Source organism: Paracoccus alkenifer (genome assembly GCF_900108405.1).
Classification (GTDB): domain Bacteria; phylum Pseudomonadota; class Alphaproteobacteria; order Rhodobacterales; family Rhodobacteraceae; genus Paracoccus; species Paracoccus alkenifer.
The window spans coordinates 557,476-782,776 of record NZ_FNXG01000001.1; the positions used below are offsets into that span (position 1 = coordinate 557,476).

General features: G+C 67.8%; 211 protein-coding genes, 2 tRNA genes, 1 other RNA gene, 2 pseudogenes and 1 riboswitch (2 of these 217 running past the window's edge). Of the genes and pseudogenes, 95 read left to right on the forward strand and 121 right to left on the reverse strand.

Annotation, left to right across the window (positions count from 1 at the left end):
• Positions 1-118, forward strand: the 3' end of a protein-coding gene (gene hemE / locus BLW83_RS02650; RefSeq protein ID WP_090845240.1) for a uroporphyrinogen decarboxylase. 935 nt of this gene lie to the left of the window's left edge; 118 of the gene's 1,053 nt are visible here — the last part of the coding sequence; the start codon falls outside the window, past its left edge; it ends in the stop codon at positions 116-118.
• 9 nt (positions 119-127) lie between these two features.
• The gene (locus BLW83_RS02655; RefSeq protein ID WP_245728590.1) at positions 128-955 is read left to right on the forward strand and encodes an EamA family transporter; all 828 of its coding nucleotides are present in this window, start codon (positions 128-130) and stop codon (positions 953-955) included.
• 139 nt (positions 956-1,094) lie between these two features.
• Here BLW83_RS02655 and hemF read toward each other — a convergent pair whose 3' ends face one another.
• Positions 1,095-1,952, reverse strand: a complete 858-nt coding sequence (gene hemF, locus BLW83_RS02660) for an oxygen-dependent coproporphyrinogen oxidase (RefSeq protein ID WP_090845242.1) — start codon at positions 1,950-1,952, stop codon at positions 1,095-1,097.
• A gap of 79 nt (positions 1,953-2,031) precedes the next feature.
• On the opposite strand from hemF, the gene BLW83_RS02665 reads away from it, so the two are divergent.
• On the forward strand, positions 2,032-2,442 hold the full coding sequence (locus BLW83_RS02665; protein WP_090845244.1) for a hypothetical protein: 411 nt from the start codon (positions 2,032-2,034) through the stop codon (positions 2,440-2,442).
• On the opposite strand, the gene BLW83_RS02670 is transcribed toward BLW83_RS02665, so the two are convergent.
• Together BLW83_RS02670 and clpS are read right to left on the reverse strand one after the other, a co-directional pair.
• On the reverse strand, positions 2,439-3,461 hold the full coding sequence (locus BLW83_RS02670; protein ID WP_090845246.1) for a class I SAM-dependent methyltransferase: 1,023 nt from the start codon (positions 3,459-3,461) through the stop codon (positions 2,439-2,441). The two genes, BLW83_RS02665 and BLW83_RS02670, sit on opposite strands and share 4 nt — an antisense overlap.
• Entirely contained in the window at positions 3,462-3,794 is a 333-nt protein-coding gene (gene clpS, locus BLW83_RS02675) for an ATP-dependent Clp protease adapter ClpS (protein ID WP_090845247.1), read from the reverse strand.
• Positions 3,795-4,051: 257 nt separating this feature from the next.
• On the opposite strand from clpS, the gene BLW83_RS02680 reads away from it, so the two are divergent.
• From BLW83_RS02680 to BLW83_RS02695, 4 genes are all read left to right on the forward strand, one after another.
• Positions 4,052-5,692 carry a D-alanyl-D-alanine carboxypeptidase family protein gene (locus BLW83_RS02680; protein WP_342707488.1) on the forward strand — a complete coding sequence of 547 codons (1,641 nt, stop codon included), beginning with the start codon at positions 4,052-4,054 and terminating at the stop codon, positions 5,690-5,692.
• A 218-nt stretch (positions 5,693-5,910) separates the two neighbouring features.
• Positions 5,911-6,405, forward strand: coding sequence for a DsrE family protein (locus BLW83_RS02685; RefSeq protein WP_090845248.1), 495 nt, complete (start codon positions 5,911-5,913; stop codon positions 6,403-6,405).
• Between the two features lie 4 nt (positions 6,406-6,409).
• Positions 6,410-6,764: a transfer-messenger RNA gene (gene ssrA / locus BLW83_RS02690) on the forward strand.
• Between the two features lie 181 nt (positions 6,765-6,945).
• Positions 6,946-8,328, forward strand: coding sequence for an SLC13 family permease (locus BLW83_RS02695; protein WP_090845250.1), 1,383 nt, complete (start codon positions 6,946-6,948; stop codon positions 8,326-8,328).
• 15 nt (positions 8,329-8,343) lie between these two features.
• Here BLW83_RS02695 and BLW83_RS02700 read toward each other — a convergent pair whose 3' ends face one another.
• On the reverse strand, positions 8,344-9,039 hold the full coding sequence (locus tag BLW83_RS02700; protein ID WP_425433924.1) for a DUF2270 domain-containing protein: 696 nt from the start codon (positions 9,037-9,039) through the stop codon (positions 8,344-8,346).
• A 159-nt stretch (positions 9,040-9,198) separates the two neighbouring features.
• Between BLW83_RS02700 and BLW83_RS02705 the strand changes: the two genes are divergently transcribed.
• Positions 9,199-10,470: a glutamate-5-semialdehyde dehydrogenase gene (locus BLW83_RS02705; protein WP_090845252.1), complete on the forward strand. Its 1,272-nt coding sequence runs from the start codon at positions 9,199-9,201 to the stop codon at positions 10,468-10,470.
• A gap of 87 nt (positions 10,471-10,557) precedes the next feature.
• Here the strand turns inward: BLW83_RS02705 and BLW83_RS02710 are convergent, their stop codons facing one another.
• Positions 10,558-11,250, reverse strand: coding sequence for a histidine phosphotransferase family protein (locus BLW83_RS02710; RefSeq protein WP_090845254.1), 693 nt, complete (start codon positions 11,248-11,250; stop codon positions 10,558-10,560).
• Positions 11,251-11,605: 355 nt separating this feature from the next.
• Between BLW83_RS02710 and olsB the strand changes: the two genes are divergently transcribed.
• Both olsB and olsA read left to right on the forward strand, forming a co-directional pair.
• Positions 11,606-12,388 (forward strand): L-ornithine N(alpha)-acyltransferase, encoded by a 783-nt coding sequence (gene olsB / locus BLW83_RS02715; protein ID WP_090845257.1) that lies wholly within the window; start codon positions 11,606-11,608, stop codon positions 12,386-12,388.
• On the forward strand, positions 12,385-13,278 hold the full coding sequence (olsA, locus tag BLW83_RS02720; protein WP_090845259.1) for a lyso-ornithine lipid O-acyltransferase: 894 nt from the start codon (positions 12,385-12,387) through the stop codon (positions 13,276-13,278). Before olsB ends, olsA begins: the two co-directional genes overlap by 4 nt.
• A 3-nt stretch (positions 13,279-13,281) precedes the next feature.
• Here olsA and BLW83_RS02725 read toward each other — a convergent pair whose 3' ends face one another.
• Positions 13,282-15,060 carry an SLC13 family permease gene (locus BLW83_RS02725; protein ID WP_090845261.1) on the reverse strand — a complete coding sequence of 593 codons (1,779 nt, stop codon included), beginning with the start codon at positions 15,058-15,060 and terminating at the stop codon, positions 13,282-13,284.
• Positions 15,061-15,168: 108 nt separating this feature from the next.
• A complete protein-coding gene (locus tag BLW83_RS02730; RefSeq protein ID WP_090845263.1) occupies positions 15,169-16,011 on the reverse strand; it encodes a TIGR00282 family metallophosphoesterase in 843 nt (280 codons plus the stop codon).
• Between the two features lie 117 nt (positions 16,012-16,128).
• On the opposite strand from BLW83_RS02730, the gene rarD reads away from it, so the two are divergent.
• Positions 16,129-17,013, forward strand: coding sequence for an EamA family transporter RarD (rarD, locus tag BLW83_RS02735; protein ID WP_090845265.1), 885 nt, complete (start codon positions 16,129-16,131; stop codon positions 17,011-17,013).
• A gap of 162 nt (positions 17,014-17,175) precedes the next feature.
• Here the strand turns inward: rarD and glmS are convergent, their stop codons facing one another.
• Together glmS and glmU are read right to left on the reverse strand one after the other, a co-directional pair.
• Positions 17,176-18,993, reverse strand: a complete 1,818-nt coding sequence (gene glmS, locus BLW83_RS02740) for a glutamine--fructose-6-phosphate transaminase (isomerizing) (protein WP_090845267.1) — start codon at positions 18,991-18,993, stop codon at positions 17,176-17,178.
• A 1-nt stretch (position 18,994) separates the two neighbouring features.
• Positions 18,995-20,338 carry a bifunctional UDP-N-acetylglucosamine diphosphorylase/glucosamine-1-phosphate N-acetyltransferase GlmU gene (glmU, locus tag BLW83_RS02745; protein WP_090845269.1) on the reverse strand — a complete coding sequence of 448 codons (1,344 nt, stop codon included), beginning with the start codon at positions 20,336-20,338 and terminating at the stop codon, positions 18,995-18,997.
• Between the two features lie 102 nt (positions 20,339-20,440).
• Here glmU and BLW83_RS02750 point away from each other — a divergent pair, with 102 nt between their 5' ends.
• Complete coding sequence (locus BLW83_RS02750) at positions 20,441-21,130, forward strand: HAD-IA family hydrolase (RefSeq protein ID WP_090845271.1); 690 nt, start codon at positions 20,441-20,443, stop codon at positions 21,128-21,130.
• Positions 21,131-21,179: 49 nt separating this feature from the next.
• Here BLW83_RS02750 and nagZ read toward each other — a convergent pair whose 3' ends face one another.
• From nagZ to argS, 3 genes are all read right to left on the reverse strand, one after another.
• A complete protein-coding gene (gene nagZ, locus BLW83_RS02755; RefSeq protein ID WP_090845273.1) occupies positions 21,180-22,220 on the reverse strand; it encodes a beta-N-acetylhexosaminidase in 1,041 nt (346 codons plus the stop codon).
• Positions 22,217-23,392 (reverse strand): SPOR domain-containing protein, encoded by a 1,176-nt coding sequence (locus tag BLW83_RS02760; RefSeq protein ID WP_090845275.1) that lies wholly within the window; start codon positions 23,390-23,392, stop codon positions 22,217-22,219. Before BLW83_RS02760 ends, nagZ begins: the two co-directional genes overlap by 4 nt.
• 81 nt (positions 23,393-23,473) lie before the next feature.
• Entirely contained in the window at positions 23,474-25,213 is a 1,740-nt protein-coding gene (argS, locus tag BLW83_RS02765) for an arginine--tRNA ligase (RefSeq protein WP_090845277.1), read from the reverse strand.
• A gap of 290 nt (positions 25,214-25,503) precedes the next feature.
• On the opposite strand from argS, the pseudogene BLW83_RS15870 reads away from it, so the two are divergent.
• The 3 genes and pseudogenes from BLW83_RS15870 to metK form a co-directional block, all read left to right on the forward strand.
• Positions 25,504-27,045: pseudogene (locus tag BLW83_RS15870) on the forward strand (DEAD/DEAH box helicase); the annotation flags it as partial.
• A 1,004-nt stretch (positions 27,046-28,049) separates the two neighbouring features.
• A complete protein-coding gene (lnt, locus tag BLW83_RS02775; protein ID WP_245728592.1) occupies positions 28,050-29,537 on the forward strand; it encodes an apolipoprotein N-acyltransferase in 1,488 nt (495 codons plus the stop codon).
• A gap of 33 nt (positions 29,538-29,570) precedes the next feature.
• Positions 29,571-29,621: riboswitch (SAM-SAH riboswitch) on the forward strand.
• 3 nt (positions 29,622-29,624) lie between these two features.
• Positions 29,625-30,791, forward strand: a complete 1,167-nt coding sequence (gene metK / locus BLW83_RS02780) for a methionine adenosyltransferase (protein ID WP_090845284.1) — start codon at positions 29,625-29,627, stop codon at positions 30,789-30,791.
• 102 nt (positions 30,792-30,893) lie between these two features.
• On the opposite strand, the gene BLW83_RS02785 is transcribed toward metK, so the two are convergent.
• Positions 30,894-33,356 carry a penicillin acylase family protein gene (locus BLW83_RS02785; RefSeq protein ID WP_090845286.1) on the reverse strand — a complete coding sequence of 821 codons (2,463 nt, stop codon included), beginning with the start codon at positions 33,354-33,356 and terminating at the stop codon, positions 30,894-30,896.
• 121 nt (positions 33,357-33,477) lie between these two features.
• On the opposite strand from BLW83_RS02785, the gene BLW83_RS02790 reads away from it, so the two are divergent.
• Positions 33,478-34,344 (forward strand): NAD(P)-dependent oxidoreductase, encoded by an 867-nt coding sequence (locus BLW83_RS02790; protein ID WP_090845288.1) that lies wholly within the window; start codon positions 33,478-33,480, stop codon positions 34,342-34,344.
• A gap of 82 nt (positions 34,345-34,426) precedes the next feature.
• Here the strand turns inward: BLW83_RS02790 and cls are convergent, their stop codons facing one another.
• From cls to BLW83_RS02810, 4 genes are all read right to left on the reverse strand, one after another.
• On the reverse strand, positions 34,427-35,884 hold the full coding sequence (gene cls, locus BLW83_RS02795) for a cardiolipin synthase (RefSeq protein WP_090845290.1): 1,458 nt from the start codon (positions 35,882-35,884) through the stop codon (positions 34,427-34,429).
• A gap of 224 nt (positions 35,885-36,108) precedes the next feature.
• Positions 36,109-39,258, reverse strand: a complete 3,150-nt coding sequence (locus BLW83_RS02800; RefSeq protein ID WP_090845292.1) for an efflux RND transporter permease subunit — start codon at positions 39,256-39,258, stop codon at positions 36,109-36,111.
• A 3-nt stretch (positions 39,259-39,261) separates the two neighbouring features.
• Complete coding sequence (locus BLW83_RS02805) at positions 39,262-40,476, reverse strand: efflux RND transporter periplasmic adaptor subunit (protein ID WP_090845294.1); 1,215 nt, start codon at positions 40,474-40,476, stop codon at positions 39,262-39,264.
• An 86-nt stretch (positions 40,477-40,562) separates the two neighbouring features.
• The gene (locus BLW83_RS02810; RefSeq protein WP_090845296.1) at positions 40,563-41,273 is read right to left on the reverse strand and encodes a TetR family transcriptional regulator; all 711 of its coding nucleotides are present in this window, start codon (positions 41,271-41,273) and stop codon (positions 40,563-40,565) included.
• Between the two features lie 452 nt (positions 41,274-41,725).
• On the opposite strand from BLW83_RS02810, the gene typA reads away from it, so the two are divergent.
• Together typA and BLW83_RS02820 are read left to right on the forward strand one after the other, a co-directional pair.
• Complete coding sequence (gene typA / locus BLW83_RS02815; RefSeq protein ID WP_090845298.1) at positions 41,726-43,546, forward strand: translational GTPase TypA; 1,821 nt, start codon at positions 41,726-41,728, stop codon at positions 43,544-43,546.
• A 103-nt stretch (positions 43,547-43,649) separates the two neighbouring features.
• Positions 43,650-44,267, forward strand: a complete 618-nt coding sequence (locus BLW83_RS02820) for a TetR/AcrR family transcriptional regulator (RefSeq protein ID WP_143042719.1) — start codon at positions 43,650-43,652, stop codon at positions 44,265-44,267.
• Between the two features lie 27 nt (positions 44,268-44,294).
• Here the strand turns inward: BLW83_RS02820 and BLW83_RS02825 are convergent, their stop codons facing one another.
• The 4 genes from BLW83_RS02825 to BLW83_RS02840 all read right to left on the reverse strand — a co-directional run bounded on the left by BLW83_RS02825 (position 44,295) and on the right by BLW83_RS02840 (position 48,018).
• Positions 44,295-44,618, reverse strand: a complete 324-nt coding sequence (locus BLW83_RS02825) for a 2Fe-2S iron-sulfur cluster-binding protein (protein WP_090845302.1) — start codon at positions 44,616-44,618, stop codon at positions 44,295-44,297.
• A gap of 349 nt (positions 44,619-44,967) precedes the next feature.
• Positions 44,968-45,240 carry an acyl carrier protein gene (locus tag BLW83_RS02830; RefSeq protein ID WP_090845304.1) on the reverse strand — a complete coding sequence of 91 codons (273 nt, stop codon included), beginning with the start codon at positions 45,238-45,240 and terminating at the stop codon, positions 44,968-44,970.
• A gap of 15 nt (positions 45,241-45,255) precedes the next feature.
• Positions 45,256-46,356 carry a UDP-3-O-(3-hydroxymyristoyl)glucosamine N-acyltransferase gene (gene lpxD / locus BLW83_RS02835; RefSeq protein WP_090845306.1) on the reverse strand — a complete coding sequence of 367 codons (1,101 nt, stop codon included), beginning with the start codon at positions 46,354-46,356 and terminating at the stop codon, positions 45,256-45,258.
• Between the two features lie 21 nt (positions 46,357-46,377).
• Entirely contained in the window at positions 46,378-48,018 is a 1,641-nt protein-coding gene (locus tag BLW83_RS02840) for a L,D-transpeptidase family protein (protein ID WP_245728593.1), read from the reverse strand.
• A gap of 291 nt (positions 48,019-48,309) precedes the next feature.
• Between BLW83_RS02840 and mepK the strand changes: the two genes are divergently transcribed.
• The 3 genes from mepK (at position 48,310) to aptA (ending at position 51,853) form a co-directional block, all read left to right on the forward strand.
• Positions 48,310-48,867 (forward strand): peptidoglycan L,D-endopeptidase MepK, encoded by a 558-nt coding sequence (gene mepK, locus BLW83_RS02845; protein ID WP_090845308.1) that lies wholly within the window; start codon positions 48,310-48,312, stop codon positions 48,865-48,867.
• Positions 48,868-48,994: 127 nt separating this feature from the next.
• Positions 48,995-50,422 (forward strand): mannose-1-phosphate guanylyltransferase/mannose-6-phosphate isomerase, encoded by a 1,428-nt coding sequence (locus BLW83_RS02850; protein WP_090845309.1) that lies wholly within the window; start codon positions 48,995-48,997, stop codon positions 50,420-50,422.
• Between the two features lie 108 nt (positions 50,423-50,530).
• Positions 50,531-51,853, forward strand: coding sequence for an omega-aminotransferase AptA (gene aptA, locus BLW83_RS02855; protein WP_090845311.1), 1,323 nt, complete (start codon positions 50,531-50,533; stop codon positions 51,851-51,853).
• A 172-nt stretch (positions 51,854-52,025) separates the two neighbouring features.
• On the opposite strand, the gene BLW83_RS15985 is transcribed toward aptA, so the two are convergent.
• The 3 genes from BLW83_RS15985 to BLW83_RS02870 are packed head-to-tail and all read right to left on the reverse strand — an operon-like array spanning position 52,026 to position 53,921.
• Positions 52,026-53,024, reverse strand: coding sequence for a GGDEF domain-containing protein (locus BLW83_RS15985; RefSeq protein ID WP_090845313.1), 999 nt, complete (start codon positions 53,022-53,024; stop codon positions 52,026-52,028).
• Positions 53,021-53,587 carry a heme NO-binding domain-containing protein gene (locus tag BLW83_RS02865; RefSeq protein WP_177172466.1) on the reverse strand — a complete coding sequence of 189 codons (567 nt, stop codon included), beginning with the start codon at positions 53,585-53,587 and terminating at the stop codon, positions 53,021-53,023. Before BLW83_RS02865 ends, BLW83_RS15985 begins: the two co-directional genes overlap by 4 nt.
• Positions 53,588-53,642: 55 nt before the next feature.
• Positions 53,643-53,921 (reverse strand): DUF3572 family protein, encoded by a 279-nt coding sequence (locus tag BLW83_RS02870; protein WP_090845317.1) that lies wholly within the window; start codon positions 53,919-53,921, stop codon positions 53,643-53,645.
• Positions 53,922-54,010: 89 nt separating this feature from the next.
• On the opposite strand from BLW83_RS02870, the gene BLW83_RS02875 reads away from it, so the two are divergent.
• The 5 genes from BLW83_RS02875 to BLW83_RS02895 all read left to right on the forward strand — a co-directional run bounded on the left by BLW83_RS02875 (position 54,011) and on the right by BLW83_RS02895 (position 59,681).
• Positions 54,011-55,501, forward strand: coding sequence for a diguanylate cyclase domain-containing protein (locus tag BLW83_RS02875; RefSeq protein ID WP_245728594.1), 1,491 nt, complete (start codon positions 54,011-54,013; stop codon positions 55,499-55,501).
• A gap of 175 nt (positions 55,502-55,676) precedes the next feature.
• Entirely contained in the window at positions 55,677-57,125 is a 1,449-nt protein-coding gene (gene cysS / locus BLW83_RS02880; protein WP_090845319.1) for a cysteine--tRNA ligase, read from the forward strand.
• A 29-nt stretch (positions 57,126-57,154) separates the two neighbouring features.
• Positions 57,155-58,771, forward strand: coding sequence for a citramalate synthase (gene cimA, locus BLW83_RS02885; protein WP_090845321.1), 1,617 nt, complete (start codon positions 57,155-57,157; stop codon positions 58,769-58,771).
• A complete protein-coding gene (locus BLW83_RS02890) occupies positions 58,755-59,519 on the forward strand; it encodes a squalene/phytoene synthase family protein (RefSeq protein WP_090845323.1) in 765 nt (254 codons plus the stop codon). The genes cimA and BLW83_RS02890 overlap by 17 nt, the downstream gene beginning before the upstream one ends.
• Before the next feature lie 72 nt (positions 59,520-59,591).
• Positions 59,592-59,681 (forward strand) — tRNA-Ser (locus BLW83_RS02895).
• Positions 59,682-59,917: 236 nt separating this feature from the next.
• On the opposite strand, the gene BLW83_RS02900 is transcribed toward BLW83_RS02895, so the two are convergent.
• From BLW83_RS02900 to rnd, 3 genes are all read right to left on the reverse strand, one after another.
• Entirely contained in the window at positions 59,918-60,292 is a 375-nt protein-coding gene (locus BLW83_RS02900; RefSeq protein ID WP_090845325.1) for an outer membrane beta-barrel protein, read from the reverse strand.
• On the reverse strand, positions 60,293-60,532 hold the full coding sequence (locus BLW83_RS02905; RefSeq protein ID WP_090845326.1) for a hypothetical protein: 240 nt from the start codon (positions 60,530-60,532) through the stop codon (positions 60,293-60,295).
• Positions 60,533-60,742: 210 nt separating this feature from the next.
• The gene (gene rnd, locus BLW83_RS02910; RefSeq protein ID WP_090845327.1) at positions 60,743-61,924 is read right to left on the reverse strand and encodes a ribonuclease D; all 1,182 of its coding nucleotides are present in this window, start codon (positions 61,922-61,924) and stop codon (positions 60,743-60,745) included.
• Between the two features lie 223 nt (positions 61,925-62,147).
• On the opposite strand from rnd, the gene BLW83_RS02915 reads away from it, so the two are divergent.
• The 3 genes from BLW83_RS02915 (at position 62,148) to parE (ending at position 64,836) form a co-directional block, all read left to right on the forward strand.
• Entirely contained in the window at positions 62,148-62,396 is a 249-nt protein-coding gene (locus tag BLW83_RS02915; RefSeq protein ID WP_090845329.1) for a type II toxin-antitoxin system Phd/YefM family antitoxin, read from the forward strand.
• Between the two features lie 7 nt (positions 62,397-62,403).
• Positions 62,404-62,781 carry a type II toxin-antitoxin system death-on-curing family toxin gene (locus BLW83_RS02920; protein WP_090845331.1) on the forward strand — a complete coding sequence of 126 codons (378 nt, stop codon included), beginning with the start codon at positions 62,404-62,406 and terminating at the stop codon, positions 62,779-62,781.
• 90 nt (positions 62,782-62,871) lie between these two features.
• Positions 62,872-64,836 (forward strand): DNA topoisomerase IV subunit B, encoded by a 1,965-nt coding sequence (gene parE / locus BLW83_RS02925; RefSeq protein WP_090845333.1) that lies wholly within the window; start codon positions 62,872-62,874, stop codon positions 64,834-64,836.
• Positions 64,837-64,950: 114 nt separating this feature from the next.
• On the opposite strand, the gene BLW83_RS02930 is transcribed toward parE, so the two are convergent.
• The gene (locus BLW83_RS02930; RefSeq protein ID WP_245728595.1) at positions 64,951-65,340 is read right to left on the reverse strand and encodes a hypothetical protein; all 390 of its coding nucleotides are present in this window, start codon (positions 65,338-65,340) and stop codon (positions 64,951-64,953) included.
• A 206-nt stretch (positions 65,341-65,546) separates the two neighbouring features.
• Here BLW83_RS02930 and BLW83_RS02935 point away from each other — a divergent pair, with 206 nt between their 5' ends.
• Positions 65,547-66,248 (forward strand): gamma-glutamylcyclotransferase, encoded by a 702-nt coding sequence (locus tag BLW83_RS02935; RefSeq protein ID WP_090845335.1) that lies wholly within the window; start codon positions 65,547-65,549, stop codon positions 66,246-66,248.
• 4 nt (positions 66,249-66,252) lie between these two features.
• On the opposite strand, the gene BLW83_RS02940 is transcribed toward BLW83_RS02935, so the two are convergent.
• The 3 genes from BLW83_RS02940 to BLW83_RS02950 form a co-directional block, all read right to left on the reverse strand.
• The gene (locus BLW83_RS02940) at positions 66,253-66,657 is read right to left on the reverse strand and encodes a c-type cytochrome (RefSeq protein WP_090845916.1); all 405 of its coding nucleotides are present in this window, start codon (positions 66,655-66,657) and stop codon (positions 66,253-66,255) included.
• 83 nt (positions 66,658-66,740) lie between these two features.
• Positions 66,741-67,400 (reverse strand): ABC transporter ATP-binding protein, encoded by a 660-nt coding sequence (locus tag BLW83_RS02945; protein ID WP_090845336.1) that lies wholly within the window; start codon positions 67,398-67,400, stop codon positions 66,741-66,743.
• Positions 67,393-68,655, reverse strand: a complete 1,263-nt coding sequence (locus tag BLW83_RS02950) for an ABC transporter permease (RefSeq protein ID WP_245728625.1) — start codon at positions 68,653-68,655, stop codon at positions 67,393-67,395. The genes BLW83_RS02945 and BLW83_RS02950 overlap by 8 nt, the downstream gene beginning before the upstream one ends.
• A 197-nt stretch (positions 68,656-68,852) precedes the next feature.
• Here BLW83_RS02950 and radA point away from each other — a divergent pair, with 197 nt between their 5' ends.
• The 3 genes and pseudogenes from radA to purF form a co-directional block, all read left to right on the forward strand.
• On the forward strand, positions 68,853-70,217 hold the full coding sequence (radA, locus tag BLW83_RS02955) for a DNA repair protein RadA (RefSeq protein ID WP_090845340.1): 1,365 nt from the start codon (positions 68,853-68,855) through the stop codon (positions 70,215-70,217).
• A 73-nt stretch (positions 70,218-70,290) separates the two neighbouring features.
• Positions 70,291-70,908, forward strand: a complete 618-nt coding sequence (locus BLW83_RS02960; protein ID WP_090845342.1) for a CvpA family protein — start codon at positions 70,291-70,293, stop codon at positions 70,906-70,908.
• A 127-nt stretch (positions 70,909-71,035) separates the two neighbouring features.
• Positions 71,036-72,484, forward strand: a pseudogene (purF, locus tag BLW83_RS02965) (amidophosphoribosyltransferase); the annotation flags it as partial.
• A 101-nt stretch (positions 72,485-72,585) separates the two neighbouring features.
• On the opposite strand, the gene BLW83_RS02970 reads toward purF, so the two are convergent.
• Entirely contained in the window at positions 72,586-73,587 is a 1,002-nt protein-coding gene (locus BLW83_RS02970) for a glycosyltransferase family 2 protein (RefSeq protein WP_090845345.1), read from the reverse strand.
• 31 nt (positions 73,588-73,618) lie between these two features.
• A complete protein-coding gene (locus BLW83_RS02975; protein WP_218139062.1) occupies positions 73,619-73,798 on the reverse strand; it encodes a hypothetical protein in 180 nt (59 codons plus the stop codon).
• A 296-nt stretch (positions 73,799-74,094) separates the two neighbouring features.
• Between BLW83_RS02975 and BLW83_RS02980 the strand changes: the two genes are divergently transcribed.
• Positions 74,095-74,577, forward strand: a complete 483-nt coding sequence (locus BLW83_RS02980; RefSeq protein ID WP_090845349.1) for a pyridoxamine 5'-phosphate oxidase family protein — start codon at positions 74,095-74,097, stop codon at positions 74,575-74,577.
• A gap of 69 nt (positions 74,578-74,646) precedes the next feature.
• Here the strand turns inward: BLW83_RS02980 and BLW83_RS02985 are convergent, their stop codons facing one another.
• Positions 74,647-76,647, reverse strand: a complete 2,001-nt coding sequence (locus BLW83_RS02985; protein WP_090845350.1) for a DUF4139 domain-containing protein — start codon at positions 76,645-76,647, stop codon at positions 74,647-74,649.
• A gap of 272 nt (positions 76,648-76,919) precedes the next feature.
• The gene (locus BLW83_RS02990; RefSeq protein ID WP_090845351.1) at positions 76,920-77,921 is read right to left on the reverse strand and encodes a 2-hydroxyacid dehydrogenase; all 1,002 of its coding nucleotides are present in this window, start codon (positions 77,919-77,921) and stop codon (positions 76,920-76,922) included.
• A gap of 137 nt (positions 77,922-78,058) precedes the next feature.
• On the opposite strand from BLW83_RS02990, the gene BLW83_RS02995 reads away from it, so the two are divergent.
• Entirely contained in the window at positions 78,059-78,715 is a 657-nt protein-coding gene (locus BLW83_RS02995; protein WP_425433925.1) for an SH3 domain-containing protein, read from the forward strand.
• Positions 78,716-78,741: 26 nt separating this feature from the next.
• On the opposite strand, the gene BLW83_RS15645 is transcribed toward BLW83_RS02995, so the two are convergent.
• A complete protein-coding gene (locus BLW83_RS15645) occupies positions 78,742-78,900 on the reverse strand; it encodes a hypothetical protein (protein ID WP_177172467.1) in 159 nt (52 codons plus the stop codon).
• A 232-nt stretch (positions 78,901-79,132) separates the two neighbouring features.
• Here BLW83_RS15645 and BLW83_RS03000 point away from each other — a divergent pair, with 232 nt between their 5' ends.
• Positions 79,133-81,067 carry a DEAD/DEAH box helicase gene (locus BLW83_RS03000; RefSeq protein ID WP_090845355.1) on the forward strand — a complete coding sequence of 645 codons (1,935 nt, stop codon included), beginning with the start codon at positions 79,133-79,135 and terminating at the stop codon, positions 81,065-81,067.
• Positions 81,068-81,074: 7 nt separating this feature from the next.
• Here the strand turns inward: BLW83_RS03000 and BLW83_RS03005 are convergent, their stop codons facing one another.
• Entirely contained in the window at positions 81,075-81,827 is a 753-nt protein-coding gene (locus tag BLW83_RS03005) for an SDR family NAD(P)-dependent oxidoreductase (protein ID WP_090845358.1), read from the reverse strand.
• A 231-nt stretch (positions 81,828-82,058) separates the two neighbouring features.
• Here BLW83_RS03005 and BLW83_RS03010 point away from each other — a divergent pair, with 231 nt between their 5' ends.
• The 6 genes from BLW83_RS03010 (at position 82,059) to BLW83_RS03035 (ending at position 90,837) form a co-directional block, all read left to right on the forward strand.
• Positions 82,059-83,900 (forward strand): sigma-54-dependent Fis family transcriptional regulator, encoded by a 1,842-nt coding sequence (locus BLW83_RS03010; RefSeq protein WP_245728596.1) that lies wholly within the window; start codon positions 82,059-82,061, stop codon positions 83,898-83,900.
• 121 nt (positions 83,901-84,021) lie between these two features.
• Positions 84,022-86,175, forward strand: coding sequence for a hydantoinase/oxoprolinase family protein (locus BLW83_RS03015; protein ID WP_090845360.1), 2,154 nt, complete (start codon positions 84,022-84,024; stop codon positions 86,173-86,175).
• Positions 86,176-86,191: 16 nt separating this feature from the next.
• On the forward strand, positions 86,192-88,501 hold the full coding sequence (locus BLW83_RS03020; protein WP_090845362.1) for a hydantoinase B/oxoprolinase family protein: 2,310 nt from the start codon (positions 86,192-86,194) through the stop codon (positions 88,499-88,501).
• 60 nt (positions 88,502-88,561) lie between these two features.
• Complete coding sequence (locus BLW83_RS03025; RefSeq protein WP_090845364.1) at positions 88,562-89,065, forward strand: acetone carboxylase subunit gamma; 504 nt, start codon at positions 88,562-88,564, stop codon at positions 89,063-89,065.
• A 128-nt stretch (positions 89,066-89,193) separates the two neighbouring features.
• Positions 89,194-89,613, forward strand: a complete 420-nt coding sequence (locus BLW83_RS03030) for a hypothetical protein (protein WP_143042721.1) — start codon at positions 89,194-89,196, stop codon at positions 89,611-89,613.
• 120 nt (positions 89,614-89,733) lie between these two features.
• Positions 89,734-90,837, forward strand: a complete 1,104-nt coding sequence (locus tag BLW83_RS03035; protein WP_090845368.1) for an NADH:flavin oxidoreductase/NADH oxidase — start codon at positions 89,734-89,736, stop codon at positions 90,835-90,837.
• A gap of 8 nt (positions 90,838-90,845) precedes the next feature.
• On the opposite strand, the gene BLW83_RS03040 is transcribed toward BLW83_RS03035, so the two are convergent.
• The 16 genes from BLW83_RS03040 to BLW83_RS15650 all read right to left on the reverse strand — a co-directional run bounded on the left by BLW83_RS03040 (position 90,846) and on the right by BLW83_RS15650 (position 105,211).
• Positions 90,846-91,529 carry a class I SAM-dependent methyltransferase gene (locus BLW83_RS03040; protein ID WP_090845370.1) on the reverse strand — a complete coding sequence of 228 codons (684 nt, stop codon included), beginning with the start codon at positions 91,527-91,529 and terminating at the stop codon, positions 90,846-90,848.
• Between the two features lies 1 nt (position 91,530).
• Positions 91,531-92,337 carry an HpcH/HpaI aldolase/citrate lyase family protein gene (locus BLW83_RS03045; RefSeq protein ID WP_090845372.1) on the reverse strand — a complete coding sequence of 269 codons (807 nt, stop codon included), beginning with the start codon at positions 92,335-92,337 and terminating at the stop codon, positions 91,531-91,533.
• Between the two features lie 9 nt (positions 92,338-92,346).
• Entirely contained in the window at positions 92,347-93,522 is a 1,176-nt protein-coding gene (locus BLW83_RS03050; RefSeq protein WP_218139063.1) for an MFS transporter, read from the reverse strand.
• A 23-nt stretch (positions 93,523-93,545) separates the two neighbouring features.
• Positions 93,546-94,313, reverse strand: coding sequence for a GntR family transcriptional regulator (locus BLW83_RS03055; protein ID WP_090845376.1), 768 nt, complete (start codon positions 94,311-94,313; stop codon positions 93,546-93,548).
• 15 nt (positions 94,314-94,328) lie between these two features.
• Positions 94,329-95,504: a CaiB/BaiF CoA transferase family protein gene (locus BLW83_RS03060; protein WP_090845378.1), complete on the reverse strand. Its 1,176-nt coding sequence runs from the start codon at positions 95,502-95,504 to the stop codon at positions 94,329-94,331.
• The gene (locus BLW83_RS03065) at positions 95,501-96,670 is read right to left on the reverse strand and encodes an acyl-CoA dehydrogenase family protein (protein WP_090845380.1); all 1,170 of its coding nucleotides are present in this window, start codon (positions 96,668-96,670) and stop codon (positions 95,501-95,503) included. The genes BLW83_RS03060 and BLW83_RS03065 overlap by 4 nt, the downstream gene beginning before the upstream one ends.
• 1 nt (position 96,671) lies before the next feature.
• Positions 96,672-98,075: an MmgE/PrpD family protein gene (locus BLW83_RS03070; RefSeq protein WP_090845381.1), complete on the reverse strand. Its 1,404-nt coding sequence runs from the start codon at positions 98,073-98,075 to the stop codon at positions 96,672-96,674.
• Positions 98,076-98,084: 9 nt separating this feature from the next.
• Complete coding sequence (locus tag BLW83_RS03075) at positions 98,085-99,353, reverse strand: TRAP transporter large permease (RefSeq protein WP_090845383.1); 1,269 nt, start codon at positions 99,351-99,353, stop codon at positions 98,085-98,087.
• On the reverse strand, positions 99,350-99,955 hold the full coding sequence (locus BLW83_RS03080; RefSeq protein ID WP_218139064.1) for a TRAP transporter small permease: 606 nt from the start codon (positions 99,953-99,955) through the stop codon (positions 99,350-99,352). Before BLW83_RS03080 ends, BLW83_RS03075 begins: the two co-directional genes overlap by 4 nt.
• Entirely contained in the window at positions 99,939-100,943 is a 1,005-nt protein-coding gene (gene dctP, locus BLW83_RS03085; RefSeq protein ID WP_218139065.1) for a TRAP transporter substrate-binding protein DctP, read from the reverse strand. Before dctP (BLW83_RS03085) ends, BLW83_RS03080 begins: the two co-directional genes overlap by 17 nt.
• A 61-nt stretch (positions 100,944-101,004) precedes the next feature.
• The gene (locus BLW83_RS03090; protein WP_090845387.1) at positions 101,005-101,511 is read right to left on the reverse strand and encodes a MaoC family dehydratase; all 507 of its coding nucleotides are present in this window, start codon (positions 101,509-101,511) and stop codon (positions 101,005-101,007) included.
• An 88-nt stretch (positions 101,512-101,599) separates the two neighbouring features.
• Positions 101,600-102,970, reverse strand: a complete 1,371-nt coding sequence (locus tag BLW83_RS03095) for an amidase (protein WP_218139066.1) — start codon at positions 102,968-102,970, stop codon at positions 101,600-101,602.
• On the reverse strand, positions 102,967-103,164 hold the full coding sequence (locus BLW83_RS03100; RefSeq protein ID WP_143042722.1) for a hypothetical protein: 198 nt from the start codon (positions 103,162-103,164) through the stop codon (positions 102,967-102,969). The genes BLW83_RS03095 and BLW83_RS03100 overlap by 4 nt, the downstream gene beginning before the upstream one ends.
• 32 nt (positions 103,165-103,196) lie before the next feature.
• On the reverse strand, positions 103,197-104,216 hold the full coding sequence (gene dctP, locus BLW83_RS03105) for a TRAP transporter substrate-binding protein DctP (RefSeq protein WP_177172468.1): 1,020 nt from the start codon (positions 104,214-104,216) through the stop codon (positions 103,197-103,199).
• A gap of 216 nt (positions 104,217-104,432) precedes the next feature.
• Positions 104,433-104,912 (reverse strand): sigma-70 family RNA polymerase sigma factor, encoded by a 480-nt coding sequence (locus tag BLW83_RS03110; RefSeq protein WP_090845393.1) that lies wholly within the window; start codon positions 104,910-104,912, stop codon positions 104,433-104,435.
• Between the two features lie 122 nt (positions 104,913-105,034).
• Positions 105,035-105,211 carry a hypothetical protein gene (locus tag BLW83_RS15650; protein ID WP_177172469.1) on the reverse strand — a complete coding sequence of 59 codons (177 nt, stop codon included), beginning with the start codon at positions 105,209-105,211 and terminating at the stop codon, positions 105,035-105,037.
• Between the two features lie 247 nt (positions 105,212-105,458).
• On the opposite strand from BLW83_RS15650, the gene BLW83_RS15800 reads away from it, so the two are divergent.
• Both BLW83_RS15800 and BLW83_RS03125 read left to right on the forward strand, forming a co-directional pair.
• Entirely contained in the window at positions 105,459-105,974 is a 516-nt protein-coding gene (locus BLW83_RS15800) for an SWFGD domain-containing protein (protein ID WP_090845397.1), read from the forward strand.
• 202 nt (positions 105,975-106,176) lie between these two features.
• Positions 106,177-107,547, forward strand: coding sequence for a hypothetical protein (locus BLW83_RS03125; protein ID WP_090845399.1), 1,371 nt, complete (start codon positions 106,177-106,179; stop codon positions 107,545-107,547).
• A 71-nt stretch (positions 107,548-107,618) separates the two neighbouring features.
• On the opposite strand, the gene BLW83_RS03130 is transcribed toward BLW83_RS03125, so the two are convergent.
• Positions 107,619-108,359, reverse strand: coding sequence for a hypothetical protein (locus tag BLW83_RS03130; RefSeq protein WP_090845401.1), 741 nt, complete (start codon positions 108,357-108,359; stop codon positions 107,619-107,621).
• Between the two features lie 106 nt (positions 108,360-108,465).
• Positions 108,466-109,074 (reverse strand): cysteine hydrolase family protein, encoded by a 609-nt coding sequence (locus BLW83_RS03135; RefSeq protein WP_090845403.1) that lies wholly within the window; start codon positions 109,072-109,074, stop codon positions 108,466-108,468.
• A gap of 239 nt (positions 109,075-109,313) precedes the next feature.
• Here BLW83_RS03135 and BLW83_RS03140 point away from each other — a divergent pair, with 239 nt between their 5' ends.
• Positions 109,314-110,393, forward strand: a complete 1,080-nt coding sequence (locus tag BLW83_RS03140) for a PAS domain-containing sensor histidine kinase (RefSeq protein WP_090845922.1) — start codon at positions 109,314-109,316, stop codon at positions 110,391-110,393.
• A 68-nt stretch (positions 110,394-110,461) separates the two neighbouring features.
• On the opposite strand, the gene BLW83_RS03145 is transcribed toward BLW83_RS03140, so the two are convergent.
• The 6 genes from BLW83_RS03145 to BLW83_RS03170 all read right to left on the reverse strand — a co-directional run bounded on the left by BLW83_RS03145 (position 110,462) and on the right by BLW83_RS03170 (position 116,384).
• A complete protein-coding gene (locus BLW83_RS03145) occupies positions 110,462-110,959 on the reverse strand; it encodes a YciE/YciF ferroxidase family protein (RefSeq protein ID WP_090845405.1) in 498 nt (165 codons plus the stop codon).
• Between the two features lie 299 nt (positions 110,960-111,258).
• The gene (locus BLW83_RS03150; RefSeq protein ID WP_090845407.1) at positions 111,259-111,996 is read right to left on the reverse strand and encodes an ABC transporter ATP-binding protein; all 738 of its coding nucleotides are present in this window, start codon (positions 111,994-111,996) and stop codon (positions 111,259-111,261) included.
• Positions 111,993-112,769: an ABC transporter ATP-binding protein gene (locus tag BLW83_RS03155; RefSeq protein ID WP_090845409.1), complete on the reverse strand. Its 777-nt coding sequence runs from the start codon at positions 112,767-112,769 to the stop codon at positions 111,993-111,995. The genes BLW83_RS03150 and BLW83_RS03155 overlap by 4 nt, the downstream gene beginning before the upstream one ends.
• Positions 112,766-113,899, reverse strand: coding sequence for a branched-chain amino acid ABC transporter permease (locus BLW83_RS03160; protein WP_090845411.1), 1,134 nt, complete (start codon positions 113,897-113,899; stop codon positions 112,766-112,768). The genes BLW83_RS03155 and BLW83_RS03160 overlap by 4 nt, the downstream gene beginning before the upstream one ends.
• 4 nt (positions 113,900-113,903) lie before the next feature.
• Entirely contained in the window at positions 113,904-114,932 is a 1,029-nt protein-coding gene (locus BLW83_RS03165; protein ID WP_090845413.1) for a branched-chain amino acid ABC transporter permease, read from the reverse strand.
• A gap of 102 nt (positions 114,933-115,034) precedes the next feature.
• On the reverse strand, positions 115,035-116,384 hold the full coding sequence (locus BLW83_RS03170) for a substrate-binding protein (RefSeq protein WP_218139067.1): 1,350 nt from the start codon (positions 116,382-116,384) through the stop codon (positions 115,035-115,037).
• A 168-nt stretch (positions 116,385-116,552) separates the two neighbouring features.
• Between BLW83_RS03170 and BLW83_RS03175 the strand changes: the two genes are divergently transcribed.
• On the forward strand, positions 116,553-118,094 hold the full coding sequence (locus BLW83_RS03175; RefSeq protein WP_090845415.1) for a helix-turn-helix domain-containing protein: 1,542 nt from the start codon (positions 116,553-116,555) through the stop codon (positions 118,092-118,094).
• Here BLW83_RS03175 and BLW83_RS03180 read toward each other — a convergent pair.
• From BLW83_RS03180 to BLW83_RS03190, 3 genes are read right to left on the reverse strand one after another with little or no spacing between them, the layout of a single operon-like run.
• On the reverse strand, positions 118,073-120,856 hold the full coding sequence (locus BLW83_RS03180; protein ID WP_177172470.1) for a sensor histidine kinase: 2,784 nt from the start codon (positions 120,854-120,856) through the stop codon (positions 118,073-118,075). The two genes, BLW83_RS03175 and BLW83_RS03180, sit on opposite strands and share 22 nt — an antisense overlap.
• Positions 120,856-121,110: a hypothetical protein gene (locus BLW83_RS03185; protein ID WP_090845417.1), complete on the reverse strand. Its 255-nt coding sequence runs from the start codon at positions 121,108-121,110 to the stop codon at positions 120,856-120,858. Before BLW83_RS03185 ends, BLW83_RS03180 begins: the two co-directional genes overlap by 1 nt.
• An 8-nt stretch (positions 121,111-121,118) precedes the next feature.
• Positions 121,119-121,511 carry a response regulator transcription factor gene (locus tag BLW83_RS03190; protein WP_090845419.1) on the reverse strand — a complete coding sequence of 131 codons (393 nt, stop codon included), beginning with the start codon at positions 121,509-121,511 and terminating at the stop codon, positions 121,119-121,121.
• A 228-nt stretch (positions 121,512-121,739) separates the two neighbouring features.
• Between BLW83_RS03190 and BLW83_RS03195 the strand changes: the two genes are divergently transcribed.
• From BLW83_RS03195 to BLW83_RS03225, 7 genes are all read left to right on the forward strand, one after another.
• Positions 121,740-122,018, forward strand: a complete 279-nt coding sequence (locus BLW83_RS03195; RefSeq protein WP_218139068.1) for a c-type cytochrome — start codon at positions 121,740-121,742, stop codon at positions 122,016-122,018.
• Positions 122,015-123,292, forward strand: coding sequence for an NAD(P)/FAD-dependent oxidoreductase (locus BLW83_RS03200; RefSeq protein WP_090845423.1), 1,278 nt, complete (start codon positions 122,015-122,017; stop codon positions 123,290-123,292). Before BLW83_RS03195 ends, BLW83_RS03200 begins: the two co-directional genes overlap by 4 nt.
• A complete protein-coding gene (locus BLW83_RS03205; protein WP_218139069.1) occupies positions 123,289-124,296 on the forward strand; it encodes a YeeE/YedE family protein in 1,008 nt (335 codons plus the stop codon). Before BLW83_RS03200 ends, BLW83_RS03205 begins: the two co-directional genes overlap by 4 nt.
• A 20-nt stretch (positions 124,297-124,316) precedes the next feature.
• Positions 124,317-125,651, forward strand: coding sequence for an FAD-dependent oxidoreductase (locus BLW83_RS03210; protein ID WP_218139070.1), 1,335 nt, complete (start codon positions 124,317-124,319; stop codon positions 125,649-125,651).
• Positions 125,635-126,132: a thiosulfate oxidation carrier protein SoxY gene (locus tag BLW83_RS03215; protein WP_218139071.1), complete on the forward strand. Its 498-nt coding sequence runs from the start codon at positions 125,635-125,637 to the stop codon at positions 126,130-126,132. The genes BLW83_RS03210 and BLW83_RS03215 overlap by 17 nt, the downstream gene beginning before the upstream one ends.
• A 10-nt stretch (positions 126,133-126,142) precedes the next feature.
• On the forward strand, positions 126,143-126,475 hold the full coding sequence (locus BLW83_RS03220) for a thiosulfate oxidation carrier complex protein SoxZ (RefSeq protein ID WP_090845427.1): 333 nt from the start codon (positions 126,143-126,145) through the stop codon (positions 126,473-126,475).
• A 163-nt stretch (positions 126,476-126,638) separates the two neighbouring features.
• The gene (locus tag BLW83_RS03225) at positions 126,639-127,223 is read left to right on the forward strand and encodes a DedA family protein (RefSeq protein ID WP_090845430.1); all 585 of its coding nucleotides are present in this window, start codon (positions 126,639-126,641) and stop codon (positions 127,221-127,223) included.
• On the opposite strand, the gene BLW83_RS03230 is transcribed toward BLW83_RS03225, so the two are convergent.
• From BLW83_RS03230 to BLW83_RS03280, 11 genes are all read right to left on the reverse strand, one after another.
• Complete coding sequence (locus tag BLW83_RS03230; RefSeq protein ID WP_090845432.1) at positions 127,172-128,140, reverse strand: alpha/beta fold hydrolase; 969 nt, start codon at positions 128,138-128,140, stop codon at positions 127,172-127,174. The two genes, BLW83_RS03225 and BLW83_RS03230, sit on opposite strands and share 52 nt — an antisense overlap.
• A gap of 73 nt (positions 128,141-128,213) precedes the next feature.
• On the reverse strand, positions 128,214-129,308 hold the full coding sequence (locus tag BLW83_RS03235) for a hypothetical protein (RefSeq protein WP_090845933.1): 1,095 nt from the start codon (positions 129,306-129,308) through the stop codon (positions 128,214-128,216).
• Between the two features lie 231 nt (positions 129,309-129,539).
• On the reverse strand, positions 129,540-130,679 hold the full coding sequence (locus tag BLW83_RS03240; RefSeq protein WP_090845434.1) for an alpha-D-ribose 1-methylphosphonate 5-triphosphate diphosphatase: 1,140 nt from the start codon (positions 130,677-130,679) through the stop codon (positions 129,540-129,542).
• Positions 130,680-130,692: 13 nt separating this feature from the next.
• Complete coding sequence (phnN, locus tag BLW83_RS03245; RefSeq protein WP_090845436.1) at positions 130,693-131,238, reverse strand: phosphonate metabolism protein/1,5-bisphosphokinase (PRPP-forming) PhnN; 546 nt, start codon at positions 131,236-131,238, stop codon at positions 130,693-130,695.
• Between the two features lie 126 nt (positions 131,239-131,364).
• Positions 131,365-132,393, reverse strand: a complete 1,029-nt coding sequence (proX, locus tag BLW83_RS03250) for a glycine betaine/L-proline ABC transporter substrate-binding protein ProX (RefSeq protein ID WP_090845438.1) — start codon at positions 132,391-132,393, stop codon at positions 131,365-131,367.
• A gap of 267 nt (positions 132,394-132,660) precedes the next feature.
• Positions 132,661-133,683, reverse strand: a complete 1,023-nt coding sequence (gene proX / locus BLW83_RS03255; RefSeq protein WP_090845440.1) for a glycine betaine/L-proline ABC transporter substrate-binding protein ProX — start codon at positions 133,681-133,683, stop codon at positions 132,661-132,663.
• A gap of 80 nt (positions 133,684-133,763) precedes the next feature.
• On the reverse strand, positions 133,764-134,696 hold the full coding sequence (locus BLW83_RS03260; RefSeq protein WP_090845442.1) for an ABC transporter permease: 933 nt from the start codon (positions 134,694-134,696) through the stop codon (positions 133,764-133,766).
• A complete protein-coding gene (locus BLW83_RS03265) occupies positions 134,680-135,951 on the reverse strand; it encodes a quaternary amine ABC transporter ATP-binding protein (RefSeq protein WP_090845443.1) in 1,272 nt (423 codons plus the stop codon). Before BLW83_RS03265 ends, BLW83_RS03260 begins: the two co-directional genes overlap by 17 nt.
• 238 nt (positions 135,952-136,189) lie before the next feature.
• Positions 136,190-137,248 carry a YeeE/YedE family protein gene (locus tag BLW83_RS03270; protein ID WP_090845445.1) on the reverse strand — a complete coding sequence of 353 codons (1,059 nt, stop codon included), beginning with the start codon at positions 137,246-137,248 and terminating at the stop codon, positions 136,190-136,192.
• The gene (locus BLW83_RS03275) at positions 137,245-137,571 is read right to left on the reverse strand and encodes an ArsR/SmtB family transcription factor (protein ID WP_245728626.1); all 327 of its coding nucleotides are present in this window, start codon (positions 137,569-137,571) and stop codon (positions 137,245-137,247) included. The genes BLW83_RS03270 and BLW83_RS03275 overlap by 4 nt, the downstream gene beginning before the upstream one ends.
• A gap of 104 nt (positions 137,572-137,675) precedes the next feature.
• Positions 137,676-138,026 (reverse strand): hypothetical protein, encoded by a 351-nt coding sequence (locus BLW83_RS03280; RefSeq protein WP_090845449.1) that lies wholly within the window; start codon positions 138,024-138,026, stop codon positions 137,676-137,678.
• A 189-nt stretch (positions 138,027-138,215) separates the two neighbouring features.
• On the opposite strand from BLW83_RS03280, the gene BLW83_RS03285 reads away from it, so the two are divergent.
• The 9 genes from BLW83_RS03285 (at position 138,216) to BLW83_RS03325 (ending at position 146,251) form a co-directional block, all read left to right on the forward strand.
• Entirely contained in the window at positions 138,216-138,953 is a 738-nt protein-coding gene (locus BLW83_RS03285; protein WP_090845450.1) for a cytochrome c biogenesis CcdA family protein, read from the forward strand.
• 276 nt (positions 138,954-139,229) lie between these two features.
• Complete coding sequence (gene soxX, locus BLW83_RS03290; protein ID WP_090845452.1) at positions 139,230-139,706, forward strand: sulfur oxidation c-type cytochrome SoxX; 477 nt, start codon at positions 139,230-139,232, stop codon at positions 139,704-139,706.
• 23 nt (positions 139,707-139,729) lie between these two features.
• The gene (soxY, locus tag BLW83_RS03295) at positions 139,730-140,149 is read left to right on the forward strand and encodes a thiosulfate oxidation carrier protein SoxY (protein ID WP_090845454.1); all 420 of its coding nucleotides are present in this window, start codon (positions 139,730-139,732) and stop codon (positions 140,147-140,149) included.
• An 18-nt stretch (positions 140,150-140,167) separates the two neighbouring features.
• Positions 140,168-140,497, forward strand: coding sequence for a thiosulfate oxidation carrier complex protein SoxZ (gene soxZ, locus BLW83_RS03300; protein ID WP_090845456.1), 330 nt, complete (start codon positions 140,168-140,170; stop codon positions 140,495-140,497).
• A 38-nt stretch (positions 140,498-140,535) separates the two neighbouring features.
• Positions 140,536-141,393 (forward strand): sulfur oxidation c-type cytochrome SoxA, encoded by an 858-nt coding sequence (soxA, locus tag BLW83_RS03305; protein WP_425433930.1) that lies wholly within the window; start codon positions 140,536-140,538, stop codon positions 141,391-141,393.
• Between the two features lie 118 nt (positions 141,394-141,511).
• Positions 141,512-143,200 carry a thiosulfohydrolase SoxB gene (soxB, locus tag BLW83_RS03310; protein ID WP_090845460.1) on the forward strand — a complete coding sequence of 563 codons (1,689 nt, stop codon included), beginning with the start codon at positions 141,512-141,514 and terminating at the stop codon, positions 143,198-143,200.
• 16 nt (positions 143,201-143,216) lie between these two features.
• On the forward strand, positions 143,217-144,497 hold the full coding sequence (soxC, locus tag BLW83_RS03315) for a sulfite dehydrogenase (RefSeq protein WP_090845462.1): 1,281 nt from the start codon (positions 143,217-143,219) through the stop codon (positions 144,495-144,497).
• On the forward strand, positions 144,481-145,188 hold the full coding sequence (locus BLW83_RS03320) for a c-type cytochrome (protein ID WP_143042725.1): 708 nt from the start codon (positions 144,481-144,483) through the stop codon (positions 145,186-145,188). Before soxC ends, BLW83_RS03320 begins: the two co-directional genes overlap by 17 nt.
• Before the next feature lie 148 nt (positions 145,189-145,336).
• Positions 145,337-146,251 carry an MBL fold metallo-hydrolase gene (locus tag BLW83_RS03325; RefSeq protein ID WP_090845464.1) on the forward strand — a complete coding sequence of 305 codons (915 nt, stop codon included), beginning with the start codon at positions 145,337-145,339 and terminating at the stop codon, positions 146,249-146,251.
• Between the two features lie 93 nt (positions 146,252-146,344).
• Here BLW83_RS03325 and BLW83_RS03330 read toward each other — a convergent pair whose 3' ends face one another.
• Positions 146,345-147,412, reverse strand: a complete 1,068-nt coding sequence (locus BLW83_RS03330) for a YeeE/YedE family protein (RefSeq protein ID WP_090845466.1) — start codon at positions 147,410-147,412, stop codon at positions 146,345-146,347.
• A gap of 262 nt (positions 147,413-147,674) precedes the next feature.
• Between BLW83_RS03330 and BLW83_RS03335 the strand changes: the two genes are divergently transcribed.
• Positions 147,675-149,372: a patatin-like phospholipase family protein gene (locus tag BLW83_RS03335; protein ID WP_177172471.1), complete on the forward strand. Its 1,698-nt coding sequence runs from the start codon at positions 147,675-147,677 to the stop codon at positions 149,370-149,372.
• Between the two features lie 54 nt (positions 149,373-149,426).
• Here the strand turns inward: BLW83_RS03335 and BLW83_RS03340 are convergent, their stop codons facing one another.
• The 6 genes from BLW83_RS03340 to BLW83_RS03360 form a co-directional block, all read right to left on the reverse strand.
• Positions 149,427-149,696: a DUF6522 family protein gene (locus tag BLW83_RS03340; RefSeq protein WP_245728597.1), complete on the reverse strand. Its 270-nt coding sequence runs from the start codon at positions 149,694-149,696 to the stop codon at positions 149,427-149,429.
• Positions 149,693-149,926 (reverse strand): hexameric tyrosine-coordinated heme protein, encoded by a 234-nt coding sequence (locus BLW83_RS03345; RefSeq protein ID WP_090845470.1) that lies wholly within the window; start codon positions 149,924-149,926, stop codon positions 149,693-149,695. Before BLW83_RS03345 ends, BLW83_RS03340 begins: the two co-directional genes overlap by 4 nt.
• A gap of 62 nt (positions 149,927-149,988) precedes the next feature.
• Complete coding sequence (gene pdxY, locus BLW83_RS03350; RefSeq protein WP_177172472.1) at positions 149,989-150,885, reverse strand: pyridoxal kinase; 897 nt, start codon at positions 150,883-150,885, stop codon at positions 149,989-149,991.
• A gap of 110 nt (positions 150,886-150,995) precedes the next feature.
• A complete protein-coding gene (locus tag BLW83_RS15660; RefSeq protein WP_177172473.1) occupies positions 150,996-151,277 on the reverse strand; it encodes a hypothetical protein in 282 nt (93 codons plus the stop codon).
• Between the two features lie 131 nt (positions 151,278-151,408).
• Positions 151,409-153,493, reverse strand: coding sequence for a TRAP transporter permease (locus BLW83_RS03355; protein WP_090845474.1), 2,085 nt, complete (start codon positions 153,491-153,493; stop codon positions 151,409-151,411).
• A 102-nt stretch (positions 153,494-153,595) separates the two neighbouring features.
• Positions 153,596-154,612: a TAXI family TRAP transporter solute-binding subunit gene (locus BLW83_RS03360; protein WP_245728598.1), complete on the reverse strand. Its 1,017-nt coding sequence runs from the start codon at positions 154,610-154,612 to the stop codon at positions 153,596-153,598.
• A 420-nt stretch (positions 154,613-155,032) separates the two neighbouring features.
• Between BLW83_RS03360 and BLW83_RS03365 the strand changes: the two genes are divergently transcribed.
• The 3 genes from BLW83_RS03365 to BLW83_RS03375 are packed head-to-tail and all read left to right on the forward strand — an operon-like array spanning position 155,033 to position 157,662.
• Positions 155,033-156,220: an isochorismate synthase gene (locus BLW83_RS03365; protein ID WP_090845476.1), complete on the forward strand. Its 1,188-nt coding sequence runs from the start codon at positions 155,033-155,035 to the stop codon at positions 156,218-156,220.
• Between the two features lie 34 nt (positions 156,221-156,254).
• Positions 156,255-156,884, forward strand: coding sequence for an isochorismatase family protein (locus BLW83_RS03370; protein WP_090845477.1), 630 nt, complete (start codon positions 156,255-156,257; stop codon positions 156,882-156,884).
• Between the two features lie 4 nt (positions 156,885-156,888).
• Positions 156,889-157,662 (forward strand): SDR family oxidoreductase, encoded by a 774-nt coding sequence (locus BLW83_RS03375; protein ID WP_090845479.1) that lies wholly within the window; start codon positions 156,889-156,891, stop codon positions 157,660-157,662.
• Here the strand turns inward: BLW83_RS03375 and BLW83_RS03380 are convergent.
• Positions 157,629-158,234 carry a cytochrome b gene (locus tag BLW83_RS03380; protein WP_090845481.1) on the reverse strand — a complete coding sequence of 202 codons (606 nt, stop codon included), beginning with the start codon at positions 158,232-158,234 and terminating at the stop codon, positions 157,629-157,631. The two genes, BLW83_RS03375 and BLW83_RS03380, sit on opposite strands and share 34 nt — an antisense overlap.
• A 164-nt stretch (positions 158,235-158,398) precedes the next feature.
• Here BLW83_RS03380 and BLW83_RS03385 point away from each other — a divergent pair, with 164 nt between their 5' ends.
• Genes BLW83_RS03385 through BLW83_RS03395 form a run of 3 tightly spaced genes read left to right on the forward strand, consistent with a single transcriptional unit; the run spans position 158,399 to position 164,143 of the window.
• Positions 158,399-160,039 carry a (2,3-dihydroxybenzoyl)adenylate synthase gene (locus BLW83_RS03385; RefSeq protein ID WP_245728599.1) on the forward strand — a complete coding sequence of 547 codons (1,641 nt, stop codon included), beginning with the start codon at positions 158,399-158,401 and terminating at the stop codon, positions 160,037-160,039.
• On the forward strand, positions 160,036-160,272 hold the full coding sequence (locus BLW83_RS03390; protein WP_090845483.1) for a phosphopantetheine-binding protein: 237 nt from the start codon (positions 160,036-160,038) through the stop codon (positions 160,270-160,272). Before BLW83_RS03385 ends, BLW83_RS03390 begins: the two co-directional genes overlap by 4 nt.
• Position 160,273: 1 nt before the next feature.
• Entirely contained in the window at positions 160,274-164,143 is a 3,870-nt protein-coding gene (locus tag BLW83_RS03395; RefSeq protein WP_090845485.1) for a non-ribosomal peptide synthetase, read from the forward strand.
• 102 nt (positions 164,144-164,245) lie between these two features.
• Here BLW83_RS03395 and BLW83_RS03400 read toward each other — a convergent pair whose 3' ends face one another.
• On the reverse strand, positions 164,246-165,082 hold the full coding sequence (locus BLW83_RS03400) for an alpha/beta hydrolase (RefSeq protein ID WP_090845487.1): 837 nt from the start codon (positions 165,080-165,082) through the stop codon (positions 164,246-164,248).
• A 150-nt stretch (positions 165,083-165,232) separates the two neighbouring features.
• On the opposite strand from BLW83_RS03400, the gene BLW83_RS03405 reads away from it, so the two are divergent.
• From BLW83_RS03405 to BLW83_RS03420, 4 genes are all read left to right on the forward strand, one after another.
• On the forward strand, positions 165,233-166,642 hold the full coding sequence (locus BLW83_RS03405) for a YncE family protein (RefSeq protein WP_090845489.1): 1,410 nt from the start codon (positions 165,233-165,235) through the stop codon (positions 166,640-166,642).
• Between the two features lie 67 nt (positions 166,643-166,709).
• Positions 166,710-167,810: an ABC transporter substrate-binding protein gene (locus tag BLW83_RS03410; protein ID WP_090845491.1), complete on the forward strand. Its 1,101-nt coding sequence runs from the start codon at positions 166,710-166,712 to the stop codon at positions 167,808-167,810.
• Positions 167,807-168,847, forward strand: a complete 1,041-nt coding sequence (locus BLW83_RS03415) for a FecCD family ABC transporter permease (RefSeq protein WP_090845493.1) — start codon at positions 167,807-167,809, stop codon at positions 168,845-168,847. Before BLW83_RS03410 ends, BLW83_RS03415 begins: the two co-directional genes overlap by 4 nt.
• Positions 168,844-169,641, forward strand: coding sequence for an ABC transporter ATP-binding protein (locus BLW83_RS03420; protein ID WP_090845495.1), 798 nt, complete (start codon positions 168,844-168,846; stop codon positions 169,639-169,641). Before BLW83_RS03415 ends, BLW83_RS03420 begins: the two co-directional genes overlap by 4 nt.
• Positions 169,642-169,698: 57 nt before the next feature.
• Here the strand turns inward: BLW83_RS03420 and BLW83_RS03425 are convergent, their stop codons facing one another.
• On the reverse strand, positions 169,699-169,899 hold the full coding sequence (locus tag BLW83_RS03425; RefSeq protein WP_090845941.1) for a tautomerase family protein: 201 nt from the start codon (positions 169,897-169,899) through the stop codon (positions 169,699-169,701).
• A gap of 203 nt (positions 169,900-170,102) precedes the next feature.
• On the opposite strand from BLW83_RS03425, the gene BLW83_RS03430 reads away from it, so the two are divergent.
• Both BLW83_RS03430 and BLW83_RS03435 read left to right on the forward strand, forming a co-directional pair.
• Positions 170,103-171,992, forward strand: coding sequence for a PHA/PHB synthase family protein (locus BLW83_RS03430; protein WP_090845943.1), 1,890 nt, complete (start codon positions 170,103-170,105; stop codon positions 171,990-171,992).
• 97 nt (positions 171,993-172,089) lie between these two features.
• Positions 172,090-172,419: an ArsR/SmtB family transcription factor gene (locus tag BLW83_RS03435; protein WP_177172474.1), complete on the forward strand. Its 330-nt coding sequence runs from the start codon at positions 172,090-172,092 to the stop codon at positions 172,417-172,419.
• On the opposite strand, the gene BLW83_RS03440 is transcribed toward BLW83_RS03435, so the two are convergent.
• The 7 genes from BLW83_RS03440 to BLW83_RS03470 all read right to left on the reverse strand — a co-directional run bounded on the left by BLW83_RS03440 (position 172,392) and on the right by BLW83_RS03470 (position 178,444).
• Positions 172,392-174,128 carry a SulP family inorganic anion transporter gene (locus BLW83_RS03440; RefSeq protein WP_090845497.1) on the reverse strand — a complete coding sequence of 579 codons (1,737 nt, stop codon included), beginning with the start codon at positions 174,126-174,128 and terminating at the stop codon, positions 172,392-172,394. The two genes, BLW83_RS03435 and BLW83_RS03440, sit on opposite strands and share 28 nt — an antisense overlap.
• 75 nt (positions 174,129-174,203) lie before the next feature.
• On the reverse strand, positions 174,204-174,647 hold the full coding sequence (locus BLW83_RS03445; RefSeq protein ID WP_090845499.1) for a YeeE/YedE family protein: 444 nt from the start codon (positions 174,645-174,647) through the stop codon (positions 174,204-174,206).
• Position 174,648: 1 nt separating this feature from the next.
• Positions 174,649-175,074: a YeeE/YedE family protein gene (locus BLW83_RS03450; protein ID WP_090845501.1), complete on the reverse strand. Its 426-nt coding sequence runs from the start codon at positions 175,072-175,074 to the stop codon at positions 174,649-174,651.
• The gene (locus tag BLW83_RS03455) at positions 175,071-175,277 is read right to left on the reverse strand and encodes a YgaP family membrane protein (RefSeq protein ID WP_090845503.1); all 207 of its coding nucleotides are present in this window, start codon (positions 175,275-175,277) and stop codon (positions 175,071-175,073) included. The genes BLW83_RS03450 and BLW83_RS03455 overlap by 4 nt, the downstream gene beginning before the upstream one ends.
• Before the next feature lie 14 nt (positions 175,278-175,291).
• Entirely contained in the window at positions 175,292-176,170 is an 879-nt protein-coding gene (locus tag BLW83_RS03460) for an MBL fold metallo-hydrolase (RefSeq protein ID WP_090845505.1), read from the reverse strand.
• Between the two features lie 163 nt (positions 176,171-176,333).
• Positions 176,334-176,909, reverse strand: coding sequence for a UbiX family flavin prenyltransferase (locus BLW83_RS03465; RefSeq protein WP_090845508.1), 576 nt, complete (start codon positions 176,907-176,909; stop codon positions 176,334-176,336).
• Positions 176,906-178,444, reverse strand: coding sequence for a UbiD family decarboxylase (locus BLW83_RS03470; protein ID WP_090845947.1), 1,539 nt, complete (start codon positions 178,442-178,444; stop codon positions 176,906-176,908). Before BLW83_RS03470 ends, BLW83_RS03465 begins: the two co-directional genes overlap by 4 nt.
• A 119-nt stretch (positions 178,445-178,563) precedes the next feature.
• Here BLW83_RS03470 and ubiT point away from each other — a divergent pair, with 119 nt between their 5' ends.
• From ubiT to ubiV, 3 genes are read left to right on the forward strand one after another with little or no spacing between them, the layout of a single operon-like run.
• On the forward strand, positions 178,564-179,112 hold the full coding sequence (gene ubiT / locus BLW83_RS03475) for a ubiquinone anaerobic biosynthesis accessory factor UbiT (protein WP_090845510.1): 549 nt from the start codon (positions 178,564-178,566) through the stop codon (positions 179,110-179,112).
• Complete coding sequence (ubiU, locus tag BLW83_RS03480; protein WP_090845949.1) at positions 179,112-180,089, forward strand: ubiquinone anaerobic biosynthesis protein UbiU; 978 nt, start codon at positions 179,112-179,114, stop codon at positions 180,087-180,089. The genes ubiT and ubiU overlap by 1 nt, the downstream gene beginning before the upstream one ends.
• A 4-nt stretch (positions 180,090-180,093) precedes the next feature.
• Positions 180,094-180,996, forward strand: a complete 903-nt coding sequence (gene ubiV, locus BLW83_RS03485; RefSeq protein WP_090845512.1) for a ubiquinone anaerobic biosynthesis protein UbiV — start codon at positions 180,094-180,096, stop codon at positions 180,994-180,996.
• Positions 180,997-181,399: 403 nt separating this feature from the next.
• Here ubiV and BLW83_RS03490 read toward each other — a convergent pair whose 3' ends face one another.
• Entirely contained in the window at positions 181,400-182,686 is a 1,287-nt protein-coding gene (locus BLW83_RS03490) for a DNA cytosine methyltransferase (protein WP_218139072.1), read from the reverse strand.
• A 144-nt stretch (positions 182,687-182,830) separates the two neighbouring features.
• Between BLW83_RS03490 and BLW83_RS15395 the strand changes: the two genes are divergently transcribed.
• The 6 genes from BLW83_RS15395 to BLW83_RS03515 all read left to right on the forward strand — a co-directional run bounded on the left by BLW83_RS15395 (position 182,831) and on the right by BLW83_RS03515 (position 188,005).
• A complete protein-coding gene (locus BLW83_RS15395) occupies positions 182,831-183,778 on the forward strand; it encodes a PDDEXK family nuclease (protein ID WP_143042726.1) in 948 nt (315 codons plus the stop codon).
• A gap of 104 nt (positions 183,779-183,882) precedes the next feature.
• Positions 183,883-185,124 (forward strand): tyrosine-type recombinase/integrase, encoded by a 1,242-nt coding sequence (locus BLW83_RS03495; RefSeq protein ID WP_245728600.1) that lies wholly within the window; start codon positions 183,883-183,885, stop codon positions 185,122-185,124.
• Positions 185,084-185,623, forward strand: a complete 540-nt coding sequence (locus tag BLW83_RS03500; protein ID WP_143042728.1) for a hypothetical protein — start codon at positions 185,084-185,086, stop codon at positions 185,621-185,623. Before BLW83_RS03495 ends, BLW83_RS03500 begins: the two co-directional genes overlap by 41 nt.
• 94 nt (positions 185,624-185,717) lie before the next feature.
• Entirely contained in the window at positions 185,718-185,942 is a 225-nt protein-coding gene (locus BLW83_RS03505; protein WP_090845516.1) for a helix-turn-helix transcriptional regulator, read from the forward strand.
• Positions 185,943-186,026: 84 nt separating this feature from the next.
• Positions 186,027-186,983: a DNA-primase RepB domain-containing protein gene (locus BLW83_RS03510; protein WP_177172475.1), complete on the forward strand. Its 957-nt coding sequence runs from the start codon at positions 186,027-186,029 to the stop codon at positions 186,981-186,983.
• On the forward strand, positions 186,980-188,005 hold the full coding sequence (locus BLW83_RS03515) for an AAA family ATPase (protein ID WP_090845520.1): 1,026 nt from the start codon (positions 186,980-186,982) through the stop codon (positions 188,003-188,005). Before BLW83_RS03510 ends, BLW83_RS03515 begins: the two co-directional genes overlap by 4 nt.
• Before the next feature lie 895 nt (positions 188,006-188,900).
• Here the strand turns inward: BLW83_RS03515 and BLW83_RS03525 are convergent.
• On the reverse strand, positions 188,901-189,281 hold the full coding sequence (locus BLW83_RS03525) for a hypothetical protein (RefSeq protein ID WP_143042730.1): 381 nt from the start codon (positions 189,279-189,281) through the stop codon (positions 188,901-188,903).
• 314 nt (positions 189,282-189,595) lie between these two features.
• Between BLW83_RS03525 and BLW83_RS03530 the strand changes: the two genes are divergently transcribed.
• Entirely contained in the window at positions 189,596-189,808 is a 213-nt protein-coding gene (locus BLW83_RS03530; protein WP_090845524.1) for a hypothetical protein, read from the forward strand.
• Positions 189,809-189,917: 109 nt separating this feature from the next.
• On the opposite strand, the gene BLW83_RS03535 is transcribed toward BLW83_RS03530, so the two are convergent.
• The 6 genes from BLW83_RS03535 to infA all read right to left on the reverse strand — a co-directional run bounded on the left by BLW83_RS03535 (position 189,918) and on the right by infA (position 194,118).
• Complete coding sequence (locus tag BLW83_RS03535; protein ID WP_090845526.1) at positions 189,918-191,411, reverse strand: reverse transcriptase domain-containing protein; 1,494 nt, start codon at positions 191,409-191,411, stop codon at positions 189,918-189,920.
• Positions 191,412-191,882: 471 nt separating this feature from the next.
• Positions 191,883-191,958 (reverse strand) — tRNA-Phe (locus BLW83_RS03545).
• Positions 191,959-192,033: 75 nt separating this feature from the next.
• Positions 192,034-192,219, reverse strand: a complete 186-nt coding sequence (locus BLW83_RS03550; RefSeq protein ID WP_090845530.1) for a DNA gyrase inhibitor YacG — start codon at positions 192,217-192,219, stop codon at positions 192,034-192,036.
• Positions 192,216-193,292 carry a ribonuclease E/G gene (locus BLW83_RS03555; protein ID WP_090845532.1) on the reverse strand — a complete coding sequence of 359 codons (1,077 nt, stop codon included), beginning with the start codon at positions 193,290-193,292 and terminating at the stop codon, positions 192,216-192,218. The genes BLW83_RS03550 and BLW83_RS03555 overlap by 4 nt, the downstream gene beginning before the upstream one ends.
• Complete coding sequence (locus BLW83_RS03560) at positions 193,289-193,879, reverse strand: Maf family protein (protein WP_177172487.1); 591 nt, start codon at positions 193,877-193,879, stop codon at positions 193,289-193,291. The genes BLW83_RS03555 and BLW83_RS03560 overlap by 4 nt, the downstream gene beginning before the upstream one ends.
• Positions 193,880-193,899: 20 nt before the next feature.
• A complete protein-coding gene (gene infA / locus BLW83_RS03565; RefSeq protein WP_090845536.1) occupies positions 193,900-194,118 on the reverse strand; it encodes a translation initiation factor IF-1 in 219 nt (72 codons plus the stop codon).
• Positions 194,119-194,356: 238 nt separating this feature from the next.
• On the opposite strand from infA, the gene BLW83_RS03570 reads away from it, so the two are divergent.
• Positions 194,357-196,273 (forward strand): OmpA family protein, encoded by a 1,917-nt coding sequence (locus tag BLW83_RS03570; protein WP_090845538.1) that lies wholly within the window; start codon positions 194,357-194,359, stop codon positions 196,271-196,273.
• A 106-nt stretch (positions 196,274-196,379) separates the two neighbouring features.
• Here the strand turns inward: BLW83_RS03570 and BLW83_RS03575 are convergent, their stop codons facing one another.
• Genes BLW83_RS03575 through dapE form a run of 3 tightly spaced genes read right to left on the reverse strand, consistent with a single transcriptional unit; the run spans position 196,380 to position 198,432 of the window.
• Positions 196,380-196,886: a hypothetical protein gene (locus BLW83_RS03575; protein WP_245728601.1), complete on the reverse strand. Its 507-nt coding sequence runs from the start codon at positions 196,884-196,886 to the stop codon at positions 196,380-196,382.
• Positions 196,883-197,296: a GNAT family N-acetyltransferase gene (locus BLW83_RS03580; protein ID WP_090845540.1), complete on the reverse strand. Its 414-nt coding sequence runs from the start codon at positions 197,294-197,296 to the stop codon at positions 196,883-196,885. Before BLW83_RS03580 ends, BLW83_RS03575 begins: the two co-directional genes overlap by 4 nt.
• Positions 197,293-198,432 carry a succinyl-diaminopimelate desuccinylase gene (dapE, locus tag BLW83_RS03585; protein ID WP_090845543.1) on the reverse strand — a complete coding sequence of 380 codons (1,140 nt, stop codon included), beginning with the start codon at positions 198,430-198,432 and terminating at the stop codon, positions 197,293-197,295. Before dapE ends, BLW83_RS03580 begins: the two co-directional genes overlap by 4 nt.
• A 270-nt stretch (positions 198,433-198,702) precedes the next feature.
• Here dapE and BLW83_RS03590 point away from each other — a divergent pair, with 270 nt between their 5' ends.
• Positions 198,703-200,334, forward strand: coding sequence for an acyl-CoA dehydrogenase family protein (locus BLW83_RS03590; RefSeq protein WP_090845545.1), 1,632 nt, complete (start codon positions 198,703-198,705; stop codon positions 200,332-200,334).
• Positions 200,335-200,474: 140 nt separating this feature from the next.
• On the forward strand, positions 200,475-200,900 hold the full coding sequence (locus BLW83_RS03595; RefSeq protein WP_090845547.1) for an META domain-containing protein: 426 nt from the start codon (positions 200,475-200,477) through the stop codon (positions 200,898-200,900).
• Positions 200,901-200,918: 18 nt separating this feature from the next.
• On the opposite strand, the gene BLW83_RS03600 is transcribed toward BLW83_RS03595, so the two are convergent.
• The 11 genes from BLW83_RS03600 to coxB form a co-directional block, all read right to left on the reverse strand.
• Positions 200,919-201,362, reverse strand: coding sequence for a PACE efflux transporter (locus tag BLW83_RS03600; protein ID WP_090845549.1), 444 nt, complete (start codon positions 201,360-201,362; stop codon positions 200,919-200,921).
• Between the two features lie 61 nt (positions 201,363-201,423).
• Positions 201,424-202,821, reverse strand: a complete 1,398-nt coding sequence (locus tag BLW83_RS03605; RefSeq protein ID WP_090845957.1) for an FAD-binding oxidoreductase — start codon at positions 202,819-202,821, stop codon at positions 201,424-201,426.
• Between the two features lie 149 nt (positions 202,822-202,970).
• Complete coding sequence (locus tag BLW83_RS03610; protein ID WP_090845551.1) at positions 202,971-203,552, reverse strand: GNAT family N-acetyltransferase; 582 nt, start codon at positions 203,550-203,552, stop codon at positions 202,971-202,973.
• The gene (locus tag BLW83_RS03615; protein WP_090845553.1) at positions 203,552-204,817 is read right to left on the reverse strand and encodes a M16 family metallopeptidase; all 1,266 of its coding nucleotides are present in this window, start codon (positions 204,815-204,817) and stop codon (positions 203,552-203,554) included. The genes BLW83_RS03610 and BLW83_RS03615 overlap by 1 nt, the downstream gene beginning before the upstream one ends.
• Complete coding sequence (thrC, locus tag BLW83_RS03620; RefSeq protein WP_090845555.1) at positions 204,814-206,202, reverse strand: threonine synthase; 1,389 nt, start codon at positions 206,200-206,202, stop codon at positions 204,814-204,816. The genes BLW83_RS03615 and thrC overlap by 4 nt, the downstream gene beginning before the upstream one ends.
• A 10-nt stretch (positions 206,203-206,212) precedes the next feature.
• Positions 206,213-206,887, reverse strand: coding sequence for an SURF1 family protein (locus tag BLW83_RS03625; RefSeq protein ID WP_090845557.1), 675 nt, complete (start codon positions 206,885-206,887; stop codon positions 206,213-206,215).
• A gap of 91 nt (positions 206,888-206,978) precedes the next feature.
• Positions 206,979-207,797 carry a cytochrome c oxidase subunit 3 gene (locus tag BLW83_RS03630; RefSeq protein ID WP_090845559.1) on the reverse strand — a complete coding sequence of 273 codons (819 nt, stop codon included), beginning with the start codon at positions 207,795-207,797 and terminating at the stop codon, positions 206,979-206,981.
• 24 nt (positions 207,798-207,821) lie between these two features.
• Positions 207,822-208,412 (reverse strand): cytochrome c oxidase assembly protein, encoded by a 591-nt coding sequence (locus BLW83_RS03635; protein WP_090845561.1) that lies wholly within the window; start codon positions 208,410-208,412, stop codon positions 207,822-207,824.
• Entirely contained in the window at positions 208,409-208,690 is a 282-nt protein-coding gene (locus tag BLW83_RS03640; protein ID WP_090845563.1) for a hypothetical protein, read from the reverse strand. The genes BLW83_RS03635 and BLW83_RS03640 overlap by 4 nt, the downstream gene beginning before the upstream one ends.
• Positions 208,690-209,625: a heme o synthase gene (gene cyoE, locus BLW83_RS03645; RefSeq protein ID WP_090845565.1), complete on the reverse strand. Its 936-nt coding sequence runs from the start codon at positions 209,623-209,625 to the stop codon at positions 208,690-208,692. Before cyoE ends, BLW83_RS03640 begins: the two co-directional genes overlap by 1 nt.
• 6 nt (positions 209,626-209,631) lie before the next feature.
• Positions 209,632-210,474 carry a cytochrome c oxidase subunit II gene (gene coxB / locus BLW83_RS03650; RefSeq protein ID WP_090845959.1) on the reverse strand — a complete coding sequence of 281 codons (843 nt, stop codon included), beginning with the start codon at positions 210,472-210,474 and terminating at the stop codon, positions 209,632-209,634.
• Positions 210,475-210,689: 215 nt separating this feature from the next.
• Between coxB and tldD the strand changes: the two genes are divergently transcribed.
• Entirely contained in the window at positions 210,690-212,108 is a 1,419-nt protein-coding gene (tldD, locus tag BLW83_RS03655; RefSeq protein WP_090845568.1) for a metalloprotease TldD, read from the forward strand.
• Positions 212,109-212,288: 180 nt separating this feature from the next.
• Positions 212,289-213,497 (forward strand): DNA-processing protein DprA, encoded by a 1,209-nt coding sequence (dprA, locus tag BLW83_RS03660; protein WP_245728602.1) that lies wholly within the window; start codon positions 212,289-212,291, stop codon positions 213,495-213,497.
• Positions 213,498-213,617: 120 nt separating this feature from the next.
• Here dprA and BLW83_RS03665 read toward each other — a convergent pair whose 3' ends face one another.
• From BLW83_RS03665 to BLW83_RS03685, 5 genes are all read right to left on the reverse strand, one after another.
• Entirely contained in the window at positions 213,618-214,748 is a 1,131-nt protein-coding gene (locus BLW83_RS03665) for a FliM/FliN family flagellar motor switch protein (RefSeq protein ID WP_090845569.1), read from the reverse strand.
• 67 nt (positions 214,749-214,815) lie between these two features.
• Positions 214,816-215,655: an ATP-binding protein gene (locus BLW83_RS03670; protein WP_090845571.1), complete on the reverse strand. Its 840-nt coding sequence runs from the start codon at positions 215,653-215,655 to the stop codon at positions 214,816-214,818.
• Entirely contained in the window at positions 215,648-216,496 is an 849-nt protein-coding gene (gene tatC / locus BLW83_RS03675) for a twin-arginine translocase subunit TatC (protein WP_090845572.1), read from the reverse strand. Before tatC ends, BLW83_RS03670 begins: the two co-directional genes overlap by 8 nt.
• Before the next feature lie 3 nt (positions 216,497-216,499).
• Positions 216,500-217,036, reverse strand: a complete 537-nt coding sequence (gene tatB / locus BLW83_RS03680) for a Sec-independent protein translocase protein TatB (protein WP_090845575.1) — start codon at positions 217,034-217,036, stop codon at positions 216,500-216,502.
• 24 nt (positions 217,037-217,060) lie between these two features.
• Positions 217,061-217,381, reverse strand: coding sequence for a twin-arginine translocase TatA/TatE family subunit (locus BLW83_RS03685; RefSeq protein WP_090845577.1), 321 nt, complete (start codon positions 217,379-217,381; stop codon positions 217,061-217,063).
• 217 nt (positions 217,382-217,598) lie between these two features.
• Between BLW83_RS03685 and BLW83_RS03690 the strand changes: the two genes are divergently transcribed.
• Positions 217,599-218,174 (forward strand): retropepsin-like aspartic protease family protein, encoded by a 576-nt coding sequence (locus BLW83_RS03690; protein ID WP_090845578.1) that lies wholly within the window; start codon positions 217,599-217,601, stop codon positions 218,172-218,174.
• A gap of 168 nt (positions 218,175-218,342) precedes the next feature.
• Here BLW83_RS03690 and BLW83_RS03695 read toward each other — a convergent pair whose 3' ends face one another.
• Positions 218,343-218,798, reverse strand: a complete 456-nt coding sequence (locus tag BLW83_RS03695) for a DNA polymerase III subunit chi (RefSeq protein WP_090845579.1) — start codon at positions 218,796-218,798, stop codon at positions 218,343-218,345.
• Between the two features lie 9 nt (positions 218,799-218,807).
• Positions 218,808-220,424: a leucyl aminopeptidase gene (locus BLW83_RS03700; RefSeq protein WP_090845581.1), complete on the reverse strand. Its 1,617-nt coding sequence runs from the start codon at positions 220,422-220,424 to the stop codon at positions 218,808-218,810.
• 158 nt (positions 220,425-220,582) lie between these two features.
• Between BLW83_RS03700 and lptF the strand changes: the two genes are divergently transcribed.
• The 4 genes in view from lptF to BLW83_RS03720 are tightly spaced (at most 28 nt apart) and all read left to right on the forward strand, a layout consistent with a single transcriptional unit that may run on beyond the window.
• Positions 220,583-221,719, forward strand: a complete 1,137-nt coding sequence (gene lptF / locus BLW83_RS03705) for an LPS export ABC transporter permease LptF (RefSeq protein ID WP_090845583.1) — start codon at positions 220,583-220,585, stop codon at positions 221,717-221,719.
• Entirely contained in the window at positions 221,716-222,840 is a 1,125-nt protein-coding gene (gene lptG, locus BLW83_RS03710; protein WP_090845963.1) for an LPS export ABC transporter permease LptG, read from the forward strand. Before lptF ends, lptG begins: the two co-directional genes overlap by 4 nt.
• Positions 222,837-225,245, forward strand: coding sequence for an LPS-assembly protein LptD (locus BLW83_RS03715; protein ID WP_090845586.1), 2,409 nt, complete (start codon positions 222,837-222,839; stop codon positions 225,243-225,245). The genes lptG and BLW83_RS03715 overlap by 4 nt, the downstream gene beginning before the upstream one ends.
• Positions 225,246-225,273: 28 nt before the next feature.
• Positions 225,274-225,301, forward strand: the start of a protein-coding gene (locus tag BLW83_RS03720) for a peptidylprolyl isomerase (RefSeq protein WP_245728603.1). Its footprint extends 1,322 nt past the window's final position; the window shows 28 of its 1,350 coding nt (coding positions 1-28); it begins with the start codon at positions 225,274-225,276; the stop codon falls past the right edge of the window.

Genomic DNA, 225,301 nt, shown 5'->3' on the forward strand with positions numbered 1-225,301 from the left:
GCGGATCGTCGCAGCGTTCTCCGATGGGCCGCATATCTTCAACCTCGGCCATGGCATCACCCCGGATGCGGACCCCGACAACGTGGCGCTGATGATCCAGACGGTGCGCGGCGGCTGACACCCAGCCATGTGGATCGCGGCAACCCTGATTGCCTCGCTGGCGCAGACCGGGCGCAATGCCGCGCAGATGGGGCTGACGGCGCGTATCGGCACCATGGGCGCGACCGGCGTGCGCTTTGTCTTTGGGCTGCCCTTTGCGCTGCTGTTTCTGGCAGTGGCGGCGCTGGCCGGGCCGGTCCCGACCCCGGGGACCGCCGTTTTCGGCTATGCCGCGATGGGGGCCGTGGCGCAGGTCGCGGCGACGGCCCTGATGCTGACGGCGATGCGGCACAAGGGATTTGCCGTCGCCACCGCCCTGATCAAGACCGAGCCGGTGACCCTGGCGATGCTGGGCTGGGCGATGCTGGGCGACGCGCTGTCGCCGCAGCGCACGCTGGCGATCCTGTTGGCGACGCTCGGGGTGCTCATGGCCTCGGGTCGGGGGTGGAGGCGCGCTGCCCCCGGCCCGGCGCTGCTTGCGATCGGAGCGGGCGCGCTGTTCGGCCTGTCGGCGATCGGTTTTCGCGGCGCGATCCTCGCCCTGCCCGAAGGGGACGAGATCGTCCGCGCCACCACCGTGCTTGCCATCACCCTGGCGCTGCAAACCGTGATGGTGGGCGCATGGCTGGCCATTGCCGACCGCGCGGCGCTGCGCGGCATGGTCACGGCATGGCGGGAATCGCTGGGCGCGGGGTTTCTGGGGGCGCTGGCCTCTCAGTTCTGGTTCATCGCCTTTGCACTGACCCCGGCCGCCAATGTCCGCACACTGGCGCTGGTCGAGATCGCATTCGCCGCCGCCGTCAGCCGCCACCGGCGCGAAACGATGTCCCCGGCCAGCTTGCGGGCATGGCGCTGATCCTGGTCGGCGTCGCCTGGCTGATCCTCGCCGGCTGACCCGGCCGTGGTTCAGTCGCCCCGGCCCATCTTTGGTCGGCCCTTCTTTGGTGTAAAAATATCCCGGGGTCCGGGGCAGAGCCCCGGTCCGGCGCCCCCGCCTACACCCACTTTGCCAGCGGCGGCAGGCTCATCAGCACCGCATCGGGGTCATGCCCGGTTTCCAGCCCGAATTTGGTGCCGCGGTCATAGACGAGGTTGTATTCCGCATAAAGCCCACGGTGGACCAGCTGCGCGTCCTTGTGGCCCTCGTCCCATTCCCGCGCCATGCGGTGGCGGACCAGCGGGACAAAGGCGGGCAGGAACGCCTCGCCCACCGCGCGGGTAAAGGCGAAATCCGCCGCCCAGTCGCCGCTGTTCAGATCATCATAGAAGATGCCGCCGACACCCCGGGCGCGGCCGCGATGGGGGACAAAGAAATATTCGTCCGCCCATGCCTTGAAACGGTCATAGTAATCCGCGCCGTGGGGCGTGCAGGCGTCGCGCAGCGTATCGTGGAAATGCGCGGTATCCTCGGGGTATTCCAGGCAGGGATTCAGGTCGGCGCCGCCCCCGAACCACCAGGCGTTCGGCGTCCAGAACATCCGCGTGTTCATGTGCACCGCCGGCACATGCGGGTTCTGCATATGTGCGACCAGGCTGATGCCGCTGGCCCAGAACCGCGGGTCGCTGTCCATCCCCGGCACGCCGCGCGCGGCCATTGCCGCCTGCGCTCGCGGGGCCAGCGTGCCATGCACCTCGGACCAGTTCACGCCGACCTTTTCGAACACGCAGCCGCCGCGCATCACCGACATGATCCCGCCGCCGCCGTCGTTCGCCCGCTGCGTGGGGGTCACCTCGAACCGCCCGGGGGTGCCGCCGGCGGCCTCATCCTCAAGCGCCTCGAACGCCTCTACGATCCGGTCGCGAAGATTTCGGAACCACAGCGCCGCCTCGCGCCGTTCGTCGATCATATCCATGCCGAAGGCCCTTTCGTGATTTGCAGCACAGCCGATAGCGCGCTACCCTGCCGATCCCTCCTGACTAAGGCGAGTGCCGATGACCCGCAACCTGACCCTTGCCGCACTTGGCTGCCTGATGCTCGTGTCCTGCGGGACTCCGCAGGAACAATGCATCACTCGCAACACCCGCGAATACCGCACCGTCGCCAACCTGCTGACCGAGGTCGAGGGCAACCTGGCCCGCGGCTATGCGTGGGAAGAACGCACCGTCTGGCGACCTGAATTCGGCCAATGCCGCTATGTGGTGCGCGACAAGGACGGCAACCCCCATGTCGCCTATCGCGGCTGCTGGCGCGATGCCCCCGAGACCGAGCGCTACCGCGTCCCCATCGACCCCTCGGTCGAAACCCGCAAGGCCGAAAGCCTGCGCGAACGGCTCAAGGCGCTGACCCCGGGCGCCGAGGCCGCCGTGCGCGCCTGCCGCGCGGCGCACCCCGAACAGGGCTAGCGCCGCCGCCTGCGGGTCGCCGCCGGCTTTGCGGCGGGTTTGCGCCCCGCCCCGGTGGCGGTGATGATCTTGAAGCGGTTGTCGCCGCCGATTTCCTGCACTTCGGCGAAATGCTCGGCCAGCGCGGCCTCATAGGGCAGGTGCCGGTTGGCGACCAGCCACAGCCGCCCCGCCCCGGTCAGCAGCCCCGCCGCCGCCCGGATGAACCGCGCACCCAGATGCGGGTCGGCAGCGCGGGTTTCGTGGAACGGCGGGTTCATGATGACCCCGTTCACCGGCTCGGGCAGGCGAAAGCTGGTGGCATCTTCCCAGTGGAACTGCGCCCGCGGGCCGGTGACGTTGCGCCGCGCGCAGTCCAGCGCGGCGTGATCTGCCTCGACCAGATGCAGCTGCTCGACGCCCTTGTGGGTCAGGATCTGCGCGGCCAGCCAGCCCCAGCCCGCGCCCAGCTCGACGATGCGGGTCGGCAGGCGCTCGGGCAGCGCCGCGGCCAGCGCCTGCGAGGCCGGGTCCGGGCCATCCGCCGAAAACACCCCCGGAGCGGTGACAAAGCCGCCCCCGATCTCGCGCTGCCCGCCGGCCCAATCCGCCGGCAGCCAGTCGCCCGCCGGCCGCGTCACCCGAAAGATCTTGCCATGCGCGCGCGAATGGACCTGATCGACCTCTGCCAGCCCGCGCATCTCGCGCAGCACGGAATCGATGCCGTCGGTCTTTTGCCCGTCGATCCACAGCGCCCCGCCCACCGGCAGCGCCGCCGCGGCCGCCGCGATATGCGCCCGCGCCTCTGCCCGCGCCCGCGGCAGGAACAGGATTGCGGCATCGGCGCGACCTTCGGGGCCGGTGTCCGGCGCCGCCAGCACCCGAAACCCCTGCGCCGCCACCGCGTCGTGCAGCGGCCGGAACCCCTGCACCACCAGCGTCCGCGCGGGATCAAAGGGCGCAAGATCCCCCGGCCCCGCCCCGATCAGCAGCACCGTTCCCGCCGGCGGGTCGATCAGTTCAAGCCGCGATCCTGCCATCTATTCCTTTTCCATGGTGCATTGCAGCGGGTGCTGCTGGCGGCGCGCCAGCTCCATCACCTGCGCCACCTTGGTTTCCGCGATTTCGTGCGAAAACACCCCCACCACCGCGACCCCCTTGCGGTGGACGGTCAGCATGATCTCGATCGCCTGCGCATGGGTCATGCCGAACAGGCGTTCGAGAATATGGACCACGAATTCCATCGGCGTGAAATCGTCGTTCAGCAACAGCACCTTGTATAGCGGAGGGCGCTGGGTCCGCGGCTTGGTCTTGACCGCGATCCCGGCTTCACCGCCATCGTCTGGGGGCGAAGGCGTGGTCGGGTCGGTCATGCACGGAATCCTGGTCAAAGACAGCGTCACGGTTGCTGATCCTGGCTCGTCGCGATCGGGGCGGTTCGCCGTCCGAATATAAGGATCGCAGCGGGCAAGGAAAGCCCGCGCGGTCCCGCAGGCCCGGCGGAACACGGCCCAAGGTTGAATTTAGTGAAGATTGTATGGTTCCCGGCCGCGATTCCCCGTGCTATTATCCATTTATAAACGAATGGCGTGCGACAAGAACACGCCCAACAGGCAGAGAGAGCAGGACAGTGCAGATTCTCTATCGGACCCTCATCGCAGGGCTGATCGCTCTTATCGGCGTGCTCGCGCCGCTGACGGCGTCGGCCGCGCCCTTTGCCGCATTCGTCATGGATGGGCGAACCGGCAAGGAAATCCACTCGCAGAACGCGAATGCACGGCTGCACCCGGCCTCGCTGACCAAGATGATGACGCTTTACATGGCCTTTACCGCCATCGAGCGGGGGCAGGTCCGGCTGGATTCCCGCTTTACCATTTCGTCCCACGCCGCGTCGCAGCCGCCTTCGCGGCTGGGGCTGCGCGCGGGCCAGCAGATCGAACTGCGCTATCTGATTCGCGCCGCGGCGATCAAGTCGGCCAACGACGCGGCCACCGCGATCGGCGAGGGGCTGGCGGGGTCCGAGCCGCGCTTTGGCCAGCAGATGACCGCCATGGCGCGGGCGTTGGGCATGAACAACAGCAACTTTCTGAATGCCAACGGGCTGACGCAGCAGGGGCATTATTCCACTGCCCGCGACATGACGCTGATGGGGCGGCGCCTGTTCTACGATTTCCCGCAGTATTACTCGATCTTTTCGCGCCGCTCGGCAGATGCCGGGATCGCCACTGTCGCCAGCACCAACAAGCGGTTCCTGGACAGCTATTCGGGCGCCGACGGGATCAAGACCGGATACACGCGGGCGGCGGGGTTCAACCTGACCGCTTCGGCACAGCGTGGCTCCAAACGGATCATCGCCACGGTGATGGGCGGTCAGTCCACCGCCCAGCGCAACGAGATCATGGCCCAGCTGCTGGATACCGGCTTTGGCAAGGCACCGACGCGGGTGCGCGAGGAACGCCCCGATCCGCCGGCCTATATCGCCGAGCGCAAGCGCAGCGTGCAGATGGCGCGCAGCGCGCCGCCGGTTCCTGCGCCCGCGGCTGCCCGGCCGGTGCGCGGCTCGACCGTGGCGCTCGAACAATCCCCGCCGCAGCAGGTCGCGGCCGCGGCCACCCCGCAGGCTGCCCGCAAGGTCGGCTCGACCCGCCCGGTGCGCCGGCCGGGTGCGGCGGTGGCGCTGGCTGCGGCAACGCCAGCCGCACCGCCAGCGGCGGCCGAGGCATCGCCAACCCCGACCACCACCGCCGTCCGGCTGGCCATGGTGGGTTCATCCCGCCCCGTCCCGGCCCCCCGGGCTGCGGCAGCGCCTGCTGCGACGGCGACCGTGGCGGCAGCCCCCGCCGCACAGGCCAAGGCGCCGCGCACCCCCGGCTCGACCTTTGACGGCGCGCCTGCGGCGGCGACCAGCACAAGGCTGCTGGCCTCGTCCAAGCCGGTGCGAAAGTCCGAGACGGTGATTCTGGCCGCGATGGAGGAAGAGGGCGACCGCTCGGACCCCGAAGCGACCGAGTTCGTTTCGCGCCCGGCCACCAAGGGACGCGGCAACTACGGCATCACGCTGGGCCGCTACAAGACCAAGGCCGAGGCCGAACAGCTGCTGCTGCGCATCGCCTTGCAGGAAAGCGCGGTGCTCAGCAACGCCGTCCGCCGCGTCGGCGACACCCCCCGCGGGTGGGAGGCGAATTTCTCGGGGCTGACCCGCGACGCCGCGCAACTGGCCTGCGACAAGCTTGCCGCCACCGCCCAACGCTGCACGGTGCTGGGGAACTGACCGGCGGCAAGGTCCGGGAACGCGCGGTCAGGGACGGCGCAAGCTTTCCCTTTGCAACGAACACCCCAAGCCCGCGCGATTCGCGGGAAAACCGGGCGCTGCTGCGGCTGCCCGACTGGCAACGCAGCTGATCTGCCCGAACCCCGCGCGCCGGAACGGGGTTGCATAATCGGCACCCTCCCCCGACCCTGCCCGTTCCTACAGGAGGAAGGAACAGCATGAACCACCAGCCCATCAGCAAAGCCCTTGTCCTTGCGATGCTGCTTGCCGCGACACCCGCACTGGCACAGACAACGCCCGCGCCCGAAACCGGCAGCCCCGCCACCGAAGCGGCGGAATATGCCCCGCAGAAAGCCCTCTATCACATCAACTATTCGGGCGGCATCGACGGGTCGGGCTACAAACCGGCGCTGAACAACATCGACAACCACCTGAACGCGGTGGGTGAGACCAATCTGGACCTGCGGGTCGTGATGCACGGGGACGGGCTGGGGCTGCTGGCCGCCGCAAACAAGGATCAGGCGCTACAGGCCACGATTTCCGACCTCAAGACGCGAGGGGTGCGCTTTCTCGTCTGCAACAACACGCTGGTCGGCCGCAACATCGACCCGGAAACCGACCTGTTCGACGTCTGGCCCGAGGACATCGTGCAGGCCGGCGTGGCCGAGGTCACCCGATTGCAGCAAGAGGGCTTTGCCTACATCAAGCCCTGAAACGGGCCTTGCAGGGGGGCGGCGGCCCCCCTATCTTGATCCTGTCCGGGTTCGCCCGGACTATGGACATAAACGCGCAGGTAATAAGCGGATCGGACCCGGGGGCGGTACCCGGCGGCTCCACCATCCATCCCTCGTTGGGGGCGAATGGGGCCGAAACAGGATCGACGAACGTCTAAAGCTGTTTGCTTTGTCTCGGTGAGCTACCACCGTTATCGGTGCGAAAAGTACAGTTGCCAACGACAACCGTGCTCCGGTGGCTCTGGCTGCGTAAGCAGCTCGGGTAACCGAAAACTAAGTCCTGTCGCTTAGCCGCGGCAGGCGGGGCCCGCAGGAGCCTGGCAACAGAATCCTGCACCTTCCCCATTCCAGCAGATTGCCGCGCCCGCTTGGCGCAAGTCGCCCCGTGCGCATCCTGTCGCAGCGCCGATATCGGGGCGGTCGTCAATTGCCTTCTACACTTCGAATATACTAAACAAGCCTTGGTTCGCATGGCTTTTTCCGCGAGGATCTGGCGTGCCGTCTGTCACGAGGTCCGTCATGCGGCTTTCCCCAAGGCATCTCATCTTTCTGGCCGCCCTGCCGGCGGCGGCGCTGCTGGCGCTGTGGCCGCTGCCCTATCCAATGGGCCCGACCGCCGCGGTGGTGCTGCTGACCCTCGCGTTATGGAGCACCGGGCTGCTGCCCCCGTTCCTGACCTCATTGATGTTTTTCGCCGCGGTGCTGATCGCGGGGCTGGCGCCGCCGGATCTGGTCTTTGCCGGGTTCGGATCGGCCGCGATCTGGCTGATCGTGTCCGGATTCGTGATCGGCGCGGCCATCACCAACTCGGGGCTGGGGGCGCGGCTGGCCGGGGTGCTGGCGCCGTTGGTGGGCGGCAGCTACGCAAGGCTGATCGCGGTGATGACGCTGGCGGCGATGGCGCTGGGGTTCGTGATGCCGTCCTCGGTCGGGCGCGCGGTGGTGCTGGTTCCAGTCGGCATGGCGCTGGCCGAACATCTGGGGCTGACCCGCGGATCGAACGGGCGCATCGGGCTGGCGGTGGCGTTGACGCTGGCCTGCAACATGCCCAGTTTCGCGATTCTGCCCTCGAACATCCCCAACATGATCCTTGCAGGCGCGGCCGAGGGCCAGCACGGGGTTTCCTTCAGCTATATCTCGTATCTTGCGCTGCATTATCCCGTGCTGGGCATCGCGAAATCGGCGCTAACGGTGGTGCTTGTGGTCTGGTTATTTCCCGACCGGCTGGCGGCCGCAGGCGCTGCGCCAGAGGCCGGGGCGACCCCGCTTGCAGGCCCGCTGACGGCGCCGGAATGGCGGGTGGCCGTGATCCTGGCCGCGACGCTGGCGCTGTGGATGACCGACCGGCTGCACGGGGTCGGCCCGGCCTGGGTCGGGCTGGCCACGGCGGCGATGCTGCTGATGCCGGGCATCGGTGCCGTGGCGCCGCGGCAGTTCAATGCCTCGGTCGATTTCGGCATGGTGCTGTTCGTGGCGGCGGCGCTGGCCCTGGGTGCGGTGGTCAACGAATCGGGGCTGGGCGCGGTGGCGGCCGAGTTCCTGCAACGGCTGCTGCCGCTGCATCCGGGCCAAAGCCTGGTCAATTTCCTGTCGCTTACCGGGATGGCGGGGCTGATGGGGCTGGTCACCACCAACCCCGGCGTTCCCGCGGTGCTGACGCCCATGGCCCCCGATCTTGCCGCCGCAACCGGGCTGTCGCTGGAAACTGTGCTGATGACGCAGGTCGTGGGCTTTGCCACGGTGATCTTTCCCTACCAGGTCGGCCCCTTCGTGCTGGCCATGCAGCTGTCGGGGGAAAAGCTGGGCCATGTGCTGCGGATCACCCTGCCGCTGGCGGCGCTGACGTTTTTCCTGCTGATGCCGCTGGACTGGCTGTGGTGGCGGCTGCTGGGCTGGCTGTGACCCGCCGCCCGGCCTCTATCCCATCGGCCCTTGCGATCCGCGCAGCGTAGCGCGGCGCGCGTCCTCGCGCCCGACCCAGATCGCCAGACCCGCGAACACGGTGATATAGGCCAGCCCCATGGCCAGCACCGCCACGCCGGGGATCGGCCCGATGCGGGCGCGCTCGGCGAAATGCGCCAGCGAATCGACGGGGCCGGGATGGACGACCAGCTTGCCCATATAGGCGATCGACTGGATCACCAGAATCCACAGGTAATTGCGCCGGATGCGCCGCGACATCGCCACAAGGTAGCTGACATGATAGCGGGGCGAGCGATAATCATCGGCCAGCGTCAGCTGCCAGTTGGTGCCGTCGTCCAGCACCCCGTCGCGCAGCATCGGCACATACAGGTGCTTTTCCATCCAGCGCGCCCGTGCCCGCCAGACGTTGAAATACCGATAACGCCGGGTTTCTAGCGCAAGAAACAGCAGGATCAGGATTCCCACCAGCACCAGAGGCAGGGGCGAGGCATCGCGCGACGAAAACGTGATCGACAGCGCCACCCCCAGCGTCACCACCGACCAGTTGGTCGTGGTGTCCAGCCGGGTGCGCCAGACGGTCGAGCGATAGATCTCGCCCCGATAAAGATGCGCCAGCGCCCCAAGCTCGGCCGGGGTAAAGCGGCGCAGTTCGGGCTGGTCGTCGGCGCTGTCCTGGGTCAATCTCTGCACTCCTCTGCCCGATCCGGCGTCGTGCAAGTGGACCATGGGGTGCCGGGCGGGCGCAAGCCGCGGCTTTTCGTCGGGCACGGCCCCTTTCGTTTCGCCCGCTCTTGTGCGACCAACGGCCCGCCCGACCGCTGCGGGCCTGTCTGCTGGAAAGTGCCGCCGATGTCGCAGGATGATGCAAGCAACGCCGAAACCCTGATCGCCCGCATGGGCGAGGCCGCGCGCAAGGCCGCGGCGGAACTGGCCTATGCCGACGCCGAACGCAAATACGCGGCCCTGATCGGCGCGGCCCATGCGATGCGCGACGCCGAGGGCGCGATACTGGACGCCAACGCCGAGGATCTGGCCTATGCCGAGCAAAAGGGCCTGTCGCCGGCGATGATCGACCGGCTGCGGCTGGATGCGGGCCGGATCCGCGCGATTGCCGACGGGCTGCGGGCGGTGGCCGAACAGCCCGACCCGGTGGGGCGGGTGCTGGCGGAATGGGACCGGCCGAACGGGCTGCATATCAGCCGCGTCGCCACCCCCATCGGCGTGCTGGGGGTGATCTATGAAAGCCGCCCGAATGTGACCGCCGACGCCGGTGCGCTGGCGCTGAAATCCGGCAATGCGGTGATCCTGCGCGGGGGGACCGACAGCATCAATTCCTCGGCCGCGATCCTTGGCTGCATGGTGCAGGGGCTGCGGCAGGCCGGGCTGCCCGAGGCTGCGATCCAGATGGTGCCGGTGCGCGACCGCGCCGCCGTCGCCGCGATGCTGCGCGCGCAGGGGTTGATCGACGTCATCATCCCGCGCGGCGGCAAGGGGCTGGTCGGGCTGGTGCAGGCCGAGGCCCGCGTGCCGGTCTTTGCGCATCTTGAGGGGATCTGCCACGTCTATGCCGACCGCGACGCCGATCTGGACAAGGCGCGGCGCGTGGTGCTGAACGCCAAGACCCGCCGCACCGGCATCTGCGGCGCCGCCGAGACGCTGCTGATCGACCGCGGCTTTTACGAACGCCACGGCGAGGTGCTGATTCGCGACCTGCTGGACGCCGGCGTCGAGGTCCGGGCCGAGGGCGAACTGGCGGCCATCCCCGGCACCACCCAAGCCCGCCCCGAGGATTTCGGGCATGAGTTCCTGGACATGATCATCGCCGCAAGGCTGGTCGACGGGGTGGACGGGGCGATCGCGCATATCGGCCGGCACAGCTCGGGCCACACCGAATCGATCCTGACGGAAAACGACGCCACCGCCGCGCGCTTCATGCAGCGCATCGATTCCGCGATCCTGCTGCGCAATGCCTCGACCCAGTTCGCCGATGGCGGTGAATTCGGGATGGGCGCCGAGATCGGCATCGCCACCGGCAAGCTGCACGCGCGCGGGCCGGTGGGGGCCGAGCAGCTGACCAGCTTCAAATATCAGGTGACGGGCGACGGGGCGGTCCGGGCCTGATTTCCTCTGGCGCGCGACTGCCGGCACCGGAAATCAGGCGCCGGAAATTCGGGCAGCCGGGATTACCGCTCGCGACAGGCGCCGCAATCAGAAACTGATCTCGCCGCCGGTGGCGTCCACCTCCCACAGCATGGGGCGGCGGTGCTGCCGGGCCAGCGCACCCAGCAGCGCGAAATGCACCTCGGACGGTTGGGGGGGCGCGTCGGGCACGGCATCAGGGGTCGTGGCATTGCCCAGCCAGCCCCACAGCCCGGGCTGGCTGCGGGTGCGCGAGGCTTCGCCCACCACCCGCCAACCCGTCATCGAACGGCAGATCAGCACCCTGCCCCCCCAGGGCATCGCCGAATCCATGCACATCAGCGCCAGCAGCAGCATCCGCGCCTCGACCCGCGAGGCGTCGCCGCCGACCTCGAACTCGACCGCGAGCCGGGCGCCGCGGGTGTAATCCTGCGCCAACTGGGCAATCTCGGTGACGGCGGTGCGCTGGTCGGGGGGCGAGTGACCAAAGGCCGCACGATAGAACCGCACCCGCGCCCGCGCTGCCTTGACGCTTTCGCCGATCAGCGACAGCTCGGGCGATTTGGCCAGCCCCGGATATTCGCCGGCCATTTCCAGCAGCTCGACGCCGTTGCCGATGGCACCCAGCGGCGACACCAGATCGTGACACAGCCGCGCCGCCACCAGGCTGGCCAGATCAAAGCCAGAGTCGGCCGGACAGGCAGCTGTTGCAAATGCCTCATCGGGGCGGAATCCGTCAGCCGGGATTGTGACTGGCCTCATCGTCCGCTAGCCTCTGCGCCCAAACCAGCCGAGGCGGATTTCACCATGAACACGACGCCCAAAGCCGGGACGACCGTTCCCGACCCTGCGCGGCCCGCAGGGGTCGCCGCATTCCGGTCGCGACCCGGCATCGCGCATTCCACAGGCTCTGGCACTGCGATACGCAGGCGGGTTGCGGGTCCCAACCGCATCGGGATCGAACTGCTCACTCCGGCGCCCTCGCTATGGCTTTTGCGCTGATTGCAACCACCAATTCCTTACAATCACCGGATGTGTCAAGCAATTTTCCGCCGATTTCGACCTTGCCGACGGCGGACTGCCGCGCATTTGCAACGCCTCAGGGAAAGGTGAACCGATGAAAACCGATCCGGGCTGGCTAGAGGTGCGGCTTGCGACAGGCGAACACGACCTGCGCGCGGCGCAGCGGCTGCGCTATCGCATCTTTGTCCAGGAGCTGGGCGGGGACGGGCCGTTGGTCGATCACCTGACGGGGCTGGAGTGCGACGAATTCGACCCGGTGGTCGATCACCTGCTGCTGATCGACACCCGCCGCGACCCGGATGCGGGCGACCATGTCGTCGGTGCCTATCGGCTGCTGCGCAGCGATGTCGCCGCCGATTTCGGCCGCTATTACTGCGACAGCGAATACGATCTTACGACGTTGCGTCAATCGGGGCGGCGGCTGGTCGAGCTGGGGCGGTCCTGCGTGGATCCGGCCTATCGCGGCGGCTCGGGGATGTATCTGCTGTGGAACGCGCTGGCCGATTACGTGCTGGCCCATGACATCGAGATCCTGTTCGGCGTCGCCAGTTTCCACGGAACCCAGATCGAGCCGCTGGCGCAGGCGCTGTCCTGGCTGCACCACCATCATCTTGCCCCGGGCGGGCTGCGGCCGGTGGCGCGGGCGCCGCATTACCAGCGCATGGACCTGATCCCCCCCGAGGCGCTGGACCGCCGCGCCGCCATGACCGCGATGCCGGCGCTGATCAAGGCGTATCTGCGGCTGGGCGGCGTGGTCGGCGACGGGGCCTGGATCGACCATGATTTCAACACCACCGACGTGTTCCTGCTGATGGATACCGCTGCCATGTCCGAACGCCATCGCCAGTTCTATCAGGACCGCCGGCAGGGCTCATGACGGCGCGGCCCACCCTGCCCCGAACCTCGGGCGCCGAGGATGCGCCACCCCCTGCCGGCACCCCTGCGACATGGCGCGGCCTGCCGCCCGATGTGCCGCCGCGCCCATCGGGCCTTGGCTGGGCGCTGGTGGCGCTGCGCGGGGGGGCGGTCGTGACGGTGCTGCTGCTGGGGGTGCTGCTGCTTTTGCCGCTGCGCGCGGCCGAGGCGCTGGCTGCGGGCCGCCGGCGGCCGCTCAGCGGCCCGTGGGTGCAGGGGGTGTGCCGGTTGTGCCTGCTGGCGCTGGGGATCCGCTGGCAGCGCCGGGGCGCAAGGATGCGGCATCCGGGGGCGATGGTCGCCAATCATTCAAGCTGGCTGGACATCCTTGTGCTGAACGCGGCCGCGCCGGTGTTCTTTGTCAGCAAGGCCGAGGTGGCGGGCTGGCCCGGCATCAATATCCTGACCCGGGTCACCGACACGCATTTCGTGACCCGCGACCCGAAACTGGCCCGCGCGCAGGCGGCGGAATTCGTCCAGCGCACCGCGCTTGGCCACCGGCTGCTGTTCTTTCCCGAAGGCACCAGCACCGACGGGCGCCGGGTGCTGCCCTTCAAGCCGACGCTGTTTCAGGCGTTTCTGGACCCGGCACTGCCCCCGGGGCTGGCGATCCAGCCGGTCACCGTGCGCTATACGCCGCCATGGGGGCGCGAGCCGCGGTTTTATGGCTGGTGGGGCGACATGGATCTGGGGCCGCATCTGCTGGCAGTGCTGGGCCAGTGGCGGCAGGGCGGCGTCACCGTCACCCTGCACCCGCCGATCCCGGTTGCCGGCCACGACCGCAAGTCGCTGGCCGCCGCGGCCGAGGCTGCGGTGCGCGGCGGCTTTCCCGAGCTGCCCCCGCCGGGCTGATCCTCAGAGCGGCCAGAACAGCGGAATCGCCAGACAGGCGGCCAGCCCGGTCACGATGTCCAGCGGCAGCCCGACCCGGATGAAATCGGTGAATTTATAGCCCCCCGGCCCGTAGACCATCATATGCGTCTGGTATCCGATGGGCGTGGCGAACGCGACCGAGGCCGAGAACATCACCGCCACCACATAGGGGCGCGGGTCATGGCCCAGCTGCAACGCCAGCTCGATCGCGATCGGGGTCAGCATCACCGCGACGGCGTTGTTCGACAGCACCTCGGTCATGGCAAGCCCAAGGAAATACACCGCCACCAGCGTCCAGAACGGGCTGAGACCGGACAACCACGGCGCGATATTGTCCACGATCAGATCGACCGCGCCGGTGGCCTCCAGCGCCTCGCCGACGACCAGCATGGCAAAGATCATCGCCAGCAGCCGCGCCTCGATGAAACCGAACGCCTCGTCCGCATCCACGCAGCGGCTCAGCAGCACGATGGCCGAGGCAAGAAACGCCAGCCCCATGATCGGCGCCAGATCCAGCGCCGCCAGCAGCACCACCGACAACAGCGCAATGGCGGCGATGGGGGCGTGGCTGCGGCGGAACGGCTTGGTGGTGGGGTGGGACACGTCCACCAGATCCATGTCAGACGCCAGCCGCGCGATGTCGGCCGGCGCGCCCTCGAGCAGCAGCGTGTCGCCGACGCGAATTTCCAGATCGTCCAGCTGGCGGCCGATATTCTGGTTCCGCCGATGCGCGGCGATGGGATAGACCCCGTAGCGCCGGCGCAGCCGCAGGTCGCCCAGCCGCCGCCCGATCATCCGCGCGCCGGGCGAGATCAGCACCTCGACTGTTTCCGTCTCGACCGAGGACAGCTTGTCAAAGGCGCGCAGATCCTTGTCCTTCTGCATTTCCAGCACATCCGCCATGCTGGAGCGCAGCACCACCCGGTCGCCGGATTCCAGCACCACCTCGGCCAGGTTGCGCCGCAGCGAGGCATCGCCCCGCAGCACGTCCATCACCCGCACGTTTTCGCGCTTGAACAGCTTGACGTCGGGGGGGCTCATCCCGATCAGGTTGCTGCCCTCGGGGATGGCGAATTCGGTGAAATACTTCATCTGGCTGCGGTCGGTCAGGAACGAGGCCATCGAGCCGCGATCCGGCAGCAGCCGCCAGCCGATCAGCCCCAGGTAAAGCCCGCCCACCGCGGTGACCACCAGCCCGACCGGAGCGATATCGAAAATGCCGAACGGCTCCATCCCCCGGGCGCGCACCACCCCATCGACCAGCAGGTTGGTCGAGGTGCCGATCAGGGTGATCATGCCGCCCATGACGGTGAAATAGCTCAGCGGCATCAGCAGGCGCGAGGCAGGGATGCCGGTCTTGCGGGCGACCTGGATCACGATGGGGATCATCACCGCCACCACCGGCGTGTTGTTCATGATCGCCGAGGCAAAGCAGACAAAGGCGAACATCCCCGCGATGGTCGCCAGCGGCGCCGTATCCGCGTGCGAGGTGACCAGCCGGCTCAGCCAGTTCAGCGCCCCGGTGCGCAACAGGGCGCCCATCAGGATGAACATGAAGGCGATGGTCCAGGGCGCGCTGTTGGACAGCACCCCCACGGCATCGTCATAGGGCGCCAGCCCCAGTGCCAGCATCAGCGCGGCGGCTCCGACCGCCACCACCTCGGGGGGGTGGCGCTCACGCACGAACATCACGAACATCACCGCAATGATGACCAGCGTCGTGACCGCGGCGCCATGGCCGGTCAGCCCTACATCGAACATCGTCGAACCTCGTCACCTGACCGCCGCGAGGCTGTCGCGGCTACGGATGCGCTATTTCCTACCTGTCTGCAAGGGAATTCAACGGCCAAGGGCGAGGACGCGCGCGCGTCAGCCGGCGCCCGCCGCCGCCGCTGCCCCCGCGGTTTTCGCCATCCCCAGCCGGCCGCCCTCGCGGATGGCCTCGACCGAGGTCGCCAGCCCGGTGCGGTCGTCGGTGACCACCAGCAGCCCCGACAGCGTGGCCTCGCCCTCGGCGGGGGTGAAACGCTCGCGCGTCATGCCGGTCAGGAAGCGCCGCATCGGCTCGCCCTTGTCCATGCCGATCACGCTGTCATAGTCGCCGCACATCCCGGCATCGGACTGATAGGCGGTGCCACGCGGCAGGATCTGGGTGTCGGCGGTGGGCACATGGGTGTGGGTGCCCACGACCAGGCTGGCGCGGCCGTCGCAGAAATGCCCCATCGCCATCTTTTCGCTGGTCGCCTCGGCGTGGAAATCCAGCACCGCCGCCTGCACCATACCACCGGCGGGATGGGCGCGCAGCACCGCGTCCACGGCGCTGAACGGGTCGTCGAAGGGGCGGCGCATGAACACCTGCCCCAGCGCCTGCGCCACCAGCAGCTTGCGCCCGCGCGCATCCTGGAACACCCGCGCCCCCCGCCCCGGCGCCTCGCGCGCAAAGTTCAGCGGCCGCAGCACCCGCGGCTCGGACTCGATGAAGCCGAGCATGTCCTTTTGATCGAAGGCGTGGTCGCCCAACGTCAGGCAGTCGGCCCCGGCATCCAGCAGCAGCCGCGCATGCGCGCCGGTCAGCCCCATGCCGCCGCTGGCGTTTTCCCCGTTCACGATGGTGAAATCCGCCCGGTGCCGGGACTTGAGCCCCGAAAGCCGTTCCGAGATCGCCCGCCGCCCGGACCGGCCCATCACGTCGCCAAGAAAAAGTATCCGCATCAGACAGCGTTACGACAACTGCGGGCGCCGCATCAAGCATAGATACCGAGATTCATCAGGGTGCGGGGACCGCTGGTCGCGATGGACGCTACCCGGGCGCGACGCTAATCATGCCGCATGAGCCCCCATGATTCCCCCCGCGGCCTGTCCTTTGCCATCGGCGCCTATCTGATCTGGGGCCTCATGCCGCTGTATATGTATCTGGTCCGGGATGTCCCCGCAGGCGAGATCGTCGCCCACCGGGTGCTGTGGTCGCTGCCCATCGCGCTGGTGGTGCTGCGCCAGAACGGCCAGATGGAAACCGTGATGGCCACGCTGCGCAAGCCCCGGCTGGTCGCCATGGCCGGGCTGACCGCGGTGCTGATCACCGTGAACTGGCTGACCTATGTCTGGGCCGTGACCCACGGCCAGACGGTCGAGGCCGCCCTGGGGTATTACATCAACCCTTTGTTCAGCATCTTTCTGGGCTGGGCGCTGCTGGGCGAGCGGCTGAGCCGCCCGCAGCTGGCCGCGATCTCGCTGGCTGCGCTGGCGGTGGCGCTGCTGACCCTTGCCGCGGGCGGGCTGCCGGTGGTGGCGCTGACCCTGACGCTTTCCTGGGGAACCTATGCCTATTGCAAGCGCAGCCTGCCGCTGCCGCCGAACGAAGGCTTCACCGTCGAGGTGCTGCTGCTGTTCGTGCCCGCCGCAGGCTATCTGCTGTGGCTGGAATGGACGGGTGGCGCGCATTTCGGCCGGGATATGGGCGAATCGCTGCTGCTGGTGGGCACCGGGGTGATTACCGCGGTGCCGCTGATGCTGTATGCCAACGGCGCCAAGCTGCTGCGACTGTCCACCATCGCGGTGCTGCAATATCTGGCGCCGACCATGGTGTTCCTGATCGCGGTGATGATTTTCCACGAACCCTTTGCCGGCGTGCGGCTGGTGGCGTTCCCACTGATCTGGGCGGCGCTGGTGCTGTATACGGCGACGCTGATCCGCCGCCCCGCGCGGCTGGGCTGAGCCGTCGGGGCAGGACCGGGGCGCTGCCACGGGCCGCTGCCGCGGCCTTCCTCGCTGAAAACGGTCCACCGGACCGTTTTCCAGGCGCTCGGAAGCCCCGGGATATTTTCATGATGAAGAAGTCGCTTGCGCCGCTGGCAGGGGCACCGGGCAGGGCGGCGCCTATTCCACCGTGACCGATTTCGCGAGGTTGCGGGGCTGGTCCACGTCGGTGCCCTTGGCGACCGCAGTGTGATAGGCCAGCAGCTGCATCGGCACCGCATAGACGATGGGCGCGAAGGCGCCGGCGCCGGTGGGCATGGTCAGCGTGGCATGGGTGCCCTCGGCCCCGGCCTCGATCCCGGCGCTGTCCGAAACCAGCAGCACCTGCCCGTGCCGGGCCATCACCTCTTGCATGTTGGACAGGGTTTTCTCGAACAGGGTGTCCGAGGGCGCCACCACCACCACCGGCACATTGCGGTCGATCAGCGCGATGGGCCCGTGCTTGAGTTCGCCCGCGGCATAGCCCTCGGCGTGGATATAGCTGATTTCCTTGAGCTTCAGCGCGCCTTCCAGTGCGACCGGGTATTGCGCGCCGCGGCCCAGGAACAGCACGTCCTGCGCCTCGGCCAGCCAGTCGGCCAGCCTGCGGCAGTCGTCGCTGGCCCCCACCGCCTGCGCCACCAGCGCGGGGACCGCGATCAGCTGGTCCAGATGCGCCGCCAGTTCCGCCGGGGTCAGCGCGCCGCGGTCAGCCGCGGCCTTCAGCGCCAGCACGGCCAGCACCGCCAGCTGGCAGGTGAACGCCTTGGTCGAGGCCACGCCCACCTCGACCCCCGCCAGGATCGGCAGCGCGATGTCGGTTTCGCGCGCGATGGCCGAGGTGCCCACGTTCACCACCCCCAGCGTCCGCACCACCTTGTCCTTGCAGTAATGCAGCGCCGCCAGCGTGTCGGCGGTCTCGCCCGACTGGCTGACGAAGATCGCCCAGCTTTTCGGCGACAGCGGCGGCTCGCGGTAACGGAATTCAGAGGCCACATCGACATCGCAGGGCAGGCCGGCCAGCGCCTCGAACCAGTATTTCGCCACGCAGGCCGCGTAATAGGCGGTGCCGCAGCCGACCAGCGTCAGCCGGTCCACGCCGCGAAAATCGACCGAGTCGGGCAGGACGATGCGGCCGTCCTTGATATAGTGGCTAAGCGCATCGCCCAACACCACCGGCTGCTGCGCGATCTCTTTCGCCATGAAATGCCGATAGCCGCCCTTGTCGATAGCGGTGGCGCCCACGTCGATACGGGCCATGTCGCGGTTGGCGCGGCGGCCGGCGGCGTCGAAAATCTCGGCCCCCGCGCGCGAGATCACCACGTGGTCGCCGTCCTCAAGATAGGTGATGCGGTCGGTAAAGGGCGCCAGCGCGATCGCGTCCGAGCCAAGGAACATCTCGCCCTCGCCATGACCCAGCGCCAGCGGGCTGCCCTTGCGCGCGCCGATCATCAGGTCGGGTTCGCCCTGGAACAGAAAGGCCAGCGCGAATGCCCCGTGTAGCCGCGACAGCGTGGCGCGCACCGCATCAGCCGGGGCCATGCCCTGCGCCATGTGATGCGCGGTCAGCAGCGCCACGGTCTCGGTGTCGGTTTCCGTCCGCGCGACGATGCCGTGGGCGGCAAGATCGGCGCGCAGCTCGCGGAAATTCTCGATGATGCCGTTGTGGACCACGGCGACGGGGCCGTGGCTGTGGGGGTGGGCGTTGGTTTCGGTCGCCGCGCCATGGGTGGCCCAGCGGGTGTGGCCGATGCCGGCGCGGCCTTCCAGCGGCTGATGCACCAGCAGGTCGGACAGGTTGACCAGCTTGCCCACCGCCCGGCGGCGGTCCAGCCGGCCGTTGCTGTCCACCGTGGCGATGCCGGCGCTGTCATAGCCGCGATATTCCAGCCGCCGCAGCCCGTCGACCAGCTGCGGCGCGACCTGGTTCTGCCCAAGGATACCGATAATTCCGCACATGTTACGCTTTCCCCCTGGCGGCGCGCAGCGCCTGCATGATCCGTTCGGCCAGCCCCGGCTTGGTCACCTGCCGGGCGCGGCCCAGCGCCAGCGCCCCGTCCGGCACGTCCCGGGTGATGACCGAGCCCGAGCCGGTCATCGCCCGCGCCCCCACGCTGACCGGCGCCACCAGCATCGTGTCCGAGCCGATAAACGCATCCGCCCCGATCACCGTGCGATGCTTGCCCACCCCGTCATAGTTGCAGGTGACGGTGCCGGCGCCGATATTCGTGCGCTCGCCCACCTCGGCGTCGCCCAGATAGGTCAGGTGGCCGACCTTGACGCCCTCGGCCAGCACGGCGTTCTTGATTTCCACGAAATTGCCGACATGGGCGTCGCCGCCCAGTTCCGCCCCCGGGCGCAGCCGCGCGAACGGGCCGACGGTGGCGCCGGCGCTGACGTGGCAGCCTTCGAGATGGCAAAAGGGCAGGATCTCGGCGCCGCTCTCGACGGTGACGCCGGGGCCGAAGACCACGTTCTGCCCGATGATGGCGTCGCGGCCGACATGGGTATCCAGTGCGAACCAGACGGTCGCCGGGTCGGCCATGGTGACGCCGTTTTCCAGCGCATCAAGGCGCTTGCGGGACTGGAACGCGGCCTCGGCAGCGGCAAGCTCGGCGCGGGTGTTGATGCCCAGCGTTTCGGCTTCGTCGCAGGTGACGACGGCGGCGCTGCGGCCCTGCGCGCGGGCCAGCGCCACCACATCGGTGAGGTAATATTCGCCCGCCGCATTGTCGTTCGACAGCTGCGCCACCAGATCGCGCAGCAGTCCCGCATCCGCCGCCATCACGCCGGAATTGCACAGGGTGATCGCGCGGGTGGCCTCATCCGCGTCCTTGTATTCGACGATGCGGTCAAGGGCATCGCCCTGCACCACCAGCCGCCCGTAGCGGCCGGGGTCGGCGGCCCGGAACCCCAGCACCACCACATCGGCCGGATGCGCGGCCAGCGCCGCCAGCGTATCCGCGCCGATAAACGGCGTGTCGCCGTAAAGCACCACCACCCTGCCGTCGAAACCGTCCAGCAGCGGCAGCGCCTGCGCCACCGCGTGGCCGGTGCCCAGCTGTTCGGGCTGCAAGGCGACCCGGGCGTCGGGGTCAAGCCTTGCCACCGCGCTTGTGACCGCCTTGGCGCCGTGGCCCGCAACGACGACGATCTGCGCGGGGTCAAGGCTGCGCCCCGCCGCCAGCGCATGTGCCAGCAGCGCCGTGCCCCCCAGCCGGTGCAGCACCTTGGGCAGGTCGGATTGCATCCGGCTGCCCTGCCCCGCCGCCAGCACCACCAGCGCCACCGCCCGTTCCGTCATCCGCGCCTGCCCTTCGTTGATCTTTGGCCGCCTTGTAGCTAGGCCCGGCACGGGACGGCAAGGGTGCGCCCGGTCACGGTATCTGTCGAAAGGTTACGGAAGATGACGGCAAGGGGCGAACGCGGCACGGTGGTGTTCGATCTGGACGGCACGCTGGCCGATACCGCCGCCGACCTGATCGCGGCGGCGAATGCCTGTTTCGCGGCCCGCGGGCTGGGACGGCTGCTGGACCCGGTGGCGGATGCCGGCATCGCATTCCACGGCGGGCGGGCAATGCTGCGGGCGGGCTATGGGCGGATCCCGGCCGATGCGCTGCTGCCCCCCGGCGCCGAGGACGAGGACTTCCCCCGGCTGCTGGGGTTCTATGGCGACTGCATCGCCGATTCGACCCGGCTGTATGAGGGCGTCGAGGACGCGCTGGAACAGCTGCGCGCCGAGGGCTATCTGCTGTCGGTCTGCACCAACAAGCCCGAGGCGCTGGCCGAAAAGCTGCTGGCGGCGCTGGGGGTGCGGGGGCTGTTCGGCGCCATGATCGGCGCCGACACGCTGCCCGTCAGAAAGCCCGACCCGCGCCCCTATGCGGCGGCGGTGGAACGCGCCGGCGGCACGGTGGCGCGGTCATTCCTGCTGGGCGATACCGAGACCGACCTGAAGACCGCCCGCGCCAGCGGCGTGCGGGTGTCGCTGGTGGGTTTCGGCCCCGAGGGCGCGGCGATTTCACGGCTGCAACCCGACCATGTGCTGGCGGGGTTCGACGCGCTGCCGGCGCTGGCGCGGGGCTGGCTGGGGTAGTTTTGCCGCAGGGGAGAAAAAGGGGCGCTGCCCCTCGCGCCTGCGGCGCTCACCCCGGGATATTTTTCGACAGAAGATGGCGTCGGTCGAGAAGCGTGGCGAGTTCGGCGTGCAGCGCGGCGGGATCGGCCGCGTCGGGGGCGGCACGGCGGGCAAGCGCCGCGTTCGCGCGGCGACGGGCGGCAAGGCCCATTGTTCCCGCGGCGTCGGCCACCTGCTCGAACTCGGCGCGGGTCAGGTTGCAGGCAAGCACCAGATCGCAACCGGCGGCGATGGCTGCGGCAGAGCGTTCACCCGGGGTTCCGCTGAGCGCGTTCATGCCGATGTCGTCGCTCATCAGCAGGCCGTCAAAGCCGATGCGTTCGCGGATCAGGCGGATCGCCGCAGGCGAGGCCGTGGCCGGGCGGTCGTCCAGCTGCGTCAGGCGGATATGGGCGGTCATGCCCAGCGGCAGATCGGCCAGCGCCCGAAAGGGCTGGAAATCGCTGGCGTCGAGGTCGTCAAGCGCCGTGTCCAGCACCGGCAGCTGGTGGTGGCTGTCCACCCTTGCGCGGCCGTGGCCGGGCATGTGCTTGACGATGGGCAGCACGCCGGCGGCCAGCAGCCCCTCGGCCGCGGCGCGGCCCATGGTGGCGACGGTGGCGGCGTCGGTTCCGAAGCAGCGGTTTTTCAGGAACTCGTGGGTCTGGTCCCCCGCGATGTCGAGGCAGGGGGCGGCATCTGCGTCGATGCCAACCGCGCGCAGTTCTCGGCCCATCAGCCGGTGGCGCAGGCGCACGGCCTCGGCCCCGTCGCGTGCGCTGTCCAATGGCGCGGGCCAGTCGGTCCAGTGGGGCGCGCGCAGGCGCTGGACGCGGCCGCCCTCTTGATCGGTCATCACCACCGCGTCGCGGCCGACCGCATCGCGCAGGTCAGCGGTCAGGCGGCGCAGCTGTTCGGGGGTATCGACGTTGCGGGCGAACAGGATGAAGCCCCAGGGGTCGGCCTCGCGCAGAAAGGCGCGTTCGTCGCGGCCCAGGGTCAGCCCCTCGACGCCCAGGATGGTGGCGCCATGCGCGGGGGCAGGATCTGGGCCGGGTGCAGGGGTCAATTCGCCGCCGCGGGGATACAGTCGGTGCCGGCGGCGATCAGGGCGGCGCAGAATTTGCGGGCCTCGTCGCGGGTCTCGAAGCCGGCGATGCGCAGGCGATAGAACACCCGGCCGCCGGCCTTGTGTTCCTGCACAACCGGCGCCTTGCCGGCGAACAGGTCGCCGTAGCGGCCCGAGACGCGGCTCCATTCGCTTTCGGCGATGGCGTTGCTGTCGAAGGCGCCGATCTGCACCAGCGGCGCACCCGAGGCGAGCTTGACCGGCGTCGGCGCTGCGGCGGGGGCGGATCCGGGCACGGATTCGGCGGGGGCGGATTCCGCGGCAAGCGGTGCCGCGGGGGCCGGGGCAACCGGGGCGGCGGCAGCGGCGATGCGGCGCGGGCGCGGCATCGGGCGGGCCGAGGTGGCGACCGCGGGCTGCGCCCCGGCCTCGGCCAGCGCGGCGGTGATCGCGGTATCCAGCGCGGGCTGGCCTGCGGTGTCGGTGACGGCGGCGGTCACGGAAACGGCGTCGGCCTCCATCGGGCCGACCGAGGGCACACCGGCAGTCCGCTCAGCCTCGGCGGCCTGCGTCTCGGCCGCGCGGCGCGCGGTTTCGGCGTCGGTGGTGGCGATGGCCAGCGCGCCGGGTTCTTCGGTGAATTCATCGTCGGCAACGGCTTCGCGCGCGCTTGCGCCCAGTTCGCCCATGGCGACGTCCTGGCCGTCCAGGGCCGTGGCACCCGGGGCCAGAGCGACCTTTTCGACCTGCCCCGAGCCCGTGCCGCCGGCCACGCCGTTCACGGCCAGACCTTCGCGGTCGCTCAGCACGCCGCCGGGATCGGAGGGGGCGATGCGGCTGTCACCCTCGACCGCGCGGATCACCGGCACGCCCGAGACATCGCGCACGACCAATTGGTAGCCCCAGACCCCGAGGCTGGCGATCAGGAACACCGACACCAGCGCGCCCAGGTAATGGGTCAGCCGCGCGACCCGGCCCAGAACGCCATCCCGGTCGGTCAGCCGCAGCCCGTCGCCGTGCGTGGCATAGCGCGTTTCGTCCCAGTCCTGCGCGGACCAGCCGCGGGCCTCGAGCAGGTCGTCGTCCTGCGCGCCCCAATCCGCGGCGTCCTCGCGCCCCGGATACGAATGAGAGTCCCCATATCCGCCGGAGCGGAAGTCCACCACCGTCATCGCTATCGTCCTGCCTGTCCGCCGGTTGACCCGGTCGTCGTTGACTGCTCGTTCCGTCCCCGGCCCGGACGCGTCGTTGAATCAGCGCATTTCCTTGGCCGGAGTCACCCCCAAGATACCCAAGCCGGCCGAAATGACAACGCCCACGGCCCGCGCCAGCGCGATTTTCGCCGCTGTTGCGCCGATGTCACCATCCTGGACAAAGCGCAGCGAGGGTTCGTCGTTGCCGCGGTTCCACAGCGCATGGAGGTCCGAGGCGAGGTCGTAAAGGTAGAATGCGATGCGGTGGGGTTCATGCGCGCGGGCCGCGATTTCCACCGTGCGGGGCCATTCGGCGATGCGCCGGGCCAGCGCCGCCTGTGCCGGATGGTCCAGCACCAGCGCCCGCGCCAGCGCCGCATCCGACACATCGACGCCCATTTCAGCCGCGCGGCGCAGCACGGAATTGATGCGGGCGCTGGCATACTGGACATACCACACCGGGTTGTCCTTGGACTGTTCCAGCACGCGGTCAAAGTCGAAATCCAGCGCCGCGTCGTTCTTGCGCGTCAGCATGTGGAACCGGGTCACGTCGCGGCCGGCCTGTTCCACCACCTCGCGCAGGGTGACAAAGGTGCCGGCGCGCTTGGACATCTTGAAGGGCTCGCCGTTTTTCAACAGCCGCACCAGCTGGATCAGCTTGACATCCAGCGGCACGCGCCCGCCCGACAGTGCCGCCACCGCGGCCTGCATCCGCTTGACGTAACCGCCGTGGTCGGCGCCGAAAATGTCGATCAGCTGGTCGAAGCCGCGGTCGATCTTGTCCCAGTGATAGGCGATGTCGGGGGCGAAATAAGTCCAGCTGCCGTCCGATTTCCGGACCGGCCGGTCCACGTCGTCGCCGTGGGCGGTGGAACGGAACAGCGTCTGCTCGCGCGCCTCCCAGTCCTCGGGCAGCTTGCCCTTGGGGGGATCCAGCACGCCTTCGTAGATCAGCCCCGCGTCGGACAGGCGCTGGATCGCGGCCTCGATCCGGCCGGTGCCGTAAAGCGCCTTTTCGCTGGAATAGACGTCCATTTCGACGCCCAGCAGCGCGAGATCATCGCGGATCACCTGCATCATCAGCCCGGTGGCAAACTCGCGCAGCTCGGCCAGCCATTCGGATTCGGGGCGGTCCAGCAGGCTGTCGCCGTAGCGGTCCTTGAGCGCCTGCCCGACCGGGATCAGGTAGTCGCCGGGATAAAGCCCTTCGGCGATGCGGGGTTCCTGGCCGTGGGCCTCGCGGTAGCGTTCATAAGCCGAGCGGGCCAGCACATCCACCTGCGCGCCGCCGTCGTTGATATAGTATTCGCGGGTGACGTCATTGCCGGCGAATTGCAGCAGGCTGGCCAGCGCATCGCCGAACACCGCGCCGCGCATGTGGCCCACATGCATCGGGCCGGTGGGGTTGGCGCTGACGAATTCGACGTTGATGCGCGCACCCTGCCCCGGCGCGGCGCGGCCATAATCGTCCCCCGCATCCAGCGCCGCGCGCAGCACCTCGGCCCAGACGGCGGGGGCAAGCCGCAGGTTGAGAAACCCGGGGCCGGCGACCTCGGCGGCCTCGATCCGCGGGTCGGCGGCAAGGCGGGCGGCCAGCGTCTCGGCGATCTCGCGCGGCTTGAGCCCGGCGGGCCTGGCCAGCACCATCGCGGCGTTGGTCGCCATGTCGCCATGCGCGGGGTCGCGCGGCGGCTCGACCGCGACGGCGGCGAAATCCAGCCCCTCGGGCAGCTGCCCGGCGGCGGTCATGTCGGTCAGCGCGTCCAGCACGCGCGCGCGGATGTCGGCAAAGATGTTCATCGGGCTTTCTCGCTCTTGCGCGCAATGCAGTAGCGAAGCGGCCCGAAAGCCGCAACCTTGCAGGCCGCACCGGGGGCTTCGCGCCCCCGGACCCCCGCGGGATATTTCCATGATGAAGAAGCGCGCCGCAGCCGCCTCTCCGCAGTCGGGAATTGACGTGGCAGCCATTCTGCGCTAGGGGCCGCAAGCCCGCATCCGGCGGGCGACCGAGGGGCGCATGGAAGGCCGCGTCCCATTTTGCGCGCAAGCAAGGCGCGTCGGACCGCGACACTTCCTGACGAAAGACCCCCATGACCAAGTTTTCCGATCTCAAGCTCGACCCCAAGGTGCTGGCCGCCGTTGCCGAGGCGGGCTATGAGAACCCCACCCCGATCCAGGTCGGCGCCATCCCCCCCGCGCTGGAGGGCCGCGATGTTCTGGGCATCGCCCAGACCGGCACCGGCAAGACCGCCGGCTTTGTGCTGCCGATGATCACCCTGCTGGGCCGCGGCCGGGCGCGGGCGCGGATGCCGCGGTCGCTGGTGCTGTGCCCGACCCGCGAGTTGGCCGCGCAGGTGGCCGAGAATTTCGACATCTACGCCAAGAACACCCGCCTGACCAAGGCGCTGCTGATCGGCGGCGTCAGCTTTGGCGAGCAGGACAAGCTGATCGACCGCGGCGTCGATGTGCTGATCGCCACCCCCGGCCGGCTGCTGGATCATTTCGAACGCGGCAAGCTGCTGTTGACCGGCGTTCAGATCATGGTCGTGGACGAGGCCGACCGGATGCTGGACATGGGCTTTATCCCCGATATCGAGCGGATCTTTCAGCTGACCCCGTTCACCCGGCAGACGCTGTTCTTTTCCGCCACCATGGCGCCGGAAATCGAGCGGATCACCAATACCTTCCTCAATGCGCCCGAGCGGATCGAGGTCGCCCGCCAGGCCACCACCGGCGAGAACATCACCCAGAAGCTGATCGAGCTGGCCCCCACCCGCAAGGACCAGTCCGCCAAGCAAAAGCGCGAGCTGCTGCGCGCGCTGATCGACGCCGAGGGCGACAGCCTCAAGAACGCGATCATTTTCTGCAACCGCAAGACCGACGTGGATATCGTCGCCAAGTCGCTGAAAGCGCATGGCTATGACGCCGCGCCGATCCATGGCGATCTGGACCAGCGGGTCCGCATGGCGACGCTGGACGGGTTCCGCGACGGCTCGCTGCGGTTTCTGGTCGCCTCGGACGTGGCGGCGCGGGGGCTGGACATCCCGGCGGTCAGCCATGTGTTCAACTTTGACCTGCCCTCGCACGCCGAAGATTACGTCCACCGCATCGGCCGCACCGGGCGCGCCGGCCGGCAGGGCACCGCGATTTCCATCGCCACCCCGGCGGATGAAAAATACCTGTCCGCGATCGAGAATCTGGTCAAGCAGACCCTGCCCCGGGCCGAAATTCCCGAAGATTTCCGCCTGTCGGATGCGGCGCAGCGGGCGCCTCGGCCGGCGAGCGAACGCGGCGTGACCCGTGGTGCGCCGGCGCGCAGCCGCTCGCGTCGCGGCGGGCTGAAAGAACCCTCTGCCCCCGAGGCGCCCGAGGCCGTCGCGCCGGCGCCCGAGCCCGTTCGCGAACCCCCTCGCGCGCCCCAGCAGCCCGAGCGCAATGGCGAAAGCCGCGGCGAGCGTGGCGCTGATTCGCGCCGCAACAACGGCAATGGCAACGGCAACGGCCAATCCACTGGCGGCGATCAGCGTCAGGCGGGCGGCGACGACCATCGCCGCGACAGCCGCAGCGACGACCGCCGCGACCGTTACCGCGACCGCGACCGCGGCCCCGCCGTCGCGGGCATGGGCGATCACGTCCCCGATTTCATGCGCACCAGCTTTACCGAGGCGCTGTCGATCACCGAGGCGCGCATGGCCAGCCGCAGTCAGTCCGAGCCGCAACCGGCCGAGGACGACGCCGCCACGACCGAGACCGCGGATGCGGCGCCCTCGGGGCGCAGCCGGTCGCGCAGCCGCTCGCGCAGCAGGGATCGCAGCCCCGAGGCTGCGGTTGAAACGGTTGCGGTTGAAACGGTGACCGAGACTGCGGATACCGTCGGCGACGATGTGACCGAGGCGGTTGCCACGCCGGAACCCGCCGCGCCTGCCGCCGATGTGGAAACAACAGCCGCCGAGGCGGTCGCCGACAAGGCCCCGGCCGAAGAAGCCGCCGACCTGGTGGCCGCGCCCGAGGAGGCGCAGGCTGAAACGGCGGTCGAAGCTGTGGCCCCGGCCCCTGCCGAGGATGCGGCACCTTTGGAAGCGGTGGCGGCCGAGGCCGATGCGCCCGCGCCCGAGGCCGAGGCCGCGCCCGAGGTTCCCGAAAAGCCCAAGCGCACCCGCCGCACGACGACCGCCAAGCCCGCTGCAAAGCCTGCCGCCAAGCCTGCCGCAAAGACCGCAGCCAAGGCTCCGGCGAAATCGACCCGGACCACGAAAGCCGCGGCCAAGGATGCCGCCGGGGCCGCGGATGCCCCCGCAGCAGAGGCCGCCACCGAGACGACCCCCGAGACGGCAGAGGCCCCAGCGAAACCCGCCGCAAAGCCGCGCACCCGCAAGGCGCCTGCCAAAACCACCAAGGCGACCTCGACCAAAGCCGCTGCCACCAAGGCAGACGCTGCGGTCGCGGATGCCGCCAAGCCCGCAGTGGCAGAGGCAGAGGCAGAGGCCACCGACCCCAAGCCTGCGGACGGCCACAAGGACGCTGGCCCGGCGCAGGGCTGACGCCCCCCATGCGCCCGGACCCGCGGCGGCCTGACCCGGCGGCGCCCTTGCAGCCCGCCGGGACCGCTCCGCCTGCGCAGCGCCGGGCGCCCCTCGTGTTGCGGCTTGGCCTGGATCTGTTGATCGGCGTCATGGCGGCGCTGGGTCAGGCCCCCTGGGGGCTGTGGCCCGCGACGGTACTGGCGCTGGCGGCGCTGATCTGGCGGGTGGCGACGGCGCCCTCGGCCCGCGCAGCCGCGTGGCGGGCGCTGGCCATCGGCGCGGGGCATTTCGCGCTGGCGCTGGCCTGGATCACCCAGCCTTTCCTGGTCGAGGCCGACCGTTACGGCTGGATGTCGCCCTTTGCACTGCTGCTGACAGCGCTTGGGGGCGCGCTGTTCTGGGCGCTGCCGGCGCTGGCCGCGCATCGGGCGGGCTGGGACCGCGCCAGCCGCGCGGCCGCAGTGGCGCTGGCGCTGCTGGTCTCGGACTGGCTGCGGGGCTGGATCTTTACCGGCCTGCCCTGGGCGCTGACCGGGCATATCTGGATCGACACCCCCGCCGCGCAGATCGCGGCCTGGCTGGGGGCGCCGGGGCTGTCGGCGCTGACGCTGGCGGCGGCGCTTTCGCCGGTGCTGGGCAGCACGCGTCGCGGCATGGCTATCGGCGCCGCGCTGTCGGCGGCGCTGATCGCGGCAGCCTGGGGCGCCGGGCTGGCACGGCTGGCGCAGCCCTTGCCCCCGGACCGGGCGCAGATCATCCGGCTGGTCCAGCCCAACGCCGACCAGACGCTGAAATGGGATCCCCACTGGGCCCCGCAGTTCTACGACCGGCTGACCGCGCTGTCGGCGCTGCCTCTGGACCCCGCGCTGGGGGAGGGCCGCCCCGATCTGGTGGTCTGGCCGGAAACCGCGGTGCCGTTCCTGCTGAACGAGGCCGGACCAGCGCTCGAAGACATCGCCGCGCAGTCCGGCGCCACCACGCTGGTCGGCATCCAGCGGGCCGAGGGCGCCGCCTGGTTCAACAGCCTGGCCGAGTTCACCGCCGACGCCCGCATCGGCGCGGTCTATGACAAGTTCCACCTGGTCCCCTTTGGCGAATACATCCCGTGGGGCGATGCGCTGGCGCGGTTCGGGATCACCGCCTTTGCCGCCCGGCACGGCAACGGCTATTCCCGCGGCCCCGGCCCGCAGATGATGCAGGTCGAGGGGCTGCCCCCGTTCCAGCCGCTGATCTGCTACGAGGCGATATTCGACCGTCACCTGCTGCGCGACCAGCGCCCGGAATGGATCCTGCAAGTGACCAACGACGCGTGGTTCGGCACATGGTCCGGCCCCTATCAGCATCTGGCGCAGGCGCGGCTGCGGGCGATCCAGTCCGGGCTGCCGCTGCTGCGGGCGGCCAATACCGGCGTCTCGGCGGTGATCGACGCGCGGGGGGCTGTGCGCGCCACGCTGGCCCTGAACCGCGAGGGCGTGCTGGACGCGCCCCTGCCCGGCGCGCTGCCGCCGACACTGTGGTGGCGCTGGGGCGATCTGCCGATGCTGGCGTTGATGGCGCTGGCTGCGGGCGCGCTGGCGATTGTGCGACGCCGCGGTCATTGACGCCGCCTCCGCAAGCGCGTATCGCCGCCCGCACGACCCCCACAACGGCTTCCTGGCGTGGAGAGGTCCTGAACCAATGGAGCAATCATGTCCCGTCAGAACTACGTCTTCACCTCCGAGTCCGTCTCGGAGGGGCATCCCGACAAGCTGTGCGACCAGATTTCGGATGCGGTGCTCGATGCGCTGCTCGAACAGGAACCGCTGGCCCGCGTCGCCTGCGAAACCTTTGCCACCACCGGAATGGTGGTGATCGGGGGCGAGATCGGGCTGAAGGACAAGGGCCGGCTGAATTCGATCATGGGCCGGATCCCGGAAATCGCCCGCGGCGTGATCCGCGACATCGGCTATGAGCAGGAAAAATTCCACTGGAACACCTGCCATGTGCTGAATTTCCTGCATGAACAATCCGCCCATATCGCGCAGGGCGTGGACAAGGACGGGGCCGGCGATCAGGGGATCATGTTCGGCTATGCGGTGGACGAGACGCCCGAGCTGATGCCGGCGCCGATCCAGTATGCCCACGCGATCCTGCGCCGCCTGGCCGAGGCCCGCAAATCCGGCGAACAGCCGACACTGGGCCCCGACGCCAAGTCGCAGCTGTCGGTGCGCTATGAAAACGGCCGCCCGGTCGGGGTGTCGCAGATCGTGGTCAGCCACCAGCATCTGGACGAGACGCAGACCTCGGACGACATCCGCGCCATCGTGGAACCTCATGTGCGCGAGGTGCTGCCCGAGGGCTGGCTGACCAGCGACACGGTCTGGCACGTCAACCCCACCGGCACCTTTGTCATCGGCGGGCCGGACGGGGATGCGGGGCTGACCGGACGCAAGATCATCGTGGACACCTATGGCGGCGCCGCCCCCCACGGCGGCGGGGCGTTTTCCGGCAAGGATCCGACCAAGGTCGACCGCTCGGCCGCCTATGCCGCGCGCTATCTGGCCAAGAACGTGGTGGCCGCGGGGCTGGCATCGCGCTGCGTGATCCAGCTGTCCTATGCGATCGGGGTGGCCGAGCCGCTGTCGATCTATGCCGACACCTACGGCACCGGCACCGTCCCCGAGGCCGAGATCGAGCGCGCCCTGCGCGAGGTCATGGACCTGACGCCGCTGGGCATCCGCAACCACCTGGACCTGTGCAAGCCCATCTATCGCCGCACCGCTGCCTACGGCCATTTCGGCCGCCAGCCCGAGGCGGACGGCGGCTTCAGCTGGGAACGCACCGACCTGGCCGAGGCGCTGAAAAAGGCGGTATAGCAAACCTCTGCGCTCGCGCGCTTCTTCATCATGAAAATATCCCGGGGGCGCGGGGGCAGCGCCCCCGTCCCGACCGTCCCGTAACGCGCAGCGCCGCCCGAATCAGGGCAGCGGCCGCAGCACCGTCACCCCGCGGGCGCCCGCGCGCGCCAGCGTCGGGTCCAGCGACATCGTCACATATTCGCCGCGCCGCCAGCGCTCCGCCAGATCGTCGTAATGGCGCGACAGCGGGTGGCCGGACTGCCCCGTCGCGATGATAAAGACCGAGCTGTCGGGGTCGGCCAGATCGTAGACCCCGCGATAGCCGGCGCCGCCGACCGCCGCCCAGGGGTTGGCACCCGCCCCCGTTGCCGGCGCGCGCGCAAGGCTCGACCCGTCGCCCGAGGTGGACTGCACCAGGCTGACCACCCAGCCGATCAGCGGCATCTGCCCCAGCGCCGGATGTTCATGGCGCGCCACATGGGCGTCGCCCCAGCGCCAGCTTTCCACATCGGGGCCGAAACGCGCGCTCAGCTCGATCAGCGCCGCGTCCAGCGCCTGCCGGGCGATGGTGGCGCAATCCTCGACCGGCGCCGACTGCACCACGTCGCACCACGCAGCCGCACCGCCGGTGTTGCGAAACACCCGGTCGATGAACGCCGGCCGCAGCTCGGCCGAGAGCTCACCCGCCAGCGCCCCCAGCTCGTCATGGATCAGCCGCAGTTGCAGGTGCTGCATCCAGGCGGAATAGATCAGCGGCTCGGGCAGATGCTCGCCCATGTTGCCGTCCCATTCCGCCAGCAGCGCCAGCGCGTCCTGACGCTGGCGTTCCGGGGTGCCGGGGGCCGCGGCCTCGCCGGTGAACCACAGGTCGGCGCCGACCAGCGGCAGCAGCGCCCGCGCCGCCGGGCTGACCGTATCGAGCTGCGCGTCGATGAAACTGTCGCGGGAATGGATCTCGCGCGCGGCCAGCAGCCGCGACAGCCGCGCCAGCCGCAGCGGCTCGTCGCGGTCGTGGCCGACGGCCAGGGCGGTGGCCCCGGTGGCCTCGGCCCCGGTTGCCGCGACCATCCCCTGCGCAGGCTCGGTCACACGCAGGGGATCGTCGGGCGCCACCGGCTCAAGCCAGCGCACGGCAGGATCGCGGCCCGGCGCGGGCATCCGCCCGGCGGTGGGATGTTCGGGCGGGCGGCGAGGGATTTCCCCCGCAAGAACCTGCGCCACGCCATCCGCATCGGCCAGCGTCACCTGCACCGCCGGCGCCACGATGCCGCGCGCCGCCTTCGTGGCGCCAGAGCGGTCGGGCGCCTGCATCAGTGCGATCAGCGCGCTTAGCGTCGTGTCCTGCGCCGACAGTCCGGTCCAGCGCAACGCCGGAACGAAACCGTCGGGGGTGACCGTTTGCAGCCCCAGATGCGCGGGCGGGATCACCGGGCCGGATTCGGTCTCGCGCAGGGTAATGCGGCGGTCCTCGGCGCCGTGGATGCGGATCACCTCGTGCCGCGTCGAGAACTCGCGCCAGCCGCCGGCGGCCAGATAGCGGTCGGGGGCGCCGGGCTGGACCTCTTCCATCACGATGTCCTGATCGTCCACCCACGCCGGGGTCAGCCCCCAGGCCAGCTGCTGGTTGCGCCCGGTCAGCACCGCCGGGATTCCGGGGATGGTGCCGCCGATCACGCTGCCCGCGCGCAGGTCCAGCCGCGCCAGATACCACAGCGACGGCGCGGTCAGCGCCACATGCGGATCATTGGCCAGCAGCGGCGCCCCGGCGGCGGTGCGGCTGGCGCTGGCGGCAAAACCGTTGGCTGAACTGCCGCGGCCGACGCGGATATAGCCGACCAGCCCCGCAAACCAGTCCTCGGCCGCGGTCTCGGGGGGGGCGGCAAAACGCGCACCCTCGCCGAACAGCGCCGCATAGGGGGGCAGCGGCGCTTCGCCCGCGGCGCGGACCAGATCGCCCCCCCGCTCGGGCGCGGCCAGCGAGACCCGCGCCCGCGCCACCTCGGCCGAAACCTGCCGCGAGGCCCCCGCGGCGACCAGCTTGAGGATCGCCAGCGAATCCGCCGGCTGCCAATAGGCGATGTCGCCGGGCAGCAGAAAGAACTCGGGCGCGCCGCGGCCAAGTGCGCCCTGGTTGACCTGCTCGACCCACGCATTCACCCCGTCGGCATAGGCCTGCAACGCCCGCCGCGTCGTCTGGTCCTGCGCGGCAAGCGACGCCTGCGCATGGCGCCACAGCCCCAGCCGCCGGGCCAGATCGTCGGCGGCATAGGCGCGTTCGCCGAACATCTCGGCCAGCCGGCCCTGGGCCGCGCGGCGCAGCACCACCATCTGAAACAGCCGGTCCTGCGCATGGGCGAATCCAAGCGCAAAGAACGCATCGCGATCGGTCGAGGCAAGGATATGGGGGATGTTTTCGGTCGTGCGCACGATCTCGACCGGCTGCTCGACCCCCGCCAGCGCCAGCGAGGCGTCATAGTCGGGCAGCGAGCGGACGGCGAAATACCACGCCAGCGCCAGCGCGCCGACGGAAACGGCGATCAGGCCGATGGTCAGCCGGACCAGCCAGCGAAACAGCGAAAGCATGGGCGGCGGCGTCCTTGAAAACGGGCGGCCCCGGTTGACCGGGACCATGGGGCGGTGGAATGTGACAGGCTGATAGGGCAGCGGCCGCGGGTTTTCAACGCGGCCCGGACAGGAGGATGCAATGACGCAGGTGGCGTTTCTGGGGCTTGGCGTGATGGGGTTCCCGATGGCGGGGCATCTTGCCGCCAAGGGGCATGAGATCACGGTCTATAACCGCACGGCGGCTCGGGCGCTGGACTGGACCGCCCGCCATCCCGGCCGCCACGCCCCCACCCCGCGCGAGACGGCGCAGGCCGCGCAGTTCGTCATGGCCTGCGTGGGCAACGACGACGACCTGCGCGCGGTCTGCCTTGGCCCCGACGGCGCCTTTGCGGGCATGGACCCGGGGGCGATCTTCGTCGATCACACCACGGTGTCGGCCGAGGTGACGCGGGAACTGGCAAAGGCAGCGCGCGAGCAGGGCATCGGCTTTGTCGATGCGCCGGTGTCCGGCGGGCAGGCGGGCGCCGAAAACGGGCAGCTGTCGGTGATGTGCGGCGGGACGGAACAGGATTATGCCGCGGCCGAGCCGCTGATCGCCGCCTATGCCCGCATCTGCCGGCGCATGGGCGACAGCGGCGCGGGGCAGCTGGCCAAGATGTGCAACCAGATCGCCATTGCCGGGCTGGTGCAGGGGTTGGCCGAATCACTGAACTTTGCGCAGCGCGCCGGGCTTTCGATCCCCGATCTGGTCGAGGTGATCAGCCAGGGCGCCGCCGGCAGCTGGCAGATGCAGAACCGCCACGCCACCATGGCCGAGGGCCGCTATGATTTCGGCTTTGCGGTGGACTGGATGCGCAAGGATCTGGGGATCTGCCTGAAAACCGGCGACGAGATCGGCGCCGCCCTGCCGGTCACCGCGCTGGTCGATCAGTTCTACAAGGACGTGCAGCTGATGGGCGGCGGCCGCTGGGACACCTCGTCCCTGCTGGCCCGGCTCAAGGGCTGACACAGCCTGCAAGCCGCTTCTTCATCATGAAAATATCCTGGGGGGCCGGCCGCAAGGCCGGTGGGGGCAAAGCCCCCTCCCCTCACATCAGCGGCGAAAACAGCCGCGCCAGCGAATCGCGGAACCGCAACAGCCGACTGCTTGCGCGGTAGCCCGCAACGGTGAACTCGCGGCAGTCCTGCATGTCGCGCAGGAAATCCTGTTCGAGCTGCCCCGAGAACGCCTCGTCATAGATCACCGCGTTCAGCTCGTAATTGATGCCGAAGCTGCGGATGTCGATATTGGCCGAGCCGATAGAGCAGACCCGCCCGTCCGCAATCACCGTCTTGGCGTGCAGATAGCCCGGCTGATACAGCAGCACCTGCGCCCCCGAGGCCGCGATTTCCCGCATATAGGTGTTCGCCGCCCAGTAGGGCACATATTGCCGGGCGCCGCGTTCGCTGATCATCACCCGCACATCCACCCCCGACAGCGCCGCCGCCTTGAGCGCCTCGGCGATGCTGGTGTCGAGGATGAAGAACGGGGATTGCAGATAGACCCGTTCCCGCGCGCCCACGATCATAGCGAAATACAGCTGCCTGATCGCCTGCCATTCCGAGTCAGGCCCCGACAGCGTCAGCTGCACCGGCAGCCGCGCATCATGCAGCTCGGCGGGGGTGGGCGGAAAATGCTGCGGCTGGAACAGGTCCTCGCCGGTGGCGTTGTGCCAGTCGACCGCAAACACCGCCTGCAACAGCGCCACCGACGATCCGGTCATGCGGATATTGGTGTCGCGCCACAGCCGAAAGCCGCGCGGCGGGTGGATATGCTCACCCCCGATGTTCAGCCCGCCGGTATGGCCCGCAAGCCCGTCGATCACCGCGATCTTGCGGTGGTTGCGATAGGAAATCGTGTGCACCCGCCACAGTTTCGAGAACGGCTCAAACCGCACCCCGCCGGCCCGCATCTGGCGGATGTAACCGCGGCGCAGCATGAAGAACGAGCCTACCGGGTCATAAAGGATGCGCACTGCCACCCCTTGCGCCGCCTTTTCGGTCAGGATCGCTTTCAGTTCGTCGCCGAAATCATCGGCGTTCCAACTGAAATATTGCAGGTGGATCGAGTGGGTGGCGGCGCGCATATCCTCGATCAGCCGCGGATATGCTTGGCCTGCATCCTGCAACAGCTCGATCCGGTTGCGGGTGGTCACGGTCGAGCGGGTGGTGTTGCGCACCAGTTCCGACAGCGAGGCGGCCGAGCCGTCCTCGGCCTCCATCCGCGCCAGCGCCTCGCGGTGCTCGGGCGCCAGTCCGGCGATCAGCGGCGCCAGCCGTGCGTCCAGTTCCTGTCGCATCAGCTTGCCGGTCAGGCCGAAATTCCGGTGCTGGCGCCCGAACAGCAGGTAAAGCACCACCCCCACCCCGGGCAGCAGCGCAAACAGCAGCATCCAGGCCAGCGTGGCGCTGGGGCGGCGGTTTTCGGCGATGATATAGACGCCGATGACGACGAGATAGGCGGCAAATCCAAGCGAAAGGGCGGTCAGGATCGGCGCCGGCATCATGTCCTCTGGTTTTCGTGGTTGGGCGCATCATGGCGCGGGTGGCGGGAAAGCGCCAGACGCGGCTTCGGGCTGCACCGCCGGCCGGGGGCTGCGCGCCCCCATCGTCGTAGACGACGATCCCCCCGGGATATTTATGGCAAGATGAAAGCAGCGGCGAGCGGCCGAAAGGACGAAGGCCCCGTCCGGTGAGGGGCGGGGCCTTTGCGGGTGGTGTGCCGGGCCGGTCAGGCCGGTTGCGGCGCGGGATCCTTGCGGCGGGGGCGGAACAGCCGCGTCACCATCACGAAGAACACCGGCACGAACAGCAGCGTCAGCAGGGTGCCGGTGACGGTTCCGAAAAAGGTGGCATAGCCGATGGCGTGGCGCGCCCCCGCGCCGGCGCCCGAGGACAGCACCAGCGGCAGCACCCCCAGCCCGAAGGCCAGCGAGGTCATCAGGATCGGGCGGAACCGCAGCCTTGCGGCCTCGCGCACGGCGGTCAGGGCGGATTCGCCCAGCCCATCGATCCGTTCGCGGGCAAAGGCCACGATCATGATGCCGTTCTTGCCGGTCAGCCCGACCACGGTCAGCAGCCCGACCTGGAAATAGACCCCGTTCGCCTGATCCCCGACCCATGCCCCGATCAGCGCACCGAGGATGCCGACCGGCATCGACAGCAGCACCGCAATGGGGATCGTCCAGCTTTCATAAAGCGCGGCCAGGCACAGGAACACCGTCGCCAGCGCCAGCGCGTAAAGCGTCAGCGCCCCGGCCCCGGCCTCTTTTTCCTCGAGCGAGAGGCCGCTCCATTGCAGGTTGAAGCCGGGGGGAAGCTGTGCGGCCAGCGCCTCGATCTCGGCCAGGGCGTCGCCGCTGGAATAGCCGGGCGCGGGCTGGCCCTCGATCGCCATCGCGGGCAGCGCGTTGTAGCGCGTCACTTGCTGCGGGCCGAACACCCAGTCCTGCGTGGCAAAGGTCGAGAAATCGACGAACTGGCCGTTGCCGTTCTGCAACCGCCACAGTTCCAGATCGCGCGGCGCGGTGCGCGCCCATGGCTCGCCCTGCACATACACCCGCTTGATGCGGCCGTTATACAGGAAGTCGTTGACATAGGTGCCCGACCAGATCGTCGCCAGGAACGATCCCACATCGGTCGCCGTCACGCCCACCGCGCCGGCCTTGGCCCAATCGATGTTGAGCTTGAACTGCGAGGCGTCCTCGACCCCGTTGGGGCGCACCGCGGTCAGCACCGGGCTTTGACCGGCCATGCCCAGCAGCTGGTTGCGCGCGGCCAGCAGCTCTTCGTGGGTCTGGCCGGCGGCGGCCGAGAGATAGGCGGAAAACCCGCTGGCGTTGCCCAGTTCCAGCACCGCCGGGGGCACGATCGGGATCACCAGCGCCTCGCGGATGCCCCCCATCAGCGGGCCAAAGGCGCGTCCGGCGATGGCGGCGGCGGACTGGTCGGGGTCGGGGCGCACCGACCAGTCGGTCAGGCGCACGAACATCATGCCCATGTTCTGCCCCTGCCCCGCGAACGAAAATCCGCGCACGGCGAACACCGATTCCACGTTTCCGGGTTCCGCGCTGGTGAAGTAATTCGACACGCGGGCCAGCACGTCTTCGGTCGCCTCGGCGGTGGTGCCGGTGGGGCCCTGCACGATCACCATGATCGCACCCTGATCCTCGTCGGGCAGAAACGCCGTGGGGGTGCGCTGATACATCATCACCATGCCGCCCACGATCAGCAGATAGACCAGCACCATGCGGAACGGCCGCGCCGTGGTGGCCCGGACGATGGCGACATAGACACGGGTCACGCGCGAAAAATTGCGTTCGAACCAGTCGCCGAAACCGGCGCCCAGCCGCCCCATCAGCCCCCGCCGGCGCGCGTGGGAATGCGGTTTCAGCATGGTGGCGCACAGCGCCGGGGTGAAGATCAGCGCCACCAGCACCGACAGCATCATGGCCGAGACGATGGTGACGGCGAACTGCTTGTACATCTCGCCGGTCGAGCCGCCGTAAAACGCCATCGGCACGAACACGGCCGAGATCACCAGCCCGATGCCGACCAGCGCCCCCGAGATTTCATCCATCGACTTGCGCGTGGCCTCAAGCGGGTCAAGCCCCTCGTCGCGCATGATCCGCTCGACGTTTTCCACCACGACGATGGCGTCGTCCACCAGCAGTCCGATGGCCAGCACCATCGCCAGCATGGTCAGCGTGTTGATGGTGAACCCCAGCGCCGCCATGATCCCGAAGGTGCCCAGGATCACCACCGGCACCGCCAGCGTCGGGATCAGCGTCGCCCGGAAATTATGCAGGAAGATCAGCATGACGAGGAACACCAGCGCCATCGCCTCGATCAGCGTCTTGACCACCGCCTCGATCGAGATCAGCACAAAGGGCGTGGTGTCATAGGGGATGACATATTCCATGCCGGCAGGCAGGAACTGCGCCAGCTCGTCCAGCTTGGACTTGACCAGCTTGGAGGTTTCCAGCGCATTCGCCCCCGAGGCCAGCTGGATCGCCATGCCCGACGACGGCATCCCGTTGTAAGTGCCGCTGATTTCGTAGTTTTCCGACCCCAGCTCGGCGCGCGCCACGTCGCGCAGCAGCACCAGCCCGCCGTCGGTGTCGGCGCGCAGCACGATACGCTCGAAATCCTCGGGGGTGCGCAGCAGCGATTGCGCGGTGATGGTGGCGTTCAGCTGCTGGCCGGCGGGCGCCGGCATGGCGCCGAACGCGCCGGCCGAGATCTGGGCGTTCTGCGCGCGGATCGCCGCCACCACCTGTCCGGGCGAAAGATCATAATATTTCAGCCGCGTCGGATCCAGCCAGATGCGCATCGAGTATTCCGACCCGAACACCTGCACCTGCCCCACCCCGTCAAGCCGCGAGATCGGTTCCACCATGAACGAGTTGAGATAATCCGCGAGGTCCACAGCCGTGCGCGCGCCGTCGCTGGAAATCAGCCCGACCACCATCAGGAAACCGGTGGCGGATTTGCGCACGCCGACGCCCTGGCGGACCACCGGTTCGGGCAGGATCGCCTGCGCGCGGGCCAGATTGTTCTGCACCTGCACCTGCGCGATGTCGGCGTCGGTGCCCATCTCGAAGGTCAGGGTGATCGTCGCCCCCCCGGTCGAGGTGGTGGTCGAGTTGATCGAGCGCAGCCCGTCCAGCCCGGTCATCTCGCGCTCGATCAGCTGCACCACGGTGTCGGCCACGGTTTCCGCCGAAGCGCCGGGATAGACCGTGTTGATGACGACCGAGGGGCCGGCGATGGTTGGATATTGCGAGATCGGCAGCCGCAGGACCGACAGCGTGCCCAGCCCCATGATGATGATCGCGATCACCCAGGCAAAGATCGGGCGGTCGATGAAGAAACGGGCCATGGATCAGTTCCCTTGCGCCGCGGCGTCGGTTTCGGGCGCGTCAGGCGCGGCATCCTCGGGCGCGGCATCGGGGGGCGCTGCCGCATCCGCATCGGCGCCGGCGGGCGGCTGATCGGGCACGACGGTCACCGGGGCGCCGGGGCCGGTCTTCTGGAACCCCGAGGTGACGATGCGGTCACCCGGCTGCAATCCGCCCGTCACCACCCAGTTGCCGCCCTCCGAGGTCAGCACTTCCAGCGTGCGCACCGCCACGGTGTCGTTCTCGACCACCCAGGCGTGCGGCGTGCCTTGCGTGTCGCGCATCACCGCCGATTGCGGGACCAGATAGATGCCCTTTTCCTCGGCCTGCGGCAGGATCACCTCGACGTAAAGTCCCGGCAGCAGCAGATGGTCGGGGTTGGGAATGGAAATCCGCAGCGTGATCATGCCGGTCGTCGGCTCGACCTGCGGCTCGGCGGCGCGCAGTTCTCCGCGCAGCGGATATTCGTCGCCGGTCGGCAGGATCAGCGTGGCCTGCCGGCTTTCCGGCCTGGTGCCGTGCTGGGTCTGCTGCCAGCGCAGCAGGTCGTTGGCCGATTGCGTGACGTCCACATGCACCGGGTCCAGCGCCCGGATCGTGGTCAGCGGATTGACCTGCTGGGCGGCGACCAGCGCGCCGGTGCTGACCTGCGAAAATCCGACCACCCCGGAAATCGCCGCGCGGATCGTGGTGCGGTCCAGGTCGATCTCGGCCGATTGCAGCTGCGCGCGGGCCAGCTGCAACGCCGCATCCGCCGCGTCGCGGGCCGACACCGCGCTGTCCAGCCGCTGGGCAGAGCCGGTCTTGCTGGCGAACAGCTCTTCGGCACGCTCGGCCTCGCGGTTGGCAAGGTCGAAATTCGCCTGCGCCTGCGCGACCGCCGCCTGCGCGGCCGCGACCGCCGCGGCGTAGGTGTCGGATTCGATCTGGTAAAGCGGCTGCCCGGCCTCGATCACGCTGCCTTCGTCGAACTGGCGCTCGCGGATAAGGCCGCCAACCTGCGGGCGCACCTCGGACACGGTCGATGCCTTGATCCGCCCCGGCAGGCGGGCGGTGACGGTATAGTCAGTGGGCTGCGCCTCGATCACGGTGACGGCGGCGGGGGGCGCGCCCTCGGCCTGCGCCAGCGCGGTCCGGGCCGGACCGAATGTCAGGACGCCGGCCAGACCGAGTGACAGGATGATAAACTTGCGTGGCATCTGGGCAGCTTTCGATGATCGGATGAACGGGTCGGGATTCGGTGCGTCCCGGCTGTGGTTTTTTCGACGGGTTTCGGACAGGGTTGTCAATCCGGCAATAAAGCGGCCGTCCCTGCGGAAAACTGCGCCGCGGCCTGCCCCCGACCCGGCGGATCGCGGGGTCCGGCGCCGCCCGCATCCGCCCAGCCGCCACCGTCGGCACGCAGCACCGCAAGCTGCCGCCGCACCAGCTTTTCGCCGAAACCGGCCAGCGGAAACCCCTTGTCGGATCGCAGCCATTCGCCCAGCAGCCCGATAAAGGTCACCTGAACGAACACCGCGGCTTCGTGGGGGGTAAAGTCGCGATGCAGCAGGCCCTGATCGCGGGCGCGCTGCATGATCCGCCGGGTCAGCCCGCGCAGCTCGCCGTCCAGCCGCGACTGAACCTCGCGACCCTCGGGGCCGGTGCCCAGATCGGACATGATGCGGAACATGCGCTGGCGGCTTTCGTCCACCTCGAACTGGCGCAGCGCCTCGATGCCTGCACAGGACAGCAGCTCCAGCGGATCCTGCTCTCCGTCCGGGTCGGCGATGGCGGCAAGGATCTGTTCCTGCGGCAACAGGATACGGGCGTGCAGCGCGGCCAGCAGCTCGGCCTTGTCGCGAAAATGCCAGTAGAACGCCCCGCGCGTCACCCCCGCCGCGCGCGAGATCATCTCAAGCGTGGTGGCGGCGTAACCCCGGTCGCAAAATCCGATTTCGGCTGCGTCGAGAATCGCATTGCGGGTCTGTTCTGAATCGTCCTTGCGGCGGCGCATGGGATCGGCCTTGATATTTCCAGGAGGGGATTACCAACATTCATGAATGTATGTAAACCCCCTGCCGCAGCCCCGCCCCTCCGGGCGAGGCCGGACATTGACAGGGCCGGACAATCGAACCGCCGCAACGGAACCGTGCCGCCCCGCCGGGGGTTGGCCAGCAATGCAAGACGCCACGGACAAAGGAAAACTTCTGCAATGAACTCCATCATCTACATCGTCGGGCTGGTCGTCGTCGTGCTGTTCATCCTGTCAATGCTGGGCCTGCGCTGACCGCCCTCTTGCCACGGCACCGCCCCCCGTTCCGATCTTCTGTCCCGAAATATCCTCGGGGGTCCGGGGGCAGACAGCCCCCGGCCCGGCGGTGACGCAGGCGGCTCGCGGGCAATTCCGGGTGGTGTTCCGGCCTGCCGTGGGATAGTGCGCGCCTGAATATCATAGACAGGCCCCCCATGGATATCCGCAACATCGCGATCATCGCTCACGTCGACCACGGCAAGACTACGCTGGTCGATCAGCTGCTCAAGCAGTCCGGATCGTTCCGTGAAAACCAGGCCGTTGCCGACCGGATCATGGATTCCGGCGATATCGAACGTGAACGCGGCATCACCATCCTGGCCAAGGCGACCTCGGTCGAATGGAAAGGCACGCGCATCAACATCGTCGACACCCCCGGCCACGCCGATTTCGGCGGCGAGGTCGAGCGCATCCTGTCGATGGTCGATGGCGTTTGCCTGCTGGTCGATGCGGCCGAGGGGCCGATGCCGCAGACCAAGTTCGTGACCTCCAAGGCGCTGGCGCTGGGGCTCAAGCCCATCGTGGTGCTGAACAAGGTCGACAAGCCCGCCGCCGATCCCGACCAGACCCTGAATGAGGTCTTCGACCTCTTTGCCAATCTGGGCGCCTCGGACGAGCAGCTGGATTTCCCGCATGTCTATGCCTCGGGGGTGAACGGCTGGGCGGTGGCCTCGCTCGACGACCCGCGCGAGGGGATGGCGGCGCTGTTCGACCTGATCCTGCACCATGTGCCCGCGCCCGCGCAGGCCGCGCGCCGGGACGAGCCGTTCCGGATGCTGGCCACCACGCTGGGCGTCGACCCGTTCCTGGGCCGCCTGCTGACCGGCCGGGTCGACGCCGGCACCGCGCGGGCCGGCGACACCGTCAAGGCGCTGTCGCGCGACGGCGACCGGGTAGAACAGTTCCGCATCTCCAAGGTGCTGGCGTTCCGCGGCCTGACCCAGACCCCCATCGACCAGGCGGTGGCGGGCGATATCGTGACGCTGGCGGGCATGGCGAAAGCCACCGTCGCCGACACCATCTGCGCCCCCGAGGTGGACGCCGCCCTGCCCGCGCAACCCATCGACCCGCCGACGATTTCCGTCACCTTCGGGATCAACGACAGCCCGCTTGCCGGCCGCGACGGCAGCAAGGTCCAGTCCCGCGTCATCCGCGAACGCCTGATGAAAGAGGCCGAATCCAACGTCGCCATCCGCGTCGAGGACACCCCCGGCGGCGAGGCTTTCGTCGTTTCGGGCCGCGGCGAATTGCAGATGGGCGTGCTGATCGAGAACATGCGCCGCGAGGGGTTCGAGCTGTCGATTTCCCGCCCCCGCGTCATCTTCCGCGAAGAGGACGGCCAGCGGCTGGAGCCGGTCGAGGAAGTCATCATCGACGTGGACGACGATTTCACCGGCACGGTGATCGAGAAACTGACCGGCGACCGCAAGGGCGAGCTGATCGACATGCGCCCCGCCGGGCACGGCAAGACCCGCATCGTCGCGCATGTGCCCTCGCGCGGGCTGATCGGCTATCAGGGCGAATTCATGACCGACACCCGCGGCAACGGGGTGCTGAACCGGATCTTTCACGGCTGGACCCCCTACAAGGGCCCGATCCAGGGCCGCCGCCAGGGCGTGCTGATTTCGATGGAGGACGGGGTGTCCGTCGCCTATGCGCTGTGGAACCTCGAAGAACGCGGGCGGCTGTTCATCGGCGCGCAGGAACAGGTCTATCAGGGGATGATCATCGGCGAACATTCCCGCGACAACGATCTTGAGGTGAACCCGCTCAAGGGCAAGAAGCTGACCAACGTGCGGGCCTCGGGCACGGACGAGGCGGTGCGGCTGACGCCCCCGGTGCGGATGTCGCTGGAAGAGGCCATCGCCTATATCGCCGACGACGAGCTGGTCGAGGTCACGCCCAGGATCGTGCGGCTGCGCAAGCGCTTCCTGGACCCGCATGAACGCAAGCGCCAGGCCCGCGCGGAAAGCTGAGCCGGGCAATTGGACGCAAACAGCTGAAATAATCCTTGCGAACCGGCGGCGCCTGACCCAAGCTTCCCCGGCTCATGGCATATCGACGAACAGACGCTGCGAAATGACGACCTCGACGGATAACGAAGCTGGCCGCTCGGTCATGGACCGCTTGCTGCATTCGGCAATTGATCAGCTGCGCGAAGTTCCTCCCTATCGCGTAAGGGTGGATGAGGTCGCGGACCGGGCCGGCATCCCCCGCAGCGAGGCACGGGCGATATTTCCCCAGGACGCGGTGCTGAACGAATCCGTGGCGGGATACGCGATGGTGCAGCTGGCCGATGCGCTGACCCGCGCGCTGGTCACGGCGCCGCCGGGCGACAATCGTGCCGCGCTGATTGCCATATCGCATGCCTATGTGGATTGGGCGCGGGGGAACCGCGCGCTTTACGGGGCGATCTCGGCGCGGTTGCTGCAACCCTCGAACGCCGATTCGATCGTGCGGCGCTATGACGCGAGCTTTGCGCCGCTTGTCCGCCGGTTCCTGGGCGAGGACGGGCCGGACGTCACCACCCGCCGCGCCGCCATCGCACGGGCGACGCTGTTCGGGCTGACCGACCTGATTCTCGAACGGCGGGAAAACATCTGGCTGCTGCCCAATCCGGATTTCAACGCCGAAATCTCGGCCACCATCGCCGAATTCGTCGATATCCTGATCGCCAGCATGCCCGCCCGCGACTGAAGCGCCGCGCCGACGGGGATCTGCCGCTCAGATCTGGCGTTCGGGGATCTGGACCACCAGCCCGTCGAGTTCGGGGCCGACCTTCAACTGGCAGGTCAGGCGCGAACGCACCGGGTCGGGTTGCCAGGCGAAATCGAGCATGTCCGATTCCATCGGATCGCGGGGCGGCAGCCGGTCCACCCATTCCGGCGCGACATAGACATGGCACGTCGAACAGGCGCAGGCGCCGCCGCAATCGGCCTCGATCCCCGGAACGCCGTTGTCGCGCGCGCCCTCCATCACGGTCATGCCGGGACGGACCTCGACCTCGTGCCGCGTGCCGTTCCATTCGATATAGGTGATCTTTGCCATCGCCCCGTCCTTTGTCTGCGCCGACGCAATAGGCGATGGGGGGCCGGATGAAAAGATGCACGGCCGCAGCTGCGTCGCCGCCGTATGGGTATTTGAACCAGAAAGAAGCCGTCAACCGAATCTTAACCCGGCGGTGGCATGTTCCGAATCGCGGTACAGGCTGGGGAGCCGATGACCGCCCAGAGAGAAGTCGCCCCGGTCATGGGTGAGACATCCCTTCCCGCCACGCGGCGGGGTTGGCCGGGGCGCAACTCTCTGCTGGTTTCTTTCTGGCCCAAATACCCATGCGGCCGTCCGGCAAGAACCTCCGGGCCGGTCTCAGCCCGGACGTCGCGGCCAGACCGCCCCGTCACGCGCGCTGGGCTATCAACCGCTCTACCGCCTCGATCACCCTGCCGACCGACGAGATGTCAAAGTCGGATTTTTCGGGCTCGTTGACGTTATAGGGGATCGTGATGTCAAAGGCCTCCTCGATGGCGAGGATGGACTGCACCAGGCCGAGGCTGTCGATCGCAAGATCGGCCGTGCTGGATTCGGGGGTGATCTGCGCAGGATCGAGCATCGCCTGTTCGGCGATGATCGCGACGATGCGGTCATGAATGCTGGGGGTGCGGGTCGACATGAAAGCGCCTCTGTCTCAGTCCTTCTGCATCAACCGGGCAACGGTTTTTTGCAGCTCGGCGAATTGCGCGGCCATGCGCGGCAGGCGACGCATGGCCTTGTTGATTTCCAGCTGGGTTTCCATTTTCGTGGCCGGAGACCCCAGCACCACCCGCCCCGCGGGCACGTTGGTGAACAGCTTGCTGGCGCCCCCTGCGATCACGTCGTCGCCGACAAAGATATTGTCGTTCACCCCGCAATGCCCCGCCAGCACCACCCGGTCGCCGATCCGGGCCGAGCCGGCGACCCCCGCCAGCCCGCACAGCAGGCAGTCGCGCCCGATGCGCACATTGTGGCCCACCTGCACCAGGCTGTCGATCTTGGTCCCCGAGCCAACCGAGGTGTCGCGGATGGTGCCGCGGTCGATGGTGGCGTTCGCCCCGATCTCGACATCATCGCCCAGCGACACGCCGCCCAGCGAATGGATGCGCACCCAGTGCTGGTCGCGGATTTCGCTGCGGGTGCCCAGCGTGTGGCGGATTTCCTCGATCCCCGAGACCTCGGGGGTGACGAATGAAAACCCGTCGCCGCCGATCACCGCGCCCGATTGCACGATCAGTCGGTCGCCGGCGGTGACCCCATGGGCGATGCGCACGCCTGCGTGGATGGTGGCGTCCCGGCCGATCACGCTGTCCGCGCCGATGCTGGCATGGGCGCCGATGCGCGCGCCTGCCCCCAGCCGGACCCGCGGCCCGATCACCACGAAGGGCCCGATCGAGGCGCCCTCGGCCACCACCGCGCTGGGGTCGATCACCGCCGAGGGGTGGATGCCGGCGGGGAACTCGGCGCCGCGATCAAGGGCGCGGGTGACCCCGGCCATTGCCAGCCGCGGCCGCGCGACGATGGCGGCACCGGCCAGGCCCAGCGCTTGCGGGTCCATGCCCTCGGACAGCAGCGCGACCGCGCCGGGCGCCAGATCGGCGGCGAATTTCGGCGACATCGCCATGGCGATCCGCGCCGCACCGCCGGCAGCGGGGGCCGCATCGGCGGGTTCGGCCGCGCCGGTGATGCGCAGCGTGCCGTCGCCCCACAGCCGCGCCCCGAGATCGCGCGCAATATCTTCAAGAGTCATGGTCATGCCGCTCTCCTTGCGATGGTCCTACTGCGCCAGCGCCGCCGTTTCCAGCCCGGCGGAATCACCCTCGGCGGCGGCCCGCTGCAAGGCGCGCCACACCGCCGGGTCGCGGTCATAGATGTCGCGGAAATGGCGGATGGTGCCGTCCTCGTCCACGGTGGTGGTGAAATAGACCAGATGCACCGGCTGCCCCGTCACCCTCAGGAACCGCTCGGCCCCCGACTGGCGGGCATTGGCATAGGTGGCGGCGGGGTCGGCGCTGGCGCCCTCCAGCAGCACATGCGCCAGCTCGACCGGCTTTTGCACCCGGATGCAGCCGTTGGAAAACGCGCGCACCGATTCGCCGAAAAGCCCTTTGCTGGGCGTATCATGCAGATAGATGTTCATGCTGTTGGGAAAGATGAACTTGACCTCGCCCAGCGCGTTGTCGGCGCTGGGTTTCTGCCGCAGCCGATAGGGAAAGCTCTTGGCGGTATAGCGCGAGAAATCGACCGAGGCGCGGTCCACCACCCGGCCGCGGCTGTCCACCACGTCCAGATGCGCCGCGGCAAAGCGGTTCTGCTGCAACCGCGGCAGATAATCCCGGATCGCCATGCTGCGCGGCACGTTCCAGCTGGGGTTGACCACCACGTTCTGCATCACGTCGGAAAACTCGGGCGTGCGCCAGTCGTCGCGGTCCTTGCCGATCACCGCGCGGCTTTCATAGATGGTGCGGCCGCCGTCCTTAACCCGCACGTTGAACTCGGGCAGGTTCACCCAGATCATCCGCGCGTTCAGGTCGTGGCCGTTCATCCAGCGCATCCGTTCCAGCGCGATCAGCAGGTCGCGCGAATCGGCGCCCTTGCCCCCGTTCAGGCGGTCGAGGGTGCGCGGGCCGGCCACACCGTCCGGCGCCAGCCCCGCCCGCGCCTGATAGGCCCGAAGCTGTCGGCCGAGTTCGGCGTCGAACAGCTGCGGATCGGGCGAATCGCTGGCCAGACCCGCCGCCGCCAGCCGCGCCCGCATCAGTGCGATGGCGGGATCACGCGCGCCCTCGCGCCAGACTCCGGTGGGAATTTCCGGCAGGGCGGGGTCGATCACCGGGCCGGTGCGCGCAGCCAGTGCCGCCTGCAACGCGCGATATTCCGGATTGCGCGGCGCGACCGCGGCCAATGCCGCAACCGGGTCCGCCGCGTGGACAAAGTTTTCCAGCTGCCGTTCCAGCGGCACCCGCAGCACATCGCGCCGGATCTCGGGGTGAACCCGTCGCGGGTCGAGAATGCCGCCCCCCACATCATGCACCCAGCGGGCAAAGCTGCGGGCAAAGGCGATTTCCGTGCCGATTTCATGGGGTTGCGTAATGTTCCTGTCCAAAGCGCGCAAATGTTCGACGTCGTAGACATCAGGCAGGCCGTGCATCCCGGCCTGCCCCGCCTCGGCGATCAACGCGGCGCGCAGGGGGGCCGAATCGGGGGCGGCAAAGACCGGCTGCAACGCGGTAGATCCATACCATGCCGCCAGCCCCGGGTCGTCGGCCACCCCGCGCGCCAGCCTCCATTCCTCGGGGCTGAACTCCAACCGGGGCGAGGGCGCGCCGGCAACAGCCGACAGTGCGCCCGCCGCCAAAGCCGCGACCACCGCCAGCAGAATTTGCCCTGAGCGGCGGAAAAGGGGGGAAAGCATCATGCGGAATCCTGACATCATTCCAGTAATATGTGGCGGGAATGCGCGGATTGAACCGGCCTCCACGGGCATCGGCCGGTGCAGCGTTGCTTCAAAGATACAGTGCTGTGGGACATCTGCTGCAACCAGGTCTCAATCGGCGAAATTTCGCCTAACATGGCATGAAATCGCTGGGGTGGGGAACTCACGGTTCCGCAATCGTGCCCGTGGTGACATATTCTTAACCAGTCCGGGGTAAACCGGCACCGTCAGGCGACTGGCGCAAAGAAGAACGCAGGACAGGCGGATCTGAACATGACCTTCGAATTCTCGCGGCGCGGCATTCTCGGCGTGTTCGCGGCAACCACGGTTGCGGCGGCCCCGGTGATGGCGAATGCCTTTGGGCTCATGCGCGGTGCCGGCGATTACCGGCGCGTGCGGATGTATTCCGGTCGAACCGGGGAAAGCATCGACACGGTTTACTGGGTGGATGGCAAGTATATCCGCGACTCTCTGAATGAAATCAACATCTTCATGCGGGACTGGCGCACCGGTCAGGTGATCGGTATCGACCCCCGCACCATTGATGTCGCGGCCGCCAGCCATCGGCTGTTGCAGACCAACGAACCCTATATGATGCTGTCGGGCTATCGCTCGCCCCAGACCAACGCGATGCTGCGCGCGCAAAGCAGCGGCGTGGCCAAAAGCTCGCTGCACATGACCGGCAAGGCCGCGGACCTGCGGCTGAAATCGCGCTCGGTCGGGCAGATGTACAAGGCCGCGACCTCATGCAAGGCGGGCGGCGTCGGCAAATATTCGCGCTCGAACTTTGTCCACATGGACTGCGGACCGCTGCGGACCTGGGGCTCCTGACCCCGGCGAATCGGCGCAAGCCTTGCGAAAGCCCGCATATCCTGCGGGCTTTCGCATTTTATGCAGACAGGGCATGAAGGCTTGTCACCCGCCCGCAGACGCCGGGCCTCATTCCCGAGAACCGACCATGTCCAGCGTGATTCCCGTTCTTTTGTCCGGCGGCTCGGGGACCAGGCTGTGGCCGGTGTCCCGCAAGTCCTTTCCCAAGCAATTCGCACCCTTGACGGGCGATCAGTCCCTGTTTCAGGCGTCGGCGCTGCGGCTGTCTGGCCCGCGCTATGCGCCGCCGCTGGTGCTGACCAACGCCGATTTCCGCTTTATCGTCACCGAGCAGCTGGCCGATGCGGGGATAACCCCTGCCGGCATCCTGATCGAACCCGCGGGCCGCAACACCGCCCCCGCGATTCTTGCGGCCGCGCTGCATGTCGCGCGCGAAAACCCCGATGCGCTGCTGCTGGTCGCGCCCTCGGATCACGTCGTGCCGGATGCAGACGCCTTTGGCCGCGCTGTCGAACAGGGCATCGCCCCGGCGCTGGCCGGACGAATCGTCACCTTCGGGATCGAGCCGACGCGCCCCGAAACCGGCTATGGCTATCTGGAGTGCGAGGGCGCCGGCGGCATCAGCCCCACCCCGCTGCGCCGCTTTGTCGAAAAGCCGGACGCCGCCACTGCCGAAACCATGCTCAAGGCGGGCAATTTCCTGTGGAACGCCGGGATCTTCCTGTTCACCGCCCGCAGCATGATCGAGGCGTTCCGCGCCCATGCCCCCGAATTTCTTGCGCCGGTCGAGGCAGCACTGGACGATGCCACCCGCGATCTGGGGTTCCTGCGGCTTGCCCCCCAGCCGTGGCAGACGTTGCCCGACCTGTCCATCGACTATGCGGTGATGGAAAAAGCCGCGAATCTGTCGGTGGTTCGCTTTGCCGAGCACTGGTCCGACCTGGGCGGCTGGGACGCGATCTGGCGCGAGGCGCAGAGCGACCGCCCGGCCTGGCGCGGGGTGGTGGCCGACGCGCGCTCGACCGCGATCGACTGCGACGATGTGCTGCTGCGCTCGGACGACGAGGACATGGAGGTCGTCGGCATCGGGCTGAAAAACATGATGGTGGTGGCCACGCGCGACGCGGTGCTGGTCGCCGATATGGACCGCGCGCAGGACGTGCGCCAGGCGGTGACCGCGCTGAAATCCCGCGGCGCGCGGCAGGCGGAAAGCTTTCGCCGCGATCACCGGCCATGGGGCTGGTTCGAAACGCTGGTGATGGGCGAGCGTTTCCAGGTCAAGCGCATCGTCGTCCACCCCGGCGCGGCGCTGTCGCTGCAAAGCCACGTCCACCGGGCCGAACACTGGATCGTGGTCAGCGGCACCGCCAGGGTGACGGTGGACGACAAGGTCTCGCTGGTGACGGAAAACCAGTCGATCTATGTGCCTTTGGGCGCGGTCCACCGGATGGAGAACCCCGGCAAGGTGCCGATGGTGCTGATCGAGGTGCAGACCGGCGTCTATCTGGGCGAGGACGACATCATCCGCTACGACGACGTCTACGCCCGCAGCTGAACGCGCGCCGGCTTGACTGGCAACCGGCAACTGCTAGCCTGCCCGGACCCGTTCCACCCGCACCGCTGCCGGAATCCTGCCCGACGCGGCGCCTGACATGAGGCCGTGATGCCACTCGACCGCAAACCCGCCCCGAATGACCTGAGTGCATTCTGGATGCCCTTTACCGCCAACCGGCAGTTCAAGACGGCGCCAAGGATGCTCGTGGCGGCGCAGGACATGCATTATACGGCGGCGGACGGGCGGCAGGTGCTGGACGGCACCGCCGGGCTGTGGTGCTGCAACGCCGGGCACGGCCGTCCGCGGATCACCCGCGCGATCTCGGAAATGGCGGGGACGCTGGATTATGCGCCCAGTTTCCAGATGGGCCATCCGACCGCGTTCGAACTGGCCAACCGGCTGGTCGAGATCGCACCCCCCGAAATGGAACATGTGTTCTACACCAACTCGGGATCCGAGGCGGTGGATACCGCGCTGAAGATCGCGCTGGCCTATCACCGCGCGCGCGGCGAAGGCAGCCGGACCCGGCTTATCGGGCGCGAGCGGGGGTATCACGGCGTCGGTTTCGGCGGCATCTCGGTCGGCGGCATCGTCAGCAACCGCCGGATGTTCGGCACGTTGCTGGCCGGGGTGGACCACCTGCCCCACACGCATCTGCCCGAAAACCGCATGACCCGCGGCCAGCCGCAGCACGGCGCCGAGCTGGCGGATGATCTGGAACGCATCGTCGCGCTGCACGGTGCCGACACCATTGCGGCGGTGATCGTGGAACCCATGGCCGGCTCGACCGGGGTGCTGCTGCCGCCCAAGGGCTATCTGGAGCGCCTGCGCGAGATCACCCGCAAGCACGGGATCCTGCTGATCTTCGACGAGGTGATTACCGGCTTCGGGCGGCTCGGCTCTCCGTTTGCGGCGCAGCATTTCGGCGTGGTGCCGGACATCATGACCTGTGCCAAGGGCTTGACCAACGGCGTGATTCCTATGGGCGCGGTGCTGACCTCGGGGGCGATCCACGACGCTTTCATGCAGGGCCCGGAACATGTGATCGAGCTGTTCCACGGCTATACCTATTCGGGGAACCCGATTTCCTCGGCCGCCGGGATCGCCACGCTGGAAACCTATATCGAGGACGGGCTGCTGACCCGCGCCGCCTCGCTGGCCGGGCATTGGGAAAAGGCCCTGCATGCGCTGGCCGATCACCCGCATGTGATCGATATCCGCAACATGGGGCTGATCGGCGCCATCGAGCTGGCGCCCATCGAGGGCGCACCGGGCAAGCGTGCCTTTGACGCCTTCGTCCGCGCCTTTGAGGCCGGAATCCTGATCCGGGTCACCGGCGACATCATTGCATTGTCGCCGCCGCTGACCATCAGCGAAGCCCAGATCGACGAGTTGATGGACACGCTGGGGCAGGTGCTCAAGGCCGGCTGACCCGGTTTCCAGCGGGGCACGGACCATATCCGGCCGCGCGGTGCTGGCGCCCGGTCCGCGCGACCGCTTCCCCGAAGGCGGGCCGTGGGGAACTGCCGCACGGCGCCGCTTTGCGGCGGGACCAATAGGTAGAAACGCAGGGCGGGCAGCGAATGCCCGGCCCGCTTTCGTCTCAACACCCCCCATCCTCCGGGATCCCATCCGCATCGACCCTGTCGCCCATGGCGATGCAGATATCGCCGCGGCCGGTCCGCTTGGCCTGATAAAGCGCCGCGTCGGCGTCCGCCTGCATCCGGCCCCAGTCGACGCGGAGATAGCGCGACGAGATCGCCACCCCGAGGCTGGCCGAAATCCGGCTGGCCGCTCCGTCGATCCGGGCCGGGGCCTCGATGTTGCGGATGATCCGCCGGCCCAGCTGCTCAAGCGCGGCAGGATCGAAAATACCCGGCAGCAGCAGCACGAATTCATCGCCGCCGGTGCGGGCAACGGTGTCGCAACTGCGGGTAATCGCGCGCAGCCGCGCCGCCACCTCGCACAGCATCGCGTCGCCCACTGCATGGCCGCGGCTGTCGTTCAGTTCCTTGAAACGGTCCAGATCCATGGCGATCAGCGCAAACTGCCCGGCGGAAGCGGACCCCGTTCCCTGCCGCAGCGCCTCAAAGGCCAGATGCAACCCGCGACGGTTGTTCAGCCCGGTCAGCGGGTCGGTGAATGCCTGCGCCTCGGCCCGGCGCCGGGCCTTTTCCAGCCGCAGATTTGCCTGCGAAAGCTCATCCATCATCGCGTTATTGGCCTCGTGCAGGAACAGGAACTCCATCGCGAGATCCGAGGGCGCGAACTCACGGTCGGTCAAATCGTGACGGCGAATGGTCTCGACCAGCCCGATCCCCAGCCCGAGGTTGAAGACCAGCCCGCCATCATCCAGCCGGACCGCCCGGCCCCGCAAGACCTGCGCCGGATCCGCGCGGCTGCGCAAAAACACCCGCTCGGCCCGCGCCAACTGCGGCAAAGAGACATCCGCGACCGGCCCGACAGGTTCAAACGCCGCGTGGAAATCCGCGATATCCCCGACGATGCGCCGCAGGGTCGAGCCGGCCGACAGCACCCGGCCGGCCGCGTCGATATGCAGATGCATGGGCATCAGCGTCAGCGCTGCCCGGTCCAGTTTCATGCCGCGCCCACAGTGGGATCGCTGATCGAAAAGGGCCGGCCCTCGTTGAAATCGACCAGCGGGACATCGACCAGAATCGATCCCTCGCGGATCTCGATCACCGCCAGCACGCCATAATCATCGGCCATTGCATGCAGCACGCCGGCCAGCGCGTGCAGCCAGACCGGATCGCAATCCGAGGTGATCCGCCAGCCGCGAGGTGCCGGGGCAACCGAAATCGCCGGCAATTCGAGGTCGCGCAGAACCAGCCGCGCGCGGCCGCGCAATTCCTCGAGCGTGGTCACAAAAGCGGCGAAATCGCTGCCGGCAAAGCGCAGCAGTCGCCGGATCGCCGAGCGCTGCGCCACCCACGCCCCGATATCCTCGGACAGCTCTGGGGGCGAGCAGCCGACCAGCGCGGCGATTTCATGCAACAGCCGGCGGGCGGCCGAATCGTCCTGGTTTCCCATCAGCTCGAAACCGCGCGGATCGACGCCCGCCGCCCGCGCGGCCGCGGTCCAGACCGCCTCTCCGTGGGTCTGGCGCGCGAAATGTTCGATCGAGCGGGTAACAAGGCCGTGCATCTGATTCCCTCTGCTGCACCGCCGATATGCACGCCAGAGATTAAGATGCCGTGAATCAGTCCACTGCGCCGGCCGAAAGCGCCTCTCGCAGATGGGCGACGGTCTGTTGCGCCCAGCCGGATTGCGCGGAAAACGCCGCCAGACGTTCATCGCTGGTGCAGATGAAATCGACCAGCGCGGCGCCGAACGCGGGCGTCGGGTCGGCGGCAAGATCGCGCAGATCGCCGGGCAAAAGCCCACTTTCAGCCACCAGCGCGCCGATCAGCTCGGGGTTGGCGGACAGGTGGTCGAGGATCGCCTGAGACAGCAGATCAAGGGATTTTCGGTCGATCATGGGCGATCCTTGCCGCCCGCCGACGGAATTCGCAAGTGCGGACTGCGGCTCTCAGGATGGAAACGGTTTGTTAACATCTTTGCGCTTAGATGAGTCGCAAGAGCATATCCTGCGGGGGCGGAAAATTGATCGAGGGGCCAATCCTGGTGGTTGACGGCGCGGCCACGAACCGGATCACGCTCAAGGTGCGGCTTGCGGCGGCCTGTTACCAGCCGCTGACCGCGCGCACCGGCGCCGAAGCGCTCGAGGCATTGGCCTCGGCGCGCCCCAGCATGGTGCTGATCGGGGGGCCGCCGGGGGACATGGACGCGGTCGAGCTGTGCCGCAAGATCACCGCGCGGGCCGAGGTTCCGGTGGTCGTGACCGTGCCGCAGGAACAGCGAATCGCCGCGCTTCAGGCGGGGGCAGCCGCGGTTCTGGATACGCCCATCGACGAAATGGCGCTGTTCGCGCGGATCCGCGGGCTGATGCGCAACCAGATCACCGATGCCGCCGCCCATGTCCCGGGGCTGGCAGAAGAGCAGCAGCCCTTTCTTGCGGCGACGCCCGAACTCAGCTCGGCATTGCTTATCGCCGGCGACGCGGGGGTGGGGCTGAACTGGCGCCATGCCCTGTTGCCGCGGCTGTCGGCCCATTTGCGCATCGCCGACCCCGAACGGGCACTGGCCGAGGCGGCGGTCGGGATGGTGCCCGATCTTTACCTTGTCGCCGCCGATATCGCGCAGGCCGGCGACGGGCTGCGGCTGCTTTCCGAACTGCGCTCGCGGCGCTCGTCGCAGAATGCCGCCTTTGCAGTGGTGCTGGATCCGCGGCGGCAGGACATGACCTCGGTGGCGCTGGATCTGGGGGCGGGTGATGTGCTGACCTCGGGGTTTACCAGCGGCAAGGCCGCAGATGAGGCCGCCTTGCGGCTCAGCGCGCTGATCCGGCGCAAGCTGGCGGCCGACGGGCAGCGCGAGGCGGCGCGGCGGGAACGCTCGCTGGCATGGATCGACCCGCTGACCGGGCTTCCCAATCGCCGTTTCACCCTGCCCCGGCTGGCCGAATATTGCCGGACCGATGCAGACCGCGGTTGTTGCGCCGTTGTTGCCATGGACATCGACCGCTTCAAAGAGGTGAACGACCGCTACGGCCATGCTGCCGGCGACACTGTTCTGGCCGAGGTCGCGGCCCGGCTGGAGCGGGCCGTTCCGGCGCCGGGCTTTGTGGCCCGCGTCGGTGGCGAGGAATTCCTGGCCGTGTTGCCCGGCATGTCCGAGGTCCAAGCCGCGGCACTGGCGCAAATCATGCGGGCGCAGGTGTCAGGGGCCGACGTGCGACTGCCCGGCCGCGATCGCACGGCAGCGCTGAAAATCACCCTGTCGGCCGGTATCGCATTTCATCAGCAGCAGGCGGGCGCCGCGCCTGTGGGTCATGCTGCCATGGGTCATGCGGGGACGGGCCAGCCGCTCGCCCCTCACCCGGACGAGGGGCGGGCCGCAGCGGCGGCGCTGCTGGAACGTGCCGATGCGGCGCTTTTGCGCGCCAAACGCAGCGGCCGCGACCGGCTGATGGTCTGGCGCGAAGATGCCGCCGCATGAACCGGCACCAGGTGGAACCCTTTGACGGCGCCGCCGGACAACCCGCTTGCCGCAGCGCCGCCCCGCTGCTATGGCCATCGCCATGAACGGTTATTTCACCACTATCTGCATTACCGTCTGAGCAAGCACAGGCGGGCCGTTCACGCGCGACTGGACCCCGCCGCAGGGGGAATTCATGGTCGAAATCCAGCTGACCAACACCCGCAGCCGCTCGAAAGAGCGACTGGTTCCGATCGACCCGCAGAACCTGCGGATGTATCTGTGCGGGCCGACCGTCTATGACCGCGCCCATCTGGGCAATGCGCGGCCGGTGGTGGTGTTCGACGTGCTCTATCGGCTGCTGCGCCATGTGTATGGCGCGGACCACATCACCTATGTGCGCAACTTCACCGACGTGGATGACAAGATCAACGCGGCGGCGCTGGTCCGCCGGCAGGCCGGTGACCCGCGCCCGCTGGAGGAATTGATCCGCGAGCGCACCGAGGAAACCATCGGCTGGTATCACGCCGACATGGACGCACTGGGGGCGCTGCGCCCCGACCATGAACCCCGCGCCACCGATTATATCCCGCAGATGATCGCCATGATCGAGGAACTGGTCGCCAAGGGTCACGCCTATGCGGCCAAGGGCCATGTGCTGTTCGACGTGCGCTCGTTCCCCGACTACGGTCAGCTCTCGGGACGTTCGGTCGATGACATGATCGCCGGCGCCCGGGTCGAGGTGGCGCCGTTCAAGCGCGATCCGATGGATTTCGTGCTGTGGAAACCCTCGGACGCAGAACTGCCGGGCTGGGACAGCCCCTGGGGTCGCGGCCGCCCGGGCTGGCATATCGAATGCTCGGCCATGTCCGAGGCGCTGCTGGGCCGGTCCTTCGACATCCACGGCGGCGGCATCGACCTGCAATTCCCCCACCACGAAAACGAGATCGCGCAGAGCTGCTGCGCCCATCCGCATGACGAATTCGCCCGGATCTGGCTGCATAACGAGATGTTGCAGGTCGAGGGCAGGAAAATGTCTAAAAGCCTTGGCAATTTCTTTACCGTCCGCGACCTGCTGGACCAGGGCATCCCGGGCGAGGTGATCCGCTTTGTCTTTCTGATGACGCATTACCGCAAGCCGATGGACTGGACCGCCGAAAAGGCGCGCGAGGCCGAGGCGGTGCTGCGCCGCTGGCGTGGGCTTGTCGCGGGCATCGAACCCGCGGCAAGCCCGGCCCCCGCCGTCACCGCCGCGCTGGCCGACGACCTGAACACCGCGGGCGCCATCGCCGAGATGCACCGCATGGCCGAGGCGATCCGCAACCCGGACGCCATGCAGGACGATCTGCGGCAGCTGACAGGTGGCGATGGTCTGGGGCTCAAGCGGATCTTCCTTGCCAGCGCCGGGATGCTGGGGCTGCTGACCGACGAACTCGGCGGCTGGATCGCCCCTACCCCAGACCTTTCGCCGCTGGCCGCCCGGATGCAGGCATTGCGCACTGAGGCCAAGGTCAGCAAGGATTTCTCGGCCGTGGACGCCCTCAAAACCGCATTGGCCGAGGCCGGGGTCGAGGTCCGCATGACCGCCCAGGGGGTGGAACTGATCCCCGGCGCGGGCTTCGATGCCGCAAGACTGCCGCAATAACCCACCAGCCAGCCAAAAGGGCCAAGCCCATGACGCGCCAGCGCCTTTACCTTTACGATACCACGCTGCGCGACGGACAGCAGACGCAGGGCGTCCAGTTTTCCGCCGCAGAAAAGGCCGAGATTGCACGGACGCTCGACACGCTGGGGGTGGATTACATCGAGGGCGGCTGGCCCGGCGCCAACCCCACCGACAGCGATTTCTTTGCCGATGCGCCGGCGACGCGGGCCACAATGACCGCATTCGGCATGACCAAGCGGGCCGGGCGCTCGGCCGCGAATGACGATGTGCTGGCGGCGGTGCTGGATGCTCGCACACCGGCGGTCTGCCTGGTCGGCAAGACCCATGATTACCACGTGACCGAGGCGCTGGGGATCGGGCTGGACGAGAATCTTTCCTGCATCGCCGAATCCGTTGCCCATGTGGTTGCGCAGGGCCGCGAGGCGCTGTTCGACGCCGAGCATTTCTTTGACGGCTACGCTGCCAACCCCGAATATGCGCTGTCCTGCCTGCAAGCGGCGCTGGAGGCGGGCGCGCGCTGGGTCGTTCTGTGCGACACCAACGGCGGCACCCTGCCCGCCCGGGTGGGCGAGATCACCCGCGCGGTGATCGCCGCCGGTATCCCGGGCGAGCGGCTGGGCATCCACGCCCATGACGACACCGGCAACGCCGTCGCCTGTTCGCTTGCCGCGATCGAGGCCGGGGCGCGGCAGGTGCAGGGCACGCTGAACGGGCTGGGCGAACGCTGCGGCAACGCCAGCCTGACCAGCCTGATCCCGACGCTGCTGCTCAAGGAACCGTTCTGTTCGACCCTGGCCACCGGCATGGACGCCAAGGCGCTGGCCAGCCTGACCCGGATTTCGCGACGGCTGGACGAGATCCTGAACCGGGTGCCGCTGCGCGCCGCGCCCTATGTCGGGGCCTCGGCCTTTGCACACAAGGCCGGGCTGCACGCCAGCGCCATCCTCAAGGCGCCGCAGACCTATGAGCATGTGGACCCCGCGACCATCGGCAACGAACGGGTAATCCCGATGTCGAACCAGGCCGGGCAATCGAACCTGCGCGCCCGGCTGGCCGGGGCGGGGATTCAGGTGGCCGCCGGCGACCCGGCGCTGCCCCGCATCCTGTCGGTGGTCAAGCAGCGCGAGGATCAGGGCTATGCCTATGATTCCGCTCAGGCTTCCTTTGAGCTGCTGGCGCGGGCCGAGCTGGGCGCCCTGCCCGACTTCTTCGAGGTCGAGCGTTACCGCGTCACCGTCGAGCGCCGCCTGAACGCCATGGGCCGCCGCATTTCCGTCAGCGAGGCGGTGGTGGTGGCGCTTGTCGGCGGGCAGCGGGTGCTGTCGGTCAGCGAAAGCCACGGCGAGAATGGCGAGGATGCCGGGCCGGTCCATGCGCTGTGGCGGGCGCTGGCCAAGGATCTGGGGCCGTGGCAGGGCTCGATCGACCAGATGGCGCTGGCGGATTTCCGGGTGCGGATCATCGGCGCCGGCACCGATGCGGTGACGCGGGTCACCATCGATTCGATCGACCGCAGCGGCGCGGCCTGGTCCACCGTGGGGGTGTCTCCGAATATCGTCGATGCCAGTTTCGAGGCGCTGATCGACGCGATCCGCTGGAAGCTGATCCATGACAACGCAACATGATCAAGGGCTTGGCGCGCTCGCACAGCGGTTGCGGGCCGACGACCCGGACCGCTGGGCAATGGCGATGCTGGCCGCAGCCCCCGCGCGGCCACGGCTGCTGACGCTTTACGCGCTGAACGCGGAACTTGCCCGCACGGCGCTGTCGGCGCGCGACCCGCTGCTGGCCGGGATGCGGGTGCAATGGTGGGTGGACCGGCTGGAGGCGCTGCGCGCTGCGCCGCCCCCCCCGCACGAACTGCTGTCGCCGCTGTGGTCCGCCTGGGGCGCCGACGCCGCGCGTTTCGCCCCGCTTGCTCAGGCGCGGCTGCACGACGCCGATCGCGAACCCTTTGCCGGCCCCGAGGCCGTCGTGGCCTATGCCGATGCGACAGGGGCCGCGCTGATGGCCCATGCCGCGCAGGCGCTGGGGGCGGCAGATGGCGCTGCCCTGCGCGCGCAGGGCCGGGGCGCGGCGCTGGTGGCCTGGCTGCGCGCCCGCCCGGCCCTGCAAGAGCTGAGGCTTGGCCTGGCCCGGCCCAAGCCGGACTTTCTGCAATCGCTGGCCGCAACCGCGACCGCGGCATTCCGCAGTGCCGCCGCATCTCGGCGCGCCATCCCGCGCGCGGCCGCCCCGGCGCTGTTCCCCGGCGCTGCAATCCGCAACGCCCTGACGGCCGGCACCGCCGGCACCGACCCCGCCGCAGTTTCAGAATTCACCCGCCGGGCAGCACTCGCCCGGCTGGCACTGACCGGCCGCTGGTGGCTTTGACCGCCCTGCCGACACCCACCCCGCGACGCATCGCTTGATCGCCCGCCCGAGCCAAGCTAACACCCCGCGAACGGAGGCGTGGCAGAGTGGTTTAATGCACCGGTCTTGAAAACCGACGTGGGGGCAACTCCACCGTGGGTTCGAATCCCACCGCCTCCGCCATTTCTTATTGATATCACTGCCTGATTTCGCCCGGCACAGCTATTGCAAGGCAACCGCAGGTTTGCCGCCGCCATAATCCGCGCTGAAAGCGCGGGGCGCGAGTCGCGACAGCCTTGCTCAAGCCAGGCGTGGCAGGACCATGCCCAGCAGCAAGAGAGCCGACAGCGAGGATGGGTGCCCCAGCCCTTGGACTGCCGCATCTGGCGGCGGCTTTATGTGGTCACGCTTCAGTGGCGTCAGAACCGATAGGACGCACTGACTGTAAAGTTGTTCAGGTCAAGGTCAGTCGTGCCCCCGCCAGCCGGAATATCAAGATTGTTTGTCATCCATTCGACGCCAAGCAGAACGCGGGGGGATGCCATGAATTTTGCCCCCAGCCCAAAGCCCAACCCGGTCTCTCGAAAGTCGAAAATAGGATTTCCCTCGCTGAAGGTCAGCCTTGCATAGCTGAGGGCGGCATAGGGCAAGAACCGGCCCGAATCGTAGCCAGCCAAGACTTTCGCACGAATGAAATTTCCGCTGAGGCCACCAAATTGGTCAAAGAAATCGAAGTTGTTAAGCTTGTCATACGACAGCTCGACACCGGAAACGAAACGGCCGTAGTCGCGCAGTTAACCCACATGCGCCCCGTAGTGCCGGCCGTCGAACCCTTGATTTACGCCGCTGCCCGCGTTGATTTTCAGTTCGGCACCGCCGACCTGGACACCTGCATAAAACCCGGTCCAATCAGCGAACGCATCGGAAACCACGACAGCCGGGGCAGCGTCAGCGACCTGCGGGACGTAGCCACCGGCTTGGGCGACCGATGCGCTGCCGCAAAGCAGGGCAGTCAGAAACGTCATGTTTTTCATTGTAAACTCCATGTTTCGGCTTGGCCGCTCTATGGGAACTTGCACAGAATGAAACAGGAAAGCTGCGGCAGGACGCCGCTCTTGGAAAGAAGCGGCAAGCAAGTAACAATTTTGCGACACGCTTTTCCGGCCCTGTCCCATCCGCCACCGCCGATACCGACTTGCCGAAAACACATCGGTTCGCCCGGAAATGCGCCGCAGCCCGGCCGCTTAACCCACCGGCACCACCAGCACCGCGCCGCCGCGCGCCGACAGGGCGATCCGGCCTTGCGCCAGCAGCAGCGCCTCGTTGCCGAAAACCTCGGCGCGCCAGCCCGACAGCGCCGGCACCTCGCGCACTCCGGCCGCGATGGCGTCGAGATCGGCTGACGAGGCGATCAGCTTGGGTGCCACCCCCGCCGCGTCGGCCTTGGCCTGCAACAGCACCCGCAGCAACTGCGACAACGCGGCATTGCCGGGCAGGCCCGGCTGGTCGGGGACGGGCTTGGGCAGGTCGGTGGCCTCGATCCCCGTCCTGATTGCCTCAAGGATTCCCTGCGCGATCTCGCCGCGCCGCGCCTCGCGCAGCAGCAGCCGCGACTTGCCCAGATCCTCGTCCGTCTGCGGCTTGGCCGAGGCCAGCTCGATCAGCGCATCGTCCTTGAACACGCGCGAACGCGGCACGTCGCGGGTCTGGGCGTAGTTTTCGCGAAACCGCGCCAGTTCCCGCACCACCGCCAGAAACCGAGGCGACCCCGAACGCGTGCGCACCCGCGCCCAGGCATCGTCCGGGCGGGTGATATAGGTTTCCGGCTCGACCAGCGCCGCGGCCTCTTCGGCCACCCAGGACTCGCGCCCGGTCTTTTTCAACTGGTCCGACAGATATTCATAGATCGCCCGCAGATGGGTCACGTCGGCCAGCGCATATTCCGCCTGCGCCTGCGTCAGCGGCCGGCGCGACCAGTCGGTAAAGCGCGAGGACTTGTCCAGCGGTTGGCGGACGATGCGCTTGACCAGCGTCTCGTAACCCGCCTGCTCGCCAAAGCCGCAGACCATCGCCGCAACCTGTGTGTCGAACAGCGGGTCGGGAAACACCCCGGCGTCGTGAAAAAAGATTTCCAGATCCTGCCGTGCGGCGTGAAACACCTTGACCGTCGCGGTGTGGCGGAACAGATCGTAAAGCGGTTCCAGCGACAGCCCTTCGGCCATCGGATCGACCAGCACCGCCGGCCCGCCCTCGGCCTTGGACCCCGACGCGGGTGGCAGCGCCATCTGGACCAGGCACAGCCGGGAATAATAGGTCCGTTCGCGCAGGAATTCCGTGTCCAGCGTGACATAAGGTTGCGCCTTGGCGAGTTCACAGAACGCGGTGAGTTCGTCGGTCGTCGTGATGATGCGCGGTTCTGCGGCCATCGTTTCCCTCGGGTTGGCGGGTCATCCGCCGGTGGACAGTTGCGGTGCTCTATGCCGATCCGGCGCGGGATTCCAGCGCGAGATGAGGTGACTTGCGAATTGCTGCGGGCGCTGGCCCTTGTCGGCAACGCTTGCGCCCACATGCGGCATGGAAACCGGGTGCCATTGAAATACCCACTGCAATATGCAATATAAAAGGCACAACCCTGCCGGAGCGCCTGCCATGACCCGTTTGCTGACCAACCACATCGCCACGATCACCGAGCTGCGCGAGCCGCACAAGGTGCTGGAACGCTCGGGCGGCAAGCCGGTGGCGATCCTGCGCAATTCCGGCCTCGTGGGTTATCTCGTGCCTGCCGAGGCCACGGAAGAAGTATCCTATCGCCAAGCGACGCGCGAAGAGCTGCATGACACGCTGGAGCGCACGCGCGCCCGGGCCCAGCCGGTCCTGGATTACCTGAAGGACAAGTGAGGCCGCGATGCAGTATCGCCTGCCCTCGGCCGAACTGGTCGCGGAGATTCATGATATTGTCCTGAACCCGGGCGAGTTGCCCGGCCGCGCCCGGGACAAGTCGCTGGACGGTGCCCTGGCGCGGGTCGAGAACCGGCTGGCCTATGGCATGATCGAGGATGTCTATGCGCTGGCCGCCGCCTATGCGATGGCCATCGCGCAGGGCCATTGCTTTAACGACGCCAACAAGCGCACGGCATTCCGCCTCATGCAGGTCATTCTTGACTGGAACGGCGGCAGTGAACCCGATGTCCCCGCCCATGTCATCGGTGACCGCATCATCGCCCTCGCCCAGGGCCTGATCGACGACGGCCATCTGGCGGACTGGCTGCGCGACGGGGCTTGACGCCTTGCCCTCGCGCCCCGGGCAGCGGCGGGTTGCCCCGCCCTGCCCCGTCATGGCATGACGCCCCATAATCACGAGCAGGCAGATCCGATGTCCGACGACCTTCTTTCGGGCGCGCAAGCGGCCCCCGACAGCTATTCCGCCGCCTCGATCGAGGTGCTCGAGGGGTTGGAGCCCGTCCGCAAGCGCCCCGGCATGTATATCGGCGGCACGGACGAACGCGCGCTGCACCATCTGGTTGCGGAAATCCTCGACAACGCCATGGACGAGGCCGTCGCCGGTCACGCCAGCCGCATCGAGGTCGAATTGCACAGCGACGGCAGCGCCACCGTGCGCGACAACGGCCGCGGCATCCCGATCGACCCGCACCCGAAGTTCCCCGGCAAATCGGCGCTGGAAGTCATCCTGTGCACGCTGCACGCCGGCGGCAAGTTTTCCGAGGGCGCATATCAGACCTCGGGGGGTCTGCACGGGGTCGGCGCCTCGGTGGTGAACGCGCTGTCCGACAGCATGGTGGTCGAGGTCGCCCGCAACCGCGAGTTGTGGCGCCAATCCTTCAGCCGCGGCATCCCGCAGGGACCGGCGGAAAAGATCGGCCCCGCCCCCAACCGCCGCGGCACCACCGTGATCTTTCATCCCGACGAACAGATCTTCGGCCACCACCGGCTGAAGCCCGCGCGGATGATGCGGATGGTCAAGTCCAAGGCCTATCTGCATTCCGGCGTCGAAATCCGCTGGAAGACCGAGATCGACGACGGCGAAACCCCGCTGGAAGCGACCTTCCATTTCCCCGGCGGGCTGGCCGATTACCTGTCCGAACAGCTGGGCAGCGTCACCACCTATGCCGAGCGCCCCTTTGCCGGCGCCGTCGAGTTCCGCGAGCGTTTCAACGTCCCCGGCAAGGTCGAATGGGCGATCAACTGGACGCCGTCCCGCGACGGCTTCATCCAGTCCTATTGCAACACCGTGCCGACGCCCGAGGGCGGCACCCACGAGGCCGGGTTCTGGACCGCCATTCTCAAGGGCATCCGCGCCTATGGCGAGCTGACCAAGAACCGCAAGGCCGAAAACATCACCCGCGACGACCTGCTGACCGGCGGCTGCGCGCTGGTGTCGTGCTTTATCTCGGAACCCGAATTCGTCGGCCAGACCAAGGACCGGCTGGCCACCGCCGAGGCCGCGCGGCTGGTCGAGGGCGCAGTGCGCGACCATTTCGACAACTGGCTGGCCGCCGACACCAAATCCGCTGGCGCGATCCTCGATTTTCTAGTGCTGCGGGCCGAGGAACGCCTGAAGCGCCGTCAGGAAAAGGAAACCGCCCGCAAATCCGCCACCCGCAAGCTGCGGCTGCCGGGCAAGCTGGTGGATTGTTCCGGCAACACCCGCAAGGGCACCGAGCTGTTCATCGTCGAAGGCGACAGCGCCGGCGGCTCGGCCAAGTCGGCGCGCGAACGCACCACCCAGGCGATCATGCCGATCCGCGGCAAGATCCTGAACGTGCTGGGGGCCTCATCGTCGAAAATGGGGCAGAACCAGGAAATCGCCGATCTGTGTCAGGCGCTGGGGGTGGGCATGGGAACCCGCTTCAACGTCGATGACCTGCGCTACGACAAGATCATCATCATGACCGACGCCGACGTCGATGGCGCCCATATCGCCAGCCTGCTGATGACGTTCTTCTTTACCCAGATGCGGCCGCTGATCGACAAGGGGCACCTGTATCTGGCCTGCCCGCCGCTTTACCGCCTGACGCAGGGCGCGCGCCGGGTCTATGTCGCCGACGATGCCGAGAAAGAGGCGTGGCTGGCCAAGGGGCTGGGCGGCAAGGGCAAGATCGACGTGCAGCGTTTCAAGGGTCTGGGCGAGATGGACGCCAAGGATCTCAAGGAAACCACGATGAACCCGGCCAGCCGCAAGCTGATCCGGGTCAGCATCGACGACGACGAGGGTGGCGAGACCGCCGATCTGGTCGAGCGGCTGATGGGCAAGAAACCCGAGCTGCGTTTCCAGTATATCCAGGAAAACGCCCAATTCGCCGAGGATCTGGATGTGTGAGGGACCGGTCCCTCGCATTCAACAGTCCCTTGCCGGGAAAGACGATACCGGCCGATGTTTCCCGCAAGACTGGCGGGGTCGGCGCAGCACTGCCCCGCGCCGCGCCGTCCGGGATCAACTGCAAGTCGTCGGCGCCCCCTTGGCGACGATTTCCTGCCAGCCGGCACCCAGAGTTTCACGGGCAGAAAGCGCGTTGCGCGCCTCGGGCGAGCCCTCGGGGACCATCTTGACCACCATTCCCTGCGAATAATTCTGCTGGAATCCTGCAAAAATATTGCCTTGCAGGCCACTGTCGCTGTGGTCACCCTGAATCACGAATTTGTCGCCACCCTTGCGAATGACCTCGACCGCCGCGCTTTTAAAGGCAACATTTCGTGCACCCGCAGCGCCGCAGGCCGGGGCCGCATTCGTCGCCACCTTGAAGGTGTCCTTGCTCATCGGCTGGATCTGCGTCTGGGCACATCCCGCCAACAGCAGCAGGCCCGCCGCCGCCGCAGGCCACATGAAACCTCGCATCTGAAACCCCTTATCCCTTGAGAAAACTGGATATCAGCAAAGAGGAACAATACCGGAAAATCAATCAATCCATACATAAAATGCACCTTTTAACAATTACTTAACCATGACAGTCGCAGTCGCCGACCTCTGGCCATCATGACAGCTTGCCTCGGCGCAGCTTCCCCGGCATGTAAGCTTACCGGAGAAAAACCTTGCATGACGCCCCGCCCCACAAGCCCCTGATCGCCCTGACCGCTGCCCATGTCGCCCGGGTCGCGCCGGGGGACGGGCCGCTGCATACGCCCGGCTGGCGGATGCTTGAGGATCACGATCTTGACCTGCTGGCGGAACGGCTGACCCGCGACCGGCCGCGGCCGATCCCGGTCTTTGCCTATGGCTCGTTGATCTGGAACCCCGGCTTTGACGTGCAGGCGCGGCGGCGGGCGACGGCGGTGGGCTGGCATCGCAGCTTTTCGATCTCGCTCGACCATTTCCGCGGCTCTCCGGACCGGCCGGGGCTGATGCTGGCGCTGGCCGCGGGCGGGCAATGCGAAGGGGTGCTGCTGGACATCGCCCAAGGCTCCGAGCAGCAATCCCTGCGCGCCATCCTGCGGCGCGAGCTGGTGGCGCATGAGCTGGCCGCCAACGCCGCCTGGATCGATGTCGAAACCGAAACCGGCCGCGGTCAGGCGCTGACCTTTTACGCCGGCCCGGTCGGCACGCAGCTGGCGATGCTGTCGGTCGAGGAACAGGCCCGCCGGCTGGCGCGCGCGGCCGGCGCCGCCGGGACCGGCGCCGAATACCTGCTGCGCACCGTCCACGGGCTGGCCGAACACGGCATCCACGACCCCTATATCTGGCGGCTGCAACAGCTGGTGGCCAAGGAAATCGACGCCTTCGGGCCACCGGCCTAGACGGTTACTGCTGCAACCGTTCCAGATGCTCGGTCAGCGCCACCAGCCGCGCGGGCGTGGGCGTCAGCGCCCCGTCGCCGGCGTCGAACAACACCGTCGGCCCGTCGCGCAGCTCCTGCCCGAACTGGGGCATGGGGCTGTCGCTCATCCCCATGGTATAGCCGTCGATGCGGTTCATCACCCGCAGCCGCGGAAAGCGGCCGTCGTTGCCCTGCGCCAGCAGCGTCAGATCGGTGGCCGGCGGGCGCATCCCCGCCGCCGCCGGCCCGTCGCCCTTGCCCGCAGCCCCGTGGCACGAGGCGCAGAACTGCGCGTAATCCGCCGCGCCGGTATCGGCCACCGGGGGCGTGCAGGCGGCCAGCGCCGCGCAAGCGCCCAGCACGGCCAGCGAAATCAGGGCAGTTTTCATCGGCATTCCCTCGTTTTGCGGTGAATTGTCGCAAGCCCCGCCGCCGACGGCAAGGGGTTTGGCCGGGGCCGGCGGGAAACGTCTCAGCCCAGCCGGACCACCCGGTCCATGCGCCCGGCCAGCTCCATGTTGTGGGTGGCGATCAGCGCCGACAGCCCGGTTTCGCGCACCAGCGCCATCAGCATCCCGAACACCAGATCCGAGGTGCCGGGGTCAAGGTTCCCCGTCGGCTCGTCCGCCAGCAGCAGCGAGGGCGCATTGGCCAGCGCCCGACAGAACGCCACCCGCTGCTGTTCACCCCCCGACAGCGCCGCCGGACGATGCCCCGCCCGCGCCGACAGCCCGACCCGGTCAAGCAACCCCGCCGCCCGCTCGCGCGCCGCCCGGTCCGGCACCGCATTGGCCAGCTGCGGCAGCACAATGTTTTCCAGCGCGGTGAATTCAGGCAGCAAATGGTGGAACTGATAGACAAAGCCCAGCTCGCGCCGCCGCGCCTCGGTCCGCTTGCGGTCGGACAGGCCGGTCATGTCGCGCCCGTTCAGCACCACGCGGCCCGCATCGGGCGTGTCCAGCAGCCCCGCGATATGCAGCAGCGTCGATTTCCCCGCACCCGAGGGCGCGACCAGCGCCACCACCTCGCCGCGCGCGACCGACAGGTCCAGACCGTGCAGCACCTCGACGGCGGCGGGCGAGCCGGGGTTGTAGGTCTTGGCGATCGCTTCCAGCCGCAGGACTTCATTCATAGCGCAGCGCCTCGACCGGGTTCATCCGCGCCGCGCGGCGGGCCGGAAAGATGGTGACGATAAACGAAAGCGTCAGCGACAGCCCGACAGCCCGGGCGATGTCGATGCCGCGCAGCTCGGCCGGCAGGCGGTAGATGCCGCGCACCGAAGGATCCCACGCGCCCCCGCCCGACAGGTAGTTCACCCCGGCCATGATGCTGTCCACGTTCAGCGCCAGCGCCACCCCCAGCACCACCCCGGCCAGCGTGCCCAGCACCCCGGTAAAGGCCCCGCACAGGAAAAACACCCGCAGCACCGCGCCCTCGGTCAGGCCCATGGTGCGCAGGATGCCGATGTCGCGGCCCTTGTTCTTGACCAACATGATCAACCCCGAGGTGATGTTCATCGACGCGATCAGCACCAGCACCGACAGGATGACGAACATCACGTCATCCTCGATATCCAGCGCCGACAGGAACGCCCCCGAGGCATCGCGCCAGGTCCAGACCATGCTGCCCGGCAGCGCCCCCAGCAGCGCGGGCGTCAGCGCATCGACCGCTTCGGGGGCGGCAGCATAGACTTGGATCTCGTCCACCACGCCGTCGCGGTTGAAATAGGACTGCGCCTCGGCCAGAGGCATGTAGATGCGGGTGCGGTCGATGTCATAGCGCCCGGCGGTAAAGACATAGACGACCTTGTAGCTGCCGACCCGCGGCGTGACCCCGAACGGCGTCTGCGCGCCCTGCGGGGAAATCAGCTGCACCATGTCGCCGACGCCCAGCCCCAGCTCGCGCGCCATGCCGGACCCGACAGCCACGCCCTCGCCAAAGGCGGTGATGTCGCCGTATCCGGTCTCGGGGTCGGCCACGCGGGGGATGGCGGCCAGATCCTCGGCCGACAGCCCGTAAACCTCGGCCACGCCGGAACGGTCGCCGACGCTGGCCATCACCTGCCCGCGCACCACCGGATCGGCACGCAGAACCCCGGGCAGCGCGGCGATGCGCGCCACCGCGTCGGCGTAATCCTCGATCACGCCGGCGACGGTATAGATCTCGTCGGTCAGCTCGTTATGGATCTGGCCGGGCGGCAGATAGACGGTGGAATGGGCGTTGGCGCCAAGGATCGTGTCCACGAACTCGGCCCGAAACCCCGACCGCACCGCCAGCGTGGCGATCAGCGCCATCACCCCCAGCGCAATCCCGATCAGGCTGATCCAGGTCATGACCGAGACCCCGCCCTCGGCCCGCCTTGCGCGCAGATAGCGCCAGGCGATCATGAATTCGTAACGTGAAAACGGACGCGGGTTCGCCACGGCACGGCCTTTCCAAAATCTCGCCATGGAATGGCTGCCGCGGCACGATGATGCAAGCCGACAACCGCGTGAGCGCTCTTTCTTCATCATGCAAATATCCCGGGGTGCGGGGCAGCGCCCCGCGACTTGCAGCCCGCCCGCGACGCTGCCACAACCACGCCATGGCCAAGCCCGTCACCTCGTTCACCTGCTCTGCCTGCGGCGCCAGCCACCGCAAATGGGCGGGGCGTTGCGAAGCCTGCGGCGAATGGAACTCGATCGTCGAGGAAGCGCCGCTGTCCCAGGGCCCCGGCCGCGGGCTGGGGGCGCAGCGCGGGCGCACCATCCCGCTGTCGGGCCTGTCCTCGACCGAGCCGCCGCCGCCGCGCACGCCGTCAGGCATTGCCGAACTCGACCGGGTGCTGGGGGGCGGGCTGGTGCCGGGCAGCGCCATCCTGGTCGGCGGCGATCCGGGGATCGGCAAATCCACGCTGATGCTGCAAGCCGCCGCCGCATTCGCCCGCGCCGGCAGCAACGCCGTCTATGTCAGCGGCGAAGAGGCCGGCGCGCAGCTGCGGATGCGGGCGCAGCGGCTGGGGCTGGCGGATGCGCCGGTGCGGCTAGGCACGGAAACCGCGTTGCGCGACATCCTGACCACGCTGGACGCCGAACGCCCCGACGTGGCGGTGATCGATTCGATCCAGACGCTGTGGTCCGACACGGTCGAAGCCGCGCCGGGCAGCGTCGGGCAGGTCCGCGCCGCCGCGCACGAGCTTGTGACCTTCGCCAAGCGATCCGGCGTCGCGGTTATCATCGTGGGCCATGTCACCAAGGACGGCCAGATCGCCGGCCCCCGCGTGGTCGAGCACATGGTGGACACGGTGCTGTATTTCGAGGGCGAGCGCGGCCACCAGTTCCGCATCCTGCGCGCGGTCAAGAACCGCTTCGGCCCCTCGGGCGAGATCGGCGTGTTCGAGATGACCGGCGGCGGGCTGGCCGAGGTCGCCAACCCCTCGGCGCTGTTTTTGTCCGAACGCGGCGAGCCGGTCGCCGGCAGCGCGGTTTTCGCGGGAATCGAGGGCACCCGCCCGGTGCTGACCGAGATCCAGGCGCTGGTCGCGCCCTCGACGTTGGCCGCGCCGCGGCGCACGGTGGTCGGGCTGGACAGCGGCCGGGTCAGCACCATCCTTGCGGTGCTCGAGGCCCGCTGCGCCATCCCCTTTGCCGGGCTGGACGTGTTTCTGAACGTGGCGGGGGGGATGCGGGTCGCGGAACCCGCCGCCGATCTGGCCATCGCCGCCGCCCTGCTCAGCGCGCGCGAGGACCACGCCCTGCCCGCCGATACCGTGCTTTTCGGCGAAATCAGCCTGTCGGGCGCCCTGCGTCCGGTGGGCCAGGCCGAAAACAGGTTGAAAGAGGCGCGGAAACTTGGTTTCTCGCGGGCGATCCTGCCCGAGGTCCAAAAGGTCGAGGGCGGGGGCGGCATGGTGCTTTCCCGCACCGCCGACCTGACGAGTTTCACGGGCGAGACCTTCGGCGCGGGTTGACCGGGCCGGACGACGCCACCGATACGCGGGGCCACGGCACACAGCCGGCGTCCCCGGCAAAAAGGGCTGACAGATGGACGGTTTCACCCTGATCGACGGCATCGTGGCGGCGATCATCATCCTATCGGCGATCCTCGCCTATTCGCGCGGCTTCGTGCGCGAATCGCTGGCCATTCTGGGCTGGATCGGGGCGGCAGTGCTGGCCTTTGTCTTTGCGGGCGCCATGCGGCCGCTGATCGCGCAGATCCCCTATGTGGACAAGATCATCGCCGACAACTGCGAGCTGGGGATGATCGCCGGCTTTGCGGTGGTCTTCGCGCTGGCGCTGGTGGTGTTTTCGATCCTGACGCCGCTGTTTTCCTCGGTCGTGCAGCGCTCGGCGCTGGGGGGCGTGGATCAGGGCATGGGGTTTCTTTTCGGCGTGGCGCGCGGGGTGCTGCTCGTGGTCATCGCCTTTATCGTCTATGACCGGGTGATGACCACCCAGCGGGTCGAGATGGTGGACCAGTCGCGCTCGGCGCAGGTGTTCCGCTCGATGAGCGGGCAGCTGAACGACCAGATCCCGCAGGATGCGCCGGGCTGGCTGGCCGCGCGGTTCGAGCAGCTGGTGCGCGACTGCGACGCGACCGGGGCCGCGGTGACGCCCGCGACCACGACGCCCGCCCCGGCCGCAGCACCGTCGGCGAACTGATCCCGTCCGGCCCCGCGCAGCCGGGGCGTGACTTTTGCGCGAGGGCGCATTAGATACCGCAGCGAAGGTCCGGGCGCCCCGCGCGCCCCGCCGCCAGCCCCTGTTTTCCGAAAGCCAAGGTCCAGCCATGCAGCCCTTTCTCGCGGACCCCTTCGACAGTGACCGTCTGCACGAGGAATGCGGCGTCTTTGGCGTGATCGGCATGGCCGAGGCCGCCAATTTCGTGGCGCTGGGGCTGCATGCCCTGCAACATCGCGGGCAAGAGGCCGGGGGCATCATCTCGTATCACCCCGACAAGGGCTTCAGCAGCGCGCATCGTTTTGGCTATGTGCGCGACAATTTCACCAAGGCGTCGCTGATGGAGACCCTGCCGGGCGAAATCGCCATCGGCCATGTGCGCTATTCCACCGCCGGCGCCAAAGGCCCGGCAATCCGCGATGTCCAGCCGTTCTTTGGCGAATTCGCCATGGGTGGCAGCGCCATCGCCCATAACGGCAACATCACCAACGCGGTCGCCCTGCGCCGCGAGCTGATCGAGCGCGGCTCGATCTTTCAGTCCGGCTCGGACAGCGAATGTATCATCCACCTGATGGCGCGCTCGATCCAGCGTTCCATCCCCGAGCGGATGAAGGACGCGCTGCGCCGCGTCGAGGGCGCGTTTTCCGTCATCGCCATGACCCGCACCAAGCTGATCGGGGTGCGCGACCCGCTGGGCGTGCGGCCGCTGGTGCTGGGGCGGCTGGCGGGGGGCGCCTATGCGCTGGCGTCCGAAACCTGCGCGCTGGACATCATCGGCGCCGAGTTCGTGCGCGAGATCGAGCCGGGCGAGATGGTGGTGATTTCCAAGGGGCTGATCGAAAGCTCGCGCCCCTTCGGGCTGTCGGCGCCGCGGTTCTGCATCTTTGAACATGTGTATTTCAGCCGCCCCGATTCGATCATCGGCGGCCGTTCCGTCTATGAAACCCGCCGCCAGATCGGGGTGGAGCTTGCGCGCGAGGCCCCGATTGATGCCGATCTGGTCTGCCCCGTCCCCGACAGCGGCACCCCGGCGGCCATCGGCTATGCCCATGAAAGCGGCATTCCCTATGGCATGGGTATCATCCGCAACCAGTATGTCGGCCGCACCTTCATCGAGCCGACCGACCAGATCCGCAACATGGGCGTGCGGCTGAAACTGAACGTGAACCGGGCGCTGGTCGCGGGCAAACGGGTGGTGCTGGTGGACGATTCGGTGGTGCGCGGCACCACCTCGCGCAAGATGAAGGACATGGTTCTGGACGCAGGCGCGGCCGAGGTGCATTTCCGCATCGCCTCGCCCCCCACCGCCTGGCCGTGTTTCTATGGCGTCGATACCCCCGACCGTGACAAGCTGCTGGCCGCGCGCATGTCGCCCGAGGAAATGCGCGAGTGGATGGGGGTGGACAGCCTCGCCTTTGTTTCGCTGGACGGGCTGTATCGTGCCGTGGGCGAGGCCGGCGGGCGCAACGACCGTTGCCCGCAATATTGCGACGCCTGTTTTTCGGGGGATTACCCGGTCGCGCCCTTCGACCAGTTGCAGCGCGGTTTCCGCATGAAGCCCGACCCGATGTCGGGCGATGCCGAGGCCCAGCCCGACCAGTCCGGGTATGAGCCGGTGGACCACACGTTGACCCCCAACAGCGCCACCCGCGCCGCCAGCTAGTAATCCATGATCACCGCGATCAGCGCCGCGTAGCGGCGCTCGGTCTCGGCCTGCGCGGCGGCGATGTCCGGGATCGCCAGCAGCCGCGCATGTTCCACGCGCAGGGCCGCGCCGTGGCGGTCGGCAAACCCGGTGTCGCGGATCCGCGCCCCGGCGATGCGGTCGAAATACCCCGAGGTGTGGCGGGCATTCGCCTCGCCCTTGGGGGCCGCCCCCCGGCCCCGATCATGGCGCAGCAGATATGAGGCCAGCGACTTGACCGCGTAATGGTTGTAATGGGCCAGCCCATGGCGGATGTCCTCGATCGGCACGTTGCGCAGCACCTCCCACAGCTTGCCGCCCGGCGGGATCGCAAGGCGAGAGCCGTCGGCGCGCAGCACCGTCAACGCATCCTCGCCGCGATAACCCACCACCGAGTGGTTGTGGATCTGCCGGAACCGTCCCACCCCGCGGGCCAGCGTCTTGACCGGCCGGTTGGCGCCATGGCGCGCGGGCAGGCGCAGGGGGAATTGTTCCGTCACCAGCCCCGGCTGCCAGCGCGGGTCGCGACTGGTGCCGAAGGTCAGCGGGTTCAGCATGATGATGTCGTCGCCGGCATCGGCCTGCGCTGTCAGGTCCTGCACACGCCCGCCGTCGGTGGTCACGTCCAGAAACTCATCCGCATCCAGCACCATCAGCCAGTCGGCCGCATCCAGCCCGTGGCGGCGGCGGATCCCGGCATAGGCGGAATGCTGGGGCAGCTCGCCCGGCTGAACCTCGTTACGGAAATGGGTGATCGCGCCCGCCCGGTCCAGCGCGTCCAGCAGCAGGTCGGTGCCGTCGCGACAGTCGTTCGAGGCGATGAAGATACGGTCAAAGCCGATGGCGCGGTGATGGGCCACGAATTCCAGCACGAACGGTCCCTCGTCGCGCATCGAGCACATCAGCACATGGCCGCTGGCAGCTCGGGGGGGCGCGGGCTTCAACTGCGCTGGGTCCAGCGGATCCGGTTCCGGCATGACGATGCTCCGCCTGAAGGGGGTCGGGCGATCAGGCCGCGCGGTCGGGATCGGCGGCTTCCGGGCCGGGCTCGGCGCAACCTTCTGCCTCGGCTTCGGCCTGCCGGACGATCGAGTCAAACAGATCCTGAACTTCCTGCTCTGACAGGTCGTCGAGGGTGGTTCCGGGGGGCAGCAGGATTTCTACGGCGTGGCGTGTCGGATGATGCATGTCGTCGCTCAATTACATGGTGCTGCACGAAATCCCGTGCGGCCCGGATCGGCCAAACGGACATTACGTCCTTATCGAAGCGTCCGCACCGGCCCAAGACGCCCGCCGGCGTCATTCGGCATCACAAAGCCGTGGCAGCCACGGCATTCACGACCGCCCTGGCAATCAAGGCCCCGCGACGGCGTCGCGCGAACACGGCGGTCATCCTGCCGTGGCAACGGAAAATCGCAAAGTCCGGAACGTCCCCGGCGCCCTTGCGTTGTTTTCCCCTTCCAGACGACGAACAGGACGCAACCATGACCGATCACGACGACCATCTGAAAAAATTCTGGGACCGGCTCGAAGGGCTGAACTCGGGCATGCTGGGCCTGACCGAGGACGCCCGGCTGGTGCCCATGTCGCATCAGGCCGAGGCCGAGACCGGCAAGCTGTGGTTCATCACGGCCAAGGGAACCGATCTGGCCCGCGCGCTGGCCGGGGGCGACAAGGACGCCGTGCATGTGGTCAGCGACGAGGGCAAGGGGCTGTTCGCCCGCATCCACGGAACGCTGGCCCTGTCGGACGACCGCGCCAAGCTGGACGAACTGTGGAGCGTCGTGGCCTCAAGCTGGTTCAAGGACGGAAAACAGGACGAGGATGTCCAGCTTCTGCGCTTCGACCTGGCCGAGGCCGAGGTCTGGGTCACCGGCGGCAGCCTGTCCTTCATCTATCAGATCGCAAAGTCCAAGGTGACCGGCGACGAACCGGATATAGGCGAGCATTTCACCCTCTCTTTCTGAAATCTTTCCGCTGGCTGGATCGGTCATGCGTGGCCGCGGTCGGGATTTGACCGCGGCCATCGCCGTCATTCAAAGTTCGCGTATGAACGCCGCGAATTCCTCGCGCAGTCGCGTCAATCCTGCCTCTGCCTGCCGGCGACGCTCGGCAAGCTCGGCAATGCGGTCCTCTTCTTCTTCCAGCATCGACACATAGCGCCGGCCAAGGGCGCTGTCGCCGGGCACGGCGGCAAGGTTTTCCCGAATGCGCGTCTGGTTCTGCGAGGCGCGGTCAATGTCCTGCCCGATCTCGGCAACGCTTTCTTGCGCCCGCGCGATCTCGGCGCGCCGCTCGGCAAGACCGGCAAGCATTTCGACAGTTCCGGCGTCGTCGATCTGCCCCGACCAATAAAGCAGCGTCTCGGCATCGGCATCCATCAGCCCGATGCTCTCGGTCTCGGTGCGTTCATTGACAGCCGCAATCTCGGCAGTGGCGCCTTGTTCCAGCTCGATGCGCAGGCGGTGATGGGTCGGCGTGTCCTCGGCAAGCGAGGTCGAGCTGAAGCGCCAGCCCGCACGGCGCGGATGTTCGACAATCACCGTCCGCGGCGCATCCTGCGCGCCGGCGATTGCATAGGTCGTCTGCGCGCGGGTGATGCGCGTCGCGCGCAAAACGCCTTGGGCAACAGTAGCACGAAACACGGTTTCATCGCGGCCGGCGCTGGTGGTGACCTCGACCTTGCGGTCGGTGGCAAAGCTGATCATGCGGCTTTCGCCGGCGGGCAGGCCCCGCAACTCGGCATCGCCCGCATAGCCTTCGTCGTTCGCCGCATAAACCGTGACGATGCCGGGCGGCAGGGTCGTGCCGGTCCCGTTTTCCAGCCTCAGGGCGGAAATCGGATGGACGCTTCCGCTCTCGGGTTGGAAAAGCGAGATGCGCTCTGCCTCGAGTTCGGCATCCATGAATGGAACGGACAGGGTGCGTCCGGCGGAAAGATCAACAGGATCCGGCAGGCGATAGATGGCCGCGGCCTCGCCCTCGGTGGCCTCGGCCTGGGCAAGCGCCATCGACGGCGCCACTGCGGCCACGGGGGCGGCCGCCAACAGCCGGGCTTCGGATTGCACGCGATTCGCGAAACCGGCCTGGTCGCCGGCCATTTCGGCCGCTTGGCCCTTGAAGCTGTCGGGCCGTGGCGGTGCGGCCGCCTGTGCCAGGACCGGCAGTTGCGGGCGTTCGTGCCAATAGCGCTGGTGAAGCCGTTGGGCGAGAGTGACCGGCGCACCCGAAGACAGCGTGACGGCGACGTCACGCCAATCCTCGCCGGTCGCGTTCTCGATCACGGCCCAGGCCTGCAGCCGGGCGTCCTTACCCGTGCCCAGCATCAGCCGATAGGCGGTTTTCCACACCGGCGCAGCCACCACATAATCAAGCCGCACGTCGCGCTGGCTGTCGCCTTGCAGCGCAATCGCGATGGTGCGCGTTTCGTCCGTCCGCCCGCGTCCGCTGACAGACGCCGCCTCGCGCAGGCTGGCGCGCACGGCCGGGTCAAGGATGTCGAGCTCGGTATCGGCGCGCAGTCGAAGCACCGCGATGCGGCCGTCCTGGGTCATCACCGACAGGATCGGATCGCGCTCGGCGGCGCCGTCCTCGGCTTGCGGCGCGGTCTCGACCCCCAGCACCACGCCCTCGACCGTGCGCCCGCCCGAACCTGCGCGAACGCTGATCCCCTGAAGCGCGCCCAGCAGGCGCGGCAGCGAATGCATGTCGTCGGGCGTGAAGGGCAGGCGGCGGAAGGTTTCATCGACCGGCGACAATCCGTCCAGCGACATCGAGGCGACACCGCCGGCAGGATCGCGCACGATCAGGCTTTTGAGAATGTCATCGACCTGCTCAAGCGGAACGTCGAAATCGAACCCGGTCGCGCCGCCGACACGCACGCTGCGATGGATTTCGGCAACTCCGCCCGATGACATGGTCACCGCCTCGATCCGCTGGGCGTCGTCTTGCGCCAAGGCCGTGCCGACCGGCAGCCCGACCAGCAGACAGGCGCCCGTCATCAGGGCCGGCGCAAGTTTCAGGTCGTGGGTCTTCATCCCGATCCTCCTGGAATTGTTGTTCGTCTGCTGCCCCGCACTACGCTTTCCAGCCGCCGCCCACTGCCGGACAGGCTGCCGCGAAAGGATCCGCGCTCGGGTGCGGAAAACATAGCCGGCAAATGCGGGCTTTGGCAGGACGCAGTGCGAGCCAACCATAAAAGTGATATGCTCCGGCGGCTGGCCACGCATCGCTCGCGGGCGCAGACGACCGGGGGCGACGGCGGATGCAGGAAAAGCGGACGGCGCCCTGCCGCCGGGGCGCGCGCGTGTCACAGCATCGAGGGCAGCACCATGTCCGGGGGCCGATGACCGTCGGCAAAGGTCTTGATGTTGATGATGACCTTTTCGCCCATCTCGTTGCGCCCCTCGACCGTGGCCGAACCCATATGCGGCAGCAGCACCACGTTGGGGGCCTCGCGCAGGCGGGGGTTGATGTCGTGGCCGTGCTCGAACACATCCAGCCCCGCCCCCGCCAGATCGCCGGCGCGCAGCATCCTCGTCAGGGCGTTTTCGTCGATCACCTCGCCGCGCGAGGTGTTCACGATCACCGCCGTCGGCTTCATCAGCTTGAGCCGGCGCGCGCTGAGCAGGTGAAAGGTCGAGGGCGTGTGCGGCGCATTGATCGACAGGATGTCGACGCGCGCCAGCATCTGGTCAAGGCTTTCCCACCAGGTGGCGTGCAGTTCGGCCTCGGTCTCGGGGCGCAGGCGGCGGCGGTTGTGGTAATGCACCTGCATGCCAAAGACATTGGCCCGCCGCGCCACCGCCTGCCCGATCCGGCCCATGCCAAGGATCCCCAGCCGCCGCCCGCCGATGCGCCCGCCCAGATGCGCGGTCGGCGACCAGCCGTCCCAGCGGCCCGACTGCATCTCGGCCAGCCCCTCGGGGATGCGGCGGGTCACGGCCAGCATCAGCGCGATGGCCATGTCGGCGGTGTCCTCGGTCACGACCCCGGGGGTGTTCGTGACCTGGATGCCCCGGCTGCGGGCCGAGGCCACGTCGATGTGATCGACCCCCGCGCCATAATTGGCGATCAGCCGCAGCCGCTCGCCCGCCTGCGCCAGCAGCCCCGCGTCGATCTGGTCGGTGATGGTGGGGACCAGCACGTCGCTGTCGCGCATCGCCTGCGCCAGTTCCTCGCGGGTCATGCCTGTGTCGGTTTCGCGCAGTGACACGTCGAACAGCTCGGCCAGACGTGCCTCGACCGCCTTGGGCAGGCGGCGGGTCACGACGACCTTGAGCCGATCACGCTTGGGTGCGATGTCAGCCATGTGACCTCTCTTCCAATGCCGGGTTTCGTTTGGCAAACTGCCCGCAAGGCGGGGCTTGCACAAGACCCCGGGGGCAGACGGCCCGATTGACAGGCAGACATGCCGCGGCATTCCGCGGCCGGCAGGGAAGAACCGAGATGAGCAAGCGATCCGGGGCACGGGCTTGTGCGGCGCGGATGCGGCGTTCGGGCTGGGCGGCGCTGGCCGTGGCCGCCGCAGTTGGCATTGGCGCCGGCATCGCGACCGGCGGGGCGACCGGCCGGGCTGCGGCGCAAGAGGCCGCGGATCCCGCGATCCAGATCGACCGCAGCGACGTGACCGCCGATTCCCTGATCAGCCGCCACCAAGCCGCCCCCCGCGACCCCAATCGCGGCCCGGTCACCAACCTGCCCCTGCCCCGCTACGTCAGCCTGAAAGGGGGCGAGGGCAACGCCCGCCGCGGCCCGTCGCTGTCGCATCGGATCGACTGGGTGTTCCGCCATCCGGGAATGCCGCTGCTGGTGGTCGCGGAATTCGGGCACTGGCGCCGGGTCGAGGATCAGGACGGCGCCGGCGGCTGGGTGCATTATTCGCTGCTGTCGGGGGTGCGCACCGCCATCATCACCACCGACATGGCCGAGCTGCGCAGCCGCGCCGACCCCAATGCCTCGGTGCTGGCACGGGCCGAGGCGGGCGCCATCGTGCGGCTGCACGAATGCTCGCCCGACTGGTGCCGGGTCTCGGGCGGGGGCGAAAAGGGCTGGGTGGTCAAGACCTCGCTCTGGGGGGTGGACCCGGGCGAAATCCGGGACTGAGCGGGCGCCGCGGGACCGGCCCCGGATTACTGCGCCACCACCGTCACCGAATCGCCGCCGGGCGGGGTCACGACCGTGACGGGATCGGTGCCGGGCGAGGTGATGGTGGTCGTCGTCGGCCCCGGCGCGCAGGCTGCAATCGTCAGGATCGCGGCGGCGGCCAACGCGGGTTTGATGCGGAACATGTCGATCTCCTTTTCAGTGCATGTGGATAGCGGCCAAGGCCGCCTGACAAGGAACGCGCAATCCCCCTGATTTCGTTCCCCAAGGGGGCGAATCGTCCTTGACTTGGCGGCGCGGGGGATGCACGAACCGCTCTTTCGGCCCATAAGCTCGGGGACGGCAGGCGGTGGACGCCGGCCGCAAGGGGCAAGGTGCCGTCCAACGGATGCGCGCCATCCCCTTCAGGCTGATAAGATGAACGATCACGAAATTGCCGCGCCGCTGGCCGCGGCCCTGGCGGCCAAGGGCTATGCCAGCCTCACCTCTGTCCAGCAGGCGGTGCTGACCCCTGACGCCACCGGGCGCGACCTGCTGGTGTCGGCGCAGACCGGGTCCGGCAAGACCGTCGGTTTCGGGCTGGCCATGGCCTCGGACATCCTAGACGACGGGCAGCTGCCGCTGGGCGGGCTGCCGGTGGCGCTGGCCATCGCCCCCACGCGCGAGCTGGCGTTGCAGGTCGCGCGCGAACTGGGCTGGCTTTACGCCCAGACCGGGGCGCAGATCGCCACCTGCGTCGGCGGCATGGATTTCCGCACCGAGCGCCGGGCCCTGGACCGCGGCGCGCAGATCGTCGTCGGCACGCCGGGGCGGCTGCGCGACCATCTGGAACGCGCCAGCCTTGACCTGTCCACCCTGCGCGCCTGCGTGCTGGACGAGGCCGACGAGATGCTGGACCTTGGCTTCCGCGAGGATCTGGAATTCATCCTGCAAGCCGCCCCCGCCGACCGCCGCACGCTGATGTTTTCGGCCACCGTGCCGCCCGCCATCGCGAAGCTTGCGACCGAGTTCCAGCGCGACGCCCTGCGAGTCGTTGCCACCGGCGAGGCGCGCCAGCACGGCGACATCGCCTATCGTGCCGCCAGTGTCACCCAGCGCGACCGTGAAAACGCCATCTTCAACCTGCTGCGTTTCCACGATGCGCGCACCGCCATCGTGTTCTGCAAGACCCGCGCCAACGTGAACCACCTGCTGGCGCGGATGGGCAACCGCGGGTTTCGCGCCGTGGCGCTGTCGGGCGAGCTCAGCCAGCAGGAGCGCACTCATGCCCTGCAAGCGTTGCGCGACGGGCGCGCGCAGGTCTGCATCGCCACCGACGTGGCCGCGCGCGGCATCGACCTGCCGGGGCTGGATCTGGTGATCCACGCCGACCTGCCGACCAACTCGGAAACGCTGCTGCACCGTTCGGGGCGCACCGGGCGGGCGGGGTCCAAGGGGATCTCGGCGCTGATCGTCACCCCCGCGGACTACAAAAAGGCGCAGCGGTTGCTGCAAGGGGCGCGGGTGACGGCGGAATGGGGCAAGGCGCCCTCGGCCGACGAGGTGCGGGCGCGCGACGATGCGCGGATGCTCGACCACCCTGCCCTGACCGCCGATCCGGGCGACGAGGCCGAGGCCGCCGACCGGCTGCTGGAACGTTTCGGCGCAAGCCAGGTCGCCGCCGCCTTTGCCCGGCTGTGGCGCGAGGGGCGCCCGGTCCCCGAGGAACTGGCCGACGCCCCCACCCCCGGCGCGCCCTCGGCCCCGCGCGCGCGTGGCGATTTCAGCGATGCCGCGTGGTTTTCGCTGTCGGTCGGCCATACCGGCCGCGCCGAGGCCCGCTGGCTGCTGCCCAAGATCTGCGAGGCCGGCGGCATCACCCGCGACGCCATCGGCGCGATCCGCGTGCGCGAAAACGAAAGCTTCGTCCAGATCGCCGCCGCCATGGCGCCCCGCTTTGGCCCCGTGACCGAGATCGAGCCGGGGCTGGTCATGCGCCGCATCGACGGCGAACCCGCCGACGACCGCGCCCCCCGCCCGCGCGCACCCGCCCCCCGGCGCAGCGCCGCCAGCGAACCCTCGCACCCGCCGCGCTGGCAGCCGCTGGCGGATGCCGACAGCCCTTCGGCCGCGAAATACGGGGCAAAAAAGCCCGGCCCCGGAAAATTCGCCGCAGGAAAACAGGGCGCGCGGAAATACCGGGCCGAGGACGCGCCGCCCGAACAGGCGGACGCGCGGCCCGCCACCCCCCGCCCGAAACGCGCCCCCGCGGCAGCAGCCGGGGCAAGGCGCACGACCAAGCCCGCGGGCGGCGCGGCGCGGCCGCAGCGCCCGGGAAAGCCGCGGGGACCGGGCAAGCCGCCGCGGCGCTGACCCGCGCCTAGCCGGCGGTATAGCCTCCGTCGACCACCAGCGCGGCGCCGGCCATGAAGCTGGCGCCCTCGGACAGCAGGAACGCCGCCGCATGGGCGATCTCGTCGGCCCGGCCCAGCCGGCCGATGGCGTGCTTGCCGACCAGCGCCGCGCGGGTATCGGCGTCCAGCGCGTCCAGCAGCGGGGTGTCGACATAGCCCGGGTGGATCGAATTGACCCGCACCCCCTGCGCCGCATAGGCCAGCCCGGCCGAGCGGGTCAGCCCGGTGACCCCGTGTTTCGCCGCCACATAGGCCGGCGCGCCGGGATCGCCCACCAGCCCCAGGATCGAGGACATGTTCACGATCGCCCCGCCGCCCGCAGCCAGCATCGCCGGGATCTGATAGCGCAGCCCGTATTGCACCCCGCTGAGGTTGACGGCGATCACGCGCTGCCAGTCCTCGGGGGACAGCTCGCCCGCCGGCAGCAGCGTGCCGCCGATACCCGCGTTGTTAAAGGCCATGTGCAGCGCGCCGAACCGCTCGACCGCCAGCGCGACCGCTGATTGCGCATCCTCGGGGCGGGACACGTCGCCCGCATGGGCCACCGCCTGCCCGCCGGCATCCGTGATGGCGGCGGCCAGCGCCCGGGCCTTGTCCGAATCGATGTCCGACACCACCAGCCGCAACCCATTGTCCGCCAGCAGCCGCGCCGTCGCCTCGCCGATGCCGGACCCCGCGCCGGTGACAAGCGCGGTATCGCCTTTGAAACTGTATTTCATGGAAATCTCCGTGGTTTGCCGGAAGGTCGGGGGCGATGCCGGCCGCGGCCGCTTTGGCGCGGCGCGATCCCGCGCCCGCCCCAGAATAACCCCGCCCCCGCCCGTGGCCAGAGCATCGCCCCGCCTGCGTCGATATGTGGCCGCCCCCCGCCCCCGCACCGGCGGCACGCCGCCCATATCGGGATGAATCGTTGCGACACTGCGGCCATTGTGCAACATAAGCGCGAGTGCATGGACCGTTTGTCAGGGGAGGGGCTGATGGTCGCCAGCATTTCCAAAGCCGATTGGGAAAACTTCCGCGCTGTCGGGCGGGTGCCGCCCAGCATCCGCGAAGTCGTGCTGCAAAGCTGGAAGCGCTCGTCAAGGCTGGCCATGGCCTCGCCGAAACATGCGCCATTGCTGGGGCCGGACGACCTGCACGCCACCCGAACCCACGCCCGCCGCCTGCGTCAGGCGGCACATGCCGCGTTATCCAAGGCGGATTTCCTGCTGCGTCAGTCCGGTAACATGATGCTGCTGTGCGACCAGGATTGCGTGGTGCTGGATGCGGTGGGTGATTCGGACACCATCTCGCGCGGCCGCGAAAACCACCTGCATCTGGGCGGGAAATGGTCCGAATCCGCCATCGGCACCAATGCGATCGGCACCGCGATCCATCTGGGCCGCTCGGTGCAGGTCGACGGGCCGGAACATTTCTGCGAAGAAATCCAGCGCTGGAACTGCGCGGCCAGCCCGGTCAAGGATCCGGGCACCGGGCAGCTGCTGGGGGTGGTGAACATCTCGTGGTCGGCGGGGCAGAAACAGCCGGGCAGCACGGCGCTGTCCTCGGCCTTTGCGTTGCAGGTGGAAAGCGAGCTGGCCCACCGGCTGGCGCAGGACCGCCAGCTGCTGCTGCAATATCTGCACCAGCGCCGCATGTCGGAACCGGTGCTGCTGCTGGACCGCACGGGGGCCGAGATATTTTCCTCGGAAAGTTTCGCCGGCCTGCCCGATCTCTCGCAGGCGCTGGCCGAGCTGCGCCACAGGTTGCCGCAGCTGATCGAGCGCGGCGCCGACCATGTGGCCGAGGCGCTGGCCGGCCACCTGCCCGACGCCGCGCTGGACGTGATCGAACCGCGCGCCGACGCGATCGGGCTGGTGATTTCGCTGAAATCACCCTCGCGCCGGCGTAGGGCCGAGACGCTGGATCTGGCGCAGCTGTCGCGCACCGGCGCCACCATGGCCGAGCTGGTGGCGCAGGCCCAGCGGCTGCTGGAAACCAGCCTGCCGATCCTGATCGAGGGCGAGACCGGCACCGGCAAGGCCACGCTGGCGCGCGCCATGCACGAGGCCACGCGCACCATGCGCGACGCCCCCTCGCATGGGCCCTCGCGCTTCACCATGCTGGAATGCGCGCTGCTGTCGGACGAGGGGCTGCGCGAGGACATGGCCCGCGACGGGCTGGCCTTTGACGGGGGCACGCTGTGCCTGGACAGCCCCGGCCGCGCCAGCCCCGCCGTGCAGAAGCTGCTGCTGAGCGTGATCGAGACCGCCGAGCGCGCGGGCTGCCGGGTGATCACCCTCGCCTCGCGCTCGCTGTTTCAGATGATGCAGGACGGCAGCCTGCACCGCGAGCTTTACTATCGCATCGCCGGCGCAAGGCTGACCATCCCGCCGCTGCGCGAGCGGCCCGACGAAATTCCGCTGTATCTGCACGCGATCCTGGCCCGGCACCGGCGGGAAAACGGCGGGCGCGAGCTGCGCCTGACCGCCGCCGCCATGGCGGTGCTGCGCGCACATTCATGGCCCGGCAACCTGCGCGAGATGCAAAATCTGGTCTCGGCCTTGTCGGCGCTGTCGCGCAGCGCCCTGATCGACGCCCGCGACCTGCCCCCCGAGATCGCCCGCCCCGAGGGCGGCGCCCCCGGGCGCGAGGACAGCCTGCTTGATGTCGAAAAAACCGAGATCATCGCCGCGCTGGACGCCACCGCCGGCAACATGACCGAGGCCGCGCGGCGGCTGGGGATCGCGCGCTCGACCCTTTATCTCAAGCTTGAGGCTTACGGGATCACGCGGCCGCGCAGCAAACCCTAAGCCGCGTCCGCAGCATGTCCGTCAGCCTGTCCGAATATCGGACACCCCGCCGATCACGCCTGATTCCATCCTGAACCCGACCCGCCAGCCATGGCGGGCCGGTCAAAGGGAGGAGTGAGACGTGCCACTTGACAGCAAGAACAAGCGATCCGTGCAGGTGCTTGGCATCGACGCCGGCGGGACCATGACGGACACATTCTTTGTGGATGCCGACGGCGAATTCGTCGTGGGCAAGGCGCAATCGACGCCGCAGGACGAATCCGTCGGGCTGATCGAATCCTCGCGCGAGGGGCTTGAGGCCTGGGGGCTGGAACTGTCCGACGCGCTGGGGTCATTGCAGACGGGGGTCTATTCCGGCACCGCGATGCTGAATCGCGTGGTGCAGCGCAAGGGGCTGCGCACCGGGCTGATCGTCAATGCGGGGATGGAGGATTTCCACCGCATGGGCCGCGCGATCCAGGCCTATCTGGGCTTTGCGTATGAAGACCGCATCCACCTGAACACCCATTACTACGACGACCCGCTGGTCCCCCGCCACCTGACCCGCGGCGTGATGGAACGCGTGGACATGTTCGGCACCGTGGTAATCCCCCTGCGCGAAGACGGCGCAAGGAAAGCCGCGCGCGAGCTGATCGAGCAGGATGTGGAAGGCATCGTGATCTCGTTCCTGCACAGCTACAAGAACCCCGCGCATGAACGCCGCGTCCGCGACATCGTGATCGAGGAACTCAAGGCTGCGGGCAAGGACATCCCCGTATTCGCCTCGGTCGATTACTATCCGCTGCGCAAGGAAACCCACCGCACCAACACCACCATTCTGGAAGCCTTTGCGGCGGAACCCTCGCGCAAGTCGCTCAAGCAGATCTCGTCGGCGTTCCACGATCACGGCGCGAAATTCGACATGCGGGTGATGGCCACACACGGCGGCACCATCAGCTGGAAAGCCAAGGAGCTGGCCCGCACCATCGTGTCCGGCCCCATCGGCGGCGTGATCGGCGCGAAATACCTGGGCGAGGTGCTGGGCTATTCCAACATCGCCTGCACCGACATCGGCGGCACCTCGTTCGACGTGGCGCTGATCACCCAGAACGAACTGACCATCCGCAACGACCCCGACATGGCGCGGCTGGTGCTGTCCTTGCCGCTGGTCGCGATGGATTCGGTTGGGTCGGGCGCGGGCACCTATATCCGGCTGGACCCCTATACCAAGGCGATCAAGCTGGGCCCGGACAGCGCCGGCTATCGCGTCGGCGTCTGCTGGGCCGAATCCGGCGTGGAAACCGTTACCATTTCCGACTGCCACGTCATCCTGGGCTATCTGAACCCCGACAACTTCCTGGGCGGACAGGTCAAGCTTGACCGCGAACGCGCCTGGAACGCGATGAAGGAACAGGTCGCCGACCCGCTGGGCCTGTCGGTCGAGGATGCCGCCGCCGGGGTGATCGAGCTGCTGGACAGCGACCTGCGCGACTATGTGCGCTCGATGATCTCGGGCAAGGGGTCCAGCCCCAGCAACTTTGTCTGCTTCAGCTATGGCGGCGCGGGGCCGGTCCACACCTACGGCTATACGCAGGGGATGGGGTTCGAGGACATCATCATCCCGGCATGGGCCGCAGGCTTCAGCGCCTTCGGCTGCGCGGCGGCGGATTTCGAATACCGCTACGACAAGTCGCTGGACATCAACATCGCCACCGATGCCGCCGACGGACCCAAGGCCGAACAGGCCCTTGTCCTGCAAGCGGCCTGGGACGAGCTGAAAGAGCGCGTGCTCGAGGAATTCGCCATCAACGGCTATTCCGCCGACAAGGTGACGCTGCAACCCGGGTTCCGGATGCAGTATCGCGGCCAGCTGAACGACCTTGAAATCGAATCCCCGATCTCGTCGGCCGCCACCGCCGAGGACTGGGACAAGCTGGTCGATGCGTTCAACGACACCTACGGGCGCGTCTATGCCGCCTCGGCCCGCTCGCCCGAGCTGGGGTATTCGGTCACCGGCGCAATCATGCGCGGCATGGTGCCGATCCAGAAACCCAAGATCCCGCACGAGGAACTGGGGCCGGAAACCCCGCCCGAGGACGCGAAACTGGGCACCCGCAAGTTCTATCGCCACAAGAAATGGGTCGATGCGCAGCTTTACCAGATGGAAACGCTGCGCCCCGGCAACCGCATCACCGGACCCGCCATCATCGAATCCGACGCCACCACGCTGGTCGTGCCCGACGGTTTCGAGACGTTCCTGGACGGCCACCGCCTGTTCCACCTGAAAGAAGTCTGAGGGGAGGAAGATCACCATGAATATGCAAACAAAGGTCGAGGGCATCGTCCACGGCGGCGAGACCCTGAAACAGCACCGCGACCGGCTGATGGAGGCCACCCAGCGCACCGGCCATTATGCCGGCATCAAGACGCTGGAACTGCGCGACAGCGAGCCGATCCTGTATAACAAGCTGTTCTCGCGGCTGCGGGCGGGCGTGGTGGACGCCCGCGAGACCGCGAAAAAGATCGCGGCCAGCCCGATCGTGGAACAGGAAGGCGAGCTTTGCTTTACGCTGTATAACGCGGCGGGCGATGCGATCCTGACCTCGACGGGCATCATCATCCACGTCGGCACCATGGGCGCGGCGATCAAATACATGATCGAGAACGACTGGGAAACGAACCCCGGCATCCACGACAAGGACATCTTCTGCAACAACGACAGCCTGATCGGCAACGTCCACCCCTGCGACATCCACACCATCGTGCCGCTGTTCCACGAAGGAAAGCTGATCGGCTGGGTGGGCGGCGTGACCCACGTCATCGACACCGGCTCGGTCGGGCCGGGGTCCATGTCCACGGGGCAGGTGCAGCGGTTCGGCGACGGCTATTCGATCACCTGCCGCAAGATCGGCACCAACGACACGCTGCTGCGCGACTGGCTGCATGAAAGCCAGCGGATGGTGCGCACCACGCGCTACTGGATGCTGGACGAACGCACCCGCATCGCCGGCTGCCACATGATCCGCAAGCTGGTCGAGCAGGTGATCGCGGATGAGGGCATCGAATCCTATCTGAAATTCGCCTATGAATCGGTCGAACACGGCCGGCAGGGCCTGCAAGCCCGCATCAAGGCGATGACCATCCCCGGCACCTATCGCCAGGTCGGCTTTGTCGACGTGCCCTATGACCACGAGGACGTGCGGGTTCCGTCGGACTTTGCCAAGGTCGACACGATCATGCACACGCCGTCCGAGATGACGATCCGCCCGGACGGGACATGGCGGCTGGATTTCGAGGGGTCGTCCCGCTGGGGCTGGCACACCTACAACGCCCATGCGGTCAGCTTTACCAGCGGCATCTGGGTGATGATGACCCAGACGCTGATCCCGACCGAGATGATCAACGACGGCGCCGCCTATGGGACCGAATTCCGGCTGCCCAAGGGCACATGGATGAACCCCGACGACCGGCGCGTCGCCTTCAGCTACAGCTGGCATTTCCTGGTCAGCTCGTGGACCTCGCTGTGGCGCGGGCTGTCGCGCAGCTACTTCGGCCGCGGCTATCTGGAGGAGGTCAACGCCGGCAACGCCAACACCTCGAACTGGCTGCAAGGGGGCGGGTTCAACCAGTATGACGAAGTCCATGCGGTGAACTCGTTCGAATGCGCGGCAAACGGGGTCGGCGCCTCGGCGATCAACGACGGTATCAGCCACGCCGCCGCCATCTGGAACCCCGAAGGCGACATGGGCGACATGGAGATCTGGGAGCTGGCCGAGCCCCTGATCTATCTGGGCCGCGAGATCAAGGCATCCTCGGGCGGCGCGGGCAAATACCGCGGCGGCTGCGGGTTCCAGTCGCTGCGGATGGTCTGGAACGCCAAGGACTGGACCATGTTCTTTATGGGCAACGGCAACATCAGTTCCGACTGGGGGCTGATGGGCGGCTATCCGGCGGCGTCGGGCTATCGCTTCGAGGCGCATGACACCAACCTGAAAGAGATCATCGAGCAGGGCGGCGAAATCCCGCATGGCGGCGACACCGATCCGGAAAACCCGGTCTGGGACAGCCTGATCCCCGACGCCAGGATCAAGCGCGACAAGCAGGCGATCACTACCGAAACGATGTTCAAGGACTATGATCTCTACCTGAACTACATGCGCGGCGGCCCCGGCTTTGGCGACCCGCTGGACCGCGAACCCCAGCGCGTGGCCGACGACGTGAACGGCGGCTATCTGCTGGAACGCTTTGCCGCCTCGGTCTATGGTGTCAGGCTGGTCAAGGGCGCGGACGGGCTGTTCGGCTGCGACGTGGCGGGAACGGATGCGCTGCGCGCGCAGATCCGCAAGGATCGGCTGGCCCGCGCGGTTCCGACCCGCGACTGGATGGCCCGCGAACGCGAACGCATCCTGGCCAAGGACGCCGGCGTCCATGTCCAGCAGATGTTCGCCGCCAGCTTCAAGCTGGGGCCGAAGTTCGAGGAAAGCTTCCGCAAGTTCTGGGATCTGCCCGAGGACTGGCAGCTGCTGGAGGCCGACCTGCCGATCCCGTCCTACGGGCGCGAATACTCGATGGACATCTCGGAACTGCCCGATGTCCGCACGGTAAAGTTCGTCGACGAGTGATGTCCGCGTGCCGCCCCCAATGCGGCGGGCGGCACGCCATTGACCCCGAAAGGAAATCCAATGGCCTACACGAAAAACAAGATCAAGGATCTGGTGGACGGCACCATCGACCGCGACACCCTGCACACCATGCTGTCCACCCCCAAGGACAAGGAGCGGTTCGAGATCTATCTGGAAATCCTGCAAGAGCAGGTTCCGTGGGACGACCGCATCATCCTGCCGCTTGGCCCCAAGCTGTTCATCGTCCAGCGCAAGTCGGACAGGAAATGGGTGGTAAAAAGCCTGGCCGGGCATGAGTTCTGCGACTGGCGCGAGAACTGGAAACTGCACGCGGTGATGCATGTGCGCGAAACCCAGGCCGAGATGGAGCAGCTTTATCCCCGGCTCATGGCCCCCACCACCAGCTGGCAGGTGATCCGCGAATATTACTGCCCGCTGTCCGGCGACCTGCTGGATGTCGAGGCACCCACCCCGTGGTATCCGGTGATCCACGATTTCGAGCCTGACATCGACAGTTTCTATCAGGACTGGCTGGGGCTAGAGCTGCCCGAACGCGCCGCCTGAACCGCCTGCCCTTGCCCAACGCCGCGCCCGGTTTGTGCCGGGCGCGGCTGTTTCATGCCGGCCCTGCCCGTGCCGGTTGACCTGCCCGCCCGATTTCGCCACCCTGCCCGCGGAAAAACACGAACGAGGTGAATAACATGCGGGTCGTCGCAGCAGCCGCCATCGCCATGCTGACCGCGCTGCCGGCCAGCGCCGACACACGGGGTTTCATCGGGTTCCACTGGACCTTCGACAGCTTCGGCTCGACGCCCGAGGCCGCGCTGGGGATCGCGCGGGTGCGGCTGGATTCCGACGGGGATGCGCGGGGCGCGAAAGCCTCGGTCCACCTGCCGCTGTCGGACGGGCTGACCTTTGGCAAGGCCAAGCTGGTCGGGGTCCGCGGCAAAAGCGACCGGATGATCGAGGCCGGGCTGGGCTGGTCGGCCGAGACCGGCTCGGTCCTTGGCACGGCGGGGCTGTGGGCGCCCTATGTGGATGCGGGGCTGGATTTCGACCTGTCCGGGGTGCAGGGCTATGGCGGGATCAACAGCCTCAAGAAATGGGACTAGCGCCGGCCTGACGCCTCGCACCGCCCCGACGCCGGCGGCCTGACGGTCCCGCGCCACCCGCGGCCGCCTGCCCGCCCCCTCGCCCACTACCCGCCCCCGCCCTCGCCTCAAGGAGAGTCCATGTCCCCCCGCCTGTTCACCCCCGTCGCAGTCGGCGGACTGCGGCTTTCCAACCGCATCGTCATCGCGCCGATGTGCCAGTATTCGGCCGAGGACGGCTGCACCACCGACTGGCACCTGATCCACCTTGGCCAGCTGGCGCTGTCCGGCGCGGCGCTGCTGACCATCGAGGCCACCGCCGTCCTGCCCGAGGGCCGCATCTCATACGCTGATATCGGACTGTGGGACGACCGCACGGAATCGGCACTGGCCCGAACGCTTGAGGGCGTGCGCCGCTGGTCCGACATGCCCATCGCCATCCAGCTGGCCCACGCCGGGCGCAAGGCCGCGACCGACCTGCCGTGGCTGGGGGGCCGGCAGATCGCGCCCGATCATCCGAACGGCTGGCAGACCGTCGCCCCCAGCGCCGCAGCGTTCCAGAACGGCGAAAACCCGCCCCACGCGCTGGACCGCGCCGGGCTTTCGCGGGTGCGCGACGCCTTTGCCGCCGCCGCCGCGCGCGCCGGGCGGCTGGGGCTGGACGCGGTGCAGATCCACGCGGCCCACGGCTATCTGCTGCATGAATTCCTGTCGCCGCTGTCGAACCTGCGCGACGACGATTATGGCGGCAGCCTGGAAAACCGGATGCGCTTTCCGCTTGAGGTGTTCGATTCCATCCGCGCCGCCTTTCCGGCCGAGCGCCCGGTCTCGGTCCGCGTCTCGGGCACCGATTGGGTCGAGGGGGGCTGGGACATCGCCCAGACGGTGGCCTTTGCGCAGGCGCTGGAATCGCGGGGCTGCGCTGCGATCCATGTGTCCAGCGGCGGGCTGGACCCGCGCCAGCAGATCCCGGTCGGGCCGGGCTATCAGGTGCCGCTGGCCCGCGCCGTGAAACAGGCGGTGGGCATCCCGGTGGTCGCGGTCGGGCTGATCACCGGCTACGATCAGGCCGAGGCCATCGTCGCCACCGGCGACGCCGATCTGGTCGCGCTGGCACGCACGGTGCTTTACGATCCGCGCTGGCCCTGGCACGCCGCCGCGCATCTGGGCGCCAGCGTCAAGGCCGCGCCGCAATATCTGCGCTGCCAGCCCCGGCAGTTCCGCCAGCTGTTCGATCCGGCCTGAACCCGCCGCTAGGGCCTGCGCGCCAGCGTCAGCCGCATCAGCCGCTCGAACTGCCCGCCACGCGGGGCTGCGATGCGGTCCCACGCCTGCCGCACCTGATCCAGCAGCGCGCCTTCGACCGGCTGCGGCAGGTCGGGCAGATGCAGCATCCGGCGGTCGAAATCGGCGAAATCGGCAAAGCCGATCCGGGTGCGGAACAGCCGCTCGTCGACGAACTCAAGCGTGCCCTCGGCGATGATGCGGTGCAGGGCGGCCAAGGCCGCGGCGCGCTGGGGCTGTTCGTCGTGAAACAGCCGCATGATGTCGTTGAGGGGGCCGGCAAAGACCGGCTCCCAGCAGAACAGCAGCCCGCCGGGGCGCAGCACGCGGGCGACCTCGCGCAGCCCGGCCTCCATCCCGGCGATTGGCACATGATGCAGCGATTTCAGCATCAGCACCGCGTCGAAAGCGGCATCGGCAAGGGGCAGCGCCTCGGCCCGGCCCTCGATCGCGGTCACGGCGGCGTCGATGACGGGGGCGGCGCTCACCTCGACCGCCGTCACCCGCGCGCCGGCCTCGGCCAGACGGCGGGCCATGGCACCGTCGCCGCAGCCCAGATCCAGCAGATCCGCCCCCGCGACCGGCAGAGCGCGGCGGATCAGGTCAAGCTCATCCGTGACCAGCGACGGCGCAAGATCGGGGGCCGAGGCCATCTCAGCCCCCCGCAAGCATACGGCGGGCACGCTCGGCCACGGGGCGGTCGATCAGCTTGCCGTCCAGCCGGATCGCGCCGGCCGCGCCGGCGGCATCGGCGGCGGCCACGATGGCGCGGGCGCGGGCCAGTTCTGCCGGGGTCGGGGCCAGCCCCTCATGCACGGGGGCAATCTGGCGCGGGTGGATGCACAGCTTGCCACCGAACCCCAGCGCCCGGCTTTGCGCCACATCCGCGGCGGTGCGGGCCGGGTCGTCCAGATCCACCGTCACCCCGTCGATGGGCGCGGCGATCCCGGCGGCGGCCGAGGCCAGCACCAGCCGCGAACGCGCATACAGCATCGCCCGGTCGGGGTCGTCGTCGGGCAACCCCGCGTCCAGCTGGAAATCGACCGAGCCAAAGGCCAGCTGGATCACCCGCGGCGCCCGCGCCAGTTCCAGCGCGTTCCAGATCCCCAGCGCGGTTTCGGCCAGCGGGATCAGCCCCGCCCCGCCATGCAGCCGCGCGGCGAGCTGCGCCAGCGTCTCGGCCGTTTCCGCCTTGGGCAGCATCGCGGCGGCCAGCGCGGGGCTGTCGAGCAGCGACAGGTCGCCTTGAAACCATTCGGTGCCTGCCGCATTCAGGCGCACCCCCACCCGGCCGCCCGAATGGCCCTGCAAAAAGATGCGGAGATGATCGCGGGCGGCAACCTTGGCCTCGGGCTGCACGGCATCCTCAAGGTCGAGGATCACCAGATCAGCCCCCGCCGCCAGCGCCTTGGCAAAGCGGTCGGGACGGTCGGCGGGCACGAACAGGCAGGATCGGAACATGACTTTCCCTCAGTTGGCGACAAGACGCGGGCGGGTCAGCCCGATATAGGCGGCCACCGCCAGGGTGATGACGGCCACCGCGCCAAAGGCCACCGCAAAGCTGCCGGTCGCGCCGATGATACCCGCAAGCGCCGGCGGGACGGTCACCACGCCGAAATAGGTAAAGAACAGCGTGCCACCGGTCAGCATCCCCGCCATTCCGGGCGGAGAAAGCCGCGCGACCTCGGCCAGATAGACCCCGTTCCAGCCGATGGCGGTCGCACCCGAGGCGATGGCGATCACCAGCACCGCCCCCAGCGCCCAGTCGGGGCCGGTCATCGCATAGCCGGCCATGCAGGCGGCCATGATCAGCCCCAGAAAGCTCAGCAGCACCCGGGGCGGGACATGGCGGTCGGCCAGCCAGCCCCACAGCAGCCGCCCGACCACGCCCGCGCCTTGGGCAAAGGCCATGACGACGCCGGCCAGCAGAAACTCCATGCGGTAAACCTCGGTCAGCCAGATCACCATATAGGTGGTCACGGTCAGCTGCACCGCGCTGTAAAAGAACGAACACAGGGCGATGTCGCGCAGCGGCGGGCGTTCAAGGATCATCCGCAACGGCTCGAACACGCCGCGGCGGCGGGACGGCGCCTGCGCCCGCCTGTCGTCGGCCGAGGCGCCGTCAAGCGCGCCCCGCACCGGCTGGCTCAGCGCCGCCATGACCGCGCACAGCCCTGCGACCACCACCAGCGCCTGTTGCCAGCCCCAGCCGGACACGAGCGAGGGCACGGTCAGCCCCGCCATCGCGCCCCCCAGCGGCACGCCGGTCTGCTTGAGCGAAAAGGTCAGCCCCATCCGGTGCGGCGGCGTCGTGCGCGCCAGCAGATGCGAACTTGAGGGCGTGACCGGCCCATAGCCCAGCCCGATCACCAGCGCGCCCAGCCCCATCACCGCCAGCATCCCGCTGGCCGCCAGCAGCAGCCCCGCCGCGCAAAGCAGCAAGCAGATCTGGCTGACCCGCACCGGCCCCAGCCGGTCGATCAGCGCCCCCGAGATCAGCGACGATCCCATCGCCCCCGCATACACCAGCCCGATGAACACCCCCGCCAGCTTGGCCGGATAGCCGGTGTCGGCGGCGGCCTCGGGCGCCAGCACCGGCACGGTCAGCGCCGCCATCGACGCCAGCGCCTGGATGGCCAGCGTCACGAACAGGGGTGTCAGGGCAGATCTCAATTCTCGGACTCACCGGTGGGCCGCAGCCGCAGCGTGCTGGCATAGCTGAAACGATCGGCGGGATGGATGTTCGAGGCGACCTCGAACAGCTCGCCGCTGCTGGAATAGTATTTGCGCACCAGCCGCAGCCCCGGGCTGCCCGGCGCCACCCCCAGCCGCTTTGCCTGCGCCGCGGTCAGCGCGAGCGCCGAGATTTCCTGCCGCACCTCGCGCACCTCGACGCCGAAGCGGCGCTCGATCAGCGCATAGATCGCGGCGTCGGGGCGGTTCGTGTCCTCAAGGGCGGCGCGGTAGCTGGCGGCGACGTGGATCTCGGCCAGGCCGATCGATTCCCCCTCGTTGCGCACGAAACGTTCGCCCTGCAACCGCAGCCATTTCTGGCCGGGCGGGCATTCGAGAAACGCCGCCAGCGCCCCGTCGGCGACGATTTCTTCCTGTGAATCGATGCGCAGCGCGACTTCGTGGGCGTAGCGGAACAGATCCGACAGCCCCTCGGCGGTCAGCGCATAATGGTTGACGGGGCGTTGCGCGCGCACGCGCGTGCCGACGCCGGCCTGCGCCGACACCAGCCCCAGATCGGTCAGCCGCCGTATCGCCTCGCGCACGGTATGGCGGCTGACGTTGAATTGCTGGCCCAGCTCGGCCTCGGTCGGCAACAGCGACCCCACCCCGTGCCGCCCGGTTTCGATGTCGTGCATCAGGGCCTGCGCCACGATCATGTAGCGGGGCTGGCGGGCGGACAGTCGGGGATGAGGTGAGGACATGGCAGGGCCTTTGTTCTACCGGCGCGCGCTGCGCCTGTCGTCTGGGCGTTCGAGGCTTTGCAGGATGTCCAGGGTATCGGCCCCCAGTCGCGGCGCCGGGCGGGCGGGCAGCGTCTCGCCGGGGATGCGGATCGGGCAGGCAAGGGTCTTGATCGTTCCGCGCACCGGATGGGGGACCTCTGTGATGAACTCCTGCTCTTTGACATACGGGTTATCCAGTGCCTGCGCCACGTCATAGACCGGCGCGGCCGGCACCTTGCCGCCAAAGGCGCGCATCCATTCCGCAGTGGTGCGGGTCGACAGCACCTCGTCCAGCTCATCGGTCAGCTGCGCGCGGTTTTCCAGCCTGGCCTTGAAATCGGCATAGCGGGGGTCGTCTGCCCATTCCGGCCGTCCGATGGCCTGCGCCAGCACCGGCCAGAATTTTTCCTTGTTGCACATGATGAAGATCCAGCCGTCGCCGGTCCGGTATAGCTGGCTGGGCGTCAGCGAGGGGTGGGACGAGCGCGGCAGCCGTTCCGTCTTGACGCCGTCGTTCATATACCATGTGCCCAGATAGGACAGGTTGTGCAGCGCGACCTCGAACAGGCAGGTGTCGATGTCGCGTCCCTGCCCCGTCGCCCGTGCACCGAGGATCGCCGACACCGTGGCCAGCGCCGCCATGGTCCCGGTCATCATGTCGATGATCGAGATGCCGAACCGCGCGGGCGGCCCGTCCGGCTCTCCGGTCAGCGACAGATAGCCGGCTTCGGCCTGCGCCAGATAGTCATAGCCCGGCCACGCCTTGCGCGGCCCCTCGCGCCCATAGGCCGACAGATGCGCGCAGACCAGCGCCGGGTTCACGTCCTTGAGCGCGTCATAGGTCACGCCCAGCCGTTCCGGCAGATCGCCGCGCAGGTTGTTGAACACGGCATCGCTGCGGGCGGCCAGCTTGCGCAGCACCTCTTGGCCCTCGTCCGATTTCAGATCCAGCGTCAGCGAGCGCTTGTTGCGGTTGAAGGATTGAAAGAAATGGCTGTCGCCCGGCTCGAAGAAATGCGGCCCGACATGGCGGCCCACGTCGCCGCCGTCGGCCGGATTCTCGATCTTGATGACCTCGGCGCCCAGGTCGGCAAGATGCTGGGTGCCGAACGGCCCCGCGCCATATTGCTCGACCGAGATGATGCGGACACCGTCCAGAGGCAGGGTCATACCGGGTTCCTTTCGATCAGCTGCCGCGCGATGATGATGCGCTGCATCTCGTTGGTGCCTTCGCCGATGGTCAGCAGGGGCGCATCGCGATACAGGCGCTCGACGTTGTATTCCTTGGAGTAGCCGTAGCCGCCGTGGATGCGCATGGCCTCGGTGGCGTTTTCCAGCGCCGCCTCGGTAGCGAAATATTTCGCCATGCCCGCCTCCATGTCGCAGCGCTCGCCGCGGTCATAGGCACGGGCAGCGCTTTCGACCAGCAGCCGCGCGGCCTCGACCCGCGTGGCCATTTCGCCCAGCTTCAGCTGGATTGCCTGATGTTCGCAGATCGGCTTGCCGAAGGTCTTGCGGATCTGGGAATAGGCGGTGGCTTCGTCCAGCGCCGCCTGCGCCACGCCGACGCCGCGGGCGGCGACGTTGATGCGGCCCAGTTCAAGCCCCGACAGGATCTGTTGCAGGCCGCGCCCCTCGACCCCGCCGATCAGGCGGTCGGCGGGCACCCGGTAATCCTGAAACAGCAGCTCGCAGGTGTCGATGCCGCGATAGCCCAGTTTTTCCAGCTTGCGCGTAACCTGGAAACCCGGGCCCTTTTCGGCCAGCAGCAGGCTCATCCCGCGATGGCGCGGCTGCGCGTCGGGGTCGGTCTTGACCAGCAGGGCGATGCAGTTGCCCTGCCCCGAATTGGTGATCCAGGTCTTGGCCCCGTTGACGACGTAATCCTCGCCGTCCTTGCGCGCCACGGTTCGGATCGCTTGCAGGTCGGTGCCGGCGTCGGGTTCGGTCAGGCCGATGCCGCCGCGCAGCTCTCCGGTCGCGAAGCGCGGCAGGAACAGCGATTTCTGCGCCTGCGTGCCGTGGCGCTGCACCGCCGAGGCCATGATGAGATGCGAGTTGATGATGCCCGACAGCGACATCCAGGTGCGCGAGATACGGGTGATGATCCGCGCATAGGTCGCAGTCGACAGCCCCAGCCCGCCGTAATCTTCCGAGATGATGCAGCCGAACAGGCCCATCTCTTTCATCTTCTCGACGATCTCGGCGGGATAGATGTCGTCGTGGTCCAGCTTGCGGACATGGGGCGCGACCTCGGTTTCAAGGAAGCGGTCCAGCATGTCCAGGATCATGGCTTCCTGTTCGTGGTCCTGCGGCGTCATTGCGTTCTCCTGCATCTCAGTTGCCCGCCAGCAGCGCGGCGAAATCCTGCGCGTTGCCGATGTCGTCCAGCGACAGCACCGCGTCCTCGACCCGCGACAGGGCCGAGGCGGACAGCGCCATTGCGGCGTTTTCGCGGAACTTGGTGGTGATGTCCCCGGCGCTGAGCGGCCGGTCGGACGAGCCGCGGTTGATTTCCTCGCGGTGGCGCAATTCGCGCCCGTCCTTCAGCCGCACGATCACCTCGCCCGAATAGTATTTCGGGAAGGGCGCGTCGGGGTCGATCTCGTAATCCACCTTGTGCGCCAGAGCGAGCGTTTCTGGATCGTTCAGCGCCTCGGGTTCCAGCTCGCGCAGGCCGAAGCGGCCGTGGCGGATGCCGGATGCCACCGCGAAGGGGATCGAGAATTGCGCGTCATAGCTGTTCTGCGGGCGCTTCTTGGTGGCGACGGGTTCGCAGACGGTCTTGACCACCTCGGCCGGGATCAGCGCGCGGATGCTGTCGATCATGTCGGCGGTCAGCCCGTGGCTTTCGCGCAGGATCACCGCGGCGTCGGCGCTGGCATGGGTGAAATGGCACGCCGGCAGCGGCTTGACGGCGACATTTGCGACCTCCCACGTCTCGCCCAGCGCTTCGGTCGCCAGCGACAGGTCGCAGTTCTCGGCCAGCGGACCCAGATGGCTGGCATAAAGGCCGAAACGCCCCTCATACGCCGCCTTGGGGCCGACAAAGCCGTTGCGGGCCAGCGCGGCGGCGGTGATGCCCTGCGCGCCAGCGATGCCGGGGTGGATACGCTTGGTCCAGGCACCGTCCTGCAGGAATTCAAGGCTGCCCGAGGCCAGCGACAGCGCGATCCCTTGCGCTGAGGCCAGTTGATCCTCGGTCAGGTCGCGCATCCGCCCGGCGATCAGCGTCGCGGCAAAGATGCCGATCAGCCCGGTCGGGTGAAAGCCGGTCTGGTGGAACCCGCCCTTGGCCACCGATCCCAGCCGCGTCGCGACCTCCATCCCCGCGATATAGGCGGTGACCAGGTCGTGCCCGCTGGCGCCAAGGTCGTCGCCCATCCCCAGCGCGGTGGGCAGACAGCTGGCGGTGGCGTGGATCACGCCGCGGGTGTGGGTATCGTCGTAATCCAGCCCGTGGATCAGGAACCCGTTCATCGTCACCGCATCGCGCAGCGCCAGATGCGTGCCGTAGCCGATCACCGGGGACGGCCCCTCGCCGAATTCGCGCAGCGCGTTCAGGGTGCGGTGAGAAAAATCGTATTGCGTCGAGGCAAGCGCGATCCCCACCGCGTCGAGGATCAGATAGCGGGCGCGTTCGCGCACCTCGGCAGGGATGGCGTCCCCGTCCAGCGTGCCGGCAAAGGCGGCAAGCCTGCGGGCGATCAGGGTGTCGGTCTGGGAGGAATTATCAAGCATCACGGCCTCTTATCGGACAAGCGCAAGCGAGATTGCGGGGATATAGGTGATCAGCATCAGCCCGGTCAGCCGCACTACAAAGAACGGCAGCACGCCCCGGGCGACCTCGTGGACAGGCAGGCGGGCGATGCCGCTGATGACGAACAGATTCAGCCCGATAGGCGGGGTCAGCGTCGCGATTTCCACGTTTGCCACCATGATGACGGCGAAATGTATCGGGTCGATGCCCAGCGACTGCGCCAGCGGGAACAGCAGCGGCGCGGTCAGCACGATCAGCGCGATCCCGTCCAGAAACATGCCCAGGATCAGCAGGATCAGGTTGACCGCCAGCAGGAACATCCACGGCTGCATGTTCAGGTCGGAAATCATCTGCACCAGACTGGCCGACACGCCCATCCGCGCCATGACGAACCCGACCAGCGAGCCGCCCATCACCACGGCAAAGATCATGGTGGTCTGCAACACGGATTCCCGCGCCACCGCCCAGAAATCGCTGACGCCGATCGAGCGATAGACCAGCAGCCCCAGCAGCGCAGCATAGGCCGCGGCCAGCGCCGACACCTCGGTCGGGGTCATGAAACCGCTGTAGATCGAGCCGATCACCAGCACCGGCATCAGCAGCGCCGGGAATGCGGCGGGAAAACGGGTGCGGAAGCCTTTCCAGTCGGGGCGCGCGGCCTTGACGCCGTAATTGCCGCGCCGGACCATGACGCTGACGCCGATCATCAGCAGCGCGGCCTCCATCAGGCCGGGCAGGATGCCGGCCATGAACAGCCGGTCCACCGGCAGCCCGACGATCGAGCCGATGAGGATGAAACCCAGCGACGGCGGGATCATCAGCCCCAGCGTGCCGCCCACCGCGACGATGGCGGCGGAAAACCGCGCCGGATACTGCTCGCGCCGCAGCGCCGAGACAGTGGACGAACCAATCGCCGCCGCCGAGCCGACCGACGAGCCGGACACTGCGGCAAAGAACACGCTGGTGATCAGCACCGTCTGTGCCAGCCCGCCGCGGATGGCGCGCACGATCGAGCCGACCAGTTCGACCATCAACTCGGCGATGCGGCCGCGCATCATCAGGTTGCCGGCCAACACGAACATCGGGATCGCCATCAGCGAATAGCTGTTGACCGACTTGAACGCGGTCTGCGCGATCACGGTCGAGGGCACTCCGTCGATGCTGAGCACCAGCAGCGCGGTCACCAGCCCCAGCGCCACCGCGACATGGGTGCCGATGGCCAGGAACAGCAAGGTAAGGACAAGCGCGACAAGGATCACAGCAGCGGCCCTTTCATGTCAGAGAGCAGCTCGGGGTCCGCATCCGCCACCTGATAGGGATCGCGGCCGGACAGCGCATCGCGCAGGGCGCCAAGGTAATAGCCGCCCATCAGGACCGCCCCCAGCGGCATCGCCAGAAACAGCAGCCACATCGGCAGGTCCAGGTTCGATTCCGTCAGCATCCCCATCGACCGATACCGCAGCACCTGCGGGATCGAGGCATAAAGCAGCACCCCCGAAAACAGCACGCCCAGTGCCGTGGTTGCGATGTTGGCGGCCTGTCGCAACCGGGGGGAAAGCCGCTCGACCAGCATCTCGGTGCGGATCATGTGGCCTGCCCGGCCGGCGGCCCCCAACGTCAGGAAGAACGCCCAGATCATCAGGTAGCGCACGGATTCCTCGGCCCAGAAATAGCTGTGCGACAGGGTCGAGCGGCTGATGGATTCCATCAGCATGATGCCGGTGGCCATCAGCGCAAGGCCGGTGGCGAGGTTCAACAGCAGCCTGCGCTCGACCAGCGCCCACAGACCCGGACGCGGCGGCCCGGCGTCGTGGACGGGCCCTTGCGGGCCCGTTCCGGTCGGATCACTCGGAGAGACCACAGCTCGCCTCCAGCTCGTCAAGCGCGGCCATTACCTCGCCATGGGTGGTGCGGAAGCTTTCGTTTTCCTTGGTGACCAGGTCTTTCCAACGGGCCATTTCGGCGTCATCGGCGATGTTGATATTGGCGCCGGCCTCGGTCATCCGCTCAAGCAGCTTTTCGTCGGCGGCCTTGGCCTCGGTCCATTCGCGGGCGATGATCTCGTCCAGCGTCTCGGTGATGGCGGCCTGCTGATCCGCAGGCAACGCCTCGAACCAGCCGTTGTCCACGACCACCGCATAGGTCGACAGCGACAGCCCGGGCACATACCACGCCTGGTCGCCGGACATGCCGATCATCTCGGCCCAGCCGGCTGGCGACGAAAACACCCCGTCGATGGCGCCCTGCGACATCGCCGTGCTCATTTCCGACGCCGCCATGGACACGCCGCTGATGCCAAGGCTGTCCATCAGGTTCAGAAACACCCGCCCGCCGGTGACACGGACCTTGGCGCCCTTGAGATCGTCCATGTTCCGGACTTCGCGCCCGTTGAAGATGAACAGCAGGTCGGCGGTGCGCAGCAGCCCCAGCACACGCAGGTTGCGCGGCTCGACCTGCGCAGAAATCAGCTTGGTCAGCCCTTGCGAAAAACAGGCGTTCCCCATCATCTCGTCAGTGATGGCAAAGGGCAGGTTCAGGATGCCGGTTGCGGGGGCGATGGTTTCCAGACGGACCGACACCGGCCACACCATATGCACCGCGCCGGTTCCCAGCGCCGCAAGCGCATCCTGATCGTTGTAGATCTGCCCGGCCGGAAACACCTTGACGTCGATTTCGCCGCCGGTCCGTTCCCCGACTGCCTGCGCGAATTCGTTCATGTAGTCGGTTTTCCAGTGGGTCGCGGCGACCTCGCTGGGCAAGACCAGATCCGCGGCCCGGGCCGCACCGGCGGCGCCCAGCGCAAAAATGGTCGAGGCAAGCATCGCTGCCATGGTGTGTCTGACGTTCATCTTTTTCCTCCCCGATGAAGCCGCGCATCTCCTCCGATGGGCGGCACAGCCTGTGCGGGCATCAATAGCCCGCGTTCTCGTCGATATTTCCCGCCCGCTTCTGGATCAGGGCCGAGCGCTCAAAGCTCATGAAGACGGTGCCGTCGGCCTTGATGCCAGTGGTCTTGACCGTCACGATGCCGGCATTCGGCCGCGACCTGGATTCGCGCTTGTCCAGCACCTCGGATTTCGAATAAATCGTGTCGCCCGGGAAAACCGGGGCGGTCAGGGAGATTTCTTTCCATCCCAGATTGGCGATGGCCTTGCCCGAGACATCAGGCACCGTCATCCCCAGCACGATGGCCAGCGTCAGCCCGCTGTTGACCAGCGGCCGCCCGAATTCGGATTTGGCGGCATAGGCGCTGTCGCAATGCATCGGGTGCAGGTTCATCGTCATCAGCGAGAAATTGATGTTGTCGCTTTCGGTGATGGTGCGCCCGGGACGATGTTCATAGATGTCGCCGACCTCGAAATCTTCGTAATAACGGCCGATTTCCCCACGGTAGTGCTGATTTCCGATGGTTTTCACGTAGCTTTCCCTTTTTCTGCCCCGGCTCGAATCCGGTTTGTCCGGACATTCTCATAAATCCGTATGTCCGGTCAATATCGAATCGCTGCTACCCGAGGGTTTCGGGCCGCAGGCGGTTGAACCCTGTTTCGGTCTCGAAGCCGTGGCCCAGCCGCAGCAGCAGCGGCTCTTGCCGCGGGGCTGCGATCAGCTGGACGGCCATCGGCACGCCGGCGCAATCCAGCCCCGATGGCGTCACCAGCCCCGGCAGCCCCAGATAGTTGAGCGGCCTGGTAAAGGCGGTTATCGCGGCGAGATTGCGACGCATGGCATCGCCCGAATTTGCCTCGACCTCGGCGGCAAGCGGCACCGGCCGGCGCATCGCCGGCACCAGCAGCGCGTCACACGCCGCCAGCGGCCCCGACAGCATGTCGTCCAGCGCAAGGCTGCGCAGGCGACGGGCACGGACGTAATCCACCGCGCTGGTCGCCAGCCCCTGCATCAGCCGCGCGCGCGCCTGTTCGGGCAGCGCGCCCGTGCCCGATTGCAGCGCCGGCAGGTGCAGGGCCGCGGCCTCGGGTTTCCAGATCGCGTCGGCCAGATCGGCATAGGCGCTGTGATCGGGCACATCGACCGGCACCAGCGTGGCGCCCAGGGCGCAAAACACCTTGGCGGCGCGATCGAAATTCGCCTGCACCTCGGGATGCAGATCGTCGCAATAATAGCTTGTGGGCAGCCCCAGCCGCAGCCCGCGCAGATCCTGCGCCACCGCGGCCTCGTGCCCCGGGCGGGCCAGCACATCCATCATCCGCGCCAGATCCCGGCTGGAACGCGCGACCGGGCCGGGGCAATCCAGACTTTCCGACAGCCCCATCACCTCGTCCAGCGACAGCAGCCCCTGCGTCGGCTTCAACCCAACCACGCCGCAGCAGGCCGCGGGCAGCCGCACCGATCCCCCGGTGTCCGAGCCCAGCGCGCCATAAGCCAGCCGCGCCGCCACCGCCGCGCCCGACCCCGAGGAGCTGCCGCCGGTGATCCGATCCGGCGCGAACGGGTTGCGGCAGCGGCCGAAATCGGGGTTGTGCCCGGTCGGCCCCATGGCAAAGGCCGCCATGTTCAGCCGCGCGAAACTGACCGCCCCGGCCTCGTCGAGGCGCCCGAGCAGCGGCGAGGTCGCCTGCATCCGATGCCCCTTGCGGGCGGCCACCCCATAGGTCGAGACCTCGCCCGCGCGGTGGAACATGTCCTTGTGCGCCAGCGGCACCCCGTGCAGGATCCCGCGCCGGTGGGCGGGCAGCGCGTCCAGCGCCCGGGCCTCGGCCAGCGCCCGCTCGGGTTCGGTGGCGATCACCGCGTTGATGGCGCCGTCGCGGCGCGCCACCGCAGCCAGCGCAGCCTCGAGCAGTTCGACGGCGCCGATCTTTCCGCTGCGCGCGGCATCCGCGGCCTCGCAGAGGGTCAGCTCCAGCGGATCGCTCATCTTCCCTCTCCTTGCAGCAGGGCGTCGAAACCGGCCATCCGCACATCGGCCAGCGCCACGTCGCGCGCCGCCTGCGCGACCGCCGCGGACCCGCGCGTCATCTCGGCGATCAACCAGCGCGCCTCGGCATCGGAAAGGGCGACCCCATGCACCGCCCGCGCATAGGCGGCCCCCATTGCCGGGGTAAGGGGCATCAATGCCCCCGCCCCGGTCGCGTCAGATCCGCTCATTTGAACGGCGCGATGGCGGTCTGGAATTCTTCCCAGGCCTCGGGATATTTCGCGCGCCAATCGGCGGTGATCGCATCGGCGGCATCGACGAATGCCTGCCGTCGCGCGCCTTCGATGGTTGCAAAGCTGCCGCCTTTCCCGATCATCTGGTCCAGTGCCTGCTGGTCCAGCGCCTTGGACCGCGCCCAGTCGTCATGGACGAATTCGGCCATGGCGGTTTCGATGGCGGTGCGCGCATCCGCGGGCAGCGATTGCAGCCACTGGTCATCCACCAGAATCGCATAGGTGACAAGATTCAGCCCCGGCACCAGCGTGCCGTAAGGGACCGCATTGGTGCCCGCCATTTCCCAGCCCCCGGCCGAGGTCAGCGCCCCGTCGATCGCGCCTTGCGAAAGCGCCGGTCCCATTTCCGGTGCCGGCAGCGCCACCGAGCTGGCGCCGAACCCGCCCAGCAGGTCCAGCAGAACCCGTCCGCCGGTGGCACGGATCTTCATCCCGCGCAGGTCGGACATCTCCTCCAGATGCTTGTGGCGGGTCAGGAAAAACAGGTCCGCCGTGCGTGCGATGCCCATCACCCGGATACCGCGCGGGGCCATGTATTTTTGCAGGTAGCCGGCGACGGCCTCGGGCGCGCCCGGCTTGGCCATCATCGCGTCGTCGATCGCAAACGGCAGGCTAAGCACCCCGGCCTCGGGCGCGATGGTTTCCAGCCGCACGGCGACCGGCCAGACCATGTGCACCGCCCCCGTCCCCAGCGCGGCCATGGCGTCCTGATCGTTGTAAAGCGTCCCGGCGTGAAAGACCTTGGGCTTGACCGCTCCTCCGGTCGCCTCCTCCAGAGTCACCGCCAACTGGTCCAGCACGCCCGTGGTCCAGTGCGAGGTCGCCAGCTCGTCGGTGATCACCATCTCGACCTGAGCCTGCGCGGCAGCTGGCACCACCGCGGCCGCTGTGACAAAGGCGCATCCCATCAAGGCCGACTGCAAGGCAGCGCGGCGGGTAACAAATGCGGACATCCCATCCTCCATACATCCGGACATTTGGATAAAGCCGATCCGCCGATTCGAGCAAGGGAAAACTGCGGCGCGAGCCACGGCACAGCTTGGGCAAGTGCCGGAATAAGCGAAAATATTCGGGACGACCGCCTGAATATCAGAATATTTTTTCGCCTTTTCACGCGGGTAACGCGGGGCCGAGGGTCCGCCGGGTCGGGCCGCCGCGGCCTGCCCGGGCTACAGCGCCGGCTCCAGCGCGTTGTGCAGCAGGTGGCGGGCGCGGTTCACGCGGCTCTTGATGGTGCCGATGTCGCAGTCAAGGATGCGGGCGGCGTCCAGATAGGTTTCACCCAGTGCGCCGACCAGCACGATCGCCTCGCGGTAATGTGCAGGCATCTCGCGTAGCGCGGCCTGCATTTCCCGCGCCTGCATGTGCCAGTCCTGCCCGGGTTTTACCGCCGCCTTGATCGACCCCGACACACATTCCGCCGCCCCCGTCCGCTCGCGCGCGGATTTGCGGCAGTTGGTCAGGAAACGGTTGCGCATGATGGTGAACAGCCATGCGCGCATGTTGGTCCCCTGCTGATAGCGGTGGACGTTCTCGATCGCGCGCAGCAGGGTTTCCTGCACCAGATCCTCGGCGTCAGGGACCGACCGGCACAGCGCGCGCGAATAGGCGCGAAGCGCCGGAATATATCCGAGTATGTCGTCCGACATCGACGCTCCTCTGCATTCCCGATGGTGGGGATCCCGGCGGTGTGGGGGACCAATGCAGCGGGGCGGATGCGGTTCCGGGTGAAATCAACTTGTGAACGCGCCGGGCGGAAACCGGCCGGGGTTCACGATGCGTCCTCGCCCTCGTCACGCAGGCGGGCCTGCGCAAGCGCCAGCTCAAGCTGGTGCGCAAGCTCGCGCAGTCGGGGCGAAATCGGTTCTTTCGCGGTCTGCGCCAGCAGTTCGGACAAGGCCCTGTCCAGTTCGGGATCGACCAGCGGGCCGCTGTCGCTGTTGGCCATCGGGGACTCCATGTTTGGTCTTGGCAGGGGCAGTCTAGTCCAAGCGGCGCGCCATAACAGCACATGGAACGCAGATTTTCCGCAACTGTGACCCGCAGCCGGGGGCGCGCCCGCTGCCGGCCCGGTTTGCGCCGCAAGAATCCCGCCCCTTCGACCGCGCGCCGCCGCGCCCGGGAACAATCGCGACCGCTTGCGGTTGTCGGCCCCCGGCCATCGCCGATGGCCCAGCATGATACAGGAGAACACCATGGCAGACCAATGGAGGGACGAGCAGCGCCGCCACCGGGACGAGGATCGCCCCCGCGCATACGGGGGATCGCGGCCAAGCCGCCATGGCGAAGGGCCGCGCCCGGACCATGGGCGTGACGACTACGGTCCCGGGGCTTACGGCGCGCAGGGCGGGTCTTTTCGCCGCAACTACGGCGAATCCGGCGACCCCAGCTATGGCCGCAGCTATCCGCGCGACTATGCCGGCGGCTATTCCGCGCGCCCGGTGCGGGATGCGGATTACGGCTCGGGCTATCGCGGCTATCGGGATCGCGACCGGGACCGGAATCGCGACCGGGGCTGGGCAGATTACCGCGCCGAGGACCGCGGCTGGATCGAGAGGGCGGGCGACGAGGTCGCCTCGTGGTTCGGCGACGACGATGCCGAGCGCCGGCGCCACATGGACGACCTGCGCGACGAAGGCCGCAGCCGCAGCGACTATTATTCCCGCGCGGTGTTTGACCGCACGGGCGGGCGGTATCGCCGCGACTGGTAGGCGCGGCTGAACGGCCGGCTGGTCCCGGCCCCATGATTGCAGGCCGGATCGCGACAGGGCGGTCCGGCCTTTTGCGCAGTCGCGTCCCCGGCAGCGCGCGCCACCTGCGGAAAAAATGCCACGCCCCGGACAGCGCCGGTTTTCTTCTGGAACATTTGCCGCCGCTGCCGGTTCACAGCCCCCACAGCATGGAGGCGACCATATGGCACGCGAAGCAGAGCCATCCGGAAAGACTGCGAAGGATGGCGATCAGCCGGACAACGGCACCGCGCAGGCGAACACGCCCCAGACCGGCGCGACCCCAAGCGGCGGCACCCAGACCGGCGCACGGGCCGCTGCCGCCACGCAGGGCAACGCCTCGGCGCGGGGCGCGGATCAGGGCCGAAACGATACGGACACCGATGCTGACGCCGATACCGATACTGATACCGACGACCGCAACGACGGCTTTGGCCAGTTGCGCGCGCATCACCAGAAGCTGCGCGCCCTGCTGGGCGAGGCATCGGGCCTGACCGACGAGGACGGCGCAGACGAGCTGCTGGACCGACTGTCGGACGCATGGGCACGCCACGCCGAGGCCCACGCGGTGCTTTACGACTGCGCGACCGACGCCGGTTTGCAGGAATTTCCCGCCCTGACCGAGACCGCCATCGACGGCGATCTGGTCTCGTTCCTGCTGCGGTCAAGCTGGGCGCTGGACGGGCCCTTGGCGCTGGCCGCGCTGCGGGTGGCCGCAAGGCTGATCGGAGAGATCATCGAACGCGAGGAAAAGCCCCGCAGCGGGCTGCTTGCAAAGGCAAAGGCGGCCGGGGTCGACCCGGTGGCCCTGGGCAGGGATCTAGGTGCCTGCCTGACCGCCCCGTCGCGACGGGGCGGCGAACTGACGCCGCGTGTGCGGCACCTAACTGCAATTCAGGAGGACATCATGCCGAGGAATTCCAACATGCCTGACCGCGACGAATACGGACGTTTTGTCAGCGATGACGATCGTGGTGGCCGGGGCCGCAGCTCGGGCCGGTATGACAACGACCGGGAACGCGACAGCCGCGGCCGCTTCGTCAGCGACGATGACCACCGGGGCGGGCGCTCGCGGTCGTCCAGCCGCGACGATGACGACGACCGCCGCTATTCGCGCGGCCGCGATGATGATCGCAGCTATTCGCGGTCCTCGCGCCGGGACGACGACGACGATCGCGGTTATTCGCGCGACCGCGGTCAGGGCGGCTGGTTCGGCGATTCCCGCGGCCATTCCGAGGCCGCGCGTCTGGGCTGGGAACACCGCCGCGATGATGACGACGATGATTACGGCCGCGGCCGCTCGCGCTCGTCGCGCCGCGACGACGACGACGACCGCCGCTATTCGCGCGGCCGCGACGATGATCGCGGCTATTCGCGGTCCTCTTCTTCGCGCCGGGATGACGACGACGACCGCGGTTATTCGCGCGACCGCGGTCAGGGCGGCTGGTTCGGCGATTCCCGCGGCCATTCCGAGGCCGCGCGTCTGGGCTGGGAACATCGCCGCGATGACGATGACGACGACGACCGCCGCTATGGGCGCGGCGGCCGGCGCTGACACCGCGCCGCAGACGCAAGCAAAAGGGGGCCGCGAGGCCCCCTTTTTCCGTGCCCTGCCCAAGGGCGCGATCAGCTGGGGCGCGACAGCTTCTGCCGGATCCAGATACGTTCGATCAGCATGACCAGCAGCGCCCCGATTTCGGTGTCGGATCCCAGCGCGGGCACATATTCCAGCGCCTGCACCATCGCATCCTCCAGCAGGGCGTCGGCAAGCGCGCCATCTTGCACCAGCACCCGCGCCATCGCCCGCAGCCGGGGAAGCATCTCGGTCACCGACAGGTCGGGGGTCGCATGCAGCCCCGACCGGACGATCGCGACATGCAGCAGCACGGCCGAGGCCAGCGCCTCGGGGCCGTCGGATGTATCGGTGCAGATGCCGGTCGGATAATGTTCAAGGCAGCGTTCGGGATGCTCGGTAAAGATGACCACCGGAATGTCCAGCAAGCAAAGCTGCCGCGCCAAGGGGTCGGGATCACCCAGATTGACCACGGCCGCGTCGATTTCATCTTTCAGCGCGGGCCGCGGCGTCGGCCACAGCGCGGACCCCGGTGTCGGCCCCGTCACAGGGCCAAGCCCGTCGCCGCCCCACCCGCGCCTGATGCGCGGCGCGGGCGCGGGCGGGTGCGTGCCCTTATCCACGGCCAGGCAATCCACCCGGGCGCCGGCCTCGCGCAGATAGCCCGCCAGAGGGCAGCTGGCGGGGCGACCGTCCTCCCACAGTGCCAGCCGCAGCCCGGAAAGATCCGACGAGCGATAGAAATGGCCGATTCCCGCGGGAATGACGCAAATGGGCCGGTTCCGGTCGGTCATCGCCGCGCTCCGTCGCTTGTGCCCGAGGCGGGGTCCGGGCGGCCCCGCCCCCCTCTGGCGCTGGTTTCCAGACCCCGGCACGGGCTGGCGGATGCCTTGGCGTTCCTCATCTTGACCAGCTGTCGAGGATCAGGGCCAGAGGCGCCGTCTCGATCTGCTGGGACAGCCGGCTGCGAAACAGGGTCATCGCCGCGTCATGGCCGGGATCGGCCGATGAACAGACCGCGTCGCTGACCAGCACAACCCGGTAACCCAGATCCACCGCCCCCATGACGGTGGCCAGCACGCAGACGTCCGTTTCTCCGCCCGTGATGACCAGCGTGTCGATGCCGGCGCCCCGCAGGAACCGGTGCAGCCGCCCGTCGTGCCAGGGCGAATAGACGGGCTTGTCAAAGACATGGGCGGGCGGCACATGGCGCGCCAGCTCGGGCAGCAGTTCCAGCCAGGCCGGGTCCAGCCGCTCGCGCAGCATCTGCGGCCATTGCGCGTAATACCGCGCCCAGGCGCCGCCCGCAGCCTGCATGTCGGGCGGAGGAATAAACCGCGTGAACACCGCGCGCCGCGGCCGCCGGGCCACCAGATCGGCGACCATCGGCCGGATCTTTTCGATCCACGGGATTTCCCATGCCGAGCCGGCGGCGAACAGTCTTTGCATGTCGATGCAAAGATGCGCGGCCTCATCGCCGAGGGAACCGAATCTCAGGCTGTCCTGCATGGTCGTCCGCAATATCGGGGCTACAACAGGACGAACCGGAAAGCGCGGGGTTTCGTTCCGGCCGCGGCGGAATCCTGCCGCCAGCCAGCCCCGGCAACTGATATTTTTATAGTTCTGGCCCTTGGGTTACTGCGCTATCATCACCCCATCCCGGTCAAATCGCACAGATCGCGACGCGCGCTGCCGCCGATACGGGGTTGTGGGTGCAGCGGTGGCCGGGGCTTTCGGACGAGGGGCGGATGGCCGATTTGCATTTTCTGGACGGCGGTGGCGAGATGGCGCGGCTTATCCGGGCCAGGGACTGGTCCACGCATGAGCTGGGCCCGCCCGAAGGCTGGCCGCTCGCGCTCAAGGTCACGCTGGGTCTGGCGCTGAACTCGAAATTCCCCAAATGCCTGGTCTGGGGACCGGGGATGGTAATGCTGCCGAACGACGCGTTCCGCCCGATCCTTGGTGACAAGGGCGAGGTGCTGGGCCGCAGCTTTGCCGAGGTCTGGGCCGAGGTCTGGGATGAAATCGGCCCGATCGCCGAACGCGCCTATGCCGGCGAGCCGACGTTTGTTCAGGATTTCCCCCTGACCATCGACCGCTACGGCTATCCCGAGCCGTGTCATTTCACCTTTTGCTACAGCCCGATCCGCGACGAGAACGGCATCGTGCGCGGGATGATGGACACGGTGATCGAAACCACCGGCACGGTCGAGACCGCCCGCCAGCTCGAACTGCGCAACAGCGAGCTGGCGCACCGGATCAAGAACACGCTGGCGGTGGTTTCAGCCATCGTGAACCAGACGGTGCAAAGCCACCACGGGCACGAAGCCGGCGTCCATCTGCGCCAACGTATCGGCGCGCTGGCGCAGGCGCAGTCGCTGCTGACCCGCACGCCCCTGCAACACGCCGACATGGGCCATGTGATCCACGAGGCGCTCAAGCCCTTTCGCACCGGGCAGGGCCGCTTTCGGATCGAGGGGCCAAAGCTGCGCGTCAGCGCCAAACAGGCCCTGACGCTGGCGCTGGCCGTCAACGAGCTGGCGACCAATGCGCTGAAATACGGCGCGCTGTCGACGCCGCAAGGGCGGATCGACCTGCGCTGGACCGCCGGCCGCCCCGACAGCGAGGACGCGTTCGAACTGGTCTGGACCGAAAGCGGCGGCCCCCCGCCCCGGCCCGGTCACCGCAAGGGCTTCGGCTCGCTGATCATCGAAGAGGTTCTGCCCGAGGATTTCATGGGCGAAAGCACGATTACCCGCAACAGCGGCGGCTTGTGCTGCCGGCTGCAAACGCAGATGCGCCATCTGGGGGGCGGCGGCGGCGACTGACGCGGGCGCCGGTTGAAACCGGTTGCCCGCCGGGGCCGCGCTGCCCGGGCAAGGCCGCGCGCCCGGCCTCAGGCCGGCTCGACGGCTTCGCGGTTGGCCCCGCCCTCGGCGATCCGGGTCAGCAGCTCGTCGGTCCCGGCCTCTTCGGACAAGGTCTCGTCCAGCAGCCTGGCCGCGTCACGCAGGCCCAGATCCTGCGCCCATTGCCGCAGCGTGCCGTAGCGGGCGATCTCGTAATGCTCGACCGCCTGCGCGGCGGCGATCAGCCCCGCATCCAGCGCGGGCGAGCCCTTGAACGCTGCCATCACCTCGTCGCCCTCTTCGATGATCCCGTCGATGGCGGGGCAGGTCTTGCCGCGCGGCGTCTTGCCGATGATCTCGAACACCTGCTGCAAGCGCTCGACATGGGTCTCGGTCTGGTCGCGGTGCTTTTCAAACGCCTCGCGCAGTTCGCCCGATTGCGCGCCGCGCGCCATTTTGGGCAGCGCCTTCAGGATCTGGCGCTCGGCGTAATAGATGTCTTTCAGCGTGTCGTGGAACAGATCGTCCAGAACCTTGTCGGGCATCGGAAATCTCCTTTCCTTGGGCGGCCTGCATGGGGCCGGCGGGTGTCACGGCCCATGAACCGGCCGCGGCCGCGAATGTTCCCGGAAAGATTTCACCGCCCCGCAGGCCGCCATTCCCCGACGCCGCAACCGCCCCGCACGCGCACACGCACACCGGGGGCCATGAATCTGCCCGGCTCCGCCCGCAAGGACCGGCACTTGCGGCCGCGATCCGCCCGGCCGCGCCGGCCGCTTCTTTCTGGTCCAAATACCCATGCTGCGGCGACGCCCCCCGCGCCGCCGCAGCCTGAAGGCCCAACCTAGATCGCCAGATAGCGGTTGCGCAGATCGGCGTTGTCCAGCAGCTCCTGCGCCGAGCCGGTGAACACCAGCTCGCCGGAATCGAGGATCACCGCCCGGTCCGCCAGCCGCAGCGCCGCCACCGCGTTCTGTTCCACGATGATGGTGGTGATGCCGCGGGCCTTGATGTCCTGCACGATATGCTCGATCTCGCGCACGATCACCGGGGCCAGCCCCTCGTAGGGCTCGTCCAGCAGCAGCAGCTTGACCTCGCGCGCCAGCGCCCGGGCGACGGCCAGCATCTGCTGTTCGCCCCCCGACAGGGTGATCCCCTCTTGGTTGCGGCGCTCGGCCAGACGCGGGAAATGCTCGTAGATCTGGGCGATTTCCCAGCCCTTGTTGGGGGCGACCTGCGACAGGATCAGGTTTTCCTCGACGGTCATGCCGGGGATGATGCGGCGGTCCTCGGGGACCAGCTGGATGCCGGCCTGGCTGGCCTGCCAGGATTTCATCTGGTGGACAGGCTGCCCCTCCAGCCAGATTTCGCCGCGCATCACCGCCGGCTCGTCAGCCCGGGCGATGGCGCGCATGGTCGAGGTCTTGCCCGCGCCGTTGCGGCCCAGCAGGGCCAGCACCTCGCCCTTGCGCACCTCAAGGCTGACCCCCTGCACGATATAGCTTTCGCCGTAATAGGCATGCACGTCGCGCAGCGCAAAGAACGCATCCGGCGCCGGGCCGGTTACTGGTGCCGCATTCATTCCGCCGCCCCCCCGAGATAGGCTTCCTGCACCCTGGGGTCCTCCTTGATGTCCTGCGGCAGGCCCGAGGCGATGATCCGCCCCTGCGCCAGCACCGAGATCTTGTCGGCCAGCGAAAACACCACATGCATGTCGTGTTCGATGATGACCTTGGTCATGCCGCGCAGCTTGATCTTTTTCAGCAGCTCGATGGTGGTGTTGGTGTCGTGGCGCGACATGCCGGCGGTGGGTTCGTCCAGCAGCAGCAGCCGCGGATGCTGGATCAGGCACATGCACAGCTCCAGCCGCCGCTTGTCGCCCCGCGACAGCGCGCCAGAATGGTCGTCGCGCCGGTCCCACATGCCGAAATCGTTCAGCAGGCTTTCGGCCTCGTCCCGGATCGCGGCCTCGCGGGCGGTGGCGCGGAACATGTTCAGCCGGAACGCCCCGTCGCGGCGGGCGAATGCCGGGGCCATGACGTTGTGCAGCACCGACAGGTCGGCAAAGATCTCGGGCGTCTGGAACACCCGCGAAATCCCCAGCTGGTTGATCTCGTGCGGGGCCTTGCCGGTCAGCACGGTGCCGTCGAACACCACCGCCCCCGAGGTCGGCGCGATCCGCCCGATGATCACGTTCAGCAAGGTGGACTTGCCCGCGCCGTTCGGCCCGATGATCGCGTGGGTCTTGCCCTCTTCGATTTGCAGGTCGATGTCGGACAGCGCACGCAGCCCGCCGAAGTTCTTGATCACGTCCGCGGCGTGCAGGACGATGTTCTTTTCGCTCGTCACGCTCATTTTCCGCCAGCCTCCGGTTTGGTGCCGCGCCCGCGCCGCAATCGCGCGACCAGCTTGAGATAGCCCTCGACCAGCCCGCCGGGCAGGAACACCACGATCAGCACGAACAGCAGCCCCAGCGTCAGGTGCCAGCCCTCGCCCACGAACTTGGACAGCACGGTGACGGCGATGTTCTGCATCCCGTCAGGCAGGAAATCAAAGGTCGCGTTCAGCATGTTCTTGTTGATGGCGGAAAAGATGTTCTCGAAATACTTGATCACCCAGGCGCCGATCACCGGGCCGATCAGCGTGCCCACCCCGCCAAGGATGGTCATCAGCACGATATTGCCCGATTCCGTCCAGCGCATCCGTTCCGCCCCCGCGATGGGGTCGGTGACCGCCAGCAGCCCACCCGCCAGCCCCGCGAACATGCCCGAGATGACAAAGGCCGCCAGCATATAGGGCCGGATGTTGAAGCCGGTATAGATCATGCGGGTCTGGTTCGACTTGATCCCCCGCAGCGCCAGCCCAAAGGGCGAGGCAAAGATCTTTTGCGAGATGTAAAAGGTCAGGATCAGCAGCGCCGCACAGATGTAGAAACCGAAATACCCCGTCACGCTGTTGCCCAGCAGCGCCGGCGACGGCAGCCCCGCACCGCCCACGGTGCCGGCACCCAGCGCCGCGTCGATCACCCGCGGGTCGTCGCGGGCCAGCAGCAGCCCGGTTTCGCCGTTGGTGATCGGGGTCAGCACCGAATAGGCCAGGCTGTAGCACATCTGCGCGAATGCCAGCGTCAGGATCGAGAAATAGATCCCCGTCCGCCGCAGGCTGAAGAACCCGATCACCAGCGCAAACAACCCGGCAACCAGCACCGCGAACAGCAGCGCCGGCAGGATGTCCATGCTCAGCAGCTTGAACGACCAGACCGCGGTATAGGAACCCACGCCCAGAAAGGCGGCATGACCAAAGGACAGATAGCCGGTCAGGCCGAACAGGATGTTGAAGCCGATGGCGAAGATCGCATAGATCGCGAATTTCTGCATCAGCCCGGGATAGGCGGCCCCCAGCGGCGCCAGCCAGATCGGCATGGTCACGACGACAAGGGCAAAGATCGCCAGCTTGACCTGATCCTTGCGGGAAAGATGGAACATCGGCTCAGCCCTCCATCACGCCGCGCCGGCCCAGCAGGCCACGCGGCCGCACCAGCAGGACCACCACCGCCACAAGATAGACGATGACCTGGTCGATACCGGGCAGGAACGTCTTGATCTGGGTCATCGAGGCAAAGGATTGCAGGATCCCCAGCAGGAAACCGGCCAGCACCGCGCCGGGCAGCGATCCCATGCCGCCGACCACGACGACAACAAAGCTGAGGACAAGGAAATCCATGCCGATGTGATAGTTCGGCGCCAGCAGCGGCGTATACATGGCCCCCGCCACCCCCGCGACCACGGCGGCCAGGCCAAAGACCACGGTAAAGCGCCTGTCGATGTTGATGCCCAGCAGCCCCACCGCCTCGCGGTCCGCCATGCCGGCCCGGACCACCATCCCAAAGGTGGTAAAGCGCAGGAATGCAAAGACCCCGCCGATCACCGCCAGCGAAAACAGCAGATAGATGACCCGCCACATCGGATAGGTCAGCGAGCGCGGCTCCATCCCCAGCCAGATGCCGATATCGGCCGCGCCGCGCAGATCGCTGGGGATCGGCTGCGGCCAGGGGTTGGGGCCAAAGACCGATTTCACCAGCTCGCCCAGCACGATGGCCAGGCCAAAGGTGACCAGGATCTGTTCCGCATGGGTGCGCTTGTAGAAATGCCGGATCAGCCCGCGCTCCATCGCGATGCCGATGACCAGCATCACCGGCACGGTCAGCAGGATCGAGAACGGGACCGAGTAATCGACCATCAGCGCGCCGAAATCGCCCAGCCAGTCCTGCACCAGCGGCGTGCGGACCTGCACCGGCTGGCCCCATGGCGACAGCTGCGTCGGATCGACCGAGACGGTCTCGATCGTCAGCAGGTAGCGAAAGGCGACTGCGCAAAAGCAGCCCAGCATGAACAGCGCCCCATGCGCAAAGTTCACCACCCCCAGAGTCCCGAAAACCAGTGTCAGTCCAAGAGCGATCAGCGCATAGGCCGCGCCCTTGTCCAGCCCGTTGAGCAACTGGGCAAGTATCGTGTTCATAACCTCTCCTCCCTCCGGCGGGACCGGCGGTGATTCATTGTTTTCCGGAGAACAGGAATCCGGCGCCCTTTTCCGGCGCCGGATGTCTTGTCGAACGTCAGCTCAGCACTGGTTCGGCTCGTAGGGGCCAAGTTCCCCGCCGAAGATCGCGGGGTCATAGGTGACCTCGTCGCGCGGGGTCTTGCCGACCACGTTCAGCACGTCAAAGCGGCTGGTGGGGTTTTCGTTGCCGCGCACGACCAGCACTTCCTTGATGCACTGGTGGTCGTCGCCGCGATAGAGGGTCGGGCCGTTGCCCATGCCGTCGAACTCGAATTCCTCAAGCGCCTTGATGACCTCTGGCGGGTAAAAGCTGCCCGCGCGCTGCACCGCATCGGCATAAAGGATCGCCTGCACATACCCCGTATGCGCCGACTGCGACGGCGGCTCGCCGTATTCGGCGCCGTAGGACTGGGTGAAAGCCTTGGAGCCTTCGTCCTCAAGCTGCCAGTTCCAGTTCTGGGTGCCGATGATGCCCTTGACCGCATCGCCGGCGCCGACGGCCATCAGCTCCGAGAACATCGGCACGATGATCTCGAACTGCTTGCCGTTGGCCTGCCGCTCGCGCAGGCCGAACTGCACCGCCTGCGGCAACGAGTTCACCATGTCGTGGCCGTAGTGGTTCAGGATCAGCACATCCGCGCCCGAGTTCAGCACCGGCGTCAGATACTGCGAATAATCGCCCAGACCCAGCGGCGTGCGCACCGTGGCGACGGTTTCCCAGCCCAGCGCCTCGGTCGCGGCCTTGATCGATTCCTCTTGCGTCCAGCCCCAGTTGTAGTCGGCGGTCAGGTGATAGGCGCGCCGGTCGTTGCCGTATTCCTGCCCCAGGATCGGGGCGATGGCGACGCCGGACTGGTGGGCGTTGAAGAAATGCCGGAACCCGTAGCGGCGCTTGTCCTTGCCGGTGGTGTCGTTGCCGTGGGTCAGGCCGGACATGTAGATCACGCCCAATTCGTGGCACAGCGCCTGCTGGGCCACCGCCTCGCCCGTGGTGACGCAGCCGGTGACCATGATGGCGCCGTCGCGTTCGATCATCCGCCGGGCGCCGTCGCGGGCGGCGTCGGTGTTGGTCTGGGTGTCGCCGGTGACGAATTCGACCTTGCGGCCCAGGACTCCGTTACCTTCCAGCGCCAGCGGCTTGAAGGTCTTGAGCAGCCCCCCGTCGCCTTCGCCGTTGATATGTTTCACCGCCAGCTGATAGCCCTTGAGCTGTTCCAGACCTTCCTCGGCATAGGTGCCGGTCTGCGGCACGTTGAAGCCAAAGACGATCTTGCCGCTGGCGGTGGGGTCGTTGCAGTAGTTGTTGGCCCACGCGCCGCGGGTAAAGAACATGGGCGAGGCCAGCGTCGCCGCCGCGCCCGCGCCCATCGTCCGCAACAGTCCACGCCGGTTCATGATGAGTTTCGACATATCTTTCCTCCCTGGTGCGACTTTTTGTCATTGTTGCTTGCATCAAGAGGACATGGCTGGAACGATCTCAATAAGAATTTGATTGCAATGGATTTTTTTGTAAACTATCGAATGATTTACAGGAAACTTTGTAAATGATTGACTCGGGCGAGGGATAAGGGGGGCAACATGCGCGCGCCGGTCGGCATCAGGATACGTCGGCAGCGGATGGACCGCGGCATCTCGCAGGCCGGGCTGGCGCGGATGGTGGGGATTTCGTCCAGCTATCTGAACCTGATCGAGAATTCGAAACGCGACGTGGGCGGGGCGCTGCTGCTGCGCATCGCGGAACATCTGCAACTGGACATCGATTCCCTCTCGGGCGATCAGGAACAAAAGACCCTGCAAAACGTGCAGGAAATGCTGAACGACCCGGTGTTGCAGGGGCTGGATTTCGGCCACACCGATTTTCGCGACCTGCTGGCACGTTTCCCCGAGGTGGCGCAGGCGCTGATCCGGCTGCACCGCATGGGCGCCGAGGCGATGGCCGAGGTCGAGGCGTTCACCAACCGCTTTGCCTCGGACCCGCTGCTGGGGCAGATGCTGCACGAGGTGCTGAACCGGCTGACGGGGATGCGGTCCAGCGCCGAGATCATCGCAAGGGTCGAGGATCTGAGCGAGACCGACCGCCACCGCTTTACCGCGGCCATCAACCGCGAGGCGCAGGAACTCAGCACCACCATGCGCGGGCTGGTCGGCTATTTCGACCGCGCCACCATCAAGCGGCGCACCATCTCGCCGGTGCGGCAGGTCGAGGATGCTTTCATCGCCGCCAACAACCATTTCCCCGAGCTGGAGGATCTGGCCGACGAGCTGCGCGCCGCCATCCCCGGCGAATTCGGCGAAACCGCGCTGGCCGCCTGTCTGGAAAGGCGTTTCGGCGTCCGCTGCCAGCGCCGGCCCGAAACGCCGGGCGGTCCGCCGCCGGCGCCGGCCGGGCCGGCGCAGGACGGGGTGCTGTGGCTGCGGGCCTCGGCGCCGCTGGCCACGCGGGTGTTCCGCATGTGCCGCCACATCGCCGAGCTGGCGGCGCCCGAGCTGCTGGACCGGACCTGCGCGGCGCTGGAACCCGCATCGGACGAGGCGCGGCAGCTGATGCGGGGGGCGTTGTCGTCCTATGTCGCGGGGGCGATGATGATGCCCTATGCGCGGATCAGCGCCACCGCCGCGGAACACCGCCATGACATCGACCTGCTCAGCCATATCCACGGCGCCAGTTTCGAGCAGGTGGCCCACCGGCTGGTGACGCTGCGCCGCCCCGGCGCCGAGGGCGTGCCCTTTGGCTTTCTGCGCGCCGATCCCTCGGGGCGGCTGACCAAGCGGTTCCCGCTGCCCGGGCTGAGCCTGCCGGGGGGCGGGCATGGCTGCCTGCTATGGCCGATCTATCACACCACGCCGGCGGGCGGGGTGATCCGCCAGATCGCCGAGTTCCCCAACGGCGCGCGGTTCCTGATGATCGCGAAATCGGTGCCCAAGCGGATCTCGACCTGGGCCGAACAGCCGCTGGTGTTTTCGGTGATGCTGGCCTGCGACATCCACCACGCCGACCGCACTGTCTATGGGCAGGGGCTGAACCTGTCGGACACAGGCACGCAGCTGGCGGTCGGCCCGTCCTGCCAGCTGTGCATCCGCCAGAATTGCAGCCACCGTCAAGAGGACGCGCCCGCCTGATCCAGCCGCACCGCCGCGGCTTGCAGCGGTGCCGGCCACAACGGCAGCGAGATGCGGAAACACGCGCCGGGCAGCGCGCCCTCGACCAGCTCGATCCGGCCTTGCAGCTTGCGCACGATGGTGTGGCTGATGTTCAGCCCCAGCCCCAGCCCGGGAAACGCCCCGCCCGCCGGCCCGCCGTCGCCGATGCGCATGAACTTGTCAAAGATGGTGGCGCGGAACTCGGGGGCGATGCCGGCCCCGTTGTCCATGATCTCGACCTGATATTCCGTCGCCGTCACCCGCGAACGCACATGCACCCGCGGTTCGGGGTCGCGGTTGTGGGCGATGGCGTTGGCGATGATGTTGATGAAAACCTGGCACAGCCGGTCCGCATCCCCCGACACGATGACCGGCACCGGCGCATGGTCGCGCGAAAACCTGATGGCGCGCTGGCGGGCAATGGCGTCGCAGACCTCCATCGCGCGGCTCAGGGCGGCCTCGGGGTCGACGGGGTGGTTTTCCCAGTCCCTCTCGCCGTGTTCCAGCGCGCTGAGATCCAGGATTTCGTCCAGCAGCCGGGTCAGCCGCACGCTTTCATGGTGGATCAGCTCGACAAACCGTTCCCGCTGCGCCTCGGCCAAGTCGGGCTGGCGCATCAGGATTTCGGAAATCGAGCGGATCGAGGTCATCGGCGTGCGCACCTCGTGGCTGACCTGGCTAAGGAAATCGTCCTTCTGCCGGTGCAGTGCGTGAAGTTTCTCGTTCACCTCCTGCAACTGCCGGGCGGTCCGGCGCAGCTCGTTGGATTTCTTTTCCAGCTCGTTGGAATGGGAAATCACCTGCAATGTTTCGTCGGCGATCTGCATCACCTCGTCCAGCGACAGCGCATCGCCCTGCACCACCTTGGACAGCAGGATATGCGCCGAGGCCGCGCCGATGGAACTGGCCAGTTCACGTTCCAGCCGGATGATGAAGCCGGGCGGCGCGTCCTCGCCGCGGGCATGGGTGCCGTGGCGGATGCCCGCATCCTTGAACAGGGTGCTGGCACGGTGCCAGCCCAGCACCCGCTCGGCCAGAAAGAACAGGTCGTCGGCGGTGGCGGTGCTGCGGATCGACTGGCCGGCCGCCCGCTGTCCTGCCCCGCCCTGCCCGACACCGCCCTGCCGGAACACATCGACGAAAATGCCGGCCTGAATCTGTTCCAGCCGGCTTTGCCCGGTCATCAGCGAGGTGACGATCAGCGTGCCCGCGTTCAGCAGCATGCTCCAGAACATCGAATGGACCAGCGGGTCGGTGTCGCCCATCCCGAACAGCGCCTGCGGGCGCAGCGCGGTGATCCCCCAAGGCCCCTGGGCCAGCAGCGTGGCGACGGTTTCGCTGCCGGCGGCGAAACTGGGCAGAAACAGCGTCCAGCCCCAGACCGCGAACCCCAGCACCATCCCCGCCAGCGCGCCGCGCACCGTGGCGCCGCGCCAGTAAAGCGCCGCCAGCAGCGCCGGCAGGAACTGCGCCACCCCGGCAAAGGAAATCAGCCCGATGGGCGCCAGCGCCCCGCTTTCCCCGGTCAGCCAGAAATAGATGAACCCGAGAAACAGGATCACCGCGATCGAGGTGCGCCGGCTGACCAGCAGCAGCCGCGCGATGCCCTGCGCCTCGTGCGCGGCAAGGTCGCGGGTAAACCGCAGCGCCAGCGGCAGCACGATATGGTTCGACACCATGATCGACAGCGCGATCGAGGCCACGATGATCATCGAGGTGGCCGAGGAAAACCCCCCGATAAAGGCAAACAGCGCCAGCGCGTTCTGGTCGGCCGCCATCGGCAAGGTCAGCACGAACATGTCGGGGTTCGACCCCGCCGGCATGGTCGCCAGCCCGTAAAAGGCGATGGGCAGGGTGAACAGGCTCATCAGCAGCAGATAGGCCGGGAACGCCCAGGCGGCGGTGCGCAGGTGATCCTCATCGGCGTTTTCCACCACGGCGATCTGGAACTGCCGCGGCAGGCAGATCACCGCGCAGCCCGACAGGAACAGCACCGTGACCCAGCGGCTGCCAAAAGGGCCGGGTTCGTGGATGGTGAAACCGGCCTCGGCGGCGCGGGCATAGATCTGCGCGGGGCCGTCCGACAGCCCGAAGATCACGAACAGCCCCACCGCCACCAGCGCCACGAATTTCACGCTGGCCTCGAATGCGATGGCGGCGACCACGCCCGGGTGCTGTTCGCGCGCGTCCACGTTGCGGGTGCCGAACAGGATGGTGAACACGGCCATGCCCATCGCCACCGCCAGCCCCAGCCCCGCGTCGCCCAGCCCGGCCAGCCGCCCGCGCCCGTCGGCGGTCGAGATCACCTGGATCGAAGTCGTCACCGCCTTGAGTTGCAAGGCGATATAGGGCGTGATCGCCACCACCGCGATCACCGTCACCAGGATCGCCAGCTTGCTGGACTTGCCAAACCGCGAGGACAGGAAATCCGCGATCGAGGTGATCCTCTGCCCGTGCCCGATCCGCAACAGCTTGCGCAGCAGGAACCACCAGCCGACGAACACCAGCGTCGGCCCCATGTAGATCGCCATGAACTCCAGCCCGTTGCGGGCGGCGGTGCCCACTGCGCCGTAGAACGTCCAGCTGGTGCAATAGACCGAGATCGACAGCGTATAGACCAGCGGCGAGCGCAGGAACCCCGCCCGCCCCTGCCGCGCCCGCAGGTCCGAGACATAGGCCAGCGCAAACAGCAGCCCGACATAGGCCACCGCCGTCAGGATGACGAAATCGGGCGACAGCATCAGCCGTCATCCCCCAGGGGCGGCGCGTCGGCGCCCCGGGGCCGGCGCCGGGTCATCGCAAAGGCGCCCAGGATCAGCGCCAGCCAGACGGTGAACAGATACACCGCCTCAAGCGGGACGCCGAACACCAGCAGGCCGCGGTTGAACAGGTTCAGGAACGGCGGCAGCAGCACCAGCGTGCCGAAAGCGGGCAGCACGAAAGCCGCGTCCCGGCGGCGCGTGTCCCGCGCGGGGCGGATCGGCGGCCCGGCCACGCCCGCGTTCAGCCCAGCGCGGCCGTGCGGGCCGCGCGCCGACCCAGCAGGCGGCGGACCTCGTCCACCACCTCGTCGTTGGCAAAGGGCTTTGAAATGAACCCGTCGGCCCGCAGGTCCAGCGCCATCTGCCGGTCGTGGCTTTGTCCGCGCGCGGTCAGGATCAGCACCGGCGTGTCGGCCTGTTCCGGGTCCGCCCGCAGCGCCTTGAGGATCTCAAGCCCGCTGCGCCCGGGCAGCATCACGTCCAGCACCAGCACCTGCGGGCGCTTGCGCCGCACCGTGTCCAGCACCGCCGCGCCATCCGTGACCGAGGCCACGCTCCACCCCGCGCGCTCCAGCAGGAAGCTCAGCGTTTCGAGTATGGTGGGCTCATCCTCAGCGATCAGGACATCGCACATCTTGGCCGCTCTCCCCCTCGTCCGGGGACGGATGCTAGGACGGGGCGAGGCGTTGTGGCAAGGGCGAAGGCGGCGGCCGGGTGCATCAGGCTCTTCCCGTCGCCGGGTAAATCTTTCATCATGTCTCACGGCATTCCGCACCCGCGCAATCCGGGGCGGACCACATAACAACAGCCAGCCACGGGGGGGCCCATGTCCGTCAGACAACTGAACCTTATGGTTCTGCCGATGATGCTAACCGCGACCCTTGCCTCGGCCGCCGCCGCGGATGAACGCGCCGCGGCGCAGGTTCTTGCCGGTCCCTGCGCCGGCTGCCACGGCCCCGACGGGCATTCGCCCGGCGCCATCCCCTCGATCGCGGGGCTCCCCGAGGCCGAGCTGCTGGCCCGGATGACCGGCTTTCGGGACGGCACCGCCGACGCCACGGTGATGACGCGGCTGATGAAAGGATATGACGAGGCGCAGATCGCGACCCTCGCCCACTGGTTTGCGGAGGTCGGGCAATGATCATCTCTAGACGCGGTATCCTGGGGGGTGTGGCGGCGCTGGGCGCGCTGGCGATGCCGGGGCTGGTGCGGGCGCAGGCGGCGGCCGCGCATGTGGTCGTGGTCGGCGGCGGCTTTGGCGGCGCCACGGCGGCGCGCTATCTGCGGCGGCTGAACCCAGGGATGCGCATCACCCTGATCGAGCCGACGCAGCGTTTCGCAACCTGCCCGTTTTCCAACCTGTATCTGGGCGGATTGCGCGAATGGGACAGCATCACCCACGGCTACGACGATCTGCGCGCCGCCGGGGTCGAGGTGATCCACGACCTTGCGCAGGACATCGACGGGGCGGCGCGCCGGGTGGTGCTGGCTGGCGGCGACGTGCTGGACTATGACCGGCTGGTGCTGTCGCCGGGCATCGATTTCCGCTGGAACGCGATCGAGGGCTATGACGAGGCCGCGGCCGAGCTGGTCCCCCACGCCTGGCGTGCCGGCCCCCAGACGCAGCTGCTGAAATCGCAGCTCGAGGCGATGGAGGACGGCGGCCTGTTCGTCATGTCGATCACCGACGGCGCGTTCCGCTGCCCGCCGGGACCGTATGAGCGCGCCTCGATGGTGGCGCATTACCTGACCACCCATAAGCCGAAATCGAAAATCCTGCTGCTGGACAGCAAAGAGAATTTTTCCAAGCAGGCGCTGTTCCAGCAGGGCTGGGCGGCGCTTTACGGCAACATGATCGAATGGATCAGCCTGGCCGACGACGGGCAGGTGGTGGCCATCGACGCCGCCAACCGCACCGCCGAGACCAATTTCGGCACCACCCACCGCGCCGACGTGCTGAACGTGGTGCCGCCGCAAAAGGCGGGCTGGATCGCCGAGCGCGCCGGGGTGACGGATGCCACGGGCTGGGTGCCGGTCCGGGGCGGCAGCTTTGAATCCGAGCAGGTTCCGCATATCCATGTCGTGGGCGATGCGACCATCGCCGCGCCGATGCCGAAATCGGGGTTTTGCGCCAATGCGCAGGCCAAGGTGGCGGCCGCCGCGATCTCGGCCGAGTTGGCCGGGCGCGACACGCCTCCGGCCAGCTTTGCCAACACCTGCTACAGCCTGGTCGGCGTCGACTGGGGCATCTCGGTCGCCGGGGTCTACCGCGCCGAGGACGATTCCATCGTCGAGGTCGAGGGCGCCGGTGGGGTCAGCCCCATCGACGCCAACGCCGCGTTCCGCAAGGCCGAGGCCGCCTATGGCGCGGGCTGGTATGCGGCGATTTCGGCGGACATCTGGGGCCGCGGGTGAATGCGGTCCTGCTGGGGCTGGCGCTTGGCGGGGTCTTTGGCGCCGCCACCCGGGCCGGACGGTTCTGCCTGCTCAGAGGAATGCGCGGCGTCATGGCGGGCGGCGACCTGTCCGCCATCCGCGCATTCGCGCTGGCCATGGCGGTGGCGATCTGCGCCACGCAGGCGCTCAGCCTGTCGGGGGTCATCGACCTTGCCGCCGCGCTGCCGTTGCGCGGGCGGTTTTCATGGTCCGGGGCGCTGGGCGGCGGCGCCATCTTTGGCATCGGCATGGTGCTGGCCAATGCCTGCGGGGCGCGCTCGGTGGTGCTGGCGGCGGGGGGCAACCTGCGCTCGGTGCTGGTGCTGCTGTGCCTGGGGCTGGGCGCGCAGGCCAGCCTGACCGGAGTGCTGGCCCCGCTGCGCGTGTCGCTGCAATCGGGCGGTGCGGCCGAGCCGGCGGCGCGCAGCCTGCCGCAACTGTTTCCCGCGCTTGAGCCGCGGCTGGCGTCCGCGCTGGTCGCGGGGCTGTTGGTGCTGGCGCTGGCCGCGCTGTCCCTGCCGCTGTTGCGCACGCAGCGCCGGCAGGCCGCAAGCGCGGCGATCATCGGGCTGACGATCGCCGGCGGCTGGTGGATCGGCTTTGCCACCGACGACCCGTTCGACCCGAAAACCCTGGCCTCGATCAGCTTTGTCGGCCCCATGGGCGACGGGATGCTGTGGCTGATGCTGTCCACCGGCCGGGCGCTGAGCTTTGGCGTCGCCATCGTGGCGGGCACGGCGCTGGGTGCGCTGGCCGCCGCGCTGCTGGCGCGCGATTTCCGGGTCGAAGCCGTCGGCTCGGGCGGCCAGATGCTGCGCGCCATGGCGGGCGGCATCCTGATGGGCTTTGGCGGAGTGCTTGCCCTGGGTTGCTCGATCGGGCAAGGATTGGGCGGAGTATCTACGTTGTCGCTGGCCAGTTTGGTCGCGTTCTCGGGAATCCTTGCCGGAATTGCGGTTGGCCTGGTCGTTGTCCGCCACTGACTGTCGCAAGGAAGACCCAGATGATCCGTCGCCGCAGCCTTTTGACCGCAGCCCCGGCCGTTGCCCTTGGCATGGCGCTGACCGGACAGCGCGCAGTTGCCGCCCCCGCCGCCCTGACCTCGGACAGCACGCTGCTGCCGCGCGGCGGCAAGAGCCCCCGGATCGTGATCTGCGGGGGCGGATGGGGCGGGCTGTCATCGGCCCGGCATCTGCGCGACCAGCTGCCCGATGCCGAAATCATCGTGCTGGAACGCAATCCGTTCTTCTGGTCCTGCCCGATGTCGAACAAATGGCTGATCGACGTGGTGGATACCGCATTCCTGACCCATGACATGATGGCCCCCGCGATCAAATACGGCTATCATCTTGTGCAATGCGAGGTGACCGGGATCGAGCGCGACAAAAAGATCGTGCGCACCTCCAAGGGTAATGTCGATTACGATTTCCTGATCCTCGCGGGCGGTATCCGCAACGCCTATGACGTCTGGTTCGGCGATGATGTCGCGGCGGCGGAATATACGCGCATGCATTTCCCCTCGGCCTATATACCCAGCGCGGAACATCTGGCGCTGAAAAACATGATGCGCAATTTCAAGGGCGGCACCATCGTGATGACCCTGCCGCCGCCGCCGCATCGCTGCCCGCCCTCGCCCTATGAACGGGCCTGCATGCTGGCCTGGCATTTCAAGGTGAACAGGATCCCGGCCAAGATCCTGATCCTCGACCCCAAGCCCGGCGTGGCGCCCATCGGGGCCGGGTATCGCGCGGCCTTTGACGAGCTTTATCCCGACATCATCACCCATGTGCCGAATGCGCGGGTGAAAGAGCTGGACCCCTGGAACAAGCGGATCATGACCGAAGCCGGCGATTTCGATTTCGACGAGGCCATTCTGATGCCCACGCATCAGGCCGCGGAAATGGTCTATTACGCCGATCTGATCGGGACCGACGACAAGGGCAATTCGACGGGCTGGGCCGATATGGACCCGCGGTTCTATCACGCGCGATCCGACGACAGCGTTTATATCGTCGGCGACAGCATGGGTGCCATTTCCCCGCATTTCGGCCATTATCCGAAAAGCGCGCATGTGGCCAATTACATCGCCAGGATTGTTGCCCGCAACATCGGCCAGCGGGTGCGCGGGCAAGAGGTGGTCGCCGAACTGCCCGACAACCTTTGCTACATGCTGGTCAACGGCGACCCGCTCGAGGCGATCTCGGTCGAATTCACCTATGAGCTCGGGCCGGACGGGCTGGTCCACCAGACCCAGATCGACATCGACGTGCGCACGCCCGACCTGCTTGACGAAGATTTTGTCTGGGCGAACGGGATGTTCAATGACTTTCTGCTTTGACATGGAACGCCGCAGGCTGCTGACGACGGCGGCCGCGCTGGGCGCGGGGCTTGCGGCGGGGTTCCTGCCGCTGGCGGCACGGGCGCAGATCTCCAGCATCGCCGCGCCCCAGCCCGACGACGCCGAATCCGACCGCATCGCCGCCGAGTTCCTGCAAGGTGCCGTTCCCCTGCCTCAGGGGCTGGCGCTGGACCTGCCCGCCTTGGGCGACAACCCCGCCGCGGTTCCGGTGCGGGTGCATCTGACCGAACCCGTCGACGAGGCGCTTTTCTGCCAAGAGCTGATCGTGCTGGCGCAGCGCAACCCGCGCCCGCTGATCTGCCGGTTCCGCTTTACCCCGCTGACCGGCGCGGCCGATGTCGCGCTGCGCGTCCGGCTGATGCAAAGCATGGGGCTGCGCGCGCTGGCCCGGATGAGCGACGGGCGTTTTCTCGAAGCGCGCGCCGATATCACCGTCGCGGCCGGCGGCTGCGGAATGTAAGGGCGCAAGGATGAGCAGACCCCCCAGAATCTGGATCAGCACCGAAACCCCCGCCCGGGGCGAGATCGTGCGGGTCCGCGCCCAGATCGTCCACCCGATGGAGACGGGCTTTCGCACCCTGGCCGACGGGCTTGCCCTGCCGATGGATATCGTGACTCGGTTCCGTGCCTTTCTGGACGACGATCTGCTGCTGGAATGGCTGCCCGAAACGGCGGTTTCGCAAAACCCCTATATCGAGTTCACCTTTGCCGCCCTGCGCAGCGGAGCCCTGCGCATGGTCTGGACCGACGCCAGCGGCGATTTCGCCGAAGCCTCGAAAACGCTGACGCTGGCCGCAGCCTGAGCCGCCGGCAGGCGATTGCGCCCCGCCGCTGATCGGGCTTGCCCGCGGGGCCATCGCCCGCCGCGGAAGGGGGGGGGGGGGCGCACCGGTTCCGCCTTGCGCTTGCGGGTCGGCCTCTCTAGCTGGGTCCGACCTTACCCCTGCGCCAAAAGGAGCCGCCCGGGTGGATACGCTGGTCGAACAATATCTGGGCAATCCGCTGGTGCTGGCATGGCTGCTGCTCGCGGCCAATTTCGTCATGGAAGAGGGCGCGATCCTGGCCGGCGCCGCGCTGGCCGCCGCCGACGAGATCGGCGTGGGGCTGGCGCTGCTGGCGCTGGTGGTGGGCAATATCCTCAGCGACTGGTTGCTTTACTGGATCGGCGCGCTGGCCGGTAAAAGCAGCCTCGTGCGGCGCTGGATCGACGGCGAGATGCTGGATCGCGCGCGCCGGCTGCTGGACCGGGGGGTGTGGCCCGCGGCGATACTGGCGCGGTTGCTGCCCCCGGTTTTCATCGCCAGCGGCTTTGTGCGGGTGGATTTCCGCCGCTTTGCCGTCGTGAACGGGGTCGTGGCGACCATTTACACGGTCGGGTTGTTTTTTGGCAGCTACGGGATCAACCTCGTGCTGTTCGAGTGGCTGGGGAACTGGGCCTGGGCGGTGGTGGTGGCGCTGGTGGTGGCGGTCGTCTGGCTGAGCCACCGCTTTACGGTGCATTATCTGGCCCCGGACGACAGCAAGGGCAAGGATGCCCCCTCGGCCGACTGAGGCGCCGGGCGGCCGTCCGCGATCACGCATCCCAGCGCCGCGCGCAGCAGATCCGCGTGGGTCCAGGGCAGAAAGTGATCGGCCCCTTCGATCAGGATCACCCGCGGGCCGGGGGTTGCGGGCAGATGCGCGCGCAGAAAGGTCACGTTTTCCGGCGGCACCAGCGTATCGGCCAGCCCCTGCACGATGGTGACAGGGGCGGTGATCCGCGCCAGATCGGGGGCAAGCGCCTCAAGCCCCGGTTGCAGGTTCAACAGCTCGGCATTGGCGTTGGCAAGTTCCGTCGGCAGAAGCCAGGCAAAAAAATCCAGCGCCGCCAGCTGCTGCAAGGGGTGGGCTTGCTCAAGCTGCGGATCGGCGGCGGCGCCGACCAGCAGCAGCCCGGCAACCCGGTCGGGGTAATCGGCGGCAAGCCGCAAGGCCACCGGGCCGCCATAAGAATAGCCGACCAGCACCGCGGGCCGCGCCGAGGCGGTCAGCAGCGGCGCGACGGCGGCGGCCTGATCGGCCAGCTCGATCCGCGGCTCTTCGCCGCTGGTGCCGAAACCGGGGCGATCCACCGCCATGTGATACTGCCCGGCCGGCACGTCCAGCAGGAACCTGTCCCATTCTTCGGCCGTGCCGGGGCTGCCGTGCAGAAAGATCACCCGCTGCCCGTCGGGCTGGCCGGCCGCCAGATACCCCAGATGCGTCCCGCCCGCCGCAGCCAGCCGCATCTGCCGGACGGTGCGCCCCTGTTCCTCGGGCCAGCTTTCGTCGGGTTCCAGCCCGATGCCGGTGATCGCCGAGACCTGCTCGCGCAGCGGCTGGAACGGTTCCAGCACGAATTCCAGCGCCCCTTCGGCCAGGGTCTGTTCAGGCGCCTCGATCACGATGGTCTGGCCAAGGGGGTCGCAGATGGGCAGGTCGGTGATCATGATGGCTCCACGGCGACGGATACGGGCCGGCGCCGGCCGGATTGTCCCGCGCGGGGCCGCGCCGCGCAAGAGGTCACGAGCTGGAGGGATAGATACGCCGCAGCGCCTCTTGCTGGCGCTGCAACCGGATCATGCCGCGCAGGCCAACCGGCCGTGCCCCCCGCCGCCGCATGGCGTCGCCGATGGCGAACAGCCAGCGATATTGCTGCCATAGCGCGCGATAGGCCCGCCGCAGGGTGCCGCGGCCTTCCCAGATATGCAGCATCTCGGCGCCGGCGCCGTTCAGTTCCAGGATCTTGAACTCGCCCCGGCCCAAATCCTCGGCGCTGCGAAAGCGCAGGTCGAAGCGGCCGAAATGGAAATCGGGAATCTCGCGCGAGATTTCGTCGATCACCGCCTGCAACCGGGGCGTGACAAGCGGCAGCGCATCCCGATAGACCGCCCCCAGCCGGGCGCTGCGGGCATTGGTCAGGATATGGACCGCCCCTGCGCGGGGCACGGTTTCCCAGCTTTCGGGGTGGCGGTCGCGATAGATGGCGCTGTTGGGGCGCAGGATCTTGTCGGCCTGCACCAGCTGCGCCACGCTGCGCCGCCCGTCGCCGATCACATGCGGCGGATGGACGAACGCCATCGAGACGATGCGCCCCCGGTCCTGATCGGGGTGGCGCAGATAGAACACCCCCGCCTCGCCGGGCAGATCGACCAGCTCTTGCAACAGGATGGTCGTGCCGGCCGGCTGCACCGCCAGATAGGCGCCCAGTTCCCCCTCGGTCTGGATCAGCCGGACGCCCCAGCCCTGATAGCCGCGGTCGGGCTTGGCGACGATGGGAAGCCCCAGCCCCTGTTGCGCAAGCGCCGCCAGCGCCTGCCGGGTCGGGGGCGCGCCGGCGCCGTCGCAGCGCACGCGGGCGAAACGCGCCAGACGCGCGCGCCCTTCGGGCCCGAACTGATCCAGCCCCTGGGATTTGCTTTCGCCCCACAGCCCGCCTGCCTCCATCCCGGGGTTGGCCGCGGTGGGCAGGGTCAGGCTGCGATAGCGCAGTGACAGCGCCAGCCACATCAGCGCCGGCAGCACATAGAACAGCCGCTCGGGAACATGGCGCTTGAAAGCGGGATAGCGGGCTTCCCCTGGCAGAGGAAATGCGGCGGCGTGAGGCGTGCAGGTCAAGTGTCCGGGTCGTCCTTTGCCGGGATCGGGCCTGGTGATCCGGCCAAGCCGCGCCACCATTGCGGACCGGCGGCGCAAACCCTGCGCGCCATCCGCAAGATGGGGGATCATGGCGCAGCCTTGCCCAAAGGTCCAGCCGCTACCCTTTCGGCCAGCCGATGTTCTTTCGGCGCGCCGGTTTCATCCGCAACAACCCGGCAGGCAAGCGCGCGCCCCGGGCCACGCAAAAGGCTAGACCCGGCGCCCCTGCACCCAGGTGCCGCGCACCGCGGCGGCGGCCCCGATCCGGGCGACCCGGATCAGGTCGGCGCGGGCACCGGTTTCCAGCCGGCCGCGGTCGGCCAGCCCCGTCGCGCGCGCAGGCGCCTGCGTGACGGTGGCAATGCCGCGCGCCAGATCGCCCCACTGGTCCCCCAGCATCAACGCCCCGGTCAGCAGCGACGAGGGCACGTAATCCGACGACAGGATGTCCAGCAGCCCTTCGTCGGCCAGCGCCGAGGCCGCGACATTGCCGCTGTGCGAGCCTCCGCGCACCAGGTTGGGCGCGCCCATCATCACCAGGATCCCATGCGCGCGGCAGGCGCGGGCGGCCTCGGCCGTGGTGGGGAATTCGGCGAAATGCACCCCGTGGGCGGCGCTGGTGGCCACCTGCGCGGCGGTGGTGTCGTCGTGGCTGGCCAGCGTCGCGCCATAGCGGCGGGCCTCGGCCACGGCGGTGCGTTCGTGGCGTGCGCCCAGCCGCTCGCGCAGCGCCGTCATCTGCGCGACATGGGTGTTGAACATCTCGTCGGTCATCGCAAAGCGGCCGGCGTAGTATTCGCGCAGCTTGGACAGGTCGCGGAACTGCCGCTCTCCGGGGGTGTGGTCCATCAGGCTGACGATGCCGACCCGGTCCTCGGGGCCGAAACGCGCCATCTCGTCCACCAGGGTTTCCGAACAGATCTCGGCGCGCAGATGCAGGAAATGGCTGATCCGCAGCACGCCCTGCGCCCGCAGCCCCATGATCTCGGAGGCAAGCTCGCGCGCGTATTCGCCGTAATTCGCCTCGGGGTCCGAGATGATCGAGCCGACCCGCAGCGCGTCGAACACGGTGGTGATGCCCATGGCGGCCAGTTCCGCGTCATGGGCGATAATCGCGGCCTGATGGGGCCAGTGGGCGCGCGGGCGCGGTTGCAGGTGGCGTTCGAGATTGTCGGTATGCAGCTCGATCAGCCCCGGCATCACCAGATCGCCGCCGCAGTCGATGGCGCCCCCCGGCACCTGCGCGCCCCCGGCGATGTCGGCGACGATGCCGTCGCGCAGCCGGACCTGTCCGCGCAGGGTTTCGGTCGGCAGCACCAGCGTGGCATTGGCAAGAATGGTTTCGGTCATTGTCTGCCGTCCTTCAGGGGCGGGTGGGCGCGCCGCGCGCATGATCCAGCGCGGCCAGCAGCCGCCGGGCGCCCTCTTGCGGGGTCGAATCATTGGTCACGGTAACGGGTTCCAGCCCCGCAGGCAGCCCGTGACCCGCGCGGGTCAGGCGCTGCGCGATTTCGGCCGCCGGCTCGCGGGCGCGGGCGGCCAGCCGGGCGGCCAGCACCTCGGGCGGCGCGGTGACCAGGATCACCCGCAGCCCCGGAAATGCCAGCAGCGCGCGCGGCAGCGCCGCCCTGCTGCCGTTGAACACCACGCAGCCCGCGCTGCCCCCCTGCACCTGCGCGCGGGGGATGCCATAGTCCACGCCATAGGCGTGCCAGTCCAGCGCGAAATCCCCCGCGGCCTTGCGGCGGGCGAATTCGTCGGGGGTGACGCTTTCAAAATCCTCGCCGCCGCTGTCGGTGGGTTTGGTGATGACGCGGCGCACAAAGCGCAGGTCGGGCCGCAGCCGGCGCGCCCCTGCGATCAGCGTATCCTTGCCTGCGCCCGAAGGGCCGACGATGGTAAAGATCATGTCGCCTCTCTGCCCCGACCCACCCGGTCAGCTAGAACACAACGGCCCCCGGGTCCAGAAGCGCGAGCGGTCGCGCGGCAGACCGGGACGCGGCCGCGCGCCCCGGTTTCCGCATCAGGCCCCGGGTCAGTTGCCCGCCGCCTCGCGCGCGGCCCCCAGCCAGCCGTCCACCTGCTGTCGATTATCGGCAATCCACTGGGCCGCGTGGCCGGCGATGTCGGCATCGCCGTTCTTCATCCGCGCGTTCTGCGCAAACACGTCGGGCAACGGGACCGAGGCGGCCTCGAACAGCGCCCGCACCGCCGGGTTTTCCGACAGGAATTCGCTGTTGACCACCGGCACGATGTCGTTGGCGACATAGCCCAGGCGGCACGGATCGGACACGCAGCCCTCGACCCCGGCCCAGGTGGCGGAATCCTCTAGCCCCTCGTCACTGCCGACAAGCGAGATGAACGGCACCTCGATCCAGACCGCATCGACGCCCGGCTTCAGCTCGTCGGCGGTCCAGTTCGGGGTCCATGCGTAATACAGGATCGGCTCGCCGTTTTCATGGGCGGCGACCGCATCGGCCATTGCCGCCGCGTAATTGGCGGTGGTCTTGTTCACGTGGTCCACCAGCCCGTAAGCCTCAAGATGGTGCGTGATGATTTCCTCGCAGGCCCAGCCGACGGGGCAGCTGACCAGATCGGCCTTGCCGTCGCCGTCGCGGTCGAACGCCGCGCGGACCTCGGGTCGCTTGAAATCTTCCAGCGTCTTGATGTCGAATTCATCGGCCGCGGCTTTGCTGACCATGTATCCCTGCAACGCGCCCCCGCGGGCGACGGCGCCGACGATCTCGGCCCCGTCCTCGAAGGTGTCGCGGAACACGTTGTGCTGAGGGAACCAGCCGTCGATCCACATCGTGACATCCCCAAGCGCCACCGCCTGAAAGAATGCCGCGTTTTCCAGCGTCATCGGCTGGGACACGTCATAGCCAAGCTCGCGCAGCATCTGGCTGTAGATGGCGGTCTGGAACCAGCCGGTGTCCCAGGTGGGCTGGGCCATGGTGATCGTGACGCCCTCGCCGGGGCGGTCCTGCGCCAGTGCGGGCGCGGCAGAGACCAGCGTCAGCGCCACGGCGCCGACTGCGGTCAAGGTCTTTCCAGGACGGAACATGGGTGCGTGTCTCCGTTGATTTGCAGATGATTTGCAGTCTTCGGGCGGACGGGCTTCGGGCGGATGGGCCGGATGCGGGGCATTAGACCCGCGATCCCGACAGGCGACACCGCGCCACCCCGAGGGTTCTGTCGTAGGGCGGCGCCCCGCCGCGGCGCGATGCCGGGCCGCCGGCCGGCATCGCGGCTGATCCGGTCCGGCCCGGCGGTCAGAACGACGGCTGCGCGCCCGAGGTCACAGGCGCGCAGCGATGTGGGGCAGCGCCGGTCAGTTGGCCGCGGCGTCGCGTGCGGCGGTCAGCCAGCCGTCCACCTGATCGCGGTGTTCGGCGATCCACGCGTCGGCGTGGCCCGCGATGTTTTCGTCGCCCTCATTCATCAGCGCATTCTGGGCGTAGATGTCGGGCAGCGGGATCTCGGCCGCCTCGAACAGCGCCTTGACCACCGGGTTGGCGGCCAGGAATTCGCTGTTCACCACCGGCACGATGTCGTTGGCGATATAGCCCAGCTGGCAGGGGTCGGCCACGCAGCCCTCGACCCCGGCCATGGTGGCGGCGTCCTCAAGCCCTTTTTCGGACTCGACCAGATCGACGAAGGGAACCTGGATCCAGACCACGTCCTCGCCCAGCTTCAGCTCGTCCACGGTCCAGTTTGGCGTCCAAGTGTAGAACAGGATCGGCTCGCCATTGCCATAGGCGGCAACGGCATCGGCCATGGCGGCGGAATAGTTGGCGCTGATCAGGTTCACGTCGTCGCGCAGGCTATAGGCGTCCATGTGATGTTCGATATTCTGCTCGCAGGCCCAGCCGGGGGGGCAGCCGACCAGATCGGCCTTGCCGTCGCCGTTGCGGTCGAACGCCTCGCGGACCTCGGGGCGCTTGAAATCATCCAGCGTCTTGATGTCGAATTCATCGGCCGAGGCCTTGTCGACCAGATACCCCTGCAACGCGCCGCCCTTGGCGATGGCGCCGACGATTTCGGCCCCTTGCTCGAAGGTGCTGCGATAGGTGTCGTGGCCGGGGAACCAGCCGTCGACCCACATGGTCACATCGCCAAAGGCCACCGCCTGATAAAACGCCGGGTTGTCCAGCGTCATCGGCTCGGACACGTCATAGCCAAGCTCGCGCAGCATCTGGCTGTAGATGGCGGTCTGGAACCAGCCGGTGTCCCAGGTGGGCTGGGCCATGGTGATCTTGACGCCCTCGCCGGGGCGGTCCTGCGCCATGACGGGCGCGGCGGTGGCCAGCGCCAGCGCGCCGATTGCAGTCAGAGTTTTTCCGAGACGGAACATGGGTTCGAGTCTCCTTTGTGTTTTCAGTCTTCAGATGGACGGGCCGCAGCGGGCCCGCCATGCGAACGGGGCCGCCGGTATCAGGCCGCCCGCTGGGTTTCCGCCGCGGGGGCGGTGCCCCGCAGCCGGAACAGGTTGGCCAGCGCCTGCCGCAGCGAGATGCCGCGGATGTCGGAACGCTCGGCCAGCCCCTGGGTGATCCGGTCCAGCACGATGGCCAGGATCACGATGCCGACACCGCCGGCAGTGGCGCCGCCCACATCCATGCGGCCCAGCCCGGTGTTGACCACAAGGCCAAGCCCGCCGGCGCCGATCAGCGCCGCGATCACCACCATGGACAGCGCCAGCATCAGCGTCTGGTTCAGCCCGGCCATGATCGTGCGCATCGCCAGCGGCAGCTGCACGTCCCACAGCATCTGCCAGCGGGTCGAGCCGAACGCCTCGGCCGCCTCGATCAGGTCGGCGCGGACGTTGCGGATGCCAAGATTGGTCAGCCGCACGATCGGCGGCAGCGCAAAGATGAAGGTGGCGATGATCCCCGGCGCCATGCCGACGCCGAACAGCATCACGATCGGCACCAGATAGACGAACGACGGGATGGTCTGCATCACGTCCAGCACCGGCCGGATCACCGCCCAGGCCCGGTCCGAACGCGCCGCCAGAATCCCCGTGGGGATCCCCACCACCGCACAGAACAGCACCGAGGTGACGATCATCGCCAGCGTGGTCATGGTCTGCGGCCACAGCCCGATCATGTCGATGAAGGCAAAGCCGACAAGGGTAAAGATCGCCATGGCGCGCCCGGCGGTCAGCCAGCTGGCCAGCGCAAAGGCGGCCGTCGTCACCAGCATCGGCACGAACAGGAAAAACGCCTCGGTCCAGGCCAGAACGGCGCTGATCGGCACCTGCGCGGCGCGAAAGGCGGGGCGGAAATTCGGGACCAGCCAGCCCCGCACGAACCCGTTCACCCAGTCGTCAAAGGGCAGGGTCGCAATATCAGCCGGGCTGAACATGGGCGGCCTCCTTTTCCATTGCGGCGGCTTCGATCACGGCGGCCTCGGGCTCGGCCGCGCCGTTGCCGTTGGCGTCGCCGGACAGATGGGCCAGCACGTCGCCCGGCTCGATCACCGCCACCAGCCGGTCGGAATCGTCGGTCACGGCGATGGGCAGCCCCTGCCCGGCCGGGCCGTAAAGCTCGTGCAGCTGGGTGTCGCAGGCGGCGGTGGGATAATCGGTGATCATGCTGCCGCCGATGGTCGGGCTGGGGGTCGTGGTGTCCATCTCGCAGGCCGCAAGGTCGCGATAGGTCACCACGCCCGCCACCCGCTTGCCGTCCATCACGTAAAGCGCGTGGCTGCCGTGCTTTTCCATCAGCCGCAGCGCCTCGCGCACCGGGGTGTCGCGCAGCTGGATCGTGATCGCGTCCGAGGCCACGTCATCGGCGGTGAACACCCGCCCGCGGTCGATGTCGGCGACAAAGGCCGCAACGTAGTCGTCGGCCGGCGTCATGACGATTTCCTGCGCCGTCCCGATCTGGACGATGCGCCCGTCCTTCATGATGGCGATGCGGTTGCCCAGCAGCAGGGCCTCGTTCAGGTCGTGGGTGATAAAGACGATGGTCTTTTTCAGGCTTTTTTGCAGGGCCAGCAGTTCTGCCTGCATGTCGCGGCGGATCAGCGGGTCCAGCGCGCCAAAGGGTTCGTCCATCAGCAGGATGTCGGGGTCTGCGGCCAGCCCGCGGGCCAGCCCGACGCGCTGCTGCATCCCCCCCGACAGATCCGAGGGCAGGCTGTCGGCCCAAGGCGCCAGCCCCACCTGTTCCAGCACCTCAAGCGCGCGTTCGCGCCGGGCGTCGCGGGAAACGCCGCGGACCTTCAGCCCGTAGGCCACGTTTTCCGCGATGGTCCAGTGCGGGAACAGCGCGAAATGCTGGAAAACCATCGAGATCTTGTCGCGGCGGATGCGGCGCAGGCTGGCGGCATCGGCGCGCGCCACGTCCTCGCCGTCGATGAGGATCTGCCCCGAGGTGGGCTCGATCAACCCGTTCAGCGTCCGCACCAGCGTCGATTTGCCCGAACCGGACAGGCCCATGACGACGAAGATCTCGCCCTCTTCGACCTCGAAGCTGGCGTCCTGGACGCCGACGGTGGCGCCGGTCTGCGCCAGGATTTCGGCCTTTTCATCACCCTTTTGCAGCAGCTCAAGCGCCGCCTGGGTGTTCTTGCCGAAAATCTTGTAAAGGTTCCGGACCGTAAGTTTAGGTCGCATGGGACTCCTAGCTTGCCCGGTCTGCACGCCGACAGGAGCCGACATCGCGTGAAAAGGAGACCCCCGCGCATTGCGCAGCTACGGCCCCCAGAAGCGGGGGCCGGAAAGACGCTCCGGGCGGGCGTCACGGGTCATCGGATGTGGGGTAATATGGGCGACATGCCGCCGGAAAGCAACCTTCGAGGTCACAATTCTCTGAACGGCCTTGCGAAAACCCATGTATGCAAGGGGTTTCGGCCTATTCCGGCTGAAAGCTTTCGATCAGCTGGCGCAGCCCGAACGACGCCCCGACCACGATCGCGGCCAGCGTCACCGGCCCCGACCACGCGAGCGCGGCAACCGCCGAAACCCCCTGTCCGATCGAACAGCCCATGGCCACGACCCCACCGATTCCCATCAGCGCCGCGCCCCCGATCTGGCGACCCAGCTCGCGCGGATCCTCGCACGCCTCCCACCTGAACAGGCCGCGCCACATCGAGCCGGCGAAAGAGCCAAGCGTGATGCCGAAAACCGTGCCCACGGTGTAGCCCAGCCCGCCGCCGCTGGCGGTCATCAGCCACAGCAGCGCCCGGCCGACCGCAGCGACAAAGGACGGCCCCTCGACCGGGACCGCGCCCAGGCTTTCGCGCGCCACCCAGCTGGTCGCGGCGAATGAAAACGCCACCGCCAGCCCCGCCGCCACCCCCCAAAGCAGCGAACGCCGGCTGGCGCGCAGCGTGGGGCAGGACAGCGCCCACACCAGCAGCCCCACCACGACCAGCGCCACAAAGGGCGAAAACGGGATGTCCAGCCGCTGGAACAGCGCCGCAAAGCTTTGCGGGTTGTCCGAGTCGATCTGCGGAAACAGCGCGTGGCGGATCGGCGCCAGCGGCCCCGACAGCGCCGCAAAGCCGCTGATCGCCAGGATGATGACGATCACCATGGCGCGCAGATCGCCGCTGCCCAGCCGCACCAGCGCGCCAAAGCCGCAGTTGCCGGCCAGCGCCATGCCGTAGCCAAAGGTCAGCCCGCCCAGGATCGAGGCCAGCGGCATCCACCCCACCTTGTGGTAATAGGTCTCGCCCAGGTCGATCCAGCCGGCCGCGGCGCCGGCCTGCGTGGCCAGAATCGCCACCGCCAGCACGATCCCCCACAACCGCAGCCGCCGCTGGTCACCGCCGTAAAGCGCGGATTCCAGCGCGCCCAGCGTGCAGAAATCGCCAAGCCTTGCGGCCAGTCCCAGAACCGTGCCCGCGATCAGCCCCGCAATCGCCGCCACCGCCCCCCAGGGCAGTTGCCAGCCGAGAAAATCGGTCAACCCCGGCTTTCCTTTGCATCCAGCGCATCCAGCATCCCGACCCGGGCGTGACGCGCCAGCAGGTCGAGAATCGCCGCCACGCGCGCATCTGCCAGCCGGTAATGGATCGTCTGGCCTTCGCGGCGGGCCACCACCAGCCCCTCCATCCGCAGGCGGGCCAGCTGCTGGCTGACGATGGCCTGACGCGAGGACAGCAGCGCCTCAAGCTCGGACACGTTCTTTTCGCCGCTGCGCAGGTGGCACAGGATCGTCAGCCGCCCGTCGTGCCCCATCGCCTTGAACAGCGAGGCGATGGCCTCGGTCTGCTCGATCAGCGGCCGCATCGCCGCGGCGGGTTCGGGGGCGGTGGCGGAAGCGTTGGCGTTCATTGTCCAGCCTCGTCCGAAAACATCGGCGTCCACGGCTGCGTCGCTGGTCGGGAATATGCTCATGGCGTCGCTTCTGCCTGGTCTGCTATCACGTCCATTTCCGCGCGCTCGATGAGCTGCGCGATCATGGGCCAGAAAAAATCCTCTCCGGGATAGCCGATCAATCGCCCGTGTTCAGCCCCGTCGACAAGCACGACAAAGGTCGGCGTCAGCGGCGGCGGGCTGTCCAGGGTGACGCCCTCGGGCGGCTGGGCGCCCATGCGCATCCGTTGCAGCGGCGCGGCGCGACCCTCGTCCGTCTTGGGCCATTTCGGCGCGATCTCGTCGTCGAAGCGGGCGCAGTAATGGCAGCCGGGCTGCTCGACGATCAGCATCGACAGCTCGGCCGCCGAGATTGCCGCCGGAACCATGGCCGCCAGCGCGAGGGCGCAGACCCTCAGGATTCCTTTCCGGAAAAGCGCCAAGTTGACACCCCGCAAGTTTACATAGCAATAATCTAATATGCGGGGCCGGTTTGCACAATCCCCGCGACCAGCCCAGCCACCGGCCGTCCCGCCGGCAGCGCTGGACCTCGATTCCCCTAGCCGAAAGGAGCCGGGATGCCGGACCTGTCCTACGGAGCCGCCGCGCTGGCCGGGCTGCTGTCATTCTTTTCGCCCTGTATCCTGCCGATGGTGCCGTTCTACCTGGCCTATATGGCCGGCACCTCGGTCAGCAGCCTGCGCGAGGACGGCGCCCTGCCCCCCGGCGTGCAGGGCCGGTTGCTGCTGCGCGCCTGCGCGTTTGCGCTGGGGGTGACCACGATCTTTGTGATGCTGGGCTTTGGCGCCACCTCGCTGGGGCGGGTGGTGGCCGAGTGGCGTCAGTGGCTTTCCTGGATCGCCGCCGCCGTGCTGATCCTGTTCGGCCTGCATTTCCTTGGCGCGCTGCGCATCCCGCTGCTGTATCGCGAGGCGCGGGTGCAGGCCGGCGGGCAGCCGGGATCGCTTGCGGGGGCCTATGTGATGGGGCTGGCCTTCGGCTTTGGCTGGACGCCCTGCGTCGGGCCGGCACTGGCCGCGATCCTGATGATCGCCGGGGGGATGGGCCAGCCCTGGCACGGCGGGTTGCTGCTGCTGGTCTACGGCCTGGCGATGACCCTGCCCTTTGTCGCGGCGGCGCTGTTTGCGGGACCGTTCCTGCGCTGGGTCGCGCGCAACCGCGGGCTGATGCGGCATGTCGAGCGGGCCATGGGCGTGATGCTGATCCTGTTCGGCCTGCTGATCGCCACCGACAGCGTCAACCTGATCGCGGACTGGATGCTGCGCAATTTCGACTGGTCGCGGGTGCTGAACTAGGCACAGATCCGGCACATCCCGCTGTCCGCCACGCAACTGATTCGCACCGAAGCGACCACCGTTCCGGCCGGTTTCAGAGCGATATGTCCGCACGGAAATATCGAAAAGATTCAATGGTATATCCGCGCAATCCATTGGATTTCAGCGACATTCCAGTGCCCCTCCCGCCTCGCCGCAGCGCAGCACATATGAATATTCATGTGTCACTATATTACTGCTTGCGCGACATCATGACGCCTTGTTACGTTCCTCGGAACAAGATCAGGGAGAGACCGCATGACCCGACGCGCATGGCTGCATGGCTTGGCAGCCGCAATTATCTCGGCCGCGCCGGCGCTTGCTGAAACCGCGCCGAACGACGTGGTTTTCGCCGACGGGGCCGTCGAGGCATCGCTGACCGGCGCGCCGGGCGATCCCGGCGAGGGCGCAAGGGTGATGACCACCGCCGCGCTGGGCAACTGCGTGGCCTGCCACCAGATCGACGCGATGCCCGATGTCGAGTTCCCCGGCGACATCGGCCCCGCGCTGGACGGCGCCGCCGACCGCTGGTCCGAGGCCCAGCTGCGCGGCATCGTGATCGACGCCAAGCATACGTTCCCCGACAGCTTCATGCCGGGAATGTACAAGACCTCGGGCTTCATCCGGCCGGGCGACGGCTACACGGGCAAGGCATCGGACGGCGATCCGCCGCCGATCCTGACCGCCGCGCAGGTCGAGGACGTGGTCGCATATCTGCTGACCCTTACAGACTGAACGAAGACTACAGGAGAGAGACGATGATGCTGAGCAGACGGGATACTCTGCTGGTCGGCCTCGGCGGCATGGCGGCGACGCTTGTGTCCGGCGCCGCCCTTGCCACCACGGTCGAGGAGCTGACGGCCGAGTTCACCGGCGGCACCGCCCCCACCGAGGGCGAACTGACCCTGACCACCCCCGAGATCGCCGAAAACGGCAACACGGTCCCGGTGGAATTCAATGCCCCCGGCGCGGTGTCGGTGCTGCTGCTGGCGGCCGGCAACCCCGAACCGGCGGTCGCGACCTTCAACTTTGGCCCTGCGGCCGGCGCCCAGCGCGGCGCAACCCGCATCCGGCTGGCGCAGACGCAGGACGTGATCGCCATTGCCAAGATGGCGGACGGCTCGATCCGTCAGGCCAGCAACAACGTCAAGGTCACCATCGGCGGCTGCGGCGGCTGACAGGAAGGATAAAGTTTCATGGCAAGCGACGCTAAACCCCGGGTCAAGGTTCCCAAATCGGCCAGCGCCGGCGAAGTGGTCACCATCAAGGCCCTGATCAGCCACAAGATGGAATCGGGCCAGCGCAAGGATGCCGACGGCAACCTGATCCCGCGCTCGATCATCAACCGCTTTACCTGCGACCTGAACGGGCAGAACGTGGTGGACGTGACCATCGACCCGGCGGTCTCGACCAACCCCTATTTCGAATTCGATGCCACGGTCGACGCGGCGGGCGAATTCAAGTTCACCTGGTATGACGACGACGGCGATGTCTACGAAGACACGCAGTCGATCGAAATCGCCTGACAACGATCCGAGCAGGGAGGAGACCCGGTATGCGCCGGATGTTCACTACTCAACTGGCCGCAACTGCATTGGGTCTCACCCTTGCCGGCGCGGCGTGGGCCGATCCGGTCGAGGATACGCTGATCGTCGACACCGACGACGGCGAGATCGAGTTCGTCACCCACGCCCCCGCGCCCGACCATCTCAAGGGCGTGGTGGATGAAATCTGGTCGGGCTGGCACTATCGCGAGGACGAGACCCGCGATCTTCAGCGCGACGATTTCGACAACCCCGCCATGGTCTTTGCCGACCGCGGGCTGGACCGCTGGAACGCCGAAATCGGCGCGAACGGCGAATCCTGCGCGTCGTGTCACAACGGCCCCGAAACCTTCAAGGGTCTGCGCGCCGTCATGCCGCGGGTCGATGAAAACACCGGCAAGCTGATGATCATGGAGGATTATATCCAGTCCTGCGTGACCGAGCGCATGGGGCTTGAACCATGGCGGCTGACCGGCGACCAGATGAAGGACATGCTGGCCCTGATCTCGATGCAGTCCCGCGGCGAGATCGTGAACGTGGCCATCGACGGTCCCGCCCAGCCCTTTTGGGAACACGGCAAGGAACTGTATTACACCCGCTTCGGCCAGCTGGAGATGGCCTGCGCCAACTGCCACGAGGACAATCAGGGCATGATGATCCGCGCGGACCATCTGAGCCAGGGCCAGATCAACGGCTTCCCGACCTACCGGCTCAAGGACGCGGGCATGGTGTCGGCGCAGCAGCGCTTTGTCGGCTGCGTCCGCGACACGCGGGCGGAAACCTTTGCCGCCGGCTCGGACGAACTCAAGGCGATCGAACTTTACGTCGCCTCGCGCGGGAACGGCCTTTCGGTCGAGGGCGTGTCGGTCCGGCACTGACGACAGACGCGGGCCGGCACGGCGCCGGCCCCGCATTCCACGAACCCACGAGACAGGCACCACTGGCCCCGCCCCGGCGGCCGGCCGGCTTATGTCTTGATTTCACCAAGGAGACGCCATGATCACCCGGCGCCATTTCCTGCAGGCCGCCATGGCCACCTCGGCCATCGTTGGCTCGGGACTGGGCAACTGGTCCCGGCTGGCCGCCCAGCAGGCGCTGACCCAGGACCAGCTGCTGCAGTTCGACGATTTCGGCAATGTCACGCTGATCCACATCACCGATATTCACGCGCAGCTGAAACCGATCTGGTTCCGCGAACCGGAAATCAACATCGGCGTGGGCGAGGCCAAGGGCCGCGTCCCCCATGTCACCGGCACCGAGTTCCAGCAGATGTTCGGCATCGCGCCGAAATCGCCCGAAGCCTATGCGCTGACCTATCCCGATTTCGACGCGCTTGGCCGGACCTACGGCCGGATGGGCGGGATCGACCGCATGGCGACCGTGGTCAAGGCGATCCGCGCCGCGCGCCCCGACAGCATCCTGCTGGACGGCGGCGACACCTGGCACGGCTCGATGACCTCGCTCAAGACCCGCGGGCAGGACATGGTCAACGCGATGAACCTGCTGGGCGTGGACGGCATGACCAGCCACTGGGAATGGACCTACGGCACCGAGCGGGTGAACGAGATCGTCGAGTCCCTGCCCTTCCCCTTTCTGGGCGCCAATATCTTTGACGTGGAATGGGACGAGCCGGCGTTCGAGCCCTATCACATCTACGAAAAGGGCGGGCTTGCCATCGGCGTGATCGGCCAGGCCTTCCCCTATATGCCCATCGCCAACCCCGGCTGGATGTTCCCCGAATACAGCTTTGGCATCCGCGAGGAACGGATGCAGGCCATGGTGAACGAACTGCGCGGCAAGAACGTGGATCTGGTGGTCTGCCTGTCGCACAACGGCTTTGACGTGGACCACAAGATGGCCAGCCGCGTGCAGGGGATCGACGTGATCCTGTCGGGCCATACCCATGACGCGATCCCCGAACCCGTGCTGGTCGGCGACACCATCATCATCGCCACCGGCTCGAACGGGAAATTCGTCAGCCGCGTCGATCTGGACGTGCAGAACGGCCGCATGGCCGGGTTCCGCCACAAGCTGATCCCGATTTTCTCGGATGTCATCACCCCCGACGCGGAAATGGCCGCGCTGATCGACGCCGAGCGCGAGCCCTTCAAGGCCGAGCTTGAGGAACAGATCGGCACCACCGAGATGGTCCTTTACCGGCGCGGCAATTTCAACGGCACCTGGGACGACCTGATCTGCGACGCGGTGCGGTCGGAACGCGACGTGCAGATCGCGCTGTCGCCGGGCGTGCGCTGGGGGCCGTCGCTGCTGCCGGGCGATCCGATCACCCGCGAGGACATCCACAACGCCACCTCGATGACCTACGGGCAGGTCTATCGGTCCGAAATGACCGGAGAGACCCTGAAAACCATTCTGGAAGACGTCGCCGACAACATCTTCAACCCCGACCCCTATTACCAGCAGGGCGGCGACATGGTTCGCGTCGGCGGGCTTGGCTATTCGATCGACGTGTCCAAGCCCATCGGCCAGCGCATCACCGACATGGTGCTGACCGATACCGGCGAGGCGCTGGATCCCGCCAAGACCTATACCGTGGGCGGCTGGGCCAGCGTCAACGAGGGCACCGAAGGCCCGCAGATCTGGGATGTGCTGGAATCGCATGTCCGCAAGCTGGGCACGGTCAACCTGCCCGAAAACACCTCGGTCACCGTGACCGGAATCTGACAAGAGCGGAGGCCCCATGACCACCGATAACAACGACAACACCAACCACCCCAGCCGCCGCCGCTTTCTGCAAGGCGGCGCGATGGCGGGCGCCGGGCTGGTTGCCGGCGCGGGCGCGGCAAGCGCCGCCACCCCCGACCCGCTGATCACCGAGGTCCAGGACTGGGCCAGCGTCTTTGGCGACCCCGTGGACGCGGCGCCCTATGGGATGCCCATCCATTTCGAGGAACACGTGGTCCGCCACAACGTCGAATGGCTGACCGAAAGCACGGCGTCCTCGATCAACTTCACCCCGATCCACGCGCTTGAGGGCACGATCACCCCGCAGGGCGTCGCATTCGAGCGCCACCACTCGGGCGCGATCGAGCTGTCCAAGCCCGATTACCGGCTGATGATCAACGGGCTGGTGGACCGGCCGCTGGTCTTCACCTTCGAGGATCTGCTGCGCTTTCCCCGCTCGATGACCACCGCGTTCTGCGAATGTGCGGCCAATGGCGGCATGGAGTGGGGCGGCGCCCAGCTTGAGGGCGTGCAGTTCACCCAGGGCATGATCCACAACATGGAATACACCGGGGTGATGCTGCGCGACCTGCTGGAAGAAGTCGGCGTCCAGCCCGAGGGCAAGTGGATCTATGCCGAGGGCGCGGATGCCAGCTCGAACGGCCGCTCGATGCCGCTGGAAAAGGCGCTGGACGACGTGATGGTCGCGTTCTTCGCCAACGGCGAGGCGCTGCGCAAGGAACACGGCTATCCCGTGCGGCTGGTGGTGCCGGGCTGGGAAGGCAACATGTGGATCAAGTGGCTGCGCCGGATCGGGGTCTACGATCAGGCCGTCGAAAGCCGCGAGGAGACGTCGAAATACACCGACCTGATGCCGGACGGCCGGGCGCGGAAATGGACCTGGGTGATGGACGCGAAATCCGTCATCACCTCGCCCAGCCCGCAGGCGCCCATCCGCCACGGCAAGGGGCCGCTGGTCATCACCGGGCTGGCATGGTCCGGCAATGGCGCCATCGACCGTGTGGATGTGTCGCTGGACGGTGGCCGCAACTGGCAAGAGGCGCGCATCACCGGCGACGCCAAGCCCAAGGCGCTGACCCGGTTCCATCTGGACATTGACTGGGACGGCAGCGAGCTGTTCCTGCAATCGCGCGCCGTCGACGATACCGGCTATGTCCAGCCGACCAAGCAGGCGCTGCGCGAGATCCGCGGCCTGAACAACGTCTATCACAACAACGGCATCCAGACCTGGTGGGTCAAAGAGGACGGCGAGGTGGAAAATGTCGAAATCGCGTAACTCTGCATTTGCCGCGCTGCTGGCCACCGGGCTGTCTGCCGGGCTGGTCGCCGGCCCCGCGCTGGCCGAGCCGCTGGGCATCGGCCGCGAGGCCCTGCCCGAGGAAATCGCCGCCTGGGACGTGGCGGTGTTGCCGGACGGCCAGGGTCTGCGCGAAGGCTCGGGCGACGTGGAAACCGGGGACGAGCTGTTTTACGAACACTGCGCATCCTGCCACGGCGACTTTGCCGAGGGGCTGGACAGCTGGCCCTCGCTGGCGGGCGGCGCGGGGTCGCTGAACGACCCGCGCCCGGTCAAGACCATCGGCAGCTACTGGCCCTATCTTTCGACGGTGTATGATTACGTCCACCGCTCGATGCCCTTTGGGAACGCGCAGATCCTGACGGCGGACGAAACCTATGCGATCACGGCATTCCTGTTGTATTCCAACGGGATGGTCGAGGATGATTTCGTGCTGACGCACGAGAACTTTGCCGACATCACCATGCCCAACGCCGACGGCTTCTATGTCGATGACCGCCCGGAAACCGAATATGTGCTGTTCTCGGCCGAGCCATGTTTCAGCGACTGCATCGAGGGCACGCCGGAAATCACCAAGCGCGCGGCCGAGCTGAAGGTGACGCCCACCGACGAGGACGGCCTGCCCGCCGGCACCCTGCCGGACATCGCGGCCACCGCCGACGCCGGCTGACATGGTTGCGGCGCGGGCGATTTTTCCGGTCGTCCCGCGCCGCCACCCCCTTTTCGGGACGGGCGCGGGACCGCTTTCCCATGGCAAGGCGTTGCATTGCCATGACCCGATCACAGCCGGACCCCCCGGCCAGTCAACGGAGGCTCACATGATCTCGCGTCGCCTGTTCGTGCTATCTGCCGCTGCCGGCACAATCCTGACCGGAACGCCCCTGCGCGTCTGGGCGGGCAGCACGCTGGACCTTGGGGGCGGGGTGCGCATCGACACGCTGTCCGACGGGCATCTGGAACTGCCCTTTGATTTCAGCTTTGCCGGGCTGCCGCGCGACGAGCTGGACCCGATCCTGCAACAGGCGGGGGTGACGGGCGACATGATCCATTCGCCCTGCAACATCACCCTGCTGCGCGACGGCACCAACACGGTGCTGTTCGACGCCGGCAGCGGCCCCGATTTCATGCCCACCGCCGGCAAGGTAACCGAGGCGCTGGCCGCGCTGGACCTGACCCCCGAGGATGTCACCCATCTGCTGTTCACCCACGGCCACCCCGATCATCTGTGGGGCGTGCTGGATGATTTCGACGAGCCGCTGTTTGCCAATGCCGCCCATGTGATGGGCCGGGCCGAGGCCGAATACTGGACCGATCCCGCCACGCTGGGCAGCATCCGCGACGACCGGCAAAGCTTTGTTGCGGGCGCCTCGCGCCGGATCGAGGCGCTTGGCGACGCGCTGGCGCTGATCGAGGACGGCGAATCACCCCTGCCCGGCGTCACCGCACGGCTGACGCCGGGCCATACTGCCGGGCACATGTCGTTCGACATCGACGCGGGCGGCCAGCGGGTGCTGGTCGTGGGCGATGCCATCGCCAACTCGCACATCGCCTTTGCCAGGCCGGAATGGGAAAGCGCCGCGGACGAAGACGCCGCCTTGGGCGCGCGGACGCGGGTGGCGCTGCTGGGCGATCTGGCCGACAGCGGCACGCAACTGATCGGGTTCCACCTGTCGGACGGCGGCATCGGCCGGGCCGAGCGTAACGGCGACAGCTTTCGCTTTGTGCCGGGCTGACGCCCGCTGCGCGTATTTGTCCCGGGCTGAAGCCCGCTGCGCGTAAATGCCCCCCCCCCGGATCGCCTCGGGGGGGGGGGCATTGCTGCCGGCTCAGGTCGTCGCCAGCGCCGGTCCGGGCAACCGGTCGACCAGAAAATCGGTCAGCATCGCCCCGATCCACATGAACAGCAGCGCCAGCCACGCCGTGCCGACAAAGATCGAGGTGCCCGTCACCCCCGCCCCGATGGCGCAGCCACCCGCCAGCATGGCGCCGAACCCCATCAGCCCCGCCCCCACCATGGAACGCCGCATCTGCCGTTCGCCGTCAAAGCCCTGAAACTTCAGCTCGCGCGACCAGGCGGCGGCCAGAAACGCGCCCAGAAACACGCCCGGCACCAGCCCGACGTCGAACCCCAGCGCCGGGGCGGGTTCCAGAAAGAACATCAGCGTGGTCGCCGAGGGGCCGGAAAACGTCATCGAGCTGACGGACACCGGCTCGAACGCGACGCGGGCGATCTGGGCGGTCAGCACCCAGCCCATCGCCACCGCAAACCCCACGCCCGAGGCAAAGACCAGCTTGCGCGCGCTGATCCGGTTGCGATGCGCCACCACCAGCGCGGTGGCGGCAAAGCCCAGCCCAAGGGCCAGCCCGCTCCACTCGGGCAGGCGCCACAGCTCAAGCAAGTTCACGTTGGTCCCGCCCGGCGTCACCCACAGCGCGGCAAGGTTGTGGCGCAGCGGTGCCAGCCAGCCATGCAGCGACATCTGCGCCACCACTGCAAAGATCAGCCCCGCCATGACCGAACGCAGGTTGCCGGTCGCCGCCAGCACCAGCATCCGGCCAGAACAGCCGCGCGCCAGCACCATCCCGGCCCCGAACATCAGCCCGCCGATGATCGCCCCGGACCACGAGCCGGCAACCGCCATCATCCGCGCCTCGCCCGCCTCGAACAGGCCCATCAGCTGGGCGGACTGCACCCAGACCATCGCGGTGGAAAAGCACAAAAGCCACACCGCCACCCGAGGCCCCATGGCCCCGCGCCCGAATTCCACCGTGGCCGCGCGCAGGCAAAAAGCCGAGCGTTGTGCCGCAATGCCAAAGATCACTCCGCAGGCCAGTCCCATCAGGGCGGCCATCCGCCCTTCGCCGACGGCATCAAGCAGCGCGATGAAATCCATGCCAAGGCTCTCCGTTTCCGATGAGGTATCCTAGCACAGATAGGTATCCATGGCCCGCGAATCCTGCCCCGAGGCGCCGTGGGGTTGCGGCAAACTGGCGCATACGGGCCAAATGCCGGCCATGAGGCCGATTGCGGCAAGCCGCAGCTTGCGTGATACAATCAGGACGAGAATCGCGCCATTCCCGCCAGAGGCCATCATGCCGGATCGCATTTCACCGACCGCTGCCCCGACCGCATCATTGCAGGAATGTGACCTTATCATGAAGGGCGGGATCACATCGGGGGTGGTCTATCCGCAGGCGGTGGCGCGGATCGCGCGCGACTATCGGCTGCGCAGCATCGGCGGCTCGTCCGCCGGCGCCATCGCGGCCTGTTTCGCCGCCGCGGCAGAATACCGGCGCCAGTCGGGGGGCGGGGCCGAGATGGCGGGGTTCGCGGAAATCTCGGCGCTTTCCACCGATCTGGCGCGGAATTTGCAGACGCTGTTCCAGCCGCGCCCGGCACTCGCGCCGCTGTTCCAACTGCTGATCGGCGCCATCCAGGGCGCCATCGGCCGGGCGGCGTGGCGGCTCTGGCGCCTGCCGGTCGCGGCAGCCGCGGCGCTGCTGGCCGCGGCGCTGCTGTGGGCGGCGTGGGCCGGAAATTTCTTTGCCGCAACCACGGCGCTGCTGGCGGTGCCGCTGGGATTGGCGTTGTGGACCCTTGTGCCGCTGCTGCGGATGGCCGCGCGCGACCTGCCGCAGGCGAATTTCGGCCTGTGTCCGGGGATCACCCAGCCCGGCCACGACAGCCCCGCCCTGACCGACTGGATGCACAAGCGCCTGCAACGGATCTCGGGCAGGCCGGGCGACGCGCCCTTGACCGCCGGCGATCTGGCGGCACACGGCATCCAGATCGCCGCCATGACCACCGACCTGTCCAGCCAGCGCCCGTTCCAGCTGCCCCTGTCCACCCGGATTCATTATTTCAGCCTTGCCGAGTGGCGCGGGCTGTTCCCGGCCGATTTCCTTGAGGCGCTGATCGCCGGGCGCGCGCCGCTGGCCCACCAGCAGGACCACGCGCCGCGCGATCTTTACCAGCTGCCGGTGGGCGACGATTTCCCGGTGCTGCTGGTCGCGCGGATGTCGCTGAGCTTTCCGGGGCTGATCGAATCGATCCCGCTGTGGCGCCATGACGACCAGATCCGCCTGCCCGGACCCGAGGGCAGGTCGGTCGGCCGACTGGCCCGCTGCCTGTTTTCCGATGGCGGCATCTCGTCGAATTTCCCGATCCATTTCTTTGATTCGCTGCTGCCCTCGCGCCCGACCTTTGGCATTGCGCTAGCCAGCTGGGACCATGCCCGCCACCGCGACACCCGCGTGCACCTGCCGGCGCGCAGCCCCGCCAGTTCAAACCTGCCGGTGCGGCCGATCGACGGGCTGGGCGGGTTTGCCATGGCGATCCTGAACACCGCCAAGGACTGGCAGGACACGTTGCAGGGGATGCTGCCGGGCTATGCCGAACGGGTGGTGACGGTGCGGCTGGACGACAGGGTCGAAGGGGGGATGAACCTGACCATGCCGCCCGAGGTGATCGAGCAGCTGAATCGTTACGGCGCCGAGGCGGGCGATTCGCTGGTCGCGCGTTATTCCTATGCCGCTGGGGCGCGCGGTTTCGACGACCACCGGCAGCTGCGGGGCCGGATCACCGTGCCGAAACTGGCCGAGGCCTTGCAGGGTTTCGCCAGCGCCATGGGCTCGCGCCCCGCTGGCGCACCCGCTGCCCCCACCGGGCGCGAGGCGATGGGGGGCGGCGGCGCGGGCGCCGCGGGGCCGGGGCTGTCCCCGCGCTGCCTGTCGCTGGCCGACGAGCTGGCCGAGCTGGAACCCGACGGCTGCGAGCCCGACCGGGTCAGCGACGCCACCATCCGGCTGGTGGCCGTCGCCGACCGGATGCCGCGCCGCAGGGGGTCGGCATGATCTTTCGGGACCACGCCGGCGCGCAGGCGTCGGGTGGCGGGGCGCCCCCGGGCCTTAGGCGGTGCGGATCGGAAAGCTGACCCGGGTCAGCACCTGCCCCGCATCATCGACGATGAACCGCACCGCGCGCTCGCCGCGATGAAAGGTCAGCCGCCAGCGGCCTGCATCCTCATCCACCCCGGCCTCGCAGCGCGAGGTGATGCCGCCGGCACGCATTTCCTGCTGGACCTGCGCCTGCGTGATCCCGAAAGAATCGGCCAGCAGCCCCGCATCGACGGAAAAATCCGGGCCGGCGCGCTCGATCCCCGGGGCGTCTTTGGTCACGAGCCGGACCGCCAGTAATCATTCGCGGCCGCGACCGTGGCGAACCAATGGGCCGCGACCTGGCTTGACGCGATCAGCGCATCGGCGTCCTCGGCATAGGTTCCGCGCAGGCGGTCGCGCACCGCGGCGTCGGGCTGGGTCATCTTGACCGCGACCCGCGACATCTTGATCGCTAGCGCAAAGCCTTCTTCGGGGGTCGGGGTGATCAATGTGGGCAGCCAGTCGGCCATCGTCTGTCCTTTCGCATCGCTCATGCGGCCCACGGCCCGTGCCGGACCCTCGCCGCGCAGGGTCAGCTTAACAGGTCGGCCGGGCTTGGTAAGGGCTGCTGCCCGGTTTCCTGCCAGTCGGCCGCCAGAATCGCCGGAAGCGCGGCGGCGATCGGCATCTCGGCCCATGGCTGCCCCGAGGTCCGGCGCAGCGCCTGCGCCACCCCGGCCACCGCCCGCGCCACCGCCTGCGGCAACGCCACCCCCTGCGCCAGCCGCGCCGCCGTCAGCCCGGCCAGCAGATCGCCGGTTCCCACCGGGCGCACCGGCAGCCGGGGCACGTCGAAACTGCGGCAGAAATCGCGTGTCGCGACCACCGTCGCCAGCCGCTCGGGCTGGCCCTCTACGGGCACCGAGGTGGCAACGACCGCCGGGCAGCCCAAAGCCTCGCGCGCGCGCGCCACGTCCGAGGCCCCGTTAATGGCGATCCCGGAAAGGGTTTCCAGCTCGAACGCATTGGGCAGGATCACATCAGCCAGCGGCACCAGCTCGGCCGCAAAGGCGCGGCGCAGCGGCTCGTCAGTGAAAAACCCCAGATCGGCGTCGCCCATCACCGGATCGCACAGATAGGTCAGGCCGGGGTTTTCAGCCTTGGCGCGGCGCAGGAACCCCGCCAGCGCCAGCGCGGTTTCTTCCCGCCCCAGAAACCCCGACAGCACCACCGAGGCGCGCGCCGGCACCCCCCGCTCGGCGATCCCGGTCAGCAGGCCGCCGACCAGATCCGCGTCCAGAATGGCGCCGTGCATCGTGGGGTAATGCGGATGGTTCGACAGCAGCGCGGTCGGCACCTCGACCACCTCGACCCCGCAGGCCCGCATGGGATAGGCGGCCACGGAATTGCCGACATGGCCAAAGGCGACCTGGCTTTGGACCGACACGACAAGCGGCAGCGGGTGGGGTTGGATTTCGGGCTGGGTCATGTGCAGGCGCCTTGGGCCGGGAAAGTTTCTGCCAGTCATACGCCCCCGGCCCGCATCGTCAAACTTGTTGGCGGTCAAGCGGGTCCGGAGCAAAGCAATTCCGGGGGCGCTCAGGCGTCGGGGTGGGAATAGCCCAGCACCCTGCCCCCCGCATCGACGTCGCAAATATGCCTGCGGCCCCCGTCGACGGCCTCGACCCTGGCCACGCCGCCCTGGTCCGACAACCAGCGAGAGGTCACCGCCGCCGGCGGCTGGCGGATATGCTGGGCAATGGCCAGCGTGCAGGCGGTCTCTTGCCGCGCCCGCAGATCGGGGGGCGAAGGGGCGGTTACGGCGGTCTCGACGCAACCAGCCAGCAGCGCCAGCGCGGGCAGTATCAGCAAATTTCGCATAACAGGCTTTCTGCAATGACAGGGCCAGCATAGCACGGGCGGGACGGGATGTCGCCGGGCAAGCGCCCGCGGCAATGGCAAAGGGCCGGACATATGCCCGGCCCCCTGCATCGCTGCGCAAACAGCGGGTCTCAGCCCGGCACGCCGCCGTGTTTGCGCCAGACCACCGGGCGCAGCCAGACCAGCACGAACAGCGCCGAGCCGAGCAGCGTCGTGAAAACCTCGGGCGCGATCAGCAGAAAGGCCGCGACCGCCAGCACCGCACGTTCCCAGCGAAACAGCCGGTCGGTCATATAGGCCGAAAATGCCGCCGAAAGCGCCGTGATGCCCAGAATGCAGCCATAGACCGCCAGCGCGAACTCTGCCCAGCTGAAGTTGTTGACCATGATCAGCATCGAGGGCGAGAACACAAAGACAAAGGGCACCAGCGCCTTGCCCATCGACAGCCGAAATGCCGTCAGCCCCGCCGAGAACGGGTTGGCATTGGCGATCCCGGCCGTCGCATAGGCCGCCAGCGCCACCGGCGGCGTGATGTCGGCCAGGATCCCGTAATAGAACACGAAGAAATGCGCGACGATGTCCTGCACCCCCAGCAGCGCAAGGATCGGCGCGGCCACCGTCACCATGATAAGATAATTCGCCGTGGTCGGCACGCCCGTGCCCATGACGATGCACACCACGGCCGTCAGCATCAGGGTCAGAAACAGCGTCAGCCCCTCGATCGACAGCAGGCCGAAGGGCACGATGGAAATCATCGCCCCCGCCCAGTCCGAGGCGGTCTGCGTCACGATATAGGCCACCTTGAACGACACGCCGGTCAAGGTGAAGACGCCGATGATGATGCCCACCGTCGCCGCGGCCGCCCCCACGGCCAGCGCATATTTCGCCCCCGTGACAAAGGCTGCGAACACATCGGCGATGGTGATGCGGTTCCTGGGGTTGACCAGCCCCACGCCGACACACAGCGTGATGCCCCAGAACGCCGCCAGATAGGGCGTGTTGCCGTTCAGCAGGATTCCGACCAGCACGAACAGCGGGATCAGCGTCGGCCAGTCGCGGCGCAGCACCTTCCAGATCTGGGGCATTTCCTCGCGGGTCAGGCCGCGCAGTCCGCGCCGCTTGGCCTCGAAATGCACCTGCATCAGGACGCCAAAGAAATGCATGAAGGCCGGGACAAGCGCGGCGATCATGATGTGCGTATACGGGATGCCGAGAAACTCGATCATCAGAAAGGCGGCGGCGCCCATGATCGGCGGCGTGATCTGCCCGCCGGTCGAGGCGGCGGCCTCGACCGCGGCGGCAAAGTGGCGGGCATAGCCGATCCGCATCATCGCCGGGATAGTCAGCGCGCCGGTGGTCACCGCGTTGGCGATGGACGATCCGGTGATGGTGCCCATCATCGCCGAGGACACCACCGACACCTTGGCCGGGCCGCCCGACAGCCGTCCGGCCACGGCCGTGGCACCGTCGATGAACAGCTGGCCCAGCCCCATGCGGGTCGCCAGCACCCCGAACAGCACGAAATGGAACACATAGGTGGCGATCACCCCGACCGGCAGCCCGTAGATCCCCTGCGAGGTCAGGTAAAGATGGTTGACCACCGAGGCCCAGCTTGCCCCCGGATGGACCAGCAGCCCCGGCATCTGCGGGCCGAATATCGCGTAAAGCATCATGAGCATCGCGATGATCGGCAGCGGCCAGCCCATGGCGCGGCGAGTGGCCTCCAGCAGGACCACGATCAGCCCCGTCCCCATGACCAGATCCAGCGTCGAGGGGTTGCCGACCCGAAAGGCCAGTTCCGAAAACACCCAGGGCACGTAAAGCGTGGTCACCGCGGCGATCGCCATCAGGATCCAGTCGTAAAGCGGGATCCCCGCCGGCCGCAGGACCGACGCCGGATACAGCCGATAGCTGGCCTTGTTGATCCCGAACACCAGAAAGATCAGCGACAGCACAAAGGACATATGCACCGCACGATGCGTCACTTCGCGCAGCAGACCGAAACCGGCGGTGTAATAGTGAAACAGCGACAGGGAAAACAGCGCGACCGCAGCGATCGCGCCGGCGGTCCTGCCCAGCGGCCGGAACCGGACCTCGGGGTCGAATTTTTCTTCCAGCTCAAGAACTTCTTCGCCGCTCAGCGGCTGGGGCCGGGGGGTGTCGGATCCCGATCGCGCCGCGTCCTCGGGCCGTGGGTCCAGGGGGGTGTTCGCCATGCGTCTGCCTTGACTGTCCGCTGCCCGACCAAGCCAGGCACCTGAAACGAAAAGCGGGAGCGACCGCCGAAACGCGCCCCCGCCAGAGATGCGATGCCCGGCTTATTGCGCCGCCGGAACCTCAAGCCCGGCTTCGGAATAGAAGCGGGCGGCACCGGGGTGCAGCGGGATCCCCACGCCATCAAGCGCGTTTTCAAGCAGGATTTCCCGGCCCTTGGCATGGCCCGCATCCAGCAGCTGGCGCGAATTGTCGTTCCACAGCGCCCGGGTGATCTCATAGACCAGATCGTCGGGCTGTTTTGCGCTGGTGATCCATTGGGCGCCGACCGCAAGGGTCACCACATCCTCGTCAACGCCGTTATAGGTGCCGGCCGGCACGGTGTTCGACGCGAAAAAGCCGTATTCGCCGATCACCGCATCGGCCTCGGCGCCCGAAAGCGGCACCAGCTTGATCGGGATCGAGGTCGCCAGTTCGGCGATGGCGCCGGCCGGAAAGCCGCCGACAAAGAAAAACGCGTCCATATGCCCGTCGCGCATCAGGTCCGCGGCCTGGTTCGGCTTGAGATATTCGGGCGTGATGTCGGATTCCGACAGGCCCCAGGCGCCCAGGATCAGCCGCGCATCGACCAGCGTGCCCGACCCCGGCTCGTCCAGCGAGACCTTTTTGCCGGCCAGATCCGCCACTGATTCGATCCCCGCATTCGCGCGCGCGACCAGATGGATGGATTCAGGATACAGGTTGGCGATGGCGCGCAGATCCTCGACCGGGGGCTGGCCTTCCCAGACGCCGGTGCCGGTGTAGGCCCAATAGGCCACGTCCGACTGCGAAAAGCCGGATTCGATGGTGCCGCCGTTGATCCCGTTCACATTGGCGACCGACCCGTTCGACGCAACCGCTGTCGCCACCAGCCCCGGCGCGCCGCAAGCGCCGCCATCCTCGCAGGCGCGAGAGCCGGGGGGGTTGGAAATGGCGTTGGCCAGCAGGCCGCCGATGGGAAAATAGGTGCCCGCGGTGCCGCCGGTGGCGATCCGGAAAAACTGAAGCTCTTGCGCCGACGCCGTGGTCGCGCCCAAGGCCATCACGACGGCGGCCGTCAGGCCGGCAAATCTGGTCATCATGGAAGCTGGTCTCCTAACCTGTTGCTATTGCTTTATCTTTATAGATGTTGCTGGCGCATCATATAGCCAGGGCATTTCCCCGCCAAGGCCAGATCCCAGTGCTGCGGCATCAGCCGCATCCCGTCAAGCATTCCAAATCGTTCCCGGCCACACGCGGCCCCGTGCCGCCCGCGTGGCCGGACGCCCCCGTGAATGACGAGCGCGCTATCCCAAATCAACCAATGGGCGCGCAAAACCGCCCGGACCGCAAGACCGCGGCTGCGCAGGTTCGGGGCAGATCCGGCACCCGGCAGGCTTGGCTGATCGCCGGGCAAGCGCTTGCGCCCCGGCGCGCTTCGGCATATCTGAGGGTTTTACTCGTCTTCATCGGGGCGCGCTGCCGGCATCCCATCAAGGCCCCTCTATCCTGAAGGAAGACGGATGAACATTCGTCCGCATGAAAGTGACGCGATCCAGCCTGTGACCCGACCCGAGAACTGCCTGTTTTCCTTTCGCGGCCCGCGCGCCGGCATCGCGGGCTGCGGGCCGGCGCGGATGCTGCCCCGCGGGGCGGTGGCCACGCTGGACAGCCGGCTGGCCGCGGCAGGGCTGGGCGACGGAATGGTGATCGGCGGCGCCCTGCCCTTTGAACGCGAGGCCGAGGATTGCCTGTGGCAGGCCGTTGCCTGCCCCGCGCCCCCGCTGCCCGCGCAGGCGCAGGCGCAGGCGCAGCCGCTGCCGACGATCCGCAGCCTGCAACCCCAGCCCTCTGCCGGCGACTATGCCGCCGCCGTCGCCCGCGCCCTGCGGATCATCGAGGATGAAACTGGCCGCCCCGACGCGCTGGCCAAGATCGTGCTGTCGCGCACCCTCGCGCTTGAGGCGGACGCCCCGATCCCCGCCCCTGCGGTGATGGCGCGGCTGGCGCAGGATCCCGATGTCACCACCTATCACACCCGCCTGCCCGGCGGCCCCGACCACGCCCTGATCGGCGCCACCCCCGAGCTGCTGCTGCGAAAATCGGGCGGGCGGATCGTGTCGCACCCGCTGGCAGGCTCGGCCCCTCGCAGCACCGATCCCGCCGCCGACCATGCCGCGGCCAAGGGGCTGTCGCAGTCCGACAAGGACCGCCGCGAACATCGCTTTGTGGTGGAATACATCCTGGACATTCTGGCGCCCCATTGCACCGAACTGGCCTGCCCCGAGGGCACCGGCCTGACCCATACCCGCAGCATGTGGCATCTGGGCACCCGCATCACCGGGCGGCTGCGCGATGCGGCGGTGCCCTCGATCCTGCTGGCCGCCGCGCTGCACCCGACGCCCGCCGTCTGCGGCGTGCCCGCCACCCGCGCCGCCCGGATCATCGGCGAGCTGGAACCCCGCCCGCGCGGATTTTACGCGGGCGCGGTGGGGTGGAACGACGCGCAGGGGGACGGGGCATGGTTCGTGGCGATCCGCTCGGCCGAGATCAGCGGCAACCATGCGCGGCTGCACGCCGGCGCCGGGATCGTGCGCGGCTCGGACCCGATGGAAGAGGCCGCCGAGACCGGCGCCAAGTTCGGCGCCCTGCTGGCCGCACTGGGCCTGCCGCGCGACGCGGGCATGGCGGGCGTCACCCTGCCTGCCTGACCGCAATACCCCGACCTGCAAGGAGATTTCGCCGATGGCCCTGCCCCGCATCCCTGCCTATGCGCTGCCCGAAACCGTGCCGCAGGCGCGTGTCGACTGGCGCCCCGACCCGGGCCGGGCGGCGCTGCTGATCCATGACATGCAACGCTATTTCTGCCGCGCATTCACCGCCGGGGACAGCCCGCTTGCCCCCGCGGTCGCCAATATCGCCCGGCTTGCGGGGGCTGCGCGCGCAGCCGGGGTTCCGGTGTTCTACACCGCCCAGCGCGGCAACCAGTTCCGCCCCGACCGCGGTTTGCAGGCCGATTTCTGGGGCCCCGGCATGGAAGCCACCCTCGATCACGAGGAAATCCTGCCCGAGCTTGCCCCCCAGCCGGGCGATCACCTGCTGGTCAAGCACCGCTACAGCGCCTTTCAGCGCTCGAACCTTGCCCATCTGATGCGGGCACGCGGGCGCGACCAGCTGATCGTGACCGGGATCTATGCGCATATCGGCTGCCTCGCCACCGCGTCCGAGGCATTCCAGCGCGACATCCAGCCCTTTGCCGCCGCCGACGCGCAGGCCGATTTCAGCCGCGCCCGCCACGACACGGCGATGGAGATGGTCGCGGCAACCTGCGGGGTGGTGATGACAACAGAAACGATTCTGAAAGCGCTGGGGTAAACGGATGGAACTGACGGGTTTTCGGGACCGGCTGGCGATGGTCACCGGCGCGGCCGGCGGCATCGGGCAGGCCATCGTCGCGGCCTTGCTTGACGCGGGGGCCAGCGTCCTGGCCACCGACCTGCCCGAGGCACTGGCCGCGCCCGACTGCCGCGACGGCGACCGGGTGATCTGGCGGCCGCTGGATGTGGCCTCTGCCCCGCCCGACGCGCTGATCGCCGAGGCCGAGGCGCGCTTTGGCCCGCTGATGCTGGGCGCCCATGCGGCGGGAGCGCTGTCCACCCTGCCGCTGCTGGACGCCCCGGCCGAGGAATGGGAATTTGTGATGGGCACCAACGCCCGCGGGGTCTTCAACGTCACCGCCGCGATGGGCCGGGCGATGCGCGCGCATGGGCGGGGCGGGGCAATCACGGTGGTCAGTTCGAACGCGGCCGGGATTCCGCGCATGAACATGGGGATCTATGCCGCGTCCAAGGCGGCGGCGACCATGCTGACCCGCTGCCTGGGGCTGGAGCTGGCCGGCCACGGCATCCGCTGCAACATCGTCGCCCCCGGCTCGACCCTGACCGGGATGCAGACGGGGATGTGGGCCGACGATCAGGGCGCGGCGCGGGTGATCGCGGGCGACGGCCCCAGCTTTCGCACCGGGATACCGCTGGGCAAGCTGGCCACGCCGCAGGACATCGCGGCCTCGGTCATGTATCTGCTGTCGGAACAGGCGGGCCACGTCACCATGGCCGACATCTATGTCGACGGGGGCGCCACGCTGCGCGGCTGACGCCCCCGGCCGGCCCGGCCGACCATGCGCGCCAGCGTGCCGTCGCGCCACATGGCGTGATGCACCCCGACCATGACCACATGGCCAAGGATCAGCACCCCCAGCAGCCACGCCAGCTCGCCATGCAGCGCATCGGCCAGCTTGACGGCCCATTCGACGGGGGCCTCGCGCGCCGCAAATATCCGGACGCCGAACGGCTGGAATGCGCGCTCGGACCCCCATGCCCGCAGCAGGGCAAGCGAGGGCACCGCCAGCATCAGCGCGTAAAGCGCCAGATGGCCCAGCCGTGCGGCCGTCCCGACCAGCCCGGCGCCATGGTCCGGGCGGCGGCGGCGGTTCAGCAGCGCCCACGCCACCCGCAGCACGATCAGCGCGAACAGCACGGCCCCGACCGGCTGATGCAGCCCGACAAAGAACCCCGAAACCGGCCCTCTCCCCAGCGCCAGCTTGATCGCCATGCCCAGGAACTGCCACAAGATCAGCGCCGCGATGGTCCAGTGCAACAGCCGGGTGACGCGCCCATAGCGCGCAGGCGTGTCGCGCAGCGGCAAAGCCCGGCGGGAATGAGCCATAGCGTCCTGTCCTGATCCTGCGGCCCCGGATGGGTGCCGTTCCTGCGCAGTCCTAGCGCCCCGGCCCGGCTGCGACAATCGCGCCCACGAAATGTTGACGATTTCTCTTGGTTACACTATCGCCTGCCGTTAGCCCCTCCCAGCCGCTTTGCACAGGTGAGCCCGTGTCCGATCCCGTCTCCTCCGATCCGCGTCAGGTCTGGCCGCAGGAATTTGCCGCCCTCTACCGCGACAAGGGCTATTGGCGGGGCGAGACCTTTGGCGAGATGCTGCGCGCGCGGGCGGCCGAACATCCCGACCGGCTGGCCGTGGTCGATGCCACCCACCGTTGGAGCTACGCCGAGCTGCTGGCCATGGCCGAGCGTGCCGCGCAAGGCTGGATGGGACTGGGGCTGTGCCCCGGCGACCGGGTGATCGTGCAGATCCCCAACGTGGCCGCGTTCTTTCCGGCGGTGTTCGGGCTGTTTCTGGCCGGGCTGGTGCCGGTCTATGCCCTGCCCGCCCACCGCCAGACCGAGCTTGCGCATTTCGCTGCCCGCGCGGGCGCCAAGGCGCTGGTGATCGTGGACCGGCACGAGGGCTTTGACTATCGCCCGCTCGCGCTTGAGGTGCAGGCGGGCGCGCCGGGGCTTGCCCATGTCGTGGTGATCGGCGAGCCCGGCCCGCATCTGGATTTCGACGCCCTGCCCGCGGCCGGGCGGCCGCTGCCGCAGGTCGATCCGGCCTCGGTGGCGTTCTTGCAGATCTCGGGCGGCTCGACCGGGCTGTCCAAGCTGATCCCGCGCACGCACGACGATTATATCTACAGCTTCCGCGCCAGCGCCGGGATCTGCGGGCTGGGGCCGGACAGCATCTATATGGCCGCCCTGCCCGTCGCGCATAACTTTCCGATGAGCTCGCCGGGGGTCATGGGCGCGCTTTACGCCGGCGCGCGCGTGGTGATGTGTCCCAACCCCAGCGCCGACACCGCATTCCGCCTGATCGCGGCCGAGCGGGTGACCATCACCGGCGTGGTCCCGCCCGTGGCACTGCTGTGGATGCAGGCGGCAGCGAAAACCCCCCATGACATTTCCAGCCTGCAAGTGCTGCAAGTGGGCGGCGCGAAATTCATCCCCGAGGCGGCGGCCCGGGTCCGCCCCACGCTGGGCTGCACGCTGCAACAGGTGTTCGGCATGGCCGAGGGGCTGGTGAACTATACACGGCTCGACGACCCCGAAGAAACGATCATCGGCACGCAAGGCCGCGCCATCAGCCCCGATGACGAGGTGCTGGTGCTGGACGACGACGGCAACCCGGTGCCGGACGGCCTGCCCGGGCACCTGCTGACCCGCGGCCCCTATACGATCCGCGCCTATCACAACGACCCGGCGGCCAATGCCCGCAGCTTTACCGACGACGGATTCTACCGCACCGGCGACATCGTGAAACGGCTGCCCGGCGGCTATCTGGTCGTGCAGGGCCGCGCCGGCGATCACATCAACCGGGCCGGCGAAAAGATCTCGGCCGAGGAAATCGAGGATCACCTGCTGGCCCATCAAGGCATCTTCGATGCCGCCGTGGTCTCGATCCCCGACGCGTTCCTGGGCGAGCGCAGCTGTGCCTTTGTCATCCCCGCCGCCGGCGCGACCCTGCGCGCGCCCGAGGTCAAGTCTTTCATGCGCACCCGGGGCCTCGCGGAATTCAAGGTGCCCGATCAGGTTGTTTTCGTGGACGAATTCCAGACCACCGCCGTCGGCAAGATCAGCCGCAACACCCTGCGCGCGCAGCTGCGCGCCCGTTTTCTGGACCAAGGAAAGACGCCATGACCCTGACGCTTGAACAGATGCGCAAGGATATTGCCGAGCTGATCGAGCTCGACCCCTCCGAGGTCCGCGACGACGATGTGCTGCCCGATCTGGGGCTGGATTCGCTGCGGCTGATGCGGCTGGTGCTGGCATGGGAAGAGGCCGGGCTGACCGCCGATTTCGGGCTGTTTGCGGAATATTCGACGCTGGGCGAATGGTGGCGCGAGGTCGTCCTGCCCGCGCAAGCCGTCTGACATGGCTGCTGTCGCCCCTGCCCCGGTCGCTGCCCGCGCCCACAAGCTGACCGAGGCGCAAGAGGGTCTGTGGTATGCGCAGGCGCTGGACCCGGCCAACCCGATCCTGAACACCGGTCAGTATCTGGACCTGCGCGGCCCGCTGGACCTGCCCGCGATGCGCGAGGCGCTGGCCCGCACCATCGCGGAATCTCAGGCGCTGCACCTGCGTTTCCGCATGGGCGAGGACGGGCCGGAACAATTCCTGTCGCCCCAGGGCATCACCCCGCGCATCGTTGATCTGCGCGCGCACCCGGATCCCGAGGCCGAGGCGCTGGCCCGGATGCGCGCCGACAGCGACCGCCCGCTGGACCTGTCGGCCGAGCCGCTGGCCGCATTCACCCTGTTCATCCTGTCGCCCGACCGGCACCTGCTTTACGAACGCATCCACCATCTGGCCATCGACGGCTACGGCATGGTGCTGGTCACCAACCGCATCGGCGAACATTACGGCACCCTGACCGGCGCCGGCCCCGTGCCGATGCCCTTGCCCCCCTATCAGCGCGCCCATGACGAAAACGACGCGTGGCTGGCATCCGACCGCCGGGCGCAGGCCGCCGAGTGGTGGCGCGCCGCCATGGCCGACCTGCCCGAGGTCACCGGCCCCAACCCCGGCCGGGCGGTCAGCGGTCACCGCTTCATCCGCGAAAGCCGGTGGCTGCCGGCGGATATCGCCGCGTCGCTGGAGCAGGTCGCCACCCGCTGCAAGCTGGGCTGGCCGGATGTGCTGACCGCGCTGACCGGCGCCTATCTGGCGCGCTGGACCGGCGGCGATTGCGTGATCGGCATCCCCTTTATGGCGCGGATGGGTCGCAAGATCGCGCGCCTGCCCTGCATGGCGATGAACGTGCTGCCCCACCGCATCCGCCCCGACGAGGACATGCCCCTGGACGACTGGCTGGCGCTTGAGGCCGCCACCTTGCGCGAGGAACGCCGCCACGGGCTTTACCGCAGCGAATATCTGCGCCGCGACCTGGGGCTTGTCGGCGGCTCGCGCCGGCTTTACGGGCCGCTGGTCAACGTGCAGCCCTTTGACCGGGCGCCGGTGTTTGCGGGGCTGACGGTCGGGTTGCATATCCTTGGCGCAGGCGCGGTGGACGACCTGACCCTGACATTTCGCGGCGACCCGCAGTCGGGCATCCTGTTCGAGGTGGACGCCAACCCCGCGCTTTACACGGCCCACGATATCGCCGGCCATTCCGCGCGCCTGCCCGAGTTCCTGCGCGCCGCGCTGGCCGCGCCGTCGCTGGCCACGGTGCCGACCGCCAGCCCGGCCGAAATCGCCGCCACCGAACAGGTGAACGCGACCGCGCATCCGGTCCCCGACACCACGCTGACCGCGCTGATCGAGGCGCAGATGCAGGCCACCCCGGACGCCCCGGCGTTAAGCCATGGCGACCAGACGCTGAGCTTTGCGGACCTCGACCGCCGCAGCGCCGCGCTTGCCGCGAAACTGTCGGCGCTGGGGGCGGGGCCGGGCGGGATCGTCGCGGTCGCGCTGGAACGCTCGCTGGAACTGCCCATCGCGCTGCTGGCGATCCTGCGGGCGGGCGCGGCCTATCTGCCGCTGGACCCCGACCACCCGGCCGAACGGATCGCCCGCATCCTGTCGCGCGCGCAGCCCGCCGTGGTGCTGAGCGCGCCCGATCTGGCGGCGCTGTTTGCGCCGGGCACGCCCCTGCTGACCACGCCCGACTGGCCGACCACCGGCGCGGCCCCGGCCACGCCAGCCGCGCCGGACGATCTGGCCTATGTGATCTTCACCTCGGGTTCCACGGGCGAGCCCAAGGGCGTCATGGTCGAACACCGCGCCATCGTGAACCGGCTGCTGTGGATGGGCGCGCATTACGGCATCGACGCCTCGGACCGCATCCTGCAAAAAACTCCGGCCAGTTTCGACGTCTCGGTGTGGGAGTTTTTCCTGCCGATGATCGTCGGGGCCGAGCTGGTGATGGCGCCGCCGGGCGCGCATCGCGACCCCGCCGCCATTGCCGCGCTGATCCGCCGCCATGCGATCACCACGCTGCATTTCGTGCCCTCGATGCTGTCGGCGTTCCTTGCCGCGCCGGCGTCCGGCGGGCTGGCGCTGCGCCGGGTATTCTGTTCGGGCGAGGAACTGACCGCCGATCACCGCGACCGTTTCCACCAGCGCATCACGGCCGAGCTGCACAATCTTTACGGCCCGACCGAGGCCGCCGTCGATGTCAGCTACTGGCCGGCCGCGCCCGACGACACCGCCAATCCGGTGCCGATCGGCTGGCCGGTCTGGAACACCGTGCTTGAGGTGCTGGACGACCGGATGCGGCCGCTGCCGCCGGGGCTGGCGGGGAACCTGTATCTGGGCGGCGTGCAGCTGGCGCGCGGCTATCTGGGGCGCGACGACCTGACGGCGGAACGCTTTATCCCCGACCCGCACCGGCCCGGGCAGCGGCTGTATGCCGCCGGCGACCTGGCGCGGCGGCGCCCGGATGGCGCGGTGGTCTATCTGGGCCGCTCGGACCATCAGGTCAAGATCCGCGGCCTGCGCATCGAACTGGGCGAGATCGAGGCCGCGATCATGGCGACCGGGCTTGCCCGCGAAACCGTCGTGCTCGCGCGCGAGGACAATGGCGGCGAAAAGCGGCTGGTCGCCTATCTCGTCCCCAAGGCCGATTATGCCCAGGGCGCGCTGGCCGCAAAGCTTGCAGACACGCTGCCCGCCTATATGGTCCCCTCGGCCGAAATCGCGCTGAGCGCGCTGCCGGTCACCTCGAACGGCAAGCTGGACCGCAAGGCGCTGCCCGCGCCCGAGTTCCGCGCCGGCGGCCGCGCCGCGGAAACCGCGACCGAGCAGCTGCTGGCACGCCTGTTCGCCGAGGTGCTGCACCTGCCCCGCCCCGCCACGGCCGAGGCGGATTTCTTTGCCCTTGGCGGCGATTCGCTGTCCGCCGTCCGGCTGACCCTGCGCATCGGGCAGGAAACCGGCCGCGATCCCGGGCTTGGCACGATTTTCGAACACCCGGTCCTGTCGGCAATGGCCGCCGCGATCGAGGCCCACGCGCAGGACGACGGGCTGGGGCCGCTGATCCTGCTGGCCGACGGCGATCCCGATGCCGCGCCGCTGTTCCTGATCCATCCCGCGGGCGGCATTTCCTGGGGCTATCGCCATCTCGCGCGGCTGATCGCACCCGCGCGGCGGGTCTGGGGGGTGCAGCATCCGGGGCTGGATCCGCAGACGGCGCTGCCGGAAAATCTGGATGCGCTGGCCCGCGAATACATGCAGCATATCCTGCGGCTCGTGCCCGACGGGCCGGTGCATCTGGTCGGCTGGTCCGTCGGCGGCATCATCGCGCAGGCGCTGGCGGTCGAACTGGCGGCTGTCGGGCGCAAGGCCGGGCTTGTCGCGCTGCTGGACAGCTATCCCGCCGATGCCTGGCGCAACGAGCCCGACCCCGACCCGGTCGCCGCCCTGCGCGCGCTGCTGGCCATCGCGGGCCATGATCCCAACGCGCATCTCGATCTGGATTCGCGCGAAAAGGTCGTGGCGTTCCTGCGCGCGGGCGAAACCACGCTGGGCGCGCTGCCCGACCCGGTGCTGGACGGCATCACCCGCCTGGTCACCGACACCAACCGGCTGGTGCGCGGCCATTACCACCGCCCGATGCCCGGTCGCCTGACCCATATCCGCGCCGCGCTGGACCATGCGGGCGAAAACCTTGGCGCCGACATGTGGCAGCCCTATGCCGGCGAGGTCGAGGCGCTTGCGGTGCCGTTCCTGCACCCGCAGATGACCTCGCCCGAGGCATCCGCCATGATCGCGCCCGAGCTTGTGCGCCGTCTGGACCGATACTGACACCCCCGCCCGCCAGTTCCGGCGGGCGCGGGAATTTTCGGGCGAATCATCATACGCTGTCTCCTTTCCCGGGCATCCTGCCCGCAAAGGATGAAGATTCGGTCAACCGGCGGCGAAAGGCAGGACCAGCGGCAGAGAGCCGGCGATGGTCTGGATATGGATCAGCCCCGGCAGCACATGCACCTGCGGCGCCAGCCCCTGCCCGTCGCGCAGGTCGGCGATGAACTGCATCGTCGCGGGCGCCGGCCCGTCGGGCGGCGGCCCGTCACTGCCCGAGCGTTTTTCCCGGTCGCCCAGCGCCATCAGCAGGGGCGGCGGCGGCTCGATCCGTCCCGCCTGCGCGGCAACGCGGCGAATCAGCGGCTCGTCCCACCAGATCGACGGGCTGATCGAGGCGAAACGCGCAAACGTCCCCGGCCGCGTCAACAGCGCATAAAGCACGAAAAGCCCGCCAAAGCTGTGCCCCCACAGGCAGCGGCGCGCGGGGTCGATGGGCAGCCCCTGTTCGGCCGCCTCGCGCAGCTCGCCGGTCAGGCGGTCGAGAAACAGCGATGCCCCGCCCGCCGTGCGGCCGGGATGCACCGGATCGGGGCGCAGCCCGTCGCCCGGCCCGTCGGGCGCGGTGAAATCCATGGTTCTGCGTTCGCGCGCGAACTGGCGGTCGGTGTCATAGCCGACGCCGACCAGCACCAGCCCCGGCACCGCGGCCAGATGCTCGGGCGTCAGGAAATCAAAGGCGGCGTTGCCGTCCAGCAGATACAGCACCGGCCAGCCACCGGGCGGTGCCTTGGCCTTGGGCACGGCCAGAAACAGCCGGTGGCCGGGACCGCAGGCCACCGACATCTGCGACAGGCGATGCGTGGGCGCCCCGGTATCAAAGATGCGCAACGTGGCGGGGTTCTGCGCATGGTCGGGCCTGACGCGACCTGTATCCGACATTCACCGATTCCTTTCCCGGCGACCGCATCACGGAGTTTTATGGCGCGGCCATGGTTGACAACTCCTGTCGGGAATATACTGCTGCGCGGAACCTACGCCAGACCGGATCTCCGGCCCAGCCCGAAACGTCACAGACCAAAGGGGATCCTCATGACCATGATTTCACGTCACCTTGCCCGGCGCCTGCTGGGTGCCTCGGCGCTGGCGCTGGCGCTGGCCGGACCGGCGCTGGCCGACAGCATCTTTACCCCCAGCGCCGACGTGTTCACCGGCTCGGTCAACGCCGGCGGGGCCGAGCGCGGCGCGCCGGTCTATCCCGGCTCGGACGCGGTGATCAGCGGCGATGCGCTGACCCCGGGCCAACAGGTCACGCTGATGCGCGGCACCACGGTGCTGAACGCCGACGGCCCGCTGACCGTGGACCCCGAGGGCAAGCTGAGCTTTGGCCTGACCGTGGACGAGGATGCCGCCCCCGGCGTGCATCCGATCGTGGTGATCGCGGAAAACCCCGCCGCCGCGACGGTGGTCGATCTCAAGATCTCGCCCCGGATCCCGCTGTCGGGCGAGGACAGGTTCACCGTCGAAAGCGCGCCGGTGACGCGGGGGCTGTATCAGATCGCCTATAGCCCCGCCTCGGACGCGCTGTTCGTGACCTCGGCCGTCGGCCGCCCGCCGGTCAGCGAATCGTCGCTGATCAAGATCGACCCCAAAACGCTGGAAACCGTGGCCTCGGCCGCGCCGCCCGCAGCCCCTGCCCGCCCCGACGGCGGCGACGGCGGGGTGTTCGCGGTCTACGGCGTCGATGTGGACGACACGAACGGGCATGTCTGGGTCTCGAACCCCCGCCAGAACACCGCCGCCGTCTATAGCCAGGCCGACCTGTCGCTGGTCCGGCAGTTCGACCCCGGCGCCGTGCCCCATCCGCGCGACGTGATGATCGACGAGTCCCGCGGTCGCGCCTATCTCAGCACCAGCTTCGAGGGCCGGATCGAGGTGTTTGACACCGCCACGCTGGAACAGCTTGCGCCCATCGAGATCGCCTCGACCATCCGCCGCGGCCAGTTCGGGGCACGCAGCGTCGATCTGGACACCGAATCGGGCAAGCTGTTCACCGTCAGCATCAGCACGCCCGAAGTGGCGGTGGTCGATCTGGACAGCGGCGCGGTCCGCGTGCTGCCGCTGCGCGGCGTCATCGACGGCTCGGACACCGCCTATGACCGGCAAGAGGGGCTGATTTTCGTCGTGGCGCAGGGCAGCGACAACCTGCTGATCGTCAGCGAGGAAACCGGCGAGATCCTGCATGACATCGACATCGGCGCCAGCCCGCTGAGCGTGACCTTTGACCCGCAGTCGCGGCTGGCCTTTGTGGCGAACCGCGGCTCGGACACGCTGACCGCCGTCACCCCCGAGGGCGAGATCGTCGCCAATCTGGACGGCGGCAGCTATCCCAACCAGATCCGCGTCCTGCGCGACGGGGCCGTCTATGCCGTGAACAAGTCGCGCGGCGAAAACGACGAGCGCGGCGACCGCATCTCGCGCATCCGCCCGGCGGCCGAATAGGGACACCGCAGAAACGCACCGGGCAAGGGCGGCCCCGCCGCCCTCGCCCCGCTTGAAGGAGAGCAGGATGCCGCAGCTTCGTCGATCAGCCACGCTTGTCCTGACATTTTGCGCCCTCGCCGCGCCGCTGCGCGCCGAGATCGCCGTGACCGACCTGCTGGGGCGCCAGGTCACCCTGTCCGAACCCGCCGACCGCATCGTGCTGGGCGAGGGGCGGCATCTGACCGTGCTGGGGCTGCTGCACGAAGATCCGGTGGCGCTGGTCGCCGGATGGCGGCTGGACAAGGCGCTGGACGAGCCGACGCAGCAGGCCTATCGCGCGCGTTTTCCGGCGATGGATGCGATCCGCCCGGTCGGGTCGGGCAACCGCGACCTGTCGGCGGAAAGCGTGATCGCGCTGCAACCCGATCTGCTGGTGCTGTCGCTGATGGACCGGGGCGATCCGGGGATGGACCGCGCCCGCGACCAGATCGAATCCGCCGGCATCCCCGTCGTCTATGTGGATTTCTTTGCGCATCCGCTGGAAAATTCGATCCCCAGCCTGAAAATCCTTGGCGCGCTGACCGGCGCGCAGGACAAGGCCGACGAATTCGCCGAATTCTACGACACGCATCTGTCGCGCATCACCGAAAGACTGGCCGACCCCTCTATCCAGCGCCCGCGCGTGTTTTTGCATGCGCATGCCTCGCCGCAGGGGTGCTGCCCGACTGTGGGTTCGGGGGTGTTCGACGATTTCATCACCACCGCCGGCGGCACCAACATCGCGGCCGAGGTGGTGCCGGGCGTTCAGGGCACGGTCAGCCTGGAATATCTGATCGGCGCCGACCCCGACGTTTATCTGGCCACCGGCGGCACCCATATGGCGGGGCGCGGCGGGCTGGTGCTGGGGTCGGGGGTCGATGCCGAACAGGCGCGGGCGAGTTTCAAGACGCTGCTGGCGGCGCCGGGGTTGTCCTCGCTGCCGGCGGTGGAACAGGGCCGCGCCTCGGGTATCTGGCATCTGTTCAACGACACCCCCGCCCATATCGCGCTGATCGAGCATCTGGCCCTTAGCTTTCACCCCGAGCTGTTCGCCGACCTCGACCCCGAGGCCACGCTGGCGCAGATCGACCGGCAGTTCCTGCCGGTCAGCGTGCCGGGCACATGGTGGGTGCGGGCCGGGGAATGACCACCGCGCTGCTGGAACATTATCACCGCCAGAACCGGCGCCGGGCGATGCTGGTCGGCGTCATGGCCGTGATCGCAGCGCTTGGCGTGGTGCTGGATCTGGTCACCGGCCCCGCCGGGCTGCCGCTGGGGGAAACCCTGCGCGCCCTGACCGGCGCGGGCGAGGTTTCCCGCACGACCGAGGTCATCGTCTGGACCGTGCGCCTGCCCGTGGCGGTCGTGGCGCTGCTGGTCGGTGCGGCGCTGGCGCTGGCGGGGGCCGAGATGCAGACCGTGCTGGAAAACCCGCTGGCCGAGCCGTTCACGCTGGGCGTCTCCAGCGCCGCCGCGCTGGGCGCGGCGACGGCGATCATCCTGGGGCTGAGCCTGCCGTTTCTGCCGACCCGCTGGGCGATCTCGGGCAACGCCTTTCTGTTCGCGCTGGGGGCGCTGCTGCTGTTGCAGGCGCTGGGGCGCGCGCGCGGCGGCGACCCCGAGGTGCTGATCCTGTTCGGCATCGCGCTCAACTTTGCCGCCGGCGCGTTCTTGTCGCTGCTGCAATTCATCGCCTCGGCCGATGCGCTGCAACAGCTGGTGTTCTGGACCATGGGCAGCCTTGCCGCAGCCAGCTGGCCGGGCGCCGCCGCGCTGGCGCTGGTGCTGGCCGTCACCGCCCCGTTTTCCTTTCGCGCGGCGTGGCGGCTGACCGCGCTGCGCATGGGCGAGGAACAGGCCCGCGCCTTTGGCGTCGATGTCCGCGCCCTGCGCCGGTGGAGCCTGCTGCGCGTCAGCCTGCTGTCGGCCAGCGCCGTGGCGATGGTGGGCGTCATCGGCTTTGTCGGGCTGGCCGGGCCGCATATCGCGCGGCTGCTGGTGGGCGAGGATCACCGGTTTTTCCTGCCCGCCAGCCTGCTGACCGGGGCGCTGGTGATGTCGCTGGCGTCAACCCTGTCCAAGACCATCGTGGCGGGGGTGCTGCTGCCGGTGGGGCTGGTCACCTCGCTGATCGGGTTGCCGATCTTTTTTGCGCTGATCATGCGCGGCAGGCCAGGACGATGAGCGGGGCCGGCGCGAATACCGCCGCCCTCGGGCTGTCCGTGCGCGACGTCGCCATAAATTACGGGCGGCGGAGGATCGTGGACGGGCTGTCCCTGCCCGATCTGCGGCCGGGCGAGCTGACCGTGCTGGCCGGACCGAACGCAGCGGGGAAATCGACGCTGCTGCGGGCGGTGGCGCAGCTGACCCCCTATCGCGGCGCCATCACGCTGGACGGGCGCGACCTTGCGCAGCTGCCGGGGCGCGAGCGCGCGCAGCTTGTCGGCTTCATGCCGCAGACCCTGCCCGCCGGCTCGTCGCTGATCGTGCTGCAAAGCATCCTCGCCGCGCTGCGCGCCACCGGCGAAACCCCCGCGGCCCAGGCCGACGCGGCGGCCATGGCGGTGCTGGAGCGGCTGGGCATCGCCGAACTGGCGCTGCGGCCGCTGAACCAGCTGTCGGGCGGGCAGCGGCAGATGGTCAGCCTGGCGCAGGCCATCGTCCGCGACCCGCGCCTGCTGCTGCTGGACGAGCCGACCAGCGCGCTGGATCTTGCCCGGCAGGTGCGCCTGCTGGCCGAGCTGCGCCGGCTGGCGGCCGAGGGGCGCGTGGTGGTCGCGGTGCTGCACGACCTTGCGCTGGCCGCGCAATGGGCCGACCGCATCGTGGTGCTGCACGGCGGCTCGGTCCACAGCCACGGCCCGCCGGCCGAGGTGCTGACCCCCGCCATGCTGGCCCAGGTCTATCGCGTCGAGGCGCGCGTGGAACGCTGCTCTCGCGACAGGCTGGTGGTGCTGATCGACCACGAGATGGCCTGACGGCGCAGGGTTGGGACGGCGCAGAGTGGGGACGGCGCAGTGCCCGTCGCGGGCGGATCATCCCCCGGCAGGTTTCGGCGCCCCCAGCGGCTTGCCGGCGACCACCCAGTCGCTGGGCGCGACCTCGGAAAACATGATCGTGGTGGCACTGGGCGGAACGCCCGCCGTCTGCTCAAGCGCGCGGGTGACGGCTTGGGCGATCTCCATCTTCTGTTCGTGGGTGCGACCGGGGAAAAGCTCGATCCGGACAAGCGGCATGGCAGGCTCCTTGAAATTTGGGCGCCGGGAACAGCGGCAGGTCCAGCTATCGCCCCCCGGGGCGGCCAGGTCCAGCGCCGGCACGGCGACGAGGTCCAGCGCCGGCACGGCGACGTCCAGCACAGGGGCGCGATCTGACGCTTTGATCCGGGACCGGTTTGCAGCCTAGAATGCCCTCGCATCCCGCATTGCAGGAGAGGATGATGAGGCAACCCACCCCGCCGCCCCGCACGCGCCGCCGCAGAACCGCACGGCAGACGGCGCCCGCGGACGCAACCCTGCCCGCCGCCCCTGTCCTGGCAACGCCGGCGCCCGCGCAGACCCCCGATCTGCCCCCCGACCTGCCCCCCGTCGCCCGGACCGAAACGCTGGGCCGCGACGGCTATCGCATTTTCGACCGGATGCGCGAAGCATGGGCCGCGCAGTTCACCGGCGGGTTGTCGCCCGCCGCCGCCAGCCTTGCCATGCACGACTGGGCGATGCATCTCGCCGCCGCCCCCGGCAAGCGGATGGAGCTGGCCGACAAGGCCAACCGCAAGGCGGCGCGGCTGCTGTGTCATCTGGCTGAAATCGCGGCGCAAAGCGACCCCTCGGCCTGTATCGAGCCGCTGTCGGGCGATTACCGCTTTGCCGACGACCGCTGGCGCAAGCCTCCGTTCAGCATCTGGGCGCAGGCGTTCCTGTTGCAGCAGCAATGGTGGCACAATGCGACGAACGAGGTGCCGGGCGTCCACCCCCATCATCAGCGGCTGGTGTCCTTTATGGCGCGGCAGGCGCTGGACGTGTTCTCGCCCTCGAACTCGCCCCTCACCAACCCCGAGGTGATCGCCCGCACCGCCCAGACCGGGGGGATGAACCTTGTGCAGGGCACGCTGAACTGGTGGCAGGACATGGCACGGCAGGCGGCAGGCCAGCCGCCGCCGGGGGCCGAGGATTTCGTGGTCGGCCGCGATGTCGCGGTGACCCCGGGCAAGGTAGTCTGGCGCAACCACCTGATCGAGCTGATCCAGTATGCGCCGACGACCGAGACCGTCCACCCCGAGCCGGTGCTGATCGTGCCGGCCTGGATCATGAAATACTACATCCTCGACCTGTCGCCGCAGAACTCGCTGATCCGCTATCTGGTGGCGCAGGGGCACACGGTGTTCTGCATCTCGTGGCGCAACCCCACCGCCGAGGACCGCGAGCTGAGCCTGGACGATTATCGCCGGCAAGGGGTGATGGAGGCGCTGGACGCGATCGCGGCGATCCTGCCCGAACGGCGCATCCACGGCGTCGGCTATTGCCTGGGCGGCACGCTGCTGACCATCGCCGCCGCCGACATGGCGCACCGCGGCGACCGGCGGCTGGCCAGCATGACGCTGCTGGCCGCGCAGACCGATTTCAGCGAACCGGGCGAGCTGGGCCTGTTCATCGACCCCAGCCAGCTGCACGTCCTTGAAAGCATGATGTGGAGCCGGGGCTACCTGTCCTCGGACCAGATGGCGGGGGCGTTCCAGCTGCTGCGCAGCAACGACCTGATCTGGTCGCGGATGGTCCACGATTACCTGATGGGCGAGCGGCGGCCGATGATCGACCTGATGGCGTGGAATGCCGATTCCACCCGGATGCCGTGGCGGATGCATTCGGAATATCTGCAACGGCTTTATCTGGACAATGAACTCGCCGCCGGGCGCTTCATGGTCGAGGGCCGGCCGGCCGCGGTCCAGAACATCCGCGTGCCGATGTTCGTGGTCGGCACCGAACGCGACCATGTGGCGCCGTGGCGGTCAGTCTACAAGATCCATTACCTCAGCAACACCGCGGTGACCTTTGTGCTGACCAGCGGCGGCCACAACGCCGGCATCGTCAGCGAGCCGGGCCGCCCGCGCCGCCGCTATCGCATCGCGCTGCGCGAGGAAAACGGCCTGTGCCTGGACCCCGACAGCTGGACCGAAACGGCCGAGCCGCATCTGGGGTCGTGGTGGCCGGCGCTGGCCGGCTGGCTCGCGCGGCATTCCGGCGCGCCCGTGGCGCCGCCGCCGATGGGCGCCCCCGAACGCGGCTATCCGGTTCTGGGCGAGGCGCCGGGCGAATATGTGTTCCAGCGCTAGCCCTGCGGCAGGTCGCGGCCGGTGGGTTCGGCGGAACCTCGCCCCGGCCCAAGAGTTCCATCTGGACCGTATATTCGAAATCCTGTAGGTTGGTGCCATGGATAGCCACGCCCCCATCGCAGTTGCCATCGACGCCGAGGCCATGCGCGCCTCGGCCGACGAGGCAAGCGAGTTTCTCAAGTCCCTTGGCAACCGCCATCGGCTGCTGATCCTGTGCCATCTGGTCGAGGGCGAAAAATCCGTCGGACAGCTGGCCGAGTTCCTGAAAGTGCGCGATTCAACCGTGTCGCAGCATCTGTCGCTGCTGCGGCGCGAACGCATCGTCGCGGGGCGCCGCGACGGCCAGACGATCTGGTATCGGATCGAAAGCGACGCCGCCCGGCAGATGATGGACGTGCTTTACGGGCATTTCTGCGCCACCGGCTGATCCGCGGCGCACAGCCCCGGCTCGGCCCGCAATGCGCAATCCGCCGCGTGCTGGGACAGGAACACCCGGCCGCTCAGCTGGTTCAGGAAATCGCTGCGCTTCAGGCGGTCCATCACCGGCCCCTTTACCTCGGACAGGTGAAAGCGGATGTCGGCGTCGGCAAGCCGGCGGTTGATTTCCTGCAAGCTTTCCAGGGCGCTGGCGTCGATGTCGTTGACGGCTGGGCACATCAGCACCACATGGCGCAGCCCCGGACGCTCGGCCACCAGCGCGGCGATGCGGTCTTCGAGGAAACGGGCGTTGGCGAAATACAGGCTTTCATCGACGCGCAGGGACAGGATCTCGGGGTGGGTGATGACCTGATGCCGGTCGATGTTGCGGTAATGCTCGGTCCCCGGCACCTGCCCGACGATGGCGGAATGGGGGCGGCTGGTGCGCCACAGATGCAGCCCCAGCGACAGCACCACGCCGACCGTCACCCCCTGTTCGACCCCCACCCCCAGCGTCACGATGATCGTGCCCAGCATCGCCGCGAAATCGGGGCGTGAATACCGCCAGGTGCGCGTGATGGCGGGGAAATCGACCAGCGACAGCACGGCCAGGATGATGGTCGCGGCCAGCGTCGCCTGCGGCAGATGCGACAACAGCGGCGTCAGGAACAGCGCGGCCAGCGCAATGCCCAGCGCGGTGAACACCCCCGCCGCCTGCGTCCGCGCGCCCGCATCGAAATTCACCACCGAGCGGGCAAACCCGCCCGTCACCGGATAGCCCGACGACACCGCGGCGGCCAGATTGGCCGCGCCCAGCCCGAGCAGTTCCTGATCGGGGACGATCCGTTCGCGCCGCCGCGCGGCCAGCGTCTGCGCCACCGACACCGATTCGACAAAGCCGACGATCGAGATCAGGAACGCCGCCGGCGCCAGCGCGGCGATCAGATCGGGCGACAGATCGGGCATCCGGGGCACCGGCAGGCCGCTGGGGATTTCACCCACCAGCGCCACGCCGCGCGCGCCAAGGTCCAGCGCCCGCGCAATCAGGATGGTGGCGGCAATGGCCAGGATCGGGGCGGCGCGCGCGATCATGTCGGCAGGCCGCGCCCCCAGCCCGGCGGCGATCAGCCAGCCCTTGGCGTAGCGGCGCGCCAGATACAGGAACCCCAGCGCGCCGGCCCCCACCGCCAGCGTCCACGGGTTCACCTGCCCCAGCTGCCGCGCCAGCCCGGCAAGGATCGCCGGCGCGGTGCCTCCGCCCCCCGGCACGCCCAGGATATGGCGCAGCTGCCCGGCCGCGATCAGCAGCCCCGAGGCGGTGATGAACCCCGAAATCACCGGGTGGCTCAGGAAATTGGCCAGAAACCCCAGCCGCAGCAGCCCCATCGCGACCAGCATCGCCCCCGACAGCGCCGCCAGCGTCACCGCCGCCGTCACCGCATCGGCAATGCCCGCCGCCACCACCGGCCCCACGGCCGAGGCGGTCATCAGCGACACCACCGCCACCGGCCCGACCGCCAGCGTCCGCGACGATCCGAACAGCGCAAACGCCACCAGCGGCAGGACCGAGGCATACAGCCCCACCTCGGGCGGCAGCCCCGCCAGCATGGCATAGGCCAGGCTTTGCGGGATCAGCATGATGGTGACGATCACCGCCGCCAGCAGATCCGCCGACAGGGTTTCGGAATCGTAATCCCGCCCCCAGCCAAAGATCGGCATCCAGCGCGCGAATCGTTTCACGGTCTGCTCCTTGGAAAGCCGCCCGCGCGGGGCGAGCCGCGCGGGGGAACGGGCCTAGACGCCCTGGCGGTCGGGTTCGGGCGACGGCGTCTGGCGCTGCAACAGCCGCGCCAGCAGGATTCCCACGATCATGGCGACGACGAACACCACCGGCTCGGGGCGCAGCAGCCCCAGCGCGGGAATGACCCCGCCGGGGCAAAACCCGGCGATGCCCCAGCCGATGCCGAACACAGCCGACCCCAGCACCAGCGGCCGGTCGATGTCGCGCCGCGTCGGCAGGTAGAAGCCGCCGCCCAGCACCGGGCCGGATCGCCTCAGCACCACGCGGTAGCCGACAAAGGTCACCGCCAGCGCGCCCCCCATGACAAAGATCAGCGAAGGATCCCATGTCCCGGCAAGGTCAAAGAAATTCAGCACCTTGGCCGGGTTCGCCATGCCCGACAGCGCAATGCCCGCGCCAAAGACCAGCCCGATCAGCAGGGCGGATACCAGCTGCATGTCAAAACCCTCCGATCAGGTGGCGGATCACGAAAACCGTCGCGAACGAGGCCAGCATGAAGGTCACGGTTGCAACCAGCGAGCGCGGCGACAGCCGGGCATTGCCGCAGATCCCGTGCCCCGAGGTGCAGCCGCCGCCATAGACGACCCCCACCCCGACCAGCAGCCCGCTGATGACCGTCCAGGTCATCGGGGCGGGCGATTCAAACGGAATCTCGACCCCGCCCAGCCAGATCATCAGTGCCGGCGCCACGATGGCGCCCAGCAGAAACGCCGCGCGCCAGCCCCAGTCCCGGGCCAACGGCATCAACCCGCCAAGAATCCCGGTCATCCCGGCGATACGCCCATGCAGCGCCATCAGCGCCACTGCGGCCAGCCCGATCAACGCGCCACCCAGCAGCGACAACAGCGGAGTGAATTCGGTCATTTACGCCCCTCGATGGTGCAGATGCCCAGGATCTTCCACAGCGGGCAGAAACGGACCGCGGCGGTGCCGACCAGCACCAGCCCCACGATCACCGACACCCATGTCCAGACCGGGGCAAACCCGGTCAGAAAGGGCAGCAGCACCAGCACCACCCCCACGATCAGCCGAACGATACGTTCGGTATTGCCGATATTGGCTTGCATGTCCGGTTTCCTTTTCAGTCCCAGGCCGCGTCAAGCAGATCGAGCGGGATCTTCAGGTAACGTCGCCCGTTGGATTCCGGTTCGGGCAGGCGGCCGGCGTTGGTGTTGACCTGCAACGCATGCAAGATCAGCTTGGGCATCGGCAGGGTCTTGTCGCGCGCCTCGCGGGCGGAAACGAACTCGGCCTCGGTCAGGTGTTTCGACATGTGGCTGTTGGTGGCTTTCTGCTCGGCCACCGTCGATTCCCATTTCGGCTCGCGCCCGCCCTGGCAATAATCATGGCCGGTAAAGATGCGGGTCTCGTCCGGCAGGGCCAGAATGTCCTGGATCGAGCGCCACAGCACCTGCGCGTCACCGCCGGGGAAATCGGCGCGGGCGGTGCCGCTGTCGGGCATGAACAGCGTGTCATGCACGAATGCCGCATCGCCGATCACATAGGTGATCGAGGCCAGCGTGTGGCCCGGCGACAGCATCACCCGCGCGGGGATATTGCCGACGCTGAAGGTCTCTCCCTCGGCAAACAGCTTGTCCCACTGCGAGCCGTCGGCCGGAAAATCGGGCCAGTTGTAGAAATCTTTCCACAGCTTCTGCACCTCGACCACCTTTTCGCCGATGGCGGTCGGCGCGCCGGTCTTGCGCTTGAGATAGTCGGCAGCGGTGAAATGATCGGCGTGGGGGTGGGTGTCCAGAATCCACTGCACCTCGTAGCCGTTGACCGCGATGTGTTTCAGGATGCCGTCGGCCTGAATGGTGGCGGTTGCGCCGGATTTCTCGTCGTAATCCAGCACCGGGTCGATGATCGCGCATTTCTTCGTCGCCGGGTCGGCCACGACATATTGCACCGAGCCGGTGCGTTTTTCGTAGAATCCGGTGACTTCAGGGGTTTGGGTCATGCTGGCTCTTTGCTCCGGCAGTTGCTGTCGGTCGTGCGGCGACAGTTCCGGCGCCGCTGCATGTCCATTCAATAATGCGAATATTTGCATACCTCAAGGGCCAACGGCGAAAAGCCCCGGTCAGCCATGGGCTGCGGGTCGTGGATCAACGCTGCCGCCGGGGTCAATCCGGCGGCATGGCCTGTCCGCCCCAGGCGGCGGCGCGGGGCGGCGCCAGCCGCAGCAGATCCACCGCCCGCGCGGCGATCTGGTCGGCGATCTCGTCCACGCCTTGCGGGCGCAGGTAAAAGGCGGGGACCGGCGGCATCACCACCGCCCCCATTTCCGTTGCCGCGGTCATGTTGCGCAGATGCGCCAGCGTCAGCGGCGCCTCGCGCGTCAGCAGCACCAGCGGCCGGCGTTCCTTGAGATGCACGCTGGCGGCTCGGGTCAGCAGGTTGTCGTCCAGCCCGTGGGCGATGGCGGCCAGGCTGCGCATCGAACAAGGCGCGACGATCATTCCTTGCGTCGGAAACGACCCCGAGGCGATGGTCGCCCCCACATCCCCCGCCGGATGCACATGATCCGCCAGCGCGGCCAACCCGTCCAGCGCGTCCGGCCCGATTTCCTCGCGCAGGGTGCGCCTGCCCATGGGCGACACCACCAGTTCGACCGCCGCACCGGCGGCGCGCAGATGCCGCGCGCAGGCCAGCGCCAGCACCGCGCCCGAGGCCCCGGATACGCCCAGCACCACCCTCATCGGACCATCCCCGGCCGGGGGCCTCCGGGCGGCTGCACCACCGGCGCCATGCCGGCGCGGGACAGGATGCCGGCCGCCGCGGCCTCATGCGCGGGGTCCAGCCGCATCACCTGCCCCCATTCGCGCGAGGTCTCGGCCCCGATCTTGGTCGTCGCGTCGATCCCCAGCTTGCCCGCCAGCCCTTCGAGCGGCGAGGCAAAATCCAGGTAATCCATCGGCGTGCGGTCCAGCACCACCAGATCGCGGCCGGGGTCCATGCGGGTGGCAAGCGCCCAGGCGATATCGTCCCAATTGCGCGCGTCGATGTCGGAATCGACCACGATCAGCAGCTTGGTATAGCTGAACTGCGCCAGCATCCCCCAGACCGCCATCATCACCCGCCGCGCCTGCCCCGGATAGCGCTTGTCGATCGAGATCACCCCGATGCGATAGGAACAGGCGGCGGGCGGCAGCCACAGGTCGCGGATTTCCGGGATCTGCTGGCGGATCACCGGCAGGGCAAGGTCGTTGAACACCTCACCGATGACCGATGGCTCATCGGGCGGGCGGCCGGTCACGGTGGACAGATACAGCGGATCCTCGCGCCGGGTCAGGGCGGACACGCGCATGACCGGGAACGGCTCGACGGCGTTGTAATAGCCGGTGTGGTCGCCGAAAGGCCCCTCGGGTGCGGTCTCGCCCGGATGCACCCAGCCCTCGATCACCATCTCGGCGCGGGCGGGGACCAGCAGCGGCACGGTGCGCGCGGGCACCAGTTCCGTCCGCGCGCCGCGCAGCACGCCGGAAAAATTCAGCTCGGAGACGGTTTCCGGCAGGGGCAGCGCCGCGGCCAGCAGCGTCGCGGGGTCAGCGCCCAGCACCACCGCCACCGGCATCGGCTGGCCTGCGCGTTCCCAGCTGCGGGCATGGGCCGCGCCGCCGCGATGCGCCAGCCAGCGCATGATCAGCCGGTCCGGCCCCAGCACCTGCGCGCGATAGACCCCAAGGTTATAGCGCCCCACATCCTGCGCGGCGCTGCCATGGGGCCGCGTCACCACCACCGGCCATGTGATCAGCGGCCCGCCGTCGCCCGGCCACGGCACCTGCACCGGCAGCGCGGTCAGGTCGGGGCGATCAATCACCCGCGCCTGCACCGGCCCGGCGCGCAGCACCCGCGCCCGGGTGGACAGCGCGGCCCGCAGCATCGGCCAGCGCGACAGCCCGTCACGCATCCCCTCGGGCGGGGTCGGGTTGCGCAGCTCGGCCAGAAAGCCGCCGAAATCGGGCACTTGGTCCAGCGTCAGCCCCATGCCCGCCGCCACCCGCTCGGGCGTTGCGAACAAATTGCTGACAACCGGCATTCCGGCGGATTGCCCGTCGCCCAGCGTGGCTGCGTCAAAACGAAGCACCGGCCCGCCCGCGCGCAGCGCCGCCAGCTGCACGGCGGTCATTTCATGGCGCACCGACACGGGTTCGGAAATCGCCAGAACCTGTCCCTGCTGGCGATTCCAGTCCAGAAACGCGCGAAGATCGGCAAAGGGGGGCAGGGTTCTCACAAGATGCATCCGGTCGTGGCTGGCCCCGGCTAACATCATTTCGGCGCGCGCGGCTTGGCTTAGATCAAGCACCGGACGCCTGCGGCGTTCTAGCCTGCACCGGACTGGAAAGGACCGACATGACCCTTGATGGAACCGAGCTGCCGCGCTGTCCGCGCCCCATCGCGCTGGCCATGCGCCCGCTACCGCTGCCGGTGCTGGGGGTGGCGCTGACGCATTTCGCGCGCCGGCTCAGCGACAGCCACCCCGGGCTGCTGCGCCGGCTGGGCAGCTATGCCGACCGCAAGGTGCTGATCGACCCGACCGACCTGCCCTTTGCCTTTTGGCTGGACCCGGTGGCCGGGCCGCGCATCAGCGCCCACCGCCGCCACCGCGCCCCGCAGGCGGATGCCCGCATCGCCGGGCCGGTCGCGGCGCTGATCGGGATGCTGCACGGGCGTTTCGACGGCGACGCGCTGTTCTTTTCGCGCGACCTGACCATCGAGGGCGATACCGAGGCCGTGCTGGCCCTGCGCAATGCGCTGGACGACGCGGAACTGGACCTGTCCGAAGAACTGATCCGCCTGTCCGGCCCGGCGGGCGCGGTGCTGCGGCGGCTGCTTGCGGGGGTCGAGCGGGTCAGCGGCCTGCCCCTGCATCGCGACGACCGGAACGGAGGCTTCGCATGATGGAACTCGTCTGCCCCGCGGGCACCCCCGCCTCGCTGCGCGCCGCGGTCGATGCCGGCGCCCATGCGGTCTATTGCGGCTTCAACGACGAAACCAACGCCCGCAACTTTCCGGGGCTGAACTTTTCCCCCGAGGAACTGGCCGAGGGCATCGCCTATGCCCATGCCCGCGGCGCCAAGGTGCTGGTGGCGCTGAACACATTCCCCCGCGCGGGGGGCGAGGCGCTGTGGCACCGGGCGCTGGCCAATGCAGAGACCGCAGGCGCCGATGCGGTGATCCTGGCCGATCTGGGGCTGCTCGATCATGCCGCCACCCATCACCCGAACCTGCGCCGGCACCTGTCGGTGCAGGCCGCCGCCGCCAACCCCGATGCGATCAATTTCTACGCCACAACCTTTGGCGTGCGCCGGGTGGTGCTGCCCCGCGTGCTGACCGTGGACGAAATCCGCGCCATCAACCGAGAGATCGACGTGGAAACCGAGGTTTTCGTGTTCGGCGGCCTGTGTGTCATGGCCGAGGGGCGCTGTTCGCTGTCGTCCTATGCCACCGGGCGCTCGCCCAACATGAACGGGGTGTGTTCGCCCGCCAGCCATGTGGTCTATTCCGAGGAAACCGACGGGCTGCGCGCGCGTCTGGGCGATTTCACCATCCACCGCACGCCCAAGGGCCAGCCCGCCCCCTATCCGACGCTGTGCAAGGGCTGCTTCACCTCGGGCGAGCAGACCGGCCATGTGTTCGAGGATCCGGTCAGCCTGGACGCCACCCAGCTGATCCCGGCGCTGGCCAAGGCCGGCGTCACCGCGCTCAAGATCGAGGGCCGCCAGCGGTCGCGCGCCTATGTGGCCGAGGTGGTGCGCAGCTTTCGCGCCGCGGTCGAGGCGCAGGCGGCCGGCCTGCCCCTGCCGCAGGGCGCGCTGGCCCGGCTGGCCGAGGGTCAGGCCGGCACCACCGGCGCCTATGCCAAGACCTGGAGGTAACACGATGGACCTGACGATCGGAGCCAACCAGTTCTTCTGGCCCGCCGAGACCGTGCGCGATTTCTACGCCCGCATGGCGCAATCCGCGGCCCCCCGCGTGGTGCTGGGCGAGCTGGTCTGTTCCAAGCGCCTGCCCTTTTGGGAAAACGAGATCCCCGCCGCCATCGAGGCCCTGCAAGCTGCCGGCAAGCAGGTCGCCCTGACCACGCTGGCGCTGATCACCCTGAAACGCGAACGCAAGCTGACCGCCGAGTTGATGGACATGGGCCTGCCGGTCGAGATCAACGACCTGTCCGCCCTGCAACTGCTGTCCGAGGGGCGCGAATTCTGGGTCGGGCCGCTGGTCAATGTCTACAACACCGGCACGGTGCAGTTCCTGGCTCGTCGCGGCGCCACCCGCATCTGCCTGCCGCCCGAGCTGCCGCTGGAATCGGTGGCGGTGCTGGCGCAGGCGGGCCGCGACTGCGGCGTCGCCGTCGAGGTCTGGGGCCACGGCCGCCTGCCGCTGGCGGTGTCGGGGCGCTGCTATCACGCGCGACTGCACGACCGCGCCAAGGACAGCTGCCAGTTCGTCTGCGGCGAGGATCCCGACGGCCGCGACGTGGAAACCCTGGACGGAGAGCCGTTCCTGACCGTGAACGGGATCCAGACTCTCAGCCAGTCCACCGCCACCGCCGCCTGGCACATCGAGGCGCTGCGCGAGGCCGGCGTGTCGACGCTGCGCCTGGCCCCGCAAAGCCGCGATTTCCCCGAGGTGGTCGCCGGCTACGCCGCGCTTGTCGCCGGCCAGACCACCCCCGACGCACTGACCGACACCCTGCGTGGCTCGGCCCCGCTGGGGCGGCTGTCAAACGGCTTTCTGACCGGCCCCTGCGGCGCGGATTTCAGGGAAACGGCGGCAGGCTGAGCAGCTTCTGAGCCATGGGGCCGGGCGTGCAAACGGCGCGCCCGTGCCTTTGCACGCAACGGTCGGCTTGCACGCAACAATTCGTCAACAGCCGCACAACGCGCCCCGCCGGAAAATATTTCAGGAAAATGGTGCCCGGAGACGGATTCGAACCGCCGACACGCGGATTTTCAATTAATCTTGTGATCTATACGAAGCGTCTCAACATTACTCAGCCTGACGCGTAGAAGATTGAAAACCCGTTATTTATGTTCGGCAACCCGTTTCGGCCCGCTTCACGCTAGAGCATTCAAGCACACCGCTCCTGCTACCCCGGCGATACCCACAGGCACCCAAAACCACACGGGCATCTCAGTCGAGCGCAGGTCGATCCAAACCTCTTCAAAACCCACATCTGTAAAGTTCATTTGCTTGCGTAAGCTAACTCAACACCATCTGTGCCTGCGTATATCTCTCCTGCCTTATACCAACGCCGCGTCCTTACATGCGACTTGATGTAAACTCGACGAAACGGCTGGTCGCCACCTCGATAACTGAGGCAATCGCCAGACCCCATTGCATCAAGAAGATTGGATAGAATCTGCGCAGTGACCTTTCCAAGCCGAACCGGCACAGCATTGCCGATCTGAAGGTATTTCTCTGAGGTTTTCCCACAGAAGACCCATTCATCAGGAAATTCTTGAATGCGAGCGTACTCTTTCACCGATAGAACACGAAGTTGCTCCGGATGACACAGTGATGTGCTAGCATGGTTAGGCATTGTCACTAGTGTCGGACAAGGAAAGTCCCAACTGAGCCGTCGCCACCAACCTGACCGACCACCTTTCGCATACCACGCGCGCCCCATCGACTCCTGCTGCACATTAATTGGCAAAGAACGCCAGTTTCCGCCTTCGGGAACCAGCGATAGAAACCCCTTCTTTCTTGGACTAAAGTCCATTAGCTCAGGATTGTTTTCTCTCAAATCACCGATGGCATCGCGGAGAGTTGCCCAAGGCTTTAGCTTGTGCATGGAGAACAGATCGGATTGCTCCGTATCGCTCTCGATGCCATGCGTTGGCTGTGGAAATTCCACCTCCACTCCGAATGAATTTCCAATGAATACCACTCGTTCCCGAATCTGTGGCGCGCCATAATTGGCCGAGTTAACCTCAAAGGCATCAACTCGATACGCCCCTTGGGTTTTTCGTCGGAGATCTTCAACAAACTTCGCCATAACTGACCCGTGTTCTTCCTCCTCGGACAGTTCTGGCCCGCCTTTCTCCGGTCGCTCTGCGATGGGGCGGTGTTTCAGCGCTGCGGACATCAGCCCTCGCACATTTTCCATCACAAACGCCTTTGGACGCAGCGCCACGACGAACTCAAGGTACCGCCATAACAACGTCCCGCGCCTGTCCTGTACCGACTGGCGCCTGCCCGCAGTACTGAACGACTGGCACGGCGGACCACCGATCAAAAGGTCCAGTTCGCCCGGCTTGAGCCCAATGCTAGCCATGAGTTCCTGCGGCAATAGCTCAAAAATGTCTCGGCAAAGAACCTTCGGCTTGCCCTTGAAGTGGCCCTGTTCAGCGTTGGTTCTTATGGTCTCGCAAGCAGCCTCATTTATCTCAACACACGCCAAAATTTCGAAGTCGCCTTGGAGTTCGAACCCGAGGTCCATGCCGAGCGCCCCGGAGAAGAGCGAAACCACTGATTTTCTTCTGGACTCTTGCAATGGGTTGTGTCTCCTAGACGGGCAGCATACTAGCACTATGGGTGTAAGGCCTTGGTACTTCCAACGCAACGATACAATTTTTCGACTTACGCCTCACCGGCGGCACTACTGTCGGCTGAGGTGCAGCAGTTTCTTCGTGACACAACGGCGCCCGAACATACAGACAAGTTCGACCGCATCCGCCAGTTGAAGGCGGCGCTTGAGGCCAGAATGCGCCAGATCAACGCTAGACCCCCAGCAATCGACGGCAAGTCGACGAACCCCTTCGTGCTTGCCGCTTACGCTGAGTTGTTCGACGTGCATCACCTGAAGCAAGTAGACGAGATTGTTGCCGCAGCCAAGGTCTTTTCAAGCATTGAGACTGCGGCAGGTCGTGTCGTCGAAGATGTGATTCCGCCGTTTTATGGTTGGGCCCAAATTAATTCGCCCGGCTACACCGTGCTGTCTGAAATTGATAGTGCCCGCGTGGTCGATGACACCGTGGAACTCGTCGCACTCAAGAGCGGCCCCATGTGCATTAGTGACTCGATGGTTTCACAGATCGCGAATGCGATTTCGACCAATTGGATCGAATGGAGCAATCATTGGAACGTTGATAAGGTTCGATACATTGTTGGAATGAACTATTCAACCGCCAAGAATAGTAATAAGAAAGACTGGCATATTGTTCGCCTTGCCGAATTGAAAACGACTGCAACTGACCTCGCCATTTCCAGAAGCTGCACTCAACCGGACGGACGACGCCCAATCGCCAGTTCATTCTTCGAAGGAACGAAGAATGGTAAATCGTTGAGAGTTGAAACGCTTCAAGGGAGAGAGCTCTGGGCACATATCGCCGGGGTCGACGACGCATTTCTCCAAATATGTTGGGCGATGGCGAAATGCCTGAACACGCAAGCTATTCCTATCGGAACTAATTTCTCAACAGGTGAGATGGACGAAATTATCAGGTTCGCCAGTAGCATCAATGCGCCCGATGTTTCAGATGCCGAGAAACAGTGGCTGGTTTTCTTTGCTCGACATTTTGTGGATAGGCTTGTAATTTCACCTAAAAATGATAAAATTTAAGTTTAGCTTCTCAGGAGGCTTGCATCTGTAACACGCCTGTGGACGAATGATAACTCGGCGTATTCTTACGCATTCCGATCCAAATCCCTACGCACCCTCTAGGATTGTCCCTGACGCAGCTCATCCACCCATCTTATCATGAGCTTGTGAAACGCAAGCTCACCACTAAGTTCATCGAGGGCCAGAAGCCCGACCCATCGAAACGTCTCGATTTCCGCGACGAGTTGATGCCGGGTCTCGCCCTGCGCATAAGCACGTCCGGCACCAAGACGTTCTGCCTGCACAAGCGCATCAACGGGAAGATGCGGCGACTGACCCTCGGGCGCTTCGGAGTCCTGTCGTTGGCCGAGGCACGCGAACGGGTCCGGCAGGTTCTCTACGAGATCGAGACAGGACGGTTGGAGGATTTGACAGGCGTTGAGGTCGAGAGCAAGCCGACGCTGGGTGACGTGATCCCCGACTACATCGAGAAGCACGCTAAGGTTCACAACCGCGACTGGAAGAACAAGGCGCGGCTGCTCAACAAATTCACCGGCTTGCACGGCAAGCGGATCGATGAAATCAAGCGCGCCGATGTCGTGAAAGCCTGCGACACGATCCACAAAGCCGCGCCGGTCAGCGCGAACCGCGCGCTGGCACACCTCAAGCACCTGATGGGTTGGTGCGTCGAGCGCGGCATGATCGATGCCTCGCCTATCGCCGGGATGAAACCCGTCGCCAAGGAGCGGTCGCGCGAACGTGTGCTGACCGGCGATGAGCTGGGCGCGCTGTGGATGACCTGTGACGCTGAAGGTTATCCTTTCGGGGATTGCATGAAGCTGTTGATCCTCAGCGGCCAGAGGCGGGCCGAGGTCGCTGAAATGCGCTGGTCGGAACTCGACCTCGAAGCGCGGCTGTGGACCCTCCCTTCACAGCGTGCCAAGAACGGCAGGCAACACACGGTCCCCATCACCGACGCGATGCTGGACGTCCTGCGCCGGGTGCCGAGGTTCCTCGGGTCGGATTACGTGTTCACGACGACCGGCAAATCACCCATCTCCGGGTTCGGCCGCCTGAAGGATCGGCTGTACAAGGCCCTGCCCGAAGGCACGGAACCGTGGATTATTCACGACCTGCGCCGCACGATGTCCACGAACATGGCGATGCTGGGCGTCCCGCAGCCCGTCACCGAGGCGCTGCTGAACCACAAGACGGGTGTGGTCTCGGGCGTCGCCGCTATCTACAATGTCTATTCATACGCCGACGAGAAGCGCGAGGCTCTCGGCACTTGGTCGCGACACGTGATGAAACTGGTCAGGTCGAAGAATGACGCACCCGAAACCGAAATTGCGCAAGCGTCAGGTTGAACTTCTGCTTCTCAGCATCATTCGCGCCTACGAGCACCCCGATAGAAAAAGCGATGTAGATCGGTTGGCCAATGCGCGGGCCGCGCTATTCGGGGAGAAACGGGAACGCGGACGCACGCCATCCTTTGATGATCTGGCCCTGTTCAAAATCCTCGACGAAGTGCGAAAACGCGAACTCGACGGCCTGCGCAGTGCCATCGCGAAGGTAGACAAGAAACTGCAAACTCCCGAATGGCAGGCTGAAATCGCGCGCGAACCGAAACAAGTTCGGACGGCTGCCCGTGAGTTCAAGGACCTGGCAGGTTCGGCGGCCAGCGACGAAAGCCTTGAAGACCGGCTACGCAGGAAGGCGCGCACGCCATTGACCACACGGGAAATGGCCGAGATCGAGGCACTGTTCGATCCTGGCGCGCCCCATACTCGGACCATCGTCGCCATCCTCGAACTGCTCGAAAGCCTCGGCGTTCGGTCTGAAACGATCTGGGACAAAAACCCCTGATTTGTGTCCCGCGCGTCGTCGCACCGCCCCTGCTAACCTGTAATCACACGTGAACTAATGGGGCGCCCCTTCATCTAACCGATGGAGGACCACCATGAAAATCGACGACGGTCGCAAGACCATAGCCACACGCGCTGACCTCAAGCGCCTTGGCATCGACGTGAGCAATACGACCCTGCTGCGCTGGGAGGCCCGTGGGCGCTTCCCTCGGCGTATCAGGATGGCCGGAACCAGCGTTGCGTGGTTCCTGTCCGAGATCGAGGACTGGCTTGCCGAACGCGCCGCCGAGCGCGCTCGCACGCATTACGCCGAATACTAACCGGCGATCCCCCTGACAGCCGCCATAGAGCAGCCATGCGCTTTCGCGTGTGCCTCGTGGTGTGCCCGCATGAAAGAAAACCCAATGGAAAAGCACAAGTACAGAACCGAGTTTCCGGCCTTGATGGTCGAAAGCGCATCCGAGCGCGCCGTGCTGCAAGACCAGTATGATTTTCTCTGCGACCTCTGGTACGCACCCGCGATGGCCGGCCCCGACATGTTCGGGAACCTGTGTTTCCGCCGTAAAGGCACCACCAAGATGATCGACAAGTTCGTTCCCCTGCGAGAAGAAATCAGGATAGACCGCCTTCTCCGGCGCTATGACCGGCACCGTTTCGATCAGTATTTTAGTCCCAGCGTCTATTCGCGCCCAAGCCGGAAAATCGGCGGTGTGGTGATGACCTGCCTCGGTTGGTGTGACGTGGACGACGCTAATCCGTTCGCGTTCGATCCGAAGCCGTCCGTGGTCTGGGTAACCTCGCCGGGACGCTCGCAGGCGCTCTGGCTTTGGGACCGCCCACATTCGCCCGCTCTGGCGCAGGCGTTCTCGAAGGCGCTGGCGTACCGACATGGCGGCGACAAGGGCGGAAGCGCGCCGAACAAGCTGCTTCGGTTGCCGGGGTCGTTCAACCACAAGCCCGAGTACGACATGCCGTTCATTCCGCTTGTGCATTTCGATCCAAGCCCGATCAAGGCCCGCCCCAAGCTGCTGACGGTTCGACACGGCGTCGGCACGGCAGAACCCGAGGCGCTGGACATGAACCCCCACGCCCATGACCGCCTCGCTGTCCTGAGGAAATACCGATCCAAGCTGGACACCTCGACGCGGCATCTCATCCGGCACAACCATGTGCAGGCGCCTGATCGATCCAGCAGGATCTTCGCGATGGTAGCAGGCTTACACGAGGCAGGAGCCACCCTCGACGAGATCGCTAGCGTGATCTGGGCCAGCCCATATTTCCGCGACAAATACGGCGATGACCAGAACGCGCTGGAAACCGAGGTGCTGCGCATCATCGCGAGAGCAGGGGCAGCACGATGAAGAAAATACCCCCCTCCAAAATCAGGCGGCACCGAAACCCGAAGACCACACCGCGCCCACCGAAACTGAAACGTCTCACCGCGAAGGGAAAAAGCGGAAATGGCGCTGACGGCCCTATTGTGACCATCAGTGCCAGTGACTTGCAGACCGAGGAATTTCCTCCCCTTCGATATGCCGTGGACGGGTATCTCGCCGAGGGTCTCACCTTACTGGCCGGCAAGCCGAAGATCGGGAAGTCGTGGATGGCGCTGGACTTCGCGATGGCCGTCGCCACCGGAGACGTTGCACTCGGGAGCGTCAAATGTCGCCAAGGTCCGGTCCTCTATTGCGCGCTGGAGGACAACCATCGCCGCTTGCAACGACGGATGCGCCAACTTTACGGCGCTGTCGATCACTGGCCGCCAGGGCTGCATTTCGCAACGCAGGTCAGGCGCTTGAGCGACGGGCTGGTTGACGACCTGCGCGACTGGATCGAGGCTCATCGCCCGAAACTCGTTATCATCGACACCTTCGCTGGCGTGCGCCCTCAGAACCGCCGAGAGGGGTACGATGCCGACTATGCCGCGTTGTCACCGTTACAGGAATTGGCCGGTCAGAAGGGCATAGCGATCCTCGTCATCCACCATCTGCGCAAAATGTTGGGGGACGATCCGTTCGACATGATTTCCGGCACCACCGGGCTAACGGGCGCGGTCGATACCGCATTCGTTTTGCATCGGGGCAAGCAGGGCGTCACGCTCTATGGCCGGGGGCGAGAAATCGAGGAGATGGAGCAGGCCGTCGAGTTTGTCGGAGGCATGTGGAAGATGCTGGGCGATGCTGCCGAGGTGCGACGGTCAGAGGAGCGAAGTACAATCCTCGAAATTCTTGAGGGGTCAGATGACCCGATGGGGCCGAAGGAAATCGCGGACGCCTTGGGCTGGAAGGTGGACAACGTCAAGCAACTGCTGTTCAAGATGCACAAGGATGGCGAAATCAAGAAGAAGGGGCGCGGTCAGTATTGCGTCGCTGACGAAGTGTAACGCACCCGGTAACCTCGGTAACCTGATAACCAACGGCCACACCCAAGGTTATCGCGTTACCGAAGTTATCGCTGATCGCCGGGTGCGCACGAGAGCGACTAGGGTCCAAAAACCTCGGCAGTCGATATGACCCGTTGTCCGTCCACGGGGCGCGCGCCGTAAAAAAACGCCTCCCCCATCCCCCCTGTGGTCGCTCTATCACAGCGCCTCTGTAGGCAATGGGTAAGACGCCTCGGACCGACCCGATGACTATCTATCAGCCTGTCGGGTGCGAGCCGGACCCAAATTGTTGTGCCTTTTCATGCGGTCCGCATTTACGCTGGGTTTCGGCATCGTGCGCCGGGTTCCACTTGGGTGGCAAACTGCTTGGGCGGTCATTCTTGCACCCGTCCCTTGCGATGATAGTGGCGCAGCACGATGGCGCGGTTGAACAGGGGGAAGCCGACCCGCGGTCCGTGGGGCGTGAGCAGGGACAAGATCGCCCACAGGAACATGTCCTTGAACAGTTAGTAGAACGCGCCGAACAGCAGGGATCACAGGCGGCGCCAGTTGCCCAAGATGGTTTTCGTCTGGCCGTTGAAGGCCCACGTCGCGCGTATCGTCATGACCCGATTGCCTCGCTGGAGGTTTTCGATGCCAGCGCAATAAGATTGGGGACTGTCACCCGTCAGGGTAATTCCCGTGCCGTCGAGGAAGACCACAGGGTAGCCATGCCGATGCACCGCGCCCGCGTAGATGGCAGAGGCGCAGGGATGACCGGCGTGAGCGCGGCGCACAGCGCGCCAGCCGGGATTGCGAGGGGAACACCATGCCTGAGGCACGCCCCGGCGCTACTGGCTCATTGTAACGCTGCCGCGCGCGCGTTTCGCTCTCGATCCTCGGGGTTATTTACAGGTCATTCCGAGTTGCACACCAGCAGCCCACCATACACCCTGACGTGCTTCCAGATCAACCGTTGCTTGGCATAGGCGATGTAGGGGTGCTGGGTTTCCGGCCTGGGATCGACACAATCGGGCAGGTGCACAGCAACGAGTAAGCCAGCCGTATCGTCGTCGAACACGCCGTAAAACGTTAGGCCCCCAGCATGGTCATTGTGCCCGGTGGTCGCTGAGCTGTGGAACATCCGTATCCTGTGGTGTATGTCCTTCGCGCCCCACGTCCAACCGATGTAGACGGTATTGGCCGGTTCGCCGCGTGCGATGAAATACACGCCTGCACGATCAGGCAGGCTTGCACGGTCGCTCCACGCGACGGAATGGGACAGCGCCAGTTCCAAAAGACGCCGATCTGCAGGCGCCCTCACGATTGACTGGTGATCGAGATGTTGGATATCCGCTCTGACACGGACCTTGTGCCTATGGCCGGGCAGCCTGTTGTATAACACAGGCACCCCGACCATAGGTTAAACGTGTTCGGCCGGTTGCCCCGCCCAGTGAGAGAGGGGGTTCCGCGCCCCAACACGGCCCCGTCTGCCGCGTCGAGGTCAGTCACAACAGCGGATCGAGAAAAGCTAAAGATGTTCTGGGGTTATCTCTGACAAACCTCGGCCTTGCGTCTTATCGATCTGCATCAGCAACTAAGGAGATCGACATGACCGACATAGTGACGCTCAAGGCCATCTGCGACGAATTCAAGATCGACCCGCGCGAGGCCCGTGAACGACTGCGCGCCGCCGCCAGCGACGCCAAGGCGAACCCCGAACTGGCGAAGGCCCGCAAGCCGCGCACCCCGTGGCAGTGGGTGAAGGGGACCACCGCCGAGAAGGAAGCGCGCCGAGTCTTGCAGCCGAAGAAGCCCGCGTAGGCTGGAAACACCCCGAGTGCAGCTAGGCTAGAGGGCGCGGCGCTTCCTGTCCGCGCCTTTTTTGTTCCCCGCGATCACAAAGGGTGGCTTGAGAACAAGGATCGCATGGCTACATGATTGGCTGGCATCCGACCTGCGTTTGTTTACTTGACTGCCCCTTCGTCACTGATCGCACAATTGCAGCAGAAACCTTCCGTTTCATGTGCTTGTCAAAGCCACGGGCCTGTTGCAGGATACGGTCTCCTTTCGGACCAAACGCCTCGGCAGATCGCTTGAGGTAAGAGTAGAATGTCCAGCTACGGTAGTCGCCTGTCAGGTTCGTCTTCTTGACCTTGCTAAACCTTTGGGAAAACAGTGAGAAGTTGAAGCTGCTTATCAACGTCCCGGCATCAAGCGTCGGGTTTTTCTCGGCGTGCAGCCGTCCATCACGCTTCGCCGCACCTGCCACCTTTCTGTAGAACCGAGAGATGGTACTGTCACGCACATAGACCCGCCGCCCATCGTACCGAAAGCCGAGGTACTCGAAGCCATTCTTTGCCACCTCATCAGACCTCTGTTTTAGGTGGTGGAATTGAAGCCCGCCGGGGATGCGCTGAAACTGTGCAACGCAAGTCTTGGCGTCCTTGATACGCAGTTCCGGCCCGTGCTTGCGCATCTCTGTCGTGGCAAAGGCAATGGCCTCGCGCGCCTCTGGACTCCCGCCACGCAAGATCAGCAGAATGTCATCGGAGTAACGCATGTACCGACCGCCCCGCACCCGGGCATAATCAGCCATCACCCTGTCGAACTCTAGCAGGTAGAAGTTTGCGATCAGGTCAGAGATTGGTGCGCCTTGGGGAACGCCATGCGGGAGAACGTTCTTTTGAACGAGTGATGGGCCGTATTTCGGATCACCGCCGCAAATCTTGGCGCGGAAGTCTGAATTGGAGCAGATCTGCTTGGGCATATCGCGGAAGGGAATCAGGAATCCTAGAGTCATGTGCCCGTTCCGCTCGCGCATCCCGAAGTACCCTAGGCGTGAATAGGCAGAGCGTTGATCGACGAAGTTGTACTTGGTGATGTTCTGGAAGACCGCGTAGTGGTCCGGGGGCAGCCTCTCGACGCCCAGCAGATCGCACCAGATACGCTTGATTCTTCCGTGGTCCAAGTTCTCGAAGTACCCCTTGATGTCGAGAGCGATGGCCACGCAATCACCGAGCCGGTCGATTTCATCGAAGGCATCTTTCGCGAAGTCGATGTTGCATTTCCCACCGCCTCTCCCGGGTTTCAACACTTGGCGGTAAGCAATCGGGCAATCCTCGATACCTATCTCACGAAGGCGCGCCTCATACAGGCGGGAGAGCTTCCGGCGGTAGAAAGCAAAGATATAGGCATCACGACGCGCGCCGTACCGGATCGGGCGTGTCTTCTTGTCCGGCTTCGCCGCATCCGTCGACCGGTAGGGTTGCCATGAATCTTCATAGAGGAAGAAGGGGTAGAACGAGTTAGTCGCAACCCTTTCCCGGTCTGTGACGAGATTCCGAATTTCCCTCAGCGTGATCGGGGCATCAAAGTGCGGATAGTGCTTGAGGTTCTTGGCGGTGAAATCGAACTCGTCTTCCATCGGCCTCCGCGAGAGGGGGCAAGAGCATCAGGTCAACGCACCGACCCTTGACATCTCCGCCCCCGCCGTTCTGCAGTGTGCGTTCGTCTTCGACGTGGTCGTGTATACTGTGAAGCAACTGGCAATGTGGTATTGCCGGATTGCCGCAAAGCCGCCCGCGTGGCTGGCGAGAGGAGCCCGAATGATCGAACTCGCGATCTGCACCGGCAGCGAAACTGGCCTTGACAGTTTAAACACGTAACTGAAGGCCCCCAATTGAGCGCCATACCACATATATGGGCTTGTCGCGCCAAGGGCACAAGACTTGTGAGGTTATTTTTCGTTCTGTGGCGCGCAGGGTTGGACGGACTGCCCGGTGTCTGCTGAGATCGCTCCGAACACCGCAATGCTACCCAAGTGATACCCAAGCGCAAAATTGCGGCAGAAAGCCACACAGTCCTCCTTGTAAATACTTGTTTTTATTTGAATTTATGGTGCCCGGAGACGGATTCGAACCGCCGACACGCGGATTTTCAATCCGCTGCTCTACCAACTGAGCTATCCGGGCCCAAAGCGGCGCCTTGCGGCAACCCGTGGGTGCGGCGTTCCTAGACAAGCCGGGCGCGGCTGTCCAGAGCCAAAATCACCGGTCGTTCCCGTCGCCGTCGTCGGGGTCGGGGAACGGCGGCATCGGAGTGCCTTCGGCGGGTTCGCCGGGAATGCGATAGTCGCCGCGCAGCCAGCGCGCCAGATCCAGATCGGCGCAGCGGCGCGAGCAGAACGGGCGATACCCCCCGGCCGAAGGCTTGCCGCAGATCGGGCAGCTCACGGCTCGTCCTCGACCATCGCGGCCTCGGCCAGCGCGACGGCGACCAGCGGCACCCGGTCGCGCTTGCGGCTCAGCTCATAAAGCCCCATCGCGGTCCAGCCGACCAGCGTCGTTTCGGTCCCGTCCGCCTTGAACGCCGCGCGCAGCACCTGTTCCAGCGTGCCGCGGTCGCGTTTGGGCATGGGCGCAAAGTCGATCACCACCTGCCCGCCGAAACCGCGCAGCCGCAGCTGTCGCGGCAGGTCGCGGGCCAGCGCGATATTGGCCTTGAGCGCGGCGGCGGGCGAGGTGTCGCGGCCGGTGTTCACATCCACCGCCACCAGCGCGCGGGTGGCCTCGATCACGGCGAAACCGCCGCCGGGCAGGTCCAGTTCCGGGTCCAGAAGCCGGTCGATCACCGCGCCGACGCCATGCGCGTCAAAGGCGGCCTCGCCCTGATCCACATCGTCGGGGGGCGGGTCGGCCCAGTCGATCCAGGCGGCGCGCCAGGGCTGTTCGGCATCCACCAGCAGTTCGGGGCGGCCGGGCAGATCGCCCATCACGGCGATGGCCAGCGACACCAGCCCCTCGGCCTCGTCGGCGATGGCGTCGTCCTCGGCCAGGGCAGCGGCGCTGCGCATGACCAGCCCCAGATCCGCGGGCGCGTCGTCCAGCGCCCCCTGCCCCAGCGCCACCAGCCGGGCGCGCGCATCTTCGTCGCGGATGCGGCGCGAGACGTTCACGCCGGGCGCGCCGGGCGTCGCGATCACCGTCTGGCCGCGGAACAGCACCCGCTGGCTGACCGGAATCGCCTTGCCGTCCTCGGCCGCGCCGGTGACTTGCACGATCAGCGACTGGCCCTCGGACAGGCCGTGGGCGCCGCGCAGAAAGCCGCGCTCGCCCTCGGGCAGGCGCACAAAGACGCCGCCCTGCCCCTTGACCAGCCGATCCACCACCGCCCGGCAGATCGCCCCCGGCGGCAGCGTGGTCAGCGCCGACAGGTCGAACAGCAGATCCTCGACCCGTCCGTCGACCATCAGCGCCGCGGCCTCGCGGCCCCAGTAGCGGCCCAGAACGATCTGGCGTCCCTTCATTGCGTGATTTCCCGTATTCCATGCGGCGCGCGAACCCCGAAGGATTCCAGCAGCACCGCGGTTTCCGCCAGCGGCAGCCCGACCACCCCGGTGAACGACCCCTGCATCCACGGCGCGAATGCCGCGGCGCGCCCCTGGATGCCATAGCCGCCCGCCTTGCCGCGCCATTCGCCGCTGGCCACATAGGCCGCGATGTCGGCGCCCGACAGCGGGCGAAAGCGCAAGGTGGTCTCGACCAGCCGGTGACGCGCCTGCCCGCCCGACTGCACGGTGACCGCGGTCAGCACAAGGTGGCGCCGGCCCGACAGCAGGCGCAGAAAGGCGGCGGCCTGTGTCTCATCCTCGGGCTTGCCGAGGATGCGCCGGCCGGCGACCACCGTCGTATCGGCGGCCAGCACCACGCCCGGCTCGGCCGCCGCGATGCAGGCAGCCTTTTCGGCGGCCATCCGTGCGACATAAGCGCGCGGGGCTTCATCCTTGCGGGGATTTTCGTCGATATCGGCGGGAATTATCGCGTCGGGCCGAATGCCGATCTGCGCCAGAAGCTCAAGCCGGCGCGGACTGGCCGACGCCAGCACCAATCGCAGCCCGTCATTCACCGGCGCCATCACTTGAAGCGGTAATTGATCCGCCCCTTTGTCAGGTCATAGGTATTCATCTCGACCTGCACCCGGTCGCCGGCCAGCACGCGGATGCGGTTCTTGCGCATCTTTCCTGCCATATGGGCGACGATCTCATGGCCGTTTTCGAGCTCGACCCGGAACGTCGCGTTGGGCAGCAGCTCCTTAACAACGCCTGGGAATTCGAGCATCTCTTCCTTGGCCATGTTCTCTCCTGTCAAAGTCCACCGGATGTGGACCGCTGCCATATGCCGCCAAGTGCCGCGGTTTTCAAGAGGGCACACCGATTCTCACGACAGGACACAAGCGGGTGGTGATGTCATACAATGGTGGAACGCATCGCCGGTTCGGTGGTTCACTTGTCACAGGCCCCCTGTCCGGGGGCATGGCGCGCGTGGCAGAATCAGCTGCGCCCCCTTGTTACAGGATTGTATCGGAGCCGGAATGACTCGCAAATTTCTTCGCAACACCACCTCGGTGGCCTTGTGCATCGGCGTGGCGCTGCCGCAGTTGGCGGCGGCGCAGCCCGTGACCGACAGCATCGTTCTTGCCGCCGCGGATGAGGTGGCGCAGGCCGCGACCGCGGTGATCCTGCCGCCGGCCGACGAAGATGAGGAACAGGCCGAGCAGGCAGCCGAGGCTGACGCCGCCCCCGAGGCGGAAGCCGTGGCCGAGGCTGAGGTTGAGGCGGAGGCCGTGCCCGAAACTGACGCTGAACCGGAACCCGAGCCGGTGGCAGAACCGAAGCCCGAGCCAGAACCGGAACCCGTTGCAGAAGCCGCCCCCGAACCTGTCGCCGAGCCGGCAGCCGAGACTCCGGTAGCCGAGACCGGCGCCGCAGAGACCGCAACCGACGCCGCGCCCGCGGCTGAAACGGCCAGCGACGCCACCCCCGAGGCGCAACCCGCCACCACAGCCGACCCGGATGCCGATGCACTGGCCCGCGCGCTGGCCGAGCAGGAAGAAGCAGCCTCCAACGCAGCCGAAGCTGCCGACGCTACCGACGCTGCCGCAGCCGAGGCCGCGCCGCTGGTGCCTCTGCAAGAACCCGAGGCAGCCGAGCCCGAAACCCAGCCGGAAACGGATGCGCCCGACGCCGGCGCGCCCGCTGATGCGGCAGCCGATCCGGCAGCTGACGAGACCGAGACCGACGAAACCGCTCTTCCCGATGCCGGCGAGCTTGAGGCTGCGCTGGCCGATGCGGTCGAGATCCCCGAGGCCGAGGCCCCGACGACCGACGCCGCCCGCGAGGCCGCCGCCGCCGACACCGCCCCCGAAGCCGCAGCACTGGCCGAAAGCGAGCCGGTGACGACCACGCAAGCCGAGGCGGTGACCGAGGAAACCTCGCGCAGTGCCACCGAGGATTTCCTGACCGACCTGAAAGGCGCGCTGCGCGATGGCGGCGTCGCCACCACTGCGGCGGAAACGGCGGCCGCATCTGACAGCACCGCGTCGGACAGCAAGGACCGCAGCAATCTGGAAAAGACCCTGCGACAGGCGGTGCTGCCGGCGCTGGCCGGGCTGGTCGTGGGGCAGATGCTGTCGAACAACCGCGAGGTTTCGCTGAATACCGGCGACCGGGTGGTGGTGACGCGTCCCGACGGCAGCCAGGAAATCATCAAGGATGACAACGCCTTGCTGCTGCGCCCCGGCTCGACCGTGCAGACGCAGGAATATGCCGACGGCTCGACCCGCACCATCGTCACCCGCGACGACGGCAGCCAGGTGGTGACCATCCGCGACGCCAATCTGCGGGTGCTGCGCCGCTCTTTGATCCATGCCGACGGCCGCACGGTCGAGCTGCTGGACGATACGGTCGCGGTGCAGCCGGTGAACGTGGCCACGCTGCCGCCGCCGGCGCGGCCGATCACGCTTGCCCCCGGCCAGCAGATGACCGAGGAGGCGCTGCGCGAGGCGCTGCGCCGCGAAACCCAGGTCAATCGCACGTTCACGCTGGGCCAGATCCGCAACATCCCCGAGGTGCGGGCGCTGGTCGCGCCGGTCGATATTCAGGCGATCACCTTTGACACCGGCTCGGCCGCGATCAAGTCGGATCAGGCGCAGGCGCTGGCGGCACTGGGTCGCGTGATTGCGGAATCGATCCGGCAGAACCCGCGCGAGATCTATCTGATCGAGGGCCACACCGACACGGTGGGCGCCGACGCGATGAACCTGGCGCTGTCGGATCGCCGCGCGGAATCGGTGGCGCTGGCGCTGAGCCAGTTCTTTGACGTGCCGCCGGAAAATCTGGTGGTGCAGGGCTACGGCGAGCAGTTCCTGAAGGTGCAGCGCGAGGGCGACATCCGCGAAAACCGCCGCGCCTCGGTGCGCCGGATCACCGATCTGCTGGCGCGGAACTGAGTATCCTTGGGGAAAGCGGGGGCTCTGCCCCCGCGCCCCCGGGGTATTTCCACCAGAAAGAAGCAGCAAGCGGGCCGGGGTTTTCCGGCCCCCTTTGTTTTTGCCATCAGGGGCGGCGTTCCCAGACGGTCTGGAAAGCGTGGTCTGCGGCCAGCGCCGCGGCGGCGCGGCCAAGGTCAAAGCCGGGCAGCGCGGCGAAGGCATCGGCGAGGCTGGCGGCGCCCGCGGCCTGCGCGGGGATCAGCACTGCCTCGCCCGTGCGGCTGCGCAGCCGCCAATGCGCCTGCCCGCCGAGCCGCAGCAGGCGGATCTGGTCGAGGTCGCGCAGGGCGATTTCACCGCCCAGGGCGCGGGCGCCGAAATAGCGGATCGCGCCCTCTTCGATCTCGACCAGCCCCGGGGCGGCGATCCTGGTCGTGAATTGGCGTCTGCGCCATGCGCCCAAAGCCCAGAGCGCCGCGGCCAGCATCACCGCCACGCCCAGCGGACGAAACAGGAACCCGCCCAGCGAGAACAGCCAGCCGCCCGCGGCGAGGGTCAGCACCGCCGCCGCGAATTCGCGCCATGGCAGCAGTCTGGCGGCGAGTTCGGGGCGGATGAAGGGGCGGGTCACAGGGTGCGGCTCATGTCGCGGTGGGGGATGCCGGCGTCGTCGTAGACCGGGCCATAGGCGGTGAAGCCCAGTTTTTCATAGAACCCCAGCGCGTGGGTCTGGGCGCCCAGCCGGGCGGTAGAGACGCCGCGGGCGCGCAGTTCACCCAGCGCGGCGCGCATCAGGGCGGCGCCCGCGCCGGTGCCGCGGCAGTCGGGCAGGATCGCGACGCGGGCAATCTTGCCGTCGGGTCCGTCAATCAGCAGCCGGGCGGTGCCGATGTGGCGGCCGTCCAGCGTCGCCAGCAGATGCACGGCGGTGGCGTCGGCGGCGTCGCAGTCCAGCGACTCGGGCACGGATTGTTCCTCGACGAACACCTTGCGGCGGATTGCGAGACAGGCGGCCAGGTCGTCGGTGACGGTGATCCTCATGCGAAATACCGGGCCAGGATGGTCTGGTAGATCGCCTTGAGCTGGTGGATCTGCGCCACCGGCACCCGTTCGTCCACCTGATGCATGAAGGCGCCGACCAGCCCGAATTCCAGCACCGGGCAGTGGTCCTTGACGAAGCGCGCGTCCGACGTGCCGCCCGAGGTCGACAGCACCGGGGTGCGCCCGGTCTGTTCCGCCACCACGCCGGCGACCAGATCGACGAAGGGGCCGGGCTGGGTCAGGAACGATTCGCCGCTGATGTCGATGTCGAGATCGAACCGCACGCCATTGTCCGCCTGCACCGCCGCCGCACGTTCGCGCAGCATGGCGGACAGGCTTTCGCCCGTGTGCAGGTCGTTGAAGCGGATGTTCAGCGTCGCGCTGGCCCGCGCAGGGATCACATTCGTGGCCGGATTGCCGCAGTCGATGGTGGTCACTTGCAGCCCCGAGGGGTCGAAATGCGCGGTCCCCCGATCCAGCGGCTGCGACGCCAGCCCGTCCAGCAGCCGGATCAGCACATGCAGCGGGTTCAGCGCCCGGTGCGGATAGGCGACATGGCCCTGTTTGCCGTGGGCGGTGATCCGCGCGGTCAGACTGCCGCGGCGGCCGATCTTGATCATCTCGCCCATGTGTTCGGGGTTCGAGGGCTCGCCGACGATGCAGACCTGCATCCGCTCGCCCTGCTCGCGCATCCAGTCGAGAATGGCGGTTGTGCCGTCGCGGGCCGGGCCTTCTTCGTCGCCGGTGATGGTCAGGATCACCGCGCCGTCGGGTGGGGTTTCGGTCACGAAGTCGATGGCGGCGGCGACAAAGGCCGCGACGCCGGATTTCATGTCGGTGGCGCCGCGGCCCCACAGCACCCCGTCCAGCAGCGCGCCGGAAAACGGCGGATGGGTCCAGACGTCAGGATCGCCGGGCGGGACCACGTCCACGTGGCCGTTGAAGCCGAAGCTGCGGGCCGCACCCCTGGCCCCCCAGCGTGCGAACAGGTTGGGGGTGCCGTTGCGGTCCACGCGGGTGCAGGTAAAGCCCGCCGGTTCCAGCAGCGCGGCCAGCAGGTCCAGCGTGCCGGCATCGTCGGGGGTCACCGATGGGCAGCGGATCAGGCGGGCGGTCAGTTCGGCAGGGTCGGTCATCGCAGTCTCGAATCCATCGGCGGCAGGGGCGGGCAGAGGCGTGGACTGTGCCAGAACGGGTGGGCGCTGCAAGCCGAAGCGCGGGGGTGGTGGCGCGGTCAGAGCAGGGGCCAGCCCCCGCACCCCCGGGATATTTGAGGCAAGATGAAAGAGCCAAAGGCGGGTGCGCAATGAAACTGCGTTGCAGCATGTGACTGCGCAGCATAGTTGCGCTGCAACTGCGAAAGGTTTAAGCCCCGGGGCAATGCCTCGATCCTCGGGAATCCCATCATGCCTGACACTCGCGACCCTGCCCTGACCGCCAAAGCCGCAGCCGCCATCCTGCCCGAGCTTGACGCGCTGCTTGCTCGCGCGACCGAGGCGCTGCGGGCACGGGTCGGCGGCGGCAAGATCGATTCGGCCGCGTTGGAGGATGACCAGCACGCGGCCCACGCGCTGTCCTGGCTGGCGACCTATGTCGAATCGCTGCGGCAGCTGTCGGCATGGGCGGACCGGCTGGGCGCTGGCTTTGGCGAGGTCGAGGCGCTGATCCTGCAAATCGGTTTCGGCGAATATCTGACCCAGATCGCCGGCGGCATCCCGATGAGCCAGACCGAGTTCGCCCGGCTGTCGGATCTGGGGGTGGACTGGCAGCCCTCGGACGCGGCGCGCACGGCGATGGGCGGCAACACCCCGGCGGCTCGCCGCCGGCTGGCCGCGCTGATGCAGGACAACCACGGCCGCGCCACGCTTGGCGCCACCGGGCTGGACGAGGATCTGGAAATGATCCGCGACCAGTTCCGCCGCTATGCCGACGAGCGGGTGATCCCCGAGGCCCATGGCTGGCACCTGCGCGACGAACTGATTCCCATGGAAATCATTTCCGAACTGGCCGAGCTGGGCGTGTTCGGCCTGACCATCCCCGAGGAATTCGGGGGGCTGGGGCTGTCGAAAGCCTCGATGGTGGTGGTCAGCGAGGAGCTGTCGCGCGGCTATATCGGTGTCGGTTCCCTTGGCACCCGCAGCGAGATCGCGGCCGAGTTGATCCTTGTCGGCGGCACCCCGGAACAAAAGGCGCAGTGGCTGCCCAGGATCGCCAGCGGCGAGATCCTGCCCACCGCGGTGTTCACCGAACCCAACACCGGGTCCGACCTTGGCAGCCTGCGCACCCGCGCCCTGCGCACCGGCGAGGGCTGGGAAATCACCGGCAACAAGACCTGGATCACCCATGCCGCGCGCACCCATGTGATGACGCTGCTGGCCCGCACCGACCCCGACACCACCGATTGGCGCGGGCTGTCGATGTTTCTGGCCGAAAAGACCCCGGGCACCGACGAGGACCCCTTTCCCACCCCGGGCATGACCGGCGGCGAGATCGAGGTTCTGGGCTATCGCGGGATGAAGGAATACGAGCTTGGCTTTGACGGGTTCAAGGTCCGGGCCGACAACCTGCTGGGCGGCCAGCCCGGGCAGGGCTTCAAGCAGCTGATGCAGACCTTTGAATCCGCGCGCATCCAGACCGCGGCGCGCGCGATCGGCGTGGCGCAGGCCGCGCTGGAGCTGGGGCTGCAATACGCGCTGGACCGCAAGCAGTTCGGCAAGCCGCTGATCGCCTTTCCCCGCGTGGCCGACAAGCTGGCCTTGACCGCCGTGGAAATCATGATCGCGCGGCAGCTGACCTATCATTCGGCCTGGCAAAAGGACCACGACAAGCGCTGCGATCTTGAGGCCGGGATGGCCAAGCTGCTGGGCGCGCGGGTGGCGTGGGCCGCGGCCGACAATGCGTTGCAGATCCACGGCGGCAACGGTTTCGCGCTGGAATACGCGATCAGCCGGGTGCTGTGCGACGCCCGCATCCTCAATATTTTCGAGGGCGCGGCGGAAATCCAGGCGCAGGTGATCGCGCGGCGGCTGTTGGGCTAGGCCCCCCGCAGGCGTTGCGCGAAAGGCACGGGCGGGGCGCCGCCGCCCGCGCTCACACGTCGGTGCATGGACTTTGGCAGGTTCCGGTGGCACTTGCCCCACAATAACCTCAACCACATTATTCAGGGAGGCATCCCTTCATGACGTCCGCTATCCGCGTTGCCGCCGCTGCTGCCGCCCTTGCCGGTCTGGCCGCCTGCGCGCCCACCCAGCCGGGGCTGCCCCACGACGGCACCGGCTTTGAGGGCGGCGTGCCCTTTGGCACCTATACGATCGTCGGCTTCGGGCAAGAGGCCGTGCCGACCCGCGACGGGCATGTGCGCCTGACGCCGGGCCAGATCACCGGCCAGGGTCCGTGCAACAGCTTTACCGCGACCAACACGGCCACGCTGCCGCAGATCCACGTCTCGCAGATGCACTGGACCGACAATCCCTGCGGCCACAAGGGGTTCGAGGCCCGTTTCTTCGAGGCGCTGACCCAGGCGTCCGCCGCGGAATGGAGCGGCGGCGTGCTGAAGATCCAGAGCCCGCTTGGCTGGATGACGCTTGAGCGTTCGGGGAACTGACCCCCCTTTGCGCGATCCTCAGCGGGCCGTCCTGACGGCCCGCGCCCGCGCCTCGGGCGGCGGAAAGACGCGGTCATAGGCCCAGTTATAGGCGTAGCCGTAGATCACATAGAACACCGCAATCGCGGCATCGAACAGGAACGCTTCCCACAGGGTGAGCCCCAGCACCCAGGCGACAAAGGGCAGCAGGATCACCAGCAGCCCCGCCTCGAACAGCAGGGCATGCAGGGCGCGGATGCGGTGGGTCTTGATGATGCTGCCGCGCCACCGCAGCATCGCGCGGTCGAACATCAGGTTGTAGACAAAATTCCAGCCGGTCGCGATCAGCGAGGCGACCACCCCGACCACCCCCAGGCTGGATGCGTCAAATCCGGTCAGGATGGTGCCACCGCCGATCAGAAAGATCAGCCCGATCAGTTCGAACAGGATGGCGTGGCGGATACGGTCAAGCGTGTTGCGCATCGGGGACTCCGGTCTTGCGGGCCGTCCCGACTGCTTTCCCGGTTGGGGCGAAGGTCGTCCTTCAGCCCCCGGATATAGTCGCGCCGCCCCCCGCGGGCAAGGTCAGCACGGCGCCGGGGTTCATGATCCCCAGCGGGTCCATCGCCGCCTTGACCGCCCGCATCGCCGCCAGCCGCGCCGGATCGCCCCAGCGCGCCAGATCCGCAGCCTTGAGCCGCCCGACCCCGTGTTCGGCGGAAAACGAGCCGCCGCGGGCGACGACCATCTCATGCACCGCCTCTTGCACGCGGGGGCGCAGGGCGGCGTATTCGGCGCGGTTGCGGCAGGCTGCGGGAAAGACGTTGTAATGCAGGTTGCCGTCGCCCAGATGGCCGAAACAATTCACCCGCATATCGCCCATCGCGGCCAGCATCGCCCCGGCATCGGCGATGAAGCGCGGAATTTCCGACAGCGGCAGGCTGATGTCATGCGATGAAATCGCCCCGATCCGGCGGTTCGCCACCGGCAGATGCTCGCGCAGCGACCAGAATTCCGCCGCCTGCGCCCCCGATTGCGCAAGGATCGCGTCGCTGGCCAGCCCCGTGTCCAGCGCGCGCAACAGCAGCGCCTCGGCCATGGCGGCGGGGTCGCAGCCGCGGGGCAGCGACAGCTCGACCAGCACCGACCACGGCGCGCCCGGCAGGGGCTGGCGGATTTCGGGCAGGGTTTCGGACAGGAACGCCAGCCCCTGCCCCGAGATCAGCTCGAACGCGGTGACACAGCCGGCCATGTCCCCCTGCACCAGCGCCAGCAGCCGCAGCGCCGCCGCCGGGTCGGGCACCGCCAGCATCGCCGTCGCCACCGCTTGCGGCACCGGCGCCAGCCGCAGGCTGGCCGCGGTGATGATGCCCAGCGTGCCCTCGGCCCCGACCAAAAGGTCGCTGATCGCATAGCCGGTATTGTCCTTGCGCAGCCGCCGCAGGTCGCGCAGCACCGAGCCGTCGGGCAGAACCGCCTCGACCCCCAGGCACAGCGCCCGCGCATTGCCCCAGCGCAGAACCGCAGTGCCGCCGGCGTTGGTGGACAGGATCCCACCCAGCTGCGCGGTGCCCTGACTGGCCAGCGACAGCGGGAACTGGCGGCCGGCGGCCCGCGCGGCATCCTGCACCTGCGACAGCGTGGCGCCGGATTCGGCGATCAGCACATCCTCGTCGGGCCAGACACCGCGGATGCCCGCCATGCGTTCCAGCGACAGCACCAGCGGCAGCGGCCCCACAGGCATGACCGAACCCGCCACCAGCCCGGTCCCACCCCCGCGGGGCACGATCCCCACCCGCGCCGCAGCGCAAGCGCGAACCACCGCCGCCACCTCATCGACCGACCGAGGCGCGGCCAGCAGACCCCCCTGCCCCGCATGATAGCCGCGCGGTTCGTCCAGATGCCGCGGCTCAAGCGGACGCAGCACGCCTTGGGGCAGCATCGCGGCCAGCCGATCATCCGCAGGGTTCAGCGCCAAGCCGCATGCCTTTCTTCATCACCCAAATATCCCAGGCTTTCGAACCCAGTGCGAAAGGGGCGAAGCCCGAAGGGGGGGCAGCGCCCCGGTCCGGCCTCGCCACCCAAACCGCCCTATCCTGCCCCGGTCCGCCCGCGCCGGTCATGGCGCAGATTGGAATACAGCACATGATTGCGCCAGCGACCATTGATCTGAAGATAGGACTGGGCCACGCCTTCGTATTTGAAGCCGGATTTTTCCAGAACCCCGCGGCTGGCGGCGTTTTCGGGCAGGCAGGCGGCCTCGATCCGCGACAGGTCCATGGGACCAAAGGCGTGGGCGGCGATGGCGCCGATGGCCTCGCGCATATAACCTTGGCGGGCAAAGGGAACGCCGATCCAGTAGCCCAGCGTGCCGACCTGCGCCGGGCCGCGGCGGATGCCGTCCAGCGTGATCGCGCCCAGCAGCACCCCGTCGTGGCGGATCAGGAACAGCGGCAGCGAGGTGCCGTTGCGGCTGGACCGCGCCGCCCAATACACCCGGTTGCTGAAGGAACGCCGGGTCAGGTGGTCGGCGTGCCAGACGGGTTCCCACGGGGTCAGGAAATCGCGGCTTTCGGCGCGCAGGCTGGTCCAGGCGGTGAAATCCGCGTGCGCGGGCAGGCGCAGCACCATGCGTTCGGTTTCCAGCCGGGGCGCATGGCGGCGCCAGAACATCACGCCGCCAGCCGCCTTGCCAGATCCTCGCGCGCGGGCGCGGCCTTGACGGGGCCGTAAAGCGCCAGCGCCGGGCGGGCGCGCGCAATGATGCGCTGCGCGTGGTCGCGCACATCGGCGGCAGACACCGCCTCGATGCGGTCCGCAACCTCGGCCGCATCGGGCACGCGGCCCCAGATGGCCAGCGCCCGCGCCATGCGTTCCGCCTGCCCCGAGGGGCTTTCCAGCCCCATCAGCAGCCCGGCCCGCAGCTGCGCCTTGGCGCGCGCGACCTCGGGTTCGGCCAGATCATCGGCCGAGCGGCGGATCTCGTCGATGGTCAGATGCGCAAGGTCCGCCAGCTGGTCGCCCGAGGTGCCGGCATAGATCGTCACCATGCCGGTGTCGTCATGGAACCCCGATTGCGCAAAGATCGAATAGCACAGCCCGCGTTCCTCACGGATCTTCTGAAACAGCCGCGAGGACATGCCGCCCCCCAGCGCCGCGGTCCAGATCTGCGCGGCATAGAAATCCGGGTCCAGATAGCCCGGCCCCTCGAATGCCAGCGCGAAATGCGCCTGTTCAAGCCGCTTGATGCGGCGCGTCTCGGCCCCTTGCCAGACGGCGCCTTGGCGCGCGACGCCGGCCCGCGCCGGCAGATGGCCGAAAATCTGTTCCGCCTGACGCACCAGCGCGTCGTGATCGACCGCGCCGGCCGCGGCCACGATCATCTGCCCGGGGCCGTAATGCTGCGCCACGAACCCCGACAGGTCGTCGCGCGAAAACGCCGAGACCCGCTCGGCCGGGCCAAGAATGGTGCGGCCCATGGGCTGGTCGGGATACGCGGCCTCTTGCAGCCAGTCAAAGATCACGTCGTCGGGCGTGTCCAGCGACTGCCCGATTTCCTGCAAGATCACCCCGCGCTCGACCTCGATCTCGCGCTGGTCGAACAGCGGGTTCAGCACGATGTCGCCGATCACATCCAGCGCCAGCGCCACATCCCCCGACAGCACCCGCGCGTAATAGGCGGTCACATCGCGCGAGGTATAGGCGTTGATATAGCCGCCCACATCCTCGATCGCCTCGGCGATTTGCAGGGCGCTGCGGCGCGGCGTGCCCTTGAAGGCCATGTGTTCCAGAAAATGCGCGATGCCGTTCTGTTCGGGACACTCATCCCGGCCGCCGGCGTTCACCCACACGCCGACCGAGGCCGAATGCAGCCCCGGCATGTGGCGCGAGGCCACGCGCAGCCCGTTGGGGAAAGTGGTGATCTGGATATCGCTCAAGCCGTTCTCCGTTCAAGGATCAGGGACTTAAGCGCCGCGTTGTCGTTTTCAACCCGAGACAGGCGCTCGGGCAGGTCGAACAGCCGCGCCATATGCGGCGGCAAGGCCGGACGCAGGCCCACGGCCTGTTCCACCGCGTCGGGGAATTTGGCGGGATGGGCGGTGGCCAGCGTGATCATCGGGACGCCCGGCTTGCGGTGTTCGTCCGCGACCTTGATGCCGACGGCGCTGTGCGGGCAGACGACCTGCCCGGTTTCGGCGCGGGTGCGGGCGATGGTGGCCAGTGTTTCCGATTCCGACACCCGGCCGGAATCGTAGATCTCGCGCAGATGTTGCAACGCGCCCTGGCTGATGGTGAAGCCGCCGGATTTCAGTTCCTCCATCAGCTGCGCGACCGCCGCCCCGTCGCCGCCATAGGCCATAAACAGCGCGCGTTCAAAGTTCGAGCTGACCTGAATATCCATGCTGGGCGAGATCGAGGGCTCGACCCGACCGACGCGGTATTCCCCGGTCCGCAGCGCCCGGTCCAGAATGTCGTTCTGGTTCGTGGCCACCACCAGCCGCTCGACCGGCAGCCCCATCGCCCGCGCGATGGAACCCGCGAAAATATCGCCGAAATTGCCGGTGGGCACGGTAAAGCTGACCGGGCGATGCGGCGCGCCCACGCTGACCGCGCTGGTGAAATAATACACCACCTGCGCCAGCACCCGCGCCCAATTGATCGAGTTCACGCCCGCCAGCCCCACCTGATCGCGAAAGGCGTGGTCGTTGAACAGATCCTTGAGTCGCGCCTGCGCGTCGTCAAAGGTGCCGTCGATGGCCAGCGCGTGGACATTGGCGTCGTCGGGGGTGGTCATCTGCCGGCGCTGCACCTCGCTGACCCGGCCGTGCGGATACAGGATGAACACATCGACATTGGGCAGGCCGCGGAACGCCTCGATCGCAGCGGACCCGGTATCGCCCGAGGTCGCGCCCAGGATGGTGATGCGCCGCCCCTCGCGCGACAGCGCGATCTGGAACAGCTGCCCGATCAGCTGCATGGCGAAATCCTTGAAGGCCAGCGTCGGGCCGTGGAACAGCTCCAGCAGGAAATGCCCCGGCGCCAGCTGCACCAGCGGCGCGCGGGCGGCATGGCCGAAACCCTGATAGGCACGGCGGATCGCCTCGCGCAGTTCCGTTTCGGAAAAGCTTTCCGCGACAAAGGGCTGGGTGATGCGGAACGCCACTTCCTCGAAGCTGACCCCTTCCAGCGCGGCGATCTCGGCCGGGGACAGCTGCGGGATGGTTTCCGGGACATACAGCCCGCCGTCGCGGGCGAGGCCGGTCATCATCGCCTCGGCAAAGGGCAGAACGGGCGCCTGCCCGCGGGTCGAGATATAGCGCATCGCCTTCCCCTCAGTTCGTCTGCTGCCGGATACGCCACGCCAGCGCGATTGTCATCACCAGGCAGATGATCGCAAAGGAAAACCACTGGATTGCATAGGACAGGTGGTTGTTGGGGATATGCGAGATGTCCAGCGGCATCGCCATCACCCCCTGCGCATCGCCCTGAACACCCGCCGCCACGACCAGCACGGGTTCGGTGCCCAGATGCGCGGCCATGCGCGGCACCTCGCGGGCGAACCAGATGCCGGCGCTCAGGTCCGGCTCGGGCGTCTTGCTGCCCTTTTCCTCGGGCCAGTGCAGATTACCGGCTACGGTCAACGCCACGGGCGGTCGCGGCGTCCGGCGGTCGTCCTGGGTGATGAAGCCGCGGTCCACCATGATGCGGCGCCCGTCCCCGGTCTGAAAACCCGAGATCACGTTATAGCCGCCGCCCAGGTCATGGCTGCCCGACAGCACCAGGATTTCATCGCCGGTGGTGTGGCCCGAGACCACCACCGGCAGGTATTTCATCGCCGGGTCGATCACGGCGGGCAGCGCCACCGGAGGCTGCTCGATCCCGCGCTGGATGGCGGCAAGCTCGCCCGCCTTCCACTCCATCCGCCGCAGCTGCCAGAACCCCAGCGAGGCAAGGATCGCGGTCACGACCAGCCCGGCAACCAGCAGCGGCAGCAGCCGACGCAGCATCAGCGCGTCCTTTCGACCAGCGGGGCCGCGGCCCCTGAAACAGGAAAAACGCGCGGGGGATGCCCGCGCGTTTCATCGGATTTTCGGGCGATCACCGGCCCCAGACGTAGATCGCGGCGAACAGGAACAGCCAGACCACATCGACGAAGTGCCAATACCAGGCGGCGGCCTCGAACCCGACATGCTGGGTCTGGGTCATGTTGCCCCGGATCATCCGCACCAGGCAGACGAACAGAAAGATCGTCCCGATGATGACGTGGAACCCGTGGAACCCGGTCGCCATATAGAACACGCCGCCATAAACCGTGTCGGCCAGGCCAAAGGCCGCGTGGCTGTATTCATAGGCTTGCAGAAAGGTGAATGCGACGCCCAGCGCCACCGCCACAGCCAGCCCCCGGATCGCGGTCTTGCGGTCGTTTTCATGGGCGATGGCGTGGTGCGCCCAGGTCACGGCGACGCCCGACAGCAGCAGGATCAGCGTGTTGATCAGCGGCAGGTGCCATGGGTCGAAGGTGACGATGCCCTCGGGCGGCCAGACGCCGTCGACGATCGGGCTCATTTCGCCCATGGGATACAGCGCGTTCTTGAAAAACGCCCAGAACCACGCGACAAAGAACATCACCTCGGACACGATGAACAGGATGATGCCGTAGCGCAGGCCGATCTGGACCACCGGGGTATGGTCACCGGTGTTGCCTTCGTTCGCGACGTCGTTCCACCAGCCGAACATGGTGTAGAACACGGTCAGCACGCCCAGCGCGAACAGCGACCAGACCGGCAGGCCCAGCACGGACATCTTGTGCATCCAGAAGACGCCGCCGACGAACATGACAAAGGCGCCCACGGCCCCGATAAACGGCCAGATGGACGGCGGAAGGATGTGGTAATCGTGGTTCTTGGCGTGGGCCATGATGTCTCTCTGCGTCGGCTGGGATCAGTTCAGGGCGGTGGAAGCGGGCGCGCCGGTCTCGGCCCGGGCCGATTTCTGCGTGTCCATGCGAAAGAAGGTGTAGCTCAGCGTGATGTCGCGGATGTGGCTGGCGTCGCGGTTGTCCAGCATGTCCGGATTGACAAAGAAGTTCAGCGGCATCTCGATCCGCTCGCCGGGGGCGAGTTCCTGTTCCGTAAAGCAGAAACAGTCGATCTTTTCAAAGTAATAGCCCGCGTCCGAAGGCGAGACGTTATAGGTCGAGCGCCCGATCAACGTCTGGTCGGAATTGTTGACCGCCTCGTAATAGGCCATCACGTTTTCGCCCAGCCGCACCGTCATCTCGTGCTGCATGGGGCGAAAGCTCCAGTCGAGGTCCGGCATCACGTTCGCGTCGAAACGCACGCGGATGGTCTGGTCCAGCACCCGGTCGGATTGCTGGGTGGCGATCTGGGTGGTGCCGGCAAAGCCGGTGACCTGGCAGAACCAGCGATAGAACGGCACCGCGGCCCAAGCGGCGGCGCCCATGAACACCACCACGGCGATCAGCCGCCAGACGATCCGCATGTTGGCGTTGTTGTTGTCGTTCGTGGTCATTGCTGCTGACCCCCTGCTGCTGCGGGCGCGGAAAGCGCATGGGGCAGGGCCGACGCCGGGGTGCCGGGCGCGGCCACCGGATTGGCGGCAGGCGCCCCCGACCCGCGCGGCGCGACCGAGGGCGGACGATGGTCAAAGCCCTGCATCAGGTCGCCCTGCTTGATCTTGACCACCGACAGGCCGAACACCAGCGCCACGAACAGCACCAGCACCAGAGCCAGCCCGACGTTGCGGCCGCTGCGGCGGCGGTGCAGCTCATGTTCGGGGTGCAGCGCCATCACTGCCAGCCTCCGATGGTGACCTGCATCGCCAGCGCAGCGAAATGCGCGGCCAGATAATACAGCGACAGTCGGAAAAAGGATTTCTCGACCGCATAGGAATCTTTCTGCGCCTGTTCCTCGGTCCGGCGCAGGATCCGCCAGCCGCCAAGGATGAACAGCGCGTTGAACACCAGCGCCACCGCCAGATACAGCGGCCCCCCGATCGAGGTCAGCCCCAGCGCCACGGCAAAGGGCGCCAGCACCAGCGTATAGGCAAAGATGTGCTTGCGGGTGGCGGGCCGGCCGTGGGTCACGGTCAGCATCGGCACGCCGGCCTTGTGGTAATCCTCTTTCATGAACAGCGCCAGCGCCCAGAAATGCGGCGGCGTCCAGAAAAAGGTCAGCGAAAACATCAGCAGCGATTCGACCGAGATGCCGCCCGTGGCGCAGGCCCAGCCGATCATCGGCGGGAACGCCCCAGCCGCGCCGCCGATCACGATGTTCTGCGGGGTCGAGCGCTTGAGCCACATCGTATAGACGACGGCATAGAAAAAGATGGTAAAGGCCAGGAACGCAGCGGCGAACCAGTTGGCCGCCAGCCCCAGCATCAGCACCGCAAGCCCGGACAGGAACAGCCCCAGCCCCAGCGCGTCGCCCTCGGTCAGGCGGCCGGCGGGGATCGGGCGCTTGGCTGTCCGGGTCATCACCCGGTCTATGTCGGCGTCATACCACATGTTCAGCGCGCCCGAGGCCCCGCCCCCCAGCGCGATGAACAGGATGCAGCAGAACCCGATGAAGGGGTTGACCGGCACCGGCGCCACATACAGCCCGACAAAGGCGGTAAAGACGACCAGCGACATCACCCGCGGCTTGAGCAGCGCCACATAGTCGCCGAAACCGGCCTCGCCGCCCCGGCTCTGGGCGGTTCCTTCGTATGAGTGGATGTCCGCCACGCCGGCTTATTCCGCCTGCGCCAGCCGCACAGGGGCGGCGGGCAGATAGTCCGAGGCATCCGCCGCGAACTCGGTCTTGGCGCCGCTCATCCAGGCGTCGTATTTTTCCTGGCTGACCGCCTTGACCACGATGGGCATATAGGCGTGGTTGATCCCGCACAGCTCTGAACACTGGCCGAAATACACGCCCTCTTTGTCGGCCGAGAACCACAGCTGCGCGATACGGCCCGGCACGGCGTCCTGTTTCACGGCGAAAGCCGGGATGGTCCAGCTGTGGATCACGTCCGATGCGGTGACCTGCATCAGCACCGTGGCACCGACCGGCACCACCACGGCGTTGTCCGTGGCCAGCAGGTATTCGTCGTCGGCATAGCCGTTCTCGGCCAGTTCCTCACGCGCGAGCATCAGCGCGTCAAAGGCGATGTCGTCGTTGGGATATTCATAGGACCAATACCACTGGCGCCCGATCGCCTTGATGACCAGATCGGGGTCCGAGGGCATTTCCTGCGACCGAAACAGCGCCGGCAGCGAAAAGATCCCGATGGTCAGCAGGATCAGCACCGGCACCACCGTCCAGACCACCTCGACCGGGGTGTTGTGGGTAAAGCGGGCCGGCACCGGGTTCGTGCGGCGGTTGTAGCGGACGATGCAATACAGCAGCAGCAGGCAGACCAGAACCGTCACGAAGGTGATGATATACAGCACAAAGCGGTCCAGCCACTGCTGGTCCACCGCCAACGGGCTGGACGCGGGCTGGAACCCGATGCCGCCCGGCACAGGCTTGCCGATCACCGGCAGATCGCCCAGCACGTCCTGCGCCATCGCCGCGCCGGCCGTCGCCAGATTCATCCCGACCAGCCCTGCTGCCGCCAGCCCTGCCGCAATGCGGCCTTTTGCCCCGTTCGCCATTCGTCGAATCCCGTTCCTGTCGCTCGTGCCCGACCCATGAGGAGGCTGACCGCACACCATTGCCGGTCGGGACATATTGTCACAACCACATATACCGCAACAGGACAAGCCTCGCTATCGACTTGGCGGCCAAATACACTTAACTCGGTTGACTCATGACTGATCGCTTTTCCCCTTTCGAAGAACTTCTCGACCCCGACCGGGCGCTGGCTATCCTAAGGGACGCCACCGCCGGTGCCGACGACGGCGAGCTTTTCCTGGAACGGGTCCGGGGCGAAAGCTTGGTCTTTGACGACGGCAGGCTAAGAAATGCGGGGTTCGAGGCCGCACAGGGCTTTGGCCTGCGCGCCGTCAGGGGCGAGGTGGCCGGCTATGGCCACTCGACCGACATCAGCGAAACCAGCCTGCGCGAGGCCGCCGCAATGGCCCGTCTGGCGGTCGGAAACGGCGGCGGGACCATGGCCGCCGCACCGGCGGGGCCGGGGGCGCGGCTCTATGCCGGCGCCGATCCGGTCGAGGGGATCGGCTTTGCCGCCCGCATTGCGACATTGCGCGACATTGACGCCTTTGCGCGCGATCTTGACCCGCGGGTGGTGCAGGTCACGGCCTCGATGGCGTCCTCGCTGCAAGAGGTGGCGATCCTGCGCCCCGAGGGGGGCATCTTTACCGACATCCGGCCGATGGTGCGACTTAATGTCTCAGTCATCGTGGAATCCAATGCGCGGCGCGAAACCGGCACCGCCGGCGGCGGCGGCCGGTTTGGCCTGTCGGCGCTGATGGAACCCGACCACTGGCAGGGGCTGGTGCGCGAGGCGCTGCGCATCGCCCATGTCAACCTGCGCTCGGTCCCGGCACCGGCGGGGGTGATGGACGTGGTGCTGGGTCCGGGCTGGCCCGGCATCCTGCTGCACGAGGCCGTGGGCCACGGGCTCGAGGGCGATTTCAACCGCAAGAAAGCCTCGGCGTTTTCGGGGCTGATGGGACAGCGCATCGCCGCGCCCGGGGTGACGGTGGTGGACGACGGCACGCTGCCCGACCGCCGCGGCTCGATCTCGGTCGATGACGAGGGCACGCCGCCCGCCCGCAACGTGTTGATTCAGGACGGAATTCTGGTCGGCTACTTGCAGGACCGCCAGAACGCCCGGCTGATGGGGGTAGCCCCCACCGGCAACGGCCGCCGGCAAAGCTTTGCCCATGCGCCGATGCCGCGGATGACCAACACCATGATGGAGCCGGGGCAGGACGACCCGGCGGCGATCCTGTCCGGGCTCAAGGACGGCATCTATGCGGTCGGCTTTGGCGGCGGGCAGGTGGACATCACCAACGGCAAGTTCGTGTTTTCCTGCACCGAAGCCTACCGCGTGAAAAACGGCGAGGTCGGAGAGCCGATTCGCGGCGCCACGCTGATCGGCGACGGCGCCACCGCGCTGCGCCAGATCCGCGCGGTCGGCAACGATCTGGCGCTGGACCCCGGCGTCGGCAACTGCGGCAAGCAGGGCCAGTGGGTGCCGGTGGGCGTGGGCCAGCCGACGCTGCTGATCGGCGGGCTGACCGTGGGCGGCTCGGCTGCGTGAATTTTGCGACAAACCGATCTGCGCTAACGATTAATTAACTATTACCGTGCGATGAAGGCCCTGCGGATGAGGCAGGGACCGGCAGTGAAGCCAAGCGCGTTTTCTTTCGGCACACCCCTACCCCACCCCACCACGAGGGAAGACGACCTGACGGTCCTTCGCCTCATCCGCTCTCGCCGCGTGGGACCGGCGACGTTTCACCGGCTGGTCGAGGAACACGGCAGCGCCGGGGCGGCGCTGGACGCGCTGCCGCAGATCGCCGCGGCGGCCGGGATCAAAGCCTATGAACCCTGCCCCATCGGCGTCGCCCGGGCCGAGCTGGCCGCCGGCGCCCGCGCCGGGGCACGGCTGATCCGCATCGGCGACGCCGACTATCCGCCGCTGCTGGCCTCGATCCCCGATGCGCCGCCGGTGCTGTGGCTGCGGGGGCAGGCCGGGATCCTGCGCCGCCCCGCGGTCGCGGTGGTGGGCGCGCGCAACGCCTCGTCCCTGGGATTGCGCATGGCGCGCTATCTGGCGGCGGGACTGGCCGATTCCGGGCTGGCGGTCGTTACCGGCCTTGCCCGCGGCATCGACACCGCCGCGCATGAGGCCAGCTGCGCCGCCGGCACCATTGCGGTGATGGCCGGCGGGATCGACGTGATCTATCCGGCCGAGAACCGGGCGCTGGCGGACCGCATCTGCGAATCGGGCTGCCTGCTGACCGAGCAGCCCCCGGGGGTCGAGCCGGTGGCAAGGCATTTCCCGGCGCGCAACCGCATCGTGTCGGGGCTGTGCGCGGCGGTGGTGGTGATCGAGGCCGCCTATCGCTCGGGCAGCCTGATCACCGCGCGGCTGGCCGGCGAGCAGGGGCGCGAGGTTCTGGCCGTGCCCGGCCACCCGCTGGACGCGCGCGCCTCGGGCTGCAACGCGTTGATCCGCGACGGCGCAACACTGGTCCGCAATACCGAGGATGTGCTGGCACTGATTGCACCGCAGCACGACCGGCAGACGGCCGATGGCGCTGCGGGTGCAGGGGACAGCGGCGACAGCAAAAACCAGCCGCATCGTGGCAGCGCGCCCGCCGCAGGGTCGCGCAACGCCGCGTCGGCGGGGGCCGGAGGCTCTCGCGCCACCCATCAACCCGCAAGCAACCGCACCGATACGCCGGACGGCCGCACCCCCGCTGTGCGGGATGGCGCCAACGCCCCGAAAGCCGCCCCTTGCGTCACCGGGCCGGCAGGGTTGCGCGCAAGGCTGCTGCAACTGCTCGGCCCCTCACCCACCGAAGAGGACAGCCTTATCCGCGACCTCGACATCCAGCCCGGCAGCCTCGCCCCCGCGCTGCTGGAGCTGGAGCTGGACGGCATCATCACCCGCCTGCCCGGCGGACGAATCGCGCTGGCGTAATCGCGGGCAGCGCAGCGGCCGCTTTCAACGCACCAGGCGCGAGGCACCGGGACGGACCGGCTGCGTCCGACCCACGGCGTTTAGCGGGATATCGGTGGCCACCGCAGCATTGCCATTGGCTTACGCCGATTCCGGCAGCGTTCTATGGCTCGGCCCCGCCCCGTCCACATCATGCGGGACCAGATTCTCATGCACCGCGCGGAACGGGTCCGGGCTGTCCAGGTCGCCCAGCGACAGCCCGTCCGGCCCCACCGTCGCCGCCGATGGCGGGGCGGTTGCCGGATCGGCGACCCCGGCCACGGCAACGTCGGCCCCGGCAAGCAGACGCAGGGCGTGACGGCCGGCCATCTCGCCAAGCTTTCCGCGGAAAAGCACCTGTCCCAGCGCAGTTTCCAAAGTGGCCGCGCCAAGCACATCCGGGGGCAGCGCCACCACGTCGCCGGGGGCCAGCGCGGCCAGTTCCCGCAAAGAGATGCGGCGGCGGCAGAGTATCCCCCTCAGCTCGAAAGGCGCGTCAAGGACCGCATCGGCCAGAGAGCTGGCCCCGGTGCAGTCGTCAGCGGGTTCTGCGTCATTCCCGGGTTCGCAAGGGGATTGCGCCGGGTCCGCCGGCCAAGCGATCACCAGCCGGCCGTTTCTCTGCCCGGCCTCGCCGGCACGCAGCCCGACCGAAAGCAGGTGGAAACCGCCGTCCTCCAGCAGCAGATCGAGCGCCCGCAGATCGTCCAGATGACTGGCATAGCGATAGCCCCGGATCCGGTCCCGTCCCGGCAGCAGCGACGGGTCGGCACCCAGTTCGGCCAGCAGCGCATTGATGAAATCGCTACAGATACTGCCGTCGGTCCGCGTCGGCCGCCGGGATGGCGCGGGGCGCGAGGACACCCGGCCCGCCGTCTGCATTTCGGTGATCGCCGCCAGCAGCTCCGGGCAGATCGCAACGACGCCCAGCGAATCGCCCGGCCCCTCGATCATGGACACCAGCGCGCCTTCGGGCAACAGCTCGCCCAGCTCGGCCAAGGCGGCCTCGCTCCATTGAATCTGGTCGAAAAACAGCGGCATCCGGTGGATTTTGTCCGCCGCCCGTCCGATGGCGCCCGCCACCACCCGTTCCGGAGAACGTGCCCCGGCCCGCGTGGGCATTGCACCTGTCGCCTCGCCGCCTGCGCGCCGGCTGGTTGCTGCGGTGACATGGCGCCACAGCACCGATCTGCCGACCGGCCCCCCGTCCTCAGTCTGTGTTGCGCCCTGCATTCCCTGTCCGAATCACTGGTTACGTCCGGTGAGAATTGCAGAAAACCCTTAAGCTCGGGTTACCGGCTCAGATCGTCAGGCCATTTCGGCCGGCAAGATCGGTAAAGAACTGCCAGGCGACCCGCCCCGAGCGGCCGCCGCGGGTGGCCTGCCACTCGATCGCCTCGGCCCGCAGCTGTTCGGGGTCGATCCTCAGCCCATAGGCGGCGCAATACCCGTCGATCATCGCCAGATATTCGTCCTGCCCGCAGGAATGGAACCCCAGCCACAGCCCGAAACGGTCGGAAAGCGAGACTTTTTCCTCGACCGCCTCGCCGGGATGGATCGCGGTGGCGCGTTCGTTGTCGATCATGTCGCGCGGCATCAGGTGGCGGCGGTTCGAGGTCGCATACAGCACGACATTCGGGGGCCGCCCCGCCAGCCCGCCGTCCAGCACGGCCTTGAGCGATTTATACTGCGCGTCGTCGCTGGAAAACGACAGGTCATCGGCGAACAGCACAAAGCGACGGTCGCTATCGCCCAGCATGGCCAGCAGCCGCCCCACCGAATCAAGATCGTCGCGGGCGATCTCGACCAGCACCAGCGGCAGGCCCTGCACCACGGCCTCGGCATGGACGGCCTTGACGAGGCTGGATTTCCCCATCCCCCGCGCGCCCCACAGCAGCGCGTTGTTGGCGGCATGGCCGCGCGCGAATTGCAGCGTGTTGGCCAGCAGCGTGTCGCGGGCGCGGTCGATGCCGACCAGCTGGTCCAGCGGCACCCGGGCGACGCGGCGGACAGGCTCCAGCCGGTCGGGGGCGGTGTGCCAGACATAGGCGTCGGCCTCGGAAAAGCTGGGGGCGGGCGCGGGCGGCGGCGACAGCCGGTCCAGCGCGTCGGCAATGCGCGTCAGCGCGGCATCAGTCATCGTCAACCCATAGTCCTTCGGCGCGCAGCTGAGCCTCGCGCCGTGTCTCGATCCGTTTCACCAGCTGGATGGCGACCTCGTAAAGCGAATAGATCACCGCAAACAGCACGATCTGGCTGATGACGTCAGGGGGCGTGACCAACGCCGCCAGCACAAGGATCAGCACGATCGCATAGCGGCGCATTGAAATCAGCCCGGCCGCCGAAACCAGCCCCGCCTTGCCCATCAGCGTCAACGCAACCGGCAGCTGGAACGACACCCCGAAGGCAAGAATGAACTTGGTCGTCAGCGCCAGATATTCCGCGATGGACCCCTGGAACACGATGCCCGCCATCTGCGGCTCGGTCACCACGGGGGCGGTCGGATCGTCGGGCAGCACCAGCGGCCCGCTTTGAAAGCCCAGGAAGAAATCGAAGGCCATCGGCAGGATGATGAAATAGGCAAACGCGCCGCCCAGCGCGAACATCACCGGCGATGCGATCAGGAACGGCAGGAACGCCTGTTTTTCCGACCGATACAGCCCCGGCGCGATAAAGCGCCACAGCTGATAGGCGATGACCGGAAAGGCGAGGATGAAGCCGCCGAACATCGCGATGTTCATGGCCAGAAAGAAACCTTCCTGCACCTTGAGCATGATCAGACCGCATTCCTGCCCGCGCCGCGCCAGCGCCCCGCAGACCGGATGGGTCAGCGCGTCAAAGATCGGCTTCCACACGACATAGCACAGGATCGCGGCGATCGAGAAAGCCACGACGGACCAGATCAGCCGCGTGCGCAGCTCGGCCAGATGCTCGATCAGCGGGGCCGAGGAATCTTCGATGTCGTCAGGGCGTTTGGACAAGCCTCAGCTCCGGTCGCTGCGGCGCACGGCGTGCAGCCGGCGGGCCCCCGGCTCGGGGGCATCGTGAAGGGAGGCGGGCGGGCGCGTCGGCCGATCGGGGGCCGCGGGATCCGGGGCTGCCGGCGCCGCGGCTGGGGTGGCGGATGCGGCCGGGGCGACGGAGGCGGCGGTTTCAGCGCCCTCACCGGCGGGGGCCGTCGGCGGCAAGGCTGCGGGGTCGGGCTGCGCCTTGCCGGTATTGCGCGCGGGCTGCATCGGATCCCATTTCTCGAATTTTTCAGCCGCACGGCCCAGGGCATCGACGCCCATCGACCGCGGACTGGTCAGATTCTTGAGATCGCGCAGATCCTTGGTGGCCTCATCCAGGCCGGACGCCTTGGCGGCATCCTCCATCGCCGAGGAAAACTCGCGCGCCATACCGCGGGCCCGCGCCGTAATCCGGCCCAGCGAATGGAACATCGCAGGCAGATCCTTGGGGCCGATGACGATCAACGCCACCACCCCGATCAGCAGAAGCTCGGTCCAGCCGATGTCCAGCATGATGGCCCCTTACGCGCCCGCTGCTCAGGATCGGTTGCCGTCGGTCGGGGTCACGTCGCGCATCGCCTGGGTGCGGGCTGCCTTGGCGGCATCGGCCTCGGCCCGGGCGCGGACGGCGGCGGCTTCCAGCTCGTCGACGGCGGGGTCGGCGGAAATCGCCGCACGCTCGGTGACGGTGTCGACAGCGCGCTCGGCTTCTTCCGAGCCTTCGCGGACGCCGCGCTTGAACGCGGTGATTCCCTTGCCGACCTCACCCATGAGCGAGCTGACCTTGCCCCTGCCGAACAGGACAAGCACCACCACCGCAATCAGTAGAAGGCCCGGAATGCCGATATTGGCTGGCATGAGTCCGTTCTCCCTTTTACCCGGCGCCGTGCTGCCGTCGGACGGCGGGCGATAAACCGGGCGAATTTCACCAGTGCGGCGAACCGCCGCCTCTCGCATATAAGGACATGCGTGCAGGACCGAAAGGGCTTTCACGTTCACAAGCCCTTGGTGCGGGGCCTGCTACTGGCACGGCGGCCCGGCAATGCACAGATGAAATAAACCACAAGGAGCCCGCATGAGCATCGACCCCGCAAGACTGATCTACCTCAGCCTGCTGCTGCTGGCGCTGGGGGCGTTCGTCGTGGTCGAGTTCCGCCGCGACGCCGGCTCGACCATGCGGGCGGTGCTGGCCTGGGGGCTGATCTTTCTTGCGGCGATCGGCGCAGCGGGGCTGTGGCAGGACATCAGCCGCGAGGTGATGCCGCGGCAGGCGATGCTGGATCCCGCGCGAATCGAGGTGCCGCTGGCCCGCGACGGCCATTTCCACCTGACGGCCGAACTGAACGGGACGCCGGTACGGTTCGTCGTGGACACCGGCGCCTCGGCCCTGGCGCTATCGCCGCGCGACGCGCGCCGCGCCGGCGTGGATGTCGGGCAGCTGGTCTATGCCGGGCAGGCGCGGACCGCCAACGGCATCGTGCCGACCGCGACCGTGCGGCTGGACCGCGTGGCCATCGGCGACATCATCGACGAGAACGTGCCCGCCATGGTGATCCAGGCCGACATCGACCGCTCGCTGATGGGGATGGATTATCTGCGCCGCTTTGCCCGCATCAGCTTCGAGGGCGACACCATGATCCTCGAACGCTGAGCCGGCCCGCGGGGCCGCACCGGGGCGCCGCCCCGGACCCCGGGGTATTTTCACCAGAAAGAAGAGCCTCGAAACAAGCGCCGCGCCTCTTTCATCTTGCGCCAAATATCCCGGGGGTCCGGGGGCTGGCCCCCGGACGGGCGGCGACGCAATCGCGGCGCGGCCGGTTCAGCGCTTGCGTTCCCAGCGCCCCCCGGCCTCGGACCAGTATTCCGAGGCGATGCCGGCGCCGGTCAGCGCCCGCCACTGGTCGCGGGCGCGGTCCAGCGCGGGCGGGTCGTTGCCGTCAAAGACGATGCAGACGCGCTGTGCGGCGGTGCATTCCTCGGGCGCCACCGCCGCGCCGTCCAGGGCGATCAGGCACTCGGCCGCCGCCGCGCCGCCGCGGCCCTCGCCGGCCACGGTCAGCAGCACCGGCTGCGCCGCGTCATGCGGCCCGCCCGCCAAGCCGTGGGGCAGGAACCCCTCGGCCAGCCACAGCTCGTCGTCGAGCCGCGCCATGCGGTCGCGATCACTGCCGCGCAGTTCCACCCGCCAGCCGGCCTGGAGCGACTTGCCCAGCAGCAAGGGCACCAGCCGCGCCGCGGGCGAACGGGTCAGGTGATAGAACAGCGCGTTGCCCATCGGCGGTCCTTAGCCGGGCTCGAAACGGTCGCGCACCAGCCGGTCCAGCGTCAGCACCCCCCAGCCGCTCGCGCCCTTGGGGGCCAGGGTGGTTTCCTTGGGCGGCAGCGCCACCCCGGCGATGTCGATATGCGCCCAGGGCGTGCCGTTGCGGATGAAACGTTGCAGGAACTGCGCCGCGGTGATCGAGCCTGCCGCGCGGCCGCCCGTGTTCTTGATGTCGGCCAGCCGCGACTTGATCAGCTCGTCATAGGCGGGGGCGAGCGGCATCCGCCAGATCCCCTCGCCCTCGGCCTCGGCGGCGCGGGTCAGCTCGCCCGCCAGCACGTCGTCGTTGCAAAACAGCCCGGCCTTGTCATGGCCCAACGCCACGATGATCGCGCCGGTCAGCGTGGCGAGGTTGACCACCGCCGCGGGCTGGAAACGGTCCTGCGCATACCAGAGGATGTCAGCCAGCACCATCCGCCCCTCGGCGTCGGTGTTCACCACCTCGATCGTGTCGCCCTTCATCGAGCGCACGATGTCGCCCGGCCTCTGCGCGCGCGCGTCGGGCATGTTCTCGACCAGCCCGACCACGCCGACGACATTGGCCCGCGCCCGGCGCAACGCCAGCGCGCGCATGACGCCGGCGACCACGCCCGCGCCGCCCATGTCCATGGTCATTTCCTCCATCCCCTGCGCGGGCTTGATGGAAATGCCGCCGGTGTCGAAGACCACGCCCTTGCCGACCAGCGCCAGCGGCGCGGCGTCGCCCCCGCCCTGCCAGCGCATCACCACCACCTTGGACGGGCTTTCCGAGCCTTGCCCCACCGCCAGCAGCGCCCGCATCCCCAACCGGGACAGCTCGTCCTCGTCCAGCACCTCGACCTCGAGCCCCAACTCGCACATCGCCAGCAGACGGTCGGCAAAGTCGCTGGTGGTCAGCACGTTGGCGGGTTCGTTGATCAGGTCGCGGGTAAAGAACACCCCCTCGGCCAGCGCCGCGCCGTCCTGGGCGGCGCGGGCCGCCGATTCGGGGTCGCTGCACAGCACGGTCACGCGGGCCTTGTCGGGCTGCGCGGCCACGGCGGGCTGCCCGTCCGCGGCAGGCTTTCCCGGCTGGCCCGAGGCGTCGTTCAGCCGGGCATCGAGCACCGCCCCATGGGTCACCGCCTGTGGTGGCTGGGCCGGGGCATCGCCGCCGGCTTCTGCCTTGCCCTCGTCCTCGCCAGCGGACGAGGTCTTGTAGGTCGAGAAATCATAGCCGCGCAGTGCGATCCCCAGCGTCAACTCGGCGATGCGCGGATGTCCGCCGCACAGCACCGTCACCTCGGCCTTGCCCATGCGGGCGCCGACCGCGGCCCCGGCCTTGCGCGCCGTCGCCACATCGGCGCGGCGCGGCAGGCGCAGCAGCTGCACCGCATCCGCCGCCATCCCCGCCGGAAAGGCGATCTCGAGCGCGCCGCCGGGCTTGACCTCGGCCCATTGCTTCGAGGAAAGCGCGCGGGCCAGGCTCTTGCGGGCCGCGGGCGGCAGCCCCTTGGGCAGCTGGTCGCGGTCACCGATCAACAGGACGACGCGGCCTTGGCGCGCGGCCAGATCGGTATCGGCCTCGGGCATGAAACGGATTTCGACGGGATGGTTCATCGCGGGCGGGCTTTCGTTGCTGGAAAACAGCGCGAGCGTAGCGGCGGGGTTTGCGCTTGACCAGAGCGCGCCGCCCCTGCCGGTCCCGGCGAACCGGGGACGGGCTTTCGCCGGCCCGGCGCAGCCGCTAATCAGGGGCAGACCCGGACAGGACGCCCATGACCCGCATCGACCGATACATGCTGTTGCAGTTCCTGACGCAGTTCGGGTTCTTTGCGCTGGTGCTGGTGTCGGTCTACTGGATCAACCGCGCCGTGCGCCTGTTCGAGCAGCTGATCCAGGACGGGCAGACCGCGCTGGTGGTGCTGGAATTCACCGCCCTGACCCTGCCGCTGGTGATCTCGCTGGTGCTGCCGGTCGCGGCCTTTGCGGCGACGGTCTACGGCACCAACCGATTCGCCTCGGAATCCGAGCTGACGGTGATGAAGGCGGTGGGGCTGTCGCCGTGGCGGCTGGCGCGGGCGCCGCTGGCGTTCGGGCTGATCGTGGCGCTGATGGTGGCGGCGCTGGCGCATGGGCTGGTCCCGGCGGCGCGGGCGCGGCTGGCCGACCGGCAGGCCGACATCGCCGAAAACGTCACCGCCAGCTTTCTGCGCGCCGGCTCGTTCCAGTATCCGGGCGACGGGGTGACCCTGTTCATCGGCAGTATCGCGCCGGACGGGAGGCTGCTGGACCTGTTTCTTGAGGACGCGCGCAGCCCGCTGCGCCAGATCGCCTATACCGCAGAAGAGGCGATGATGCTGCGCACCGACAGCGGCCCGCGGCTGGTGATGCTGCGCGGCATGGTGCAGACGCTTGAAACCGTGGCCGGAGAGCTGCCGCGCCTGTCCACCACCCGGTTTTCCGACCTGACCTATGACATCGGCTCGATGCTGTCGGTGCGCAGCAAGCCGGGGCGCGACCTGCGCGATTATTCCACATGGCGGCTGATGAACCCCGACCCCGCCCTGCTTGAGGCCACCGGCGCCACCCCCGCCCGCGCCCGCGCCGAGGGGCATGAAAGGCTGGCCCAGCCGTTGCTGGCGCCGGTGGGGGCGCTGCTGGGCTTTGCGATGCTGCTGCTGGGCGGGTATTCGCGGTTCGGCGTCTGGCGGCAGGTGATCTGGGCCATCGTCGCGCTGCTGGTCGTCCATATGCTGTCCACCACCGCCGCCAGCCAGGCCGCCAAGGCGCCCGAGCGCTGGCCGCTGCTTTACCTGCCCGCTGTCGTGGGGGCGGCGATGACGCTGGCGGCGCTGTGGCTTGCGGCCCGGACCCGGCGCATCCGCCCGCCAGCCAGGGGGGCCGCGCCGTGATCCTGCAACGCTATGTCGCGCGGCGCTTCCTGCGCCAGTTCCTGCTGGTCACGGCGGTGTTTGTCGCGATCCTGTTCCTGATCGACATCATCGAGCAGATCCGCCGTTTCGGCGGCAATACCGACATCGGGCTGGCCGGGCTGGCCGGGCTGTCGGCCCTGAACATCACCGCCAGCGTCTATACGATTCTGCCGCTGATCACCCTGCTGGCGGGGATCGCGCTGTTTCTGGGGCTGTCGCGTTCGTCCGAGCTGGTGGCGATGCGGGCGGCGGGCCGGTCGGGGCTGCGGGTGCTGGCCGCTCCGGTGATTACCGCGATGCTGCTGGGGGCGGTGCTGGTCAGCATCATGAACCCGATGGTCGCTGCCACGACCAAGCGTTACGATCAGGCGGTGGTCTCGGCACGCGGCAATGCGGCGCAGGCGATCTCGCTGGGGCGGGGCGCGGTCTGGCTGCGGCAGGGCGTGGCGCCGGGCGCGGCGGGCACCGGCAACAAGGGCGGGCAGATCGTGATCCGCGCGGGCCGCGCCAGCCCCGACGCCACCACGCTTTACGACGCCACCTTTATCGTGCTGGACGCGGTCGAGGGGCCGGTGCGGCGCATCGTGGCGCAATCGGCGCGGCTGGAATCAGGTTCCTGGGCGCTGGCGGGGGTCAAGGAATGGCCGCTGCGCAAGCCCAACCCGGAACTGGCGGCCGTGACGCTGCCCGGACTGACCCTGCCGACCGAGCTGACCGCCGACCGCATCCGCGACGGGTTTGGCGCCCCCGACGCGGTGGCGATCTGGCAACTGCCCGAATTCATCGCAGGGCTGGAAAGCGCCGGGTTCACCGCGCTGCGCCACCGGGTCTGGCTGATGATCGAGCTGGCCCGCCCGCTGCTGATGGGCGCCATGGTCATGGTCGCCGCCGTGTTCACCATGCGGCCGATGCGGGGGCGCAAGGCGGGGGTGTTGGTGCTCAGCGCCTTTATCACCGGGGTGGGGCTGTTCTTTCTGCGCAACCTGACGCAGGTGTTGGGCGAAACGGGCGAGATCCCGCCGCTGTTCGCCGCTTTTGTGCCGCCGCTGGTCGCGGCGATGCTGGCGCTGGCCGCCCTGCTGGGGCTGGAGGACGGATGACCGCTGCTCACGTGCCCCGGCCCCGGCCCCTTCCCCTGCCCGGCAAGCCGCTGCCTTGCCCGAATCTGCCCGCCGCGGGGCGGCGCACCCTTGCCTGCGGGGCCGCGCTGCTGGCGCTGGCGGTGGCCGGGACGCCGGCCGTGGCGCAGACATTCGTGCCCGACGCCAGCGGCCGGCAGGGTGCGGCGCTGGCTCCGACCGCGACCACCGGCTATCCGGGAATGCTGGCCGACGGCACCAGCCTGCTGCGCCTGCCGGTGGTGATCGCGCCCGCCGTCCCGTCGTCGCGGGACGATGCAGCCGACGCCGACGCCGACAGCCCCGCCACGCTGCTGGCCGACCGGATCGAGCTGTCTGGCGACCGGGTGCTGACCGCCTCGGGCGGGGTCGTCGTCTGGCATCGCGGCGCGCGGCTGATCGCCGAGCGAGTGATCTATGACGGCGCGGCGGGCACCATGCGCATCGAGGGGCCGATCCACCTGTCCGAACCCGGCAAGACCGGCAGCGACGACGAGGCCGTGCTGATCGCCGATGCCGCGCAGCTGGACGAGGGGCTGCGCGACGGGCTGCTGAGCGGGGCGCGGCTGGTGCTGGCGCGCGAATTGCAGATGGCGGCGGCCGAGGTGCGGCGCAGCGGCAAGGGCCGGATGACCACACTCACGCATGTCGTGGCCTCGTCCTGCCATGTCTGCGCGGAAAACCCGACTCCGCTATGGGAAATCCGCGCCCGCCGCATCATCCACGACGCCGACACCCGCCGCCTGCATTTCGAGCGCGCGCAGTTTCGCGCCTTTGGGCTGCCGCTGGTCACGCTGCCCCGGTTTGCCGCCCCCGACCCGACGGTGGACCGGATGACCGGGTTCCTTACACCCGTGCTGCGGACGACCTCGCGGCTGGGGGTGGGGTTCAAGCTGCCCTATTTCATCACCCTGGGCGACAGCGCCGATGTCACGCTGACCCCCTATCTGTCCGCCAGCCGCACCACCACGCTGGAGCTGCGCTATCGGCAGGCATTCACCAACGGCGCCCTGCAACTGGAAGGCGCGATCAGCCGCGACGATCTTGAGGACGGCACCCGCGGCTATCTGTTCGGCGCCGCCCGCTTTCGCCTGCCGCGCGACTACTGGCTGGGGCTGCAACTGCAATCGGTCAGCGACCGGCCCTATCTGCTGGATTACGACGTCACCGACGCCGACCGGCTATGGAGCGGCGTGACCGTCGACCGAGTGGCCAGCGACCGGCTGGTCGCCGCCCGCATCGGCCGCTATCAGACCTTTCGCGAGGGCGAGGACGACGCCACCTCGCCCTCGCTGGTCGCCGATGCGCTGTGGGAACGGCGTTTCCGCCCCGCCGGGCTGGGAGGCGAGGCCGGGCTGCAATTTTCCATCCATGCGCACCGGCGCAGCTCAAACACCGATGGCGACGACGGGCGCGACATGATGCGCGGCTCGGCCCGGCTGGACTGGCAGCGGGTCGAGATCCTGCCCGGCGGCGTGGTGGGCAGCGTGCAGACCCGCATCGACGCCGATCTTTACCGCATCGGCGACGACAGCCGCTTTGATTCCTCGCAGACGCGGGTCACCCCGATCGCGGCGGTCGAGTTCCGCTGGCCCCTGATCGCACAGAACGCCGGCGTGACCCATACGTTGGAACCGGTGGCGCAATTCGTCTGGTCGCCCGACAGCTCGAACGACAACGCGGTGCCCAACGAGGATTCGATGCTGGTCGAGTTCGACGAGGGCAACCTGTTTTCCATCGACCGCCTGCCGGGCCGCGACGTGGTCGAGGGCGGATTTCGCGCCAATATCGGACTGGGCTGGACCCGGATCGACCCGGCCGGCTGGTCGCTGGGGCTGACGGCAGGGCGGGTGTTGCGGTCGCGCGACGATCCGGCCTTTGATCAGGACGGGCAGATGCTGTCGGGTCGCCGCTCGGACTGGCTGCTGGCGGCAACCTATTCGGGGTCGAACGGGCTGGCGATGGTCAACCGGGCGCTGTTCGACGACGACCTGTCGCTGCAACGCAACGAATTGCGCATCGGCTGGCTGCGCAAGGGGCTGCAACTGTCGGCCGGCTATCTGTGGATCGACGCCGCAACGGAACCCGGGCGCATCGACGACGTGTCGGAACTGACCGCCAGCACCGCCGTGCAACTGGCCCCCGGCTGGCGGCTGAACGCCGAAACCCGCTATGATTTCGCGGCCGACCGCGCCCAAAAGGCCGAGCTGGGGCTGGAATACCGCAACGAATGCGTGACGGTGGATCTGTCGGTGTCGCGCCGGTTCACCTCGTCCGACACGGTGCGGGCGGATACGGATGTGGGTCTGTCGGTGCGCCTGGGCGGTTTCGGCCGCCAGCAGAACAATGGCGCGGGAACTGTGGCGCGGCGCAGCTGTGTGCGCTAGATTGGCGCCAACGATGAATGAGGCAGTGATGCGGCGGATAGCTCAGGCGACGATGA

Excerpts from the sequence above, each read along its gene's own strand:
- BLW83_RS02890 (WP_090845323.1), top strand. The coding sequence starts at position 58,755 with ATGACAACGCAACATGATCAAGGGCTTGGCGCGCTCGCACAGCGGTTG.
- BLW83_RS03465 (WP_090845508.1), bottom strand. The coding sequence starts at position 176,909 with ATGAGGGTGGTGCTGGGCGTATCCGGGGCCTCGGGCGCGGTGCTGGCG.
- ubiU (WP_090845949.1), top strand. The coding sequence starts at position 179,112 with ATGGAACTCGTCTGCCCCGCGGGCACCCCCGCCTCGCTGCGCGCCGCG.
- BLW83_RS03435 (WP_177172474.1), top strand. The coding sequence starts at position 172,090 with ATGGATAGCCACGCCCCCATCGCAGTTGCCATCGACGCCGAGGCCATG.
- BLW83_RS03440 (WP_090845497.1), bottom strand. The coding sequence starts at position 174,128 with ATGCCGATCTTTGGCTGGGGGCGGGATTACGATTCCGAAACCCTGTCG.
- BLW83_RS03170 (WP_218139067.1), bottom strand. The coding sequence starts at position 116,384 with ATGTCGAAACTCATCATGAACCGGCGTGGACTGTTGCGGACGATGGGC.
- BLW83_RS03380 (WP_090845481.1), bottom strand. The coding sequence starts at position 158,234 with ATGGCTCATTCCCGCCGGGCTTTGCCGCTGCGCGACACGCCTGCGCGC.
- BLW83_RS03280 (WP_090845449.1), bottom strand. The coding sequence starts at position 138,026 with ATGGTTCCGGCGGCAATCTCGGCGGCCGAGCTGTCGATGCTGATCGTC.
- dapE (WP_090845543.1), bottom strand. The coding sequence starts at position 198,432 with ATGACCGACCCTGCCGAACTGACCGCCCGCCTGATCCGCTGCCCATCG.
- hemF (WP_090845242.1), bottom strand. The coding sequence starts at position 1,952 with ATGGATATGATCGACGAACGGCGCGAGGCGGCGCTGTGGTTCCGAAAT.
- BLW83_RS15650 (WP_177172469.1), bottom strand. The coding sequence starts at position 105,211 with ATGGCCAACAGCGACAGCGGCCCGCTGGTCGATCCCGAACTGGACAGG.
- BLW83_RS02865 (WP_177172466.1), bottom strand. The coding sequence starts at position 53,587 with ATGCACGGCCTTGTTACCCGCTCGATCGAACATTTCGCGCGCCAGACC.
- BLW83_RS02685 (WP_090845248.1), top strand. The coding sequence starts at position 5,911 with ATGAACCACCAGCCCATCAGCAAAGCCCTTGTCCTTGCGATGCTGCTT.
- BLW83_RS02665 (WP_090845244.1), top strand. The coding sequence starts at position 2,032 with ATGACCCGCAACCTGACCCTTGCCGCACTTGGCTGCCTGATGCTCGTG.
- BLW83_RS03140 (WP_090845922.1), top strand. The coding sequence starts at position 109,314 with ATGGCCGATTTGCATTTTCTGGACGGCGGTGGCGAGATGGCGCGGCTT.
- BLW83_RS03260 (WP_090845442.1), bottom strand. The coding sequence starts at position 134,696 with ATGTTCAGCCCGGCTGATATTGCGACCCTGCCCTTTGACGACTGGGTG.
- BLW83_RS03580 (WP_090845540.1), bottom strand. The coding sequence starts at position 197,296 with ATGAGGATCACCGTCACCGACGACCTGGCCGCCTGTCTCGCAATCCGC.
- BLW83_RS03700 (WP_090845581.1), bottom strand. The coding sequence starts at position 220,424 with ATGAACCATCCCGTCGAAATCCGTTTCATGCCCGAGGCCGATACCGAT.
- BLW83_RS03505 (WP_090845516.1), top strand. The coding sequence starts at position 185,718 with ATGAAAATCGACGACGGTCGCAAGACCATAGCCACACGCGCTGACCTC.
- BLW83_RS03455 (WP_090845503.1), bottom strand. The coding sequence starts at position 175,277 with ATGCAAGCCAATATCGGCAATACCGAACGTATCGTTCGGCTGATCGTG.
- BLW83_RS03395 (WP_090845485.1), top strand. The coding sequence starts at position 160,274 with ATGGCTGCTGTCGCCCCTGCCCCGGTCGCTGCCCGCGCCCACAAGCTG.
- BLW83_RS03095 (WP_218139066.1), bottom strand. The coding sequence starts at position 102,970 with ATGAGCGATCCGCTGGAGCTGACCCTCTGCGAGGCCGCGGATGCCGCG.
- BLW83_RS02990 (WP_090845351.1), bottom strand. The coding sequence starts at position 77,921 with ATGGCTGACATCGCACCCAAGCGTGATCGGCTCAAGGTCGTCGTGACC.
- BLW83_RS03630 (WP_090845559.1), bottom strand. The coding sequence starts at position 207,797 with ATGGCCCACGCCAAGAACCACGATTACCACATCCTTCCGCCGTCCATC.
- BLW83_RS03040 (WP_090845370.1), bottom strand. The coding sequence starts at position 91,529 with ATGGCCTCGGCCCCCGATCTTGCGCCGTCGCTGGTCACGGATGAGCTT.
- BLW83_RS03020 (WP_090845362.1), top strand. The coding sequence starts at position 86,192 with ATGAATATGCAAACAAAGGTCGAGGGCATCGTCCACGGCGGCGAGACC.
- BLW83_RS03055 (WP_090845376.1), bottom strand. The coding sequence starts at position 94,313 with ATGTCCTCACCTCATCCCCGACTGTCCGCCCGCCAGCCCCGCTACATG.
- typA (WP_090845298.1), top strand. The coding sequence starts at position 41,726 with ATGGATATCCGCAACATCGCGATCATCGCTCACGTCGACCACGGCAAG.
- BLW83_RS02940 (WP_090845916.1), bottom strand. The coding sequence starts at position 66,657 with ATGAAAACTGCCCTGATTTCGCTGGCCGTGCTGGGCGCTTGCGCGGCG.
- BLW83_RS03155 (WP_090845409.1), bottom strand. The coding sequence starts at position 112,769 with ATGAGCGTGACGAGCGAAAAGAACATCGTCCTGCACGCCGCGGACGTG.
- BLW83_RS02800 (WP_090845292.1), bottom strand. The coding sequence starts at position 39,258 with ATGGCCCGTTTCTTCATCGACCGCCCGATCTTTGCCTGGGTGATCGCG.
- BLW83_RS02840 (WP_245728593.1), bottom strand. The coding sequence starts at position 48,018 with ATGATGCTTTCCCCCCTTTTCCGCCGCTCAGGGCAAATTCTGCTGGCG.
- BLW83_RS03600 (WP_090845549.1), bottom strand. The coding sequence starts at position 201,362 with ATGCGCAACACGCTTGACCGTATCCGCCACGCCATCCTGTTCGAACTG.
- BLW83_RS03240 (WP_090845434.1), bottom strand. The coding sequence starts at position 130,679 with ATGACCGAAACCATTCTTGCCAATGCCACGCTGGTGCTGCCGACCGAA.
- lpxD (WP_090845306.1), bottom strand. The coding sequence starts at position 46,356 with ATGACCATGACTCTTGAAGATATTGCGCGCGATCTCGGGGCGCGGCTG.
- BLW83_RS03220 (WP_090845427.1), top strand. The coding sequence starts at position 126,143 with ATGAGCAGACCCCCCAGAATCTGGATCAGCACCGAAACCCCCGCCCGG.
- BLW83_RS02985 (WP_090845350.1), bottom strand. The coding sequence starts at position 76,647 with ATGAAGACCCACGACCTGAAACTTGCGCCGGCCCTGATGACGGGCGCC.
- BLW83_RS03570 (WP_090845538.1), top strand. The coding sequence starts at position 194,357 with ATGACTCGCAAATTTCTTCGCAACACCACCTCGGTGGCCTTGTGCATC.
- rarD (WP_090845265.1), top strand. The coding sequence starts at position 16,129 with ATGAGCCCCCATGATTCCCCCCGCGGCCTGTCCTTTGCCATCGGCGCC.
- olsB (WP_090845257.1), top strand. The coding sequence starts at position 11,606 with ATGAAAACCGATCCGGGCTGGCTAGAGGTGCGGCTTGCGACAGGCGAA.
- BLW83_RS03595 (WP_090845547.1), top strand. The coding sequence starts at position 200,475 with ATGACGTCCGCTATCCGCGTTGCCGCCGCTGCTGCCGCCCTTGCCGGT.
- glmU (WP_090845269.1), bottom strand. The coding sequence starts at position 20,338 with ATGACGGAACGGGCGGTGGCGCTGGTGGTGCTGGCGGCGGGGCAGGGC.
- soxX (WP_090845452.1), top strand. The coding sequence starts at position 139,230 with ATGACCCGACGCGCATGGCTGCATGGCTTGGCAGCCGCAATTATCTCG.
- BLW83_RS02655 (WP_245728590.1), top strand. The coding sequence starts at position 128 with ATGTGGATCGCGGCAACCCTGATTGCCTCGCTGGCGCAGACCGGGCGC.
- BLW83_RS03450 (WP_090845501.1), bottom strand. The coding sequence starts at position 175,074 with ATGACCGAATTCACTCCGCTGTTGTCGCTGCTGGGTGGCGCGTTGATC.
- clpS (WP_090845247.1), bottom strand. The coding sequence starts at position 3,794 with ATGACCGACCCGACCACGCCTTCGCCCCCAGACGATGGCGGTGAAGCC.
- mepK (WP_090845308.1), top strand. The coding sequence starts at position 48,310 with ATGACCTTCGAATTCTCGCGGCGCGGCATTCTCGGCGTGTTCGCGGCA.
- thrC (WP_090845555.1), bottom strand. The coding sequence starts at position 206,202 with ATGCGCTATATCTCGACCCGCGGGCAGGCGCCCGTTCTGCCCTTTGCC.
- BLW83_RS03125 (WP_090845399.1), top strand. The coding sequence starts at position 106,177 with ATGGCACGCGAAGCAGAGCCATCCGGAAAGACTGCGAAGGATGGCGAT.
- aptA (WP_090845311.1), top strand. The coding sequence starts at position 50,531 with ATGCCACTCGACCGCAAACCCGCCCCGAATGACCTGAGTGCATTCTGG.
- BLW83_RS03415 (WP_090845493.1), top strand. The coding sequence starts at position 167,807 with ATGACCACCGCGCTGCTGGAACATTATCACCGCCAGAACCGGCGCCGG.
- BLW83_RS03360 (WP_245728598.1), bottom strand. The coding sequence starts at position 154,612 with ATGATGACCAGATTTGCCGGCCTGACGGCCGCCGTCGTGATGGCCTTG.
- ubiT (WP_090845510.1), top strand. The coding sequence starts at position 178,564 with ATGACCCTTGATGGAACCGAGCTGCCGCGCTGTCCGCGCCCCATCGCG.
- BLW83_RS02850 (WP_090845309.1), top strand. The coding sequence starts at position 48,995 with ATGTCCAGCGTGATTCCCGTTCTTTTGTCCGGCGGCTCGGGGACCAGG.
- BLW83_RS02995 (WP_425433925.1), top strand. The coding sequence starts at position 78,059 with ATGAGCAAGCGATCCGGGGCACGGGCTTGTGCGGCGCGGATGCGGCGT.
- BLW83_RS03420 (WP_090845495.1), top strand. The coding sequence starts at position 168,844 with ATGAGCGGGGCCGGCGCGAATACCGCCGCCCTCGGGCTGTCCGTGCGC.
- BLW83_RS02725 (WP_090845261.1), bottom strand. The coding sequence starts at position 15,060 with ATGTTCGATGTAGGGCTGACCGGCCATGGCGCCGCGGTCACGACGCTG.
- BLW83_RS02875 (WP_245728594.1), top strand. The coding sequence starts at position 54,011 with ATGAGTCGCAAGAGCATATCCTGCGGGGGCGGAAAATTGATCGAGGGG.
- BLW83_RS03135 (WP_090845403.1), bottom strand. The coding sequence starts at position 109,074 with ATGCAGGACAGCCTGAGATTCGGTTCCCTCGGCGATGAGGCCGCGCAT.
- dctP (WP_218139065.1), bottom strand. The coding sequence starts at position 100,943 with ATGAACGTCAGACACACCATGGCAGCGATGCTTGCCTCGACCATTTTT.
- glmS (WP_090845267.1), bottom strand. The coding sequence starts at position 18,993 with ATGTGCGGAATTATCGGTATCCTTGGGCAGAACCAGGTCGCGCCGCAG.
- BLW83_RS02920 (WP_090845331.1), top strand. The coding sequence starts at position 62,404 with ATGCAGTATCGCCTGCCCTCGGCCGAACTGGTCGCGGAGATTCATGAT.
- soxC (WP_090845462.1), top strand. The coding sequence starts at position 143,217 with ATGACCACCGATAACAACGACAACACCAACCACCCCAGCCGCCGCCGC.
- BLW83_RS03400 (WP_090845487.1), bottom strand. The coding sequence starts at position 165,082 with ATGTCGGATACAGGTCGCGTCAGGCCCGACCATGCGCAGAACCCCGCC.
- BLW83_RS03320 (WP_143042725.1), top strand. The coding sequence starts at position 144,481 with ATGTCGAAATCGCGTAACTCTGCATTTGCCGCGCTGCTGGCCACCGGG.
- BLW83_RS02825 (WP_090845302.1), bottom strand. The coding sequence starts at position 44,618 with ATGGCAAAGATCACCTATATCGAATGGAACGGCACGCGGCACGAGGTC.
- BLW83_RS02810 (WP_090845296.1), bottom strand. The coding sequence starts at position 41,273 with ATGCGCCGCCGCAAGGACGATTCAGAACAGACCCGCAATGCGATTCTC.
- BLW83_RS03640 (WP_090845563.1), bottom strand. The coding sequence starts at position 208,690 with ATGGCGCTGCACCCCGAACATGAGCTGCACCGCCGCCGCAGCGGCCGC.
- BLW83_RS03110 (WP_090845393.1), bottom strand. The coding sequence starts at position 104,912 with ATGTCGGACGACATACTCGGATATATTCCGGCGCTTCGCGCCTATTCG.
- coxB (WP_090845959.1), bottom strand. The coding sequence starts at position 210,474 with ATGAATCTGGCGACGGCCGGCGCGGCGATGGCGCAGGACGTGCTGGGC.
- argS (WP_090845277.1), bottom strand. The coding sequence starts at position 25,213 with ATGAACATCTTTGCCGACATCCGCGCGCGCGTGCTGGACGCGCTGACC.
- BLW83_RS03065 (WP_090845380.1), bottom strand. The coding sequence starts at position 96,670 with ATGCAGGAGAACGCAATGACGCCGCAGGACCACGAACAGGAAGCCATG.
- BLW83_RS03535 (WP_090845526.1), bottom strand. The coding sequence starts at position 191,411 with ATGGAAGACGAGTTCGATTTCACCGCCAAGAACCTCAAGCACTATCCG.
- BLW83_RS03060 (WP_090845378.1), bottom strand. The coding sequence starts at position 95,504 with ATGACCCTGCCTCTGGACGGTGTCCGCATCATCTCGGTCGAGCAATAT.
- BLW83_RS02970 (WP_090845345.1), bottom strand. The coding sequence starts at position 73,587 with ATGCCGGAACCGGATCCGCTGGACCCAGCGCAGTTGAAGCCCGCGCCC.
- BLW83_RS03375 (WP_090845479.1), top strand. The coding sequence starts at position 156,889 with ATGGAACTGACGGGTTTTCGGGACCGGCTGGCGATGGTCACCGGCGCG.
- BLW83_RS03355 (WP_090845474.1), bottom strand. The coding sequence starts at position 153,493 with ATGGCGAACACCCCCCTGGACCCACGGCCCGAGGACGCGGCGCGATCG.
- BLW83_RS03210 (WP_218139070.1), top strand. The coding sequence starts at position 124,317 with ATGATCCGTCGCCGCAGCCTTTTGACCGCAGCCCCGGCCGTTGCCCTT.
- cls (WP_090845290.1), bottom strand. The coding sequence starts at position 35,884 with ATGATGCCGGCGCCGATCCTGACCGCCCTTTCGCTTGGATTTGCCGCC.
- BLW83_RS03045 (WP_090845372.1), bottom strand. The coding sequence starts at position 92,337 with ATGTTCCGATCCTGCCTGTTCGTGCCCGCCGACCGTCCCGACCGCTTT.
- BLW83_RS02960 (WP_090845342.1), top strand. The coding sequence starts at position 70,291 with ATGGACGGTTTCACCCTGATCGACGGCATCGTGGCGGCGATCATCATC.
- BLW83_RS03130 (WP_090845401.1), bottom strand. The coding sequence starts at position 108,359 with ATGACCGACCGGAACCGGCCCATTTGCGTCATTCCCGCGGGAATCGGC.
- BLW83_RS03425 (WP_090845941.1), bottom strand. The coding sequence starts at position 169,899 with ATGCCGCTTGTCCGGATCGAGCTTTTCCCCGGTCGCACCCACGAACAG.
- BLW83_RS02820 (WP_143042719.1), top strand. The coding sequence starts at position 43,650 with ATGACGACCTCGACGGATAACGAAGCTGGCCGCTCGGTCATGGACCGC.
- BLW83_RS02670 (WP_090845246.1), bottom strand. The coding sequence starts at position 3,461 with ATGGCAGGATCGCGGCTTGAACTGATCGACCCGCCGGCGGGAACGGTG.
- BLW83_RS02705 (WP_090845252.1), top strand. The coding sequence starts at position 9,199 with ATGTCGCAGGATGATGCAAGCAACGCCGAAACCCTGATCGCCCGCATG.
- BLW83_RS03625 (WP_090845557.1), bottom strand. The coding sequence starts at position 206,887 with ATGCTGCGTCGGCTGCTGCCGCTGCTGGTTGCCGGGCTGGTCGTGACC.
- BLW83_RS03200 (WP_090845423.1), top strand. The coding sequence starts at position 122,015 with ATGATCATCTCTAGACGCGGTATCCTGGGGGGTGTGGCGGCGCTGGGC.
- BLW83_RS02695 (WP_090845250.1), top strand. The coding sequence starts at position 6,946 with ATGCGGCTTTCCCCAAGGCATCTCATCTTTCTGGCCGCCCTGCCGGCG.
- BLW83_RS02790 (WP_090845288.1), top strand. The coding sequence starts at position 33,478 with ATGACGCAGGTGGCGTTTCTGGGGCTTGGCGTGATGGGGTTCCCGATG.
- BLW83_RS03695 (WP_090845579.1), bottom strand. The coding sequence starts at position 218,798 with ATGGGCAACGCGCTGTTCTATCACCTGACCCGTTCGCCCGCGGCGCGG.
- BLW83_RS03190 (WP_090845419.1), bottom strand. The coding sequence starts at position 121,511 with ATGTGCGATGTCCTGATCGCTGAGGATGAGCCCACCATACTCGAAACG.
- soxA (WP_425433930.1), top strand. The coding sequence starts at position 140,536 with ATGTTCACTACTCAACTGGCCGCAACTGCATTGGGTCTCACCCTTGCC.
- BLW83_RS03285 (WP_090845450.1), top strand. The coding sequence starts at position 138,216 with ATGCCGGACCTGTCCTACGGAGCCGCCGCGCTGGCCGGGCTGCTGTCA.
- BLW83_RS02945 (WP_090845336.1), bottom strand. The coding sequence starts at position 67,400 with ATGAATGAAGTCCTGCGGCTGGAAGCGATCGCCAAGACCTACAACCCC.
- BLW83_RS03330 (WP_090845466.1), bottom strand. The coding sequence starts at position 147,412 with ATGGATTTCATCGCGCTGCTTGATGCCGTCGGCGAAGGGCGGATGGCC.
- proX (WP_090845438.1), bottom strand. The coding sequence starts at position 132,393 with ATGTTCCGTCCTGGAAAGACCTTGACCGCAGTCGGCGCCGTGGCGCTG.
- pdxY (WP_177172472.1), bottom strand. The coding sequence starts at position 150,885 with ATGACCCAGCCCGAAATCCAACCCCACCCGCTGCCGCTTGTCGTGTCG.
- BLW83_RS03160 (WP_090845411.1), bottom strand. The coding sequence starts at position 113,899 with ATGTTCCATCTTTCCCGCAAGGATCAGGTCAAGCTGGCGATCTTTGCC.
- metK (WP_090845284.1), top strand. The coding sequence starts at position 29,625 with ATGTCCCGTCAGAACTACGTCTTCACCTCCGAGTCCGTCTCGGAGGGG.
- BLW83_RS03690 (WP_090845578.1), top strand. The coding sequence starts at position 217,599 with ATGAGCATCGACCCCGCAAGACTGATCTACCTCAGCCTGCTGCTGCTG.
- BLW83_RS02950 (WP_245728625.1), bottom strand. The coding sequence starts at position 68,655 with ATGATCGCCTGGCGCTATCTGCGCGCAAGGCGGGCCGAGGGCGGGGTC.
- BLW83_RS02915 (WP_090845329.1), top strand. The coding sequence starts at position 62,148 with ATGACCCGTTTGCTGACCAACCACATCGCCACGATCACCGAGCTGCGC.
- BLW83_RS03230 (WP_090845432.1), bottom strand. The coding sequence starts at position 128,140 with ATGATCACCGACCTGCCCATCTGCGACCCCCTTGGCCAGACCATCGTG.
- BLW83_RS03515 (WP_090845520.1), top strand. The coding sequence starts at position 186,980 with ATGAAGAAAATACCCCCCTCCAAAATCAGGCGGCACCGAAACCCGAAG.
- BLW83_RS03685 (WP_090845577.1), bottom strand. The coding sequence starts at position 217,381 with ATGCCAGCCAATATCGGCATTCCGGGCCTTCTACTGATTGCGGTGGTG.
- BLW83_RS02805 (WP_090845294.1), bottom strand. The coding sequence starts at position 40,476 with ATGCCACGCAAGTTTATCATCCTGTCACTCGGTCTGGCCGGCGTCCTG.
- BLW83_RS03390 (WP_090845483.1), top strand. The coding sequence starts at position 160,036 with ATGACCCTGACGCTTGAACAGATGCGCAAGGATATTGCCGAGCTGATC.
- BLW83_RS03665 (WP_090845569.1), bottom strand. The coding sequence starts at position 214,748 with ATGCAGGGCGCAACACAGACTGAGGACGGGGGGCCGGTCGGCAGATCG.
- BLW83_RS03265 (WP_090845443.1), bottom strand. The coding sequence starts at position 135,951 with ATGCGACCTAAACTTACGGTCCGGAACCTTTACAAGATTTTCGGCAAG.
- infA (WP_090845536.1), bottom strand. The coding sequence starts at position 194,118 with ATGGCCAAGGAAGAGATGCTCGAATTCCCAGGCGTTGTTAAGGAGCTG.
- BLW83_RS15660 (WP_177172473.1), bottom strand. The coding sequence starts at position 151,277 with ATGCGAAATTTGCTGATACTGCCCGCGCTGGCGCTGCTGGCTGGTTGC.
- rnd (WP_090845327.1), bottom strand. The coding sequence starts at position 61,924 with ATGGCCGCAGAACCGCGCATCATCACGACGACCGACGAACTCACCGCG.
- BLW83_RS03215 (WP_218139071.1), top strand. The coding sequence starts at position 125,635 with ATGACTTTCTGCTTTGACATGGAACGCCGCAGGCTGCTGACGACGGCG.
- BLW83_RS03100 (WP_143042722.1), bottom strand. The coding sequence starts at position 103,164 with ATGCCCCTTACCCCGGCAATGGGGGCCGCCTATGCGCGGGCGGTGCAT.
- BLW83_RS03025 (WP_090845364.1), top strand. The coding sequence starts at position 88,562 with ATGGCCTACACGAAAAACAAGATCAAGGATCTGGTGGACGGCACCATC.
- dctP (WP_177172468.1), bottom strand. The coding sequence starts at position 104,216 with ATGTCCGCATTTGTTACCCGCCGCGCTGCCTTGCAGTCGGCCTTGATG.
- BLW83_RS03175 (WP_090845415.1), top strand. The coding sequence starts at position 116,553 with ATGCGCGCGCCGGTCGGCATCAGGATACGTCGGCAGCGGATGGACCGC.
- cysS (WP_090845319.1), top strand. The coding sequence starts at position 55,677 with ATGGTCGAAATCCAGCTGACCAACACCCGCAGCCGCTCGAAAGAGCGA.
- BLW83_RS02930 (WP_245728595.1), bottom strand. The coding sequence starts at position 65,340 with ATGTGGCCTGCGGCGGCGGCGGGCCTGCTGCTGTTGGCGGGATGTGCC.
- BLW83_RS02785 (WP_090845286.1), bottom strand. The coding sequence starts at position 33,356 with ATGCTTTCGCTGTTTCGCTGGCTGGTCCGGCTGACCATCGGCCTGATC.
- BLW83_RS02730 (WP_090845263.1), bottom strand. The coding sequence starts at position 16,011 with ATGCGGATACTTTTTCTTGGCGACGTGATGGGCCGGTCCGGGCGGCGG.
- radA (WP_090845340.1), top strand. The coding sequence starts at position 68,853 with ATGGCCAAGCCCGTCACCTCGTTCACCTGCTCTGCCTGCGGCGCCAGC.
- BLW83_RS03430 (WP_090845943.1), top strand. The coding sequence starts at position 170,103 with ATGAGGCAACCCACCCCGCCGCCCCGCACGCGCCGCCGCAGAACCGCA.
- cimA (WP_090845321.1), top strand. The coding sequence starts at position 57,155 with ATGACGCGCCAGCGCCTTTACCTTTACGATACCACGCTGCGCGACGGA.
- parE (WP_090845333.1), top strand. The coding sequence starts at position 62,872 with ATGTCCGACGACCTTCTTTCGGGCGCGCAAGCGGCCCCCGACAGCTAT.
- BLW83_RS02830 (WP_090845304.1), bottom strand. The coding sequence starts at position 45,240 with ATGTCGACCCGCACCCCCAGCATTCATGACCGCATCGTCGCGATCATC.
- BLW83_RS03195 (WP_218139068.1), top strand. The coding sequence starts at position 121,740 with ATGATGCTAACCGCGACCCTTGCCTCGGCCGCCGCCGCGGATGAACGC.
- BLW83_RS03150 (WP_090845407.1), bottom strand. The coding sequence starts at position 111,996 with ATGAATGCGGCACCAGTAACCGGCCCGGCGCCGGATGCGTTCTTTGCG.
- BLW83_RS03365 (WP_090845476.1), top strand. The coding sequence starts at position 155,033 with ATGAACATTCGTCCGCATGAAAGTGACGCGATCCAGCCTGTGACCCGA.
- BLW83_RS02750 (WP_090845271.1), top strand. The coding sequence starts at position 20,441 with ATGACGGCAAGGGGCGAACGCGGCACGGTGGTGTTCGATCTGGACGGC.
- BLW83_RS03000 (WP_090845355.1), top strand. The coding sequence starts at position 79,133 with ATGAACGATCACGAAATTGCCGCGCCGCTGGCCGCGGCCCTGGCGGCC.
- soxB (WP_090845460.1), top strand. The coding sequence starts at position 141,512 with ATGATCACCCGGCGCCATTTCCTGCAGGCCGCCATGGCCACCTCGGCC.
- phnN (WP_090845436.1), bottom strand. The coding sequence starts at position 131,238 with ATGATCTTTACCATCGTCGGCCCTTCGGGCGCAGGCAAGGATACGCTG.
- BLW83_RS02710 (WP_090845254.1), bottom strand. The coding sequence starts at position 11,250 with ATGAGGCCAGTCACAATCCCGGCTGACGGATTCCGCCCCGATGAGGCA.
- BLW83_RS03005 (WP_090845358.1), bottom strand. The coding sequence starts at position 81,827 with ATGAAATACAGTTTCAAAGGCGATACCGCGCTTGTCACCGGCGCGGGG.
- olsA (WP_090845259.1), top strand. The coding sequence starts at position 12,385 with ATGACGGCGCGGCCCACCCTGCCCCGAACCTCGGGCGCCGAGGATGCG.
- BLW83_RS03370 (WP_090845477.1), top strand. The coding sequence starts at position 156,255 with ATGGCCCTGCCCCGCATCCCTGCCTATGCGCTGCCCGAAACCGTGCCG.
- BLW83_RS03145 (WP_090845405.1), bottom strand. The coding sequence starts at position 110,959 with ATGCCCGACAAGGTTCTGGACGATCTGTTCCACGACACGCTGAAAGAC.
- BLW83_RS03715 (WP_090845586.1), top strand. The coding sequence starts at position 222,837 with ATGACCGCTGCTCACGTGCCCCGGCCCCGGCCCCTTCCCCTGCCCGGC.
- soxZ (WP_090845456.1), top strand. The coding sequence starts at position 140,168 with ATGGCAAGCGACGCTAAACCCCGGGTCAAGGTTCCCAAATCGGCCAGC.
- BLW83_RS15985 (WP_090845313.1), bottom strand. The coding sequence starts at position 53,024 with ATGAAACTGGACCGGGCAGCGCTGACGCTGATGCCCATGCATCTGCAT.
- tatB (WP_090845575.1), bottom strand. The coding sequence starts at position 217,036 with ATGCTGGACATCGGCTGGACCGAGCTTCTGCTGATCGGGGTGGTGGCG.
- proX (WP_090845440.1), bottom strand. The coding sequence starts at position 133,683 with ATGTTCCGTCTCGGAAAAACTCTGACTGCAATCGGCGCGCTGGCGCTG.
- BLW83_RS03275 (WP_245728626.1), bottom strand. The coding sequence starts at position 137,571 with ATGCGGCCGCTGATCGAGCAGACCGAGGCCATCGCCTCGCTGTTCAAG.
- BLW83_RS03530 (WP_090845524.1), top strand. The coding sequence starts at position 189,596 with ATGACCGACATAGTGACGCTCAAGGCCATCTGCGACGAATTCAAGATC.
- BLW83_RS03345 (WP_090845470.1), bottom strand. The coding sequence starts at position 149,926 with ATGGCCGACTGGCTGCCCACATTGATCACCCCGACCCCCGAAGAAGGC.
- BLW83_RS03590 (WP_090845545.1), top strand. The coding sequence starts at position 198,703 with ATGCCTGACACTCGCGACCCTGCCCTGACCGCCAAAGCCGCAGCCGCC.
- BLW83_RS03325 (WP_090845464.1), top strand. The coding sequence starts at position 145,337 with ATGATCTCGCGTCGCCTGTTCGTGCTATCTGCCGCTGCCGGCACAATC.
- ubiV (WP_090845512.1), top strand. The coding sequence starts at position 180,094 with ATGGACCTGACGATCGGAGCCAACCAGTTCTTCTGGCCCGCCGAGACC.
- BLW83_RS02975 (WP_218139062.1), bottom strand. The coding sequence starts at position 73,798 with ATGCATCATCCGACACGCCACGCCGTAGAAATCCTGCTGCCCCCCGGA.
- tldD (WP_090845568.1), top strand. The coding sequence starts at position 210,690 with ATGACTGATCGCTTTTCCCCTTTCGAAGAACTTCTCGACCCCGACCGG.
- BLW83_RS03070 (WP_090845381.1), bottom strand. The coding sequence starts at position 98,075 with ATGCTTGATAATTCCTCCCAGACCGACACCCTGATCGCCCGCAGGCTT.
- BLW83_RS03605 (WP_090845957.1), bottom strand. The coding sequence starts at position 202,821 with ATGCTGCCCCAAGGCGTGCTGCGTCCGCTTGAGCCGCGGCATCTGGAC.
- BLW83_RS03010 (WP_245728596.1), top strand. The coding sequence starts at position 82,059 with ATGGACCGTTTGTCAGGGGAGGGGCTGATGGTCGCCAGCATTTCCAAA.
- BLW83_RS02905 (WP_090845326.1), bottom strand. The coding sequence starts at position 60,532 with ATGAAAAACATGACGTTTCTGACTGCCCTGCTTTGCGGCAGCGCATCG.
- BLW83_RS03635 (WP_090845561.1), bottom strand. The coding sequence starts at position 208,412 with ATGACCACGAACGACAACAACAACGCCAACATGCGGATCGTCTGGCGG.
- BLW83_RS03555 (WP_090845532.1), bottom strand. The coding sequence starts at position 193,292 with ATGAAGGGACGCCAGATCGTTCTGGGCCGCTACTGGGGCCGCGAGGCC.
- BLW83_RS03405 (WP_090845489.1), top strand. The coding sequence starts at position 165,233 with ATGACCATGATTTCACGTCACCTTGCCCGGCGCCTGCTGGGTGCCTCG.
- BLW83_RS03335 (WP_177172471.1), top strand. The coding sequence starts at position 147,675 with ATGAAGGGCGGGATCACATCGGGGGTGGTCTATCCGCAGGCGGTGGCG.
- BLW83_RS02980 (WP_090845349.1), top strand. The coding sequence starts at position 74,095 with ATGACCGATCACGACGACCATCTGAAAAAATTCTGGGACCGGCTCGAA.
- BLW83_RS03500 (WP_143042728.1), top strand. The coding sequence starts at position 185,084 with ATGACGCACCCGAAACCGAAATTGCGCAAGCGTCAGGTTGAACTTCTG.
- BLW83_RS15800 (WP_090845397.1), top strand. The coding sequence starts at position 105,459 with ATGGCAGACCAATGGAGGGACGAGCAGCGCCGCCACCGGGACGAGGAT.
- BLW83_RS03610 (WP_090845551.1), bottom strand. The coding sequence starts at position 203,552 with ATGTTCTGGCGCCGCCATGCGCCCCGGCTGGAAACCGAACGCATGGTG.
- BLW83_RS03180 (WP_177172470.1), bottom strand. The coding sequence starts at position 120,856 with ATGCTGTCGCCCGATTTCGTCATCCTGACGGCGGTGGCCTATGTCGGG.
- BLW83_RS03165 (WP_090845413.1), bottom strand. The coding sequence starts at position 114,932 with ATGAACACGATACTTGCCCAGTTGCTCAACGGGCTGGACAAGGGCGCG.
- soxY (WP_090845454.1), top strand. The coding sequence starts at position 139,730 with ATGATGCTGAGCAGACGGGATACTCTGCTGGTCGGCCTCGGCGGCATG.
- BLW83_RS02760 (WP_090845275.1), bottom strand. The coding sequence starts at position 23,392 with ATGACGGTGGTGGACTTCCGCTCCGGCGGATATGGGGACTCTCATTCG.
- BLW83_RS03670 (WP_090845571.1), bottom strand. The coding sequence starts at position 215,655 with ATGACTGATGCCGCGCTGACGCGCATTGCCGACGCGCTGGACCGGCTG.
- BLW83_RS03460 (WP_090845505.1), bottom strand. The coding sequence starts at position 176,170 with ATGACCCAAACCCCTGAAGTCACCGGATTCTACGAAAAACGCACCGGC.
- BLW83_RS03035 (WP_090845368.1), top strand. The coding sequence starts at position 89,734 with ATGTCCCCCCGCCTGTTCACCCCCGTCGCAGTCGGCGGACTGCGGCTT.
- BLW83_RS15645 (WP_177172467.1), bottom strand. The coding sequence starts at position 78,900 with ATGTTCCGCATCAAACCCGCGTTGGCCGCCGCCGCGATCCTGACGATT.
- BLW83_RS03410 (WP_090845491.1), top strand. The coding sequence starts at position 166,710 with ATGCCGCAGCTTCGTCGATCAGCCACGCTTGTCCTGACATTTTGCGCC.
- lptF (WP_090845583.1), top strand. The coding sequence starts at position 220,583 with ATGACCCGCATCGACCGATACATGCTGTTGCAGTTCCTGACGCAGTTC.
- BLW83_RS02870 (WP_090845317.1), bottom strand. The coding sequence starts at position 53,921 with ATGATCGACCGAAAATCCCTTGATCTGCTGTCTCAGGCGATCCTCGAC.
- BLW83_RS03445 (WP_090845499.1), bottom strand. The coding sequence starts at position 174,647 with ATGCAGCTGGTATCCGCCCTGCTGATCGGGCTGGTCTTTGGCGCGGGC.
- BLW83_RS03510 (WP_177172475.1), top strand. The coding sequence starts at position 186,027 with ATGGAAAAGCACAAGTACAGAACCGAGTTTCCGGCCTTGATGGTCGAA.